Below are 230,686 nucleotides of genomic sequence, written 5' to 3'. Positions count from 1 at the left end.
GCGGCCGAGGCAGCCGCGACCGACGACGACGCCGTCGCAGCCGGTCTCGGCCATCATCCGCAGCGCGTCCTCGGCCGACCAGATGTCGCCGTTGCCGAGCACGGGCACGCTCGTGATCGCCTCTTTGAGCGTCGCGATCGCCGACCAGTCGGCGTGACCGCTGTAGAACTCGGATGCGGTGCGCGCGTGCAGGGCGATCGACGCGACTCCGGCGCCCTCCGCCGCGCGGGCGGCCTCGAGGTAGGTCAGGTGGTCGGCGTCGATGCCCTTGCGCATCTTGACGGTGAGCGGGACGTCGCCCGCCGCCTTCACCGCTCCCTCGACGATCTGGCGGAACAGGGGCAGCTTCCACGGCAGCGCCGCTCCCCCGCCCTTGCGGGTCACCTTGGCGACGGGGCAGCCGAAGTTGAGGTCGATGTGATCGGCGCGGTCCTCCGCGACGAGCATGGTGACGGCCTCGGCGACCGTCTTCGGATCGACTCCGTAGAGCTGGATCGAGCGGACGGACTCGCTCGGGTGGTGGCGGATGAGCCGCATCGACTCCGGCGTGCGCTCGACGAGCGCGCGGGAGGTGATCATCTCGCTCACGTAGAGGCCCGCGCCGAACTCGCGGCACAGGCGGCGGAACGCGGTGTTGGTGATCCCCGCCATGGGAGCGAGGACGACCGGCGCGTCGAGTTCGAGGGGGCCGATGCGCAGCGCCGGCGCGGGTCGCGCGGGCGGTGGGGCCAGAAGAGTGGAGGACATCGGTAATGATTCTCCCAGATCCTGTGTTGGGGAAGGCGGGACGAGCAGAGGAGACCCGGACGATGAGCACGATCGACGCTGTGGAGGACGGACCGGCGCGGTTCGAGGAGGATGCGCGAGCGCGCGGCCTGGACGTGGAGGTCGTCGACCGACCGGAGGCGGGCAGCCTCGCGGAGGCGGCGCGGCTCCTGGGCATCGACCCCGCCACGATAGTGAAGTCGCTCGTCGTGAAGCGCCACGACGCCGCTCTGCTGTTCGCGCTGATCCCGGGCGGCCGGCAGATCTCGTGGCCGAAGCTCCGCGCCGTCGTCGGAGTGAACAAGCTGCGCCTGCCCGACGAGACGGCGGCCTTCGAGGCCACCGGCTACCGTCGCGGCACCATCACCCCGATCGGCTCCACCACCGCGTGGCCGGTCTTCGCCGACGAGCGGATCCGCGGGCAGCGGATCGCGATGGGCGCGGGCACCGGCGGGCGCAGCGCGTTCGTCGACGCGGACGCTCTGATCGCGGCCTACGGCGCGACCGTGGCCGACATCAGCGTCGAGGAGCCTCCGCGCTGACCGGAGCGACGACGGCGGGGACGGCGGGGACGGCGCAGACGCCGTCCTCGCACACCGGCACGTCCGCCGCGCCGAGCATCTCGAATCCGCTCACGCGGCGCTCACCCGCTGCGCGAGGACGTGCTCGAGGACCTCGGTGAACGCCTGCGGCTCCTGCGCTCCCGAGACGCCGAAGCGCCCGTCGAGCACGAAGAAGGGCACGCCGTTGATCCCGTACTCGCGTGCCTGGGCGATGTCGGCCTGCACGTCGGCGAGGTGGCGCTGCTCGGCGAGAGCCTGCGCGGTGCCGGTCTCGTCCAGGCCGACCTCCGCGGCGAGCGACGCGATCACGGCGGGATCCGCGAGGTCGCGCCCCTCGACGAAGTAGGCGCGCAGCAGGCGCTCCTTCAGCTCGAGCTGCAGTCCCTCGGTCTTGGCGTGGTGCAGGGCCTGGTGCGCGGTGACGGTCTTGACGTGCCGGACCGTCTCGAAGTGGTAGTCGAGGCCGACGCTCGCCGCGATCGCGGTGACGTCGTCCAGCATCTGCTGGGCCTGCGCCTCGGGGATGCCCTTGTGCTCGGCCAGGAACGCCGCCTCCCCGCCGCGGTAGTCCTCGGGGGTGTCGGGCGACAGCTCGAAGCTGCGGTACTCGAGCGACACCTCGGGGGCCTCCGGGTGGGCGAGGCGGAACGCCTCCAGCCCGCGCTCGAACTTCCGCTTGCCGATGTAGCACCAGGGGCAGGCGATGTCCGACCAGATGTCGACGGTGATGGGGGGCTGCGCGTCAGTCACGTGGAGGACAACCGCGCCGCGGCACTGCTATTCCCTCAGCAGCCGGACCAGCTCGTCCACGTCGGACTCGTCGTTCCAGACGTGGAAGGCCACCCGCAGCCGACCGCCGCGCCCCGACACGCGGATGCCCGCCTCCAGCAGACGGGCGAGATCGGCGCCGTCCTCGTCGGGCCACGAGACGAGCGCTCGGTGCTGCGGGTCGCGGTCGAGCCGCTCGCAGAGCAGATCGCCGAGCCCGGAGGCGTGCCGCCAGACCTCGTCGGCGTCCAGCGACCCGAGGAGCGCGAGGGACGCCTCGGCTCCGACGAAGGCCTGCCACGCGGGCGAGACGTCGAAGCGGCGCGCGTTCTCGGCGAGATGCATGGCGGGTCCGTAGCAGGAGGACCAGACGTCCTCCCCGGAGTACCAGCCGGCCTGCAGCGGGACGAGCTCGGCCGCGTACTCGGGCGAGACGGTCAGGAACGCCACTCCGCGGGGCGAGCACAGCCACTTGTAGGCGTGGGTCAGGGTCGCGTCGAAGCGGGAGGCGTCGACGGGCAGCACCCCCGCCGCCTGCGTCAGGTCGCACGCCGTGCGGGCACCGCACCGGGCCGCCGCCTCGATCACGGAGTCGAGGTCGGCGATCGCGCCGCTGCTCGACTGCACGGCCGAGAACACGACGAGGTCGTCCGCCGGCTCGACGGAGTCGGCCAGCGCCTCCAGCGGCACCGAGCGGACCTCGATTCCCCGGTGCGCCTGCGCGAGGAACGGGAAGACGATGGAGGAGAAGTCGCCGTCGACGCACAGCACCCGGGCGCCGTCGGGCAGCGATCCGGCGAGCACCGACGCCATCACCGATGTCTGCGAGCCGATCGCGACACGATCCACCGGCACGCCGACGAGCCCTGCGAACGACGATCGGGCGCTCTCGGCGACCACTCCGTAGCCGGCCGCGGTGCTCTCCCCCGCCGACCAGCGGTCGAGGTCGACCCGCAGCGCCTCGACGCTCTCGCGTGGCGGCAGGCCGAGGGTGCAGGCGTTGTGATAGCCGCGCGCCCCGGCGAACCGCTCGCGCAGAGCGGTCATGGACGGGCCCGGAGTACTCACCCTTCGAGGATCCCCCTCCCCCGCCCGATCGCCAAGACCGCACCCTCGCCGGGCGCGTCGGCGCTCAGCGGGCGGCGAGGCGGTGCGCCTGCTCGATCACGGCGACGACCGACAGGGCCTCGTGCACGTCGACGGGCGGCGGCGCTCCCTCGAGCAGGGTGCGGGCGACTCCGTCGTAGAAGGAGGCGTAGCGGCCCCGTTCGCTCGGCACCGCGCGCGATCCGGCGTCGTCGCTCCGCAGCCCCCACGCTCGGCGCGGGACCTCGCCGAAGTCCGCGTCGTCGGGGCGGGCGCCTCCGTGACGCAGCGCGTTCTCCTGCGGATCCAGACCGTCCACCGAGAAGGCCGCCGTCGTGCCGAGCACGCGGAACCGCGGACCGGAGGCGCGGGCGACGCGGCTCATCGCGAGGTGCGAGCGCACGCCGCTCTCGTGCAGCAGCGAGAGGAACGCATCGTCCTCGCTCGCACCGCCCGGGTGCACGATGCGCGTCTCAGCCGCGGTGACCACGGCCGGCCCGAACAGGACCAGCGCCTGGTCGACGAGGTGGCTGCCGAGATCGAAGAGGATCCCGCCGCCCTGCTCGGGGCCGATCTCGCCCTGCCAGCGGCCGGTCTTCGGAGCGCTCCAGCGCTCGAAGGTCGACTCGAAGCGGAGGACGTCGCCGAGCGCACCCTCGCCGAGGAGCCGCTGCAGAGTCAGGAGGTCGGCGTCCCAGCGGCGGTTCTGGAAGACGAGCACCGGCGCTCCGCTCGCCTCGGACGCCGCGATGATCGCCTCGGCGTCGGCGACGCTCGGCGCGAACGGCTTGTCGACGACCACGGCGACGCCCGCCTCGAGCACGGCCACGGCCTGCTCGCGGTGCACCGACGGCGGGGAGGCGAGCACCACGAGCTCCGGACGCTCCGCGAGCACCGCCTCGAGGTCAGGCACGATGCGCGCACCCGGATGAGAGGCGGCCGCCGACGCCGCGCGCTCGGCGTTCGACGTGGCGATCGCGACGATCCCGAAGACCGGGTCGGCCGCCAGGAACGGCGCGTGGAAGACGCTGCCGGCCAGTCCGTAGCCGACGACGCCGACGCGGATCATTTCGACGCTCCCGGCACGTCGACGGCACCGCCGAATCGGCGGGAGCGTCCGGAGTAGTGCTCGATCGCCTCCCAGAGATCCGTGCGCGAGAAGTCCGGCCAGAGCCGGTCGAGGAACACCATCTCGGCGTAGGCGCTCTGCCAGAGCAGGAAGTTGCTCGTCCGCTGCTCGCCGGAGGAGCGCACGAAGAGGTCGACGTCGGGCATCTCGGGCACGTAGAGCGCCTTGGCGATGGTCTTCTCGGTGATGCCGGACGGCTTCAGCCTGCCCGCGGCCACCTCGCCCGCGAGACGCTGCACGGCGTCCGCGATCTCTGTGCGGCCGCCGTAGTTCACGCACATCGTGAGCGTGAGGACGTCGTTGCCCTCGGTCAGCTTCTCGGCGAACTGGAGCTCGTTGATCACCGAGGCCCAGAGCCGTGGCTTGCGGCCGGCCCAGCGGATGCGCACGCCCCACTCGTTCAGCTGGTCGCGGCGGCGGTGCAGGACGTCGCGGTTGAAGCCCATCAGGAAGCGCACCTCCTCGGGCGAGCGCTTCCAGTTCTCGGTCGAGAACGCGTAGACGCTGAGGTGCTTGACGCCGATCTGGATCGCTCCCGCCACGACGTCGAGCAGGGCGGCCTCGCCGCGCTTGTGCCCTTCGATGCGGGTGAGTCCGCGGCCGTTCGCCCAGCGGCCGTTCCCGTCCATCACGATCGCGACGTGACCCGGCACGGCCTTCCGGGGGATCTCGGGCGGATGGACGCCGGTCCAGTCGAGCTCGCGGTAGGGCTCGGCGTCCTTGTGCGTGAAGGGCTTCATCGGGTGACGTGCTCCAGTGATCTCAGTCCGCGTTCGAGGTGGAACTGCGTGTAGGCGGCGACGACTCCGCTCGCCCGCGACCGCGTCGACGGCTCGGTCGTCTCGGCGTGCGCCCAGTCTCCGGTGAGGAGCGCTCCGAGCAGGACGACGACTTCCGGGGCGACGCGCGGAGCACCGGGCGGGGTGCAGTCCTGGCAGACGACGCCGCCCATCTGCACGACGACGGCGCCGTGCGGGCCGGGGGCGCCGCACCGGGCGCAGTCCTCGAAGCTCGGCGCCCATCCCGCGATCGACAGTGCGCGCAGGAGGTAGGAGTCGAGGGTGAGCACCGCCTCGTGCTCGCGGCGCGAGAGCGAGCGCAGGGCGCCGACGAGGAGCAGGTACTGCTGGAGGGACGCGTCGGAGTCGGTCAGCCGGTCAGCCGTCTCGACCATCGCGTTCGCCGCGGTGTAGCAGTCGTAGTCGGCCGCGATGAGAGCGCCGTACGCGCCGATCGACTCGGCCTGCGTGACGATGTCGAGGCTGCGGCCCTCGTAGAGCTGCAGGTCGGCGACCATGAACGGCTCGAGCCGCGAGCCGAACTTGGAACCGGTCTTGCGGACGCCCTTGGCGACGGCGCGGATCTTGCCGTGCCCGCGGGAGAGCAGGGTCACGATGCGGTCGGCCTCGCCCAGCTTGTGCGTGCGGAGCACCACGGCTTCGTCACGATAGGTGGGCATGCCCTCGATTATCCTCCCCGCCACCGACAACCTCCCGGCCGCCGGGCCGACAGGCCGGTCTCCCCCGTGGAACGATGGGCCGGTGGCCGACACCCTCTTCGTGATCCCCGCCTGGGCCGACCTCCTGGCGATCGCCATCGGCTGCCTCCAGGGCGCGATGTTCGCGGGCGAGTTCCGCGACCGCCGCATCGATCTGCTCGGCGTGACGATCATCGGCACGGCCACGGGCCTGGGAGGCGGTGTGCTGCGCGATCTGCTGCTGCAGACGCCGCTCGTGGCCCTGCACACCAACGCGTACCTGATCGTCGCGGTGACGGCCTCGCTCGTCGGGATGCTGCTCCAGCACGTGCTCAACCGGGTCGACGGCACGATCACCGCCCTCGACGCCCTGACCCTGGGCCTCTTCGGCGCGATCGGCACCACGAAGGCGCTGGCGCTCGGAGTGCCGGAGGTGCCGGCCGTCTTCGTCGGCACGGTGTCGGCGGTGGGCGGCTCGGTCATCCGCGACATCCTGCTGAACCGGCCGATCGCGCTGATGCACGTCGGCTCGCTCTACGCCGTCGCCGCGACCGCGGGCACGGCCGTCCTCGTCACCGGCCTGCGCTTCGGGATGCTCATCGACTTCGCCGCGCCGCTCGCCGTGGGCGTCACCACGCTGATCCGTCTGCTCGCCGTGCGCTACGGCTGGAGCCTGCCCGAGCAGCGCGCCCTCAGCGGCGTGCCGCGCCTCCGCTGGCGCCGCCGCGCCTAGCCCCGAGCCCCGTCTCCCGCACCGAGGGAACCCCGACCCGCCCAGGGAACCCGCTGGTGCAGGCTCCCTGGACGGTGCGGGGTTCCCTCGGCGGGGCCGGAGGACGGACGCGCGTCAGACGGAGGCGGACGCCAGCTCGCGGTCGGGAGCCTCCTCGCGAAGGGCGCGGTTCACGGCCGAGACGATCGCCTTCAGCGACGCGGTCGAGATGTCGGCGTCGACGCCCACGCCCCACAGGGTGCGGCCGTTGACCGAGCACTCGACGTACGAGGCGGCCAGCGCGTCGCCGCCGGCGCTGAGAGCGTGCTCGACGTAGTCCAGCACCCGCACCTCGACGCCGTGCTGGCTCAGCACGGACTCGAAGGCGTTGACCGGGCCGTTGCCCGAGGCGTTCGCCTCGATGATCTCGTCGCCGACGCGCAGCACCGCGTTCAGGGCGATGGTGCCGCCCAGGTCGCTCGACGTGCTGGTGCGGGTCAGCTCGAACCGGCCCCACTTCTCGTCGGCGCGGTGCGCGGGAGCGGGCAGGTACTCGTCCTGGAAGATCGTCCAGATCTGCTCGCTCGTGACCTCGCCGCCCTCGGCGTCGGTCTTGGCCTGCACGACGCCCGAGAACTCGATCTGGAGGCGGCGCGGGAGGTCCAGCGCGTGGTCGGTCTTCAGCAGGTACGCGACTCCGCCCTTGCCCGACTGCGAGTTGACGCGGATGACCGCCTCGTAGGAGCGCCCCAGGTCCTTCGGGTCGACCGGCAGGTAGGGAACGGCCCAGGTCAGCTCGTCGACGCCGCGACCGGTGCGCTCGGCCTCGGCCTCCATGGCCTCGAAGCCCTTCTTGATCGCGTCCTGGTGCGAACCGCTGAACGCGGTGAAGACGAGGTCGCCCGCCCAGGGGCTGCGCTCGGGCACGGCGAGCTGGTTGCAGTACTCGGCGGTGCGCTTGATGCCGTCCATGTCGCCGAAGTCGATCTGCGGGTCGATGCCCTGCGTGAACAGGTTGACGCCCAGCGCGACGAGGTCGACGTTGCCGGTGCGCTCGCCGTTGCCGAAGAGGCAGCCCTCGATGCGGTCGGCGCCGGCCAGGTAGCCCAGCTCGGCGGCGGCGACGGCCGTGCCGCGGTCGTTGTGGGGGTGCAGCGACAGGATGATGTTCTCGCGCTGCGCCAGGTTGCGGCTCATCCACTCGATCGAGTCGGCGTAGACGTTGGGCGTGGCCATCTCGACGGTCGCGGGCAGGTTGAGGATCACCTTGCGGTCGGCGGTCGGCTCGAAGACCTCGACCACGCGATCGCAGATCTCGCGGGCGAACTCGAGCTCGGTGCCCGTGTAGCTCTCGGGCGAGTACTCGTAGTAGACGGTGGTGCCGGGGACCGACGCCTCCATCTCGCGGCACTTGCGCGCGCCGGCCAGGGCGATGTCGATGATGCCCTGGCGGTCCTTGCGGAACACGACCTCGCGCTGCAGCACGCTGGTGGAGTTGTACAGGTGCACGATCGCCTGCCGGGCGCCCCGGATCGACTCGTACGTGCGCTCGATCAGGTGGTCCCGCGCCTGCGTCAGCACCTGGATGGTGACGTCCTCGGGGATCGCTCCCTCCTCGATGAGGCTGCGGACGAAGTCGAAGTCGGTCTGGCTCGCGCTCGGGAAGCCGACCTCGATCTCCTTGTAGCCCATCGAGACCAGCAGATCGAACATGATCCGCTTGCGCTCGGGGCTCATCGGGTCGATCAGCGCCTGGTTGCCGTCGCGGAGGTCGACGGCGCACCAGCGCGGCGCGGTCGTGATGCGCTTGGTCGGCCACGTGCGGTCGGGCAGATCGACCGTGATCTGCTCGTGGTACGGCCGGTACTTGTGGATCGGCATGGTCGAGGGCTTCTGCGTGTTCTTCATGAGGGTCTCCTGGCGCGGATGCGCGCCCGTGTCGGTCTCGCGGGGATCCGGGAATCGGATGCGACCTCGCGGAGGGAACTGCGATCAGGCGTCGACGGACTCCGCGACGAGGGAGGCCTGGGGGTTAGGACTCGTCGCGGCAGCTAAGAAGGAGCAGACCGAAGCGCACGGGGCCAGGCTAGCACTGCCTCCGCGCCCAGGTCGCCCGGGCGCTCTCAGGCGACGAGGCCGTTCTCGTAGGCGTAGACGACCAGCTGCACGCGGTCGCGCAGGCCCAGCTTGCCCAGCGTGCGGCTGATGTGGGTCTTGACGGTCGCCTCGCTGAGGAACTCGGCCGTCGCGATCTCGGTGTTGCTCAGTCCTCGCGCCGCGTGGTGGAAGATCTCGCGCTCGCGGTCGGTGAGCGTCGAGAACGCGACGGGGGTCTCCCGACCGCTGCCCGGCGCGCCGAAGTGCTCGAAGAGCTCGCGCGTGGCGGAGGCCGCGACCACGGCCGTGCCCGCGTGGACCGTCCGCACCGAGGCGAGGAGGAAACCGGGCTCGGTGTCCTTGAGGAGGAAGCCGCTCGCCCCGGCGCGGATCGCCCGGGCCGCGGCCTCGTCCAGGTCGAAGGTCGTCAGCACGAGGATGCGCGGAGCGGGCGTCCCCGTCTCGGCGGCGCGGGCGAGGATCCGCCGCGTCGACTCGATGCCGTCGACACCGGGCATCCGGATGTCCATCAGCACGACGTCCGGTGCGACCCGGGCGACGACCTCCGCGCCCTCGGCGCCGTCGGACGCCTCGCCGACCACCTCGAGGTCGGGCTGCGAGCTGAGCAGCATGCGGATGCCGGCGCGGAACAGCGCCTGGTCGTCGACGAGGACGATGCGGATGGGGTCGGTCATGACGGGATGCCTCCGGAGGCGAGCGGCGGGACGAGGGTGACGGGCGAGGTGCGTGGGGGCACGGGTGGAGCGGGGAGCCGGGCGTCGACCACGAAGTGGTCGCCGTCGGGACCGGCGAGCAGTGTGCCGCCCGCGAGGACCGCGCGCTCGCGCATGCCGATCAGGCCGTGGCCCTCCCCGGAGTGTCGAGCGCGTCCTCGCACCGGGAATTGCGCACCGTCAGCACGACATCGCCGCCCTCGCGGCGCAGCGCGATGTCGAGGGGCGCGCCGGGCCGGCCGTGGCGGAGGGCGTTGGTCGTCGCCTCCTGCGTGATCCGGTAGAGCGCCAGTCCGGTGGCCCGCGGGACGGACTCGAGGTCGAGACCCAGTTCGGAGCGGACGGGAGCGCCCGTGCCGCTGACGCTCTCGAGCAGCGCGGGCAGATCGCGCGCCTCGGGCTGCGGGCCGTCCATCTGACTGTGGCGCAGCTGCGCGAGGAGCTGTCGCACGTCGCCGAGGGCGTCCCGCGCCACGCCCGAGATCGTCAGGAGGGCCGCGTCGGTCTGCTCGGGACTGGTGGAGCCGAGGTAGCGGGCACCGTCGGCCTGGGCGATCACGACCGCGAGCGAGTGCGCGACGACGTCGTGCATGTCGCGGGCGATGCGGTTGCGCTCCTCGACGGTGTCGAGCTCGCGCTGGGCTCGCGCGCGCTCGCGCTCGGCCTCGTCGCGCTCGGACTGGCCCACGCGGGCGCGGCGGGCCGCGCGGGAGAGGAGGCCGATGGTCCAGGACAGGCCGAGCGTGGCGAGGATGCCGCCGGAGGATGCGCCGACGGCGATCAGACTGCTCGGCGAGTCCTGGGCCAGGCCGAAGGCGATCGAGAGGTACGCCACCGCGACGACCGTGCCGACGACCGCCGACACCGCACCCGCCGTGCGCACCCGCTTCGAGTCGGCGGCGCCGGCCCCGAAGAGCACGACGAGGATCGCCAGGTCGGACGGAGCGGGCTCCAGCCGGACGCCCATCTGCAGGGCGGCGCCGATCCAAGCGACGCCGAGCGCGAGCCCGGGCGAGCGGCGGTGCAGCACCAGCGCGACGGCCAGCACTCCGGCGACGAAGGGGTGCAGCGAGTCCTCGCCCACGGAGTACGGCACGACCGAGATCACGAGCAGCACGAGCGCCTGGGCACCGGCCGATCCGGCCGCGAAAGCGTCCTGCGGTCCGGCGACGCGCTCGAGGAGGCGCTCGATCCGATCCTCCGGACCGACCGGGTTCCGCAGCCCGCGGACGAAGGACAGCACCGCGATCGCCGCCAGGACGGCGGCGACGAGGACCGCGACCGCGACCAGGACGAGGAAGCGGATGCTCTGGGGCGGTTCGGGCGAGTCGAGCGACGGGCGGAGCGACGCCGACAGGACGACGCCGCCGAGCCCGCAGAGCAGGAGGGCGCCGACCAGCGCGAGCGATCGGGTCCACGGCCCGAGTCGGCGCGCCGTCGACCAGAGCACGACCGCTCCGACGACGACGCCGTCCAACGGCACACCGCCGACCGGCACCGCTCCGCCGAGGAGGATCCCGGCGGCGGCCAGGGTGGGGGCGAGCGCCGGGAGCAGGCCCGCCAGCGCGAGGGCGAGCCCGAGGAGCAGGCCCGCGGACGGCGAGGCGCTCGAGACGCCACTCGCGAGCGCCAGCAGGTGCGCGACGGCGAGCAGGGCACCGGCGATCGGGAGCGTCGCCGGTCGGTCCAGGAGCACGCGCATGCCTCTCACGCTAGACGTCGAGCGCCGCGGAGTCGTCGTCCCGACGGCTGATCGACGTGCGCCGAGCGGATCAGAAGCCCAGGCGCCCCAGCAGCTTCGGGTCGCGCTGCCACTCCTTGGCGACCTTCACCCGGATCGAGAGGAACACCCGGCGTCCCAGCAGGCGCTCGATCTGCTCGCGCGAAACCGCGCCGACCTCGCGCAGGCGCTGCCCGCCCTTGCCGATGATGATGCCCTTCTGGCTGTCGCGCTCGACGAAGACGTTGGCGTAGATGTCGATGAAGGAGCCGTCCTCGCGCTCGACCATGTCGTCGAGGGTCACGGCGAGGGAGTGCGGCAGCTCGTCCGAGACGCCCTCGAGAGCGGCTTCGCGGATGAACTCCGCGATGCGCGAGCCGAGGTCCTCGTCGGTCACGGCCTCCTCGGGGTAGAGGGCGGGCGACACCGGCATCAGACGGAGCAGCTCCACGGCGAGCACGTCGAGCTGCTCGTCGGTGACGGCCGAGATCGGCACGATCGTGTCCCACTCGCGGAGCTCGGAGACGGCGAGCAGCTGCTTGGCGACCGACTTCTTCGAGGAGAGGTCGACCTTCGACACGATCGCGACCTTGCGGGCACGCGGGAACGCGTCGAGCTGCTCGTTGATGAAGCGGTCGCCGGGGCCGATCGGCTCGTCGGCGGGGAAGAGCATGCCGATGACGTCGACGTCGCCCAGCGTCGAGGTGACGAGCGAGTTCAGGCGCTCGCCGAGGAGCGTGCGCGGGCGGTGGATGCCCGGGGTGTCGACGACGATGAGCTGGCCGTCGGGCCGGTGGACGATGCCGCGGATCGCGCGGCGCGTGGTCTGCGGCTTGGAGCTCGTGATGGCGATCTTCTCGCCGACCAGGGCGTTCGTCAGGGTCGACTTGCCGACGTTGGGGCGGCCGACGAACGACACGAATCCCGCGCGGAAGGGCGTCGTGGGCGGGCTGGAGTCGGTCATCGTGCGTCCTCGTTCTGTCTGTCGTCGGCGGGGGCGCCCGCTGATCGGTCGTCGGCTGCTCGGCTCCGCGTCTCGCGGTCCTTCGCGGCCCGGGCGTTCGCCGCTCGGGTCTGCGACGCCCGCGACGGGGCCGTCCGGGTCGGAGCGGCGCGCGGGTCCCGGGCGCGTGCGTCCCGGCTCCGAGTATCCCCGGTCGGGCCCTCATCGGCGTCGGCCTCGCCGTCGTCGCCCCCGATCGGAGCGGAACCGTCGCCGGTCTCGCCGCTCGGGTCGTAGTCGGGATCGCGGCGGACCAGCACGGTCGAGATGGTGCCGCGGCGCGCGTCCGCCTGCTCGGCCTCGAGGATCACGCCGTCGATCCGGGCGCTGGCACCGCGATCCGGGAGGCGGCCGTAGGCCTTGGTGAGCAGTCCGCCGACCGAGTCGACGTCGTCGTCCTCGAGATCGATCTCGAACAGCTCGCCGAGCTCGTCGACCGGGAGCCGCGCCGAGACCCGGTAGACGCCGGGCTCGATCTCCTCGAAGAGATCGACCTCGCGGTCGTACTCGTCCGAGATGTCGCCGACGAGCTCCTCGATCAGGTCCTCGAGGGTCACGAGGCCGGCGATGCCGCCGTACTCGTCGACCACCATGGCGAGGTGGTTCGACTCCAGCTGCATCTGGCGAAGCAGCTCGTCCGCCATCTTCGACTCCGGCACGAAGAGCGCCGGTCGAGCGAGGTCGGCGACGACGTCGTCGTCGTCGGGCCGCTCGTAGGTGTGGCGGGCGACGTCGCGGAGGTAGAGCACGCCGAGGACGTCGTCCACGCCCTCGCCGATGACGGGGAGCCGCGAGATGCCGCGGCTGAGCAGGAGTCCCATGCCCGCTCCGATCGACGCCGTCGACTCGATCGTCACCATGTCGGTGCGCGGGACCATCACCTCGCGCACGAGGGTGTCGTTGAACTCGAAGATCGAGTGGATGAGCTCGCGGTCGTCCTGCTCGAGGACGTCCTGCTCCGTGGCCTCGTCCACCATGCTCAGCAGCTGCTCCTCGGAGGAGAAGCCGGCGGAGCGGCCGGTGCCGGGGGTCACCCGGTTGCCGAGAGCGACGAGGCCGTGCGCCACGGGCCCGAGGGCCACGCGCAGCACGTGGATCAGGGAGGCGCTCGTGCCCAGCACGGCGCGCGCGTGCGCCCGGCCGACGCTGCGGGGGCTCGAGCCGACGAGCACGAAGGAGACGGCGGCCATGATCAGGATCGCCAGCAGCAGCGCGAGCCAGAGCTGGTCGACGACGACCACGAGGACCGTCGTGACGAAGACCGCGGCCGTCGTCTCGGCCGCGATCCGCGAGAAGTTGACGACGTTCACATGCGCGCTCATGTCGCCGGCGATGGCGCGCAGGGCGCGGGCGCTGCGCGAGTGGTTCGCCATCTCGAGCACGTCGCTGCGCGAGAGCACGCCGAGGGCCGCGTCGGTCGCGGCGAACCATCCGCCGACCGCGACGAGGACGAGGGCGGCGATGAGGAGCTGGAGGGTGAGCACGGCGAGGCCTAGCGGCGTCGCTCGCTGATGTGGAAGCCGACGAGGATGTCGCGCTGGATGCCGAACATCTCGCGCTCCTCGTCGGGCTCCGCGTGGTCGAAGCCGAGGAGGTGCAGGAGCCCGTGGGCCGTCAGCAGCAGGAGCTCGTCGAGCACCGAGTGCCCGGCGGCCTCCGCCTGCGTCTGAGCGACCTGCGGGCAGAGCACGATGTCGCCGAGCAGACCGGCCGGGGTCTGCTCGTCCTCGGTGCCGGGGCGCAGCTCGTCCATCGGGAAGCTGAGCACGTCGGTCGGGCCCGGCTCGTCCATCCACTGCACGTGCAGCTGCTCCATGGCGCCCTCGTCGACGAGCACGATCGCCAGCTCGGCGTCCGGGTGCACGTGCATCGTGTCGAGCGCGTAGCCGGCGAGGCGCAGCAGCGCCGCCTCGTCGACGGGGACGCTCGACTCGTTGTTGATCTCGATGCTCACGGGGGCGGTGTTCCTCTTCGTCGGGATGATCGGGTCGGCGGGTCAGCCGCGCGGGCGCTTGGGCTGCGCGTCGCCGGAGGCGCGCGGGGAGCCGGCGCGCCGCTCGGCGCGGTTCGCGAAGTCGCGGGCCTGCTCGCGCTCGTAGTGCTGCGCCTGCTTCTGCTGGTCGTACTCGGTGTAGGCGTCCACGATCCGGCCCACGAGGCTGTGGCGCACCACGTCCTCGCTGGTCAGCCTCGAGAAGTGGATGTCGTCGATGCCGTCGAGCACCCGGGTGACGAGCCGGAGGCCGCTGGCCCCGGTCGGCAGGTCGACCTGCGTGATGTCACCGGTGATGACCATCTTGGAGCCGAAGCCGAGCCGGGTGAGGAACATCTTCATCTGCTCCGGCGTGGTGTTCTGCGCCTCGTCGAGCACGACGAACGAGTTGTTGAGGGTGCGCCCGCGCATGTACGCGAGCGGGGCGACCTCGATGGTGCCCGCGGCGAGCAGCTTGGGGACGATCTCCGGATCCATCATCTCGTTGAGCGCGTCGTAGAGCGGACGGAGGTAGGGGTCGATCTTGTCGGTGAGGGAGCCCGGCAGGTATCCCAGCCGCTCCCCCGCCTCGACGGCCGGACGGGTCAGGATGATCCGCTCGACCTCCTTGCGCTGCAGCGCCTGCACGGCCTTCGCCATCGCCAGGTAGGTCTTGCCGGTTCCGGCCGGGCCGATGCCGAACACGATCGTGCTGTGATCGACGGCGTCGACGTACTCGCGCTGACCGAGGGTCTTGGGGCGGATGCTCTTGCCGCGCGCCGTCAGGATCGCCTGCCCGAACGCCTCCGCCGGGCTGACGGATCCGCCGTTCTGGAGGATGCGAGCGGACTCGCGGACCCCTTCGGGGTCGAGGTCGTGGCCGCCTGCGGTCATGGTCACCAGTTCTTCCACCAGGCGCGCCGCCGCGGAGACGGGAGAGGGCTCGCCCTCGAGCGTCACCTCGTTGCCGCGCACGTGCACCTGGACGTCAGGGAATCGTGTCTCGACCGCCTTGATGAGGCGGTCCTGGGGTCCGAGGAGGCGCACCATGGCGACTCCGTCGACGGCGATGACGCGTCGCGTCGTGCCCAGGGTCGTGCCGGTCGGGGTCGACTCGGCGGGGGTCGGTGCTTCGGGGCTGTCGCCCGCGTGGTCAACCGGTGGCAAGGGAGCCTTCCGTCAGGTGTCCGCCCATCACGTGGGCGTGGACGTGGAACACGGTCTGCCCGGCCGCTTCGCCCGAGTTGAAGACGAGGCGGAACTGCCCGCCGCAGTGGGCGTCGGCCAGGGTCTGCGCGACCTGGACGATCTCGGCGAGCAGGGCCGGGTCGGCGGCGCCGAGCTCGGCGACGGTCGCGTACTCCTGCGTCTTGGGGAAGACCAGCAGGTGGACCGGCGCTTTCGGCGCGATGTCGGTGATGGCGAGAACCCGCTCGTTCTCGAACACCACGTCGGCGGGGATCTCGCCCCGGACGATGCGCGTGAAGACGGTGGGTTCGCTCATGGGTCCATCTTAAACGCCGGGGAGCCGGCGAGGGGGCCCCGTTCGCCCAGGGCGCGCGTCGCGGCTACCAGCGGCCCAGGCGGGCCGAGAGCACGGCGATGGCCGCCGGGCCGGCGGTCGAGGTGCGGAGCACGGTGTCGCCCAGCGCGACGGCCTCGGCGCCCGCCGCCGCGAGCAGCGCCAGTTCCTCCGGAGCGACACCGCCCTCCGGGCCGACCACCAGGACGATGTCGCGGCCGTCGGGCTCGAGGGAGGAGAGACGGACCTCGGCGGACGGCTCGAGCACGAGGACGCGCTCGGTCGCCGCGCGGTCGGCGAGCAGGCGCGTCGAGGCGACGGCCGAGACCTCGGGCACCCGGGCGCGGAGCGACTGCTTGCTCGCCTCGCGCACGATGCTGCGCCAGCGCTCGCGGCCCTTCTCCTCCTTGGGTCCGCTCCAGCGCGAGATCGACCGGGCGGCCTGCCACGGGACGACCTCGTCGATCCCGAGCTCAGTGGCCGCCTGCACGGCCAGCTCGTCCCGGTCGCCCTTCGCGAGCGCCTGGGCGAGCACGAGGCGCGGCGCCGGAGCGGCCGACTCCTCCACCGACTCGACGACCAGGGCGACGCGGGAGGGCTCGGCGCTCTCGACGACGGCCGTCGCCACGAGACCCCGCCCGTCGCCCACCCGGATCGTCTCGCCCGCGCGGATCCGGCTCACCGTCGCGGCGTGACGCGCCTCGGCACCGGTCAGGGCGAGGCGTCCGCCCGCGACGAAGTCGCCGGAGTCGAGGGACTCGTCGATGTAGTGGTGCGCCACCGCCGTGCGCCGATCAGCCGAGGAAGCGGTCGCGGAGCTTCGAGAAGAGGCCCTGCTGGAAGTGGGTGAGCGCGGGCTTCTGCGGCTTGTAGTGCTTCGCGAACTCCTGCACGAGCTCGCGCTCGCGGTGGCCGAGCTTGGTCGGGGTGACGACCTGGATGCCCACGCGCAGATCCCCGCGGCCGTTGCCGCGCAGCTTCGTGACTCCGCGGCCCTTGATCGTGACGATCTCGGTGCTCTGGGTGCCCGGCTTGACCTCGATCTCGATGTCGCCGTCGAGGGCGGCGAGCGTCGTGGTGGACCCGAGGATCGCATCCGTCATCTGCACCTCGAGGGTGCAGAGCAGGTCGTCGCCGTTGCGGCTGAAGACGTCGTGGTGCTTGACCTTGATCTCGAGGTAGAGATCGCCGTTCGGTCCGCCGGCGGGTCCGACCTCGCCGCTGCCCGGCATCTGGAGGCGGAGGCCGGTGTCGACGCCCGCGGGGACGTCGACGGGGATCGTGCGGCGCGCGCGGACGCGGCCCTGGCCCTGGCACGTCGAGCACGGGGTGGCGATGACGGTGCCGTAGCCGCGGCAGGTGCCGCAGGGGCTCGCCGTCATGACGTTGCCCAGGAGCGAGCGGACGGTGCGCTGGATCTGGCCGGAGCCGTGGCAGATGTCGCAGGTGACCGGCGAGGTGCCGGGCTGGCAGCAGGAGCCCTGGCAGGTCTCGCAGAGCACGGCCGTGTCGACCTCGAGATCGCGGTGCGTGCCGAAGATGACCTCGTCGAGCGAGACCTCGACGCGCAGGAGCGCGTCCTGCCCGCGCTCACGGCGGGAGCGCGGCCCGCGGGAGGAGCCCTGGGCGCCCTGGCCGAAGAACGTCTCGAAGATGTCGCCGAAGCCGCCGAAGCCCTGACCGCCGCCGGGGAAGCCCTCCTGGGGCCCGCGGTCGTACTGCTGGCGCTGCTGGGCGTCGCTCAGGACGTCGTAGGCGTGCGTGACGAGCTTGAACCGCTCGGAGGCGTCGGCGCTCGGGTTGACGTCGGGGTGCAGCTCGCGGGCGAGTCGGCGGTACGCCTTCTTGATCTCGTCGGCGGAGGCGTCGCGGGCGACGCCCAGCACTTCGTAGTGATCGGCCACAGGTGGCTTCGTCCTTCGTTCGTGGGTCGGTGCACCGGGTACGGCGGACCGGATGGGAGCCGGGGCGACCGGCGAGTCGGGGAAGTGAAGGGGTCAGTCCTCGCCGAGGAGGCGGGAGAGGTAGCGGGCGACGGCGCGCACCGCGGCGATGTTGCCGGAGTAGTCCATCCTGATCGGTCCGAGGACGCCCAGGCGCGAGACCTGGCCGCCGGCGGTGTTGTAGCCGCTCGTGAGGACCGAGGTCTCCTGCAGGCCGAACGGGGCGTTCTCGCGGCCGATCCGCACCGAGATGCCGCGGGGGTCCGGCACCATCTCGGCGAACAGCCGGAGCAGCTCCACCTGCTCCTCGATCGCCTCCAGCACCGGGTAGATGCTGCCCGAGAAGTCCTCCTCGGTGCGGACGAGGTTGGCGGCGCCGGCCATGACGAGGCGGTCCTGCCGATTCGCGCCGACCTGCTCGAGGAGCGTCTGGAGGATCGGCGCGAGCACGTCGCGGCGCTCCGGCGTGAACCGCTCGGCGGCCGCCTGGAGCGTCTCGGCGGCGGCCTGGAGCCCGAGGCCGATCACGGCCGTGTTGAGCTTGGCGCGGATCTCGCCGAGGAACTCGGCGTCGACGTCGGCCGGGGTCTCGAGGACGCGCTGATCGACCCGGCCGGTGTCGGTGATGAGCACCGAGAGCAGGCGGCGCGGCGCGAGGGCGACGAGCTCCACGTGGCGGATGCGGGCGGCTCCGAACGACGGGTACTGCACGAGCGCGACGCTGTTGGTGAGCTGCGAGAGCAGCCGCACGGTCTTGACCAGCACCTCGTCGAGGTCGGGGCTCTGGCCGAGGAAGGTCTCGATGGCCTGGCGCTGCGCGGCGGTGAGCGGGCGCAGGTCGGTGAGCTGATCGACGAAGAGGCGGTAGCCCTTGTCGGTGGGAACGCGCCCCGAGGAGGTGTGCGGAGCCGCGATCAGCTCCTCCTCCTCGAGCTGCGCCATCTCGTTGCGGATCGTCGCCGCCGAGACGCCGAACGAGTGCCGCTCGACGATCGACTTCGAGCCCACGGGCTCGCGGTGGGCCACGTAGTCCTGCACGATCACGCGCAGGACCTGGAGACCGCGCTCCGTCACCATACGACCGACCTCCCGCCGGGCTCCGGGTGCCTCTCGGCACGAACCACCGCGGCGCCGACGCGCCGCACGGAGCTTGGCACTCCGCAACTTCGAGTGCCAATCATACCCGCGAGCGGGGGAGGGACGGGGGATCGCGCGGGATCGGCGTGGTGAGGAGGGGACTCCTCCTCCGGCGCGGCTGCGCGGCCCGCGCGGTGCGCCACACGACGTGCCACGATGGACGCCGAGCGCACGGGGGTCGCCCGTCGCGATGACGCCCGGAACAGGAGACCTCATGTCGACCACGCCTCCCCCTCCCCCGCCCCCCGCGTACAGCACGCCGGCGCCCCCGCTGAACCCGGCCGACGAGAAGACCTGGGCGATCGTGACCCACGTCCTGGGCATCTTCTTCAGCATCCTGCCGTCGCTGATCGTGTACCTCGTGTTCAAGGGCCGGGGCCCGTTCCTGGAGGCGCACGCGAAGACCGCGCTGAACTTCCACCTGACGACGCTGATCGCCTACGTGGCGGGCACGATCCTGACGTTCGTCCTCGTCGGGTTCATCGTGTTCCTCGTCGTGCCGATCCTCGTGATCGTGTTCGCGATCATCGCCTCGGTGCGCGCGAGCGCGGGCGAGTACTACACGTACCCGCTGAGCATCCCGTTCTTCAAGTAAGGCGGCTGCCGCCGGTCGAGCGGCCCGTTTCCCTGCTGGTCGAGCAGCCGCCGCCGGCGGCGTATCGAGACCCACGTCCTCCGGGAGCGGCGGGTCTCGATACGCCCGCTCCGCGGGCTACTCGACCAGCAGGTGGGGCGACTGGGCCGTTCGTCAGCGGTCCGTCAGCCGCCGCACTTCCGCGTCGGCCGGCAGGAGCCTCGATCAGCCGTCGGTCAGGCGGCGCACCACCGCGTCGGCCAGCAGCCGGCCGCGCAGCGTCAGCACCACGCGGCCCTGCAGAGCCGCCCGGCCGTCGATCAGCCCGTCGGCGATGAGCCCGGCGACCTCGCGCCGGCGCTCCGGGTCGATCGCCTCGACGGGCAGGCCGTCCGAGAGGCGCGAGCGCAGCAGCACGTCCTCGACGCCCCTCGTCGCGGCATCGAGGGTCTCGCGACCGGCGGCAGGACTCGATCCGGCCCGCAGCCGGTCGGCGTACGCCGCCGGATGCTTCACGTTCCACCAGCGCACGCCTCCGACGTGGCTGTGCGCACCCGGTCCGACGCCCCACCAGTCGTGGCCGAGCCAGTAGGACAGGTTGTGGCGCGAGCGGTGGGCGTCGTCGATCGCCCAGTTGCTGACCTCGTACCAGGAGTAGCCGGCGGCCGCGAGGCGCTCGTCCGCCAGCTCGTACATGTCGGCCGTGAGGTCGTCGTCGGGCGTCGCCACCTCGCCGCGGCGGATCTGCCGGGCGAGCTTCGTGCCGTCCTCGACGATCAGCGCGTAGGCCGAGAGGTGGTCGGGGCGGTTCGCGAGAGCGGAGTCGAGCGACCGCTCCCAGTCGGCGAGCGACTCCCCCGGAGTGCCGTAGATGAGGTCGAGGCTGACCTGCAGTCCCGCCTCCCGCGCCCACTCGACCACCAGCGGGACGCGCTCGGGGTCGTGGGTGCGCTCGAGGGTCGCGAGCACGTGCGGCACTGCCGACTGCATCCCGAAGCTGACGCGGGTGAACCCGGCGTCGGCGAGGGCGCGCAAGTACGCGGCGTCGACGGAGTCGGGATTCGCCTCGGTCGTGATCTCGGCGCCGTCGGCGATGCCGAAGCGCGAGCGCAGACCGTCGAGCATGCGGACGAGGTCCTCCGCCGGGAGCAGCGTGGGCGTGCCTCCGCCGAAGAACACCGTCGCGGCGGGCCGCTCGGGCAGTCCCGCACGGCGCAGCACCTCAGCGCCGAGGGTCATCTCGGCGACCGCCTGCTCGGCGTAGTCGGACTGCTTCGCCCCGCGCAGCTCGGTCGCCGTGTAGGTGTTGAAGTCGCAGTAGCCGCAGCGCACCCGGCAGAACGGCACGTGCACGTAGAGGCCGAGGTCGCGCTGCTCGGCGCCGTCGGCGACGGAACCGGGCAGGAGCCCGTCGAGCGGGGCCGGATCGGCCAGTGGGAGGGCGCTGCCCACGTCAGCTGACGCGCGCCGGCAGCAGCGCGCGCAGGTACTTCTTGACCTGCTTCTTCTGCACCGCGCGCAGCACCGGGGAGCCGAGGCGGTAGAGGCGGGTGGAGGGGCGCGAGAAGACGCGGATGACCAGCCAGACGGAGTCGTCGGCGCGCTTCTCGACGACGAACGACTCCTCGCCGCTCTCGGGGTGGCCCTCGAGCGTGCCGTAGGCGAAGCCGACCTGGTCGGGCTCGTCGACGACGTAGACCACGCGCACTGGAGCGTCGAAGGTGCGGCCCAGCAGGTCGACCTTGAGCACCGCGGTGACGCCGGCGGTGATGTAGGGGGTGCCGTCCGGACCGAACCGCTCCTCCGTGGGGCGGCTCGTGAGATCGATCGGAGTCCCGGCGGAGTCGAAGTTGACCCCCGTGTACTGCACGCCGCTGCCGCTCGTGATGTCCTCGACGCGGATGCCGCTGCCGCGCTGCACGCCCCAGGTCATCAGCGACGCCGTCGTGATCGCGAAGCGCTCGTCTCCGGACCCGAGGCGCGCCTCGAAGCGCTCGGCGGTGAAGCCGTCCGGCGGGTACTCGAGGAGATCGGGCGCCAGGGTTCCGCCGACGGCCGCGTAGGTGACCTGCGGCTGCCCCTCGAAGCTCGAGCGCCGGACGCTCACTTCTTGTCCTTGGTCTCGACGTCTCCGGAGAGCGCGGCGATGAACGCCTCCTGCGGCACTTCGACCCGGCCCACCATCTTCATGCGCTTCTTGCCCTCCTTCTGCTTCTCGAGCAGTTTGCGCTTGCGGGTGATGTCACCGCCATAGCACTTGGCCAGGACGTCCTTGCGCATCGCGCTGATGGACTCACGCGCGATGATGCGGGCGCCGATCGCGGCCTGGATGGGGACCTCGAACTGCTGCCGAGGGATGAGCTTGCGCAGGCGCCCCGTCATCAGCACGCCGTAGGCGTAGGCCTTCTCGCGGTGCACGATCGCGCTGAACGCGTCGACCTGCTCGCCCTGGAGCAGGATGTCGACCTTCACGAGGTCGGCCTCCTGGTCGCCCGCCGGCTCGTAGTCGAGCGACGCGTAGCCGGCGGTCTTGGACTTCAGGTTGTCGAAGAAGTCGAAGACGATCTCGCCGAGGGGCATGTGGTACCGGATCTCGACCCGGTCCTCGCCGAGGTACTCCATGCCGATCAGGGTGCCGCGGCGGCTCTGGCAGAGCTCCATGATCGTGCCGACGTAGTCCTTGGGCGCGAGGATCGCGGCCTTCACGATCGGCTCGGTGACCGAGGCGATCTTGCCGCCCGGGAACTCGCTCGGGTTCGTCACGGTGACGGTCTTCTTGTCCTCCGTGATCACCTCGTAGATGACGGAGGGAGCGGTGGTGATGAGGTCGAGGCCGAACTCGCGGTCCAGGCGCTCGGTCACGATCTCGAGGTGGAGGAGGCCCAGGAAGCCGCAGCGGAAGCCGAAGCCCAGCGCGACCGAGGTCTCGGGCTCGTAGACGAGCGCGGCGTCGGACAGCTTGAGCTTGTCGAGCGCCTCGCGGAGGTCGGGGTAGTCGCTGCCGTCGATCGGGTAGAGGCCCGAGAAGACCATCGGCAGCGGCTCGGTGTAGCCCGGCAGCGCCTGCGTCGCGGGCTTGGACGCCGTGGTGACGGTGTCGCCGACCTTCGACTGGCGGACGTCCTTCACTCCAGTGATCAGGTAGCCGACCTCGCCGACGGCGAGACCCTGGGTGGCGACCGGCTCCGGGCTCGAGACGCCGATCTCGAGGATCTCGTGAGTGGCCCGCGTCGACATCATCTGGATCTTCTCGCGCGGCGAGAGCTTGCCGTCGATCATGCGGACGTAGGTGACGACTCCGCGGTAGGCGTCGTAGACCGAGTCGAAGATCATGGCGCGCGCGGGGGCGTCGGCGTCGCCGACGGGCGGCGGGATGAGCTGCGTCACGCGATCGAGCAGGGCCTCGACGCCCATGCCTGTCTTCCCCGAGACGCGGAGCACGTCGTCGGGATCGCCGCCGATGAGGCTCGCGAGCTCCTTCGCGTACTTGTCGGGGTCGGCGGCGGGGAGGTCGATCTTGTTCAGGACCGGGATGATCGTGAGGTCGTTCTCGAGCGCCAGGTAGAGGTTCGCGAGGGTCTGCGCCTCGATGCCCTGCGCGGCGTCGACCAGGAGGATCGCGCCCTCGCACGCGGCGAGCGAGCGGCTGACCTCGTACGAGAAGTCGACGTGACCGGGGGTGTCGATCATGTTGAGGGCGAAGGTCCGGCCCTCGTGCTCCCACGGCATGCGCACGGCCTGCGACTTGATCGTGATGCCGCGCTCGCGCTCGATGTCCATGCGATCGAGGTACTGCGCGCGCATCGCGCGGTCCTCGACCACACCTGTGATGCCGAGCATGCGATCGGCGAGGGTGGACTTGCCGTGATCGATGTGGGCGATGATGCAGAAGTTGCGGATGGACGCCGGATCGGTCGCGGCGGGCTCGAGCCCGAGGTGTGCACGTGGAGACATCGTGGGGCCATTGTCCCACGGTCGGGGTGCGTCGGCGGGCGGAGGGCCTGGAGGGCCGGTGACGTCGGTGCGCGGCGGGTGGGATGCGGTGCAGAACCTCGGCGGAGAAGAGGGATCGGACGCTGTCGGCCGGGACGCCCCCTCCGCGAGCGTGCGCCGCTCTGCGCTACAGGTCGAGGCCGTAGGTGCGCGTCGGCTCGACTCCGGGCGGGTTCTCGCGCTCGGGAAGGCGGACGAAGCCCATGCTCTCGTAGAGAGCGTGCGCGGCGACCATGTCGGTCCCGCTGTTCATCACGACGCGGTCGAGGCCCCGCTCGACCGCGAGCATCACGACGAACTCGGTGAGCAGGCGGCCCAGGCCCCGGCCGCGCGCCTCGGGAGCGACGGCGAGCAGCCGCCAGTCGAGCTCGCCCGGGCGGCCGAGGGAGTAGAGGTTCGTGCTCGGAGCGGCGGTGGTCACCGTCGCGAGGATCCGGCCGTCGGCGTCCTCGGCCACCCACACCTCGCCCTCGCGGTCGTGCCGGGACACGTCCGCGACGTCGGCCGCGTACTCCTCCCCCAGCTCGTAGTCGTGCGCGTACGCGGCCAGACGCAGGCGCGACACCTCGGCGTGCTCGTCCTCGCGCACGCGGCGGACGAGGATCCCGTCCGCGCTCACGGGCGCGCCGGAGCGGGCAGCGTGCGCAGGCCGTGCTCGATGTCGGCGGGGTCCGCCGCGAGGCAGATCCGGATCCAGCCCTCGCCCGTGCGCCCGAACGCGCTGCCCGGGGCGACGGCGACGAGCGTCTCGAGGAGGAACGCCTCGACCCAGGACGCGACGTCGCCACCGGTCGCGTGCGACAGGTCGATCCACAGGTAGAAGGCGCCCTCGGGCTCGCGGTAGCGGATCCCCCGTTCGTCGAGGATCGACGTCGCCAGACGCAGGTTCGACAGGTAGTGCGCGGCGGCGTCGGCCACCGCCTCCTGCGGGCCGGTCAGCGCCGCGAGGGCCGCGCGCTGGTCGGGCGAGGCGACGCAGCTGATCGCCGCTTCCTGCACCGTGACCATGGTCGTCGTCAGGCCGGGAGGGGTGACGAGGTAGCCGACGCGGACGCCGGTCATGGCGTAGGTCTTCGAGAAGGAGAACACGCTGAACACGCGGTCGTCGTCGTGCCCGAGCTCCTGCGCGATGCTCGCGAGGCTGACGTGGGGGCGCCCGTAGGTGAAGTACTCGTAGACCTCGTCGCTGATGATCCACAGGTCGTGCCGGCGGGCGAACTCGAGGAGCCGCTCCAGGACCGGGCGCGGGAAGACGATCCCGAGCGGGTTCGACGGGCTGTTCACGATGATCACCCGGGTGCGGTCGGTGACGATGCGCTCGAGCTCGTCGAGATCGGGGAGGAAGCCGTTCTCGGGACGGAGCGTGTAGGGCACCGGGACGGCCTCGATCATCCGGGCGTTCATGGTGAACGTGGTGTACCCGGGATCGGGCACCAGCACCTCGTCGCCGGTGCGCAGCGTCAGGGTCATCGCCTGGTAGAGCGCCTGAGTGCCGCCGACGGTGAGCCAGACCTGCTCGACATCGGCGCGGATGCCGTTGTCGCGGGCGAGCTTCTCGACGATCGCGCGGCGGAGCTCGGGGAGGCCGCCGTTGGGCCCGTAGTCCGTGTCGTCCGCGGCCCACGCCGCGCGCGCGGCCTCGATGATGTGCGGCGCGGTCGGCACGTCGGGTTCACCGACGCAGAGGAAGGTGACGCCCTCGAGACGGAGGGCGATCTCGAACAGGCGGCGGATGCCGGACGGCGGCACCGCGGGGAGGTGATCGGCGAGACGTGGCATCGCTGATCACCGTACCGCCCGAGGGGCCGACTCGTCGGCGGGCCGCGGTTGAAGCGGGACGACGGGTGCGCTAAAGTTCCTTGTTGGCTTGCGCTCCACCACCGGCACCCCCCGGCGTACGTGGAGTGATCAGAAGCCGGCGACCTCCAGTCGCACCGGGACGGCCCGCGCCGCCCGGAAGGGGCACTCCGACGAGTAGCCGGCTGCACACACGCACATCCGAGAAGAAGGTAATCCACGTGGCAAACATCAAGTCGCAGATCAAGCGCAACCTCACGAACAAGAAGGCGAACGACCGCAACAAGGCCGTCAAGAGCCAGCTCAAGACCGCCGTCCGCTCGGTCCACACCGCCATCGCCGCCGGCGACGCCGCCCAGGCCGCGACCGCCCTCGCGTTCGCCGCCAAGAAGCTCGACAAGGCCGCCAGCAAGGGCGTCATCCACAAGAACCAGGCCGCGAACCGCAAGTCGGCCATCGCGAAGCAGGTCGCTGCGCTGTAATACTGCGCTTCGCTGCAACGACGAAGGGTCCGGCCGATGGCCGGACCCTTCGTCGTTTCCGCTTCGCGGTCGACGGACTCCTCGTTCCTCGTCGTCCGTCGCGCGGTCGGCTCGCGGAGGGGGTCGCGGTGAGAGGAGCGTGGTGCGTTCCGCGTACGGCGATCCGCTGGGACGCGGATCGGCGGTGACGCTGCGGGGCGTGCGGCTGGTCGAGGGGGCTCCCGCTGCGCGGGTCGGGTGGTCCTGCGGGGGCGTGGGGTGATGAGGATGTTCCAGCGGTGCGGCGGTCGCGTGTCGACGAGACCTGCACCCTCGCTGGTCGAGTAGGCCCGCAGGGGCGGATCGGGCCCTCCACCCTTGCTGGTCGTGCAGGCCCTCAAGGGCGTGTCGAGACCTCACCCTTGCTGGTCGAGTAGCCCCGCAGGGGCGTATCGAGACCCGGCGACTCCGGGAGTGCGGGGATCTCGAGACGTCCGGTGCGCGGACTACTGGATCAGCAGAGAGGCGCGAGCGGGAGCGCCGCTCGCGGGGAGGGCAACGAGGGATGGGCGCACCGCTCGCGGACGGAGCAGCGCGCCCCTGAGCCTCCGCCTCCGTACCCGGTGGTCGAGTAGCCCCGCAGGGGCGTACCGAGACCCAGAGACCCAGAGACCCAGAGACCCCAGCCCCCCGAGCCCCCAGCCCCCCTCCTCAGGGGTGCAGCCCGCGGGCGGAGATGACGGAGACCATGCGCTCGAGGGCGTAGACGGGGTCGCGGCCGCCGCCCTTGACGTTCGCGTCGGCGTCGGCGACGGTCTCGATCGCGGTGCCCAGGCCGTCGCCGGTCCAGCCCTGGAGGTCGCGGCGCGCTCGGTCGACCTGCCAGGGGGCGAGGCCCAGGCGCGAGGCGATCTGGCCGGAGCCCTCGCGGGAACCGGCGACCTTCGCCATCGTGCGGAGCTTGCTGGCGAACGCGGCGACGATCGGCACCGGGTCGGCGCCGGACGCGAGCGCGTGCCGGAGGCCCAGCAGCGCCTCCCCGTGGCGGCCGGCGATCGCGGAGTCGGCGACGGTGAACGCGGTCGTCTCGACCCGGCCGCCGTAGTACTTCGCGACGGTCGCCTCGGTGATCTCTCCCGAGGCGTCCGAGATGAGCTGCTGGCAGGCGGACGCGAGCTCGTCGAGGTCGTCCGAGAACGCCGACACCAGGGCACGGACGGCACCGGTCGTCGCGGTGCGGCCGGCGGTGCGGAACTCGGCGACGGCGAAGTCGACCTTGTCGCTCTCGCGCTTGAGCTCGGCGCAGACGATCTCGATGCCGCCTCCACTGCCCGAGCGGATGGCGTCGAGGAGCTTCTTGCCGCGGTTGCCGCCGCCGTGCCGCAGCACCACGGTCGCTCCGTCGGCGGGCGCCGCGAGGTACTCGACGGCCTCGATGAGGAACGCGTCGGTGCACTTCTCGACGTTCGAGACGCGGATGAGGCGCGGCTCGTCGAACAGGGACGGGCTCGCGAGCGTCAGCAGCTCGCCGGGCGCGTAGCCGCCGGCGTCGATGTCGCTGACCTCGAGGCTGGGATCCTCGGCGCGGAGGAACTCGCGGAGGAACCGCAGGGCGCGATCGGCGAGGAACTGCTCGGGGCCGGTGATCAGCACCACGGGAGCGGGCCGCGTCTCGTTCCACGCGAGCTGCGGGATCGCCGCCTTCGAGGGCGCCGCCTTCGCGCGCGAGGGGGCTCTGCCTGCCATGCCGTCGTCCTTCCGTCCTGCGATCGCCGTCGCCCGCCCGTTCGAGCGCCATCCACCCTACGGTCTGCCCGTGCCCGCCCGCGGCCGCCGGGACCGCCGCTGCGCCGCTCGCCCACACCGCGATCCCGTCCGGCCGCGACGCCAGGACGACCGTACCCTCGACATCCGACCTCAGCGCCTCGACCCCGCGCTCGGCGAGGAGCGAGAGCAGTGACGGAGCGGGATGCCCGTAGTCGTTGTCCGCTCCGACCGAGACCAGACCGAGGCGCGCGGCGAGGGCGTCGTACAGCGCGGGCGCCTGGTCGGACGATCCGTGGTGGGCGACCTTGACCACGTCCACCTGCTCCGGCGCCAGGCGCGCGAGCCGGCCCTGCTCCTCCGCCCCCAGATCGCCCAGGAGCGCGATCGACAGCGCGCCGCCGATCGAGTCCGGTCGGATGTCGACGCGCACGGTGACGCTCGCGGCGTTGCCGCTCAGCGCACTCCCCTGCTCGGGCCACAGCACGCGCCAGCGGAGGGACCCGAGCGCTCCCTCCTCGCCCCGTGCCGTCTCGCGCACCTCCGCCCCTCCCTCCCGGAGCGCCCGCCGGTCGCGCTCGTCCTCGGGCTCGACGGCGGGGCCGACGAGCGCGGCATCCACCCGACCGACCACCGCCTCCAGCCCTCCCACGTGGTCGAGGTCGTAGTGGGTCAGCACGAGCAGCGCGACGCGCTCGACGCCGAGCAGGTCGAGGCAGGCGTCGAGCCGCTCCGGCAGCGGGCCGGCGTCCACGAGCAGCACGCCCGCGTCCCCCCGGAGCAGGATCGCGTCGCCCTGACCCACGTCGCACATGGCCACGCGCCAGTCCTCGGGCACCGACGCGGAGCGCAGGAGTGGCGTGGCGAGAGTGGAGGCCGCTCCGGCGACGAGCAGAGCGGCCAGACCGGCGGCGATCACCCGTCGTGCCGCCGCCCACCGGCGCGAGCGCGTCAGCAGGAGCAGCGCCAGCACGGTCAGCACGGTCAGCGCGAGCACCCCGACGAGCCCCGGCCACCAGGCGAGCCGCGGTGACGGCCAGCCCGACACGGCGCGGGCGATCGACGCGATCCACCAGGTGGGCACCGCGGCCAGGCGGATCGCGACGTCGGCCGCGGACGGCCACCACGGCGCGAGCAGGCAGCCGACCAGCCCGAGCCCGGTGGCGAGCGGAGCGGCGGGCTCGGCGAGCAGGTTCGCGAGGATCCCGTATACGGGGACGGACGGGTCGACGAGCAGCACGACGGGCTGGCAGGCGAGCTGCGCGGCCGTCGGCACGGCGAGGACGAGGGCGAGGGGACGGGGCAGGATCTCGGCGAGCCGGCGCATCAGGGGCTCGGCGAGCAGCAGCAGACCGGCCGTGGCGAGGACGGACAGCACGAAGCCGAGCTTCCCCGCGATGCTCGGATCGGCCACCACGAGCACGACGACGCTCAGCAGCAGCGCCGGCACGGCCGCTCCCGATCGCCGACTCAGGCGGGCCAGGAGGACCACGGTCGCCATCGCCGCGGCGCGCACCACACTCGGCTCCGGCGTGACGAGGACCACGAAGGCGGCGAGCGCGGCGAGGGCCGCGAGCGTCCGGAGCAGCCGGCTCGCTCCGAGGAGGGAGGCGAGCGTCCAGCCCGAGACGACGACCACGGCGCAGTTCGCGCCGGACACGGCCGTGAGGTGGGTGAGCGACGCGGTCCGCATGTCCTCCTCGAGATCGGCCGGCAGGGCGGTCGTGTCGCCGGTCGCGAGCCCGGGCAGCAGCCCGGCGACGTCTCCGCCGAGCACCGCGGTGCGGGCGAGGAAGCGGGACCGCAGGACCTCGGCGGCACCGGCGACTCCCGCAGGCGGTCGCCTGCCCAGGACCGCCGACGCGGTGACGAGGGTGCGCTGCGCCACAGGATCGTCCCCTCCGCCGTCCGCCCTCACCTCGAGCAGCAGCTCGGAGCCGACGGGGACCCGTCCGCCGGGATCGGCCAGGAACACGCGCACGGGTGCGGCGGTCGCAGCGCCTCGGACCGAGAGCGCGACCGCGTCGAACCAGACGCCGCCGGTGGCGAGAGGCCGGGCCGCTGTCTCGACCCCGACCTCCAACTCGATCCGCGTCCGCTCCTCGGCCGCCCGCACGAGCGGCTCCGGATGCCGTCCCGGAGCCGAGAGGACGACCGCGGTGACCGCCAGGGCGGCTCCGGCGAGCGAGACGGCGACGACCGCGAGGACCGCTCTGCGCGTCCGCGCCGCCACGAGCAGCCCGACGACCACGAGTACCCAGGCCGTCGTGACGATCCCCGCGCCGCTGCCGAGGACGACGGAGATCGGCAGCAGTCCGCACGAGGCCGAGGCCGTCCACGTCGCGAGGGCGATCGGCGCGAGCCGGAGGTCGGCCGCCCTCACGGCCCCACCTGGTCGCGGAAGGCCTCGAGGGTCTTCTCGCCGATCCCCGGAACCTCGAGCAGCTGATCGACGGAGCTGAAGGGCCCGTTGGCCTCGCGGTAGGCGACGATCTTCGCCGCGGTCGCGGGCCCCACCTCCGGCAGCTCCTCGAGCTGCGCGGCTGTGGCGGTGCTGAGACTGACCGGGCCGGAGGCGGCCGCCGCTCCCGGCGCGGCACCCGCCGCCGGAACCGCGCCGACCGCGGGCACCAGCAGCTGCTCCCCGTCGACCACGCGGCGCGCGAGGTTGACGGCGTCCGGATCGGCCGACTCCGTCGCCCCGCCCGCTGCCGCGAGAGCGTCCGCGACCCGCGCACCGTCCGTCAGCAGGTAGAGCCCGGGCGACGCGACCTCTCCCGCGACGTGCACGTAGAGCGTCGACGACGCCGCGGAGGAGGGCGCTGCGGACGGTGCTCCGCTCTGCGCCGCGGAGACCGCCGGCAGCACTCTCGTCCGACCGCTCGCCTGCGCCCCGGCGAGCAGCACGGCGATCACCGCCGCGGCGAGCACCAGCACGACGGCGACCCCCGTCCCGATCCGCCAGCGGGCCCGGGGCCGCCGCGGGCGCAGGAGGAGCGCCAGTTCCTCCGTCCCGTCGCTCTGCTGCATCCGAGAACGCTAGGAGCGCAGCGACCGGCCGAGCGGACCGGCAGCACTCATCCGTGGACGACGCAAGGGCCCCTCCGATGTGGAGGAGCCCCTGCGGCCGGACGCGGACTCGCGCCCTCGAGACGGAGAGCTAGACGGCCTTCGTCACCAGGTTCACCAGGCGCGGTGCGCGCACGATCGCCTTGACGACCTCGCGGCCGACCAGAGCGCGCGCGACGCCGGCCGTGGCCCGCGCCTTCTCCTCGAGCTCGTCCGACGAGATCTTGGGCGAGACCTCGAGGCGGTCGCGCACCTTGCCGTCGACCTGGAGGATCGCGGTGACCTTCTCCTCGACGAGCAGCGTCGCGTCGGCCTTCCGCCAGACGACGTGCGCGACGGGGCCCTGGTAGCCCAGGCGGTTCCACATGTCCTCGGCCGTGTACGGCGCGAACAGGTTGAGCGCCATCGCGATGACCTCGGTGGCCTCGCGCACCGCGGCGTCGCCGCCTCCGGCTCCCGAGTCGATCGTCTTGCGGGTCGCGTTGACGAGCTCCATCAGGCGGGCCACGACGACGTTGAACTTGAACGCCTCGATGAGCGACGGCGACTCCGCGAGGAACCGGTGCGTCTGGCGTCGCAGTGCGGCGTCGCCGTTCTTCCACTCGATGTCGGGCTTCGAGGTGACGTCCTTCGCGAGACGCCAGGCGCGGGCGAGGAACTTCGCGCTTCCGGACGGCGAGACGTCGGCCCAGTCGATGTCGTCCTCGGGCGGTCCGGCGAACGCCATGGTGAGGCGCACCGCGTCCACGCCGTACTCGTCGAGCTGCTCCGACAAGCGCACGATGTTGCCCTTGGACTTCGACATCGCGGCGCCGTCCATCTGCACCATGCCCTGGTTGAGCAGCGCCGTGAACGGCTCGGTGAAGGACACGTAGCCGAGGTCGAAGAGCACCTTGGTGATGAACCGCGCGTACAGCAGGTGCAGGATGGCGTGCGTCACGCCTCCGACGTACTGGTCGACGGGCGCCCACTTCTCGGCGAGCTTGGGGTCGAACGCCTGCGTGTCGTCCTTGGGCGAGAGGAAGCGGAGGAAGTACCAGGAGGAGTCGACGAACGTGTCCATCGTGTCCGGGTCGCGGCGCGCAGGGGTGCCGTCGACGGGGTTCGGCACGTTCACCCAGTCCTCCGCCGCACCGAGCGGCGACGAGCCCTTGGGCTGCAGGTCGAGGCCCTCGGTCGGCGGGAGCACCACCGGCAGCTGGTCCTCGGGCACGGGGATCAGCTCGCCGTTCTCGCCGTGGATGATCGGGATGGGCGTTCCCCAGTAGCGCTGGCGCGAGATCAGCCAGTCGCGCAGGCGGTAGTTCTTTGCCGAGCGGCCGCGGCCGCGCTCCTCGAGCAGCTTGATCACGCGCTCGATCGCGGTGCGCTTGGAGAGTCCGTCGAGCGGGCCCGAGTTCATCAGGCGTCCGTCGCCGGTCAGCGCCTCGCCGGTGACCGCGGGATCGGCGGAGTAGCGCGCCTCGAGAGCTGCGAGCTCCTCCGGGTCCTCGGGGATGACGGGGATCGCACCGGTGACGGGTGCGGAGGTGTCGACGACGACGCGGACCGGCAGGTCGAAGGCGCGGGCGAAGTCGAGGTCGCGCTGGTCGTGCGCGGGCACGGCCATGACCGCGCCGTGGCCGTAGTCGGACAGCACGTAGTCGGCGGCCCAGATCGGCAGCCGCTCGCCGTTCACCGGGTTGACCGCGTAGCGGCCGAGGAACACGCCGGTCTTGGGGCGGTCGGCGGTGAGGCGCTCGATCTCGCTCGATTTCTGCACCTTCTCGAGGTACGACCGGAACGCCTCCCGGAGCTCCGGCTCCGCGCCCTCGACCAGCTCGGTCGCGAGGTCGGAGTCGGGGGCGACGACCATGAAGGTCGCGCCGTAGAGCGTGTCGGGGCGCGTCGTGAAGACGGTGACGCGCTCGTCGCGGCCCTCGATCTCGAACTCGACGTCGGCGCCGATGGAGCGGCCGATCCAGTTGCGCTGCATCGCAATGACCTTCGACGGCCAGGAGCCCTCGAGCTGGTTGAGGTCGTCCAGCAGGCGGTCGGCGTAGTCGGTGATCTTGAAGTACCACTGGGTGAGCTTCTTCTTGACCACGACGGCGCCCGAGCGCTCGGACGTGCCGTCGGCGAGGACCTGCTCGTTGGCGAGGACCGTCTGGTCCACCGGGTCCCAGTTGACCCAGCTGTCCTTGCGGTAGGCCAGGCCCTTCTCGTACATCTTCAGGAACAGCCACTGGTTCCACTTGTAGTAGTCCGGGTCGGACGTGTGGATGACGCGGTCCCAGTCGAAGGAGGCGGCGTAGCGCTTCATCGAGCGCTTCTGCTGCTCGATGTTGTCGTAGGTCCAGGTGACGGGGTTCAGTCCGCGCTTGATCGCCGCGTTCTCGGCGGGCAGGCCGAAGCTGTCCCAGCCGATCGGGTGGAGCACGTTGAAGCCCTGCTGGCGCCAGTAGCGCGCGATGACGTCGCCGAGCGCGTACGCCTCGGCATGGCCCATGTGCAGGTCGCCCGAGGGGTACGGGAACATGTCGAGCACGTACTTGCGGGGGCGCTTGTCGTCGGGGAGGTCCGTCGAGAACGGGCGGGTCTCCTCCCAGATCGGCAGCCACTTCTCTTGAAGCGCGCGGAAGTCGTAGCGGTCCTCGTCGTTCGCGCCGGTGTGCTGGGAGGTCTCGTCTGCCACAGGTGTGTCCTACTTCATCAGGGTGGGGAGGACGCGCACGGCCCCCGGGGGCGGCGTCCGACGAACCACCCTACTGGCCCCTAGCGACCGGGCGACGAATCCTCCGCGACCTCCGGGGGCACTCCGAGCGCGGCGAGCAGCGCGCGCGCCTTCAGCCGCGTCTCCTCGACCTCCTCCTCGGGCACCGAGAGGACGGTGATGCCGCCGCCGGTGCCCAGCCGTGCCCGCTCCGGCTCGATCACGAGGCTCCGGATCGTCATCGCCAGATCCAGCGAGCCGTCGGCGCCGATCCTCCCGAACGCGCCGGAGTAGACGCCGCGCGGCCCCTGCTCCCACTCGCGCAGCAGCTCGACGGCACGGCGCTTGGGCGCTCCCGTCATCGAGCCGGCGGGGAAGGTCGCGGCGATCAACGCCGCGGGCCCCACTCCCTCGGCCGGCAGCGCCGACACCTCGCTGACCAGCTGGTGCACGTGCGGGTAGGTCTCGACCTCGAGCAGCCGGTCCACGCGCAGAGAGCCGGGACTCGCGATGCGGGCCAGATCGTTGCGGACGAGGTCGACGATCATGACGTTCTCGGCGCGCTCCTTGACGCTGGAGAGCAGCTCCTCACGCAGGGCCTCGTCCTCGGCGGCGTCGCGACCGCGGGGGCGGGTGCCCTTGATCGGATGCGTCGCCGCGCGTCCGCCCGCCTCGCGCGTCAGGAAGCGCTCGGGCGAGGCGCTGACGAGGGAGCGCCCGCCGAAGCGGATCAGACCGCCGTGGTGGCTCGGACTCCAGCGTCGCAGCCGCCGGTAGCACTCGACGGCGTCGAAGGAGCCCTCGATGACCACCTCGTTGGTGAGGCAGAGCTGATAGGCGTCGCCGGCGCGGATCGCGGCCTGGCAGAGGCGGATCAGCTCGAGATAGGCGTCGCGCCCGTGCCGCCAGCGGACTCCGGACACGGGCTCGGCGGGAGCGGGATCCGCGAGGGGCTCTTCGGCGAGCGCCGTCAGCGCCGCGGCGAGGCGGTCCGCCTCCTTCCGCCGGGGCGGGGAGGACACGACCCGGAGCGACTGCGCGGCGTGGTCGAACTCGAGCACGGGGTCGCCGCGCAGGAGCACGAGGGCCGGAGGCGCGTCGGCGGACGCCTCGGGGACGGGCAGCGCGACGAAGGGCGCGCCCGCCTCGTACGAGAGCCAGCCGTAACGGCCGAGCGCGCGGTCGCCGCCCGTCGACTCCGCATCGACGCGGGCGAGCGCCTCCGGCACGTCGCCGCCGGCCTCGACGACGATCGCCTCGGACGGCGCGCAGGAGCCCTGGAAGGACCGGCCCAGGCCCGCCCCTGAATCGAGCCAGAAGGCGGCCTCGCAGTCGCGGTACAGGGCGAGGAACGCCCGCTCGGGGTCCACCCACGGCAGGACCACCTCGTGCAGGTCCTCGAAGAGCGGGGCGCCGACCACTGGGCTAGCGTAGGCCGTCGTGGACGACGAGCAGATGCGGGACTGGGACGGGCGGGAGCTCGGCGCCCCGCGCGAGCCGTCGAGCACCCCGCTCCTCGCCGCCGACTCGTGGCTCGTCTCCGAGGGCCGCGTGCGCGGACTCGACCTGCACCGCGAGCGCTTCCTGGGCGCGGTCTCGGCGGCCCGCGGCCCGGCCGACGCCGGCGCCTTCTTCGACGCGGCCGTCGCCGCTCTCCCCCGCACCGGCGACCTCTTCCCCCGCGTCGAGCTCGACTCCGGCGGACTGCGCCTGCGGCTGCGCCCCGCCCCGCCCCGCACCCGCACGGTCGCCCTCTGGACCAGCCCCGTCGACCCGCGGCGCGTCCCGGAGTGGAAGGGTCCGGACATCGCCCGGCTCGCGCTCCTGCGATCGCGGGCGATCGCGAACGGCGCCGACGAGGCCGTGATCCTCGACGCCGACGGCGCGATCCTCGACGGCGCGACGAGCGCCGTGCTGTGGTGGCTCGGCGACACCCTCGTCGTCCCTCCGCCCACCAGCCCGCGCGTGCGCAGCGTCACGGCGCGCACGATCTCGGTGCTCGCCGGCGCCCTGGGCGTCGATGTCCTCGAGGCGCCTACCGAGCCGGAGTCGCTCGACGGCCGGGAGGTGTGGGTGGTCAACGCCCTGCACGGGGCGCGCCTGGCGACCTCCTGGGTCGGCGGACCGGCGCTCGCCGCCGAGCCCGGCCGGCTCGACGCGTGGCGTCGCCGCCTGGACGCGCTCCGCCGCCCCCTGCCCTGACGGCGCTCTGCCGATCCTGCAGGATGGAGGGGGTGCCTCCCTCTCCTCCGACCCGTGCCGTCGCCCCGGCGGTGCTCCTGCTCCCGGCCCTCCTCGTCGCAGGATGCGCGACCGCTCCCGCCGCGCCCGCAGTCACGAGCACCACGCAGGCGATCCTCGAGTACCAGTACTACGAGCTCGAGGAACTGGTGGCGGACGCCGACCGGATCGTCGAGGGCACCGTCGTCTCGACATCGGACGTCGTCGCGCACCCGGTCTTCGAGGGGGACGACCCGTACCTGAATCCTCTCTCCGAGGCGTCCGAGGAGGAGCGGGAGGCGGCGAGCAGGAAGGCGCCCACGCCACCACCGAGGTCGTGCTCGACGTGACCGGCGTGCACAAGGGCGAGAGCCCGGACCGCCTCGTCATCACGCAGTGGGGCGGCGTCCTCGACGGCGTGCTGACCACCAGCGCGCAGCAGCCCCTCCTCGTCCCCGGCGAGGACTACCTCCTCTTCCTCGGCGCGGGCGAGCGCCCCGCCACCCTCGGTGGCGGGGCGGGCAGCTACGAGGCGTCCGACGGCGCCTTCCTCGCGATGGCCGACCACGCTCCGGTCGCGTCGCTCGAGCGCGAGGAGCTCGCGATCCTCCTCGCCTCCGACGGCGCCCGTGCGCCTCTCGCGCAGTGGCGGTATGAGCGAGGCCGGTGACTTCCTGCGCGCCGTCCTGGCCTACGAGGGCGACGAGTGGCGCGCTCAGGACGTGCGCGAGCGGCTGGGGAACGACCTGGACTCGACCGGGGCGTCGGTCGGAGCGGTGCGCGGGAGCGTCCGGGACGCGCTGAACAAGTTCCGCGGGCTGACCCACGACGACGTGACGGCGCTCGCCTCGGAGCTCTGGCTGCCTCCCGTCTTCGAGCACCGGCTCGCCGCGGTGGTGCTGCTGCAGTCCCGTGTCGCTCTGCTGCGCGCCTCCGATCTGACCCGGCTGGAGGGCTTCGTGCGCGACGGCCGGGTGGCCGAGCTCGTCGATCCGCTCGCCCGGGACGTCGTGCGGCCCCTGCGCGACGCACTCGACGGGCGCGCTCGCGCCCGGATGGACGCGGTCCTGGACCGCTGGGCGTCCGAGGGCGGGATGCCCGCCCGGGCCGCCGCGCTCGTCACACGCTGACGGCGGTCCCTCGCGAGACGACGACCCTGCGGTCGAAGCAGAGCGACGGATCCACGCGGTGCGCGATCAGGATCACCGTGCGCCCGCCCGCAGCGTCCAGCAGATCCGCGAGCAGCGCGTCGGCGACCGGGGCGTCGACCGAGGCGGTGGGCTCGTCGAGGACGAGCACCGCGAAGTCGGCCAGCAGGGCGCGCGCCAGGGCGAGGCGCTGCGCCTGCCCGCCCGACACGAGGGAGCCGCGCTCCCCCACGCGGGCGTCCAGCCCGCCGCGGGACGCGGTCCACCCCGCGAGTCCGACCCGCGCGAGCACGGCCTCCAGCTCCTCCGCCGACGCGGACGGCCGTGCGAAGAGCAGGTTCTGCCGGATGGTGTCGTCGAAGAGGTAGGGCTGCTGCTCGACCAGGCCGACCACGCGCCGCACGTCGGCCTGCGGCAGGAGGCGCGCCTCCCACTCCCCCGACGAGGTACGAACCGGAGTGGTCGAGGAAGCGCACGAGCGCGTGGGCGAGCGTGGTCTTGCCGGACCCGCTGCCACCGGTCACGAGCACCCGCTCGCCCGCGGGCAGATCCAGGGTCACGTGCGCCAGCGCCGGAGCGGAGGCGCCCGGCCACGAGACCGACACGTCGCGGAGCGCGAGATCGGCACCCTGCGGCGCCGGGGCGAGCGGTTCGACGTCGGCGTCGGTCGCGAGGGCCGGGGATGCGGCCTCGCGGTCGAGATCCGCGAGACGCTGCGCGCTCGAGAGAGCCGTGCGCGCCGACTGCACCGCCGCCGGAGCGACCGCCACGACCTCGAAGACGGCCAGCGGCACCAGCGCGAGCACCCCCAGGGCGGGACCCCCGAGCGACTCCACCGAGGGGATGCCGAGCGCCAGCGACGCCCAGACCGCGCCGCCGGAGCAGAGCGCCAGGATCGCCACGGCGAGTCCCGTCGACATCGCGCGGCGCCGGGCCGCGCGGGTGAGGGCCGCCTCCGCCTCGGCGACGTCGGCCAGCGCTCCCTCCGCCGCGTCGAAGGCGATCAGGACGTCGAGACGGGTGATCAGCAGGTTCAGCCGCTCCGCGAGCTCTCCGCGCAACGGCGCCAGCTCGCGGTCGGCGCGGGCCGAGACGAGCCCGGAGCCCAGCGCCCCCGCGACGAAGGCCACGAGCAGGAGCGCGAGCAGCACCGCTCCCGCGGCGGGGAGCAGGAGCCAGACGCCCACGACGGCGAGCGTCGACACGGTCAGCGCCACCACCAGCGGCTGCACGATCCGCAGCGGCACGTCCTGCTGAGCGTCGACGTCGGCGACCACGCGCGAGACGAGGTCGCCGCGGCGCACCCGGCCGAGCCCGTCGGGCGCCACCGGGACGAGCCGGTCGTAGACGCCGGCCCGAAGGTCCGCGAGAGCCCGGAAGGCGGCGTCGTGACCGCTCAGCCGCTCGAGGTAGCGGAAGAAGGCCCGGGCGAGGGCGAAGGCGCGGACCCCGACGACGGCCATCGAGAGGAAGAGGATCGGCGGCTGCTCCGCCGCGCGGACGATCAGCCACGCCGAGCAGGCCAGCAGGGCGACGACGGAAGCGGAGGAGAGCAGGCCGAAGGAGAGGCCGGGCAGGAAGCGCCGCGCGGGCGGCATCGCCGCGCGCAGGACGTCGGCGCGCCTCATCGGAGAACCGCCTCGGCCGGAGACAGCGCGAGGACGGCATCGGCGGCGGCGATCGTCGCCGGCCGGTGCGTCGCGACGATCACGATCGCGCCGTCATCGGCCAGGGAGCGCAGTCCGGCGAGCAGCCGGCGCTCCGACTCGTCGTCGAGCGCCGCGGTCGGCTCGTCGAGCGCCAGCACGGCGCCGTCCCGCTCGAGCAGGCGGTGCACGGCGCGCGCGACGGCCACCCTGGCGCTCTGCCCGCCCGAGAGGCCCGTCCCCTCCGCGTCCACGCGGCGCGACGGATCGACGTCCACCGCCGCGAGCCGCAGGGCCTGCTCGACGCGGTCAGCGTCCACCGACCTCGCGCCGAGGGCGGTGTTCGAGGCGACCGTGCCGGGCAGCAGATCGGCGCGCTGCCCCGCCCAGGCCAGCCAGTCGCGGCCGGACCGCGTCGCGACCGGCTCCCCGCCGAGGAGGACGGCTCCGGAGGAGGGCACGAAGCCCGCGAGGACGCCGAGCAGGGTGGACTTGCCGGATCCGCTCGCTCCGACCAGCGCCGTGATCGTGCCCGGGGCGAACGTCGCGTCGACGGGAGCGAGCACGCGTCCCGCTCCGTCGTCGACCGCGACCCCCCGCAGCTCGAGGGCGCCGCGCGCGCGGGGAGCAGGGGACGCCGCGGGCAGGAGCGCCGCGCGCTCGATCACCGAGAAGGCCGCGTCGGCGGCCTGCACACCGTCGGCCGCCGCGTGGAACTCGGCGCCGACCTGCCGGACGGGCAGGAACACGTCCGGCGCCAGCACGAGGACGAACAGGCCCACCGCCAGCGCGAGCGACCCGTCGACCAGCCGCAGGCCGATCGAGACCGCGACGAGCGCGACCGACAGCGACCCTGCGAGCTCCAGCACGAATCCGCTCACGAACGTCACGCGCAGCACCTTCATGGTGTGCACGCGGTACTCCTCGGTCAGAGCGCGGATCCTGGCGCTCTGGCGCTCCGCCCGCCCGAAGATCTTGAGCGTCGCGAGCCCGCCGACCGTGTCGACGAAGCCGGAGGCGAGCGCCTGCAGCCGGTCCCACTGCCGCTTCTGCACGGCCTGCGTCGCCCAGCCGATCAGGATCATGAAGACCGGGATCAGCGGGAGCGTCACGACCAGGAAGAGCGCACTGAGCGGATCGGCGAGCAGGACCACGCCGACGAGGATCGGAGTCGTCACCGCCGTCGCGATCAGCTGCGGCAGGTAGCGGGCGAAGTAGCCGTCGAGCGCGTCGAGCCCGCCGCCCAGCAGCGCGACGTCGCCCCCGGAACCGATTCCGGAGCGCCCGGACGGACCGAGCGCGACGACGGCCTCGAGGACCGCGGCGCGCAGCTGCGCCTTCGCCCCCACTCCTCCCCGGACCGCGGTGACCTCGGTCGCCCAGGCCAGCGCCGAGCGCACCGCCACCACCCCGAGCAGCCCGCCCAGCAGCGGACCGAGCGCCGATGCCGATCGGCCGTCGACCGCTCCGGCGACGAGCTGCGCGACCAGCCAGGCGAACGCGATCGCTCCCAGGGTGCGGGCGAGCGCGAGAGCGCCGCCGAGCACGAGGAACGCACGCGCCGCCCGGGCGTAGCGGAGCAGACGGGGATCGAGGGGCTTCACGTCAGAGGGGGCTTCCGGTCGCGGGCGTCACGTCAGTGGGCGTCCACCGGGATCTGCGTGCGGGTGATGCGCTTGCGGAAGATCCAGTAGGTCCAGGCCTGGTACCCCACGATCAGCGGGACGAACACCAGCGCCGTCCAGCTCATGACCGTCAGCGTATAGGGCGTGCTCGAGGCGTTCTCGATCGTGAGGCTGTTCGCCGCGTCGTTCGACGCGGGCATCACCGCGGGGAACAGCGTCGTGAACAGCGCGAGGACCGCGAGGGCGATCGTGCCGGCGAGGAGGCCGAAGGCGCGGCCCTCCTGACCTCGGAGGTTCGCCACCCAGGCCAGGATCAGTGCCCCGGCAGCGGCGAGCGAGAGCAGCCACGAGGGGCCGGTGCCCGACTGCAGGTTCGTCCAGGCCAGGAACACCGCCGCGACCACGATCGTGAGCAGCCCCGCCTTCGTCGCCAGCCGGCGCGCCCTCTCACGGATCTCCCCGTCCGTCTTGAGCGACACGAAGACCACTCCGTGCGTGAAGAACAGCAGGAGGGTCGTCAGACCACCCAGGAGCGCATAGGGGTTCAGCAGGTCGAAGACGGTGCCGGTGTAGTTGTGGTCGGCGTCCAGCGGCACGCCCTGCACGATGTTCGCGAAGGCGACGCCCCAGAGGAACGCCGGCAGCGCCGAGCCCACCACGATCATGCGGTCGAACCGGGTCTTCCAGGCCGCCTCCGGGCGCTGGTGGCGGTACTCGAACGAGACGCCGCGCGCGATCAGCGCGAGCAGGATCAGCAGCAGCGGCAGGTAGAAGCCGCTGAAGAGCGTCGCGTACCACTCGGGGAACGCCGCGAACATCGCCGCCCCCGCCACGATGACCCAGGTCTCGTTGAGGTCCCACACCGGGCCGATGGTGTTGATGAGGACCCGGCGGTCGGTGTCGTCGCGACCGAGGAACGGGAGCGACATGCCGACGCCGAAGTCGAAGCCGTCGAGGACGAAGTAGCCGATGAAGAACGCGGCGACGATCCAGAACCAGAGGGTGGGCAGATCCATGGTGGTGCCTCCTAGTAGACGGTGCCGACGAGCTGCGGGCGACCGCTCTCCTCGTCGATCTCGGGGGCGTCGTCCGGTCCGGCCTGGGCCGCCCGCTTGATGAGCCGGAACTCGACGACCGCGAGGGTGCCGTAGATCGCGGTGAACGCGAGGAGCGAGATCAGCACCTCGACTCCGCTGACGCCGGGAGAGACGCCGTCGGCGGTCTTCAGCAGGCCGAAGACCAGCCACGGCTGGCGGCCCATCTCGGTGAAGATCCAGCCCACGATCATCGCGAGCAGGGGCAGCGGAGCGGCCCAGATCGCGATCCGCCACATCCACTGCTTCGGCTCGCGGCCCTTGCGGGTGAACCAGAGGCCGGCGGCGGCGACGCCGATGGCGAGGACGCCGAGCGCCATCATCCAGCGGAACGACCAGTAGGTGACCCAGATGATCGGCGTGTAGTCGCCGGGGCCGTAGACCTGCTCGTACTGCGCCTGCAGGTCGTTGATGCCCTCGACCGTGCCGGTGAACGTGTGCGTCGAGAGGAACGACAGCAGGTAGGGGATGCGGATCGAGAACAGCTCGCTCGAGCCGTCGGGCGTGCCCCACGTGAAGACCGAGAACGAGGCGTCCACGCCGGTCGAGGTGCGGTACAGCGCCTCGGCCGCCGCCATCTTCATCGGCTGGGTGTCCACCATCGCGAGGCCGAGCTGGTCGCCGGTCAGAAGGGTGAGACCGCCGCTGATGATCATCATCCAGGCGCCGAACTTGAGCGCCGGGCGCATGGTCTCGAGGTGCTGGCTGCGCGAGAGGTGGTACGCGGCGACGCTGATGATGACCGCGGCCGAGACCATGAAGCAGGCGAAGACCGTGTGCGGGAACGCCGCGAGCGCCACCTTGTTGGTGAGCAGGGCCCAGATGTCGGTGAGCTCGGCCCGGCCCTTCGCCTCGTTGATCCGGAAGCCGACCGGGTTCTGCATGAAGGCGTTCGCGGCGATGATGAAGTACGCCGAGAGCGTCGTGCCCAGCGAGGTCAGCCAGATGGTGGCGAGGTGCAGCTTCTCGGGGAGCTTGTCCCAGCCGAAGATCCAGAGGCCGATGAAGGTCGCCTCGAGGAAGAAGGCGAGGAGCCCCTCGAACGCGAGCGGCGCGCCGAAGACGTCGCCGACGAATCGGGAGTAGTCGCTCCAGTTCATGCCGAACTGGAACTCCTGGACGATGCCGGTGACGACGCCCATCGCGAAGTTGATCAGGAAGAGCTTCCCGAAGAACTTCGTGAGCTGCAGGTAGTGGATCTTCGAAGTCCGCACCCAGGCGGTCTGGAAGATCGCGACAGTCAGGGCCATGCCGATCGTCAGCGGCACGAAGAGGAAGTGGTAGATCGTCGTCAGACCGAACTGCCACCTCGACAGCAGGAGCGGATCCAGGAGTTCGTTCACGGCCCCGAGCCTAGGTCCGCGTCCGGTCGCCGATCGCCTCCGATCCCAGTACTGGGGCGGATGTGCGCCCCTTCCGACTCCTCCTGCGACACCCTTTCACGGGCCGCTCTCGACCGCCTCCGGAGGGCCGCGCGCAGAAGGTCTGTCGACGTCAAGGGGGAGTGTCTCGACGTCGAGGAACACCTCCGCCTGAGGACGGTCGAGAAGGACTCGGGATCGGCAGACGCGCTGCCGCGGACGTCTCGAGGACGAGCGATTCCCGCAGCGCGCAGAAGCTGAGGATCCGACGCCCCGGTTCCCGGCTTCCTCTCAGGATGAACGGATCGCACCGGCGTGTTGAACGTCCGTTCAGCGCGGGTGACCGCGGGTGACCGCGCATGCACCGCACGCCCGGCCGCGCCCCGTACGATCGATCCATGCCGAGCAAGGGGAGCTACGCCAAGGGTGTCGCCAAGCGCGAGGAGATCCTGCAGACCGCGCTCGAGGTGTTCTCGCGCCAGGGGTACCGCAAGGCCTCACTGCGCGAGATCTCGGAGGCGGTCGGACTGACGCAGGCGGGCCTGCTGCACTACTTCGATTCGAAGGAGGAGCTTTTCGCCGAGGTCCTCCGCAAGCGCGACGACCTCGACCGGACGGCCTACGACCTCGACCAGTCGGGCGACGCCGCGATCGAGGAGCTCGTGCGCCTCATCCGGCACAACAGCGACGTGCCCGGGCTCGTTCACCTCTACGCCACGCTGTCCGCCGACGGGACCGACCGGTCGCATCCCGCGCACCCGTTCTTCGTCGAGCGCTACGGCATGGTCATCGAGCTCCTGGCGTCCCGGGTCCGCGAGGACCAGCGCGAGGGGCTCATCGCGGCGGACGTCGATCCCGAGATCGCGGCGCGCATGATCACGGCTCTCTCCGACGGCCTGCAGATCCAGTGGCTCCTCGACGACGAGGTCGACATGGGCTCGATCGTCGAGACCTTCTGGGCGCTGCTCAAGCGCGTGCACTGAGGCGACGGTTCCGACGTGAACGACGCTCTCACCGCGATCCTGGACGTCGTCGTCTCCGTGCCGCCCGTCTGGCGCACCCTGCTCGCCGGGCTCGCGATCTTCCTCGAGACGACGATCCTCGCCGGACTGATCGTGCCGGGCGACACGGTGGTGATCGTCAGCGCGACGGGGGTCACCACTCCCCTGCAGTTCTTCGCCCTCGCCCTCACGGTGATCGTGGGAGCGCTCGGCGGCGAGTCCGTCGGATTCGCACTGGGCCGCTTCTTCGGGCCCCGGATCCGCGGCTCGCGCCTCGGGCGCCGGCTCGGCGAGAAGAACTGGCTCCGCGCCGAGCGCTATCTCGCGCGCCGCGGTGGGATCGCCGTCTTCCTCTCGCGCTTCCTCCCCGTGCTCCACTCGCTCATCCCCCTCACGGTCGGGATGAGCGGGATGGGCTACCGCACGTTCATGGCGTGGACGACGCCCGCCTGCGTCATCTGGTCCTTCGCCTACGTCGGAGTCGGCACGGCGGTCGCGGGCGGCTACCGGGAGCTCTCGGACACCCTGCACGGGGCGGGGTACCTCTTCGTCGGGGTCATCGTGCTGTTCGTGCTGCTCGTGCTCGGCGGCAAGAAGCTGCTCTCACGAGCAGAGGCGCGTCACCTCGACGAGTGACGCGCCCCTGCGCAGTGCGGTCGGCCGGAGCCGACCCGGTCAGCCGATCAGGCCGGCCGAGGTGAGCCACTCGGTCGCGATGGCCGCGGCCGACTTCTGCTCGTTGACGCTCTCGGAGTTGAGCGAGACGAGGTCCTCGGCGCTCAGCTCGGCGCTGACCGCGTTCAGCACGTCCGCGGCCTCCTCGTCGACCTTCTCGGAGACGATCGGCACCACGTTGTCCGCGACGAACAGGCCGTCGGGGTCCTCGAGGGGCAGCAGCGAGTTCGACTCGATGTTGGGGTCGGCGGTGTAGATGTTCGCCAGCTGGATCTGGTCGCTGGTCAGCGCGTCGACGGTCGTCGATCCGCCGCTGTCCTCGATCGCCTGGAACGTGGTGGCGACGCCGTACTTCTCCTGCAGCGCGTCCGGCCCGTAGGGGCGGGTCTGCAGCTCGGAGTTGCCGCCGAGCACGATCGGGTCGGTGACCTTCGAGAGCGAGGCGATGTCGGTGAGGCCCCACTGGTCCGCGAAGGCCTGGGTGACCGTGTACGAGTTCTGGTCGCTGGCGTCCGCCGCGTCCAGGGCGCGCAGGCCCTCGGGCAGCGCCTCGGTCAGCGCCGAGTACACGTCGTCGGCGGAGGTCGCGGTGGTGTCGGGCTCGAGAGCCTGGAGGAGGCTTCCGCCGTACTCGGGGAAGACGTCGATCGAGCCGCTCTCGATCTCGGGGAGGTAGATCTCGCGCTGTCCGATGCGGAAGTCGCGCTGCACGGTGAAACCGCCGTCCTCCAGCGCCTGCGCGTAGATCTCGGCGATGATCTCGTTCGAGTAGTAGTCCTGGGAGCCGACGACGATCGTGTCGCCGCCCTCGGCGGCACCCGATCCCTCGTCCAGCGGATCGCTCGAGGAACACCCTGCCAGTGCCACGACGGCACCGACCGCGAGTGCGCCCAGCGCGACACGGCCCTTCGTGAAGTGTGCTGTGAACATTGCTATTTCCTCTCTTCGGTGGGGATCCCCACCACCGCGCGTCGTCGGGGCGACGAGGCGCGGATGTTCGAACGGCCGGCGGCGCTGCCGGCGAGACCGAGGACCACTCCGCGCGGGACGGCGACCCGCTGGAGGACGGCGTAGACCACCTCGCTGATCAGAGTGAGCACGATGACGATGATGGACCCGGCGAGCATCTGCGGGTAATCCCCCGCCTTCACGCCCTGGAAGATGTAGCGGCCGAGCCCCCCGGCGCCGATGAAGTCGGCGAGCGTGGCGGTGGCGATGATCTGGAGCGTCGCCGAGCGGAGGCCGCCCATCAGCAGCGGGAGCCCGAGCGGGATCTCGACCTTGGTCAGGATCTGCCACTCCGTCATGCCGACCGAGCGCGCGGCGTCGACGGTGCGACGGTCGACGGCCTCGAGACCGGAGTAGGCGCCGGCGAGGATCGAGGGGACGGCGAGGATCACCAGCGCGATGAGCGGTGCGCCCAGGCCCAGGCCCAGGCTCATGGCGGCGAGCACCAGCACGCCGAGCGTGGGGAGCGCGCGCAGACCGCCGGCGACGGGCACCGCGACGCCCTTGCCCTTGCCGGTGTGCCCGATCGCGTAGCCGATCGGGATCGCGATCGCCGCGGCGATCACGAGGACGAGGAGGCTGATGCCCAGGTGCTGGGCGACCCGGGTGGGGATGCCGTAGATCCCGGTCCAGTGCTCCGCATCGCCGATCCAGGCGAAGGCCTCGAGGATGAGGTTCACGACGTGACCGCCTTCCGGGGCGCGGAGGCTCTGCGGTCGGAGCGGACGCGGTCCGCCGCGGTCCACGGCATCAGCAGGCGTCCGAGCAGGACCAGCAGGCCGTCCAGGGCGAGGGCCAGTGCGATCGTGAGCACGATGCCGGTGACGATCTCGCCGGTGATCCCGCGCTGGAAGCCGTCGGTGAAGAGCAGGCCGAGGCTCTGGATGCCGAGCACGGCGCCGACGGTGACCAGGCTGACGGTGCTGACCGTGACCACCCGGAGGCCCGAGAGCAGGACGGGCCCGGCGAGGGGGAACTCGACCCTCCAGAAGCGCGCCCAGGCGGAGTAGCCCATCGCCGTCGCGGACTGGATGACGTCGTCCGACACCGCCGACAGCGCGTCGGCCGTCGTGCGCACCATGAGCGCGATGCCGTACAGCGTCAGGCCGATGACGACGTTGGCGGTCGAGCGCAGCGGGATGCCGAGCACGGCCGGGAGCAGGATGAACATCGCCAGCGAGGGGATCGCGTAGAGCACCCCGAGGGCGGTGAGCAGCGTGCCGCGACTCCAGCGGTACCGGTTGGCGAACCAGCCGAACGGCACCGAGAGCACGAACGAGAGCAGGATCGGCGGCACCGAGAGGGCGAGGTGCGCGAGCAGGTTCGCGACGATCGAGTCGACGTTGTTGACGACCCAGTTCACGAATCGACGCCGTCCCGGCCGCGGAGCACTCCCGTGGGGCGCCCGTCGCCGTCGATCACCAGGCGCACCCCGTCGCGCTCCTCGATGCTGAGCGTGCGCTTGCCCCGGTCGGCGCCGATGAAGCCGGCGACGAAGTCGCTGGCGGGGGCCGCGAGGATCTCGGCCGGCGAGCCCTTCTGCGCGATCCGCCCGCCCTTCTCGAGGATCACGACCTGGTCGCCGAGCAGGAAGGCCTCGTCGATGTCGTGGGTGACGAAGACCACGGTCTTGTCGAGCTCGCGCTGCAGCCGCAGGGTCTCGCGCTGCAGATCGGCGCGCACGAGCGGGTCGACGGCGCCGAAGGGCTCGTCCATCAGCAGGATGTTGGGGTCGACGGCCAGGCCGCGCGCCACTCCGACGCGCTGCTGCTGCCCGCCCGACAGCTGGCTCGGGTACCGGGTGGCGAGGGAGCGGTCGAGGCCGACCGTGTCCATCAGCTCGAGCGCGCGCTCGTGAGCGGCCTTCTTCGCGACTCCGTTCAGCCGCGGCACCGTGGCGATGTTGTCCACGACCCTGCGATGCGGCAGCAGGCCCGAGTTCTGCATGACGTAGCCGATGCGGCGGCGCAGCGCCACGGCCGGGAGCGTCGAGATGTCCTCGCCGTCGATCTCGATCGTGCCGCCCGTGGGCTCGATCATGCGGTTGATCATCCGCAGGATCGTCGTCTTGCCGCAACCGGAGGAGCCGACGAAGACGGTGGTGCGCCGCGACGGCAGCACGAGCGAGAAGTCGTCGACGGCACGGGTGCCGTCCGGGTACCGCTTGCTCACTCCACGGAATTCGATCACGCCTGTGCCTGCTCTCGCTCCGCCGTACCGGGCCTGTCCCGGGTCGGGAACCTCGCGAACCCGGCTGTCAGCAAAACATCATTCGGAGACGCCCGCCAACCGGATGGCGGAGTGTTGCGCGCGGCGGCCAGGACGACTAGGACCTGTTGAACAAGATCTCGCGTGCTCCGCTCGTCCTGGTCGCACGATCTGCGGCGTCGGGATCCTCGGTCGATGCCCGCATCGACCTTCGGCTCCCTCCTTGCAGCTCGCACGACCAGGCCGTGCTCGCGACGGCGATCTCTTGTTCAACAGGCCCTAGGCGCTGTCCCCCACCGGGCCGTAGTGCATCGAGAGGTAGTTGCGCAGCAGCGCCCGGCTCTCGTCGATGAAGCGCTGGTCGCCGTTCGGGTCGATCAGGAACGCGCGGGTGAGCAGCGAGTCGGCGACCTCGACGACGACCTCCAGGCGGAAGGACAGCTGCGCGCCGCCCGGCAGGCCGTACTCGGACGAGAGGATCTCGGCGAACCGGCGGGCGAAGAAGCCGGCCTCGAACGCCTCGCCCGCGACCTCGGGGGCGTGGACCGTGTCGACGAAGCGGATCGAGCGGAAGCCCGCCTCGGTGCGGTGCATGTCGCAGAACGCGTCCACCGCGCAGTCGACGGCACCCCACCACGTCGCGGGCTTCGTGTCCCGGATCTCGGAGATGACCTTCTTGCGGAAGCGCTCGAGCGCCCGCTCGCGCAGCGCTTGGAGCACGGCGATGCGGTCGGGGAAGTAGCGGTACACGGTGCCGATGGCGGCACCCGCGCGCTCGGCGACCATGGCGGTGGTGAGGCGGTCGAATCCGACCTCGTCGACGACGGCGGCCGCGGCGTCCAGCAGCGAGGCGAGTCGCGCGGCACTGCGCACCTGCACGGGCTCGTTGCGGACCTGAGGGGATTCGCCGAAGGGTCGATCCACGAGATTTCCTAGAGGCACGGCGGGCTCCTTCGCTGACGGTTCCTACAATCGTACGCACGCGCACACGCCGTCCGCGTCACTTCGCCGAATGTCCCTCGTGTTCCACGCCCCCCGATGGGCGACGGCCGCAGGACGAACCGCCCTCATCAGGAGGACCCCATGTGCGGACGCTTCGTCCTCTCGCAGACCACGGCCGACCTCGTCGCCCTCTTCGACATCGACGACGTCGGCGCGGATCTGCCCGAGCCGTCCTGGAACATCGCGCCGACGCAGCGCGTGCCGATCGTCGCCGAGTCGATGAAGGGGGTCGAGGAGGGCAGCCCGCCCCGCCGCCGTCTCGCGGGTGCCCGCTGGGGCCTCGTGCCCCGCTCCGCCGCCGACCCCTCGGCCGGTGCGCCGCTGATCAACGCGCGGATCGAGACCGTCGCCGAGAAGCCCTCGTTCCGGGAGGCGTACGCCGCCCGCCGCGCGATCCTGCCCGCCTCCGGCTGGTACGAGTGGCGCACGGGCGCCGACGGCGCGAAGTCGCCCCTCTTCGTCTCGCCGGGCGGGGACTCCGTCGTGCTGTTCGCGGGCCTGTACGAGTGGTGGCGGTCCGCGGAGCCGGGCGCGCCCTGGCTGCTCTCGGCGACGATCCTCACCCGCCCGTCGGCCGGGGTGCTCGCGGACGTGCACGAGCGGATGCCGGTGCTCCTGCAGCCCGAGCTGATCGAGGACTGGCTCGACCCGCTCGCGGAGCCGGACGGCTCGCTCCTGCGCGCGGCGTCGGACGGTGCCGCGGAGCTCGCCGAGGAGCTCGAGGTCCAGCGGGTCGGCGACGCCGTGGGCTCGGTCTCCAGCAGCGGGCCGGAGCTGATCCGACCGGTCTAGAGGGCTCTGCGGCCCGGGGCGCCGTCTGCCACACTGGGCGGATGCCGCTGACGCCCGCAAGCAAGCCCATGAGCGCCGGGGCGGCGGAGGTCATGCACCGCGCCGCACGCCTCGAGGACGCGATCCACCGGTTCCGGATGAGGCGGGTGAAGCGCCGGGGCTACGTCGCCCGGGTGATCCCGTACACCGGCTACGGCTCCACCGGACAGCTCCGGGTCCTGGCGCGCGTGCTCTACACCCGCCCCACTCCGCCCGGCGCCGCGGAGGAGTCGCCCGTCGAGGGCGTGCGCGGCTGGCGCAGCTTCACGAGCGTGTTCGTGAGCGGAGCGGTGGTCTCCGTCGAGGTGGACGGGCAGCGGCACGACATCGTCGCCGACCGCGGCGGGGTCGTCGACTCCGACATCCCGATCACGCTGGAGCCGGGATGGCACACGATCACCTTCACCACGGCCGACGCCGCACCGGTCGAGGCCCCGGTCTTCATCGTGGACCCCGAGGCCCGGATCGGCATGGTCTCCGACATCGACGACACGGTCATGGTGACGGCGCTCCCCCGGCCCTTCATCGCCGCGTGGAACACGTTCGTGCTGAACGAGCACGCGCGGATGCCCACTCCCGGCATGGCGGTCTTCCTCGACCGCTTCGCCCGCCGGAACGAGGGCTCCCCCGTCATCTACCTCTCGACCGGAGCCTGGAACGTCGCGCCGGCGCTCACGCGCTTCCTCTCGCGCCACCTCTACCCCTCCGGCGCCCTGCTGCTCACCGACTGGGGCCCCACGCACGACCGCTGGTTCCGCAGCGGCAAGCAGCACAAGGAGCAGAACCTGCGCCGCCTGGTCGCCGAGTTCCCCGACATGCGCTGGCTGCTCGTCGGCGACGACGGACAGCACGACGAGGAGATCTACTCGGACTTCGCCCACGAGCACCCCGACAGGGTCGCCGCGATCGCCATCCGGCAGCTCTCGACCGGAGAGGCGGTGCTGGCGGGTGGGCGCTCGAAAGCCGCCGACCGCTCCGAGACCAGTGGGACGCCGTGGGTCTACGCGCCCGACGGTGCGGGCATCTCGGAGCAGCTCACCGAGCTCGGCCTGCTCTAGAGGCCGCCGGAACGCGAGAGGCCGCCGTCCCCGAGGGGGCGGCGGCCTCTCGCGTTCTCAGACGATCACGCCTGGTGAGCGGCCTGCAGGTCGAGCGTGATGGTGACCTTCTCGCCGATGAGGACGCCGCCGGTCTCGAGCGCGGCGTTGTAGGTGAGACCGAAGTCGGTGCGGTCGATGGTGGTCTTCGCGGTCAGTCCGGCCTTGTAGTTGCCGTACGGGTCGGTGCCGAAGCCGCCGAACTCGACCTCGAAGGTGACGGGCTTGGTGACGCCCTTGATGGTGAGGTTCCCGTCGACGAGGAAGTCGTCGCCGTTCGCGCGCACGCCGGTCGACGCGAAGTGGATCTCGGGGTACGTCTCGGCCTCGAAGAAGTCGCCGGTGCGGAGGTGGCCGTCGCGGTTGGGCTCGTTGGTGTTGATGGAGGCGACCTCGGCGGTGGCCTCGACGGTCGAGTCGAGCGGGTTCTCACCGGTGGTGAACGTCGCGGTGAAGCGCTCGAACTTGCCCTTGACCTTGCTGATCATCAGGTGGCGGACGCTGAAGGCGACCTCGCTGTGGGTGGGGTCGATGACCCAGGAGCCGGCCTTGTAACCGGGGATGGAAAGCGTGTCGGTCATGATTACTCCTCGAGAGAACGGTCGTCGCGGGGAGCACCTCCCCGTCCGATACATGCAAGCGTATCGAGGATCCGACTATTCCATGTAGCTACAACTATTTCTGGCGTGTCGCGGTCCTGGAGTCGGTCGCCGGGTTCCGGATCCCGACCAGCGAGACGAGACCGCCGAGGATCAGCAGGACGGCGGTCGCGAGCGCCGCTCGCGAGAAGCCGCCGTCGTCCAGCGTGCCGCCGACCACCAGCGTCGTGGCCGCGATGGCGACCAGGCCCGCGATGCGGGACACCGCGTTGTTCACGGCGGAGCCGACTCCGCTGTGCTCGCTCCCCACGGCGCCCAGGATCGTCGAGGTCAGCGGGGCGACCGTCAGGGCGAGCCCCAGTCCGAACAGCAGGATCCCCGGGAGCAGCTGCGTCAGGTAGTCGGCCGGCTCGCGCACGCCCACCAGGAGGAGGAAGCCGCCTCCGGCGAGGATCGGCCCGAATCCCATGAACAACCGCGGACCGAACCGGGCCGAGAGAGAGCCGGCGTACTGCGAGACGAGCAGAAGCAGGATCGTCGGAGGCAGGGTCGCGAGCCCCGCGAGCGTCGCCGAGAAGCCCAGGCTCTGCTGCAGGAAGAGCCCCAGCGCGAAGAAGCCGAACGACAGGGCGCCGTAGACGAAAGCGGTCGCGATGTTCCCGACCGTGAAGTTGCGCGACGCGAAGAGCGAGAGCGGCAGCATCGGATGCGGCGCCCGCCGCTCCCAGACGACGAAGGCCACCAGCGCCGCCACCCCCACGATCAGCGCCGTCAGTACGAGGGGATGAGCGATGCCCAGCCGCTCCTGCTCGATCAGCGCGAAGACCGGGCCGCCGAGTCCGACGACGCCGAGCACGGCTCCGACGCCGTCGATCGGCACGCGCGTGCCCGCGTCCACGTGGCCGAGGCGGCGCAGCAGCACGATCGTGACGAGGATCGGCAGCACGTTCAGCGCGAAGACGTAGCGCCAGGAGCCCGCGTCCACGAGCAGCCCGCCGAGCACCGGTCCGGCGATGGTCGCGGTGCCCGTCCACGCGGTCCACGCGCCGATCGTCCTCGCCTGCGCCGCTCCGCGCACCGTCGACACGATGAGGGCGAGCGAGCTCGGCACGAGGATCGCTCCCGCGGCGCCCTGCAGCATGCGCGCGACGATGAGCACCTCGGCCGTGGGGGCGACGGCGCAGAGCAGCGAGGTGACGCCGAAGCCGACGAGGCCGATCATCATGCTGCGCGCGCGTCCGATGCGGTCGGCGAACGACCCCGCGACGAGGATCAGCGCCCCGAGGGTGATCAGGTAGCCGTCCACCACCCACTGCTGAACCGCCAGGCCGCCGCCGAGCTCGTCGGTGATCGCGGGCAGCGCGACGTTGACGACGGTGCCGTCGAGGAAGGCGACGAAGGAGGCGAGGATCGCGACGACCAGGACCGCCCGGCGACGCCGCTCCCCCTCGTCGACGGTGGGATCGGAGGCGCTCACATTCGGTTCCGGCTCATCCGCTCACGGTACTCCCGGCTCCGCCGGTGCGCGCTTGTCGGACGCGTCGCCTACTCTCGTAGCCATGTCTGCGCAAGGAACCGCCCGCGGCGGCGTGCTCGCCCGCGTTCTGGGGATCGTCGGGGCGAGTGTCGCCGGGGGTCTGCTGATCACGGTCGGCGTCACCCCCGCTCTCGCCGTCACCGGCCTCGCCTCGAACAACCCGATCGGGCTGTTCGAGACCGTCCCCGAATACCTCGAGCTCGGGCAGCTGGCCCAGAAGACCGAGATCTACGCGAAGAACGCCGACGGCACCGACGGCCTGCTCGCCTCCTTCTACGCGCAGAACCGCGAGGAGGTGACGTTCGACCAGGTGGCCCAGTCGGTCAAGGACGCCACCCTCGCGACCGAGGACCCGCGGTTCTACGAGCACGGCGGAGTGGACCTGCAGGGCACCATCCGCGCCGTGGTGAGCAACGTGATCGGCGGCGACCTGCAGGGCGGCTCCTCGATCACGCAGCAGTACGTCAAGAACGTGCTCATCCAGCAGGCCGAGGCGCTGAGCGATCCCGCCGCCTCGCAGGCCGCGTACGACGAGGCCACCGCCACCACTCCGGCGCGCAAGCTCAAGGAGATGAAGCTCGCCGTCGACCTCGAGAAGAAGTACAGCAAGGACGACATCCTGCTGGGCTATCTCAACATCGCCGGCTTCGGCGGGCAGGTCTACGGCATCCAGGCCGCGGCCGAGTACTACTTCTCGACCACCGCCTCCGCCCTGACGCTCGCTCAGGCCGCCAGCCTGATCGCCACCGTCAACAACCCCAACGGGCTCCGCATCGACCTGCCCGAGAACGTCGCCGCGAACAAGGAGCGCCGCGACTACGTCCTGGGCCGCATGCTCGAGGAGGGGAAGATCTCGCAGGCCGACCGCGACGCCGCCGTCGCCGAGGAGGTCGTGCCGGCCATCACGCAGACCCCGACCGGCTGCCAGACCGCTCAGGACGCCGCCTTCTTCTGCGACTACGTCACGCGCGTCGTGCAGAACGACCCCGCGTTCGGCGCCGACGAGGCCACTCGCCTCGCGAACTTCCAGCGCGGCGGCTACAAGATCTACACCACGCTGGACCGCGACCTTCAGGCCGTCGCCACGGCCGCCACGAACCAGTGGGTGCCCAAGACCCCCATCGAGGAGGTCAACATCGGCAGCTCGACCGTCTCGATGGAGGTCGGCACCGGCCGGATCCTCGCGATGGTGCAGAACAAGGACTACGACGCCGCCGGCTCGGTCAACGGCGAGAACTTCTCGGCCATCAACTTCAACACCGACACCGCGTACGGCGGATCCAACGGCTTCCAGGTCGGATCGACCTACAAGGTCTTCACCCTGGCGCAGTGGATCGCCAACGGGCACACCATCTACGAGACGGTGAACGGCCGCGAGCGCACCTTCGAGGACTTCCCGGCCTCCTGCGCACCGGACGGCGAGTGGTTCGGCGACTTCCCCGTCGGCAACGACGACGACGAGACCGGCACCTTCAGCGTGCTCCAGGGCACGATGCGCTCGATCAACACCGTCTACGTCGCCATGGCCCAGCAGCTCGACCTCTGCGCGATCCGCGACCAGGCGGCCGCGTTCGGCGTGAAGACCGCGTCCGGCGCCGAGCTCCAGTACCTCCCCTCGGCGATCCTCGGCTCGGCCGACCAGATCGCGCCGCTGTCGATGGCGACCGCCTTCGCCGGCTTCGCCAACAACGGCACCGCGTGCAGCGCGATCGCGATCGACTCCATCACGGACGCCGCCGGGAACCCGGTGCAGCCGCCCGTGTCGACCTGCAACCAGGCCCTGTCCCCCGAGCTGACCGCCGTGGCGACCGACGCGCTGCAGGACGTCGTCACCGGCGGCACCGCCGCCGCCTCCGACCCGGACGACGGCATCGAGCACATCGGCAAGACCGGCACCACCGACGACGCGGTGCACACCTGGATGGACGGGGCCTCGACCGAGGTCGCGACCGTCGTCTGGGTGGGCAACATCACCGGGGACGCGTCCATGCGCAACGTCCGGGTGCGCAACGCCGAGACGGGGACGCGGGCCTACGCCTCGAACGTCCGCCACTACATCTGGAACGCGGTGATGACCCGCGCCGACGAGAAGTACGGCGGAGAGGACTTCGCCGACCCCAGCGCCGCCCTGCTGAACGGCCGCCAGGTCACGATCCCGAACGTGACCGGCCGCTCGGTCGACTCCGCGACGGACGTGCTCGAGGACCTCGGGTTCGACGTCGAGGAGGGGGGCACCGTCGACTCCGCCGCCCCCGCGGGCACCGTGGCGGGAACCGATCCCGGCGCCGGCACGGCCATCGCGCGCTACTCGAGCATCACGCTGCTGATCAGCAACGGCTCCCAGGTGCCCGCCGCGGCTCCCGAGACCCAGGCTCCTGCGCCGGCCCCGACCGAGACGGCGCCCGCTCCGGCTCCCACCGAGCCGGTCGAGCCCGCGGCGCCGACCGCGACTCCCACCGCCGCTCCCACGGCCACGCCCACCGCGGACGTGACGGAGTGAGCACCGGGTTCGACCCCGCCTTCCTGGGCGCAGCGCTGATCGCGCCGGCGCCGCAGGCCGACCGGGTCGTGCGGCGACTCCCCTACACGCACTTCGAGGTGCTGCTGGATCCCCGGCGCCGGCTCGCGCTGTCGACCGCGGTGAACATCGACGGGGCATCGCTCCTGGACCTCGGTCGCGGCGACGACTGGCACCTGGACGACCGGGCGCCCGCCTCCGAGCAGACCGGTCCCGAGGTGTACTCCCGCAACGACCTCGACCGCGGCCATCTCGTGCGCCGTCGCGACCCGGTGTGGGGCGAGCCGGCCGAGGCGCGCGCGGCCAACCACGACAGCTTCTGCTACACCAACGCGGCTCCGCAGGCGAGCGGCTTCAACCAATCGAAGGAGCTGTGGCTGGGCCTGGAGGACCTCGTCCTCCAGTACGCGCAGACCTGGCGCACGCGCCTGAGCGTCTTCACCGGCCCCGTTCTGGCCGAGGGCGATCCGGTCTACCGCGGGGTCGGCGTGCCCCGCCGCTTCTGGAAGATCGCGGCGTGGAGCCCGGACGGCGAGACCCTCGCCGCCAGCGCGTACCTCCTCGACCAGTCCGACCTCGTCGAGCCGATCCGCGAGACCGCCGCCCCCGGCCTGGGCGCCTTCCGCACCTTCCAGGTGCCGGTCGCCGAGATCGGCGAGGTCACCGGCCTCGACGTCTCCTCGCTCGCCGCGGCCGACGTGCTCGTCGCGGCCGGAGCGCGCCCCGGACCCCTGCGGCGCGAGCTCGCCGACGCCGACGACGTCCGCGCGGGACTCGCCGAGCACTGACGGCCCGCCCGGTCCAGGATGGGGTCATGTCCTCCCCCGTCCTCGTCGAGATCGACGCCTCCGCCACGCCCGTTCTGCGTGATCCCTCGGCCGGACTCGTCGCGGTCGACGAACCCGGCTACCTCCGCGGCGACGGCGTCTTCGAGACGCTCGCGGTGATCCGCGGCCGCGCGCACGGTCTCGACGAGCACCTCGCCCGGCTCGAGGCCTCCGCTGCGGCCGTCGACCTCGTCCTTCCCGCACGATCCGCCTGGGAGGCGGCGGTCGCCCTCGCCGTGGCCGAGCACGACGACGTCCACGATCTGTCCGTGCGGCTGGTCGCGAGTCACGCGGAGCCGGCGGCCCGGTGCACCGTGCGCGCGGAGCCCACGGCCGACGCGAGCGCCCTGCGGCGCGACGGCGTCGCCGTCGTCGTGCTCGACCGGGGCTACGCACGCGGGGCGCAGGAGGCGGCCCCCTGGCTCCTCGGCGGCGTCAAGTCGACCTCGGGCGCGGTCACCCGCGCGGCCCTGCGGGAGGCGCGTCGCCGCGGAGCGGACGACGTGGTCTGGCGCACGAGCGAAGGGCAGCTGCTCGAGGGCGCCACCTCCAGCCTGGTCCTGCTCTCGGAAGGCGCGCTGCTGACGCCGTCCGCCGTCGGCAACGGGATCCTCGACGGCACGACCGTCGCCCGCGTGCTGGAGCTGGCCGCGCAGCAGGGACTCGCGACCGATCGGCGGGAGCTGGCGGTCGAGGCGCTGAGCGGCGCGGACGCGGCGTGGCTCGTCTCGAGCACGCGGCGCGCCGTTCCGGTCCGCTCGGTCGACGGCGCCCCGCTCCGTGTGGATCGCGAGCTCACCGACGCCTTCGAGCAGGGGCTGCTCGCGGGCTGACCCTCAGGCCGCCTCCGCGAGCTCCCTGGCGGTGCAGGGCCCGACTCCCGCCGCCTCGGCGTCGCGCAGGTCGTCCACGGTGTCCACGTCCAGGCGCAGCGTCGAGTCGCGCGGCACGTCGAGCACGCGGCAGCCCGCGTCGCGGTGGCGGCGGAGCGAGTCGGGGCCGAACGCGGGCGCGACGCGCGCGGCCGCCGCGACGAGGAGGGCTGTGGTGCCCGTCCCCGCTCGGTCGGCGACGACGGCCGGGAGCGCCGTCGCGAGGGTCAGTGCGCCGTCGAGATCGGCCGCGGCGAGTGCGGGCAGGTCGCCGGTCAGGGCGATCACGGGAGCAGCGGGGGCGAGGCGGAGCGCCGCGTCGACGCCCGCGGTCACGGCGGAGTTCAGAGATCCCGGGTCCTCCACGAGCACGAGGGCGGGATGCCGCCCGACGGCTCGCGCGGCGGCGGCCGCGTCGGACGTCACCAGCACGAGCAGGTCGACACCGGTCGCCGCTCCCACCGCCGCGAGCGTGTCGAGCAGGAACGCCTCGGCGAGGGCGGACCGGCCCTCGTGCTCGAGGCGGGTCTTCGACGCACCCCGGCCCTTGAAGACGACGACCGCGCTCCAGCGAGTGCTCACTCCGACGCCTCGCCCCGGGCCGCGACGGCCGCCGCCCAGCCCTCCGCGTACGCCTCGTCGGCGCCGAGCCGGAACATGTCCTCGGGTCCGGTGCGCGTCAGGGTGCGCGCGCCCGGGGCGTCGAGGCCGGTCACGAACCGTCCGAGCCCGCGGACGACGGCGACAGGGCGCCCGCTCGACTTGCCCTTGACCAGGTCGCCCAGCGCCGCGATCTCGTCGGCCACGGCCGGCATGGTGACACCGAGGGTGCGCCCCAGCGCGTCGACGGCTCCGCGCAGGTCGTCGACGACGTGCAGCCCCGCCGCTCCGATGGCGGCGTCCGTCTGACCGACCCGCCACGCGCGGCCGAGGGTGTCGCTCACCACCACGCCGACCCGGGCGCCGAGGCGCTCGCGGAGACCGGCGCAGAGGGCGCGGGCGGACGCGTCGGGATCGTCGGGGAGCAGGAGCACGGTGCCCTCGGCCACGTTGCTCGCGTCGACTCCCGCGGCCGCCTGGACGATGCCGAGGCGGTTCTCGACGATGCGGGTGACGCCGTGGGCGTGGGCGCGGGTCGCGACGACCCGCACGGTCTCGGCGGTGATCGCGTCCTCGCGGTCGACCGCCGCGACGACGCGGCCCTCGGCCTTCGAGACGATCTTGCTCGTGACGACCAGCACGTCCCCGTCGACGGGGCGGTCCTCGTCGGCGGCCCCCGCGACGGCCGCGAGGATCAGCTCGAGCAGGTCGTCCCCGGGCGAGACCTCGGGGATCCCGTCGAGGGCCCAGGCCTGGACGCGTGTCGCACTCACCCGTCCATTCTCCCCCTCGGCGCGCCGCCCGGCCGACGCGGCGGTGTTCAGGCAGTGAGGTACGCGGCGACCGCCGGCGGCACGTAGGGCGCCACGTCGCCGCCGAGGCTCGAGACCTGACGCACGAGCGACGACGAGACGTGCGCGTGCGCGGGGTCGGGGAGCAGGAAGACCGTCTCGACGTGGGCGAGGTTGCGGTTCACGATGGCCATCGGGGTCTCGTACGCCACGTCGACCTGCGAGCGGATGCCCTTCACCAGGATGGTCGCGCCCACGTCGACGCAGTAGTCGACCAGCAGGCCCATGCTCCAGGACGCGACGACGATCGAGCCCTCGATGCCCGCTTCCGCGATCGACTGCTCGATCAGGGCGACCCGCTGCGAGATCGGCAGAAGCGCCGTCTTCGCGGGGTTGTGCACGACCACCACGTGCAGCTCGTCGACGAGGCGCGCGGCACGCTCGATGACGTCGAGGTGACCGAGGGTGACGGGGTCGAACGAGCCGGGGACGACGGCGATGCGGGCCATGCCGACAGCGTACCGGCCGGTCCCCCGCCCCTCCGGGCGTCGGCGTCACCCGTCAGGGGCGATCAGCTCTTCGCGAGGAACTCCCGGTCGCGGTCCTGCACTCGGCGCTCGAGGGCCGCGCGGAGCCGGTCGTGGGCGGCGAGGGAGGGATCCTCCTCGAGCAGGCGCTCGGCCAGCGCGCGCGCCTCGACGATGAGGTGGGCGTCCTGCACGACCCGCAGCAGGCGCAGGGAGGAGCGTCCGCCCGACTGGGAATCGCCGAGCACGTCGCCCTCGCGGCGCAGCTCGAGGTCGACCTCCGCAAGTGCGAAGCCGTCGAGCGTCGCGGCCACGGCCTCCACCCGCTCGCGCGCGATGGTGCCCGCCTCCGCAGCCGTGACGAAGAGGCAGACCCCGGGCACGCCGCCGCGGCCGATCCGGCCCCGCAGCTGGTGCAGCTGCGAGACGCCGAAGCGCTCGGCGTCCAGGACGATCATCATCGAGGCGTTGGGGACGTCCACGCCGACCTCGATCACCGTCGTCGACACGAGGACGTCGATCTCCCCCGCGGCGAAGGAGCGCATGACGGCGTCCTTCTCCTCCGTCGTCATGCGGCCGTGCAGTGCGGCCGAGCGGCGGTGCTTGAGAAGCGCGTGCGAGCGGACGCCCTCGAGCGTCTGCGCCACGGTCGACAGCGGCGTGGCCGCCTCCTCCGGCGCGGTCGCCGCCGCCCCCTCCGCCGCCTCGCCGGGCTCGATGGCCGGGCAGACGAGGTAGATCTGGTGGCCCTTGCGGATCTCCTCCTCCGCCCGCTCCCACGCCCTCGCGATCAGGCCGGGGGTGTCGGTGAGGGACACGACGTGGCTCGTGATGCCGGGACGACCGGCGGGCAGCTCGCGGATCGTGGACGTGTCGAGGTCGCCGAACACCGTCATCGCGACCGTGCGCGGGATCGGCGTCGCGGTGAGCACGAGCACGTGCGGCGGCACGGCGCCCTTGCGCCGGAGCGCGTCGCGCTGGTCGACCCCGAACCGGTGCTGCTCGTCGATGACGACGAGTGCCAGGTCGTAGAAGGTCACCTTGTCGCCGAGCAGCGCGTGCGTGCCGACGACGATCTTGGCCGTGCCCGAGACGATGCGCAGCAGCGCCGCGCGCCGCTCGGCCGCTCCCAGCCCGCCCGTGAGGAGCGTCGGGACGAGGGCCGTCGACAGCTCCGGACCGAGGGTCCTCACGATGGAGCGCAGATGCTGGCCCGCGAGCACCTCGGTCGGCGCGAGCAGAGCGGCCTGGCCGCCGCTCTCGGCCGCGGCCAGCATGGCGCGCAGCGCGACGAGCGTCTTGCCCGACCCCCACCTCGCCCTGCACCAGGCGAGACATCGGACTCTCCCCCGCGAGGTCGTCCGCGATCTCGGCGCCGACGGAGCGCTGATCGCCCGTCAGGGCGAACGGGAGAGCGGCGTCGAAGCGCTCGAGCCAGCCGCCGGGGGCCGGCACCCGGGGGTCGCAGGAGTCGCCCGGGCGGCGGCACGGCGCTCGAGCAGCGCGAGCTGCAGGAGGAACGCCTCGTGAAAGCGCAGCGTCTCGCGCGCCTGCGACTCCTCGCCCTCGCGCGCCGGCCGGTGGATCAGCTCGAGCGCCCGGCCCAGCGGCATCAACGAGCGGCCGGCGCGGACCGACTCCGGCATCGGATCGGGGACGTCGCGCAGGCCGTCGAGGATCACGCCGATGGCGGCCTGCAACTGCCAGCTCGAGATCGCGCTCGTCGCGGGGTAGATCGGGATCGGGCGCTCGGCCCAGTCCTTCGCGAGCGCGGAGCCCTTGTCGGCCTCGGCCGTCGCGGCCTCCTCGTCCTCGAAGAGCCGGTAATCGGGGTGCGTGAGCTGCACGGTCTCGCGGAACATCGACACGGTCCCGGCGAAGATCCCCCGTATTCCCCTCCGCAGCTTCGCCGCCCGCCACGGCTGCCCGAAGAAGGTCAGGGACAGCGTGCCGGTGCCGTCCGAGATGATGACCTCGAGCAGTGAGCCGCGGCGGTTCCGCATCGGCCGCTCCCGGACCTCGCGCACCTCCGCCACGATCGTCACGCTCTCGCCGACGGGGAGCCGGGAGAGCTCCGTCAGCTCGCCGCGCTGGGCGTACCGACGGGGGTAGTGGCCCAGCAGCTCGCCGACCGTGCGGTATCCGAAGGCCTTCTCGACGGCCGCGGCGGTGCGCGGGCCGACGACCGGCGCGAGCGAGGCGTCGAGGGGGTCCGGGATCACCTAGCGATCATAGGTCGACCCTCGGACGTCCGACGCGGGAGAACGCGCCGAGCGCCGAGCGCGGGAGCACCGCGGCGAAGGTGCGGCGCGGGGTGCCCGCCGCGGCGCGCAGCGCTCGCACCACCCGTGCGCCCGCGGTCCAGCCCGCGGCCTCGGCCGCGGGCACCGGGGCGTACCGCGCGCGCTCGACGGTGTCGCGGAGTCCGCCCAGCGCCCGACGAGCGTCGGAGTCGTCGCCGAGCGAGCCCCCGATCAGAGCCTCCTGAGCACGGGGCGAGTCGGTCTCCTCCACCGGCACGCCGAGATCCCGGGCACTCGCGAGCACCTCCGCCCAGGCCGCCTCCGCGGAGCCCGCCCCCGCAGCGCGTCGCCGCAGCGAGCGCTGCATTACGCGCAAAAGCCAGGGCACGAGCAGCAGGAGCAGGAGGAGGACCCAGGCGGTGACCGCCGGAGCCGAGGGGCCGACGACGGTTCCGGCGGCTCCCGGAGTCGCGGTGGCCGTCGACGCGGTGGGAGTCGGGGTCGCCTCCGCCTCGCTCTCCTCCTCCGGCGCCGCGCTCGACGAGGCGCCCGGGGTCGAACCGGTCGACGACGTCGCGCTCGGCAGGGTGTACGAGGCGGGGGCGCCGCGGCTGGGCGTGGGCTCGAAGGGCAGCCAGCCGACACCCTCGAAGTAGAGCTCCGGCCACGCGTGCAGGTCGGAGGACAGGAGCCGGTAGCTCGTCAGGTCGCTGTCGGCCGACGGCACCACGGATCCGGGCTGGTAGCCGATGGCGAGCCGCGAGGGGATCCCGAGCTCGCGGGCCATGACGGCCATCGCGGAGGCGAAGTGGACGCAGTAGCCCTCGCGCACCTCGAGGAACGACTCGAGGACACCGACGCCGTCGCCGTCGTAGCCCTCCTCGGCGGGAGTGTCCTCCGAGTAGGTGAAGGCGGAGGAGCGGAAGAAGGACTGCAGCTCCCTCGCCTGGTCGTAGGCGCTGCCGGCCTCCGCGGTCACCTCGGCCGCCGTCGTGCCGACCACCGCCGGGACGTCGTCGGGCAGCTCCAGGTACCGCTCGAGACCCTGGCCCGCGGCGGGCGCGGCGAGCAGCTGCTGCGGATCCGGATCGAGGCGGAGGGCCTCGACGGCGTACTCGTCGCCGGCCCGGGTCGTCGCGTCGCCGCGGATCGACCCGTCCTGCACGTCCTGCAGCCAGCCGTCGCCGATGCCCTCGAGTGCCGCCACCGGATACGGCACCGGCAGCCACTCGCTGCGTAGCGTCTCGACCGAGACCTCGACCTCCTCGGTCTCGCGGGGCACGCTCTCGGCGAGTCCCTCCGGTGCGATGGGGGCCTCGATCGGCGCGGTCTCCTCCGTGCCGCTCGGCGCCCAGTTCTCGCCCTGGAAGTCCGAGACCGTGAGCACGCGGAGGTACACCGGCAGATCGGAGTCGGTCGCGTAGCGGAGCACGGTGACCGGGTTGGGCCGCCGCAGATCGTCGCCGAGGGCCACGACCGGGTCGATCGAACCGTTGAACAGCGTGCCCGAGACCCCGGAGGAGGACGGCGCGCGGACGTACCCGGTCGCCGAGCCCGCGAGGACCCCCGCCGCGACGACGACCGTGCCGACCACGGCCACCGCCGGGAGGGCGGCGGCGAGCGAGAGCCGTCGGGCGGGCGCTCGGCGCTCGGGGCGCGACCCGGCGACGAGGACCCCCGCGTAGGCGATGGCGGTGAGCACGAGGCTCGGCCACGACACCCCGCTCGGGTCGATGATCGCGGGGACCGCGACCAGCGCGAGCAGGAACAGCCCCGAGAGCGCGGGCAGCCGCACCGAGAACGCGAAGAGGTCGGCGGCCCAGGCGAGGACGACGACCCCGCCCACGAGCAGGAACGCGATGCCGCTGTCGGCCACCGCCGGCAGCCCCTGCTGAGCGATCGACGTGAAGCCCGCCTGCGCGAGATCCTGCGCGTCGGCGATCGCCGCGGGCGTGGGAACGAGGAAGAGGAGCGCGCGGGCGGGGACGAACATCGCCGTCAGCACCACGACCGCGGTCAGCGTCCCGAGCACGGGCGGGACGACCGGGTGCGCGCGCAGAGCCCGTGCTCCGGCCGGCACGGCGAGCACCACGGCGACCGCGAGAGCGAGCTGGACGAGCCAGCCCACGCCTTCCAGGAGCCGTCCCACACCGGAGGCGGCGGCGACCAGCGAGGCCCAGAGCAGGAGCGAGAGCAGCGCGGAGCCGGCCCGCGGATCGCTCTCGGTGCGGCGGCTCATGCGATCGCCCGCAGAGCGAGCGCCTGGGACCAGGCCTCCTCGACGCTCATGCCCGCGGTGGTCGCCACGGGGTACCAGCCCAGCGACGCCAGTGCGGCCGCCTCCTGCTCCGTGCCCTCGACGAGGAACGCGACGGCGGGTCGGGCGTGCGAGGCGAGCGAGGCGAGGGCGTCGAGGTCCTCCTCCTGCAGCCGCGTCAGCACGGCGAAGACGGGGCGCGCTCCCCGGCCTCGCGCATCTCGGCCGTGATGCGCGGGACGGCGTCGCCGGAGTCGGGCGCCGGTGCCAGCTCGGCGAGTCTCAGGAGCACGTCGTGCGCGACCTCGCGCTCGTCCTCGGAGTGCTCGATGCCGGGACCGGCGCCGGTCTCGACGAGGTGGGTCTCGAAACCGCGATCGAGCAGGTGCACGGCGATCGACGCCGTCATGGAGACCGCCCACTCGAGCCGGTCGTCCCCGCCGCGCGCGCCCGCCCGTCCGGTGGCGCCGAGCACCCGGCTCGCCCGCGACTCCAGCAGGATCCACGCGTGCGGATCCGTGTTCTGCTCGTCCTGGCGCACCATCAGCTCGCCCGAGCGCGCACTGGCACGCCAGTGGACACGGCGCATCGCGTCGCCCGGCCGGTAGTCGCGCGGGATCACGTCGTCGGTGCCGGAGCCCGCCGTCGCATGGGCGACGGGACTGGATCCGCCGGCGCCGAACGCGTCGAGCACGTCACTCTCGAGCGGCACGGCGCGCGGAGTGACGACGAACGGCTGCGCCGACCCGACGACGCTCTCGCGCAGCGCCATCCCGAGCGCCTCGCTCCGCACGAGCCGGAGCGGGCCGAGCCGGTGGATGCCGCGTCGCCCGGCGGGCAGGCGGTAGCGGGCCCGCACCCGGCTCGTCCGCTGACCCGCACCGGCGATCGGAGGGACGCCGAAGCCTCCCCGCGCGGCGGCGCTGTCCGAGGAGGCGCCGTGCTCGAGGCGGGTCAGCCTGTCCTCGGCGCGGGCGGGCGAGCGCAGCGGCGCGCCCCGGTTCTCGAGCACGACGTCGACGTCGACGACGTCGCCGACCGCCACGACCCGCGGGGCGAAGCGGCGCTGGACCTGGAGCCGGGGTGTCTTCAGGGCCAGGGAGAGGACCGCTCCGAACGGCAGCCCGAGCAGCACGAGGCCGAGGAAGAGGAGCTCGCGGAACTCGACCAGCGGTGCCGCGACGATCGCCGCGGTGCCCAGCACCGCGAAGGTCCACCCGCGCAGGGTCAGCGCGACGCCGCCGAGCGCGGGGAGGGAGCCGATCCGCGAGGAGGGGCCGTCCTGGCCGCGCCGCTCAGTCGCCACGGCCGCTGAAGGGCACCGGTGTCGACGCCAGGATCCGCTGGACGATCTCGGTGACCGAGTGGGAGGCGCTCGTCCCCGAGCGACCCGGCAGGCGCGTCGCCGGGAGCAGCCGGTGCCCGAGCACGGGGACGGCGAGGGCGTCGATGTCGTCCGGGACCACGAAGTCGCGATCGCTGATGGCCGCCAGCGCCTTCGCGGCGGCGATCAGCTGAAGGGTGGCGCGCGGGCTCCCGCCCAGCCGCAGCTCGGGGTCGATGCGGGTGGCCTGCATGATCGCGACCACGTACTCCTGCACGGGCGGCGCGACGTAGACCGTCTGGACGTAGTCGATCATCCGCTCGAGCTCGTCGCGGCTGATCACCGCGCGCAGGGCATCGAGCGGGCTCGCGGCGTCGCGCGTGCGGATCATCTCGAGCTCGGCCCGCTCGTCCGGGTAGCCGAGCGACAGCCGCGCCATGAAGCGGTCGCGCTGCGCCTCCGGGAGGCTGTAGGTGCCCTCCATCTCGACCGGGTTCTGCGTCGCGACGACGGCGAACGGGCGCGGCAGCAGGTGGGTGATGCCGTCGACCGAGACCTGGCGCTCCTCCATGCACTCCAGCAGCGCGGACTGCGTCTTGGGCGAGGCGCGGTTGATCTCGTCGCCGATGAGGATGTTCGCGAAGACCGGTCCGGGCTTGAACTCGAAGTCCCGCGTCGCCTGGTTGTAGACCGAGACGCCGGTGACGTCCGAGGGGAGCAGATCGGGGGTGAACTGGATGCGCGCCACGCTGCCCCCGACGGACGCGGCGAGCGACTTGGCGAGGACCGTCTTGCCGGTGCCCGGCACGTCCTCCATCAGCAGGTGGCCGCCGGCGAGGAAGACGGTCAGCGCCATCGAGACCTCGGCGTCCTTGCCGTCGATGACGCTGGTGAGATTCCGGAGGATCGCACGGCAGTGGGCGGTGAACTCCTCGCGCGACATCGGCGTCGTCGCCGCGCTCGGACCGGCAGGGGCGCCGACAGCGGCGAGGGTGTCATCGAGGGACGTCATGATCCTCGATTCTCTCAGTCTCGAACGGGTGACGGGCGGTCGGTCCGAGCGGTCTCCCAGCCAGGAGCCGCCGCCCTATGCTCGGGACGGTGACCAGGATCATCTCCGGCTTCGCCGGATCGCTCACCCTGAAGGTCCCGCGCGCGGGCACCCGCCCCACCAGCGACCGCGTCCGCGAGGCCGTCTTCTCGGCGCTCGAGGCCCGCGATGCACTCGACGGAGCGACCGTCCTCGACCTCTACGCCGGTTCCGGCGCGCTCGGCCTCGAGTCGGCCAGCCGCGGCGCCTCCTACGTCGTGCTGGTCGAGCGGGACGCGTCGTCCGCCCGCGTCATCGACGGCAACGCTCGCGCCCTCGCTGCCGCGGCGACCGCCAATCGGCTGCCGAAGCCGCGGATCGAGGTGGTGACGTCGTCGGTCCGCTCGTTCCTCGACCGCTCGGCCGGACTCCTCGTCGACACGGTGCTCGTCGATCCGCCGTACGACCTGAGCGAGGACGATCTGGCCGCCGACCTCCGAGCAGTGCTGCCGCTGCTGCGCGAGGACGCCGTCGTGGTCGTCGAGCGCAGCACCCGCAGCCCGGAGCCCGCCTGGCCGGTCGGGCTCGAGCGCGAGCGCCGGAAGGACTACGGCGACACGGCCGTCTGGTACGCCTCCCGGCCCGACGCCGACTGAGCGGTCAGCCCGACGCGCCGTCCCAGCCCGCGTAGGGGTCCCAGCCTCCCCGGTCCTCCAGCGACACCCCGCCCAGCCGCACCTCCGGCGCGCCCTCGCGCACCCGTCCCAGCGGAGTGAAGCCGGCCGGCAGCGCCACGTCCGGCGGGAAGCACGCGAGCATCGCGTGGTCCTCTCCCCCGCCCAGGACGAGTGCCCGGGCCAGTGCCGGGTCCACGCCGTCGACCACGTCGAGCGCGGCGGCGTGAGCGTCGACCGCGGACGGGTCCAGGTCGAGGACGACTCCGCTCGCGCGCGCCATCCTCCGGGCGTCCAGCACCACGCCGTCCGAGACGTCCATCATCGCCGTGGCCGATCCTCCTGCGGCGATCCCTGCTGCGAGGGGGGACGTCGGCCGCAGCTGGGCGTCGAGCAGTCGCGGGTGCCGCTCCCGGAGGAGGCGGGCGAGTCGGACCGAGGGCGCCCCGTCCTCCTGCGCGCGCTCGAAGAGGAGCCGCAGGGCGAGACCCGCCTCCCCGAGCGCACCGGCCACGGCGAGGACGTCGCCCGGGCGCGCTCCGCTGCGCAACACCGGTGCCCGCCCGTCGAGCGACCCGAAGGCGGTGATCGCGAGCGTCAGCGTCGCGGAGGCGGAGAGATCGCCTCCGACCACCGCGCAGCCCGGCGCCATCGCCGCGCAGCCGGCGGCGAGTCCGTCGGCGATGCCCTCCAGCACGTCGACGCCGAGGTCCTGCGGGGCCGCGATCGCCACCACGAGCGCTGTCGGCCGCGCGCCCATGGCGGCGACGTCCGAGAGGTTCGACGCCGCCGCCTTCCAGCCCAGATCGAACGGCGTCGACCAGGCGAGCCGGAAGTCCGGACCGTGCACCATCATGTCGGTCGTCACCACGAAGCGGCCGTCCGGTGCGCGGAGCACCGCGCAGTCGTCGCCCGGGCCGACCAGCGTCTCGGAGCCGCCGTCCGGCGCGCCCGCCGCCAGCCGGGAGAGGACCCTCGCGAGCACCTCCCCCTCGCTCAGCTCAGCCAGGGTGGGACTCTGATCCGGTGCCATGGTTCACACGCTAGCCTGGCTCGCGATGTCCCCCCGCCGCCTCGCCAGCCCCCTCGCAGCCCTCTCCACCGTGCTCCTGCTCGCCGGCTGCTCCGCCCCGGTCGCGCTCGAGCCGGCCGATGACGCGACGAGCGCCGACTGCGCCGAGGTCTCGGTGCGGCTGCCCGACGTGGTCGCCGACCAGCCCGAGCGCGAGACGAACGCGCAGGGCACGGGCGCCTGGGGCACGCCCGCCGCGGTCATCCTGCACTGCGGAGTCGCGGTGCCCGGGCCGACGACGGACCTCTGCGTCTCGGTCAGCGGTGTGGACTGGATCATCGACGAGAGCCGCGCGGACGAGGACGTCTACACGCTGACCACCTACGGTCGCGATCCGGCCGTCGAGATCACCGTCGACCAGGACCGCGCCTCCGGCACCTCGGCCGTGGTCGATCTCGCCGACGCCGTCTCGTACCTGCCGAAGGTCGGCGAGTGCACGAACGTCTCCGAGACCGACACGCTCGACCCGAGCGGCACGCCGACCGGCTGAGCTCCTACCGGCAGAGCTCGGATCGGACCAGCGCCGATCGGCAAGCTTGGATCGCCAGCGCTGGAGGGCCGAGGCTCAGAGGCCGAGCGCGGTCCGCACCGTCCGCAGCGCCTCGTCCGGGGCGACTCCGAGCGCCCGGATGCGCGCCGCGAACGCGACCGCGGCGAGCTGCGCCTCGTGCTCAGCGCCCTCGATCCCCCCTGCGACGACCGTGCCCGCGCGACCGCGCGTCTCGACCACTCCCGCCGCCTCGAGCTCCTTGTAGGCGCGCGCGACCGTGCCGGGAGCGGTGCCGAGCGCCTCGGCGAGGGCGCGCACGGGCGGCAGGCGCGAGCCCACCAGCAGCTCCCCCGCCGCGATGCGCTCCGCGATCCCGTCGCGGATCTGCTCGAACGGCGCCCGTGCGCCCGGCTCGATCCGCAGCCCGAGGGCCGCGTCGCTCACGCGACCGCGACCGGACGGCGCTCGAGCGCGAGCTCGATCAGCTCGCTGATGAGGTCGGGGTAGTCGACACCGCTCGCGCCCCACATCCGCGGGAACATCGAGATCGGGGTGAAGCCCGGCATCGTGTTGATCTCGTTGACGACGAACCCGTCGGCGGTGAGGAAGAAGTCGACCCGCGCGAGGCCCTCGGCACCGATGGCGTCGAAGCCGCGCACCGCCAGCTCGCGCATCTCGTCGAGCTCGGCGTCGGTGAGGTCCGCCGGGCAGACGAGCTCGATGCCCGCGGCGCCCAGGTACTTCGCCTCGAAGTCGTAGAAGCCGCGGCCCGAGACCACGATCTCGCCCGCGACGGAGGAGCGCGCGGGCCCGCCGCGGCGACCCCCGAGCACGCCGATCTCGACCTCGCGGCCGACGATCGCGGACTCGACCAGCACCCGGTCGTCGTGCGAGAAGGCCTCGTCGAGTGCCGCGGCGAGCTGGGAGCGCGCCTCGATCTTGCTCACGCCCACGCTCGAGCCCGCCCGCGCGGGCTTCACGAACGCCGGGAGGCCCAGCTCGTCCAGCGCCGCTTCCGCGTCGCCGGGTGCGCTGCGCCACTGGGCCTCGGCCACGGTGTACCAGGGCGCAACGGCGATGCCGGCGGCCCGCAGCACCGTCTTGGTGAAGTGCTTGTCCATGCCGAGGGCGGAGGCGAGCACGCCCGAGCCCACGTAGGGCAGGCCCACGAGCTCGAGGAGCCCCTGGACCGTGCCGTCCTCGCCCCACGGTCCGTGCAGGATCGGGAACACGACGTCGACGTCGCCTAGCGACTCGACGGTGCCGTCGGCCCGGGTGACGGTCAGCTCGCGCGAGAGCGCCGACTCCGGCCAGTGCACGCGGCTGCCGTCGTCCTCCACCTGCGGCAGGGCAGCGGCGTCGAGCGCGAACTTCCCGGGGCGGTCCTCCTCGAGCACGAACGCGCCGTCGGAGGTGATCCCCACCGGGATCACCTCGAAGCGGTCACGGTCGATCGCCGTCAGCACCCCTGCCGCCGTGGCGCAGCTGATCGAGTGCTCGCTGGAGCGCCCCCGAACAGAACGGCTACGCGGAGCTTGCTGGTCATCGAGGTTCCTCTCACCCTGTGGCTCGTCCGAATCCGTGGTCAGGTGCGGCGCGATGTCCTTCGGGTCGAGAGTACCGGCGAGCACCTGCGACACCTGCTGGACGATGGGCATGTCGACTCCTCGGGCCCGCGCCAGCTCGAGGACGGGCGCGACGGAGGCGAGCCCCTCGGCCGTCTGCTGCATCGACTTGACGACGTCGGTGAAGCTGTAGCCCTGGCCCAGCAGCCGCCCGGCCGTGTTGTTCCGCGAGAGCGACGAGCTCGACGTGGCGATGAGATCGCCCAGGCCCGCGAGCCCGGACATCGTCTCGGGGCGGGCCCCGTAGGCGACCGCGAAGTCGGTCATCTCGGCGAGACCGCGCGTGATGATCGACGCCTTCGTGTTCTCGCCGTAGCCCACTCCGTCGACGATGCCGATCGCGACCGCGATCAGGTTCTTCAGCACTCCGCCGAACTCCGTGCCGATCACATCGGTGTTGACGTAGGAGCGGAAATAGCGGTTGGTGGCCGCGAGGGCCACCTCCTGCGCGGTGACCAGGCTCTCGGAGGCGATGACGGCCGCCGTGGGCTGCTCCTTCGCGATCTCGAGAGCGAGGTTGGGTCCGGAGGCGACCGCGATGCGGCTCGGATCGATCGGCAGCATCTGCGCGATCACCTCGCTCATCCGCTGCCCCGTGCCCTTCTCCACGCCCTTCATCAGGCTGACCAGGATCGTGCGCTCGGTCAGGTGCGGCGTGATCGCCTCGAGGTTCCCGCGGAGCGACTGGGACGGGATCGAGAGGTACACGTGGTCCGCCCCCTCCAGAGCCTCCTCGATGCGCGGAGTGGCGCGGATGTTGCGCGGCAGGTTGATGCCCGGGAGGTAGTCGCTGTTGCGCTTGGCCTCGGTGATCTCGCGCGCCAGCTCGCTCCGGCGCGCCCACATGACGACGTCCGAGCCGCCGTCGGCGAGGATCTTCGCGAAGGTCGTCCCCCAGCTGCCGGCTCCCAGGACCGCGACCCGACGGGCCACCGGGATCGGTGCGGATCTCCTACTGCTGGGAGTCAAAGCGTCCCGTCCCCTTCTGGTTGTGCTCGGACGGGTTCCAGCGGGTCGCCGGAGCGCTCTCGCCGCGCAGCTCCTCGAGCAGCGCCGTGATCGCGGCCATGACGACCGCAGAGGCCTCGTTGAGCGTCGCGGAGTCGAGGCTGCGCCCGCGGAACGCGGAGAGGTCGACCGGATCGCCGATCAGCACGTCGACGCGCTTGCGGCGGAAGAGGGTGATCTTCTTGGAGTAGCGCCCCATCAGCTGCTGGGTACCCCAGTGCGCCGCGGGGATCACGGGGAGGTCGTACTGCAGGGCCATCCGGACGGCTCCGGTCTTGCCCCGCATGGGCCAGAGCTCCGGGTCGCGGGTGAGGGTGCCCTCGGGGTAGATGATCACCGAGCGCTGCTCGTCGACGAGCGCCTTCGCGGCCTTCAAGGGCTCGCTGCCGCGCACCGATCCCGCGCGCTCGACCGGGATCTGACCCGAGGCGCGCAGGATCGCTCCGACGACCGGGACCGTGAAGAGGGACGCCTTGGCGAGGAACCGCGGAGCGCGACCGCCCTTCCAGAGGGTCCAGCCCGTGATGATCGGGTCGATCTCGCTGTAGTGGTTCGGCGCGAAGACGAACGCGCCGGTCGAGGGGATCTTGTGGGCGTCGCGGATCCGCAGATCGACCGAGGCGGTCATCACGGGGATCACCGCGGCCGCGAGGAACCAGAAGATGGACGGACGACTGCGTTCAGACACCCGCCCATCCTCTCATCGAGGCCCGCCGGAGGCGTCCGGCCACGCCCGCCCGACGAGGGACCGATCGCCCCTCAGCGAGCGTCGCGGTAGCGCCACATCGTCAGGGTGCCGAAGACCGCCACCAGTCCCGCCGCCCAGACGAGCGTCAGCACGAGGTCCGCTCCGGGATCCGCGCCGGCCATCAGCGCGCGGACGGCGGTCACCAGGTGCGAGACGGGGTTCACCTCGACGAAGGCCTGCAGCCAGCCCGGCATGGTCGAGGGGTCGACGAAGATGTTGCTGCCGAAGGTGATCGGGGTGATCACCAGCATGCTCACGCCCATCACGGAGCCGGAGGTGCGCAGCACCAGGCTGAGGAAGGTCCAGATCCAGCCGAGCGCGAAGGCGAAGACCAGCAGCAGCAGGACCCCCAGCACGACGCCGACTGCGCCTCCCCCGGGCCGGAAGCCGAGGAGCAGGCCGAGGCACACGGTGATGACGGCCGAGATCGTGAAGCGCACCGCGTCCCCCAGCAGCATGCCGACGAGCGCGGAGGGGCGCCAGATCGGCAGCGACCGGAACCGGTCGAAGACGCCGCGGTCCAGGTCGGTGCGCAGGGTCGTGCCCGTGTACATCGTGATCATGATCACGCCCTGCACGAGGATCCCCGGCAGCAGGAACTGGATGTAGTCGACGGTGCTGCCCGCGAGCGCGCCGCCGAAGAGGAAGGTGAAGAGCAGGGTGAACATGACGGGGAACACCGTCACGTCGAACAGCTGCTCCGGCACGTGCTTGATCTTCAGCAGCGCGCGCCAGCCGAAGGTGAGCGACGTCGAGAGCGGACCGGGCGGCGCGGGCCGCTCGCCCTGCACCAGCACCGAGAGCAGCGCCTCCCGATCGGGCGCCGTCGCCTCGCTCGTCCGAGTGCTCATGCCGCGGCCTCCTCGCCCGTCGCGTCCTGTGGTCGGCCGGTGAGCGCCAGGAAGACCTCGTCGAGCGAGGGCTGTCCGAGCGAGAACTGCGCCAGGTCGATGCCGGCCCCCTCGAGCGCGGTGAGGCCGCGGGTGACGTCCCGGGCGGAGCCGTCCACCCGCGCCGCCAGCGCCGCCGGGTCGGCCTCCTCCCGCACCTCGACGCCGAGCACGGCCTCCAGGAGCCGCCGCGCCTCGGAGCGGTCGGCGGGGTCGAGCACGCGGACGTGCAGCGAGCCGGAGCCGACCGACGCCTTCAGCTCCCCCGGCGTACCCTCCGCGATCACCCTGCCCGTGTCGATGACGCTGATGCGGTCGGCGAGCCGGTCGGCCTCGTCCAGGTACTGCGTGGTGAGGAGCACTGTCGTCCCGCTCGCCACCATCGCCCGCACGATGTCCCAGACCTCGTTGCGGCTGCGCGGGTCCAGCCCCGTGGTCGGCTCGTCGAGGAACAGCAGCTCGGGCGTGACGACGATGCTCGCCGCGATGTCGATGCGACGCCGCATGCCTCCGGAGAACTTCTTGACCTGGCGGTCGGCGGCGTCGCGGAGGTTGAACGCGTCGAGCAGGTCGTCGGCCCGCCGCGAGGCGCGGGCGCCCGTGTACCCGAAGAGGCGCCCGATCAGCCTCAGGTTCTCGCGGCCGGTCAGGTCCTCGTCGACGGAGGCGAACTGGCCGGTCAGGCTGACCAGACGCCTGACCTCCTTGGCCTCGCCGACGACGTCGTGGCCGAGGACCAGGGCTCGACCGGCGTCCGGGCGCAGGAGGGTCGCGAGCACGCGGATCGTCGTCGTCTTCCCCGCTCCGTTGGGCCCGAGGAAGCCGTGCACGCCGCCGCGCGGGATGGCGAGGTCGACGCCGTCGATCGCCCTCGTCGCTCCGAAGGTCTTGACCAGGCCCTCGGTCAGGATCGCGGGATCGTCCATCATCGCTCCTCGACCGCGGCGGCTCCAGCGGGTCGCCCCGCCTGAGAATGCGCACACCGTACGCCCGGACTCCTGCCCAGGACAAGACCGCCCGGGCGACTCGGCCGGGAACGACGGAGGAGCCCGACGATGCGGGCTCCTCCGGGTCGTGCTCCTCGGGTGGCCGAGGCGGTGCGGCGACTACGCGTCGAGCGAGAAGTCGGCTCCGAGCAGCTCGAGCTTCGTCAGGAAGTTCTCGTAGCCGCGGCTGATGATGCCCACGTTCGAGACGGTCGAGGTGCCCTCGGCCGAGAGCGCCGCGATCAGGTGCGAGAACCCGCCGCGCAGATCCGGCACCACGATGTCGGCACCGTGCAGCTTCGACGGGCCCGAGATGACGGCCGAGTGCATGAAGTTGCGCTGGCCGAAGCGGCACGCCTGGCCGCCGAGGCACTCGCGGTGGATCTGGATGGTCGCGCCCATCTCGACCAGCGCGTCGACGAACCCGAAGCGCTGCTCGTAGACCGTCTCGTGCACGATCGAGACGCCCTTGGCCTTGGTCAGCGCCACGACGAGCGGCTGCTGCCAGTCGGTCATGAAGCCGGGGTGCACGTCGGTCTCGATGATGACCGGCTTCAGCTCGCCGCCGGGGTGGTAGAAGCGGATGCCGTCCTCGGCGATCTCGAACGCCCCGCCGACCTTGCGGAAGACGTTGAGGAACGTCGTCATCTCCTGCTGGCGGGCGCCGCCCACGAAGATGTCGCCGTCGGTCGCGAGGGCCGCGGCCGCCCAGGAGGCGGCCTCGTTGCGGTCGAACAGAGCGCGGTGGGTGTAGCCCTCGAGGCGGTCGACGCCCTCGATGCGGATCACGCGGTCGGTGTCGACCGAGATGATGGCGCCCATCTTCTGCAGGATGTTGATGAGGTCCATGATCTCGGGCTCGATGGCCGCTCCCGAGAGCTCGGTGATGCCCGAGGCGCGGACGGCGGTGAGCAGGACCTGCTCGGTGGCGCCGACGCTGGGGTAGGGCAGCGACACCTTCGCACCGTGCAGGCCCTCGGGCGCCGACATCCGGATGCCGGACGGCAGCTTCTCGACGATCGCGCCGAAGTTGCGGAGCACCTCGAGGTGGTAGTCGATCGGGCGGTCGCCGATGCGGCAGCCGCCGAGGTCGGGGATGAAGGCCTCGCCCAGGCGGTGCAGCAGTGGTCCGCAGAAGAGGATCGGGATGCGGCTCGAGCCGGCGTGCGCGTCGATGTCGGCGAAGTGGGCCGACTCGACGTTCGAGGGGTCGAGGATGAGCTCGCCCACCTCGGGGCCCTGCTCGACCTTGACACCGTGGACCTGGAGGAGGCCCTTCACGACGCGGACGTCGCTGATGTCCGGCACGTCGCGCAGCGTCGAGGCGGTCTCGCCGAGCAGCGCGGCGACCATCGCCTTGGTGACGAGGTTCTTCGCACCCTTGAGCTCGATCCGGCCCTTCAGCGGACGGCCGCCGTTGATCGTGATGCGCTCGGTCATCATCCCCACCCGCGCTCCGGACGCCTTGGCGTCCTGGAGGGCCTTCGCATCCTGCAGAAGTGTGTTCACGCTATTTCACCGGCAATGTCTTGGGCCGCCAGCTCTCGCGACGGGTCTCGAATTCGGAAATACGCGCTTCGTCGCGCAGGGTCAGGCCGATGTCGTCCAGCCCTTCGATCAGGCGCCAACGAGTGTAGTCGTCGACCTCGAAGGGGAAGGACTCGCCACCGGCGGTGACCGTACGCGCAACCAGATCGACGGTCGGTTCTATTCCCGGCTGCTCGTCGATGAGCTCCCAGAGGCGCTCGATCGCCTCCTCGGAGACGGCCGCGGCCAGCAGGCCCTGCTTGCCCGAGTTGCCCCGGAAGATGTCGCCGAAGCGGGAGGAGAGGATGACGCGGAAGCCGAAGTCGCGCAGCGCCCAGACCGCGTGCTCGCGGCTGGAGCCGGTGCCGAAGTCGGGGCCCGCGACGAGGATCTGCGCGCCCTGGAACTGCGGCTGGTTGAGGACGAAGTCCTCCTCCTGGCGCCAGCCGTGGAACAGCGCGTCCTCGAAGCCGGTCTTGGTGACCCGCTTGAGGAACACCGCAGGGATGATCTGGTCGGTGTCGACGTTGCTGCGCTTCAGCGGCGCGGCGATGCCCGTGACCGTCTCGAACTTCTCCATGATCAGGCCTCCACCAGTTCGCGAGCGGGCTCCAGGTCGGACGGGCTCGACAGCGTGCCCCGGACGGCGGTCGCCGCGGCGACGAGCGGGGACACGAGGTGGGTGCGCCCGCCCTTGCCCTGGCGGCCCTCGAAGTTGCGGTTCGAGGTCGAGGCGCAGCGCTCACCGGGGGCGAGCTGGTCGGGGTTCATGCCGAGGCACATCGAGCAGCCGGCGAAGCGCCACTCGGCGCCGAAGTCGGTGAAGACGCGGTCCAGGCCCTCCGCCTCGGCCTCGATGCGCACGCGGGCGGAGCCGGGGACGACCATGACGCGGACGCCCTCGGCCTTCGTGCGGCCCTTGATGACGGACGCGAAGGCCCGCAGGTCCTCGATCCGGGAGTTGGTGCAGGAGCCCATGAAGACCGCGTCCACCGGGATCTCCTTCATCGGCGTGCCCGCCTCGAGATCCATGTACTCGAGGGCGCGGCGCGCGTTCGAGCGCTCGTTCGGGTCCTCGATCGCGTCCGGGTCGGGCACGGACTGCGAGAGCGAGACGCCCTGCCCGGGGTTGGTGCCCCAGGTCACGAACGGCTCGAGGGAGTCGGCGTCGAGCACGACCTCTGCGTCGTAGGAAGCGCCCTCGTCGCTGGGCAGGGTGCGCCAGTAGGCCACCGCGTCGTCCCAGTCCTGACCGGCGGGCGCGTGCGGGCGTCCCTTCAGGTACGCGAAGGTCGTCTCGTCGGGGGCGACCATGCCCGCGCGGGCTCCGGCCTCGATCGACATGTTGCAGATCGTCATCCGGCCCTCCATCGAGAGCGAGCGGATGGCGGAGCCGCGGTACTCGAGCACGTAGCCCTGGCCGCCTCCCGTGCCGATCTTCGCGATGACGGCGAGGATGATGTCCTTCGCGGTCACCCCCTCGCGCAGCTCGCCCTCGACCGTGATCGCCATGGTCTTGAACGGCTTGAGCGGCAGGGTCTGCGTCGCCATGACGTGCTCGACCTCGCTCGTGCCGATGCCGAACGCCATCGCGCCGAAGGCCCCGTGGGTGGAGGTGTGCGAATCGCCGCAGACGACGGTGATGCCCGGCATGGTGAGACCGAGCTGCGGTCCGACGACGTGCACGATGCCCTGCTCGATGTCGCCGAGCGAGTGCAGGCGGACGCCGAACTCCTCGGCGTTCCTGCGCAGCGTCTCGATCTGGGTGCGGCTGGTCAGATCGGCGATGGGCTTGTCGATGCCCAGCGTCGGGGTGTTGTGGTCCTCGGTCGCGATGGTGAGATCGGGACGCCGCACCGGTCGCCCGGCCATCCGCAGACCGTCGAAGGCCTGCGGGCTCGTGACCTCGTGCACCAGGTGCAGGTCGATGTAGATGAGGTCGGGCGTGCCGTCCTCGCCCTTGGCGACGAGGTGGTCGTCCCAGACCTTCTCGGCCAGCGTGCGCGGCCGGACCGCGCCTGCGATCGGGTTCGCGGACTCGATGGAACTGTCGTTCATGACGGGTTTCTCTTCCTCGGGAAAGGTGGTCAGCCCACGGGGACACCGCGACGAGGGAGGCCTGTCAGATCGAGGTCTCGTCGCGGCGGAGAAGGAGGAGCCGGCCGAACAGCATCCCCCGACACTACCACCGCGCCGGCGCCGTTCCCGGGTGCGCGACGCGCTAGGAGGTGACGAGCATGGCGATGAGGACGGCCGGGACGACGAGCAGCGCAGCGGTGCCCACAACCACTCCTCCGACGACGAAGACGGCCGCCACGGCGGCGCCCAGCATGCCGACGATGCCGCCGCGCTTCCGGGCGGGGAGGGCGTCGTGCTCGAACCACTCCGCGGACTCCTCGTTCGCCGAGTCCGCCTCGTGGCGGGAGGCCTCCAGGAGCTTCGCGGGCAGCTCGGCGAGCATTCGCGCGGCGTGCGACGACTCGCCCGCGAGCTCCCACGGCTCCACGAGAGCGCGCTCAGCCAGCTCGAACGGATCGTCGTCGGTGCGGACGAGAGCGCGCTCGAAGGCCTGCAGCTCCTCGGGCGACGCCCCCTGCTCGATGAGGTAGCCCCAGCGCCCGGCCTCGATCAGGTCCCCGGAGCGGCGGTAGAGCTCCGAGAGGAGGACCCGGGGATCGAGCCACGAGGGATCGGCTTCGACGCAGCGCTCGAGGAGCGACACGGCTCCCCTGACGTCACCCTCGGCGAAGCGCGTCTTCGCGCGATCGAGGGCTTCGGCGGTATCCATCCCTCCAGTATGCCAACGCGGCGGCGGGGGCGGCGCCTCGAGCCCCTCCCGAGAACCACACCTGTTGGAGGGTCACGGCGGGGGCGTCGCGCTCAGCGACGCGGGTCGAGGACCGCGTCGACGACGACGACCGTCACGTTGTCGCGCCCGCCGGCCTGGACGGCTGCGCGCACGAGCCGGGGGGCGAGATCCGCCGAGCCGATCGCGCCGGAGTCGCGCTCGGCGAACAGCGCCGCGATGGACTCGTCGGAGAGCTCCTTGGTCAGTCCGTCGGAGCACAGCAGATAGCTCGAGCGCGGCAGGACCGGCAGCGTCCAGACATCGGTCTCGACCTCGTCGTCGGCCCCGAGAGCCCGGGTGACGATGTTGCGGTCCGGGTGCGTCTCGGCGAGCTCTCGCGTCAGAAGGCCCGCTGCGACCAGCTCCTGCACGGCCGAGTGGTCGACCGTGAGCTGCTCGAGACCGGCGCCGTCCCAGCGGTAGGCCCGGGAGTCGCCGACGTTGAAGAGCGCCCAGCGCGCCGGTCCCGTCGCGCCGGGCAGCACGAGGGTGAGCCCGGTGAGGGTCGTGCCGCAGACCTCTCCTCCGACGTCGAGGCCGCGGACCGCCGCGTTCGCCGCCTCGACGAGATCGAAGACCGCGTCCACCGGTCCGAGGGCGGAGGGGGCGTTCGCCCGGAGCGCGTCGACCGCGGTCGCACTGGCGAGGTCGCCGCGGGCGTGACCGCCCATGCCGTCGGCGACCGCGAGGACGAGGTCGTCGGCGAGCAGGGCGTCCTCGTTGACGCGGCGCACGTTCCCGACGTCGGTGCTGCTGGTCACGCTCAGGTGGAGCACGCCCTGGGGCAGCTGGACCTCGAGGGGCGTCATCCGCGGGTCACTTCTCGTCGGAGGGACGCGTCGCCTCCGGGTCGTGCACGACCTCGGGGTGCCCGTCGTGCAGCTCGATGTGCGAGTGCTCGCGGCGCATCTTCACCAGGCTCGCGAGGGTCGCGACCGCCATGCTCACGATGATCACCGCGAGGGAGGTCCAGGTGTCGATGTCCCAGACCGGCACGGGCTCGCCGCCGTTGATGAAGGGGAGCTCGTTCTCGTGCAGGGCGTGCAGCACGAGCTTCACGCCGATGAAGGCGAGGATGAACGCGATGCCGTACTTGAGGTACTCGAGCTTGTCGATCAGGCCGCCCAGCAGGAAGTAGAGCTGGCGGAGCCCCATCAGGGCGAAGATGTTCGCGGTGAACACGATGAACGGGCTCTGCGTGATGCCGAAGATCGCGGGGATCGAGTCGAGCGCGAACAGCAGGTCCGTCGATCCGATCGCCAGGAAGACGATCAGCATCGGCGTGAAGAACTTCTTGCCGTCGATGACGGTGATGATCTTCGAGCCGTCGAAGCTGTCCGAGATGTTGACGCGGCGGCGGAGCAGGCGGATGAGCAGGTTGTCGGTGCCCTCGTTCTCGTCCTCCTTGCCGAACGCCTGGTTGTAGGCGGTGTAGACGAGGAACGCGCCGAAGAGGTAGAAGATCCAGCTGAAGCTCTCGATCAGCTGCGCGCCGAGCAGGATGAAGATGCCGCGCAGGATCAGCGCGATGATGATGCCCACCATCAGCACCTCCTGCTGGTACTTCGGCGGCACCGCGAAGCGCCCCATGATGATGACGAACACGAAGAGGTTGTCGATCGAGAGGCTGTACTCGGTCAGCCAGCCGGCGAGGAACTGCCCCGCGTGCTCGCCGTCGCCGAGGATCAGCATCAGCAGCGCGAAGATCAGCGCGAGGCTGACGTAGAAGGCGACCCAGAGGCTCGACTCCTTCAGGCTCGGCACGTGCGGGCGCTTGTAGACGATCAGCAGGTCGGCGGCGAGGATCAGCGTCAGGCCGATGAAGGAGCCGACGACGAACCAGACGGGCAGATCGAGCATGGGGGCCTTTCGCAGGGAGTGGGTGCGGCGGAGCAGGTCCGACGGGCGGTCCTCGCGGGGACGGCCCGGAGCCCGCCCCTCCCGGAGCGCGCGGTGCGACGTGATCGGAGGGAGCGGGAAGGCCGGAGTGCTCCCCTTCGCGGATGCGATCCTACCGTCGGCGCGGCGGGTGGGGGCGAGGACGTCGAGGCGGAGGCGGAGCACGGCCGAGCGGGGCCGCGCGAGCAAGCGCCTCCCGAGGGCCGACCGCTTCCACCGGGCCTGGACGAGGCCGTTAACGCAGAAGAACCCCCGGCCTGAGCCGGGGGTTCTCCTGGTGTTGCCGTGGTGACCCCAGCGGGATTTGAACCCGCGTTACCGCCGTGAGAGGGCGACGTCCTAGGCCGCTAAACGATGGGGCCGCGTTTTTGCAACTCGAAGAGTGTTGCACACGGATCCGCATCGATGCAAATCGAGACGGTCGAGCGGGGAGCGTCCCCCTCCTGAGGCGCGGAACCGCGGTGCAATCCTCCGCTGTGACAGCCCCCCTCCGGGGCCGACCGCGAGGGGCGCCCGGCTCCTACGCTCGAGGTCCCCCCCCACCCGCTTCCCGGCGGGCGGACGACCCCCGAGTCCCCACCCGCTCGGCGGGCGCACCACCCTGAGGAGCCGACAGATGCCGATCCGCCAGCACCCCCGATCCCGACTCCTCGCCGCCGTCCTGGCCCTCGGAGTCGTCGCCGCCGCCCTCGTCGCCGCCCCCACGGCGGCCGCTGCGGTCGCCCCCGCGTCGGTCGCCCTCTCCCCGGCGTCCGGCCCGGTCGGGACGAACGTCGTCGTCACCGGGGCAGCCTTCCCGAAGCGCTCCGCGGGCTCGCTCTCGGTGCTCGGGCGCTCCGCCGCCTTCACGACCAACGGCTCGGGCGCGTTCTCCGCGTCGATCACGATCCCCGCCGCGGCGGCCGGCCCCGCGACCGTCTCGGCGCGAGCCGGCTCGGCGACGGCGACGGCGGTCTTCACCGTCACCGCCCCTCCGGCCGCGCCCGTGATCAGCAGCGCGCGACTCCGCTTCGGGGTCACGACCCCCGGCGGAGCGTCCGCGAACGCCGAGCTCGACGCCGTCGCGACGCTGGCCGGCGAGAGCCCGTCGATCATCGTCTCGTACCAGGACTTCGGACAGCCGGCTCCGCTCGCGGACCTGCGCAGCGTCGCCGCCCGCGGGGCGACGAGCCTGATCACCTGGGAGCCCTGGCGCTGGGGCGGCGGCGTCGACCAGCCCGCGTACTCCTCCGCGCGCATCCTCGCCGGGGACCACGACGCCTACCTCACGAGCTGGGCGAGGGACCTCGCCGCCTGGGGCTCGCCCGTCCTGCTCCGCTACGCGCACGAGATGAACGGCGACTGGTACCCCTGGTCGGACGGCGTGAACGGGAACGCTCCCGGCTCCTACGCGGCGGCGTGGAACCACGTGCACGCGATCTTCCAGGCGCAGGGCGCGACGAACGTGCAGTGGGTGTGGAGCCCGAACGTGCCCTACGACGGATCGGTCCCGCTCGACACGCTCTTCCCGGGTTCGGCCTCCGTCGACGTCCTCGCGCTGGACGGCTACAACTGGGGCACGGCGACGACCTGGAGCTCCTGGACCTCCGCCGGCGCGCTCTTCGCCGCGGGGCTGGACCAGGTGCGGTCGCTGGCCCCCGGCACACCGATCATCATCGGCGAGACGGCGTCCGCCGAGGCCGGCGGCTCGAAGGCGGCCTGGATCAGCGACCTGGTCGGGTACCTGAACGTCCAGCAGGACGTGGTCGGCCTGGTGTGGTTCCACCACGACAAGGAGGTGGACTGGCGGATCGACAGCTCGCCGTCCTCCGCCGCCGCGTTCGCCGGCGCCCTCGCCGCCCGCCGGGCCTGACGGCTCCGCCTTGCGACCGGGCGACGAGGGCGGTTAGCTCGGAGGCATGCGACTCACCAAGCTCGAGCACGCCGCCGTCCTCGTCGAGGAGGCCGGATCCCGCCTCGTGATCGATCCCGGAGGATTCACGCGTCCCGTCGAGGGCACCCCCGGGACCGTGGCCGTGGTCCTCACCCACGAGCACCCGGACCACTGGACGCCCGAGCAGCTCGAGCGCCTGCGCTCGGCGAACCCGTCGATCCGCTTCTTCGGACCGGCGGGCGTCGCGGCGGCCGCGGAGGGCTTCGCGGTCAAGACCGTCGCCGACGGCGACACCGTCGAGGTCGGTCCCTTCGAGCTGCGGTTCTTCGGCTCGCGGCACGCGGTCATCCACAGCTCGATCCCCGTGATCGACAACGTCGCGGTGCTGGTGAACGGGCGCTTCTACTACGCGGGCGACTCCTTCACCCGGCCCGACGGAGTCGACGTGGAGATCCTGGCCGCGCCCTCCGGTGCTCCCTGGATGAAGATCGCCGAGTCGATGGACCACGTGCTCGCCCTCGCACCGCGGCACGCCTTCGCGACGCACGAGGGGGTGCTGTCCGCGGCGGGCCGGAACATGGGCCACGACCGACTCGGCTGGGCGACCCGCGAGGGCGGCGGCGAGTACCACGCGCTGGAGCCCGGGGACGTGCTCGAGGTCTGAGCTCAGCGAGCGCCCGGCCAGCCGGGAGCGTCCGAGTCGGCGACGCTCGCGAGGTCCGCTGCGAAGTCGAAGCGCCAGCGCGCGCTCTCCCCGTTCCGCAGGACGCCGGGGAGCCAGAACCTCGCGTCGTCCCACATCCGCTCGAACGGGACGTCGTCCACCGCGACGAAGGATGCGGCGAGCTCGCTCGACTCCGTCACCTCACCCGAGAACCGGCGGCAGAGGAAGACGTGCGACCGCTGGCTCCACTCGGGCCGGTGCGGGAAGCGGTAGTCCAGGATCCCGTGCGCGACGAGATCACGCGGCTCGGCGTGCAGCCCGACCTCCTCGGCGAGCTCCCGCACGGCGGCCTCGACCGGCGACTCCCCCGGCTCGAGCTTCCCGCCCGGAGCGACGACGCGGCCCCGCCCCAGACCCCGGCGCTTCTCGCCGAGCAGCACCTCGACGCCTCCCGCGCGCTCGCGAAGGACGTAGACCACGCACACCTCGGGCAGTGGAGTCACCGCGCACCTCCGCTCTCGCGCGGGCCGGAGGCCGGTGACCGCCGTCGTAGGCTAGCCCGGTGACGACCACCTCCGCGCTCGAGCGCTTCCAGGCCCTGCTGCGGGTCGACACGGTGTCGCACTCCGACGAATCCGCGACCGACTGGTCGCGCTTCGAGGTCTTCGTCGAGCTGCTCGAGCAGTTCTACCCGGCCCTGCACGGCGCGCTGGAGCGCGAGATCGTCGCCGGGCACTCCCTGCTCTGGCGCTGGCGCGGCACGGTCGACGGCGATCCCGCGGTGCTGATGGCCCACTACGACGTCGTCAGCGTCACCCCGGAGGACTGGTCGAGCTCGCCGTTCGCCGCCGACACCGTCCTGCGGCCCGACGGGCGCACCTCGGTGATCGGCCGCGGCGCCCTCGACGACAAGGGCTCGCTCGTGGCCCTGCTCGAAGCGGTCGAGGCCGCGGTGCTGCGCGGCGAGCGTCCCGAGCGCGACGTCTACCTCCTCTCGACGCACAACGAGGAGACGGCCGGCGACGGCGCGCCCTCGGTCGTCGCCCTGCTCGCCGCGCGCGGCGTGCGGCCCCGCTTCGTGCTGGACGAGGGCGGCAACGTCCGCCGCGGCATCCTGCCCGGCGTCACCACTCCGATCGCCGTCGTCGGAGTGACCGAGCGCGGCATCATGAACCTCGAGCTGACCTGCCGCGACGCCGGCGGCCACGCCTCCGCTCCCCCGCCCTTCCCGGGGCTCCTCGCCACGCAGCGGCTCGCGCGGGCCATCCACCGGCTGACCGAGAACCCGTTCCCGTCCACGCTGCCCGAGCCGATCGCCGAGCTCGTGCAGGCGGCCTCTCCGCACGCCGATGCGGCGCACGCCGTCTGGTACGCCCGCCCGCACGAGCACCCGGACGCGGTGATCGGCGCCCTCGCCGCGCACTCCAACCGCTCGGCCGCGATGCTGCGCACCACCGTCGCCGTCACCCAGCTCCGCGGCAGCACCGGCGCGAACGTCCTCGCGTCGACCGCCAGCGCGGTCGCGAACGTGCGGATCAACCCGGGCGGCACCGTCGCGGGAGTGGTCGCCCGGATCCGCGACGTCATCGACGACCCGCAGGTCGAGGTCGAGGTGCGGGTGGCGCACGAGCCCTCCCCGGTCTCCTCGACCGGCGAGCGGGGCGACGGCGGACCCTACGACGTGCTGCGATCCGTGATCCACGAGGTCTTCCCCGAGGCGATCGTCGCGCCGTACGTGCAGACCGGCGGCAGCGACGCCCGCCACTTCCACGCGATCAGCGACGGCGTCTACCGCTTCATCCCCTTCGAGATCAGCCCGCAGCAGCAGCTCGGCATCCACGGAGCCGACGAGTCGGTCGAGGTCGACCAGTTCGAGCGCGCGATCGAGTTCTACGAGCGGCTGCTGCACCGGCTCTGAGCCGATCCGCCCTCGTTCCTCCGGTTCGCGCCGCTTGCTGGGAAAAGCGTTCGATGACGCGCCGCGCCGTGTTGGCCCCTCGTTCACCCCGCGATGATGGACTGGCGTCAGCGGGTGCAGTCCTGGATCCCGCGTCGTACCTTCGCCAGTGCCGATGCTGGAACAACCGATTCAGCTCCCGCCGATCGTGAAACCCGAGGATCATGACTGTCCGTCAGGCCGAGTACCCGCGGCCCAACCACTTCATCCTTCATCTCAGCGACACCCACTTCATCGCGGGCGACGGGGGCCTCTACGGCTCCGACGTCGACAGCGAGGCGCAGCTCCGCCGGCTCTTCGACGAGCTCGAGGAGTCCGGCGGACGGCCGGAGGCGATCGTCATCACCGGCGACCTCGCCGACAAGGGCGAGCCGGAGGCGTACGCCAAGCTCCGCGCGGTCGTCGAGCCGGCGGCCGCCCGCCTCGGCGCCGAGGTGATCTGGGTCATGGGCAACCACGACGACCGCGGTGCGCTCCGCTCGGAGCTGCTCGACCAGCTCCCGACCACGCAGCCCGTCGACCGCGTGCACGACGTGAACGGTCTGCGCATCATCGCGCTCGACTCGACCGTGCCCGGCGCCCACTACGGCGAGATCTCGGACGCGCAGCTCGACTGGCTCGCCGAGGAGCTGGCGAGCCCGGCACCCCACGGCACGATCCTGGCGCTGCACCACCCGCCGGTGCCGTCCGTGCTCGACCTCTCGGTGCTCGTGGAGCTACGCGACCAGCCGGCGCTGGCCGAGGTCCTCGAGGGGTCCGACGTCCGCAGCATCATCGCGGGCCACCTGCACTACTCCTCCACCGCCACCTTCGCGGGGATCCCCGTGTCGGTCGCCTCGGCCACCTGCTACACCCAGGACCTCAACGTCCCGGTCGGCGGCACCCGCGCGCGGAACGGCGCCCAGGCGTTCAACCTCATCCACGTCTACGACGGCACGGTGCTGCACTCGGTCGTGCCGATCGGCACCTCGACCGAGGTCTCGTACGTCTCGGCGAACGAGACCGAGCGGATCCTCGCGGCCGCCGGCGTCGAGATCGCCCCGGCCACCGCGGCACCGGTCTCGCGCGACGAGGCGCTCTACCCGCCGCTCGAGGAGCGCGTGGGCGTCAGCGCCTAGCGCACGGCTCGTCGGGCGCCCGCCGCGGGGGCGTCTTCGACGATCGTCGCTCGCTCTTCCTCCATCGCCCAGCCCGGATCGCCTCTGTCCGCCGTCCTCCGCTGATCGAACGGCAGGCACCGCGTCCGCCACTCACCTCCTCGGATCGAGCAGCACCGCACCGCACCGCGTCCGTCCGCCCTCCTCTGCTGATCGAGTAGCGCGCGCAGCGGGCGTCTCCCTCGCTGGTCGAGTAGCCCGCGCAGCGGGCGTATCGAGATCCACGTCCAGCAGCAGGTCTGCCTCCGAATCGCTCCTGGCACGTTCCGCCTCTGGACGGCGCGATCGCACTCGTGATGTCGGTGGTCGGTGGTGTCATCCTCGTATGGTTCTTCTGGATGTCGAGGCGAGGCCCGCGGGCGGCGGTCCGAGCGTGCGCGAGTGCTTCGACGACGCCCTCGTCGCCGCCGTCGGAGCCGCGTGCGCGGTCGACGCGTTCCGCGCACGAGCCGAAGCCGAGCGGGCGCAACTGATCGAGCTCGCCCGCCGCACGGCGATGACGCTCCCGGATGCGCTCGTCGATCCCCGCGTGCAGGCGCACGTCGAACGCGAGGAAGCCGCGATGCGAGCCCTGATCGCGGAGATCGCGACCGGCATGCGGGTCTCCGAATCCCTCGCTGCTGTCATCGTGGAGGAGAGCCGGATGCTCGTCAACGAGCTGCCGCAGACTCTGACGGCTCTGCGAGAAGCCGCGATCGCACCCGAGCACGCGCGCGTGATCATCCGGGTCGCACTCGATCTCCCGATCGAGGTGCGCGGCCGCTTCGACGACGCCGCAACGCCTCTCGCTCGCGAGTGCACACCTCCCCCAGCTCCGGCGCCGCCTGCGGTCACTGCGCGAGCGCCTGCACCCGGAGTCGCTCACCGACCGCCACGCTCGGTGCGCCGCCCGCCGCGGCGTGTGGCTCGACGGCGACCTCGACGGCATGACCACCCTCCACCTGCACCTCCCCGCCCCCGACGCGCACGGAGCCTTCGACCGCATCGACCGCGTCGCCCGCAGCCTGAAAGACCTTCCCGACGAGGAGCGCACCCTCGGACAGCTGCGCGCCGACGTCGCCACCGCGCTCTTCCTCGACGGCGAGACCGCGCCGGGCCCGGATGGTTCCCAGCCCGCGACAGCGGTCCCACGGGGCATGCGGCCGCGGGTCTCCGTCACCGTGCCCGTCCTGACCCTGCTCGGACGCTCCGACGAACCCGGCTTCCTCGACGGCTACGGACCCATCGACCCCGCCACGGCCCGACGCCTGGCCGCCGACGCTCCCTCCTTCACCCGAATTCTGACCCACCCCGAGACCGGCGCGATCCTCTCCGTCGGACGCACCACCTACCGTGTCCCGGCAGACCTCCGCCGGGCCCTCGCCCACCGAGACGCCACCTGCCGGTTCCCCGGCTGCACCCGCTCCGCCCGCGACAGCGACGTCGACCACGGCATCGAGTGGCAGCACGACGGACCGACCGACGCCGACAACCTCGCCCACCTCTGCCGCCACCACCACCGACTCCGCCACACCACCACCTGGCAGGTCCACCACCGACCGGGCGGAATCCTCCACTGGACTAGCCCCACCGGACGACACCACACCACCGCGCCGGAGCCACCGCCGCAGCCGTTCCAGAGCACGGATTCCGGGAGACTGCCGGTCGACGGCGATCCACCTCCGTTCTGAGGAGGGACGTGAGAGCCCTTCTCCACAAGAGCGGACCGGCCACCGCGTGGTCGTTCGAAACGATCCGCCGCTCCGCCGACTCGAGGTCCGTCGCGCCGAGCCCTCTCCTGCCGGAGAGCACTCCGTCGTCAGCGCGGAGTCCGTGACGAGCGAAGGTGGGAGGCCCAGGACGAGCAGCGCCCGTCCTCAGCGCTCCGAGCGCCCCCGCGCCCGGTCGCGGGCGAACAGGTGACCGGCGAAGGCCAGCGCGGCACCGAGCGCGAGCCCGACGCCCACGCCCGCTCCGACCCCGATGCCGGGGAACACGAGCGAGCTCGCGATCCCCAGCAGCAGTCCGACGACCGCGCCGCCGACGCTCCAGAGCACGATCAGTCCTCGCGCTCCCACGGGGCGGCGATCGGGTAGTACTCCTCGAGGAACCCGATGACGGCCTTGGTGCGCGCCTCGGCCGAGATCTCGGGAAAGCTGCCGTCGTTGAGGCAGAAGAAGTCGACGCCGCGGTTCTTCAGCAGCTTCTTCATGTCCTTCAGGCCCTGGTGCATCGTCGTGTCGACGTACTTCACCTTGGCGTTCTCCTGCACGACGGCGCGCCCGGTCATCAGCGCGTAGTAGTGGTAGAGCGAGTTGGTGACCGAGACGTCGCTCGAGGAGCGGAAGCGGCTCGCGGCGGTCGCGGTGAACTCGGGCTCGAACTCGGTCTCGAGCTCGGCCATCACGCTCTTGCGCAGCGGAGTCGCCGCGTGCTCGAGGTGACGGGTGGTCATCGCACCGAAGCGCTCGCGCAGCAGGCGCCGGTTGACGCGCGCGGCGTTCTCGAAGCCGCTCCGGGAGGCGTTGGAGTCGCCCATGCCGATGCGGGTCGTCGCCTCGATGAACTTGGTGATGCCTCCGGGCGAGAAGAAGATCGACGGATCGACCGGGCGCCCGAAGAACATGTCGTCGTTGGAGTAGAGGAAGTGCTCGGCGAGCCCGGGGATGCGGTGCAGCTGGCTCTCGACGGCGTGCGAGTTGTGGGTCGGCAGCACCGAGAGATCGCGGAAGTGGTCCTCGCTGCGCACGAGGGTGACGTCCGGGTGCTCGTCGAGCCACCGGGGACGGGGCGAGTCGGTGACGATGTAGATGTGCCGGATCCAGGGCGCGTACATGTAGACGCTGCGCAGCGCGTACTTGAGCTCGTCGATCTGGCGGAAGCGGGCAGGGGCGTCGTCGCCCTCGCCGACCACGTAGCTGGCCATGCGGGCGGCGCGGGCGCGCTGGAACTCGAGATCGGTGCCGTCGACCCACGAGAAGACGATGTCGACCTCGAAGCGGATGTCGCTGACGAGCGGCTCGAACATGCCCTCGAAGGTCGGCCAGGTGCGTCCGTAGGCCTCGACGTGCGCGTCGATGGCCTCGGCGACGGGGAGGCTGTTGCGCATGAGCGCGTTCTCGGCGGGAGTGATGATCTCCTCCTCGCCCACCTTCCACAGCTCGAGACGCACTCCGCTGCGGGCGCCGTAGCGGAGTGATCCGGTGGAGGAGACGCGGGGGCGGAAGAGCGAGAAGACGTAGGCGCGCGGGTAGGGCGCGATCATGCCCTCGGCGATCAGGTGCGGCGGCGTGCCGCGCTTGTCGAGGGTCTTCACGTAGAAGGGCTCGGTCGCGAAGGCGCGGGCCAGCAGGGTCGCGAGCTCGGTGCCGAGCGAGCGGTCGACCGCGAGGAACGGAGCGCCGTCGGTGCCGCGGATCAGCCGGTAGGGGAATTCCGCCTCGTCGAGCACCTCGCCGATCGCGATCAGGTCTTCCGTCCAGGCTGCTTTCGGCGTCGTACTCGAGTTCACCAGCGAGAACAGACCGGCGTGGACGACGACGTCGTCCCGGTCGAAATGGCGGGGACGCAGGAGCGGGGACGGGAGAGCACGGACGGAAGGCATGATTCACATTATCCGCCGCCTGTTTCCCGTGCGTTACCGCCGGATCAGCTTGACAGCGAGTCGAATCGCGCGAAGGCCTCGTCGGCGGCGCTCTGCGCATCCCGGGCCCGGTGCCCCTCCTCGGCGAACGCGACGCCGAGGGCCGCGGCCGGCTCGCCGAGCCGGGCGGCGCGAGCGGAGTGCTCGCCCAGTGCGCGGCGTGCGGCGAGCGCGTCGCGCTGCTCCCCCAGTGCGTCCGCGATGTCCTCCGCGACGCTCCCCCTCCGGTGCACGCGGGGGCCGACCGCGGAGGGGACGACCGAGCGCCACGCCTCGACGACGTAGCGCAGCCGCTTCGCCGCCTTGCGGACCTCGTGCCGATCCGGTCCGCTGCGCGCCGTCTCCAGACGCGACAGCTCCTTCTTCAGCGACCGCTTCACCAGCTTCCGAGCGCTCGAGCCCGCCTTCGCGGTCCTCGGCGGGTCGCCGATCAGCTCGTCGAGCGACGCCAGCAGGTCGAGGTACCGGCCGCCGCGCAGAGTGCGGGCGACGCGGCGGAGCGCGACACCGTGCCGGCCCTCGATGTCGACCAGGATGCTCGACTCCGACACGGCGGCCGCGGGCAGCTGCTCGGCGGCGGCGGCGAGACCGGCGCGCAGCCGGGCTCCCAGCACCTCCTCGTCCCTCGCGGCGCCGAGGACTCCGCCCAGCCAGCGCAGCTCGTCGCGGATCGGATCGGTGGCGCTGCGGTCCAGGACCGAGCGGGAGGCGGCGAGCACGCTGCGCAGCCGCCGGCAGAGCGTCCGCATCCGGTGCAGTGCGTTCTCGGCCTCGAGGCGCACGAAGGGGTCGACGGCGCGGAGCTCGGCCAGCAGCTCGACGACCGCGGCGAGCGCCGCCTCTCCCCCGTCGCGCGGGGCGGAACGGCTCACGTCGATCGGCCCCCCGGTCGCGCGGGCGAGCTTCGACGCGCTCTCGGCCGGTCGGGCGCCGCTCTCGAGCAGCCGCCGCTCCACCGCCTCGAGCACCGCCTCCCCCTCGCCCCCGGGGGCATCGACGAGCTCGACCTCCCACTCCCGCCAGCGCCGCTCGACTCCGGTGCGCTCGTCGCGGGCGACGACGAGGTCGTCGGCCACCTCGGCGAGCTGGCGGCCGTCGGCGGCGAGCACTCGGGTGATCCCCCGCGATGTCTCGAGCAGGGCGAGGGGCTCGAGCCGCGAGCGGCCGACGTGGCCGAGCACCGCCGAGCGGATGACCGCCGGCACCGTGCTGGACTCGGTGAGCGGCGCGTGGATCTCGGTGCGCCCCGCGGAGCCGGGAAGCTTGACGTGCCAGCCCTCGTCCGCTCCGCCCGCCCGGCGCCGCAGGGTGATGCGGCCGCGCGAGAGGGCGCGCCCCGAGGTGTCGAAGTACTCGGCCCGCAGAGCGACCGGGGCCTGGCGCTCCGTGGACGCCACTGGTCCGGCTCCCGCGAGATCGGGCAGCTCGGTCTCGGCGCCGACGTCGTACTTGCGCTCGATCTCGGTCTGCGTGTGCGAGGTGCGACCCCCGGTCGCGGCGGGCTTCTTCGACTTCTTCGCACTCGGCATGGTCCATTCTGCGCACGGCGGACGCGTGCGGCGCACCCCGGGGCGCCCGGGTGCCGCTCCGGCTTAGGCTGAGGGGATGACTGCGCCCGTCCCGCCCGTCGCCCGCCGCGTCCCCCTGGAGCGCCGTCATCACGGCGACACGGTGGTCGATCAGTACGAGTGGCTCCGCGAGAAGGAGGACCCCGGGGTCCTCGCCCATCTCGAGGCCGAGAACGCCTACACCGACGCGGTCCTCGAGCCGCTGGCGCCGCTGCGGGAGCGGCTCTTCGAGGAGATCCGCTCGCGGACGAAGGAGACCGACCTGTCGGTGCCCGTCCGCGAGGGCGCCTGGTGGTACTTCTCGCGCTCCTTCGAGGGCCGCCAGTACGCGGTGCACTGCCGGGCTCCGATCAGCGGGCCCGACGACTGGACCCCGCCCGCCCTCGGAGAGGGCGCCGAGCTCCCCGGCGAGCAGATCGTCCTCGACGGCAACGCCGAGGCGGAGGGGCACGAGTTCTTCTCCCTCGGCAGCTTCGACATCAGCGCCGACGGCCGCTACCTGCTCTTCGGCACGGACGTCGAGGGCGACGAGCGCTACACGCTCCGCATCCGCGACCTCGCGACCGGCGAGGACCTGCCCGACGTCGTCGAGCAGACGGGCGGCGGAGCGACCTTCGGCGCCGACGCCCGCCACGTCTTCTACCCGACCGTCGACGAGTCGTGGCGGCCGGACACGATCATGCGCCACGAGGTCGGCACCGACGCCGCCGCCGACGTGGTCGTCTTCACCGAGCCTGACGAGCGCTACTGGATCGGCGTCGGCCTCACCCGCAGCCGCCGCTTCCTGGTCATCGAGATCGGCAGCAAGATCACCAGCGAGTGCCTCCTGCTCGACGCGCAGGACCCCACCGGCGAGTTCCGCTCCGTGTGGCCGCGGCGCGAGGGAGTGGAGTACGAGGTCGAGCACGCCGTCCTCGACGGGCGAGACCGCCTCCTCATCGTGCACAACGACGCGGCGCTCGACTTCGAGATCGTGGAGGAGCCGGCCGATCTCTCCCTGAGTGCCGAGGAGCGCGCGCAGCAGCGGCGCGTCGTGGTGCCCCACCTCGCCGGTCGCCGCATCGAGGGCGTCGACGCCTTCGCCCGGCACGTGGTCGTCTCCTACCGGTCGGAGGGCGCGACGCGCCTGGGCCTGCTCCGGGAGGGCGACGGCGAGGCCGCGCTCGACGAGATCGTCTTCGACGAGCCGCTCTACGATGCGGGGCTCGCCGGCAATCCGGAGTGGGAGCAGACGTCCCTCCGCCTCGCGTACACCTCGTTCGTCACCCCCTCGACGGTGCTCTCGCTCGACGTCGCGACCGGCGGGCGCACCGTGCTGAAGCAGCAGCCCGTGCTCGGCGACTACGACCCCGAGCGCTACGTGCAGCGCCGGGAGTGGGCGACGGCGCAGGACGGCACGCGGATCCCGCTCTCCCTGGTCTGGCGCCGCGACGCCGCCGATCCCGACACGGCCCCGGCTCCGCTGATCCTCTACGGCTACGGCTCCTACGAGGCGAGCATCGATCCCGGCTTCTCGATCCCCCGGCTCTCACTGCTCGATCGCGGAGTCGTCTTCGCGATCGCGCATGTGCGCGGTGGCGGCGAGATGGGCCGCTCGTGGTACGAGAACGGCAGGACGCTCACCAAGAAGGCGACGTTCACCGACTTCGTCGACTCCGCCCGGCACCTCGTCGAGGCCGGGTTCACGACTCCGGAGCGGCTCGTCGCCCAGGGCGGCTCGGCCGGCGGTCTGCTGGTGGGCGCGGTCGCGAACCTCGCCCCGGAGCTGTTCGCGGGCGTCCTGGCCCAGGTGCCGTTCGTCGACGCGCTGACCTCGATCCTGGATCCGTCGCTGCCGCTGACGGTCATCGAGTGGGACGAGTGGGGCGATCCGCTGCACGACGCCGAGGTCTACGCCTACATGAAGTCCTACTCGCCCTACGAGAACGTGCGGGACGGAGTGCGGTACCCGCGGATCCTCGCGACGACCAGCCTCAACGACACCCGGGTTCTCTACGTGGAGCCGGCGAAGTGGGTCGCGCGGCTCCGCGAGGCCGGGGCGCCGGCTCTGCTCAAGATCGAGATGACGGCCGGGCACGGCGGGGTGAGCGGCCGCTACGAGCGCTGGCGCGAGGTGGCCTTCGAGTACGCGTGGATGCTGGACGTGCTCGGAGCCTCCTGAGCGTCCCGCTCCGGATCCGGCGGCCCCGCCGCAAGCCCCACCCGTGTGTCACCCCCGACGCGTAGGGTTCGGGGTGCCGACGAAGGGAAGAGCATGAGCGCAGGCCTGTCGATCGACCGGATCGCCGCATGGGTGGCGGATCAGCGGTGGTACGCGAGCAAGGGGCGGCGCCCCGAGCTCGAGGTCCGCGGAGCGTGGTCGCTGCACCCCGAGGGCGGTGAGGTGGTGGACCACCTCTTCATCGACCGGGCGGGGACATCGCCCGTGCTCTACCAGGTGCCCGTGTCCGTGCACCCGGCACCCGTCGCCGGCCTCGAGGACGCGCTCGTCTACTCCGACGGCGAGCGCTGGGTCTACGACGCCCCGCGCGACCCCTTCTTCGCGCGCGCTCTGCTCGGCATGATCGCCGACGGCGGCCGCTCCGACGAGGACGGCGCCGAGGGCGGCGCCCGCGCCGAGGGGCACCGGCAGCCGGGTGCTGTGATCGGCGCGTTCGCGTCGTCGAAGGTGCTCAGCGGTGAGCAGTCGAACACCTCCGTCATCGTGTCGACCACGGCGGAGGACGGCTCCGCCGGCACCCCCGTGATCGTCAAGGTCTTCCGAGCGCTGCACCACGGCGACAACCCCGACGTGACGGTGCAGTCGGCGCTCAACGCGGCCGGCAGCGCTCTGGTCCCGCCCGTCATCGGCAACGTCACGGGCGAGTGGGACGATGAGGGCGAGCCGAGCGGGCGGGCCTTCGGGCACCTCGCCTTCGCCCAGGAGTTCCTCCCCGGTGTCCAGGACGCGTGGCGGGTCGCCCTCGAGGCGGTCGGCGCCGACTCCGACTTCACCGGCCCCGCCCGCGAGCTGGGCTCGGCGACCGCCGCGGTGCACGCCACGCTCGCCGACGTCCTCGAGACGGAGGAGGCGACTCCCGAGGTCGTCGAGCGGATCGTCGCCACCATGCGCCGTCGCCTGCGGATCGCCTCGTCGGAGGTGCCGGTCATCGCAGAGGACTCCGAGGCGATCGACGCCGTCTTCCGCGCGGCCGCGGCCGCGCCCTGGCCCCGGCTGCAGCGCATCCACGGCGACTACCACCTGGGGCAGGTGCTCCTCGTCCCCGGACGTGGCTGGGTCCTGCTCGACTTCGAGGGCGAGCCCCTGCGTCCGATGAACGAGCGGCGGATGCCCGACGTGGCCCTGCGCGACGTCGCGGGCATGCTGCGCTCCTTCGACTACGCCGCCGGAGCGCACGAGCAGAGCTCCCCCGGCTCGAGTCGCGCCGAGTGGGCCGCGGCGAGCCGCGCCGCGTTCCTCGAGGGGTACTCCGAGCGCGCGGGCGACGCCGTCGAGGCGCACCGCGCCGTGCTCGACGCGTTCGAGCTCGACAAGGCCGTCTACGAGGCGATCTACGAGGCTCGCAATCGCCCCCAGTGGCTGTCGATCCCGGTCACCGCGGTGCAGCGGCTCGTCGGACGCTCGTAGGGTGCAGGTATGAGCGAACGCGACGAGAAGTCCGACGAGAAGCCCCTGGACCCGCTGAGCGACTTCAGCATCCCGGGTGACACCGATCTGCACACCGACGGCGACGCCTCGGGGGCCGACGGAACCGAGGTCGCGGAACCGGGCTCCGCGGACGACCGGAAGTAGGACCTCGGGAGGGGCAGCCGGATCACCGGCGGCTCCTCCCGCCCTCGTTCCGGGAGAGCGCGGGCGCCGCTCCGACCGGACCCGCTGCCGCTCACCGTGTCAGAGCCAACCCCAGCGCTTGAACAGGCGGTGCAGGATCACGCTCGACGCGACCATCAGCCCCAGCGCGGCCGGGTAGCCCCACGCCACGTGCAGCTCCGGCATCACGTCGAAGTTCATGCCGTAGACGCTCGAGATCATGGTCGGCGCGAAGAAGATGGCCGCCCAGGCCGAGATGCGCTTGACCTCGTCGTTCTGCTGGTTGCCCGCCTCCGCCAGCCGCTTCATGTCCTCGTTCTGCCGCTGCGCGACGAGGGTCGCGTTCACCGCGAGGATCTCGCGGAGGGTCGTCCGGAAGCCCTCGACGCGCTCGTCGACGACGGCGACGTGATCGGCGACGTCGCGGAGGTAGCGGCGCAGCTCGACGTCCTCGCGGAACACCTCGAAGTCGGTGACGAGGCGTCCGAGCATGCCCGTGAGCGGCCGGGTGGCGCGCTGGAAGTCGAGCACCTCCTGGCTCAGCTCGTAGATGCGCCGTGACACCGCGGGGTCCCCCTCGAAGACCTGGGCCTCGATCTCGTCGATGTCGTTCTCGAGGCCGGCGACCACCGGCGAGTACTGGTCGACCACGGCGTCCAGGATCGCGTAGAGGACCGCCACCGGGCCCTTGCGCAGGAGCTCGGGGTCGGCCTCCATCCGGCGCCGCACGAGGGAGAGGTCCGGCTTCTCGGAGTGCCGGACGGTCACCACGAAGTTCGGGCCGACGAAGAGGTGCAGCTCGCCGAAGTCGACCTCCTCGCGCTGATCGGCGTAGCTCGCGGCCCGCAGGACCACGAACATGTCGCTGCCGTAGCGCTCGAGCTTCGGCCGCTGGTGGGCGCTGATCGCGTCCTCGATCGCGAGGGGGTGCATCGAGAACTCGTCCTCGAGAGCCGCGAGCTCGCCCTCGGTCGGGCGGTAGAGCCCGATCCAGGCCATGGCGTCGGGGAGCCGCTGCAGCGCGGAGAGCGCCTCCGGGATGCTCCCGGGCGAGACGATCCGGCGGCCGTCCTGGTAGATCGCGTTGTCGACGGTGCTGGTGCGCGGCGGAGCCTCGACGGGGCGCAGCCGCTCGATCGGGGCGGTGTCCTCGGCGGCCGCGCGCGTACGCGAGCCGAGACCGAGGGAGGGGACGCGGGGAAGCTTCACGGTCGACTCCTCTCGCCTTCGCCGACGACCCATTGTGCACCTCCCGGTGAACAGCGGGTGTCCGACGTCGATCCGCCCCGACGCGGCCGGGCGGTCGGGCGGTGTCGGAGGCCCTCAGTAGCCTGGAGCGAGTCAGGGGGGCCACCCCGCACGCCAGGAGGGACGACGTCGGTGAAGCTGCTCCACACCTCCGACTGGCACATCGGCCGCACCTTCCACGGTCATTCGAGCGTGCCCGCGCTGCGCCGGGTGCTCGAGGCGCTCGTCGCGACCGTGCGCGAGGAGGCCGTCGACGTGGTGCTCGTGGCGGGCGACGTCTTCGACTCGGCGGTGCCGGCCGGCGAGCACTACGCCCTGCTCACCCGCACGCTCGAGGAGCTCCGCGGCGCCGGCGCCGAGGTCGTCCTGACCAGCGGCAACCACGACTCCCCCGCGCGGCTGGGCTTCCAGGCCGGGCTCCTGCGCACCTCCGGCGTCCACGTGCTCACCGATCCCGAGGCGTACGCCGAGCCGGTCGTGCTCCGCGACGAGCACGGGGAGGTCGGCGTCTACGGCATCCCCTACCTCGAGCCGGCGCTCTACCGCCACCGGCACCCCGAGGAGTCGCTCCGCCGGCACGAGGACGTCCTCGCCTTCGCGATGCGGCGGATCCGCGCCTCGGCCGGGGCCGCCGGGCGACGCTGGGTCGTCCTCTCGCACTGCTTCGCCGTCGGCGCGCCCGCCGGCACCGTCGAGCGCGACATCACCGCCGGGGGCATCGACTACGTCTCGGTCGACCACTTCGCCGACGCCGACTACGCCGCTCTCGGGCACATCCACGGCCGGGCCGAGCTGCTGCCGAACGTCCGCTACTCCGGTGCGCCCCTGCACTACTCCTTCGGCGAGGCGGCGAAGCCCCGCGGCGGCTGGATCGTGGAGGTCGGCGCCGACGGGCTGCAGGACGTCCGCTGGTCGCCGCTTCCCGTGCCCCGCAGGCTCAGCGTGATCGAGGGGCGGCTCGACGAGCTGCTGGCCGATCCGACGCTCGCGCAGGAGGAGCAGGACTGGGTCTCGGCCGTGCTGACCGACGAGGTGCGCCCCCTCGACGCGATGGCGCGTCTGCAGTCCCGATTCCCCGGCTGCGTGACCCTGGAGCACCGGCCGCCGAGCGCGCCCGCCGGCGAGCCGACCGCCTACGCCGAGCGGATCCGCGGGCGCAGCGACGTCGAGATCGTCGACGACTTCCTCGCCCACGTGCGCGGCCGCGGCGCCTCCGACGCCGAGCGCGGGATCGTCCTCGACGCTCTCGCGGCGGTCGACGCCGAGGCCCTGCGGTGAGGATCCGGCGCCTCGCCTTCGCCGGACTCGGACCGTTCCGCGACCCTCAGGAGATCGACTTCGACCGACTCGAGGACGTCGGCATCTACCTCATCGCGGGCCGCACCGGCGCGGGCAAGTCGACGATCCTCGACGCGATCAGCTTCGCCCTCTACGGCTCCGTGCCCCGCTTCGACGGCACGTCGGCACGACTCCGGAGCGATCACAGCGCGCCCGAGGACGAGACGTTCGCCGAACTCGACTTCGAGGCCGCGGGGCGGCTCTACCGGATCCGGCGCTCGCCCGAGTACGAGCGCCCGGCCAAGCGCGGGGGCGGCACGACGCGACAGGCGGCGAAGGTCTCGCTCCTGGAGTGCGTGGGCGGCTCCTGGAGCGGCGTCTCCTCCAGCGCGAAGGAGACGGGGATCGAGATCGGCCGCATCGTCGGGCTGACGAAGGACCAGTTCCTGCAGGTGATCCTGCTGGCGCAGAACCGCTTCCACGAGTTCCTCCTCGCCAAGAACGACGAGCGGCAGAAGCTGCTGCGCACGCTCTTCGCCACCGAGCGCTACGAGCTGCTCCGGCGGCGCCTGCTCGATCAGCGGCAGGAGAGCGCCGCCGCCCTCGAGGAGGAGAGGTCGGCCGTCGCGGCCCTCGCCGACGAGGCGCGCCGCCTGGGCAGGACGGAGGAGGGCGAGGTGATCGATGCGGCGTGGTTCGCGGGTCTCGTCGCCTCCCTCGCGCCGGCGCTCCTCGAGGCGCGGTCGGACGTCGATCGGGCCGACGACGCGCAGATCGAGGCGCGGGCGGCCCTCGACGCCGCGTCGCTCCTCCGTCGCGCCCAGGATCGCCGCTCCCGAGCCCTGCGCGAGAGCGAGGAGCTCGCGGTCGCCGAGGCCGTCGTCGTCGCCCAGCGCGAGCGCGTCGAGCTCGCACGTCGGGCCGACGGAGTACTCCCGGTGCTCCGGTCGGCGGCGTCCGCCCGCACCGCGGCCGAGAGGGCGGCCGCCGAGCGAGACGGCGCGGCCGAGCTGTTCGGCGCCGTGCTCGCGGAGCCCGCCGAGCGAGCCGGGGCCGCCGACCGGTCGGAGGCTCTCGGGCGCCGCTTGGGAGCACTGGCGGAGGCCCTCGCCGAGGAGCGCCGGATCCCCGATGCCGAGAAGGCGGTGGAGCGGGCCGAGCGCGCTCGTGCGAAGGCTCTCGCCTCGCTCGAGCGGCTCGATGACGAGCTGAAGGGGCTGCCGGTCCGGCTCGACGCCCTCGCCGCGGAGGAGGAGTCGCTCACTCCCCAGGCGGCGACCGTCCCCTCCCGCACCGAGGAGCTCGCCGCGCTGGAGCGACGGATCGCGGCCGCCGTCGAGCGCGAGGCCGCCGCGTCGTCGCTCGCGTCGCTCCGCACGGCCTACGCCGAGACCGGACGCCGGCACCGCGACCTCGCGGCCGAGCACTCGGCCCTCGTCTCCCGCCGGTTCGCCGGCTTCGCCGGGGAGCTCGCCACGGCCCTGGTCCCCGGGGAGCCCTGCCCCGTCTGCGGTGCTCACGAGCACCCGCGTCCGGCCGAGCACGGCGACCTCGCCCCGGTCTCGACCGAGGACCTCGACCGGGCCCGGGCAGCGGTCGACGCGGCCGCTCGGACCATGGACCGCGCCCGTGATCGCGAGAGCACCGCGGCGCTCGCGCTCGCCGCGCTCGAGGAGCGGGCGGGAGTGGACACTCCGGCCTCTCTCGACCTCGCGCTGATCGAGGGGCGCGAGCGGCTGGCCACCGCCCGCGCCGCCGCGTCGCGCTGCGAAGCCCTGCGGAGCGAGCGCGGCACGCTGCGCCGCCGGCTCGACGAGCTGACCGCGCTCCGCGAGAGCGCCCGCACCGACGACGACCGCCTGACCCGGGAGGCGACGATCGCGGCCGAGGCGCTGCGGACCCTCCTCGAGAGGGTCGAGGCGCAGCGCGACGGCGCCGACAGCATCGCCTCCCGCGTGGCCGAGCTGACCGAGCGGCGCCGCGTCGCCGATGCCCTCGTGGCGGCGGAGGACCTCCTGGTCGTGCGCACCCGTGCCGCCGATGAGGCGCAGGAGCACCTCGCGTCGGTGCTCGCCGAGCGCGGCTTCGAGAGCGCGGCCTCCGCCGAGGCGGCGGCGCTCACCGCGGGCGAGCGTGCGCGGGCCGAGGCCGTCGTCGCCGAGCACGAACGGCGCCGGGCCGCCGTCGACGCGGTACTCGCGGAGCCCGAGCTGCAGGGGCTGCCCACGACCCCCGTCGACCTCGCCGGCGCCGAGGAAGCGGCCCGGCTCGCCTCCGCCCGCCGCGACGAGGCGCGCTCGCGGCTCTCGGTGCTCGAGCACCGCGCCGCACGACTGGCCGAGCTGGCCGCCCTCGCCGAGAGCAGGCTGCTCTCGCTCGAGGGCCGGCTCCGTCGGCACGAGGAGCTGCGCGCGCTCGCCGAGACGATCGACGGGCGCGGGCAGAACACGCGTCGCATGGATCTCGAGGCGTTCGCGCTCGCGGGCCGCCTCGAGGAGATCGTGGGCGCGGCGAACCTCCGCCTCGGCGCGATGACGAGCGGCCGCTACTCGCTGCTCCACGACGACTCCCTCGCCTACCGCAACGCCTCCTCCGGCCTCGGGATCGAGGTGCTCGACGCGTTCACAGGCGTGCGCCGCCAGCCCGCCTCGCTCTCGGGAGGCGAGACGTTCCTCGCGTCACTCGCGCTCGCCCTCGGTCTCGCCGACGTCGTCACGGCCCAGTCGGGCGGCATCACGCTCGAGACGATGTTCATCGACGAGGGCTTCGGCTCGCTCGACGCCGAGACCCTCGAGACCGCGCTGGGCACGCTCGACGCGCTGCGGTCCGGCGGTCGCACGATCGGGCTCATCAGCCACGTCGACGCGATGCGCGAGCGGCTGCCGATCGGGCTCCGCGTCGTGGTGGGCGCCCGCGGCGACAGCACGCTGCGCACCGACTGAGCGCCGCTCCCTGCAGTTCTGCCCCGGCCGCGCTCCCCGCACTGCGACCCTGCACTAGGGCCTCGAGGACCGGTGCCTCGCGACCGCGTCCGTGTTGCCGCAGCGCGCGGAGCAGTAGCGCTGCCGGCCGGCGCGGGACTCGTCGACGAACACCCGGTCGCAGCCTCCTCGGGCGCAGACGCCCATCCGGAGCCCCGCCGCCGCGGACACGAAGAAGGCGAGACCTCCTGCGGTCACCGAGCGCACCCGGGTGACGACGTCACTGCCGTCGGGAACGAGGTGCAGATGCGGCGGCATCCCGTCGTGGGTGGCGACGAACAGCGATCCGGCGACCTCCGCGAGCAGGCCGTTCACCTCGCCGCAGCGCGCCTGGACCGAGCCGGCCGCGAAGACGCGCCGCAGCCGCGCCGCCCAGTCCCGCAGCGCCAGCGTGTCGGACGGAGCGAGGCCCGGCTCGCGGACGCCCTGCGCCTGCAGCAGCGGCTCGATCGGGTCGTCGGGCGCGGCGTTCACCAGCGCGGCCGCGAGTCGCGGACCGACCTGGTGCCGGTGGTCGAAGGTCATCCGCCGACTGTAATGGTTGAACGCCTCCGATCCCTTACGAGAGCATCGGTGCATGCACGAGCACCGCTGGACCCGACTCTCCCGCCACTCGACCAGCGAGGGGGTCGTCGGTTATCTACTCTGCCCCTGCGGCGCACGGGAGATCGAGCTCGTCCCGCTCGCTCCTGCCGTCGTGCTCGCCGCCCGAAACTCTCCGACCAGCTGCTGGTGACCGGACGACTCGGGATCGCCGTCGCGGGCACGGCGAGATCGTGGTCGCCAGGCACTAGGGTCGTGCGCAGTGACACGGGGTGCCCGCCTGGGCTGAGAGAAGACCCGTTGAACCTGATCTAGTTCGTACTAGCGAAGGGATGTCGCGAATGAGCATTCGCACGCCTGCCCACCCGACCCTCCACGACCTCGACGGGGCCGCCGTCGGCCGCGATCTCGAGGAGCTGCGCCGCAGGGCGCCACTCGTCCAGTGCATCACCAACGCGGTGGTGACCGGATTCACCGCCAACAGCCTCCTCGCCCTGGGGGCGAGCCCCGCCATGGCCGATCTCCCGGGCGAGGCGGGCGTCTTCGCCGGGCTCGCGTCGGCGACGCTCGTGAATCTCGGGACGCCCGGGTCAGAGCAGCGCTCCGGGGCGCGGGAGGCGATCGCGACCGGGCCGCTCTGGGTGCTCGATCCGGTCGCCGTCGGGCCACTGCCGGTCCGCACCGCCTTCGCCGCCGAGATCCTCGACCAGGGGCCCTCGATCATCCGCGGCAACGCCTCCGAGATCCTCGCCCTCGCCGGTCTCGGTGCCGGCGGTCGGGGTGTCGACGCCGTCGACGGGGCCGAGGATGCGCTCGACGCCGCGAAGGAACTCGCCCGGCGCACGGGAGCCGCCGTCGCTGTCTCCGGCCCCGTCGACGTCGTCACCGACGGAGTCGCGGTCGTCCGTGTCACCGGCGGGCACCCGCTGCTGACCCGCGTCACGGGCGGAGGCTGCGCCCTCGGCGCCGTGATGGCCGCCTTCCTCGGCGCCGCCGACCCCGCCCCCGGAGCCGCCCTCCGCGCCGCCGTCGCGGGCTCGGTCGTCTGGGGGATGGCCGCCGAGCGCGCGGCGCGCACCGCGGCCGGTCCCGGCTCGTTCGCCGTGGCCCTCCTCGACGAGGTCTCCTCCCTCGACGCGTCCGTCGTCGCGCAGGGGGCGAGGATCGCGTGAGCGCCCTCGACCTCTCCCTTTACCTCGTCACCGACACGCGGCAGTGCGGAGCGCGCGGCGTGCCGGCCGTCGTGTCCGCCGCGGTCCTGGGTGGCGTCCGCACTGTCCAGATCCGCGACCACGACGCCTCGGCCGCCGAGCTGCTCGCCCTCGTCCTCGCCGTCGCCGACGTGCTCGACGAGCGCACGACCCTCGTGGTGGACGATCGCGTCGACGTCGCCCTCGCCGCCCGCCTGGCCGGAGCGCGGGTGCACGGGGTCCACCTCGGGCAGTCAGACCTGCCCGTCCTCGCCGCCCGGCAGCTCCTGGGCCCGGACGCCGTCCTCGGACTGACGGCGAACACGCCCGCGCACCTCGAGGCCGTGCACGCCCTGCCCGCGGGTACCGTCGACTACCTGGGCGTCGGAGTGATCCGGCCGACCGCGACGAAGCCCGACCACCCGGTACCGCTCGGGATCGACGGGTTCGCGGATCTCGCGGCCGCGACTCCGCTCCCCTGCGTCGCCATCGGCGGCGTGGGCCTGCACGATGCGGCGGCCCTGCGCGCCGCGGGGGCCGCCGGCCTCGCTGTCGTCTCGGCGATCTGCACGGCGGAGGATCCCGCAGCCGCCGCTGCGACCCTGCTCGCGGAGTGGGACCGGTGACCGCGCGCATCCCGCGCGTGCTCAGCATCGCGGGCACCGATCCGACGGGCGGTGCGGGCATCCAGGCCGACCTCAAGTCGATCGGCGTGCTCGGCGGCTACGGCATGGCGGTGGTCACGGCTCTCGTCGCGCAGAACACGCACGGGGTCCGCTCCGTGCACCTGCCTCCGGTGACGTTCCTCCGCGAGCAGCTCGACGCGGTGAGCGACGACGTCGCGATCGACGCCGTGAAGATCGGCATGATCGCGACCGCCGCGATCGGCACGGGGATAGCGGACTGGCTCGACGCGGTCCGTCCGCCGCTCGTGGTCGTCGATCCGGTCATGATCGCCACGAGCGGTCATCGTCTGCTCGACCCCGAGGCCGAGGAGAGCGTCCGCGAGCTCGTCCGCCGGGCGCATCTCGTCACCCCCAACCTCCCGGAGCTCGCCGTGCTGGCCGGCGCCGAGGAGGCCGGGGACTGGGCCGAGGCGCTCCGGCAGGGCGCGGACGTCGCCCGCACGCTCGGCACCGCCGTGCTGGTGAAGGGCGGGCATCTCGACGGCCCGTCGACTCCGGACGCGATCGTCACGCCCTCCGGCGAGACCCGCGAGACCCCGGGCGAGCGCGTCCCCACCTCGAACACGCACGGCACCGGCTGCTCGCTCTCCTCCGCCATGGCCGTGCTCCTCGTCGGCCGGACGGGTGCCGTCGACGACCTCGCGGCAGCGCTCACCGAGGCGAAGGAGTGGCTGACCGGCGCACTCCGCGGCGCCGACGCCCTCGAGGTCGGCACCGGCAACGGGCCGATCGACCACTTCCACCGGCTCCGCACGCCCGCCTTCTGCGAGGCGGTGTGGACCGAGACCGAGCCGCTGCGCCGCGAGATCGACGCCCTGCCCTTCGTCACCGCCCTCGGCGACGGCACGCTCGAGCGCGACGACTTCGAGTGGTACCTCGCGCAGGACGCGCTCTACCTCTCGGAGTACGCCCGCGTGCTCGCCGTGGCCGCCCAGCGGGCGCCGAGCGCCGAGGAGCAGGTCTTCTGGGCCGAGAGCTCTGCGCAGGCGATCGCGACGGAGGCTCAGCTGCACCGCGATCGGCTCGGCAGCCGATGGGACGAGCCCTCCGACACCACCCGGGGCTACGTCGACCATCTGGCGGCCGTCGGAGCAAGGGGCGGCTACGGCGAGCTCGTCGCCGCGCTGCTGCCGTGCTTCCAGCTCTACGCCGATATCGGCGAGCGACTGGCGGCGGCGAACCGGCCGGGGCACCCCTACGAGGACTGGCTCTCGACCTACGCCGACCCCGGATTCGCCGCCGCGACCGCGAGGGCGATCGCCGTCACCGAGGCCGCAGCCGCACGGGCCGGAGCGACGGAGCGCGCCGCCATGCGCGACGCGTTCCTGCGCTCCAGCCGCTTCGAGCGCGACTTCTTCGCGGCTCCGCTCAGCCGATCGCCTCGCGGAGGACGTGCATGAGCGCGTCCAGCTGAACCGTGTCGGCCGAGGCGGTCTCGGCGTCCGCGCCGTCGAGCGCGCGGGCGGCGAGGCCCGCCTTGGCGTCGATCAGCTCGGCGATCTTCGCGTCGATCGTGTGCGCCGCGATGATGCGCCAGGCCGTGACCGGCTCCTCCTGGCCGATGCGGTGCACCCTGTCGATCGCCTGCGTCTGCTCGGCGGAGGTCCACGAGAGCTCCGCGAGGACCACGTTCGAGGAGGCCTGCAGATTGACGCCGACTCCCGCCGCCGTCAGCGAGCAGACCGCGACCGAGACGTCGGGGTCGGTGTTGAAGGCGTCGATCTGCGACTGCCGGAACGTCGCCGTCTGGTCGCCGCGGATCGAGACGGACGCGAGCTCGCGCTTCTCGAAGGTCTCCTCGGCCTGGTCCATCACGTCGACGTGCTTGGCGAAGAACACGACCTTGCCGACCGAGCGGGCCAGCTGCGAGGCGTAGTCCGCGGCCAGCGCGGCCTTGGCCTGGCCGATGCGGCGCACCATGGTGAAGACGTTCTCGCCGGTCTTCGCCGACTTCGACTCCTCGAGCTCGCTCTGCGCGACGATGCGGATGAACCGCTCGCTCTCGTCCGAGTCGAGCTCGTGCGTGATCGAGGCGGTGACGGCCTTGTACCGCTGCAGCATCCGGGCGCCGAGCTCGCGCTCGGCCTTCTGGATGGAGCGGCCGAGGTCGTCGTCGAGCTCGACGGGCAGGTCGACGATCCGCTTCGAGGGCAGGTCGGCGGCGACGTCGATCTTCTTCCGCCGCACGATGCCGAGGTCGATGACCGCCTCGCGCGCCTCGGGGTAGAAGCCGGTGTCGGCCGGGGTCAGACCGGTCTCCTCGAGGCTGCGCATCAGGTCGGGCCCGGGCTTGGTCTCGTCGATCCAGCCCAGGAAGCGCCAGATCGCGCGGAAGTCGTCCACGTCGTTGATGAGCGGCGTTCCCGTGAGGGCGATCATCAGCGGGTCGTGGCCGGGAGTCGTCTCGCGGATCTTCGACGCGAGCGCGAGCACGCTCTGCGACCGCTGCGAGCGCAGGTTCTTGATGAAGTGCGCCTCGTCGACGACCATGCCGCGGAAGCCGAGGCTCCCGAGCCAGCCCAGGTGGCGGTCGAGGATGTCGTAGTTGACGATGACGACGTCGGCGAACGCGTCGAGGGTGGTGCCGTCGCCGTGGATGACGGTGGCGCGGCGGTGCGGGGTCCAGTGCTCGACCTCGCGGGCCCAGTTCATCTTGACGACGTTGGGCACGACGGCGAGCAGCGGGTAGGACCCGGTGACCGAGGCGGCGAGCAGGCTCTGCGCGGTCTTGCCCAGACCCGGCTCGTCGGCGAGCAGGAAGCTGCGGTGGCCCTCGCGCGCACTCTCGATGAAGCGCGCCTGGTGGGCCATGAGCTCGCGGCCGCGGGGCGAGACCCGGTCGATCGCGGGCGGCTCCGGCAGCTCCATGCTCGCGGCGCGGCCGCCCGCTCCGTACTCGAACGCCTTGAAGAGCGGACCGAGCAGCTCCCAGTCGTCGAGTCGACGTCGGGTGGGAGCCGGGGCGGCGGCGATCGAGAAGTCCGGCGGCAGGAACGGGTTGGCCAACTGGCGCGCGCGCACCGACGGCGGGACGACCTGGTTGACCGGCGCCTCCGGCTTGGGCTCCGGCTCGGTCACGATCAGCAGCTCGTCGGGGCTCAGCTCGGCACCGGCCTCGAGCAGCCAGTCGCGGCGGAGCTTCTGCGCGGCGGGGGTGTAGCCGGCCTCGGACTCCAGGAGGCTGATGAGGCTCGTGTCGCGGGCGGCGGTCTTCGCGAGGATGGTCGCGATGCCGTCCAGGCGCTTCATCTCCTCGGCGCGCTGCGAGTCGCTCAGCTCGGTGTCGACCTTGACGCGCTTGCGCTCCTCGCGCATGAGCAGGGCGATGACGAGGAACTTCGTGCGGTTGGTCGGGCCGACCTTGCCGGTCTGCGCCTTCGCTTCCACCTCGCGGACGCGTCGCGCGAGGATCGGGATGATCCCGGCGTTGTCGCCTCCGCGGGGCCGCGACCGCGGCCTGCTCCCGGCCGCGTTCGTACGACGCGTCTGACCACCGGACTGACGCTGGCCGCTGCGAGCCATGCTCCTCCTCGACGTTCGACGGGGGCGCAGGAGGGGTTCCCGGGCTCTACCGTCGGCATTGCACTGAAAGTGTCTTGCGCTGGCCACCCGGCCTCCGAGGAGGCGGACGGCGTCAGTGCATCCGATGGCCGTCGGGAGCTCCGAGCAACGGATCTGAGACCCGGTCGCAGCATCCCCGGCGCGCGGGTGCGACCCCATCCTACCCCGAGCAGGCGCCGGGCCTACTCCGCGACGGGGACCTTGATGATCAGACCGGCGGCGACCACGACGCCCACCGCGGCGAGGTGGAGGGAGGCCCAGACCTGGTCGGGGAAGTCGAAGGGCAGGACCGGGTTCCACAGCACGAGGATCGGCACGAGTCCGACGAGCCAGAGGAGGGAGCGCGCCTGGATCGCGAACCAGCCGATCACCGCCGCGAGGATCGCGACCGGGTACCGCACGAAGTCGTAGGCGTCGCCGCCGACGAGGGCGAGCCCGGCGAGCAGCACGATCGCGGCGAGCACTCCCGGGGCCAGCGCCATCCTCGCGGTGCCGCGGGACGGATAGCGGCCGGCGGGGCCGCGGGACGTGGGAGCTGCGTTCACTCCTCGATCGTACGCGGCGCTCCGGGCCGATACCCCCGCCGGGTATGCGGTCGTCGGCGTAGGCTGGCCGGGTGATCGACGATCTGAAGAAACGGTCCCTCCACCGCGCGCGCATCCTCGAGGGGCAGATGCGCGGCCTCGCGAAGATGATCGAGAACGAGGACTACTGCGTCGACATCGTCACGCAGTCCCTCGCGATCCAGAAGTCGCTGGGTTCGCTCAACAAGCTCATCGTCGAGAACCACCTGCGCACGCACGTGACGACGATGTTCGACGAGGGCGGTGAGGCGCGCGAGGCGGCGATCGCCGAGCTCGTGAAGATCTTCGAGCTCTCCAACAACCGCTCATGACCCGCCTCGTCGCCCTCCGCGGCGACATCACCCGCGAGGACGTCGACGTGGTCGTCAACGCCGCGAACTCCTCCCTCCTGGGCGGAGGAGGGGGTGGACGGAGCGATCCACCGCGCGGGCGGGCCGGAGATCCTCGAGGAGTGCCGCCGTCTGCGCGCGAGCACGCTGCGCGACGGCCTGCCGGCCGGGTCCGCGGTCGCCACGACCGCCGGGCGCCTGCCCGCGCGCTGGGTGGTGCACACCGTCGGCCCCGTCCACTCGCGGAGCGAGGACCGCACCGCCGTGCTCGCCTCCGCGTACGCCGAGTCGATCGCAGTGGCCCGGGGCCTCGGCGCGCGGACCGTCGCGTTCCCCGCGATCTCGGCCGGCGTCTACGGCTGGCCGATGGACGACGCGGCGAGGGTCGCGGTCGAGTCCGTCCGCGCGGCGACGACCGACGACGATCCGATCGTCGAGGTGCGCTTCGTGCTCTTCTCGGACGAGGCGCTCGCGGAGTTCATGCGCGCGCTCGCCTGATCACCGGTCGCATCGAAACCCCGAGCTGCGTCCTCTCGTCCCGCACACGGAGGAGGGAGCGGGACGAGAGTGAGCGCCGCCGAGCCCCTCGGGGATCCGGCAGGCGCGTGAGGGCTAGGCCGTCTTGGGCCGCGCGAACTCGTCGAACGGCAGCGTGATCGGGCGGGTGCGCGGCGGCATCCGCAGCAGCGCGTCGAGCGCCGGCCCCAGCGCCCCGCGCCAGGCGGCGTAGCCGTCCTCGTTCAGGTGCAGGCGGTCCGGGCTGTACCGGTCGTCCATCGCCCCGTCCTCCGTCGCGAAGACGGGCCAGAGGTCGAGGTACGCGGCGTGCGCCGTGGGGGCGAACTGCCAGAGGTGGCGGTTCACGTCCCGGATCTGCGGCGCGAACTCGTGCCCGCGCGGCAGGACCGAGTTGACCAGGAGCCGCACGTCCGGGAGGTCCCGGCGCAGAGTGGCGACGATCGTCTCGATGTTCCGGACGATGTGCTCGGTGGTGCGGTGCCAGGCGAGATCGTTGGTGCCGATGAGCAGCACCACCGTGTCGGGGGCCTGCTCGACCAGTTCGGGCAGACGCGCCACTATGTCCGCGGTGGTCGCCCCTCCGTGGCCCTCGTCGACGACCGTCGACGAGGTGAGCCACTCGTCCCAGGCCCCGGCCTGGATGATGCTGTCCCCGACGAAGAGGACCTTCCCCAGCTGGAGATCGCGCCCCGCGTCCGTGTCCGACGGCTCGCTCATCGTGCTCCTCTCGTTCGGTCCGGAGGCGGTGTCGCTGCTCTCCGGAGTCTCCATTGTCACCGCTGCGCCCCGCGCCCGCCAGGGGACCGCTCGTCACCGGAGTCCGGCAGATCGAGCGCTGTGGCGGTGATCCGGTTCGCCATGCCGTTGAAGACGATGCCGTGGAACGGCAGGACGGCGAGCCAGTAGAGGCGTCCCGCGAGGCCCTGAGGGAAGAAGACGGCGCGCTGCGTGTAGAGCGATCCGCCGCCCTCGGAGGGCTCCGCGCGCATCTCGAGCCACGCTCCACCCGGCACCTTCATCTCGGCGCGGAGGCGGAGCAGCGTGGGCCGCTCGATCGCCTCGACGCGCCAGAAGTCGAGCGCGTCTCCCGCGTGCAGGCGCTCGGAGTCGCGGCGCCCGCGCTGCAGGCCCACTCCCCCGACGAGCTTGTCCATCCACCCGCGGATCGCCCAGGCGAGCGGGAAGGAGTACCAGCCGTTGGTGCCGCCGATGCCCTCGATGACGCGCCAGAGCTTCGCCGGGTCGGCGTCGGTGCGACGCTCCTTGCGGTCGACGTAGACCGTGTGGCCCGCCCACTCGGGGTCGCTCGGCAGCGGATCGCTCGGTGCGCCGGAGACCTCGGCGTTCTGCCAGCTCGTCTCGATCTCGCCGGCCTGCATCTTGCCCAGCGCCAGCCGGACCGAGCGCCGGTAGGGCGTGAGCCCGCCCTCGGGATCGGGGATGAGCGAGCGGATGTCCTGCTCCCGCACGATGCAGTCGTACTGCAGGGAGGCGATGATCGGCACCGCCAGCGAGGCGCGGGATCGGCGTCACGAGGTTGACCCACTGCGACGCGAGCCACGGGGTGAAGACGGGGAGGGAGGCGATCGGCCGCTGCGGCAGCCCGGCCTCGACCGCGTAGCCGTTCATCATCTGCCCGTAGCGGAGCACGTCCGGACCGCCGATGTCGAAGGTGCGGTTGAGCGTACGGTCCTCGAGCGACGCCGCACCGATGAGGTAGTGCAGCACGTCGCGCACGGCGATCGGCTGGATGAAGTTGCGCACCCACTGCGGGGCGGGCATGTAGGGCAGGATGTCCGTCAGATGGCGCACCATCTCGAAGGACGTCGAGCCGGAGCCGATGATCACGCCGGCCTGGAGCGCGATGGTCGGCACGCCCGACTCCATCAGGATCCGGCCGACCTCGGCCCGCGAGCGCAGGTGCTTCGACAGCTCCTGGCCCTCGGGGTGCAGACCGCCGAGGTAGACGATGCGGTCGACGCCGGCGGCGAGAGCGGCCTCGGCGACGTTCGTCGCCGCCCTGCTCTCGATCTCCTCGAACTTGGCGTGGTCGGCTCCCGAGCCCATCGAGTGGACGAGGTAGTAGAGGACCGAGACGCCCTCGAACGCGGCGGTCAGCGACTCCGCATCGCCCAGATCGCCCTGGGCGACCTCGACCTGCTCGGACCACGGCACCTCGGCGAGCTTGCGCGGATCCCGGACGAGGACCCGCACGCGGAAGCCCGCTTCCAGCAGGCGCGGGGTGAGCCGGCCGCCGATGTAGCCGGTCGCACCGGTGACGAGCGCCAGCGGGCGCGACGGATCGGAGGAGGATTCGCTCATGTCGGCCACCGTACGCCGATGCCCTGGGCGCCTCCCCCGCTGGTGCGGGCGGTCCTGCGCTGCTAGGACTTGCCGAGGACCGTGCGGACGCGGCTCACGTCGTCGTTCATCTGCCGGATGAGCGGCTCGACGCCCTCGTAGGCGACCATGCCGCGGATCCTCGAGACGAAGGCGACGTCGACGATCCGGTCGTAGAGGTCGAGCGTCTGATCGAGCACGAACGCCTCGACCTGCTTGGGCGGGACCCCGATGAAGGTGGGATTGCTCCCCACGGAGATCGCAGCGGGGTAGGTGCGCCCCTCGACGCTCAGGCGCCCGGCGTAGACGCCGTCGGCGGGGATCAGGCCCTGCGACTCCGGCGACAGGTTCGCCGTCGGGAAGCCCAGCTCCCGCCCGCGCTTGGCCCCGTGCACGACGACGCCGCGGACGACCGGCTCGTGACCGAGCAGGCGGGTGGCGTGCTCCACGTCGCCCTCGGCGAGCAGGTCGCGGATCCAGGTGGAGGAGACGCGGCGGCCGTGCTCGGGCCGCACGTCGTCGATGAGCTCGACCTCGAAGCCGTGCTCGGCGCCGAGCGCCCGGAGCAGGTCGATGCCGCCGGCACCCCGGGCGCCGAACCGGAAGTCGGAGCCGACGAGCACGACGCGCGCCTCGAGCGCGTCCACCAGGATCTGCTGCACGAACTCCTCGGGCGAGAGCGAGCGGAACTCTTCGTCGAAGGTGAGCAGCAGCGTCGCGTCCACGCCCGTGCCGGCGAGCAGCTCCAGCTTCTGCTCGTTGCCGACGAGCGCGGGCGGGCACTTCTCGGGGGCGATCACGCTCAGCGGGTTGCGATCGAAGGTCACGACGACGGCGGCGAGTCCGCGCTCGCGCGCCCGCTCGTGCAGCGTGCCGATCACGGCGCGGTGCCCGGAGTGGACACCGTCGAACTTGCCGATCGTCACCGCGGAGGGGCCGACCCCGGCGAGGTCCTGCGCTCGCGTCTCGACGCGCATCAGAGCGCGCTCCTGCGGCCCTGCACGCGCAGCCACCAGAGACCCAGGACCGGCAGGACGAGCGGGATGAGCAGGTAGCCCGCGCCGAAGGCCGACCAGACGGTCGACTGGCGGCCGAAGGGGTCGACGCTCGTCAGGCCGAGCAGCTCGGGTGCGAGGACGCTGATCGCTCCGACGACGACGACGCCGACGAGCTCGAAGGTGATGGTGACCCACGCCACCCGCTGCCAGAACGCCCCGCGCGCGACGAGCGCCACGGTCGCGACGATGTAGACGACGGCCGAGAGGGCCGAGAGCGAGAACGCGAGCGGGGCCTCGTCGAAGCGGTCGATGATCTGGAAGACCGAGCGGCCGGTCGCTGCCAGGGCGAGGATCCCGTAGACCGTGACGAGCAGGCTGCCGACCCCCTCGAGCGGGTGGAGCGGACGGGACGGGACGGCCGGTTCGGGGTGGAGGCGCCCCGATCCTCGGCCTCGCTGGAGTGTGTGGACATCGCAGAGTCAATGCTAGGCGCTCGAAGCCGGGCGCCGGCCCGGACGCCTCACGCGACCTGGACGAACCAGATCTGGTGCATGCGGTACACCATGACCGCGATCGAGAGGCAGGCGGCTCCGAGGATCACCGTGCTCCACCGCGTGCGCTCAATCAGGGCCCAGAATCCGGCCGCGAGCGGCAGCAGGAGCGCCGAGATCAGGTAGATGTAGTACTCCGGCAGACTGCCGGAGGGGTTGTTGCCGATCAGAGGCGAGACGATCGCGACGGCCAGCTGCACGATCAGCAGGAGCTCGACGATCGCGGTCGCGCCGACCGACACGTCGGACGGGCGGCGGTTCAGGAGCCCGAGGATCAGGCAGAGCAGTCCCGCCGCGACGGCGACCGCCACCTGCACGATCGTGAACCACTCGATCACGGCGCGACCGCCCGCACGTCCTCCGTCGGGAAGTTGACGACGCTCTTGAGAACCGAGCCGCGGCGCTCGGCGAGACCGATGAGCCTCTCCCCCGGGGCGACGGCGGCCAGCAGCCCCGTGGAGTCGCGCAGCTCCTCCGGGACCGCGATCCGCTTGCCGTTCGCCAGGTCCGCGGAGGACTGCGCGTCCAGCCGCAGCAGCGGGAAGAGCTCGGCCGCCACGGAGGTCGGAGTGAGCAGAGCGGTCGGGACGTCCAGCTCGTCGATCTCGCCGGCCGCGGCGACCGCGAACGGGCCGACGGCCGTGCGGCGCAGCGCGGTCAGGTGCCCCCCGACTCCGAGCACGGCGCCGAGGTCGCGGGCGAGGGCGCGGATGTAGGTGCCGGACGAGCAGGTGACCCGGACGTCGAGGTCGAGGAAGCCGTCGACCTCGCGGCGGGCGAGGACGTCGAAGGCGCTCACCGTGACGGGACGCGCGGGGATCACGACCTCCTCGCCGTCGCGGGCGCGGGCGTAGGCGCGGCGTCCGTCGATCTTGATCGCGCTGACCGAGCTCGGGATCTGCTCGATCGCGCCCGTGAGCCCCGCGATCCCGGCGTCCACGGACCTCTCGCCGATCGCGGCGACCGCGGCCGGCGGCGCGCTCTCGAGCACGTAGCCCTCGCGGTCGTCCGTCGTGGTGGAGGCGCCGAGGCGGATCGTCGCCTCGTACTCCTTGTCGAGGCCCACGAGGTACGTGAGCAGTCGGGTCGACGGACCCAGGCCCAGGATCATCAGGCCGGTCGCCATCGGGTCGAGCGTGCCGGCGTGACCCACCTTGCGCGTGCCGGCGCGGCGCCGGGTCCGCGAGACGAGGTCGTGGCTGGTGATGCCACCGGGCTTGTCCAGCAGGAGGATCCCGTTCGGGGCCGTCACCGGAGGAGTGGGGGTCGCGAACACGGGTGCGAGGATACACGCGCCGGTCGGGAGCGAGCCGCGGGAGCAGGCGGCGACCGCGCCGTCCTAGGCTGGTCGGATGAGGATCGCAGTACTCGGGACGGGCGCCGTCGGCGGAACGATCGCCGCCCTCCTCGACCGGGCCGGGCACGACGTCGAGGCGACCGCCCGAGGAGCGCACCTCACCGCGATCCGGCGCTCCGGCATCCGCCTCGACGGGGCGTGGGGCGAGCACACCGCGTGGGTCAGGACGGGCGAGACGCTCGACCTGGTCCCGGACGTCGCCTTCCTCTGCACGAAGGCCCAGGACGCCGAGGACGCGCTGCGCGCGAATCGGCGCACGGTCGACGGCGCGCTGATCGTTGTCGTGCAGAACGGCCTCGACGGGCTCCAGGCAGCCGCCCGGCAGGTGCGCGACGCCTCCCTCGTGGGCGCTCTCGCCCTCTTCGCCGCCAGCCACCTCGAGCCGGGGCGCGTCACCGTGACGGCTCCCGCGACCACGACTCTCGGAGTCCCCGGCAGGCCGGCCGACGACGAGGTGCGGCGCGCAGCCGCCGTGCTCGGCGAGGCGGTGCCCGTCGCGGTCACCGACGACTTCCTCGGCGCGCAGTGGACGAAGCTCCTGATCAACGAGGTGAACGCGCTGCCCGCGATCACGGGGCTCTCGGTGCAGGAGACGATCGCCGAGCCGCGACTGCGCCGACTGCTCGCCCGCGCGATGAAGGAGGCGGCCCGCACCGGCCTCGCCTCCGGGGTCCGCTTCGGCGCTCTGCAAGGACTCTCGGAGACCGCGGTCCGCGCTCTCGCGGCCGCTCCCCTCCCGGTGGTCGAGCTCCTGCCCCGGAGGATGGCGAAGGGCATGGGCGACGTGCCGAACCCCGGATCCACGCTCCAGAGCATCCGCCGCGGCGTGCCCAGCGAGATCGACCACCTCGCGGGGGCCGTCGTGCGCACCGCGCACCGGCTCGGCCGGGAGGCCCCGGTCAACCAGCTCCTCGTCGAGCTCGTGCACGAGGTGGAGCGCTCGGGCGCGTTCCTCGCTCCCGACGAGGTGGCCCGGCGGGCCTCGGCCGTCTGACGTCGGGCCGGCTCAGCAGGAGTCGGCGAAGACGCGGCGCGGGTGCTCCGGATCGCGGACGTCGATCAGCACCGGCGCGAGCCGGCGCGGATCCGTGCTCGCCCGGTAGGCGGGGTCGACCGGCGGCTCCTGGGTGTCGAGCCGGATGCCGAGGTTCCACGCTCCGCGCAGCTCCGGGCGCAGCGCGAACTCGCCGTCGACGAGGAGCACCGCGTCGCGGCCCGCCGTGCGCCAGCGCGGCTGCCTCGGCTCGTCCCGCACGGAGTCGAAGGCCGCGAGCACGAAGCCGGTGCTGCCGCCGAGCTTGAACGGGTCGAGCAGCACGCGGCGCAGGAGCTCGTAGTCGTAGCGCAGGCGGTAGGCGCGCTCCTCCTCCGGCACGGAGGCGTCCTCCCGCTCCGTCCGCGCCCGCTGGAAGTCGCTCAGATGCGCGACGAACGCACCGTGGCCCGCCCGGGCGAGAGCCGCAGCGAGATCGTCCGCGAAGGACGCCGAGACCACGGGATCGTCGCTGTCGATCGCGACGGCGACGCGACCCCTGGCGTAGTTGTGCAGCACCTCCACCGCGAGCGCGTCGAGCACATCGACCTTCTGCGGAGCCCACTTCGTCATCCGTCCACGATACGCGGCAGCGCCTACGCTGGTCGGATGCCCGCCGCATTCGCCCCCGCGATCGTCGAGTGGTTCCGCCGCGACGCCCGCGACCTGCCGTGGCGCCGGGAGGGCTTCCCCGCCTGGGGGACCCTCGTCAGCGAGTTCATGCTCCAGCAGACGCCGGTCGTCCGCGTGATCCCCCGCCTGGACGAATGGCTCCGCCGGTGGCCGACGCCCGCCGACCTCGCGGCCGTGCCCTCGGGCGAGGCCGTCCGCGCCTGGCAGTCGCTCGGCTACCCGCGCCGCGCCCTCCGTCTGCACGGGTGCGCCGTCGCGATCGCCGACGAGCACGGCAACGTCGTGCCCGAGGACGTCGACGCGCTCCTCGCCCTCCCCGGGGTCGGCGACTACACCGCGCGCGCCGTCGCCGTCTTCGCCTACGGCCGTCGCCATCCCGTCGTGGACACGAACGTGAGGCGGGTGATCGCCCGGGCCGTCGCCGGATCCGGCGAGCCCGGTCCGCCGCGCACGACTCCGGATCTCGCGGCCATGGAGGCGCTGCTGCCCGACGACGTCACCGAGTCGGCCGTCTTCAACGCCGGGATGATGGAGCTGGGCGCGATCGTCTGCACCGCACGCTCCCCGCGCTGCGACGTCTGCCCGATCCGCGACTCCTGCCGCTGGCGCGCGGAGGGCTACCCGGCCTACGACGGGCCCGTGAAGGCGCGCCAGAAGAGGTTCGAGGGGTCGGACCGGCAGGTCCGCGGCCTGGTGCTCGCGGAGCTCAGGGCGTCGCACGGTCCCGTCACCGAGGCGGAGGTGCGCTCGCTCTGGCCGGACGCCGAGCAGCTCGACCGGGCTCTCGCCGGGCTCCTCGCCGACGGTCTGGCGACGGGCACTCCCGAGGACGGCTACCTCCTCCCGCACGCGTGAGCCGAGGGCGGGCGTCGGAGGACACGGGTAGCGTGGCGCCGTGACCCGCCGCCGTCTCCGCCTCCCCCGCCCCGACTCCGACGTCGATCGCGCGCTGGCCGCCGTCCGAGCCGAGAACGACCTGCCGGGCGATTTCCCCGCGGACGCCCTGGCGGAAGCCGCGGCGGCCGACCGCACGGCCGACGACGACGGCCGGATCGATCTCACGGCGATCCCGTTCGTCACGATCGACCCGCCCGGCTCCCTCGACCTCGATCAGGCGCTCCACCTCGAGGAGTCCCCCGGCGGCGCCGTCCTCCGCTACGCGATCGCCGACGTCCCCGCCGTCGTTCGGCCCGGAGGCGCCCTCGACGCCGAGACGCGCCGCCGCACGCAGACCTACTACCTGCCCGACGGCAGGGTCCCCCTGCATCCCGCCGTGCTCTCGGAGGGAGCCGCGTCCCTGCTCCCCGAGCAGCGGCGCCGCGCCCTGGTCTGGACCGTCGAGCTCGGGCCGGACGCCGAGCCTCGCTCCGTCCGCGTCGAGCGGGCCCTGGTCGCCAGCGTCGCGCGCCTGGACTACGCGGGAGTGCAGCGCGACGCCGGGAACGGCGTCCTGTATCCCTCGATCGCCCTGCTGCCCTGGTTCGGCCGCGAGCGCCGGGCACGCGAGTCGGAGCGGGGCGGCGCGAGCCTGACGCTGCCCGAGGAGGAGATCGTCGCCGACGACGGCCGCTACCGCGTCGAGCGCCGCGCACCCCTCGAGTCCGAGGACTGGAACGCGCAGGTGTCGCTCCTGACGGGCATGGCCGCCGCGACGATGATGCTCGACGCCGGAGTCGGGATCCTCCGCACGATGCCGCCCGCGGACGCCGAGACGGTCGCCGCCTTCCGCGCCCGCACCGAGCTCCTCGGAGCCCCGTGGCCCGCCGACGAGCCCTACGGCGACTACCTGCGCCGCCTCGACACGGGCGATCCCGCACAGCTGGCCGTCATGCACGCCGCCGCGGCGCTGTTCCGCGGCGCCGGCTACACCGCCTTCGACGGCAGCCGACCGGAGCAGCCGGAGCAGGCCGCTCTCGCCGCCCCGTACGCCCACGTCACCGCGCCGTTGCGCCGCCTCGTCGACCGGTTCGGCCTGGCCGTCTGCCTCGCGGTCAGCCGCGGAGAGGAGCTGCCGGAGTGGCTGCGCGCGGCTCTGCCCGTCGTCCCGGCGCTCATGGCCGCCGGCGACCGCCGATCGGGAGCCGCGAACCGCGCCGCGACCGCCGTCGTCGAGGCCGCGGTCCTCCGCGGCCTCGAAGGCTCCGTCTTCGTCGGCGTCGTCGTGTCGACCGCCCGGACGCGCTCCTCCGTGCAGCTCCTGGATCCCGAGATCACGGTCGACGTGCAGACCCCGCTCACGCCGGGAGCCCGTGTCGACGTCGTCCTGGAATCGGTCGATGTCGCCACGGGCTCCGCGGTCTTCCGTGCGGTGGATCAGTCCTCGTCGTCGTCCTCGCGCGGCTTGACGTAGGGATCCTCGTCGCCGGCGTAGCTCGCGCCCGCCGCCAGCGTCTGCACCTGCGAGTCCTGGTTGCGCGCCGCGGCGAGCAGGTCCTCGATGTGCTTCGCGTTCTCGGGGACCGCGTCGAGGATGAACTCGAGCGACGGGGTCAGGCGCGACGTGATGTTCTTGCCCACCTCCGTCCGCAGCATGCCGGTCGCCGCTTTCAGAGCGGCGGCCGAGTCGGTGCGCTCCTCATCGGTGCCGTAGACGGTGTAGAACACCGACGCGTGCTGGAGGTCGCCCGTCACCTGGACGTCCGTGATGGTGACGAAGCCGAGCCGCGGGTCGCGGATGCCGCGCTCGAGCCGCTTGGCGACGATCACCTTGATCCTGTCGGCGAGCTTCCTCGCCCGTGCCGGATCTGCCATAGCTGGTCCTCACCTCTCTCTCGACGGGCCGTCGGGCCCGTCCTCTGATTATTCTCCCGCGCCGCGAGACGGCTCCCCGCCTTGACGTCCGCCGTTCAGGCGGCTGGGGGTGACGTCGCAGACGGAACGCCTCACGACGCCTCCTTCCCGCGCACCTGCGGTGCGCCCGCCAGACCCGAGCCAGGAGGCGTCGCGAGGCGTTCCGCCCGCTCCTCCGTCCGGAAGGAATACCCGTCCCGAGCTCATCCCGCCCGAGACTCTCCTCCTGGACCAGTGGAGCGTCACCCACCGGAGTGGAGGGGGCGGCGGCGTCCTCTTCGCGTGCCCGGCTCGGGTCTGGCGGGCGCCCGCAGGGCGCGGGAAGGGCACGCGAAGAGGATGCCGTCGTTCCGACCGGCCCAGGAAGACGACCGGGACCGCACCCCCTCCAACGACGGAGGAGGCCCGGGGCGAACCCCGGGCCTCCTCTGCGTGTCGGATCAGCCTCGCGGCTTCTCCTTCATCTCGATCGTCTCGATCTCGTCGCCGATCTGGATGTCGTTGTACTTGCCGAGACCGATACCGGCCTCGAAGTCCGTACGGACCTCCGTGACGTCGTCCTTGAAGCGACGCAGCGACTCGATGGCGAGGTTGTCGCCCACCACGACGCCGTCGCGGATGACGCGCGCCTTGGAGTTGCGGGTGATCGTGCCGGAGCGGACGATGACACCCGCGATGTTGCCGAACTTCGAGGAGCGGAACACCTCGCGGATCTCGGCGACACCCGACTGGACCTCTTCGAACTCGGGCTTGAGCATGCCCTTGAGCGAGTTCTCGACCTCTTCGATCGCGTTGTAGATGACCGAGTAGAAGCGGATGTCCACTCCTTCTCGAGCAGCGCGCTCGCGGGCCTTCGGGTCGGGGCGGACGTTGAAGCCCACGATGATCGCGTTGTCGATCGTCGCGAGGTTGACGTCCGACTCCGTGATCGCACCGACACCGCGGTGGATGATGCGCAGCTGCACCGAGTCGTCGACCTCGATCTTGACGAGCGACTCCTCCAGCGCCTCGACGGCACCGGACACGTCGCCCTTGATGATGAGGTTGAGCGACTCGACCTTGCCCTCTTCGAGAGCACGGGTGAAGTCCTCGAGCGAGATGCGCTTGCGGGCCTTGGCCAGCAGGGCGTTGCGCTGAGCGGCTTCGCGCTTCTCGGCGATCTGGCGCGCGGTGCGGTCCTCCTCAGTGACGAGGAAGGTGTCACCGGCCCGGGGCACGGACGAGAGTCCCTGCACCTGGACCGGACGCGACGGCACGGCCTCGAGGACGGCGTTGCCGTTCTCGTCCGCCATCGCACGGACTCGGCCGTAGGCCGTTCCGGCGACGATCGCGTCTCCGACGCGCAGCGTTCCCGACTGGATGAGCACGGTCGCGACCGCGCCGCGTCCCTTGTCGAGCTTCGCCTCGATGGCGACGCCGCGTGCCTCCTTGTTGGGGTTGGCGCGCAGGTCGAGACCGGCGTCCGCGGTGAGCAGCACGGCGTCCAGGAGGTCCTGGATGCCGGTGCCGGCACGGGCCGACACGTCGACGAACATGACGTCTCCGCCGTACTCCTCCGCGACCAGTCCGAACTCGGTGAGCTGCTGGCGCACCTTGGCCGGGTTGGCGTCGGGCTTGTCCACCTTGTTGACCGCGACCACGATCGGCACGTTGGCCGCCTGGGCGTGGTTCAGCGCCTCGATGGTCTGCGGCATGATGCCGTCGTCCGCCGCGACCACGAGGATCGCGATGTCCGTGACCTGGGCACCGCGGGCTCGCATGGCGGTGAACGCCTCGTGACCCGGGGTGTCGATGAAGGTGATCGGGCGCTCGATGCCCTCGTGCTCCGCGACGACCTGGTACGCACCGATGTGCTGCGTGATGCCGCCCGCCTCGCCGGCGACGACGTTGGCGTTGCGGATCGCGTCGAGCAGGCGCGTCTTTCCGTGGTCGACGTGACCCATGACGGTGACGACGGGGGGACGGATCTCGAGGTCCTCGTCCGTCTCGTCGTCGAGCTCCTGCTCGAGGTCGAGACCGAAGCCCTCGAGGAGCTCCTTGTCCTCGTCCTCGGGCGAGACGACCTGGATCTTGAAGCCGAGCTCCCCGCCGAGCACCTCGAAGGTGGCCTCGTCGAGCGACTCGGTCGCCGTCGCCATCTCGCCGAGGGCGAAGAGGACGGTGACCAGGTTGCCGGGGGGCACCGGCACGCCGGTCATGGCCTCGATCTTGTCGGCGAAGTCCGAGATCGACGCGCCGCGGCGCAGACGGATGACCGTCTTGCCGTCGCCGCGGGGGACGCTGACGCCGCCGAGCGACGGGGCCTCCCTGAGCTCGAACTCCTGACGCTTCGTACGCTTGGACTTCCGGGCCTTGCTCTTGCCGCCACCGCGGCCGAAGGCACCTGCGGTGCCGCCGCCGGGTCCGCGGCCACGACCGCCGCCGCCACCGGGACGCGGGGCGAAGCCGCCGCCGGCACCGGGGGCGCCGCCGCCGGGACGCTGGAAGCCGCCGCCTGCGGGGCGACCGGCTCCACCGGGACGACCGGCTCCTCCGCCGGGACCGCCCGGACGCTGGCCGAAGCCCGCGGGGCGCTGGCCCATGCCGGGTCCACCCGGGCGGGGTGCGCCGGGGCGGGGTGCGGCAGGACGGGGGATGCTGCTCGGGGTCGGGCGCGAGCCCATTCCCTGCGAGCTGGCGAAGGGGTTGTTGCCGGGGCGCGGAGGGGTGGGACGCTGTCCCATCCCCTGGTTGCTGGCGAACGGGTTGTTGCCGGGGCGGGGCGCACCGGGACGACCGGAGCCGCCCGCTGTACCACCGGCGCCACCGGGACGGGGGGGGTTGGCGGCGGGAGCCGGACGAGGCGTGACGGGCTTGGGTCCACCGGCGGCGGGGGCGGCAGCGGGCTTCTCAGCGGGGGCGCTGGGAGCCTTCGCGGCGGGAGCCTCTGCGACGGGGGCCTCTGCAGGCGCGTCGGCGGCGGCCTGCGCACGGGCTGCGGCTGCAGCCTCCTGCGCGGCCTGGGCCTGGGCCTGGCGCTCGGCGACCGACATCGGAGGAGCCGGCGCCGGAGCGGGCGGCTTCGCCGGACCGGGGACCGGAGCGGACGGACGCGCGCCGGAGGGGGCGCGGCGCGCCGGGGCGGGCGCTGGTGGCGGTCGGGGCCGGCGCGGCGGTTCCCGCGCTGCCCTGGAGTGCCTGGCGGAGCTTGCGGGCCACGGGGGGCTCGATGCTCGAGGACGGTCCCTTGACGAACTCGCCCAGTTCTTTCAGCTTTGCAAGTGCGACCTTGCTATCGACGCCGAGTTCGGCTGCGATCTCGTGTACGCGTGGTTTTGCCACTTCTCTCCTGTCTTGGGCCTGCGCCCAAGACGGGGCAGGCCATCACAAACGGACGGATCTCATTTCGAGCCGCTCATCAGTCGTTGCTCATGATCAGTTCACGGGCCGTTCTGCCTGTTCTCTCTGCGATGCGACCGTGCCCTGCGTCGATTCCCCGTGAGGAGGAACCGGGCCGGTCGGACCGCGGGTGATGTACCGCTCCAGCTCGCTCGAATCCACGCTCTCGCGCGTCTTGAACGCTCTGGGGAACGCGTGGCGCTTCACCGCGCGTTCATAGCACTCGTACGTGTCGTGCAGCCACGCTCCCCGACCCGCACGAACAGCGCGCGGATCTACCGCGAGGGAGTTCGAGTGGAGGACGAGCCTCAGAAGAGAGGCCCGGGGGGCGCGCAGACGGCAGCCGACGCACGTTCTGACGGGTTCCACTCTACTCCCTCGACTCCGGGAGCGCTTGCCCGCACGGCCGATGCTCGGGGATCACTCCCCGTCCATCACCGAATCGGGCTGGATGTCGATCTTCGCGCCGGTCAGCTTCGCGGCGAGTCGGGCGTTCTGACCCTCCTTGCCGATGGCGAGCGAGAGCTGGTAGTCGGGGACGAGCGCCCGCACGGCCTTCAGGCTCTGGTCGATGACGAAGGCGCTGGTCACCTTGGCCGGCGACAGCGCGCTGGCGACGAAGGTGGGCAGATCGGAGGAGTAGTCGACGATGTCGATCTTCTCGTTGTTGAGCTCGGCGGTGACGGCGCGCACGCGCTGCCCGAGCTCGCCGATGCACGCGCCCTTGGCGTTCACTCCGGGCTCGGTCGCGCGGACCGCGATCTTGGTCCGGTGGCCGGCCTCGCGGGCGAGCGAGACGATCTCCACGACTCCGGAGGCGATCTCGGGGACCTCGAGCGCGAACAGCTTGCGCACGAGCGACGGGTGGGTGCGCGAGACCTGGACCGAGGGGCCCTTCGGCCCGCGGCTGACGCTGGTCACGTACACGCGGATGCGGCGGCCGTGGCTGTAGTCCTCGCCCGGCACCTGCTCCTCGGGAGCGAGGATCGCCTCGATCGAGCCGAGGTCGACGTGGATCATCCGGGGGTTGGGGCCCTGCTGGATGACGCCGGCGACGATGTCGCCCTCGCGCCCCTTGAACTCGCCCAGGACCTTCTCGTCGCCGATGTCGCGCAACCGCTGGTTGATGACCTGCTTGGCCGCGAACGCGGCGATGCGGCCGAAGTCGCGCGGCGAGTCCTCGGACTCGCCGATCACCGCTCCCTCCTCGTCGACCTCGGGCACGAAGACCGAGACGTGGCCGGTCTTGCGGTCCAGGTGCACGCGGGCGTCCACGGCGGTGGCCTTGTCGGCGTCGTCCGCCTGCCCGATGTGCTTGAGGTAGGCGGTGAGGATCGCCTGCTCGATGATCTGCACGAGTTCCTCGAAGGGGATCTCGCGCTCGCGCTCCAGGAGGCGCAGAACGCTCAGGTCGATGTCCACGGCGGGCCTTTCTCTCTATTCACTTGGCGTCGCACAGTGCGACCACGTCGAAGTCTCGCCCGACGCCGGGCGATCACCGGCCCCCGGAGGAGCCCGGCTCGCGCGTCGGGACCATTGATCCTACCGGACCGCAGCGCACAGCGCCCCGGGGTCAGGCTCCGAGACGGCCGAGCGCCTCGGCGACGGGGAGCTGCTCCCGCTCCCCGGAGCGGCGGTCCCACAGCTCGACGATCCCCTCGGCGGCGCTGCGGCCGGCGATGACGATCACCGGCACGCCGATGAGCTCGGCGTCGCCGAACTTGACGCCCGGGGAGACCTTGGGCCGGTCGTCGATCAGCACGTCGCGGCCGGCGCTCTCGAGCGAGGCCCCGACCGACTCCGCGAGCGCGAGCGCCGCCGGGTCCTTGCCCGTGGCGATCACGTGCACATCGAAGGGCGCGACGTTCCCGGGCCAGATCAGACCGCGGTCGTCGTGGTTGCTCTCGGCGATGATCGCGAGGATCCGGGTGACTCCGATGCCGTACGAGCCCATGGTGACGGCGACGAGCTTGCCGTTCTCGTCCAGGACCTTCAGCCCCAGCACCTCGGCGTACTTGCGGCCGAGCTGGAAGACGTGGCCGATCTCCATGCCGCGAGCGGTCTCGATCGGGCCGGAGCCGTCGGGTGCGGGATCTCCCGCGCGGACGTCCGCGACCTCGACCACGCCGTCCGCGGTGAAATCGCGTCCGGCGACCAGGTCGAGGACGTGCTTCCCGGCCGTGTTGGCCCCGGTGATCCATGCGGTGCCGTCGATCACGCGCGGGTCGAGCAGGTAGCGGACGCCGGTGGTCGATTCCTCGCCGAGCACGGCGCCCGCGGGCGACCAGGGACCGATGTAGCCCTTGACCAGGCCCGGGTGCTTCGCGAAGTCGGCCTCGGTGGCGGCCTCGACCTCGGCGGGGGCGAAAGCGACCTCGGCGCGCTTGAGGTCGATGTCGCGGTCGCCGGGCAGGCCGACGATGACGAGCTCGCGGGAGCCGTCGAGAGCGATCAGCGCGAGGACGACGTTCTTGAGGGTGTCGGCCGCGGTCCACGCCCGGCCGTCCGCGCGGGGCTCGCGGTCGTTCGCGAGGTCGACCAGGGTCTGGATGGTGGGGGTGTCGGGCGAGTCGAAGACCCGGGCCTCCGGCTGCCCGTCGATCGGCAGCGCCTCGGGGACGGGCGTGCGGTACGCCTCGACGTTGGCCGCGTAGCCCCCGGCCGAGCGCACGAAGGTGTCCTCGCCGACCGGGGTCGGGTGCAGGAACTCCTCGCTCCGCGAGCCGCCCATCGCGCCGGCGTCGGCCTGCACGATGACGTACTCGAGTCCGAGACGGTGGAAGATCCGCTCGTACGCGTCGCGCTGCAGCTGGTAGCTCGCCTCGAGACCGGCGTCCGTGTGATCGAACGAGTAGGCGTCCTTCATGGTGAACTCGCGACCGCGCAGGAGCCCGGCACGCGGACGCGCCTCGTCGCGGTACTTGTCCTGGATCTGGTAGATCGACAGGGGCAGGTCCTTGTAGGAGGAGTAGAGGTCCTTGACCAGGAGGGTGAAGAACTCCTCGTGGGTGGGGGCCAGCATGTAGTCCGCGTCCTTGCGGTCCTTCAGCCGGAACACGCCGTCGCCGTACTCGGTCCAGCGTCCGCTCGCCTCGTAGGGCTCGCGCGGCAGGAGCGCGGGGAAGTGCACCTCCTGGGCGCCGGCCGCCTCCATCTCCTCGTGGATGATGCGCTCGATGCGGCGCTTCACGCGCAGTCCGAGCGGGAGCCAGGCGAAGACGCCCGGGGCCTGGCGGCGGATGTAGCCCGCGCGCACGAGGAGGCGGTGGCTCGCGACCTCGGCGTCCGAGGGATCCTCTCGGAGGGTGCGGACGAACAGGTGCGAGAGACGGGTAACCACGAGGGACGATCCTATCCGCAGGCCGCGCGCGGGGTGCGCGCGGTCAGTCGGGGATCCGCGAGAAGACGAGGCTGCCGCCGGTCCCCTCCAGCACGATGTCCTCGGGGGTACCGCCGATCGCGACGGGCGCCGACAGCAGTGCGAGCAGCCGGATCTCGGCGGGTCCGGGACGGTCCTCGCACTCGTCCCGCCAGGCGGGCTCCTCCTCGGGGACGAGCAGGGCGTCGTCGATGGTGAACGGCGCGGTCACGCTCGAGCACTCCGTGCCGACGACGAGCGTCTCGTAGCCGTCGACCCTCTCGGTGCGCAGGCGCACCCGCGCGTCCTCGACCCAGGCGGAGTAGGGCCCCTCCCCCGACGCCGCCGTCAGCACCCAGCGGTCGCAGCCGAACGGGTCGGCCGAAGTGGGGCGATCGGTGCAGCCGTCGATCCCGGCGGCCGAGGCGGGCCGGAGCGACGCGACTCCGGCCGCCGAGAGGCTGGCCGCGACGATGATCAGGGCGAAGCGGAGTGCGGGGCGGACCATCGCGATCCGCTCCCGCTCCGGCTCAGTTCGCGCCGACGGTGACGACCGGGGCGCCGGTCGAGGTGTCGTCGGCGGGCATCTCGGCGGCGAGGCGGTTGGCCTCCTCGATGAGGGTCTTGACGATCTCGGCCTCGGGCACGGTCTTGATGACCTCGCCCTTGACGAAGATCTGGCCCTTGCCGTTGCCGGAGGCGACGCCGAGGTCGGCCTCGCGGGCCTCGCCCGGTCCGTTGACGACGCAGCCCATGACCGCGACGCGCAGGGGGACGCTCATGCCCTCGAGGCCGGCGGTCACGTCGTTGGCGAGCGTGTAGACGTCGACCTGGGCGCGGCCGCAGCTCGGGCAGGACACGATCTCGAGCTTGCGCTCGCGGAGGTTCAGGGACTGCAGGATCTGCAAGCCGACCTTGACCTCCTGGGCGGGCGGGGCCGAGAGCGACACGCGGATGGTGTCGCCGATGCCCTCGCCGAGCAGGATCCCGAAGGCCGTCGCCGACTTGATGGTGCCCTGGAACTCGGGGCCCGCCTCGGTGACGCCGAGGTGGAGCGGCCAGTCGCCGCGTGCAGCGAGCTGGCGGTAGGCCTTCACCATGACGACGGGGTCGTTGTGCTTGACCGAGATCTTGAAATCGTGGAAGTCGTGCTCCTCGAAGAGGCTGGCCTCCCACACGGCGCTCTCCACGAGGGCCTCGGCGGTCGCCTTGCCGTACTTCTGCATGAGGCTCGGCTCGAGCGAGCCGGCGTTGACGCCGATGCGGATCGAGACGCCCGCGGCCTTCGCGGCAGCGGCGATCTTGCCGACCTGGTCGTCGAACTTGCGGATGTTGCCCGGGTTCACGCGGACCGCCGCGCAGCCCGCGTCGATCGCCGCGTACACGTAGTTGGGCTGGAAGTGGATGTCGGCGATCACCGGGATCTGGCTCTTCTTGGCGATGATCGGCAGCGCCTCCGCATCGTCGCGGCTCGGCACCGCGACGCGGACGATGTCGCAGCCGGAGGCGGTGAGCTCGGCGATCTGCTGGAGCGTCGCGTTGATGTTCGTGGTCGGGGTCGTGCACATCGACTGCACGCTGACTTGGGCGTCGCCGCCGACCAGGACCTTCCCCACCTTGATCTGACGGGACTTGCGGCGGGGGGCGAGGGTCTCGGGGACCTTGGGCAAACCCAGATTCACTGCTGGCACCCGCCCATCGTACGCGCGCCGCCCGCCCCTCCGTCCGCTCGCCGCGTCTTCCCAGCCGCCGCCTCCTCCCCCGGCCCTCACCGAAGGAACCCCACCCCGTCGAGGGAGCCCGCTCCCCCTGGTTCCCCCGACCTTCCGAGGTTCCCTCGCGCCCCGGCGCGGTCGCGCCGGCCGGGACGCCGGGCAGCGACCGGCGTCACCGTCAAGGCGAACGGGTGAATCGCGTCCCAGCGATTCGCCGCAGCCGCCCGAACCGCGCTCTGTGCATGGCAATGGCCCCGGAGAGCCGCCCGCGGAACGCCGGGCGAGGACCGGCCCCACCTTCAAGGCGAACGGGCGAATCGCGTCCCAGCGATTCGCCCCAGCCGCTCGCACCCCGCTCTACGGAACGCAACAACCCCGAGGAGACGACCGCGGAACGCCGGGCGAGGACCGGCCCCACCTTCAAGGCGAACGGGCGAATCGCGTCCCAGCGATTCGCCCTAGCCGCCCGCACCCCGCTCTCTGCAACGCGACAACCCCGAGAAGCCGACCGCGGAACGCCGGGCAGGGACCGGCGTTCACAACAAGCTCAGAACAGCTGGATCGGCTTCACGATGTCGGCGTAGATGAGGAGGGCGCTCATGCCGCCCAGCAGCAGCACGACCGCGTAGGTGAGAGGGAGGAGCTTCGCGATGTCCACGGGTCCGGGGTCGCGTCGTCCGAAGAGCTTGGCGATGCGGCGGCGCAGTCCCTCCCAGAGGGCGCCGGCGATGTGGCCGCCGTCCATGGGGAGCAGCGGGACGAGGTTGAAGACGAACAGCGCGACGTTGAGCGAGGCGAGCACGCCCACCATGGTCTGCACTTTCGACACCACCGGCAGCTGATCGGAGGCGGCGATCTCGCCCGCGATCCGGCCCACGCCGACCACGCTGATCGGCCCGTTCGCGTCGCGCTCCTCCTGCCCGAACGCGGCCTGCGCGACGTCGAGGAGTCGCTGCGGGAGGTTCAGGATCACGCCGGCGACGCTCGTGACGTTCTGCCAGACCGTCTCCGGCACCGCCGTGATCGGCTGCTGCACCAGCGCTTGCGAGGGCGAGATGCCGATGAAGCCGACGGTCTGCGTCCGGACGGCGCCGGAGTCGTCCAGGACCGCGTTCCCCGCGTCGTCCGTGACCGCGACCTCGTTCTCGGCGGGCGTGATGGTCAGGGTGAGGGGCGTGCCGTCCCGGTCGACCTCGACGGCGAGCGGCACGCCGGCCGACTCGCGGATGATCGGGGTCAGGTCGTTCCAGCTCGAGACAGCGGTGCCGTCGATCGACACGATGGTGTCGCCGGGCAGCAGCCCCGCCGCCGCGCCGGGCGCGAGCGGGTCGTCGGGCGAGCAGCTCTCGGCACTCGTGTCGGAGGCGGGCACGACGCACTGCGAGACCGAGGAGATCGTGGACGTGTTCTGCGCCACTCCGATCCCGCAGAGGAGCACGGCGAACAGCACGGTCGCGATGACGAGGTTCATGAACGGACCGCCGAACATCACGATCACGCGCTTCCAGACCGGCAGCCGGTAGAAGGCGCGGTGCTCCTCCCCCTCGCCGATCGTCTCGGCGCTGGCGGCCCGGGCCTCGTCGATCATGGTGGAGTAGGCGCCGCGGCGCGGCTCGGGAGCGGACTCGTTGCCGTTCAGGCCGTTGAAGAAGCCGGTGCTCGACTCGGCGACCCGGTCGCCGGGGTTCTTGGGCGGGTACATGCCGATCATCGCGATGTAGCCGCCGAGCGGCAGCGCCTTGATCCCGTACTCGGTCTCGCCGCGGCGCCGCGAGTAGATCGTCCGGCCGAAGCCGATCATGTACTGCGTGACCTTCACCCCGAAGAGCTTGGCGGGAACCAGGTGCCCCACCTCGTGCAGGGCGATCGAGAGGGCCACGCCCACGGCGATGATGACGACGCCGAGGACGAAGAGCAGCACGGATTCCACCGACACACTGTAAGCCGGTGCCGGTCGCCCCCGCTGGGCGGGCGCTGGAGGATCCCGATGAGTCAGGGGGCCGCCTAGGCCGACGCGATCCGCTCGTCCGCGGTGCGCCGCGCCCACGTCTCGGCGGCGGCGAGCGACTCCCGGGTCAGCGCCCCGTCGACGGAGTGGGCGTCGACGACGGCCTCCACCGTCGCGAGGATGTCGAGGTAGCCGATCCGGCCGGCGTGGAACGCCTGGACCGCCTGCTCGTTCGCGGCGTTGAACACGGCGGGGTAGGACGCTCCCGCCGCTCCCACCTTCTTCGCCAGGCGCACCGAGGGGAACGCCTCCTCGTCGAGGGGCTCGAAGGTCCAGGAGTGCGCGCGGGTCCAGTCCAGCGGCACGCCGACTCCGGCGACGCGGTGCGGCCAGTCGAGCCCGAGGGAGATCGGCAGGCGCATGTCCGGCGGCGACGCCTGGGCGATCGTGGAGCCGTCGACGTACTCGACCATCGAGTGCACGACCGACTGCGGGTGCACGGTCACGTCGATCCGCTCGTACGGGATGTCGAAGAGCAGGTGCGCCTCGATGACCTCGAGGCCCTTGTTGACGAGGGTCGACGAGTTCGTGGTGACGACCAGCCCCATGTCCCACGTGGGGTGGGCGAGCGCCTCGGCCGGACTCACGTCGCGGAGGGAGTCGCGGTCGCGCCCGCGGAAGGGCCCGCCGGACGCGGTCAGGACGAGGCGGCGCACCTCGCGGTGCTCGCCCGCGAGCAGCGCCTGGGCGATCGCGGAGTGCTCGGAGTCGACCGGCACGATCTGCCCGGGTGCCGCGAGCGAGGTGACCAGCTCGCCGCCGACGATCAGCGACTCCTTGTTGGCGAGCGCGAGGCTCCGCCCCTCCTCGAGGGCGGCGAGGGTCGGGCCGAGTCCGACCGAGCCGGTGATGCCGTTGAGGACGACGTCGGCCTCGACGCCGCGCACGAGCTGCTCCGCCTCGACCGCGCCGAACGCGGTGTGCTCCACGCCGAAGGCGCGGGCCTGCTCGGCGACCATCGCGCGGTTCGACCCGGCGGCCAGCCCCACGACCTCGAAGCGGTCGCGGTTGGCTCCGATGACGTCGAGTGCCTGCGTTCCGATGGACCCGGTCGAGCCGAGGATGATGACCCTGCGCATCCGCCCATCCTGGCACGCTGCGCAGGGCCGCTCCCGGGTCAGCTCACCGCGAGGATGTCGATCACGAAGACGAGCGTGTCGGTGCCCGAGATGCCGGCGTTCGCGTTGCCCGCCTCGCCGTAGCCCTGGGCCGGCGGGATCACGACGACGACCTGCGAGCCGACGGTCTGACCGACCAGCGCCTCCTTGAAGCCCTCGATCACGTCACCGGTGCCGAACGACGCCGGAGTGCCCGTGCCCCAGCTCTGATCGAAGACCTCGCCGGTGCCCCACACGGTGCCCTGGTACTGCACGATCAGGCTGTCGCCGTCGGCCACGACGGCCCCGTCGCCCTTCTTCAGCACGCCCAGCTGCAGCTCGGCGGGCGGATCCGTCTCGGGGATCGTGACGGTCGGCGCACCGTCCTCGGCGAGCGCCACCGTCGGCAGCCCGTCGACGGGCGGCTGCGGCTCACCGGTGGCCGCGGTCGGCACGATCGACTCGACGTCGATGACCATGACGATGGAGTCCTCCGCCGCGATGCCGAAGTCGGCGCTGCCCGCGTCGCCGAACGCATCGGCCGGCGGCACGACGGCGACCACGCGGGAGCCGACGGTCGCGCAGTTCACGGCCTTGACCAGACCCGAGAGGTACTGCTCGGTGTCGACGGCGAACGCCGCGCGGCCGCCGGACGCGTAGGTGCTGGCCGAGAACTCGGCTCCGCTGGTCGCGTTGTAGAGCGTGTAGTCGACCAGGACGGTGTCGCCCTCCGCCACCTCCTCGCCCGTGCCCTCGATCACGACCGTGCGCTCGGTCTCGTCGACCTGGAGGGGGGACGGGAAGACGGTGATCGGCTTCGTCGCGAAATCGCCGCTCGTCTCGACGGTCGCCGAGGCGTCGCCCTCCGAGACGCAGCTGAGCGGAGTGGGCGACGCGCTCGGCTCCGCCTCCTCTGCTCCGCCGGTGCAGGCCGTGAGGCCCAGGGTCGCGCCGACGACGGCGAGGATCGCGAATGCTCTGCGCACGGGGGTGCCTTTCCTGCCCGGTGGAGCCGGACGACGTTCGAGGGACACCCCCATGCTCCGTCACGCGCCTAGGGACGACCTGGAAGCGCGGCGCCGGACCCCTCGTGCAGGAGCGCCGCCTAGCATGGGGGCATGCGTGAATTCTCGGTCCCCCAGTCCCGCGCGCTCGTCACCGAGCTCCCCGGCCCGCGCTCGATCGCCCTCCAGGAGCGCCGCGTCAAGAGCGTCTCGCGCGGCGCGGGCACCCTCGCGAACATCTACATGGACCACGCCTCCGGCGCCGTCCTGGTCGACGTCGACGGCAACCGCCTCATCGATCTGGGCTGCGGCATCGGGGTGACGACCATCGGCCACGCGCACCCCGCCGTCGCCGCCGCGGCCGCCGCCCAGGCCGAGAAGCTGACGCACACCCTCTTCACGGTGACGCCGTACGAGAACTACGTCCGGGTCGCGGAGAAGCTCGCCGAGATCACCCCGGGCGACTTCGAGAAGCACTCGATCCTCGTCAACTCCGGCGCCGAGGCGGTCGAGAACGCGGTCAAGATCGCCCGCAAGTACACGGGCCGCCGCGCCATCGCCTCGCTCGACCACGCCTTCCACGGCCGCACGAACCTGACCATGGCGATGACCTACCGCCCCTACCCCGAGCGCGCGGGCATGGGTCCCTTCCCGGGCGAGATCTACAGCCTCCCGATCAGCTACCCCTTCCGCGACCCCGAGGGCATGACGGGCGAGGAGGCCGCGGAGCGCTCGATCGACTACATCCGCACCCACATCGGAGCACAGGAGCTCGCGGCCCTCTTCGTCGAGCCGATCCAGGGCGACGGCGGCATCATCATCCCGGCGCCCGGCTACTTCCAGCGCCTCTCCGAGTTCTGCACGGAGAACGGCATCGTCTTCGTCGCCGACGAGATCCAGGCCGGCATCGCCCGCACCGGCACGTGGTACTCGATCGAGCACCACGGAGTCGTCCCGGACCTGATCACCACCGCGAAGGGCATCGCGGGCGGCTTCCCGCTCGCCGCCGTCACCGGCCGCGCCGAGATCATGGACGCCGTGCAGCCCGGCGGCATCGGCGGCACCTTCGGCGGCAACCCCGTCTCCACGGCCGCGGCGCTCGCCACCTTCGAGGCGATCGAGTCCGAGGGGCTCCTCGAGGAGGCGCAGCGCGTCGAGCGCGCCCTGTGGGCCCGCATCGGCGACTGGGCCGAGCGCTTCCCCGTCGTCGGCGAGGTGCGCGGCAAGGGCGCCATGTTCGGCGTCGAGCTCGTGCACCCCGGCACGAAGAAGCAGAACCCGGAGGCGCTCGCCGCGATCCTGAAGCACGCCACCGCCAACGGCGTCATCCCGCTCGATGCGGGCAGCTGGGACAGCGTCCTGCGCATCATGCCGAGCGTGGTCATCAGCGAGGAGCTGATCGACGATGCGATGTCCGTCCTCGAGGAGGCGCTCGCCCAGCTGGGCTGAGCGCTGCTGTTCCGCCGATCGTGTCCCCGGACATGACCGGCGGGGCATGCGTCCGCCGGTAACGTCGTGCGAATGCGGACCGACGACGACCACGACGCGCCGACCCTCCCGGCATCGGTCTCTCGGCGCGATTCGCCCGCCTCGCGATGGGCGGCATCGGCCGGATGGTCTACCGGCCCATCATCGAGGGCCGCGACAACGTCCCCCTCACCGGCCGGGTGATCCTCGCGAGCAACCACCTCTCGTTCATCGACTCCCCCGTCCTCACGCTCCTCGCGCCGCGGCCGGTGCAGTTCCTCGCGAAGGCCGACTACTTCACCGGTACCGGTGCCCGCGGGGCGCTCTCGCGCTCCTTCTTCACCGCCGTCGGCGCCGTGGCGGTCGAGCGCGGCGCGGGTCAGGCCGCGCAGGAGGCGCTCGACCTCGGCCGCGCGATCCTCGAGCGCGACGAGGCCTTCGCCGTCTATCCCGAGGGCACGCGCTCGCGCGACGGCCGGCTGTACCGCGGGCGCACCGGAGTCGCATGGCTCGCGCTCACGACCGGCGCACCGGTCGTCCCCGTCGGCCTCATCGGCACGCAGGAGCTCCAGCCGGTGGGGGTCGAGGATCCCGCGCCTGCACCGCATCACCGTGCGCTTCGGCGATCCGCTCGATCTCTCGCACCACGGATCGGCCGACTCGGGCCGTGCGCGCCGCCACGCCACCGACGAGGTGATGACGGCGATCCACGCGCTCTCGGAGCAGGAGGCGGCGGGCGTCTACAACGAGTCGCCGCCGACGACGACCGCCGAGCGCATCCGCCGCGCCCTGCCGCACGAGCGGCGCTGAGCCCGGGCGGACGCGCCTCCGTTCAGCCCGCGGCCACCGTCTCGGGCTCGTGCTCGACGGGGAAGGCGACGGAGTTGGCGATGAAGCACAGTCGCGCCGCCTCCGGGTGCAGCGACCGGGCGAGCTCGATCATCGACGGATCCGCCACCGTCACCCGGGGGCGCAGCGTCACCGAGGCGAACCGGCCGCCGTCGCCCTCCTGCACCATGCGGCCGACCGCGTCGTCGACGTAGTCGGTGACGACCACTCCGTTCTTCACGGCCACGTGCAGGTACGAGAGCAGATGGCACTGCGCGAGCGCGGCGAGGAGCAGCTGCTCCGGATTCCAGCGGTCCGGGTCCCCGCGGAAGGGCTTGTCGGCCGAGCCGAGGATCACCTCGCGCCCGTCCGCGCGCACCGTGTTCTGCCGGCCGTAGTCGCGGTACCCGCTCGTGCCGGTGCCGCGGTTCCCCTCCCAGACGACGGAAACCGCGTAGTGGTGATCGATCTGCATCGGATTCCTTCTTCCGCTCCCTGGATCGAGCCGGTCTCGTCCGTCTGGACCCCTCGCCGCGGAGGACCCGCGGGTAGGATCGCAGGACCATGACAGACACGCTCGCCCCCCAGGTTCCCACGTCGGCAGTCCCGCAGGAGAGGCTCGTCGCGACCGAGATCCCCGGGCCCCGCTCGAAGGCCCTGCACGAGCGACGTCTCGCCGTCGTGCCCACCGGCGTGGGCACCGCGCTCCCTGTGTACATCGACCGCGCGCACGGCGCGATCCTCGTCGACGTCGACGGCAACCGCTTCATCGACCTCGGCGCCGGCATCGGAGTGACCACGATCGGCCACACCGACGACGAGGTCGTCGCCGCCGCGACCGAGCAGCTCGGCCGGCTCACGCACACCCTCTTCACGGTCACGCCCTACGAGCCCTACATCCGCGTCGCGGAGCTGCTCGGCGAGCACACCCCCGGCGACTTCGCCAAGAAGACCGTCCTCGTGAACTCGGGTGCCGAGGCGGTCGAGAACGCGGTCAAGATCGCCCGCAAGCACACGGGCCGGCCCGGTGTCGCGGTCCTCGACCACGCCTACCACGGCCGCACCAACCTGACCATGGCGATGAACTTCAAGGCGCTGCCCTACGGCCTCGGCTTCGGGCCGTTCGCGAGCGACATCCACCGAGCACCGAGCTCCTACCCGTACCACGACGGGCTCTCGGGGGCCGAGGCCGCCGAGCGCACGATCTCGTACCTCGAGAAGACGGTCGGGGCGTCCGCCCTCGCCTGCCTCGTCGTCGAGCCCGTGCAGGGCGAGGGCGGCTTCATGGTGCCCGCCGACGGGTACCTGCCCGCACTGCAGGAGTGGTGCACCGCGAACGGCATCGTCTTCGTCGCCGACGAGATCCAGTCGGGCATGGCCCGCACCGGCGCCTGGTTCGCCAGTGAGCACTTCGGTCTCGTACCCGACCTCGTCCTGTCGGCCAAGGGCATCGCGGGCGGCCTGCCGCTCGCCGGGGTCACGGGTCGCGCCGAGATCATGGACTCGGCCCAGGCCGGCGGTCTGGGCGGCACCTTCGGCGGCAACCCCGTCGCAGCCGCCGCCTCCGTGGCCGTCTTCGAGCGCATCGAGCGCGAGGGCCTGCTGGCCGAGGCCGACCGCATCGGCGCCCGACTCGGGGCCGCGCTGCGCGAGCTGCAGGAGCAGTACGACATCATCGGCGACGTCCGCGGCATCGGCGCCATGATGGCGATCGAGCTCGTCCTGCCCGGAACGGCGACGACCACGAAGATCCCGAACGCCGCCGCGGTCACCGCGATCACCGAGTACGCGGCGTCGCACGGCGTGCTCGTCCTGAGCGCCGGTACCTACGGCAACGTGGTGCGCTTCCTGCCGAGCCTCGCCCTCACCGACGACCTGCTCGACGACGCCGTGTCCGTGCTGCGGGAGGCCTTCGCCACCCTCTGACCCTCCTTCCCACCACCCGACGGCCCGGGCCCCCGCACAGGAGGCGCCGGGCCGTCGGGCAAGATGGGGGGATGTCTGCAGGAACCTTCACCGTCGCGGAGTCCGTCGAGCTCGCCGTCGTCGAGCGCTCGGGCTTCGTCGAGTCCCGCCATGCCGGCTCGGCCGTGCTGCTCGACACGGACGGCCGGGTCTCCCGCACGCTCGGCAACCCGTCCGCTCCGATCCTCCCCCGGTCGTGCCTCAAGCCCTTCCAGGCCCTCGCTGTCATGACGGCGGGCGTCGAGCTGAGCGGCGCGGAGGCGGTCATCGCGACGGCGAGCCACGCGGGGATCCCGCAGCACGTCGCCCTGGTGCAGAACCTGCTCTTCCGTGCCGGGCTCGATCACACCGCGCTGCAGTGCCCCGCCGACTGGCCGAGCGACTCGGCCACCCGCGCGCAGCTCCTGCGCGCCGGCGCGACGCAGGATCCGCTCTACATGAACTGCTCCGGCAAGCACGCGGCCATGCTGCTGGCCTGCGTCCAGAACGGCTGGAGCACGGACGACTACCTCGAGCGCTCCCACCCCCTGCAGCAGCACATCGTCGACACGATCGAGCGGCTGACGGGCGAGCGCGTCGCCGGTACCGCGATCGACGGCTGCGGTGCTCCCGTGCACGCCCTGCCGCTGACCGCGCTGGCGAAGGGGATCTCCCGCATCGTGTCGTCCTCCGCGGCGTCGCCCTTCGGCCTCTACCGCCAGGCGGGCGTCCTCACGAACGCGATCCTCGAGAACGCCTGGGCCCTCGACGGCCCCGGCCGCGACAACACCGTTGTCATCGAGCGGCTCGGCCTGGTGGCGAAGCTCGGGGCGGAGGGCGTGCTGGTCATGGCCTCGCCCGACGGCACCACGGTCGCACTGAAGATCCTCGACGGGAGCCTGCGCGCGGCGACGGTCGTCGCGCTCAAGCTCCTCGTCGAGGCCGGTGCGGTGGAGCGGGGGGCGGCGAACGAAGTCCTCGTGCGGCTGAACCCGGTCGTCACGGGCGGCGGGCGCCCGGTCGGCGCGATCCGCGCCTCCTACGTCTGACGCCCGCTCACTGCAGCCGGGCGATCCGCTTGGCCCTCGCGGCCGAGGACACCTGCGTGACGACCACGATCACGATCGCCAGGAGGAACACCGCCGACGCGATCACGTTCGCCTCGGCCGGGATCCCGCGGGCCGCCGCGATGTAGATGTACTTCGGGAACGTCGTGACGGATCCGGAGTTGAAGTTCGTGATGATGAAGTCGTCGAAGCTCAGCGCGAACGAGAGCAGGGCCGCGGCGAGGATGCCGGGCAGCAGGAGCGGGAAGGTGATCCGCCAGAACACCTGGCCCGGCGACGCGTAGAGGTCGCGTCCCGCCTCCTCGAGCTTGGGGTCGAGGCTCGCCACGCGGGCCTTGACCGTCACCACGACGAAGCTGATGCAGAACATCGTGTGCGCCAGGATGATCGTCACGAGCCCCTTCTCGGCCCCGACCGTGAGGAACTGCGCGGCGAGTCCGGCACCGAGCACGACCTCGGGGGTGGCCATGGGCAGGAACAGCAGCAGGCTGATCGCCGAGCGGAAGCGGAAGCGGAAGCGCACGAGGGCCAGGGCGATCATGGTGCCCAGGGCGGTGGCGAGCACCGTGGCGACGGCGCCGACGAGGAGGCTGTTGCCGAACGCGGTCATGACCTCCTCGCTCGTCCACGCCGAGATCCACTTGTCGAAGGTGAATCCGCGCCAGGCGATGTTGCTCTTGCCCGAGTCGTTGAACGAGAAGACGAACGTGTAGGCGATGGGGATGAGCAGGAAGATCAGCGCGAGGGCCGTGTAGACCCCGAGCCCGAGTCCCGTGAAGCGGCGCGGACCGCGGACGGGAGCCGGTGCGGGCGCACCGAGCGCCTCCTGAGCGCTGGCGACGGGCCGGTCGGCGGTGGCGGTCACAGCAGGTCCTCCGTTCCACTTCGCTTCACGTAGAAGCCCACGATGATCAGGATCACGGCCATCAGCACGATCGAGAGGGCTGCGGCGGCCGGGTAGTTCTCGAGTGTCAGGAAGTTGGCCTCGATCGCGTTGCCGACCATCGACGTCTGCGAGGAGCCGAGGAAGTCGCGGCTGGCGTTGATGTAGTCGCCCGCCGCGGGGATGAAGGTCAGCAGCGTTCCCGACACGATCCCGGGCATCGACAGCGGCACGGTCACCTTCCAGAAGACGGACGCCGGATGCGCGTACAGGTCCGACCCCGCCTCCAGGAACCTGGTGTCGAGCCGCTCGAGCGTCGTGTAGAGCGGCAGCGTCATGAACGGGATGAAGTTGTAGGTGATCCCGAAGATGACGGCGATGGGCGTCCCGGTCAGGTGCCCGTCCGCCGGCAGGATCGCGACGGCCTTGAGCCCCTGGACCAGCGGGCTCTCGTCGGCGAGGATCTGCTTCCAGGCGAGGGTCCGCAGCAGGAAGCTGATGAAGAACGGCGCGATGACCAGCGTCAGGAGCAGGTTCTGCACCAGCGGCCACGGCCGCGCCTTGACTCCGATGAAGTAGGCGAGCGGATAGCTGATCACGAGCGCGAGGACGGTGGCGATCAGGGCGTAGCCGAACGAGCGGACGGCGTGCGGCCAGTAGTCGGCCATCACGACGAGGTAGTTCTGCCAGGCGAAGCCGGGGGCGTACTCGCCGATGTCGCCGTCCGGGATCTCGGCCTGGAACGAGGTGAGCACGAGCGAGATCAGCGGCGCCAGGAAGAAGAGCAGCATATACGCGATGCCCGGCAGCAGAAGCACCAGCGCGAGCGTCGAGCGCCTGCGGATGGGCGCGTCGAGCGGGTTCGCCGGACCGGAGGCGAACGCGGCGAAGGCCATGCCTACGCTCCCCCGGCTCGCCCGGCCAGCAGGCCGCGCTTCTGCAGCGCGATCGCCCGGGTCGAGTCGTCGGCGTCGAACCGCGGCACCGACCCCGGCTCGTCGGCGAGGCCGAAGCCGTGCTCGGTGCTCCAGCTGACCCACACCTGGGCGCCCTCGCCCACGACCGGTCCGAAGACCATGTTCTGGGCGAAGACGACCACGGGTCCGAGCCCCGGCATCTGGAGGGTGTACTGCGTGCTGACCCCGCTGAAGGAGACGTCGACGACGATACCCGGGCCCAGGACGTTCCGATCAGGCAGATCGCCGGGCGCCTCGGTCAGCAGCAGGAGCTTCTCGGGGCGGATGCCGATGGTCACCTCACCGCTCGTGCGCGCCGAGCGGGCGGAGGGGACCGTGATCCGGTGCCCGCCGGCCTCGACGGTGAGGGCCCGGTCCGTCGAGCCGACGACCTCGCCGGTGAAGAGGTTCGACTGACCGAGGAAGTTCGCGACGAAGGCCGTGCGCGGGAGCTCGTAGAGCTCCTCCGGAGCGCCCATCTGCTCGATCCGGCCCTTGTTCATCACGGCCACGGTGTCGGCCATGGTCATGGCCTCCTCCTGGTCGTGCGTGACGTGGAGGAAGGTGAGACCCACCTCCTCCTGGATCGACTTAAGCTCGAGCTGCATCTGCCGGCGGAGCTTGAGGTCGAGCGCTCCCAGCGGCTCGTCGAGCAGCAGGAGCGCCGGGCGGTTCACGATCGCCCGGGCGAGGGCGACGCGCTGCTGCTGCCCACCCGAGAGGGAGGAGGGACGTCGCTGCGCGAGGTGGTCGAGCTCCACGAGGCGGAGCGCCTCGTGCGCCTTGCCGACCGGGTCGTCGATCCGCCGGCGCTTGAGGCCGAAGGCGACGTTCTCGAGGATCGACATGTGCGGGAACAGCGCGTACGACTGGAAGACGGTGTTCACGGGCCGCTGGAAGGTCTTGGTGGCGGTGACGTCCTCTCCGCCGATCAGGATGCGGCCGGCCGACGGCTCCTCGAGCCCGGCCACCAGGCGCAGAGTCGTCGTCTTGCCGCAGCCCGACGGGCCGAGCAGCGCGAAGAACGATCCGGCCGGGATGGTCAGATCGAGCGAGTCGATGGCGGTGAAGCCGGGGTACTGCTTGCTGATCCCGACCAGCTGGAGGTCGGCGCCGCTCTCGGCGAAGGTTCCCGTCGCCATCAGATGCCCAGCAGCACTTTCTGGAACTCGGCCTGGTAGTCCTTCTCCTCCGAGGCGGTGAGCGTGCGGAACACGTGCGCCTGCGACAGCGTCTGCTCGTCGGGGAAGATCAGCTGGTTCTCGGCCAGCTCCGGGTCGATGCTCTCCATGGCGTCCTTCGCTCCGTCGACAGGGGTGATGTAGTTGACCCAGGCGGCCACCTCGGCGGCGACCTCCGGCTCGTAGTAGTAGTTCATGAGGGCTTCCGCGTTGGCCTTCCGCTTCGAGCCCATCGGCACGACGAACGTGTCGTTCCACAGCGTGCCGCCGGAGTCGGGGAGCGCGAACTCCCACTTGTCGCCCGCCTCCGCGTTGATCAGGGTGATGTCCCCGGACCAGCAGATGGCGGCGAGGGTGTCCTCGTTCTGCAGATCGTTGAGGTAGGCGTTGCCCTTGATGTTGCGGATCTGACCGTCGTCGACCTGCTTCCGGAAGACGTCGATCGCGTTCATGAACTCGTCGTCGCCCCAGGATCCGGCGATGTCCGTCCCCTGCGCCTGCATGATCAGGCCGATCGTGTCGCGCATCTCGCTGAGCACGCCGACGCGTCCGCGCAGCTCCGGATCCCACAGGTCCTCGACGCTCGCCAGCCCGTTCGGCAGCTTCTCCTTGTTCCAGCAGATGCCGGCGAAGCCCGCCTGCCACGGGAGCGAGAGGTGGCGGCCCGGATCGAAGTCCGGGTTCGCGAGGGACGGGCTGAGGTTGGCGAGGTTGGGGATGTTGGCGTGGTCCAGCTCCTGCACGAAGCCGCGGCGGACGAGCCGCGAGACCATCCACTCGGTCAGGCAGACGGTGTCGGCGCCGATGTACTGCCCGAGCGCCAGCTGGTCCTTGACCTTGCCGTAGTACGAGTTGTTGTCGTCGACCGCGACGTTGTAGGTGACCGAGATGCCGCTCTGCTCCTCGAAGGCGAGGAGGGTCGGGTACGCGCCCTCGTCGTCCTCGTCGAGGTAGGCGGGCCAGTTGTCCCAGACGAGCCTGGGGTCGTCGGCGGATCCGTCGGCGGCGGCCGTGGGGGCCGGACGGCTGACCGGCGCGCACGCGGCGAGCGCGAGGGCGCCCGCCCCGAGACCGAGACCGCCGAGGACCGCGCGACGCGAGAGCATCGCGCGCCGCTCGCGCTCCCGGGAGCGGGCGACGGCGATCGCCTCGCGGAGAACGGGATCCCTCGGGAGGGGACGGGTCATGGCTGCGGCTCCTGACTTCGTCGGTGCGGCGGGAGGGCTCACCGGCGTGAACGTGGGGAAATACTGGCACAGCGCCGGTGGCCTGTCGACGCGCAACAGACGAAACCGGACATTCGGAAACATGATCGTCACGAATTCCGCGCTTCCGGGCCCTCCTGACCACGGATTCCTCCGGTTCGGCCGACCTCGGGCACAGTGTCGGGCCACCGCGCCCTGCGGACCTCCCCGTGCTGCTCGACGAGGAAGGATCCCTGAGCGCAGAGCGGAGGATCGGGCAGCGGTCCGAGGAGGATCCGCGCCTCCGTCGGCGGGACATCGAGCACGACCAGCCCGCTCCGACGCGCCAGGGCGAGGAGTGCGCGAGCGGACGCCCATTCCGCGGCGGTCCCGACGACGACCCCGTCCGGGAGCGCGCCGTCCGAGGCGAGCGCCTCGGGCACGCTGCTGGTCGCGCACCACTCCTGCATCCGCGACCGCAGCGCGACCGGAGCGTTCGTGACCACGACCACCGGCGCCGCGTCGAGCGGGACGGGCTCCGGCCTCCGCCGCACCCGGGCGGCGTGCGGGGTCGACGGGGCGAAGACCTGGACCCGTTCGCCGCGCCACCACCCCCTCCCGGCGGCAGCTCGGGACGGTACGGCTCCCCGTCCCCGGCGAGCAGCTGGTGCTCCTGCCTGCTCGCGGTGCGCAGCAGGAGGACGTCGTCGACTCCGTCTCGGAGCGCCGCGATCCCGTCCGTCGTCCGCCGCGCCGACAGCACGATCCTCCGTCGACCCGAGCGCACCGCAGTCTGCAGGGCCTCGAGCAGTCGTCGCCTCCCGTCGTCGGCGCAGCGGCGCAGCAGCAGGTCGAGATCGTCGATGACGACGGGCCCCTCGCCTCCCGTGACCGAGTCCCACACCTCCTCGAGGTCGTCGGGACCGAGGACCGCCTGCCCGGGGATCTGCACGGCGAGCTGCCGGAGAGCGGTGGAGCGCCCGGAGCCCGCTGCCCCGAGGACGAGGAGCGAGGACCGGGTGAGCTCGACGACGTCCTGCCTCTGCTCGCTCGGCCTGTCCACGACTCCGAGGAGCAGCCGTCCGGCCTCCGGCGCAGGAGCCGGCAGGAGGGAGGGCAGCGGATCCAGCCACGGACGATGCACCGGCACCTCCCGATCCGCGGGCAGCGCGGCCCGGACCGCATCGTCCGTGCGGGGCAGAGCCGCCTGCACGAGAGTGCTCCGTCCACCGTGCGAGACGATGCAGCGGCCCGGAGTGCGGTGCGGGATCCGGGCGGCGGCGTCGCTGCCCACCAGCGATCGCGAATCGGCGGCGTCGTGCACACGCAGAGCGATGCGGAGGCCGCAGTTGGCGGCGACCGCATCGCGCACGACGCCGACCGGCCGCTGGGTGCACAGCACGAGGTGCACTCCGAGCGACCGGCCTCGGGCGGCGATGTCGGCGAAGGCCCGGTGCAGATCGGGCGAGCGCTCGAGGACGACCGCGCACTCGTCCACGACCACGACGAGCCGCGCGAGCGCTCCCACGGGCAGTCTCGCGATGTCGGGAACCCCTCGCTCCGCCAGCAGCCGCTCACGGCGGCGCAGCTCGGCGGCGACGCTGGCGAAGGCGCGGTCGGCGCCGTGCTGATCGAGATCGGTGATGACGCCGGTCACGTGCGGCAGCGCCGCCAGCGGAGCGAAACCCGCGCCGCCCTTGAAATCGGCCAGCAGGAAGGTCACCGCCGCCGGACCGTGCCGCGCCGCGAGGGCGAGGACCCATGCGACGAGGAGCTCGCTCTTGCCGCTCCCCGTCGTCCCGCCCACGATGGCGTGGGGCCCGTCCGCGACCAGATCGATCTCGACCGCTCCCACGGGTCCCGTCCCGAGGACGACCGGCAGCCCCTTCTCGCCGCCCACCCGCTCGAGCGCACCGAGGTCCGACAGGCTCACGGACTCCGGCAGCGCTCGCTCGCCGGCCCGACCGGCCGAGCGGGCGAGGGCCTCCGCGAACCGCAGCGCCTCGCCGGCCGAGACGTAGGCCACCGTCAGCTCCTCGGCGCGGCCCGCGCTCTCGCGGCCGATGACGCGGTCCGGACCGCGTCCTCCGAGCTCCAGGACGCAGCGGCACGACGGAGGGAGTTCGGACGCGGACCTCGCGAGGACCAGCAGGCCCGCCCCTCCCGCGGGCGTCGCGTCGGCCCCCGTCTCGCACACCTGCCACTGGACGGCGGACGTCTCCCCTCGCACGTGAGGGGCGGACCGGAGGCAGTCCCACTCGCGCCCCGGGGGGAGGACGATGCCGAGCTCGTCAGGGGCCACCAGCTCCAGCGCCTGGAGCAGGAGCCCCCGCGCGACGGCCCGCGCGACGACGGGCGGCCCGACGATCCCGGTCCCGGCCGAGAACGGGACACGGAGCGGCGCGTCCGCGATCGACCGGACGTCTCCACCCTCCGCCGCGATCACCGTGCCCCGACCCAGGACCGGCTCGAACTCCCCTCGCCCTCCGCCGCCAGCGGGCGTCGGCCGGAAGTCCGCCGCGCAGGACGGCCCTGGCGTCGGGAGCGGCGACCCTCATCGCCTCGAGCTCCTCCCGGGCCCGCGCCGCCTGCGCCGCGTCGTAGGCCCGCAGCTCCTGGTCGTACCGCTCCGCCTCCCGCCGCACCGTCCGGCGCCGGACCCTCGCCGCGTCCAGGGAGGAGGCGATCACCACGACCGGGCCGAGCGCGGCGAAGGCGAGCATCATCGGCGAGCGGGTGACCGCGTACAGCACGACCGCCGAGAGGACGGGGGCGAGCGCCGCGACCCAGGGGAAGGACGGGCGCGCCGGAGCGGAGGGCCGTATCGGAGGGCGGGGTGCTGCCAAGCGGATCGGGGAGGGTCATCCCCCCATCAGAACGGAGGACGCCCGCGCGTGGGAGGTCAGCGGGTGATCGGGGGACGGCTGGTGCCTGTGGAGGAGCCGTCGACCCGCTCGACGGCCATCTCGACGGAGGAGAGCAGCACCCGGCTGCCGATCTTCGCCCGGTAGCGGCGCCCCGCCTCCAGCGGGAGCGGTGCCTGCGTCGGAGCAACCAGCACCGTGCCGTTCGCCGACCACCGGTCCCTCACCCACAGCCCGCCCTCGTCGAAGCCGAACTCGAGGTGCGTCTTCGACAGCGACCGGGTCTCGTCGGGGATCGCGAGGATGTGGCGCACGTTCTCGCCGGGATCCGGCAGCGGCTGCCGTCCGACGAGTCCCGTGCCCGTCACGATCGCGTGATGACCGGTCCCGAAGGACAGGCGGACGAGGCCCTGGACCGGAGGGGCGAGAGGCGCGCCGGGTGCCGGTCGGCGGTGGCGCCCCGGTGCGAGCCCGGGCAGCCAGGCGCGGCGCGAGGGATCGAGCACCGTCGTGTCGCCGGACGACGTCGGGCTGGAGAGCCCGGGGGTCGCGTGCGTCGCCACCGGGCTGCCGCACTCGCCGCAGAGGATCGCGCCCGAGGCGAGGGTGGAGCCACACGTGCTGCAGATCACCGAGAACGCCCTTTCCGTCCTCCATGCTATCCGGCGTCCGCCGCCCACCGCCCGGACGGCGGGGATCAGCCCGGTTCGCCCGTGACGTCGAGCACGTCCACCACGATGACGGTGACGTTGTCCCGGCCGCCGTTCTCGAGCGCGGCGTCCATCAGAGCGTCGACCGCGTCCTGCGCACTCGTGGTCGAGGAGAGGAGGTGCTCGAGCCCCGCGTCCGTCAGCTCCTTCGTCAGTCCGTCGGAGCAGAGCAGGAGTCGCGAGGGCGCGATCACCGGCACGAGCCGGTAGTCGGGGACGGGAGCCTCGTGGAAGCCGACGGCCCTCGTGATCACGTTGCTGTGCGGATGCACGTCGGCCTCGTCGCGCGAGATCAGCCCGGCGTCGACCAGTTCCTGCACGACCGAGTGGTCGACGGTCAGCTGCACCAGCGACCCCTGGACCCACAGGTACACCCGGGAGTCGCCGATGTTGAAGACCGACCAGTAGGGCTCGCCTCCGACGGCGGTCAGCGCCGCTCCGGTGACGGTCGTGCCGGTGCCGCGGTCGGCCGACTGCGACTGGCGCGCGATGTCGCTCACGGCGTCCCGCAGAGCCCGGTCGATCTCCTCGGCGCCGACCGTCGCTCCGGTCGCCGCCGTCGAGAGCCGGGAGACGACGGCGTCGCTCGCCACCTCGCCCGCCGCGTGGCCGCCCATGCCGTCGGCGACCGCGAAGAGCGGGGACTTCGCCAGGTAGCTGTCCTCGTTGCCGCTGCGGACGTGGCCGGTGTGCGTCCTCGCGGCCCAGCCCAGCGTCACCTCCGCCGACGGCGCATCGGAGCTCCACGCCGAGACGGGGACGGTGACGGAGGCGCGGCCGCGGCCGATCTGCGTCATCGCGTCTCCTCGTCTGCGCTGCACCGCCCGCGAGCGGCGGAGGACCCTCCGATGCTACTTGCTGACGACGGGGCGGCAGAGCGCTCTCCCGGCCGAGCGCGCGGCCGGAGGCGACCGCCTCGGGAGCGGGTCGCACTGCTTCTCCGGACGACGGTGGAATCCGTGCACGGACGGGGGCCGAGCGTGCGGATTCACTTGCCGCGGTACCTCTTGACTGCCAGGATCGTCGCATGAGCCCCAACCGCCCTCCTTCACAGCGCCCCGTCCAGCTCGACGACGTGTCGAAGGCGATCATCGAGCAGCTGCAGGCCGACGGGCGCCGCTCGTACGCCGAGATCGGCAAGGCCGTCGGTCTGAGCGAGGCAGCGGTCCGCCAGCGGGTGCAGAAGCTCACCGAATCCGGCGTGATGCAGATCGTCGCCGTCACGGATCCGATGCAGCTCGGCTTCTACCGTCAGGCGATGATCGGCGTCCGTGTCACCGGTGACACGCGCGACGTCGCCGACCGCCTCGCCGCGATTCCCGCCGTCGACTACGTGGTCCTCACCGCGGGCACCTTCGACATCCTCGCCGAGGTCGTCTGCGAGAACGACGACGACCTCATCGCCCTCCTCAACCAGGAGATCCGCTCGCTGCCGGGAGTCCTCTCGACCGAGACCTTCGTCTATCTCAAGCTCCACAAGCAGTTCTACAACTGGGGAACGCGGTAAGCCATGACCGATACAGCCTTTTCCACCGACGCCCTCGAGTCGGGCGACGCCGTCAGCGGCACCGACGCACCGAGCGGGGTCGACGACGCCGCGCTCCAGAAGAAGGCGAAGGACCACCTCTGGATGCACTTCACCCGGCAGTCCGTGATGGACTCGGGCGCCGGCGTCCCCATCATCACGCGGGGCGAGGGCCACCACATCTGGGACAGCACCGGCCGCAAGTACTTCGACGGCCTGTCCGGCCTGTTCGTCGTCAACGCGGGCCACGGGCGGCGCCGCCTCGCCGAGGCCGCCGCCAAGCAGGCGTCCGAGCTGTCCTTCTTCCCCCTGTGGTCCTACGCGACCCCCTCCGCCATCGAGCTGGCGGACCGTCTGGCCGACCACGCGCCGGGCGATCTCAACCGGGTCTTCTTCTCGACCGGAGGAGGCGAGGCCGTCGAGACGGCCTTCAAGCTCGCGAAGCACTTCTGGAAGCTCCAGGGCAAGCCCGGCAAGCACAAGGTGATCTCGCGCTCCGTCGCCTACCACGGCACTCCGCAGGGAGCTCTCGCCATCACCGGCATCCCCGCGATGAAGTCGATGTTCGAGCCGCTGGTCCCCGGAGGATTCCGCGTGCCCAACACGAACTTCTACCGGGCCCCGCAGCACGGGGACGACCTCGAGGCGTTCGGCGTGTGGGCAGCGGACAGGATCGAGGAGATGATCGAGTTCGAGGGTCCGGACACCGTCGCCGCGGTGTTCCTGGAGCCGGTGCAGAACTCGGGAGGCTGCTTCCCGCCCCCTCCCGGCTACTTCCAGAGGGTGCGCGAGATCTGCGACCGCCACGACGTCCTGCTCGTCTCGGACGAGGTGATCTGCGCCTTCGGCCGGATCGGGCACATGTTCGCGTGCGACGAGTACGGCTACGTCCCCGACATGATCACCTGCGCGAAGGGGATGACGAGCGGCTACTCCCCCATCGGAGCGACCATCGTCAGCGACCGCGTCTACGAGCCCTTCCGGCACGGCCAGGTGTCGTTCCCGCACGGCTACACCTTCGGCGGGCACCCGGTGTCGGCGGCGGTCGCGCTCGAGAACCTCGACATCTTCGAGGAGGAGAAGCTCAACGAGCGCGTCCGCGAGAACTCGCCCGTGTTCCGCTCGACGCTCGAGAAGCTGCTCGATCTGCCGATCGTCGGAGATGTGCGCGGAGCCGGGTACTTCTTCGGCATCGAGCTCGTGAAGGACAAGGTGACGAAGGAGACCTTCGACGAGGACGAGTCCGAGCGGCTGCTCCGCGGGTTCCTGTCGAAGGCGCTCTTCGACGCGGGCCTGTACTGCCGCGCGGACGACCGGGGCGACCCGGTGGTGCAGCTCGCGCCGCCGCTCACCGTCGGCCCGAAGGAGTTCGACGAGATCGAGCAGATCCTGCGCGGCGTCCTCACGGAGGCGTGGTCGCGGCTCTGAGCGACGAGCGCGCCGCGGAGTCACGCGGCGCGCTCCTGCCCGACCAGCCACGGTGAGCGCTCGCCTCGCCCGAGTGCCGCGAGCAGTCGCCGTGCGCTCTCCTCGTGCGGATCCGTCCGTCCCGCCTCCCCTGCCACGCGCGCGGCCTCCTCGGGATCGCCGGTGGACCAGTGCAGGACGGCGAGCAGGACGAGCACCGCTGCCCGCTCGGTCCTCGGAGTGAGCTCGGCCACCGCCGCGACGAGGGTGAAGGCCGAGAGGAGCGCGGCCCGCGGCGTCACCGCACGCGGCTGGGAGACCAGCGAGAGGGCGTGGCCGACCCAACCGGGACGCTGCGCACTGACGATCAGCGCGGCCGTCAGAGCAGGTCTCGGGAGACGGCTGCCACCGTCCGCGGTCCGCCGCAGCAGCCCGTCGACACTGCCCCGGAGACGCGCGGGCAGCTCCGCTCGAGGATGACGGTCGAGCAGTGCGTCGACGTGCTCCGCGACCGACCGCGCCTGCTCCGGCGCCTCGCCGATCGCACCGGTGGAGGATCCGTCGATCGAATCGTCGTCCGCGTCGAGGACCTGGACCACGTCGACCGACAGCGCCCGGGCCCGTCCCCGGAGCGCTGCCGCGACTGCCCCGCCTCTGCGCGCGCTCGAGGTGTAGACGACGGCGACGACGGAGTCGGCCCGACCGAATCGTCCGAGCGCCCCGAGGAACGCCCCGACCGAGGGCGCAGGGTCTCCGCGGGGCAGGTCGAAGCGCAGGGCTCCGGTCGTCGACCCGTCCCGCACCGGCAGCAGGACGACGCTCTCGCGAGGACGGAAGCCGACGAGTCGCGGCACCTGCGCGAGGGCTCGTCGGTGGAGAAGGGAGGCGGTCGTGTCGTGGAGAGTCATGGCTGCACAGTGGCGGCCCGCACGCGGCGCCGCTCGCCCACTCGTCCGCCTCCGAAGACGACCGGGCCGAAGGCGCTCCTGTGGAGGAATCCCGGCCGCCCCCTGCGCCCTCTTCTCCGAAGACCGCGTGCGCCGCCACCCCGCACTCCCCTGGCTCCTCCCCACGCGCCCTCCGCCCGACCTGTGCACCGATGTCCGATTCCCGCCGGTCGCGGCGGGGACGCGTCGGTACTCTCGTGGCATGAGAACGACTCCCCCTCCTCGTCCGCCGCACGACGAGCCCGCTCGGCAGGATCGAGGTGGGCGGTGACGGCGAGTCCGTCGTGTCGCTCGCGATCGCGAAAGCCGACGAGCTCCCCCACGACCACCTCCGCGAGTCGGACGATCCCGTCCTCGACGCGGCCGTGACCCAGCTCGACGAGTACTTCACCGGGACTCGCAGGACCTTCGATCTGCCTCTGAGGCTGCGCGGCACGGTCTTCCAGCTCGAGATCTGGCGGGCGCTGCAGGGTCTGGGCTGGGGGGAGATCACCTCGTACGGGGCCCTGGGCGCCGCCACCGGGCGGCTTCGAGCGGGGCGCCCGATCGGAGGAGCCGTCGGTCGCAATCCGATCCCGATCATCATCGGCTGCCACCGCGTGCTCGCGGGCGACGGGCGCATCACGGGCTACAGCGGCGGCGAGGGCGTGCCGACGAAGGCCTGGCTGCTCGATCACGAGGGGATCCCCCACCGATGACGACGGCCGACGGCGTCCTCGTCGGCGAGGACGGCCTCGCCCGCTGCGCCTGGTCGGGCGAGGACCCGGAGTACCGCCGCTACCACGACGAGGAGTGGGGGTTCCCGCTCCACGGCGACCGCCCGCTCTTCGAGAAGATCTGCCTCGAAGGATTCCAGGCCGGTCTGTCGTGGATCACGATCCTCCGCAAGAGACCGAAGTTCCGACAGGTCTTCCACGACTTCGAACCGGACGCCGTGGCTCGGATGGACGGCGACGACGTCGAGAGGCTGATGGACGACACCGGCATCATCCGCAACCGCGCCAAGATCATCGCGACGATCGAGAACGCTCAGGCCGTCGTGGCGCTGCGCGAGCGCGACGGCGAGGGCGCACTCGATCGTCTGGTCTGGTCGTTCCCGGACGAGCGCAGGTCATCGGCACCGGTCTCCGTCGACCAGATCCCCACGACTACGGCGTCCTCGCTCGCTCTCGCCCGAGCGCTCCGGAAGGCCGGGTTCCGCTTCGTCGGCCCCACCACCATGTACGCGCTGCAGCAGTCGGCCGGCATCGTCGACGACCACGTGAGGGGCTGCTTCCGCGCGGTCGGCTGAGTCAGGCCTCGGGAACCACCAGATCCAGTTCGCCCGTCGACTCGTTCAGGGAGAGCTCGAATCCTCTGCCCGCCGACCACGCCGCGAGCTCCGAGAGCGAGTCGGTCTCGACGGCGTCCTCCGCGAGCGCCCGCACGAAGTGCCCTTTGCTCAACTTGTTGAAGTGGTTCAGGTTGCGGAGCACCCCGTCGGCGCCGCGCGAGCGCACCCGGACGAAGAACCGGCCCTCACCGCTCGCCAGCGGGCCGAGGGCCGCGTAGGCCTCACTCCGGAGATCGAGCACCAGACCTTCGAGCGAGGACAGCGCCGCGCCCGCCGACCCGGCCCACCACCGCTTGAGCGGCTTCCCCGGGATCCGGGAGTCGTGCGACAACCGGTAGGCGGGAATGGGGTCCAGCGCGGCGACCGGGCCCCAGAGAGCCGACTGGATGAGCACAGTGCGCGCGAGGAACGATCGCGCCGCCCCGTCCAGGGTCTCCGCACCGAGCGAGTCGTAGAGGACTCCGTCGAACCGGTCGATCGCCGGCATCGCCGGGGCGAGGGGAAGCTCCGCGTTGCGCTCGATCTCCCCGCTCTGCCGCGGGCTGAGCTTCAGAGCCCGGGCCGACGCCTCGCGATCGGCCGAGAGCTCCACCAGCGCGTCGCGCAGCTCGCGTCGGAGCGACGAGAGCTCCGGGAACGCGAGCGCCTCGAGGGCGAACGCAAGAGCGCCCCCGGGGCGCTTGGTCTCGGACGGCGGCAGCAGGACGTGCACGGTGCTCCTTCGGTTGCTCGCGCCCCGCTGGGCGCACGACGGAGGGGCCGGGCGATCGTGATGATCGCCCGGCCCCTCCGGTGCCGCGGTGAGCGGCGGTGTCTCAGACGAGCGCCGCCTCGCGGGCGACGACGGTGACGACGTCGTTCTCGACGGACAGGAATCCGTCATCGGCCTGCGCGGTGATGCGCGAACCGTCGACCGCGGTGACGCGGACCTCACCACTGGCGAGGATCGCCAGCAGCGGCTCGTGCCCGGCGAGGATTCCGATCTCGCCCTCGACGGTGCGGGCCGTGAGCTGCTTCGCCTCTCCCGACCACACCTCCGCGTTGGCGGAGACGACGCTGACCTTCAGGGTCCCGGCCATGATCAGCCGTTCTCCTTCTGGATCTGGACCCACTTCTCCTCGACGTCCGAGATCGAGCCGACGTTGAAGAACGCCTGCTCGGCCACGTGGTCGAACTCGCCCTTGGTGATCGCGTCGAACGACTCGATGGTGTCCTTCAGCGGCACGGTCGATCCCTCGACGCCGGTGAACTTCTTCGCCATGTACGTGTTCTGCGAGAGGAACTGCTGGATGCGGCGCGCACGCGACACCGTGATCTTGTCCTCCTCGGAGAGCTCGTCGACACCGAGGATCGCGATGATCTCCTGCAGCTCCTTGTTCTTCTGCAGGATCTGCTTCACGTTCGTCGCCACGCGGTAGTGGTCGGCGCCCAGGTAGCGGGGGTCGAGGATCCGCGAGGTCGAGGTCAGCGGGTCGACGGCCGGGTACAGGCCCTTCGACGCGATCTCGCGCGAGAGCTCGGTGGTGGCGTCGAGGTGCGCGAACGTGGTTGCCGGCGCCGGGTCGGTGTAGTCGTCCGCGGGGACGTAGATCGCCTGCAGCGAGGTGATCGAGTGTCCGCGGGTCGACGTGATGCGCTCCTGGAGCACACCCATCTCGTCGGCGAGGTTCGGCTGGTAGCCCACCGCGGAGGGCATGCGGCCCAGCAGGGTCGACACCTCCGAGCCGGCCTGCGTGAAGCGGAAGATGTTGTCGATGAAGAGCAGCACGTCCTGCTTCTGCACGTCGCGGAAGTACTCCGCCATCGTGAGCGCCGACAGGGCGACACGGAGGCGGGTTCCCGGCGGCTCGTCCATCTGGCCGAAGACGAGGGCGGTCTTGTCGAAGACGCCCGCCTCCTCCATCTCGGCGATGAGGTCGTTGCCCTCACGGGTGCGCTCGCCGACACCGGCGAACACCGACACTCCACCGTGATCCTGCGCGACGCGCTGGATCATCTCCTGGATGAGGACCGTCTTGCCGACGCCCGCTCCGCCGAACAGGCCGATCTTGCCGCCCTGCACGTACGGGGTGAGGAGGTCGATGACCTTGATGCCGGTCTCGAACAGCTCCGTCTTCGACTCGAGCTGGTCGAACGCAGGCGGCTTGCGGTGGATGGGCCAGCGCTCGGTGATCTCGAACGACTCGCCGTTGATCTTGCCATCGGCGTCGGCGTTGAGCACCTCTCCGATGACGTTGAAGACCTTGCCCTTGGTCACGTCGCCGACGGGGACCGAGATCGGCAGGCCGGTGTCGTGGACCTCCTGACCGCGGACGAGTCCGTCGGTCGGGTTGAGCGAGATGGCGCGGACGAGGTCGTCGCCCAGGTGCTGCGCGACCTCGAAGGTCAGCTTGCTCGAGACGCCCTCGACCTCGACGTGCGTGTAGAGCGCGTTGTAGACCTCGGGGATCGCGTCGTGGGGGAACTCGATGTCAACGACGGGGCCGGTGACGCGGGCGATGCGGCCGATGGCCCCGCCCGACGTCCCGGTCGCCGCCTCAGGTGCGGTCAGTGTCATTGCTTCTTCCTTCTTGGTCTCACCGCACCCGGGGCGCGGAGTTTCGTGTCTGGGGAGGAGAGCCGTCTACTTGGCGGACGACAGGGCGTCCGCGCCGCCGACGATCTCCGCGATCTGCTGCGTGATCTCGGTCTGGCGGGCGTTGTTGGCGAGACGCGTGTAGGTCTTGATCAGCGTGTCGGCGTTGTCGCTCGCCGACTTCATCGCCTTCTGACGCGCTGCGTGCTCCGACGCCGCCGACTGCAGCATCGCGTTGAAGATCCGGCTCTCGACGTAGACCGGGAGGAGGCGGTCGAGGACCGTCTCGGGGTCCGGCTCGAACTCGTACAGCGGGTAGAGGTCGCTGTTCTGGTCCTCCGCGCCCTCGACGACCTCGAGCGGCAGCAGACGGACGACCGTCGGCTGCTGGGTGACCATGCTGACGAAGCGGTTGTACACGAGGTGGATCTCGTCCACGCCGCCCTCTTCGTCATCGAGGTTGTACGACTCGACGACCGCGTCGGCGATCTCCTTCGCCGTCTCGAACACGGGCTGGTCGGTGCCTCCGGTCCAGACGCGCACGCTGGGGCGCTTCCGGAACGAGAAGTACGCGTTCGCCTTGCGGCCGACCAGATAGAAGACGACCTCCTTGCCCTCGCTGCGCAGCAGCGAGGCCAGCTCCTCCGCCTCCTTGAGCACGCTCGAGGAGAAGGCTCCTGCGAGTCCGCGGTCGGAGGTGAAGATCACGATCGCGGCCGTGTCCAGCTTCTCGCGCTCGGTCGTGAGCGGGTGCTCGACGTTCGAGTAGGTCGCGACGGCCGACACGGCCCGCGTGATCGCGTTCGAGTACGGAGCCGCGGCGGCGACGCGGTTCTGCGCCTTCTGGATGCGCGAGGCCGAGATCAGCTCCATGGCCCGAGTGATCTTCTTGGTCGTCTGGGCCGAACGGATCTTCGACCGGTAGACCCGAAGTTGCGCTCCCATGTGTCTCCTGTAGTCCTTGTGTGACGAATCGCCGGGGTGCCGCTGTTAGCGACGGACCTTGACGATCTTCTCCTGGCCGACCTCGTCGGCCGAGATCGCCTGGTGCTCTTCGCGCCCGACCGAGGCGAGGGGCTTGCCCTCACCGGTCTGGAACTCGAGCTTGAAGCCGTCGACGGCACGTGACAGCTCGGCGACGACGTCGTCCGAGAGCACGTTGGTGTCGCGCAGCGTGGAGAGGACCTGCGTGTTGCGGCCCAGGTAGTCGAGCAGCTCGCGCTCGAAGCGCAGCACGTCGGGGACGGGCACCTCGTCGAGCTTGCCGTTCGTGCCGGCCCAGATCGAGACGACCTGCTCCTCCACGGGGTACGGCGAGTACTGCGGCTGCTTGAGCAGCTCGGTCAGGCGTGCACCGCGGGCGAGCTGACGACGGGACGCCGCGTCGAGGTCGGACGCGAACATCGCGAAGGCCTCGAGCGAGCGGTACTGGGCGAGCTCGAGCTTGAGCGTTCCCGAGACCTTCTTGATCGACTTGACCTGAGCGTCACCGCCGACTCGCGAGACCGAGATGCCCACGTCGACCGCGGGACGCTGGTTCGCGTTGAAGAGGTCGGACTGCAGGAAGATCTGGCCGTCGGTGATCGAGATCACGTTGGTCGGGATGTACGCCGAGACGTCGTTCGCCTTGGTCTCGATGATCGGGAGGCCCGTCATCGATCCGGCGCCGAGCTCGTCGGACAGCTTCGCGCAGCGCTCCAGCAGACGGGAGTGCAGGTAGAAGACGTCACCCGGGTACGCCTCGCGCCCCGGCGGGCGGCGCAGGAGGAGCGACACGGCGCGGTACGCCTCGGCCTGCTTCGACAGGTCGTCGAAGATGATCAGGACGTGCTTGCCGCCGTACATCCAGTGCTGGCCGATGGCCGAGCCGGTGTAGGGGGCGAGGTACTTGAAGCCGGCGGGGTCGGAGGCCGGGGACGCGACGATCGTCGTGTACTCCATGGCTCCGGCGTCCTCGAGCGCGCCCTTCACCGAGGCGATGGTCGAGCCCTTCTGGCCGATGGCGACGTAGATGCAGCGGACCTGCTTGTCGGTGTCGCCCGACTCCCAGTTGGCCTTCTGGTTGATGATCGTGTCGATCGCGATGGCCGTCTTGCCGGTCTGGCGGTCGCCGATGATCAGCTGACGCTGACCGCGGCCGACGGGGATCATCGCGTCGATGGCCTTGATGCCGGTCTGCAGCGGCTCGTGGACCGACTTGCGCGACATGACGCCGGGAGCCTGGAGCTCGAGAGCGCGGCGGCCCTCGGAGGCGATCTCGCCGAGTCCGTCGATCGGGTTGCCGAGCGGGTCGACCACGCGGCCGAGGTAGCCGTCGCCGACGGGGACGGAGAGGACCTCGCCGGTGCGGGTGACCTCCATGCCCTCCTCGATGCCGGAGAACTCGCCGAGGACGACGACGCCGATCTCGTTCTCGTCGAGGTTCTGGGCGAGGCCCAGGACGCCGTTCGAGAAGCGGATGAGCTCGTTGGCCATGACGCCGGGGAGTCCCTCGACGTGGGCGATGCCGTCGGCGGCGTCGATGACGTAGCCGACCTCGGTCGTGGAGGCCTTGCCCGGCTCGTACGACGAGACGAAGTCCTTCAGCGCGTCGCGGATCTCATCCGGGCTGATGGTGATATCTGCCATGGGAATTCCTATTCGTTGGGTCCGTGCGAGCCGAAGAGGTCGTCGGGGCCTGACCTGGATGGTGCGGGGAGCGGGAGTGGCGCGAGCCGCCCCCTGAGGATACGTGCGCCCGTCAGGACGCGAGCTGGAGCTTCAGGTCGGAGAGCCGTGCGGACACGGTCCCGTCGATGACCTCGTCGCCGACCTGCAGCCTCATCCCGCCCAGGAGGGAGGGGTCGACGAGCATGTTGACGGAGACCGGACGGTCGTACTGCCGCGAGAGGGCGGTCCGCAGCCGGTCGAGCTGGTGCGGGGCGAGCGGCGAGGCGACCGAGACCGTGGCGATGGTGAAACCGCCCTGGTCGGCGACCACGCCGGCGGCGAAGCGGACGAGCTCCGGCACGCGGCGACCGCGCGGGTGCGCGATCAGCTGCCGGAGGATCGCCAGCGTCTCGGCCGACGCCTTGCCCTCGAGGAGCCGCTGGATGAGCGACACCTTCGAGTCGGCGGCGGCGAGCTTGCTGCCGAGTGCCAGCTCGAGTCCGGCGTCGGACGAGACGACCGCGCCGAACATCTGCAGCTCGCGCTCGATCGAGACGCCCTCGGGTGCGGAGGAGGCGATCGCACGGACCCCCACCTCCTCGATCCCGGCGACGAGGTCGCTCGGGCTCGACCAGCGGTGTCCGGCGATGACGGTGAGCAGGCGCTTGGCAGCGACGTCGAAGGGGGCGAACACGCGGGCCACGAGGGCACGCTTGCTCGCCGCCTCGACGCTCGGGTCCGAGAGGGCCGAGCGAAGCTGCGCCTGCGAGTCGATGACCCGGGCCGCTTCGAAGAGCTGCTGAGCCGCCTCGAGCGACACATGGCCGTTGAAGGCGGAGAGCTCCGCCTTCGCGGCGGCCAGAGCCTGTCGTGACGCGCTCCCCATCAGCTGTTCGCCTTCTCCGAGGCCTCGAGGTCGGCGAGGAAGCGGTCCACGATGGCGGACGCCTTCGCGTCGTCGTTGAGGCTCTCGCCGATCACGCCGGAGGCGAGATCGATGGCGAGGGTTCCGACTTCGGAGCGCAGGGCGACGACGGCCGACTGGCGGTCGGCCTCGATCTGGGCGTGCGCGTTGTGCAGGATGCGCTCGGCCTCGGCCTGAGCCTGCTCCTTCTTCGCCGCCACGATCGCGTTGCCGTCGGCATTGGCCTTCTCGCGGATGACTCCGGCCTCGGCACGCGCTTCCGCGAGCTGAGCGGTGTACTTCTCGAGAGCGGCTTCCGCCTGTCGCTGAGCCTCGTCGGCCTTGGCGATGTTCCCCTCGATGGCGGCGGACCGCGCGTCGAGCATCTTCTGGATGCGCGGCAGAACCAGCTTCCAGAAGAAGAACAGGAGGATGAGGAAGATCACCCCCGACCAGAAGAAGTCGTAGAACTCCGGGATCAGAATGACCTCGGGGACGTCACCTTCTTCCGCAGCGATGTTCACAGCGGTGCTGAACACGACTACGCCGCGAAGATGAAGTAGGTGGCGAGGCCGATGAGGGCGAGCACCTCGGTGAACGCGATGCCGAGGAACATCGTGGTCTGGAGGCGGCCGGCCATCTCGGGCTGGCGCGCCATGGCCTCGACGGTCTTGCCCGCGACGATGCCGACACCGATGCCGGGGCCGATCGCTGCGAGGCCGTAACCGACCGTCGCGATGTTGCCGGTGAGTTCGGCGAGAACGGTGACTGAGTCCACGAGTGGGTCCTTTCAGTGGGGTGATCGTGTGAACGGGTGGGAGCCCGTGAGTTGTGGTGTCAGTGCTCCTCGGCGACGGCCAACTGGATGTAGACCGCTGCGAGGAGAGTGAAGATGTACGCCTGGAGGACGGCGACGAGCAGCTCGAAGAGCGTGAAGGCGCCTCCGAAGGCGAAGGTCACGACACCGAAGAGCTTGAAGCCCGGGTCGACCTGCGAGCTGAAGAGGAAGAACTGCGTGGCCGAGAAGCACAGCACCAGCAGGAGGTGGCCGACGATCATGTTCATCACGAGTCGGAGGGCGAGCGAGAGCGGACGGATGATGAACGTCTGCAGGAGCTCGATCGGCGTGAGGATGAAGTAGATCAGGAACGGCGCTCCGGGCGGGAACAGGGCGTTCTTGAAGAAGCCCATCCCGCGGTCCTTGATGCCGGCGTAGATGAACGTGACGTACGCCACGAGACCGAGGAAGAGCGGCATCCCGACGACCGACGTTCCCGCGATGTTGAGGAACGGCACGATTCCCGTGAGGTTCATCGCGATGATCGCGAAGAAGATCGTCACGAGGATCGGGAGGAAGCGACGGGCGTCCTTCTCACCGAGGATGTCCTTGGCGATCGTGACGCGCACGAAGTCGAAGGCCATCTCGACGACGCTCTGGAAGCGTCCCGGCACGATGCGCATCTTGCGCGTCCCGAGCCAGAAGAACAGCATCAGCGCGATGACCGCGATGAAGCGGACCAGCATGACGCGGTTGATCTCGAAAGGGGTTCCCTCGAAGAGGAAACCGGGCGGGAAGAACTCCGAGATCGACGGGGTGTGGAAGTCACTCTCACCGGTCGAGGCAGAGACCAACAGGGTCACAGCGTTAGCAAACAGCGCTAGCTCCTGGAATTCGGGGCGTGGCACGCGGCAGCCGGATGATCTTCATCATTCGGACACAACGCTCTCGCGACGACGAAAGGTGGGGGTCTTTCCGCTCGGACGGCGTTCGTACTCGACGACCGACATCAACGATGAGACGACCTGAGGACGGGCACACGTTCGCCTGCGGATTCGTCCCTACTGTAGCAACAGAACGGCCTGAGAGCCGAATCGTGTCGCTCTCAGAAAGCGCACGGGTGGCGCTCACCTGGCGATGTCGCTCACGTTCGGCATCCGCGAGCGCGACACCACGAGGACGTCGATCGCGAGCGAGCCGAGCACTGCGACGATGATCGTCACGAACATGGCCGTGCTGTTCAGCCACGGCTGGTCGCGGAGGACCAGTGCGGCGATGACGAACAGCACGAACTTCGCCAGCCACATGCCGAGCACGACGGCGAAGAAGCCGCCGATGTCGAGCCGGTTGGCGACCAGGATGCTGACCGCCGTGAGCGCGACCATCACTCCGCCGATGACGGCTCCGACGAGCGCGCCGATCGCGCCCTCTCCCCCGGCGACGAGGGCGCCGACGATCGCACCGACGACGGCGAGAGCGGCGATGAACGCGCCGCCGAGCACGAGGGTGCGGCGCAGGATCGGCACCGAGGCGGGCTGGGGGCGGGTGGTGGCCGGGATGTCTCCGGTCATGATGCTTCCTTCCGCGCCGTCGAGGGCGCTGCGGTGTCCCGGCCGAGCGGCAGGCCGACCGGAGGGTCGACCGGGTCCGCTGCGGACGCGCGGTCGAGGGGATCGAGGACGGGCGACGCCTCCGCCGACTGGGCGGCGGCTTCGAGCCGCTTGCGCCGGCTCAGCGGAGCGAGGGTGACGACGGTGCAGGCGACGAGGCCGACGCCGAGGAACGCCAGCGGGATCCAGATCACGTCGACGACGAAGATCAGGAGGCAGCCGAAGGCGATGACGGCGGTCCAGGAGTAGAAGATGAGGACCGCGTGCAGGTGCGAGTGGCCCATGTCGAGGAGCCGGTGGTGCAGGTGCTTCCGGTCGGCGCTGAAGGGCGACTTGCCGGCGCGGAGCCTGCGGAACACGGCGAGGCCGAAGTCCATCAGCGGCACGATCAGGATCGCGAACGGCAGGATGATCGGGATGAACGCCGGGAGCAACTCCTTGGCCTTCAGCTGCGCCGGGTCGATCTGACCGGTGACCGCGACCGCCGCCGTGGCCATGAGCATGCCGACGAGCAGCGCTCCCCCGTCGCCCATGAACATGCGCGCGGGGCGCCAGTTGATCGGCAGGAAGCCGGCGCACGCGCCGACCAGCACCACCGCGATGAGCGACGCGAGGTTGAAGTAGTCCGTCGGCGAGGTGCGCTGGACCAGGAGGTAGCTGTAGAGGAAGAAGACGCCGTTCGCGATCAGGGCGACTCCGGCCACGAGTCCGTCGAGCCCGTCGATGAAGTTGAGGGCGTTGGTGACGAGGACGATCGCCAGCACGGTGATGATCAGCGACATCCAGGGCGAGCCGACCGTGAGGCCGCCGATCGGCAGCGAGACGATCTGCACGCCCTTCCAGGCGATCAGCCCGGCCGCGATCAGCTGCCCGGCGAGCTTCGTCGTCCAGTCGAGGTCCCAGATGTCGTCCGCCACGCCGATCAGCACGATGAGGAGGCTGGCCCCGAGGATCGCGAGGATCGGCTCGGGATTCGCGAAGACGAGACGGAAGTACGGCACCTGCGAGGCGATGCCGAACGAGACGACCATCCCGAGGAACATCGCGATTCCGCCGAGGCGCGGCGTGGGCCGCGTGTGGACGTCGCGAACCCTGATCTTCGGGTAGAGCTTGAACCTGAGCGCGAGCTTCCAGATGATGAACGAGAGCGCGAAGGTCACGCCCGCGCACGCGAGCGAGACCAGGACGAAGGCGATCACGGGCTACTCACCCGGGGCGGAGTCGGGGCGCGCGGTGCCGCTCGCCGCCGGCTCGTCCTGCAGGCGCGCGCCCGAGGCCCAGTCGGGCCGGGCGGAGGGAGCGGGCTGCTCGACCTCGGGCTCCATCGGCAGCGAGGCGTCGAACGACTCCCCCGTGGGCTCCGCCTCGGCGACCGCCGGAGCGGGGGTGACCTGCGCCGACTCGTCGGGCAGCAGGTCCCCGACGACGTCGCGGATGCTCTCGGCCGACACGACGCCCTGACGCAGGATGCGCAGCGTCCCGCCCTCGAAGCTCAGAGCGGTGGCGTCGACGATCGTCGACGACTCGCTGGCTCCGGCCGGGCGCTCGGTGTAGCCGGTGCCCGCGGCACCCGCGTCGAGGTAGACGTCGACCGCGTCGCCCAGCTGCTCGAAGGCCTCCTGCGCGGTGGTGGCGGAGGGACGGCCCGTCTTGTTCGCGGAGGAGACGGCGAGCGGGCCGGTCTCGGCGAGCAGCTCGAGCGTGACGGGGTTGTTGGGCATGCGCAGCGCGACGGTGCCCTTGGTCTCCCCCAGGTCCCAGACGAGCGACGGCTGGGCGTGCAGGACGATCGTGAGCCCGCCGGGCCAGAAGGCCTTCGCGAGCTCGCGCACGGGCTCCGGCACGTTCTCGGCGAGGGCGTCGAGTGCGGCGACATCGCCGATCAGGACGGGCGGAGGCGACTGCCTCGTCCGCCCCTTCGCGTCGAGCAGGCGCTGCACGGCCGCGGCGTCGAAGGCGTTGGCCGCGACTCCGTAGACCGTGTCGGTCGGCAGCACGACGAGCTCACCGCGTCCGATCGCCGTTCGCGCGAGCCGGGTGCCGGTGAGGAGGTCCGTGTCGACGGAGCAGTCGTAGATGCGTGCCATAACGCGGCAATGATACTCGGCAGCCCCCGTCCCGCCGCCCCGTCCTCGGCCGAGTCGGCGCTCGTCACGCTCTCCTCGTGGCGACGGCGAGGTCATCGAGGCGCGATCCAGGAGGTGCTCGAGCCGTGCCGACCGCGGGGGGAGGCAGTGCCGACCCGCTCCGGCAGCCGTCGAGCCGCCGACTCGCGCCGACGTCGCACCACGATCGGTGCCGGGCTCCTGAGCTGCTGGACAGCAGACGTCCGCTGCGGGAGCGCTGCGACCAGGAAGAACAGGACGCCGGGGAACGGCGCGAGAAGGAGGTCGAACGAGAACGTCAGCACCAGGAAGAGGATGAGGAGCGATCGCCGCGTCGAATCCCCCGTCGCGAGCAGCACCGCGCACAGTGCCGCGAAGAAGCCGAGCCCGACGACCCCCTGAGTGGCGAGCAGGTAGACGATCCAGTTGTCCACGACCTGGAAGTTGTAGGGCGAGTACAGGATCCCGGATGTGTAGAGACTGATCTCCGATCCCACGCCGGAGCCGAACAGCACTTCGACGTCGGAGCGCCCGAGCACCGTCGGCAGTGATCCCCAGGACGAGGCGCGCTGCTCGTACGAACCGGAGTCGATCGTCGCTGCGACGATCGACCCGAGATAGGAGGAGAACGTGAGGGCGGCTCCGACTGCCGTCAGGAGTACGGCGGCGTTCCTGACGAGACCGCTGCGCTTCGACTCGGCGATCAGCCAGAACCCGCACGAGATCAGGACGGCCGCGATCACACTCCGCGTTCCGGACATCGCCAGCCCCGTCACGAGAACGACTCCTGACGCGATCCGCGCCGCGGGTACGAGCCGCACGGCATCGGTCACCACGACGAGCAGCCCGACCGCGCAGGCGACCGCGAAGAAGATGGGGTGGCCGAGAGTGCCCTGCCCGCGCGGGAAGGCCCCGTCGAAGAGGGGGTTCGGTCGCGGATCGTCGTTGCGGTACCCCCACACCGGCTCGATCGAGTTCACCGCCCAGTAGGAGCCCAGCGCTACTTCGACGAGGACGAGCACGAGGACGATCCGGAGCAGCAGAGCGACCTCGTCGGACGAGAACGAACCGACGACGACAGCCACGAGAACGCAGGCGAGGCCGTAGCTCGCGATCCTCACCAGCGGATAGGTCTCGGCGATGAGCACCGAGCCGACGAGGACCACCGACCACCACGACGCCGCCAGGAGGTAGGCGCGTGATCGCCTGCCCGGCAGGGCGGGGACCCGGACGAGGCAGATCATCGAGGACGCGCTGAGGAAGGCGAGAGCGTAGGACAGCATCGCGCCGGACTGGTTGTCGTTCGAGAACACGAAGAAGACGGCGAGCGCCGCACCCAGGACGATCGGTCGGGCGACGGCGCGCGGGATCAGGAGCGCGAGGATCAGCCAGACGACGGCCGCGACCAGGACAGCGAGGAGGGTGTCGGCGCTCATCGTCGGGCTCGTCGCTCGAGTTCACCGAGGAAGCACTCGAACTCGCTCGTCACGTACTGCTCGAGCGACGCGCTCGCACCCGTGTAGTCCGACGGCTCCTCCGCGAGCAGTCGGCGGAGCTGGGAGGCGAGACGGAGCGGATCCTCGGGCGGCACGGTCCTCAGTTGATCCCCGACGAGGTCGCGGATCTCATCGAGAGCCGGACTCTCCCGAGTCACCACGACGCGCCCGGCGGCGAGGCCCTGCCAGACCTTGTTCGCGATCACGGAACCGGCCTTCTCCGATCCCCCGAAGACGCCGAGCACCACGTCGTGCTCGGCGAGCAGCCGGTCGAGCTCCATCACAGGGACGGCGTCGAGGAAACGGCACAGGTGCGCCGCTCCGCCCTCGTCCGCGAGCCGCCGCATGTCCTGGACGCCCCCGTCGTGCTGGGCCGTCCCGACGAAGGTGAACCGCACGTCCTCGTCTCGAAGCTCGATCAGAGCTCGGACGATCGTGGGGACCCCGTGGAGGGGCAGGTACGAGCCGTAGAAGAGCACTCGGAGCGGTGACCCCTCGGAGTGAGGGCTCGCGGAGACCCAGCCGGGAGCTCCGACGGGCAGCGACAGCGCCACCTGCCGACGTCGGCCACCGCTCCGGATCCTGGCTGCACGGACCCGCGTGTCGACCAGGACGACGTCCGCCAGGACGACCGACCACCAGTCGATGAGCCGGTAGATCCACGCGCGCAGGGACCTCGGCGAGCGCGCACCCCAGTCCAGCACCGTCGTCTCGTATCTGAAGACGAAGCAGTCGACGACCAGGACCGCGCGACGCGCCTTCGCGACCGCCCAGGCGAACGGGACGAAGGGCAGGGAGAACTCGGAGACGACGATGACGTCGGCGCCCCTCGAATCGATGATCAGTGATCGCAGGTCGACGAGTGCTCGGCGGACGAGCGAGGTCGCCCGCGAGCGATCGTGCACTGCGACGCGGTGGCCCGCGGAGCGCAGGGACGACCTGATCCGCGAGTTGCGCGGGTAGGAACGGTCGTCGACGCGGTACTGCAGTATCGAGAGCGGCTTCACTGTTTCTCCTCAGGGGTCGGGTGTTCGTCTCCGGGGACACGGCTCTGCTCCGCGCGCATCCGCACGAGTCGCCGTCGCAGGACGACCACCTGTACGAGGAGGACGGCGGCTTCGGCCGACGCCTCCCCGATGACAGCGCCGAGAGCCCCGTGCGAGGCCGCGAGGAGCGGCACGAGCGGCAGTCCGAGCGCGGCGCCCGCCAGCGCGCTCCAGGTGATCCCCGAGACCCGCCGCACCGCGACGAGTGCGAGGCCCCCGGTTGCTCGCGACACGCTGACGAGGAGGATCAGCGCTCCGCCGACGGTCGTCTCGCGGTGGGTCAACTCGACGACCCCGGAGAACAGCATCTCGGCGAGAGCCGGGCCCGCGAGCGCGAAGAGCAGACCCGCGACCGCACCGATACCGGCATTGATCGCGATCGCCCGAAGAGACCGCGACACCCGGATGTCGCGGGTGGCACCACCGCCGACCCAGCCCTGCATCGCGTTGGGGAAGGCCTGCAGACCGGTCAGGAGCATGCGCTGCGACCTTTCCAGCGCTCCGAAGACCGCGACGGTGCCGGCGGGTGCGACGGCGCTGACGAGGGCGACCGGCAAGGCGATGTAGACCGCGCTCAGCGCTCGCGCACTGAGCGCGCTGAACTGAGCTCGTGTCGCGCGGAGCACGTGCCTCCAGCCGAAGGAGCGCAGGTCCCTCCACCGTGTGCCGACGACCCTCATGCCGAGCAGTGGGCAGCAGACGGCGGGAAGCACGGAGGCGGCGACGTACAGCCAGAACGGCCCGCCGAGCGCCATGCCGACCGCCGAAGCGAGCAGGAGCGAGAGGCGTGGGAGGGACTCCACGAGGAGGACCAGCGACGGACGACCCATCCCGATGAAGACCCAGACGGTGTTGAGGCTCCCGAACGCACCGGAGACCGCGATCAGGGCGGCTTCGACCCTGTGCCCCGGCTCGACCAGCGCGACGGCCGCGACGACGAGGAGGAGGGATGTCGGCAGGAGGACGAGCGCTTTGGTCAGCGTCGAGAGCGCGACCGTGCGGGCCCGGTTCCGCGGCTTCTGACGGGAGACGCGCTGGGCTCCGTTGACGCCCCAGCCGAGCTCGACCAGCACCGCCCCGGCCGAGCCCAGCGATTGAGCAACCACGAGCGCCGCGAACGTCTCCTGTCCGAAGCGGCCCGTCACGATCGGCAGCACGAGGAGCGGGGCGACAGCGTTGAGCAGCGGCAGCAGGACGAAGCCCAGCACCCGACGCGCTGTCGCACGGCCGACCGGCCGACGGCGACGGGCCGACGCGGTGCTCACGTCCTGTCGCCCGGGGAGGAGGGACTGCGGTGGTGCCGACGGACGATCCGGAAGCGCGCCAGAGCGATCAGGCTCGGAGCGAGGAGGATCGCGTCCGTCGCATAGCGCCGGCCGAGCCGCCGAGGCTCGGATACCAGCCGGTGCAGCCATTCCAGACCGAGCTTCTGCAGGATCATCGGCGCACGGACCGCCGTGCCCGCGAGGAAATCGACAGCGGCTCCGACCCCGAGGGAGACGGCCCCGCTCCCGCCTGCGCGCAGAAGTGCCGCCTGGACCTCCTCCTGCTTCGGTGAGCCGAGGCAGAGTGCGAGGATCTGGACGCCCTCTGCGCGGAGGCGGGCTGCGAGGGCTGCCAGATAGGCCGGATCGTCGAGGTCGCTGCTGCTCGGGCCCTCCGCCAACCTGATGACGATCCCGGGGAACCGCTGACGCAGAGCATCCGCGGCTCGCGCCGCTACTCCCTCCCTCCCGCCGATGATCGCGAGGGCCAGGCCCTCGACGGCAGCTCGTCGGCAGACCTCCGTGAACAGGTCGATACCGGTGACGCGGGTGGCATCGGAGTGGCCGTAGCCTCGCGCGAGCCACACGAGAGGAGCGCCGTCGAGGACCACCAGCGCCGCGCGTCCGTAGTGCCGCCGGAAAGCCTCCGAGTGCTTCCACCGCACGAAGTGATCGGTGTTGGGCGTGACGACGAGCTCGTCCCGGCCGCCCCTCGCCAGCTCGAGGACGGCGTCGGCGGCCTGATCGAGTGACGTGATGCTGGCGGGCATCCACTCGAGACGGCCGGTGATGTAGGAGGTCATCGGTGCGTTCCTCTGCGATCGCGAGTACTCACGGGAGCGGCGGGCGCGACGGCCGGGCGGATCATCCGTCACCGCCGCTCCGGCTCGACACGCGGCGAGCGGTGTCGTGGATGCGGAAGAGCGCTCGACTGAGCGCGGCGAAGAGCACGGGTGCGTGCTTGAGCACGAGCGCGAGGAGCAGGAGTCTGGGCCGACGGGCGGAGCGGAGGAGATGGACGTCCTGCAACGCCGCTGAGCCGAGGGCGACGCCACGGCGGACGAGCTCCGCATCGGAGTTCTGGCGGATGGGAGTCAGCGCGACGGGGATCGCGTAGAACCAGGTCGTGAACCAGTCGCTCAGCCGAGCCGGCACCTCGTCGAAGACCCTCTCGAGCGCGGCATCCATCTCGTGAGCGCACGTGAGCAGATTCCCGAGGTCCGGGTTCCGGCGGCGGGTGATGGACGAGGCGGTGTAGAGGTAGGAGTAGAGGACCTCGGGGATGAAGAGGACCCGCTGCGCCTCCTGCACGGCCCGCAGGACACCCACGAAGTCGGACTGCGACGACAGCAGCGGGAACTGCTGCTCGTGGAGGATGCTCCGGCGGAACAGCTTGTTCCAGAGGAAGCCGTGCATCCTCCCGAGCGCCATCCGCTCGAGTGCGGTCTCGGACGAGACGAGCTCTCGGCGCGCGAGACCGTCGATCACCCGTCCCGACCGGTCCGCTCCGATCCTGTAGAGCGCACGGCAGACGACGATGTCCGCCGACGCCCGCAAGGCCTCCTCGCGCAGGGTCCGCAGGATGCGCGGTTCCCACTCGTCGTCGACGTCGACGAACCAGACGAAATCGGTCGTGCTCTCGAGGAGAGCCCGGTTCCGAGCAGCCGCGACGCCTCCGTTGGACTCGAGGCGGATGAGCGTCGCTCCGCTCCGACCGTCGACCCACTCCCCCAGCAGACGGTGGGTGCCGTCCGTCGATCCGTCGTCCACGAGCACGACCCGGTCGCCGATCCCGAGCGTCTCGCCGAGTCGGACGAGGAAGGAGGGCAGGCTCTGCTGGGCGTTGTGGCACGGAGCGATGACGGTGACGCCTCCGAGCGCTGTCATCGTCGCCGTCCGATCAGCCGGTACGCGGTGAGGATCGGAGCGAAGACGACGTCCTGGGATGCACTGTCCTCGACCCAGCGCTCGGCTCGGGCGGCGGAATCCAGGAGGGCTTCCGGATCGGCGAGGACCTCGTCGAGCAGATCGCCGATCTCGGAACCCGATGCGTCCGGCGAGAACGTCACTCCACGCCCGTCCCCGAGGAGGGCGGGCACTCCGCCGACCGCTGTCGCGACGACCGGACGTCCACGAGCCATGGCCTCGAGGAGCACGAGTGGGGTCCCCTCCCACTTCGACGTCGACAGGAGGAGGTGCGCGCGGTCGAGCTCGCCGACGATGTCCGCGCTCGCTCCCGCGAGTTCGACGATGCCGGCCGCCCGCACGCGTTCCCTGAGGCGCTCCTCGAGCGGACCGTCGCCCACCCACCGCCCGACGACGCGTCGACGGGCGGCCAGGTGCTCGACAGCACTGATGAACCGTTCGGGGTCCTTCTGCTCCGTCAGCCGCCCGATCCCGAGGATGTGCAGCGGCTCGGCAGCGAAGTCGGCAGCCGCCGAGCTCTCGGTCGACAGGTGGGCAGGAGCATTCCCCGTGGCGACGACTCGTGATGCCGGACGGTGGAAGTCGGTCACCACCATGGTGCGGATCGAATCGGAGACAGCGAAGACGCGGCGGGAGCGATACGAGAGGAATCGGTGGTCCCGCGTCGGAAGGTCGGTGTGCGCGTGCTCGACGACCGGAACGCGCCTGACCGTGCCGACGAGGTGGGCGAGGAGCGCCTGCCGCCGCTGGTGCGCGTGCAGAAGATCCGGCGAGAAGGCTCGGACTGCTGCATCGAGGGAGAGGAGTTCCCTGACGAACGAGGAGCGGTGCTGCGGCACGACGAAGGTCGGGGCTGTCAGACCGGCGGCGAGCGGGCCGTCCGCTCCCCAGAATCCGGGTCGGCAGTCGTGCTTGCTGCTCCACAGTCCCAGAGAGAGCGCGACGCGCTGCGCTCCGCCGTTCTCGAACGTGTCGAGGACGTGGAGGATGCGCAACGGTCGGCCGCCGCGGGGCGTCACCGTCCTCCTCCTGTCGACCGAGGCGCGGCCGTCGGGAAGTACCGGGCCAGGTCGGCCACGAAGTTCTCGACGTCCTCCTCGATGAGGTGCGGGTCGATTCCGAAGACGCCCGAGAGGTCGCGGACGATGGCAGCACTCGACTCCCCGTGCACGAGGGCCCGGCGCCAGATCTCGTAGCCGCTGCTGGAGAGCACGACCGGAGCCTCGTCGGGACGTCCGAGATCGAGCACGTAGACGTCGTCACCATCGGATTCCACGACGAAACCCGCCGACGGCGCCTGACCGGCGTTCGACCGAGGCGACCGCGGGTCGTCGACGGCTGCCGCCGGGGCTGCGACGGCTGTCTCGCCGAGGTGCTCCGCGGGCGGGATCACGGTTCGGTCTCCGCTCCGCTCGTCGGCCCGTCCGAGCCGGGCGACCTCGCGCAGATCGGCGACCGCGGAGGGCAGGCGCCGGAGGCCTCGGAGGGAGCGCTCGGCTCTGATGCGCAGACGGACGATCGATCGGGGGCGCTCGACGAGGGCAGGGTGGCTGGCTTCCAGGTCAGCGCGAGTAGGGAAGACCGCGCGTGCGATCAGCAGGCCCTTCAACCGCCACGGAGCGATCGCGATCGCATGCAGCCAGTTGAAGGTGTGGCGGTCCGACCGACGGCGCACCTCCCAGAGGGACTGACCTGTCCGATGTGCGGGGTCGGCGTCCGCCGGCACTCCCCATTCCTCGAGCAGCACCGCCAGGGGGCCCTGGGCGCCGAGCTCGACGGAGGCGTCCCGCACCGCCTCTCGATCCGCCGCGGACCAGCCGCCCACGAGGACCGCGAGCCGCTCGACGGCGGCGCGCGAGTCCGCCGAGCGGCCGCTGCGCAGGTGGTGGAGCGCATGGACGACGACGTGATGGGCCCGGTCGGGAACCGGAACCGCCGACTCCTCGTACGGCATGAGGACTCTGGACGCCCAGATGGACTCGAAGACGGCGCTCTCCGCGGACAGCGCACCGGGGAAGGATCGGTGCACGTCGATGTCGCAGGGCCACCAGGGGTGAACGAGAGTCACCGAGTGGTCGATGAAGAGCGTCCAGCTCAGAGCTTCGGGACGACGAGCCCACCCTGCTGCGCGGAGAGCGGCGAGCGCGGACTCGAATCGCCTCGGGTCGACCCAGAGATCGACGTCGGCCGAGCTGCGCGGCGCGCGGATGCCCTGCCACGCGAGCGCCTCGCCTTTCACGATGAGCCCCCTGACTCCGGCCGATGCCGTCAGATGCAGTGCGAGGACTGCGGCGAGCCGGAGCGCTACGCGCTGCGGCAGAACATGGTTGCCGGGTCGGTCGTCACGCATGGACGATCTCCAGGGCTGCGGTGAGGACCTCGTCGGCGTGGTCAGCCCACGTGCGCTCCGCAGCGATCTCCTGCGCACGCCGGGACAGCAGACTCCACTCGGCCGCCACCCTCGCGAGCGCGGCCGAGTAGTCGTCCGCTGTCGCGTCCGCCTCCACGACGACACCGGCGCCGTCTTCGCAGAAGGCCGCCAGTCCGGTCTCGCGCGTCACGATGATCGGCAGGCCGGCGGCCATCGCCTCCATCCCGGCGCGCTGCTGCCCCTCCTCCCTGCTGAGGAGGACCATCGCGTGCGAGCGGCGGAAGATGTCGGCCACGCCGCTGGGACTCTGCCGTCCCACCGACCGCAGCTTCGCGTCGAGGGAGTCGAGCGATCGTCTCCTCTCCGCGACGAGAGTGATGTAGTCGACGTCCTCCAGCCTCGCCAGACGGTCGACCCGATCGATCCCCGTCCGCCACTCCGGCTCGCCCAGCGTCACGAGCCGGAGGGGTCCGTCCGGACGTTCGGGGAGGTCGACGGACACAGGAGGGAACCCGTAGCCGCTCACGACGACCGGGACCGAGCCCCAGGCGGGGTCGGCCGCGATCGCCCGGGTCGGAACCGTCACCGGGAAACGGGCGTACTCCTGCTGCCCCCGCCGAACGGCGGACGCAGAGGGGCGCCAGGAGCCGCGAGGCGAGTCGGCCAGCAGCCGGGCCTGCGTGCGCACATGGGGGCCGCTCCTGACGAGGACGGTCGCCCTCGGGAGCCGGGTGCGTGGTCCGAGCTCGTGAGCCGCTCCGGCCCAGACGACGAGGACGTCGGCGTCCGCACCGGCGATGACGCGGGCCGCGAGGCGACTGAAGAGAGCGAGCCGCGCCGTCTGGAATGCACCGTGGGAAGAGGTCCACCCTGCTGTCCCCACGTGGACCGGCCGGACGTCCGCTCCCGGGAAGGCCTCCGGCTCCGACGTCACGACGACCACCCGGTGGCCCTGCTCGCTCCACGCACGCTCGAGTTCCGGCGCGTGCCACGAGCCGGGCACGACCAGGAGGATCGTCAGGGCCGGCCTCGCCGTCGTCGCGGTCACGCCGCGACCGCCGAGCGGATCCGGGCGAGCCTGGAGCCGAGGTACCGCCGCTCGAGCGGCCGCAGGACGCGGACCGCGGCCTCGACAGCGTCGAGCTGCTCGGTGACGTGCTCGGGGGCCCCTCCCCTCGGGAAGCCGGCGCGACGCCAGGCGAACCAGGACGGGACGAACCCGAGCGTCTCCGCGCCGAGCCGGCCGAACGCCTCCTCGACGAGCGAAGTGTCGCTCTTCGAGCGGTTCCAGGTCGGGTCGACCGTGATCTGCCCCGAATGGCGGAGGTAGAGCACCGTGGGGACCGCGTCGCGGATCAGACGGTGCCCGGCGGTGCACGCCCGGAGGTAGAGGTCGAAGTCCTCCGCCGCGACCGCCCGGTACCCTCCGAGGCCCCTGACCACGTCCGTCCGCGCGGTCATCGTCGGATGCATGAAGGGGTTCTCGAGGAGAAGAGCGAGGGGCACCGCGGCCGTCGAGAGCGCGGGGAAGAGCTGCGGCCGCAGGATCGGGAGGGGCGGCTTGCGCACCACGACAGGAGAGAAGACCGCATCCACGCCGGTCGCGAGGAGGCCCAGCTGACGTCGGAACCTCCAGGGGAATGCGCGATCGTCCGCATCGAGAACGGCGAAGACCGGGGTCCGCACCTCGTCGAGCAGGGCGTTGCGGGAGCCCGGGATGCCCAGCGGGGAGCTGTCGTCGAGGAGCCGCACGCGAGGATCGCCCGCTCGTCGGACGATGTCACCCGTCCGGTCCGAGCTCCCGTCGTCGCGGACGAGGATCCTCCCGCTCGATCCGAGCGCACGGAGCAGGCTCCGGATCGATCCCCCGATGGTCGCTTCCGCGTTCCGGGCGGTCATGCAGACGGTCACAGCATCCACGCGGCCAACGCCTCCTCCTGACTGCGCTCAGGCGGAGAGCGCAGACGAGGGGACGCTAGGGCCGAGCGTCCCGCAGTCGAATTCCTGGCGTGAATCGCGACGCGGAAAGAAGCAGCAGGAGTTGCCGACGGAACGACCGGGCGCGGAGGTCCGTCCCGCCCCGCGACGCCGAGGACGACAGAAGGTGCCGAATCGGCTCACGAGCATCGGGAAACGCGTCGTGCGTGCGATTCTTCGCGACGGACAGGGTGCAGATCCCCTCGGAAGGCGTGGCATGCGAATCCTCCACCTCAACGACACGCTGACGAACTCGGCGAACGGCATCAACAACGTCGTCGTCGATCTCGCGATCCGACAGGCGCAGCAGGGGCACACGGTCCACATCGCCTCTGCGGGCGGTGACTTCACCCCGCTCGTCGAGGCGTACGGGGTGGAGACCTCCGTACTGGACTTCCGGCGCCGGTCTCCTCGTGCCGTCCCCCTCCTGATGCTGCGGTTGCGCACGCTCCTGCGGGCGTTCCGAGCGGACGTCGTCCACTCGCACACCCTCACTCCCGCCCTCCTCGCTGCGCTCGCAGCCCCGCTGACGCCCCGCGTCGCCACCGTGCACAACGAGTTCCAGCGCGGGGTGGGCGTGATGGGGCTCTCCCACGTCGTCGTATGCGTGAGCCGAGCGAACGAGCGGGACTTCGGACGTCGGCTGCTCTGCTGGGGTCGCACCACGACCATTCAGAACGCGCCGCTCGGATCCCCCCGCCGGGAGGGAGCGGTCGCCCCTGCACCGCTCGAGGGGACCGCCGTCATCGCGGTCGGATCGATCACGCGCCGCAAGGGATCGGATCTCCTGGTCGAGGCGTTCGGGCGAGTGGCCTGCACCCGACCAGACGCGCACCTCTACTTCGTCGGCAACCTCGACGAACCCGACGTACTCGCTCCTACGCGCGGCCAGGAGTGGGAAGACCGCATCCACCTGACGGGCTCGGTTCCCGATCCTCGCGCCTACATGCTCGGCGCATCGATCGCCGTCGCCGCCTCTCGGCGCGAGCCGTTCGGGCTCGTCGTCATCGAGGAGCGCGAAGCGGGACTCGCCTGCGTCGTGAGCTCCGCCGACGGCCTGCCCGAGGTCGCAGGCTTCGGCGCCGCCGCTCGGATCTTCCCCTCGGGCGACGTCGACCGGTTGGCCGCCGAGCTCGCGCTGCTCCTCGACGACGAGGAGGTCCGAGAGGAGTACGCCGCTCGCGCAGTTCTCGACCTCGATCATTACGACGTCTCACGGATGACCCGTGAGTACCTCGATGTCTACGAGGCGCTCGTCGAGCGCCGCTTCCCGCGGCGACGTCCGCGGGAGAGCACATCGAAGCGCGCCTAGGGGAGAAGGTCCTCGGAGTCGCACAGAGCAAGTCGATCCTTCCTCACCCGGCCGGGCCCTCACAGGGGGCCACGCTGCGCCGAAGTCGGGCTCGAAGCACCCTCCTGGGCAACTTTCCGGAAACCTGCCCGGGGTACCTTGGATGGGTGATTCAGCTCCTTCCCCTCGACCCGGCGTGCTCCTCGCTCCGCCGACGCGGCAGCTCGCCTCGCGTCCTCCCGTCGTCGTTCCGCCGCTCGCCGAGGGCGGCTCGATGAAGGGGATCGTTCTGGCGGGTGGGTCGGGGTCGCGGTTGTGGCCGATCACGAAGGGCATCTCGAAGCAGTTGATGCCGATCTACGACAAGCCGATGATCTACTACCCGTTGTCGACGTTGATGATGGCCGGGATCGATGAGGTCCTGGTGATCACGACGCCGGAGTACAACGATCAGTTCCGGGCGCTGCTGGGTGACGGGTCGAGTCTGGGGATGTCGATCTCGTATGCGGTGCAGGAGTCGCCGGACGGGTTGGCGCAGGCGTTCCTGACCGGTGAGGACTTCATCGGCGACGACTCGGTCGCGCTGGTGCTGGGGGACAACATCTTCCACGGGACGGCGCTGGGGACGGCGTTGGCGGCGAACACGGTCATCGAGGGTGCGGTGATCTTCGCGTACCAGGTCGCGGATCCTCGTGCGTACGGGGTGGTGGAGTTCGATGACGAGTTCCGTGCTCTGTCGATCGAGGAGAAGCCGCAGTCGCCCAAGAGCAACTACGCGGTCCCGGGTCTGTACTTCTACGACAACGACGTCGTCGCGATCGCGAAGACGATCGAGCCGTCGGCTCGGGGGGAGTTGGAGATCTCGACGATCAACGAGCGCTACCTCGAGTCGGGCCGGTTGAACGTGCAGGTCCTGGATCGTGGGACGGCGTGGTTGGACACGGGGACGTTCGATTCGATGATCGAGGCGACCGAGTTCGTGCGGGTCATCGAGCAGCGTCAAGGGTTCAAGATCGGCTGCATCGAGGAGATCGCCTGGCGTAACTCCTGGATCGACGACGCCCAGCTCGCCGACCTCGCCGCCCCCCTGGTCAAGAGCGGCTACGGCGCCTACCTCAAACGGCTGCTCCAACTCGAATCCGCGTCCCCGGGCCAGTGACACCGAGCAGCGGACCGCGCCTGCGCTAGCGTCGATCCCGAGCGAATCCGCCTCTCCCTCCCCCTCCTTTCTTTCTCCACTACGTGCAGGAGTACTCGTGCGAATCCTCGTCACCGGCGGCGCCGGCTTCATCGGCAGCAACTTCGTCCACCTCACCCTGAGCGAGCGTCCGGACGTCCAGATCACGGTGCTCGACAAGCTCACCTACGCCGGCAACCGCGACTCCCTCGCTCCGGTCGCCGACCGCATCACCCTCGTCGAGGGCGACATCATCGACGCCGAGCTCGTCGACCGCCTCGTCGCCGACTCGGACCTGGTCGTGCACTTCGCCGCCGAGTCGCACAACGACAACTCGCTGAACGATCCAAGCCCGTTCCTCGAGACGAACATCATCGGCACATACACGCTGCTGCAGGCAGTGCGGAAGCACGACGTCCGCTACCACCACATCTCGACTGACGAGGTCTACGGCGACCTGGAGCTCGACGACCCGGCGAAGTTCACCGAGCAGACGCCCTACAACCCCTCGAGCCCCTACTCCTCGACCAAGGCCGGCAGCGACCTGCTCGTGCGCGCCTGGGTCCGCTCCTTCGGCGTCAAGGCCACGATCTCGAACTGCTCCAACAACTACGGGCCCTACCAGCACGTCGAGAAGTTCATCCCCCGCCAGATCACCAACGTGATCGACGGCATCCGCCCGAAGCTCTACGGCGCCGGCGAGAACGTGCGCGACTGGATCCACGTCGACGACCACAACAGCGGCGTCTGGGCGATCATCGAGCGCGGCGAGATCGGCGAGACCTACCTCATCGGCGCCGACGGCGAGAAGAACAACCTCGAGGTCGTCAAGCTCATCCTCGACGAGTTCGGCCTCGCCGAGAACGCCTTCGACCACGTCACCGACCGTCCCGGCCACGACCTGCGCTACGCGATCGACTCCACGCGCCTGCGCACCGAGCTCGGCTGGCAGCCGCGTTACACCGACTTCGAATCCGGACTCGCGGCGACCGTGAAGTGGTACCGGGAGCACGAAGCGTGGTGGCGTCCGCAGAAGGCGGCGACCGAGGCGAAGTACGCGGCTCAGACCGACTCCTGATCGGAATGCTTCAGTGAGGCTCGTGGATTTGATGAACCAGCTGCATTTCAAGCAACCGCATCACAAAATCAGATGCGGCCTCCAGCGCAGTCGCACGGTCGACATCGAAGCCCAAAATCAACGAGGCTGCGACCTCCTCCTCCGAGCAAATCGATCCGAGTCGGTCCCAGGCGACGAGCGACGGGCCCTCAAGAACGACAGGAACGAAACGTCGCGGACCGCTCAGAGGCAGGACGTACGCCGCATCACCTATTCGAGATTGAGCAACAGCATCAGCCTGTACGAACACGACTCCCTCATCTCTTCACCGGCAGCACAAAGGTAGCGAAAGGAAGCGAAGTTGAGCAAGCTTTTACCACTGAGCGTTGCTACTCAGCTCGCGCACGCTCTCTGCGCGTCTCTCGCGGATGAGAATGGCGTACGAGCACTCTCGATCAAAGGCCCAGTAGCTATTGAGTACGGCCTCCGCACGCCCTATCACCCAAGCGACGCCGACATCCTCGTCGATCCGAGGCAAGTCGACGTCCTCGTGGACAAACTCATCGAGCACGGTTGGCGGAAGCGACCGGCCGAGGAGCTACCACGGGTGCTCGAGAACCACTCGGTGACGCTCATACACAGCGATTGGCCCTGCGATCTAGACATCCATAAAGGCTTCCCGGGCTTTTTGTCCAATGCATCGGTCGCTTTCGAACTCCTCTGGAAAGACCGCACAACGATCAACATCGCAAACCGCGATTGCCTCGCCCCCTCAAGAGCGGGGAGTTGGACGATCTCCGCACTGAACCACATTCGGGACGGGTGGAAACGTGATGCGCCCGATATTAGCACTTTCTACGTTGAATACGCGCGCCGTAATTTCACGGCCGAGGAATTAGCGAGCATCGCAAGCGAAGCGCAGATCACCGGAACCATGGAGACGATGCGCTCAATCTTTTACGAGTTAGACATATATCAGCCTTCCGCATACTCAAGGTCTCCGGGGCTCGTAAGCTGGGAAATCCGCCGAGAGCTGGGGTTAAGTCCTGCTGTGCCGATTTTGACCGCCGCTCTCAGTCGTGACTATAAACAATTTCTTAAGATGATCTGGGGCTTGATCCAGGGGCACCTTGGGAATCCAGGCAAGCTCCGCTTGATTCCGGAGCGCATCATTCGCACCATCCCGCAGCTTGGCGGATGGGCATGCACAATTCGAGCAATACTGCAGTCCGAAAAACCTTCCAACGCTACCGGCTTTGCTCAAATTCGTACCGCAGCCGCGCAGTTTGACGCCCGCAGCCAGGGGGATAACAAGGGTCAAGACGCGCATGCTTCGTCTCCCAATCGCTCAGCGGCAGGAAGCTCGACCTGATGAGATTGTCGGACGCGAGAGTTCAAGCACATAACGAAAGAGGCGCAGACTAATGCTTATAGCCGTTGCAGCTGTTGCTTTTCTCGTACTACTTGTAACCTTTCCCCGCCGCGGCGTCGGACTGCGTGGTTATGTTTTGGGCGTCGCGCTCCTGGTTCTATCCGTTGGGTCAAGCACCTCAGCGCCGGATTCCGTCCGATACGCTTCAATCGCGACAGCTGCGGTCATGTTGCTCATTGGGTGGTCCTTCGGAGACCGGACTCAGACGCGCAAGATCTCCCGGTGGGTCCTCCTGCTCTGGTTCGCCTGGTCGATCGGCGTGTCCCTATTCGCCGAGCGATCGCCGTTGAGTTTGGCCGTCCTTGTCGGCGTCCCACTCCTCCTGGTTCCTGTCGTTTCGCGCTTGACCGCTCCTGACATCAGGCCTCTTTTACGATGGACGGGCCTGACCCTGCTTTTGCAATTCGTGATCGGGGTCGCAGAATTAACGATTCTTCCGGAACCGATCTTTGGCTACCGAAATCTCTCAACAGATGGCCTACCAGTAATCCGCTACAACCCCTTCCTCCCCGGTCTCGTACGAATACAAGGGACTACCGGGCACCCAATTATCTTCTCACTCGTGATGATGACCGGTCTCCTCCTTTTTCTGGCCCTGGGGTCAAGAGTTTCGCGATGGTTCCGCATCGGCTGCGTCGGGATCGCAGGCGCCGGATTGCTACTCTCCGGAACACGCAGCGCTTTCGTCGCCGCCGCCGTCGGAATACTAGTATTTTTGTTCTTTGCCCCGAATACGAGGACACGCCTAAGAAACGTGCTGTGGATCACTTTCGCCGGAGCTGGGGTGTGGATTGGCGACTTCGGGCTCTCAGCGATCGCTTCGGAGGCAGTGGAATCAGATTCGTTCGCTCACCGACTAGAGGGCTGGATCAGCTTTGACCAGCTCATACACCGCTCGTCCCCTACTGGAACGATCGGGAGCGGCTTCTTCTCCGAAGAAGCAATTTTCGCGCAGGGCCTGCTTCAGCAAGACGGCTTTCAGGTTATTGACAACCACTTGATCTGGACGCTCGCAGTCAGCGGAGTGGTCGGTCTCGTGGGAATGGTCGGAGTATTTGCGATGTCCTGGTTTGAGTCCGACCGTCTCGGCAAGGCGCAAATCGCGTTAATGCTGACGATGTCGTTCTCCTTCGATCTGCTGACGTGGCTCGTGTCGGCATCGCTGTTCGTGCTGGCAGTCGCGCTCCCTCGCGACCTGGTCCAAAGCGCGGACATCGTCCCCCTTCGACGAGTCCTCACTGAGCAGCAAGCGAATTCATCAATCATTCGTGAATCATCGCGAACCCGACACCCATGGCGGCACCGTCAAGTGAATGCCCCGCCACTGAATCGCGCGACCGCTACACGTGGGAAAACTAATGCCGCACCCGCCGAAAGGCCGTCTGATGCCCTTTAGGAAAGATGCCGAAGTTTTTGTAATTGGCGACTCCATCAAAACGAATTCGCTCGGCCGCGCACTCAGCATGGCGATTACCGCGACACTGGTCGGTACTGTCAACGTGCTAGCTTTCGACGACGGCCCACAGTGGGCAGGCGCGCAGCAGTTCGGCTTTGAGGTCCGCCCTTTCAAGAGGCGCCATTTCGCTGCGATAGAGTCCGAGGTCCGTTCTGCCGCGGCAAGTCGGAGAGTCGTCATTTGGATCTCGAAAGGCACTGATCCAATGCCGCAACTAGCACGTAGGCTCGCCGGTATTACGAACGTTACCCTCATCGCGGACTTCGACGACGACGATGTGTCGATCATGCAATCCTTCGTCTCGGAGTCACGCGTCAACGCTCTGAAAATGAACGTCATGCGTCGGAAGTCTCCGCAGCGCCTGCGTCGGAGTCAAGCAAAAATTGCCGCCATCGCTGACATCACCACCTTTTCAAGCAGCGGATTGCGTGGGGTCTACAAGCGCAGGTTCGGGTGGCTCGGACCATCGGCGATTGTTCCGCACACGCGCATAGAGTCCTCCGGGACCGAACTTACTCCTGCCGCCGATGAGCCGATCCGACTGGGCTTCATCGGCACCGTTCGTCGTTATAAAGGAGCCGACGCCCTCGTCGCAATACTTCGTGCTGATCCGTCCTCACTGTTGATCACGTTCTCGCAGAACTGAGTCCGCCGGAGGACGTCTCAGACAGATGGATCACCTACCCGTCGAACACTCCCCTTGGCGAGCTCTACGGCAAGATCGATATCCTCCTTCTTCCCATGGACTCCAGCGATGCGGCAGCCCGATATCAGCTTCCCGCCAAGCTGGTCGATGCGGCAGTATACGGAAAGGCAGTGGCCGCCACGCCTACAGAGCCGATTGAGGAGTTCGCCGCTGCCGCATATCTGCCCGTGACCGACTGGACCAAACCTCGGGTGGTGCTCGAAGCAATCCGTACTGCAGACCGGCAAGCGCTTGGCCGCGCGTTGCGGAGCCGTTACGACCTCACCTTCTCCCCAGAAGCCACGGCAAGTCAGCTCAAAGAGATCCTGCGCGCAGGGCACACCCCGCTAGACGAAGGAGAGCCGAATGATTGATGTACCTGCGGGAATCAACGTGCCCGTTTTAGGGGTGATTGTGACGCCTATGACAGCCGAGAACGTGGCGGAGCTCGTTTCCGGCCAGCCATCGCAGGCGACCCTCGTTCTCAACCATAATCTTCACAGTACGTATTTCCACTATAAGCACGAGTGGTTCCGGGAGTTTTATGCTAGGAGCCGCATCGTCGTCATTGATGGATGGCCAGTTCTCGCCCTTGCATCACTGCGCGCGAAGCTCGCTCCTGTCGTGCGTATCGGCTCCACCGACTGGATTCAAGCGTTATGGGAGCGGAAGGAATCCCAGCCGCTTCGGGTCTTCATTTTGGGCGGCTCCGTCGAGGTGAACGCGCGAGCTGTCAACGCTTGGCAGCAGGTTCGGCCATCGGATCGGGTCGCCGGCAGATCCGGATACTTCTCTGCCTCGGACGAAGCGGATATCCTGCAATCGGTGTCTGATCACAATCCGACGCTCGTGCTGATTGGACTCGGTATGCCAAAGCAGGAGGCCTTCCTTGACAGGCATTGGGAGCGTCTCCCCACCGCTTACATTGCGACAGTTGGAGGTGCGATTGACTATCTGGCTGGCGCTGTGTCGCTAAGCCCTCGATGGCTCGGATCAGTCGGACTCGAGTGGGCTTGGCGGTTCATTCATGATCCCCGACGCCTCTTCACGCGCTATTTCATCGAGCCGTTCGGCCTTGCCATGATGATCGCGAAACGACGGACCGAACGAATGGGTCGCAAATGACGCCGCAACACTCAGTGACGGTTGTGATCCCTACGCTCGGGCGGGATGGCCTTCGCAGGGCACTGGCCTCAGTTCGCCGTCAAACGCACCCAGCGCGATCGACGATAGTGGTGCTCGACGACGCCTCACGAGTAGAAGCCGTTCGAGGGCTCCTCGATCAGGAGCTGCTAGTCGTCACGAGCGGTGGTACTGGCGCTGCGAACGCACGCAACCTGGGAGTGGCCAAAGCTCGGAGCGACTTCGTCGCTTTCCTCGACGATGACGACTGGTGGGAGCCGGAGAAGCTGGCGCTGCAGATCTCTGACCTGCTTGCGTCTGGAGGCGATGTTTCCTACACCGAGACCGTTTTCCATGAGACCGACGGAGATGTACGCGTACTGCCCGTCCGCCAGCGCCGTCGATTGGAATCCATCGCCAGTTATCTAGTCACTCGCCCCCGGCTGAAGCACGGGACCGGCTACATCCAGACGAGCGCGCTACTGGCGAGGACCGAACTTCTCCGGACACAGGGTTGGGATCCGGCGCTCAGAAAACATCAGGACTGGGATTTGATTGCCAGGCTAGCTGCTCAAGGTCACTCCTTCGCGTTCTTGCCTCAGCCTTTGGTGCATGTCCAGCAGGGCTCGGTGGGTTCGATCTCTAAATCAGCTGATTGGCGAGCGAGCAAGGTCTGGCTCGAGCGTCACGGGTTCGCCCTCGATAGGAGGTCCCGAGGCGATTTCGCTGCCACGCAGTTGCTTCGTAGCGCGGCTTCGACCCGGGACGGTGCGGGAGTTGTCGTGGCGCTCAATGAGATGATCCGTCACCCTCCTCACCTAGCTGCAGTCCTCGTCGGCCTTCACGGTTTCCTAGAGCGTTGATGCGAAGCAATCGCGGCCGTTCGACGCCTTCCGGTGCCGTGGCGCGGTTAGTCGGCTTCGCACTCATTCCGCTGGTAAGTGCCCTGAGCCCGTTGGTCGTCATCCCGGCGCTAACGGCCACCTTCGGCGCAGAAACGTGGGGTACGGTGGCGCTTGCTCAGTCCATCGGCTCCGCCGCAGCCGTCGTGATCGAACTCGGCTGGGGTCTGAACGGACCGCAACGGGTCGCGCGGGCCTCGGAGCGGGCCAGGCCACAGCTATACGCTCTCGCGTTGTCGACCAAATTGCTGATCTTCGTTCCGGTCGTCGTGCCAGCGGTTGTTCTCACGGTTCTTCTCGCGCAGACGGATCCGGTGGTTGCTGCGTTGATAACAGCGGCGACGGCCTTGAGCACCTTGTCGCCAAACTGGTTCTTCATCGGCACAGGCCAGCCACGCCGGATTCTACTCCTCGACGCCCTACCGAAACTGCTCACGAACGTCGTCGCCTTCCTTGCGATCAGTTTCGCGGGAGCTCCCCTGCTCGTGTATCCCGCTCTGCTATTCATTGGGACTGCGCTCCCTCCAGTTCTCGGGTGGGCGGCGGTCGGTTCTAGTGCGTCGATGGTTCGCTCCTTCGGGTTGAAGCGGGTAGTGCGTTGTATACGAGCGCAGAGCGTCGCACTGCAGGGACGACTGGCGAGCGCTGCCTACATCGCGCTTCCTATCGCGATCGTCGGGGCGGCCTCGCCGTCCGCTCTCGTCTTGTTTTCCGCCGCCGAGAGGCTGCAGCGTCTCGTCCTCGCTCTGCTGTCCGCGTTTCCAAATGCCATGCAGGGCTGGGTGGGAAGTTCTGACTCTCCGTCGAGCCGACGTCGTCGGCTCACGGTCGCCCTCCGTCTCAACATCGCTCTTGGACTTGTCGCTGGACTCGCCTTCTGGGCCTTTGGAGGACTGGCGTCCAGAATCCTTTTCAGCGGTGAAATCAATCTTCCGTATCATATAACTGCACTTTGCGGTGGAGTAATCGCAATTACCTGCGTTTCGCGGGCCACAGGCGGACTGGGCTTGGTGGCAGTCCGCCGAATAGACGCACTCCGCAACAGTGCGCTCGTCGGTGCGATGGTCGGGCCACTCGCGATCTGGGTTCTTGCAGCTTCTTTCGGGTCGACCGGCGGACTACTCGCAGAACTACTCACGGAGTCAATCGTGCTATCGGTGCAAGCGGTCATTCTGTATCGAGCGTTGCGACGGACGAGTAACGAGATGGATGGATGACGTCGTCAGTCAAACGTTGGCTCGGCCTATGACTCGGGTAGATAGAAATTGGAAAATAAAGTCTCGGCTTCTCGCAACAAAAAACGAACCGCCGCCTGGAGCGTAGCTCTGCGGGGTCTGACGTCGATGACACTATGCGGGCAAAAGACACTAATGCCGCCCAAGAAGCTGCTGACGGCCAATCCCTCTTGCGTACCTCCCGCCGGGAACGCCTAAGCGTCGGCAGTCGACCCGACCGCCCGCGGACTCGTTGCTTCTAGCACGGACATCGAATGACCGCCTCTGACCGAACATGGGTGCCGCCGGCGCTGGCCCAAAGCAGGACGACGCGTCGCCCAAAGTCATCCGCCACCCGCGCTGCCGCCCATAGCAGTGCTGAGCGGGCGTGCTGGAGCTGCCGAGGACCAGTATGGGTCTAGCGCGGACCCCGTCGGTGACCTACAGCCCTGATTACGCCGCCTCCACGGCTCGTTAGCGTTGAACCACCATGAGCTTGCAGGTGCAAGTGATCGTCGTTGCAGGACCATCAGCAGCCTGACATCTGAAGCGGTCCGCCAACCGGCGCCGGTCGACTCGTAGACGACGCTCACCCTCGGCGCGACTTCAGGGTCTGCTTCACTGACACCCGTCCAGGGGAGGCAGCGTGCGAAGCATCTTCAGGCGCCTCGATGGAACCGATTGATTATGTACCGTTCGACGTAAACAATCGTCTTCTATAGCCCACGAGAGCCGTCCATGAAGAGCATGCCCTCATTTGATCGAGAAGCGAAGAAGAAACCAATTGCCCGCTTGGTGAACTCGCTCAGCAAGCTACTTTTTTTGCGCCGGGGTGCAGTTCTCGTAGCAGCTGTTCTCGTGCTGGGAATCGTCTCGCCGATGTCAGCAAACGCAGCGGAGGTTGCGGTGCCCAGGGCAGCTGATGTCCGGACCGACCACCCTGCACTGGGGCTGGATCAGCAGCGAGTCGCGGCGTTGAAGGCAGACATCGTCCGAGACCCAACTGCGAAGGCCATCTACGAACGTGTTCGAGTGGAAGCCGACAAGCTCCTCGTCAAGCCAGTTCTCACCAAGTCCTCTCCTGACGGAATCCGCATCCTCGATACAGCGCAGACGCTGACTCACAGGTCGAACATCCTCGGGCTGGCATACCTACTCTCAGGCAATGGGAAGTATGCTGATCGTCTTTGGCAGGATCTAAATGCGGCTACTCGTTTCGATAACTGGAATCCGGATCACTTCCTCGATACCGCCGAGATGACGCAGGGCGTAGCAATCGGCTACGACTGGCTGTACGACAGATGGACTCCCGAGCAAAGAGGACAACTGACGGGCGCAATTCAGCGCTTCGGCCTCGAGCCGTCTCTTCCCGTCTACTCTGCCCCGGCAGACTCTTCTGGCCCGTACAAGTACGGCGGCAACTGGGCGAGAGTCGGCAACAACTGGAATGTCGTGGTTAACGGCGGCATGATTTCTGGGGCTCTGGCGATCGCGCGCGACAATCCTACGCTCTCGGACAAGATTCTGGCCTTCGCCGTCCCCAGCATGAGGATCGGACTCGCGAAATTCGCTCCCGACGGCGGATACGCCGAGGGCCCCCTTTATTGGGAGTACGCCACTCGATACCTCGCATCATCCCTTAGTAGCCTCGATGTGGCAACTGGGAAGGATTGGGGACTGTCCTCGTTGCCCGGAATTAGCCAGACTGGATATTTTCCTTTCTACATGAAGGGCGCATCCGGATTGATGTACAACTTCGGGGACAGCGACCGCGAACTCATGAATCCCCCTTCCCAGGTATACTTGGCTAGGAAGTTCAACAATGCGGACTTCGTGCGGACCGACGCGATTCCGACAGGCAATGATGCGCAGCGTCTGATCTGGTTAAGCTCCGATCTCTCCCCTACCACGTCTTTTAGTGCGGCTCGCGATCGTACCTACACAGCGGCCGGTGTCAGCACCATGCGATCCTCGTGGGATTCCGACGCCTCGTCCGTTGCCTTTCGCTCATCGAATACGCCGATGGAAGGACACCAGCATCTTGATGCGGGTTCGTTCATATTTGATGCACTTGGACAGAGGTGGTCGTCGGACCTCGGAAGAGACAACTACAACCTCGACGGCTATTTCGATCAGAGCACCCGATGGGACATCTACCGCAATCGCTCAGAGGCCCACAGTACCCTCGTTCTTGACCCGATAGGTGCAGCGAAGGTGAGTGCTACTGCCAAAGCATCGCCCGTCCGCGACGAATCCAACGCATCATCTGCTCTGGCGGTTAGCGACTTTTCAAGTCTCTCGACGCCGGGGACGTCTTGGAAGCGGGGCGTGAAACTGTTCGACGGACGACAGCAACTCCTCGTACAGGACGAGGTCCGCCGCCCCGGTCCTTTCGTTGGGATGTGGTCAATGAACACAGAAGCTCACATCAACGTCTCAGCGGACGGACGAAGCGCGGTCCTCTCCTCCGGCGGCAAGCAACTTCTCGCGAGAATCACCTCTGCGGATTCACACCACTTCACAATTGCTCCTGCGTCGCCTTTGGCGTCCTCTCCCAGTCCGCAAGGGCAGGCATCCAATGAGGGAAGCCAGAAGCTGACAATTTCGGCCTCCGCTATCGACTCCCTCACGATCGGGGTGCAACTCACCCCGCTGCACCAGGAGCTAGAGCCTCAGGGTCTCGAACCGCACATCGAACTCCAAAACTGGCGCCTCGACCCCGTCGGAACATCGCGCGCTGCCAGCATCAAAATCGGCGGTTCCACGCTCAAAGATTTTGATCCATCGCGCGTCACATACCTTGCAAGCGTCGATCCATCAGCACCAATTCCCTCAGTCGTCGCGCTCGGATCGACGAATGCGGTCGTGCAATCGACAACGCCCGCTCAGCTTCCGGGTTGGGCGACGACGACGATAGCCGAGCCCGGTCAGACCCCGACCACGTATCGGGTGCTCATGACGAAGGGGTTTCTCACCATCTCCGGTGCGACAGCGTCTCGGACGACCGCTGGGGCCCCTGCTCTCACCTTCGACGGAGTGAACGGACCGTACTGGTCGACATGGGGAATGAACTCCATCACCTGGCAGCTGGCTCGTGCAAGCCCTGTCCAACGCGTGGCGATCTCATGGGTAGCCAATTCGAAGAACCTCACCAAATACGATCTACTCAGTTCAGCTGACGGCTCGACGTGGGTTCCGCGGCATTCGGGGTCTTACACGGGTACTGGCGGATGGAGTACCGCGCTCGTCTCGATGCCGAGCGATACCTCCTTCGTACGACTGGTCGGGAATGGCGATGGCGCGACTGACGTATGGACTGCGCTGCGAGAAGTTGAGCTGTACAGCCACCTCGTCGAGAGACCACAGACCCCCACCCAGCAAGGCCTTGCGACTGTGACTCCTACCGTTTCTAGTAAGACGCTCAACGCGGGCGAAACGCTCAAGCTCGACGTTACGGGCAAAAGCTCCACAGGAATCACCGTTGCTGGTTCTCAAATGGGGCTCAATTGGGGTTCGTCGAATCCTGCGATCGCGAGTGTCGACGACAACGGTGTAGTGACAGCGCACGCTTCGGGAGAAGCGACAATTGGAGTCTTGGCGTCCTATGGGACCCAGACCAGATCGGCTGCGACCGCAGTGACGGTCGTGGACATGACGAAGGTGCGGCTTTTCCCGATGGCGGACACCTACGTTCAGGGTGGCTCGTTTGCCAACACCAACTACGGCTCGATCACGGGCGCGCTCGTGAAAACCAGTGCTTCCAACTCCACCGATGAAACGTATACGCGAATCGGATACATGCAGTTCGACCTCGGTCAGCTGAAGGGCAGAAATGTCACAGGAGCGACATTGACAACGACAGCCGCCATCACCGACGGAGGAACCAGCGTCCTTCTCGACTTCCACGACACAGCGACAAGCTGGACAGAAAAGACCCTGACCTTCGCGAACAAACCCGCGCTCGGCAACATCCTCGGCAGCACCCTCGTCGACACGAACAAAACCACCCGCACCACCGACCTGACCACCGCGATCGCCGCGAAAGCGACAGCATCCACACCCACGCTGTCTCTGGGAATCAACCAGTCCCACCTCCCCGCCGGCAAACCTGGCAACATGGTCCGCATCGAAACCCGCGAATCCACCACCACCCCATACCTCGACATCACGTTCGACAACCCGATCTCGACGGGAGCGGACCGTTATCCCGGAAGTGTCGCCGTTTCACCGGCTCCTAGCAACTTGAATGTCGGTGAGAAAGTTCAGCTGACTCCAGAAGTCAAAGACACCACTGGCTCCCTGCTTGCCGCAGGTGACACTGCAATCTCCTACACGTCGTCGAATCCGCTCGTTCTCGCCACCACGGCAACAGGAGAGCTCAGCGGTATCGCAACCGGCACGAGCACACTCACTGTCAAAGCAACTCTCAATGGAGTGACTGCAACCCAGGCATACTCAGTGACAGTGGTCGACGCGTCTCGGATGCGGCTTTTCCCGATGGCGGACACCTACGTTCAGGGTGGCTCGTTTGCCAACACCAACTACGGCTCGATCACGGGCGCGCTCGTGAAAACCAGTGCTTCCAACTCCACCGATGAAACGTATACGCGAATCGGATACATGCAGTTCGACCTCGGTCAGCTGAAGGGCAGAAATGTCACAGGAGCGACATTGACAACGACAGCCGCCATCACCGACGGAGGAACCAGCGTCCTTCTCGACTTCCACGACACAGCGACAAGCTGGACAGAAAAGACCCTGACCTTCGCGAACAAACCCGCGCTCGGCAACATCCTCGGCAGCACCCTCGTCGACACGAACAAAACCACCCGCACCACCGACCTGACCACCGCGATCGCCGCGAAAGCGACAGCATCCACACCCACGCTGTCTCTGGGAATCAACCAGTCCCACCTCCCCGCCGGCAAACCTGGCAACATGGTCCGCATCGAAACCCGCGAATCCACCACCACCCCATACCTCGACATCACGTTCTCGGACTGAGTATCGGAGCCGTCGGCGCCCGTGCAGAACGCGACAGGCTTCTCGAAGAGGGCCTCGAGAGGGCGCTCGCGGCTTACTAAGCGAAATTGAGCTACTGCGCTTGACAGGCAGATCGCAAATAGGTGTGCCAGACGGGGCGCTCGTCAGCGCCGGTCGATACGCCGTTCAGTGCACCGCCACCGTCGACCGATCCCGTCCCGTCAGGTCCCGCTGCGTCGTCGCCCCCCGCCACCCGTCCGCCGTCAGCAGCTCCCGGATCTCCGCCCCCTGCAGCTCTCCGTGCTCGATCACGAGCACTCCCCCTGGCCGCAACAGCCGTCGAGCAGTCATGGACAGCGAGCGCACTACATCGAGCCCGTCCTCTCCTCCGTACAGCGCCGCCGGCGGGTCGTAGAGCCGCACCTCGGGGTCCCGCGGGATCGCCGCGGCCGGAATGTACGGCGGATTCGACACGACGACCGACACCGTCCCGTCGAGTTCGGGCAGCGCTTCCGCCAGATCCACGAACACGATCCGCGCGTTCTCGAGCCCGAGTCGATCGCGGTTCCCGCGCGCCCAGATGAACGCCTCCACCGAGTTCTCGACCGCGATGACGCGGGCGTGAGGGACCTCGTGCGCCAATGCGAGCGCGAGCGCGCCGCTGCCTGTGCCCAGGTCGACCGCGAGGGGTGACGGGTCGGCGACCGACCGCAGTGCGTCGATCGCGAGCTGTGCGACTCCCTCCGTCTCCGGGCGCGGCACGAAGACGCCGGGGCCGACCGCGAGCTCGATGCTGCGGAACGGGGCGACTCCGGTGATGTGCTGGAGCGGCTCGCGGGCCGAGCGGCGCTCGATGAAGCGGTCGAACGCGTCGACCGTCGTCTCGTCGAGGGAGAGGCCGGTGATCAGGCGCGCCTGCAGCTCGCCCCGGCCGAGGCCGAGGAGGTGGCCCAGCAGGAGCTCGGCGTCGATGTCGGGGTTGGGGACGTGCGCGCGGGTCAGACGCGAGACCGCGTCGGCGAGCAGGGCGCGGGCGTCCACGGAGGTGGTCACCGCGGTCACGACTCCTCGGAGCCGATCTCGGCCAGGCGGGCCTCCTCGTCGGCCTGGATGGCGCTCTCGACCACGGGGTCGAGCGCTCCGTTCATGACGCCGTCGAGGTTGTACGCCTTGTAGCCGGTGCGGTGGTCGGCGATGCGGTTCTCGGGGAAGTTGTAGGTGCGGATGCGCTCGGAGCGGTCCATGGTGCGGATCTGCGTCTTGCGGGCGTCGGAGGCGGCCGCGGCGATCTCCTCCTGCTGGCGGGCGAGGATGCGGGCGCGCAGCACGCGCATGCCGGCCTCGCGGTTCTGCAGCTGGCTCTTCTCGTTCTGCATCGAGACGACGATGCCGGTCGGGAGGTGGGTGATGCGCACCGCGGAGTCGGTCGTGTTGACCGACTGGCCGCCGGGGCCGGACGAGCGGTAGACGTCGATCTTGAGGTCGTTCTGGTTGATCGCGACCTCCTCGGGGGCGTCGACCTCGGGGAACACGAGCACACCGGTCGTCGAGGTGTGGATGCGGCCCTGCGACTCCGTCACGGGCACGCGCTGCACGCGGTGCACCCCGCCCTCGTACTTCAGGTGCGCCCACACGCCCTGCGAGGGGTCGGTGGCGTTGCTCTTGATCGCGACCTGCACGTTCTTGTAGCCGCCGAGGTCGGACTCGTCGCGGTCGAGGATCTCGGTCTTCCAGCCCTTCGCCTCGGCGTAGTGCAGGTACATGCGGAGCAGGTCGGCGGCGAACAGCGCGCTCTCGGCTCCGCCCTCGCCGCCCTTGATCTCCATGATCACGTCGCGGCCGTCGTCGGGGTCGCGCGGGATCAAGAGGCGGCGGAGCTTCTCCTGGGCGACGCGGAAGGCCTCCTCGAGCTCGGGGACCTCCTCGGCGAACGCCTCGTCCTCGCGGGCGAGCTCGCGGGCGGCCTCGAGGTCCTCTCCCGCCTGGATCCACGCGGCGTGGGCCGCCTTGATCTGGCTCAGCTCGGCGTAGCGGCGGTTGACCTTCTTCGCGCGAGCCGCGTCGGCGTGCAGTGCCGGGTCGGAGAGCTGCGTCTGCAGATCCTCGTGCTCGGCGAGGAGGACGCTGACGGATTCGAACATGAGGGGCCTGGCTTCCGGAGTGTGGTGGGAGAGGTGGGTCTCGATACGCCGCCTTCGGCGGCTACTCGACCAGCACGGTCGAGGGATGCGGTCGGCTGTTCAGGACGGGGGGTCTCGATACGCCGCCTTCGGCGGCTACTCGACCAGCAGGGTCGGGGTTGCGGTCGGCTGTTGAGGACGGTGGGTCTCGATACGTCCGCTTCGCGGACTACTCGACCAGCAGGGACGGGGCGAGAGGCCCGCGGAGCGGACTACTCGACCAGCAGGGATGGGGCGAGAGGCCCGCGGAACGGGCTTCTCGACCAGCAGGGGCCCGGGGACGCGAAAACGTCCGCGGCCGCCCCGGGTGGGGGCGACCGCGGACGTCGGGGCGCTAGTGGTGGCCGTTGCCGTGACCGGCGGTGGTCGGGCCGACGGCGGACTTCGAGACCTGCATCAGGAACTCGACGTTCGAGGACGTCTCCTTCAGGCGGGACAGGATGATCTCGAGAGCCTGCTGCTGGTCGAGGCCGGCGAGGGCGCGACGCAGCTTCCAGGTGATCTTGACCTCGTCCTGGCTGAGCAGCATCTCCTCGCGGCGGGTGCCCGACGCGTTGACGTCGACCGCCGGGAAGATCCGCTTGTCGGCGAGGTGGCGCGAGAGGCGGAGCTCCATGTTGCCGGTGCCCTTGAACTCCTCGAAGATCACCTCGTCCATCTTCGACCCGGTCTCGATGAGCGCCGTGGCGAGGATGGTGAGCGAGCCGCCGTTCTCGATGTTGCGCGCCGCGCCGAAGAACTTCTTGGGCGGGTACAGCGCCGAGGCGTCGACACCACCCGAGAGCACGCGGCCCGAGGGCGGCGCGGTGACGTTGTAGGCACGGCCGAGGCGGGTGATCGAGTCGAGCAGCACGACGACGTCGTGGCCCAGCTCGACGAGGCGCTTCGCACGCTCGATGGCGAGCTCGGCGACGGTCGTGTGGTCCTCGGCCGGGCGGTCGAAGGTGGAGGCGACGACCTCGCCGCGCACGGTGCGCTGCATGTCGGTGACCTCCTCCGGACGCTCGTCGACCAGGACGACCATGAGGTGCACCTCGGGGTTGTTCTGCACGATCGCGTTGGCGATCTGCTGCAGGACGATGGTCTTGCCGGCCTTGGGCGGCGCGACGATCAGGCCGCGCTGTCCCTTGCCGATCGGAGCGACGAGGTCGATGATCCGCTGGGTCAGCTTGCCCGGCTCGGTCTCGAGGCGCAGGCGCTCGGTCGGGTACAGCGGCGTGAGCTTCTGGAACTCGACGCGCGCGGCGGCCTCCTCGACGGTCTGGCCGTTGATCGAGTCGACGCGGACGATCGCGTTGTACTTCTGGCGGCCGCCGCCCTCGCCCTCGCGGGGCTGGCGGATGGCGCCGACGACCGCGTCGCCCTTGCGCAGGTTGTACTTCTTGACCTGGCCGAGCGAGACGTAGACGTCGCTGACACCGGGCAGGTAGCCGGTCGTGCGCACGAAGGCGTAGTTGTCGAGCACGTCGAGGATGCCGGCGACGGGGATGAGGACGTCGTCCTCGCCGATCTCGGGCTCGAAGTCGTCTCCGACGGTGGTACCGCGGCGCTTGCGGTCGCGGTAGCGGCTGCGGCGGCCGTCCTCGCCCTCCGCCTGCTGGCCGTTCTGCGAGTTCTGGGCCGGGCCGTTCGACTGCGCGGGAGCGGCCTGGTTGCCCTGGCCGCCGTTCTGCGGCTGGTTGCCGCCCTGGCCGTTCTGGCCCTGCTGGTCGGCGCCCTGGCGGTCCTCGCCGCGGTTGCGGTTGCGGTTGCGGCGGTTGCGGCCGCGGCCGGTGCCCTGCTGGTCGCCGTTCTGCTGGTCGCCCTGGTTCTGATCGGAGTCGCCCTGCACGTTGGTCGATTCGTCGGAGGACGACTCGGCGGCGTCGGACTGCTCCGGCTGCTCGTTCTGCTCGGCGCTGCCACCGCGGCTGCGGCGACGGCCGCGACGCTCGCGCTGACCGCCCTCGCGGTTCGAGTCGTCGGACTCGGGCCCGTTGGGGAGCTCGATCTCGATGACCGGCTTCGCGGCCTGCTCGGCCTCGGTGGCCGGCTCGATCACGGGGAGGTCCGGGATGAGCGACTCGACGCCGGTGCCGCCGGGGATGTTCACGTGCTCGCCCGCGGCGACCGTGCCGCTGGACGCGCGACGCGAGCTGCGGCGGCGAGGGGTGCGCTCGGCGGGCTCGGCGACCGGCTCGGCGGCCGCGGGCAGCTCGATCTCGACCGGAGCCGACTCGACGACGGGCGCCGGCGCCTCGTCGGCGGTGGGAGCGGCCTGCTCGAGCACGTCGGCCGTGTCGGCCTCGGTGCTCTCGACGGGCGGCTCGAGCTCGGCCGGGGCCTCGACGACCGGAGCGGCCTGCTCGGCCAGGTCGGCGGGCTCGGCCTCGACGCTGGTGGCGTCGACGACGGGCTCATCGGCCGCCGCGGCGGCGCGGAGGTCGGTGATCGCCTGGACGAGCTCGCCCTTGCGGAGCTTGGAGGCTCCGCCGAGACCGAGGCTCGTGGCGAGCGCCTGGAGCTCCGCGACGCGGAGTGCCGACAGGTCGGCATTGAGTTCCACGGTGGAGCCGTGGGTGTTGACATCTGTCACTGGAGAGGGTTCCTTCCCCCCGGGAACGACTGCTCACCGGGAGAGCTCATCGACCGTGCGGTTCCATCGCGTGTTCTGATCCACGCGATGCTCTCGGTCGAACGCGCGAACCCCCCTCGGTACTCGCAGAGGGGGCACGATCGACCGGACGCTCAACTGCAAGAGAAGCAGGAGGACGCCCTTCACACGATGTGATGGCCGTGATTATCGGGACGATCCCTCGGACAGATTCCGCTCGTTACGCGGTTCCTCGGGATGCAATGCCCACTGTAGCACCCTTGAAGTCGACGGCCAGCATGTGGGCGCGCCACGGCGAGTGCGCCTCCTTCTCGACCAGTTCGGCCGCCTCGAGGCGCTGCGCGGGGTCGCTGCAGAGCACGAGGACGCTCGGGCCTGCACCCGAGACGACGGCGGCGTAGCCGTGCGAGCGGAGGAGCGCGATGAGCTCGGACGTCTGCGGCATCGCGGCGGCGCGGTAGTTCTGGTGCAGCTTGTCCTCGGTGGCCGCGAACAGCAGCTCGGGGCTCTGGATCAGCGCGGCGATCAGGAGCGACGAGCGCGACACGTTGAAGACCGCGTCCTCGTGCGGCACGCTCTGCGGCTGCAGGCTGCGGGCGAGCCGGGTCGACATCTGGTGCTCGGGCACGAAGACGACGGGCGACACTCCGCGGTGCACCATGAGTCGCTTCGAGCGCGGCCGCAGCGGGGCGTCGTCCGCGCCCGAGGGCTCGACCCACGCGATCGTCAGACCGCCGAAGAGGGCGGGCGCGACGTTGTCGGGGTGCCCCTCCATCTCGGTCGCGATGCGGAGGAGGTCGTCGGCGTCGAGCTCGACGACACCGTCGAGCAGGCCCTTGGCGGCCATGATGCCCGAGACGATCGCGGCGCCCGAGGAGCCCATCCCGCGACCGTGCGGGATGATGTTCCGCGCCGTCACGTCGATGCCGGGCATCTCCTGCTGCTGGTCCTTGAACGTGTAGGCGATCGCCTGCACCACGAGGTTCGTCTCGTCGGTCGGGACCTCCCCCTCGCCGACACCGTGGACAGTCACCCGTGCGCCGGTGGCGGAGACCGCCGTCACGTCGAGCTCGTCGTACGACGAGAGCGCCAGCCCGAGCGTGTCGAAGCCCGGCCCCAGGTTCGCGGAGGTCGCCGGGACCTTGACGTGGACGGTGCGGCCGACGGGAACCGCCGAGGTCATGCGCCGGCCAGCCCCAGCACGTCCGCGATCGCGGCGGTGTCCACCGGCACGACGGTCGGAGTGATGTCGGAGCCGTCGGCGGTGCGGAGGGCCCACTGCGGGTCCTTGAGTCCGTGGCCCGTGACGGTGAGGACGACGGTCGCGTCCTTCGGGATCGCTCCGGCCTCGGCGCGCTCGAGGAGGCCCGCGACGCTGATGGCGGAGGCCGGCTCGACGAAGATCCCGACCTCGCCCGCGAGCAGGCGGTAGGCCTCGAGGATCTTCTCGTCGCTGATGGCGCCGAAGTAGCCGTCGCTGACGCTGCGCGCGTTCAGCGCGAGCTCCCACGAGGCCGGGTTGCCGATGCGGATCGCGCTGGCGATGGTCTCGGGGTGGCGCACGGGCGCGCCGTGCACGATCGGCGCGGAGCCCTCGGCCTGGAAGCCGAACATGCGGGGCAGCTTCGTCGCCTCGCCGCGCTCGAGCTCCTCGGAGTAGCCGCGGAAGTACGCGGTGTAGTTGCCGGCGTTGCCGACGGGGACGATGTGGAAGTCGGGCGCGTCGCCCAGGACCTCGACGACCTCGTACGCGGCGGTCTTCTGACCGGCGATGCGGTCGGGGTTCACCGAGTTGACCAGGTGCACGGGGTAGTTCTTCGCGAGGTCGCGCGCGATGTCGAGGCAGTCGTCGAAGTTGCCCTGCACCTGGAGCAGCTGCGCGTTGTGCGCGATCGCCTGGCTGAGCTTGCCGAGCGCGATCTTGCCCTCGGGCACGAGCACCGCGGCGGTGATGCCGGCATGGGTCGCGTACGCGGCCGCGGACGCGGACGTGTTGCCGGTCGAGGCGCAGATGACAGCCTTCGCACCGTGCTCGACGGCCTTCGAGATCGCCATGGTCATGCCGCGGTCCTTGAAGGAGCCGGTGGGGTTCATGCCCTCGTACTTGACCCAGACCTTCGCGCCCGTGCGAGCCGAGAGAGCCGCTGCCGGGATGAGGGGCGTGCCGCCCTCGCCGAGCGTGATGACGGGGGTCGCCTCGGTCACATCGAGGCGGTCCGCGTACTCGTGCAGGACTCCGCGCCACTGCTTCGCCATCTCAGGCTCCTTCAACTCGTAGAACTGACGTCACGGCGCCGACGAACCCGTGGGACTGCAGCGCGGTGACGGTGGCCGCGAGATCGGACTCTGCCGCCGCGTGCGTGCCGATGACCAGGGTAGCGGTCGGCTCGATGCGCTCCGCACCGGCCGGCGCCTCCTCGAGCGGATCGCTCGTGGGCGGGGTCTGCACGAGGGTCTCGACCGACACTCCGTGGTCGGCGAACACGCCGGCGATCTGGGCGAGCACTCCGGGGCGATCGAGCACCTCGAGCGTCACCTGGTAGCGCGTCGTGACGTGCCCGATGGGGAGGACGGGCAGCCCGGAGCTCGCACTCGTGACCAACCCCGGGCCGCCGACGACGTGGCGGCGCGCGGCCGAGACGACGTCGCCGAGGACGGCCGAGGCGGTCTCGATGCCGCCGGCTCCGGCTCCGTAGAACATCAGGCTGCCCGCGGCCTCGGCCTCGACGAAGACGGCGTTGTTCGCGCCGTGGACGGCGGCGAGGGGGTGCGAGCGGTGCACGAGCGCCGGGTAGACCCGGGCCGAGACGCCCTCCTCCCCCGTCTTCGCATCGATGAGGCGCTCGCAGATGGCGAGCAGCTTGACGACGTAGCCGGAGTCGCGGGCCTGATCGACCTGCTGCTTCGTGATGCCGGTGATGCCCTCGCGGTGCACCATCGTGACCGGCACGTCGGTGTGGAAGGCGAGGCGCGCGAGGATCGCCGCCTTCTGCGCGGCGTCGTAGCCCTCGATGTCGGCCGTGGGGTCGGCCTCCGCGTAGCCGAGCTCGGTGGCGCGCGCCAGCGACTCCTCGAGCGTGGCGTGCTCGGTGTCCATCCGGTCGAGGATGTAGTTCGTCGTGCCGTTGACGATGCCGAGGATGCGGTGGACGCGGTCTCCGGCCAGGCTGTCGCGCAGCGGGCGGATGATCGGGATCGCTCCGCCGACGGCCGCCTCGTAGTTGAGCTGCGCCCCCACCTGGTCGGCCGCCTCGAAGAGCTCGTTGCCGTGCGCGGCGAGCAGCGCCTTGTTGGCGGTGATGACGTCGGCTCCGGACGAGATCGCCTTGAGGATGTAGCTGCGCGCGGGCTCGAGGCCGCCCATCAGCTCGACGACGATGTCGGCGCCGAGGATCAGCGCTTCGGCGTCGGTCGTCAGGTACTCGCGCGGGATGTCGGCGGTGCGGGGTGCGTCGAGGTCGCGCACGGCCACTCCGGCGAGCTCCAGCGGAGCGCCCACGCGCTGGGCGAGCTCGTCGCCGTGGTCGAGGAGGAGGCGCGCGACCTGGGCACCGACGGACCCGGCACCCAGGAGGGCGACCCGCAGGCTGCGGTACTCGATCATCGGGTGGTGGCCTTTCGTTCGATGCCGGCATCGCGGCGGAGGAGGTCCTCCTCGGTCTCGCCGCGCACGATGACGCGGGCCTCCCCGTCGCGCACGGCGACGACGGGAGGGCGGCCGAGGTAGTTGTAGTTGCTCGAGAGCGACCAGCAGTAGGCACCGGTCGCGGCGACGGCGAGCAGGTCGCCGGGGTGCACGTCGGCCGGCAGGTACTCGTCGTGCACGACGATGTCGCCCGACTCGCAGTGCTTGCCTGCCACGCGCACGAGCGCGGGCTCCGCGTCGGAGGCGCGGTTCGCGACGCGGGCGGAGTAGTCGGCGCCGTAGAGCGCGGGGCGGGCGTTGTCGCTCATCCCGCCGTCGATGCTGACGTAGCGGCGGACGCTCGTGGAGTGCTCGCCGCCGACGACGACGTCCTTGATGGTGCCGACCTCGTAGAGGGTGAGGCCGGCGGGGCCGATCAGCGAGCGGCCGGGCTCGATCGCGATGTGCGGCACGGGGATCCCGCGGGTGGCGCACTGCTCGGCCACCGCATCGGCGATGGCGGCGGCGATCTCCTCGATGGGGGTGGGGTCGTCGGCGCTCGTGTAGGCGATGCCGAAACCGCCGCCCAGATTCAGCTCCGGCACGGGACCGTCGGCGAGCAGCGCCGCGTGCACCTCGAGGAGCCGCGAGGCCGACTCCGCGAACCCGGCGGAGCCGAAGATCTGCGAGCCGATGTGGCAGTGCAGGCCCAGGAAGCGCAGGCTCGCGTGGGCGCGGATCCGGGCGACGACGGCGGGGCAGTCGGCGAGCGAGATGCCGAACTTCTGGTCCTCATGCGCGGTGGCGAGGAACTCGTGGGTGTGCGCGTGCACGCCGCTGTTCACCCGGAGGCGCACGTTCTGCACGCGGCCGTGCCGCTCCGCCGCCGCAGCGATGCGCTCGATCTCGATGAGGCTGTCGATGACGATCGTGCCGATGCCCGCCGCGACCACGCGGTCGATGTCGGCGACGGACTTGTTGTTCCCGTGCAGACCCATGCGGGCGGGGTCGACACCCGCGGCCTGGGCGACGGCGAACTCGCCGACGCTGCAGGCGTCGATGTTCAGGCCCTCCTCGCGCATCCAGCGCGCGACCTCGGTCGAGAGGAAGGCCTTGCCCGCGTAGTAGACCGTGACATCGGTGCCGATGCGGCCGAGCTCGCGCTCGAAGGCCTCGCGCGTCCGCACCGCTCGACGGCGGGCGTCGGCCTCGTCGACGACGTAGAGGGGCGTGCCGAACTCCTCGGCGAGCCGATCGGCCGTGACTCCCGCGACCTCGAGGACACCGTCGGAGCGGCGCCGCGCGTTGTCGGACCAGACCGCCGGCGCGAGCGCATTCGCATCGTCCGGCTGCTCGAGCCACTCGGGCGCGAGCGGATGACGCGGGGCACGGACGTGCGCGTCGTCGTTTTCCACGGGTGAGACCTCACAGGAGAGAGTGGGAGCGTCACTGCGTGGCGAGCGAGTCCGGATTGACCCCTGAAGCCAGCAAGTTCGTTGAGTGCTGTCGGTGTTCGCCCGCAGGAGACGCGGGCACAGGGCTCCGATCCTACCGGGCGGGTGCGCCCGCCCGAGTGCGACCGAGCCGTCCGCTCAGGGGCAGACGCCGTTCTCCTGCTGCTCCGGGTCGCTGAGGAAGGTCGGAGCGAGCGCGAAGTCGGCGTTCAGCGACTCCGCAGCGACCTGCACGCCCGTGAGGGTGAGCCCCTGCGGCACGGAGTCGGCGATGCAGACGGAGCGAGGACCGAGGAGGCCGTCGGCCACTCCCCCGAAACGCTGCTCGACATCGGCGGCGGTCAGCGTGGTGCCCGCGACGGTCACCTCGGACGGAGTGAGCTCGATCGCCCCGTCCGCCACGCCGAGCTCGATGCCCACTCCGGCCGCCAGCGAGAGTCCGAGCACCTCGACCGAGGTGTTCACCCGCACGAGCGGTGCATCGAGGGTCACGGAATCGATCGGCACCTCGCTGCGCGCGGAGACGAGGGAGGTGACGGAGGCGGCATCGAGCGCGACGGTCGCGGTGCCGGAATCGAGCGCACCGGTGCCGCTCGCGGGCACACCCTCGAGGGTCACGTCGATGTCCCCGTTCAGCTCGCCGAAGGCGACGCCGTCGCTGCGGACGTCGAGGCGGTCGAGCGTTCCCGAGACGAGCTGCGGCAGCACCGCCCATCCGGCGACGTCGACCTCGACCGGGTGGTCGGCCGGCAGCGACAGCGCATCGCGGATGCTCGCCGCCGCGGTGTCGGCGACCGCGCGGCGGGCGAGCGCGTCGCCCACGACCGCCGCGACGACGAGCAGCACGAGCACGACGGCCACGACGACGACGGTGATGAGTCCCCGACGTCGTCGGCGGGGGCTCTCCGAGGCGCTCACATGCGGTCCGGAGCGGTGACGCCCAGGAGCGAGAGCCCGTTGCGCAGGACCTGGCCCGTGGCCTCGTTCAGGCGCAGCCGCGTGGAGTGCACGGCCTCGATCGGGTCCTCGCCCTGGGGCACCACGCGGCAGTTGTCGTACCAGCGGTGGTAGAGCCCGGCGATCTCCTCGAGGTAGCGGGCGATGCGGTGGGGTTCGCGCAGCTCTGCGGCGTGCGCGACGATGCGCGGGAACTCCTGCAGGCCGCCGAGCAGGGCCGACTCGGTCGCGTGCACCAGCGTCTCGGGAGAGAAGGGCTCGCGCGGCACTCCGGACGCCTCCGCCTTGGCGGCTACCTGGCGGGTGCGCGCGTGGGCGTACTGCACGTAGTAGACGGGGTTGTCATTGCTCCGCTTGGTCAGCAGATCGAGGTCGATGTCGAGCGTCGAGTCGGCGGAGGAGCGCACGAGCGAGTAGCGCGCGGCGTCGACGCCGACGGCCTCGACCAGGTCCTCCATCGTGACGACGGTGCCCGCGCGCTTGGACATCCGCATCGCCTGCCCCTCGCGCAGCAGGTTGACGAGCTGGCCGATCAGGATCTCGAGGTTGACGCCCGGAGTGTCACCGAAGGCCGCGCACATCGCCATCATGCGGCCGATGTAGCCGTGGTGGTCGGCGCCGAGCATGATGATGGCCCGGTCGTAGCCGCGCTCGCGCTTGTCGAGGTAGTAGGCAAGGTCGCCAGCGATGTAGGCCGCCTCGCCGTCGCTCTTGATGATGACCCGGTCGCGGTCGTCGCCGAAGTCCGTGGTGCGCAGCCACGTCGCTCCGTCGGCCTCGTAGATGTGGCCGAGGCCGCGCAGCCGCTCGATCGCGCGCTCGACGGCGCGCGACTCGTGCAGGGAGTTCTCGTGGAAGTAGACGTCGAAGTCGACGCCGAACTCGTGCAGGCTCTGCTTGATCTCGCCGAACATCAGCTCGACGCCGATGGAGCGGAACGTCTCGTGCAGCTCCTCCTCGGGCAGGACCGAGAGGTCGCCCGGGTAGGCGGCGACCACGCGGTCGGCGATGTCCGCGATGTACGCGCCGCCGTAGCCGTCCTCGGGGGTGGGCTCTCCGCGGTGCGCGGCGAGGAGGCTGCGGGTGAAGCGGTCGATCTGCGCGCCGTGGTCGTTGAAGTAGTACTCGCGGGTCACCTCGGCGCCCTGCGCGAGCAGGACGCGGGCCAGGCTGTCGCCGACCGCGGCCCAGCGGGTGCCGCCGATGTGGATCGGGCCGGTGGGGTTCGCCGAGACGAACTCGAGGTTCATCTTCACGCCGGAGTAGAGGGAGCCGGTGCCGTAGGACTCCGCGGCGTCGACGATGACGCCGGCGAGGGCGCCGGCCGCAGCGGCGTCGAGCCGCACGTTGAGGAAGCCCGGTCCGGCGACCTCGACGGTGGCGACGCCGTCGACGGCTCCGAGCCCCTCGGCGAGCTCGGCGGCGAGCTCGCGCGGGTTCGCTCCGAGCTTCTTCGCGAGCTTCATCGCGATGTTCGACGCCCAGTCGCCGTGGTCGCGGTTCTTCGGGCGCTCGAGGACGACGTCCGAGAGGGCGACCTCGGCGTCGCTCCCTCGTCGCTGCACGGCGTCGAGGACGAGGGCGTGCAGGGAGGCGGCGAGCTGTTCGGGAGTCACGGGGGTCGATTCTACCGGCCGGGTCCCGGGCCGACGGGGCGCCCCCGGCCCCGCCCGGCGAGCGCTTGCTAGGGTGCGACCCATGCGCCGCCCCGCCGCCCTCCTCCTCGCCGCCGCCGTCGGCGTCCTGGCGGGCTGCTCGGGAGCGCCCGAGCCCGCGCCGAGCGCCTCGACCGCGATCAGCGGCACTCCGGTCCCCCTGACCTGCGAGGAGCTCGTTCCCTCCTCGGCCCGCACCGGTCTCTGGTCAGGATTCGCGCCCGACGACTCCGTCGAGCGGACGGACGTCTCGACCGAGATCGCGGGCTACGACGGTCTGGTCTGCGGATGGTCCGACGATGCGGGGGCCGCCTTCCAGCTGGCCGTGGCGCACCTCGACGCCTCGCTCGTCGAAGCGCTCAAGAACGAGTTCTTCCGCACGAGCAACGCCGTCCCGACCTACGGCAAGCCGCCCGCTGTCGAGGGCTACTACGAAGTCGCGTCCGGCCGCGGAGTGGCGGACGTGCTGCTCGACGAGCACTGGATCGAGGCCTCGAGCGCCTCGTTCATCGAGCCGGGCGATCCGGAGCCGCTCGTCCGCGCGGCGGTCGCCGCGCTCGCCGGCTGAGCTCAGCCCAGCCGGACGGGCGAGACGTGGTCGTCCTCGACGATCACGTCGCACTCGGCGTCGACGCTCATCGCCGTGAGGGAGAGGTCGGTGAGGTAGCTGCTGAGGAACGCGGTGTCGGCCGTGTCGCGGCCCGACGAGATCCGGAGCATCGAGCCGCGCGGAGCGAGCCGCGTCGCGTCGATCACGTGCCAGGCGCCGCCGACCCAGGCCTCGGTGACGGCGTGGAAGTCGCGCGGCTCGAGGCCGGGAGCGTAGACGGCGGTGACGCGCGCCGGGATGTCGAGAGCACGAAGCAGCCCCGCGCAGGTGTGCGCGAAGTCGCGGCACACGCCCTGACCGCTCTCGATCACCTGGGCCGCTCCCCCGGTGGCCACCGTCGAGCCGTAGACGTAGGAGAGGTGCCCGTTGACCCACGCCTCGACCGCGGTGAGCGCGTCGAAGCCTTTGGCCCGCCCGAACTCGCGCCGCGCGACGCCGCCGAGCGCATCGGCCTCGGCGTAGCGGCTGGGCCGCAGGTACTCGACCAGCTCGAGCTCGCTCGGCTCGTCGGGGGCGCCCCGGCCGGTCACGCTCGCGCGGTACGCGACCCGCATCTCGCCCTTGTTCGCCTCGACCCGGTGCACGCGGGCGCCGTGCCGCCCAGGGAACTCGCGGACGGGAAGCTCCTCGCCGTCGAGGCGGACCGAGAAGGAGTCGTCGAACGACTCGCCCGTCGCCGTCGCGGCGACGAGGAAGATCAGGTCGGTCGGCCCGTTCAGACGCAGGTCCATCGAGGCGGAGACGGTGCGCAGCATGGCTCCATCGTGGCACGTCGTGCGGCACGTTCCGGCGTCGGATCGGCCCACGCCCGGGTGCTAATGTGGTCAGGCACTCCTGGCCCCCATAGCTCAGGGGATAGAGCACTGCCCTCCGGAGGCAGGGGCGTAGGTTCGAATCCTACTGGGGGCACCACTACGCCACGAACAGATGGCAGCGCTGGGCCCGAGTGACATCTCCGTGCTTGCGGTGCAGTGTGAGGTCGCTTCGCATGACCTCCAGCAATGAGCTGCTTGATGCAGGAGAGCTCATTGCTTGTCTAATTCATCATTGGTGCGGTCGAGAGCGTGCGAGAACCGTGCATAGACGCGGTGTGGGGCGGGCAGACCGTTCTCGGACTTCGCCTAGCTGAGACCCGGATAGCGAAGCGCCATGACACGCAGAGGTCTACGAGCTCAGGCGCTTTCTCGCCATCCCATGTTTCACCTGCCCACGAAACGACCCGCAGAGATCGGCGGCCGCGGCTGCGTTCGCCTGAAGCACGCCAAGGAGCGGATCGCAGCGAAGCAGAGCACTAGAGGTGCTAGGAGTAGCCAGACGACGCCGGACAAGGCGACACGAGCCCAAATAGAAAGATTGATGCGCATTATTGTCCCGCCTTCGGGTGACGGCATGAGTACTGTGGTGAATGTATCAGGGGCGCCTCGCAAGGGACAGAGCTGTCGCGACCTGCTGTCCGTCAGGCGCGACCCGAAACAAAAGCGACTTCTGGGAAAACATCAGATGCGTCCTCAGGAACCGCCGTTCCTGAGAGCCGAGCCGTAGGGTGATCGGCGTGAAGATCCTTGTCGTGGAAGATGATCCGGCCATGGGCGAAGCTCTCGTGGGAGGCCTTGGCGACGCCGGCTACGAAGCCGTGCTCACCACGAACGGGGTGGACGCGCTCGTCGCGTTCACGAACGCCGAGTTCTCGGCGGCCATCGTCGATGTGATGCTGCCCGCGATGTCGGGCTTCGAGATCTGCCGCCGAATCCGTGAGCTCGGCCGGTCGACTCCGATCATGCTGCTCACCGCCCGGGACGCGATCGAGGACCGGGTGTTCGGCCTCGACGCAGGCGCCGACGACTACCTCACCAAGCCGTTCGCCTTCACGGAGCTCAACGCCCGGCTGCGCGCGCTGCTGCGTCGCAGCCCCTCGCTGATGTCGACGTCGATCGAGGTCGGCCGCATCACGGTCGACGGCTCGAGCATCAGGCGCACCGCCGACGGCAGCCGCATCCACGTCAGCCCGAAGGAGCTCGAGCTCCTGAAGCTCCTCATCACCCCGGTCGGGTCGGTCGTCACGCGCCAGCGCATCCTGTCCGAGATCTGGGGCGGCGGGGAGATCGTCGACAACAACATCGTCGACCAGTACGTCAGCTATCTGCGCAAGAAGCTGCCGACGGAGGAGACCGGAGTCGGCATCGTGACAGTGCGCGGCAAGGGCTACTTCCTCCGCCCGGTCGAGTAGCCGTGACCGCACCGGCGCAGCCCGCGGGCCCTCGCCAGACCGCCCTCTCGATCCGTGCGCGCATCACGATCGGCAGCGTGGCGGTCGCCACGGTGCTCTTCGCTCTCGCGGCGCTCCTCTTCTACCAGGTCGTGTCGGGGATCGTGGAGCGCAGCGAGCGGACGATCCTGACCTCGATCGAGGACGAGATCCGCCGCGACATCTCAGCGGGGAACGTGCCCCGGGTGGAGGGCTCCTCCACCGGGCAGCTCTACCTCGCGCTCGATCCCGACGGGACGGTGAACGCGTCGACGATGCCCACCACCCTCGGCGACGCCGTCGTCGACGATCTGCGCGAGACGGGCGCTGACGCGACCGCCCGCTACACGAGCATCACGACGGGCAGCACGAGCTACCTCGTCCGCGTGGCCGCGGTCGACGACGACGGAGCGACGTGGTCGGTCGTCACCGCGCGCGACCAGGCCGCCTCGCAGCTGGTCCTCGACGACTTCGCGCACGTGCTCGTCTACGCCGCGATCTTCCTCGTCGTGACCTTCGGCCTCGCCTCGTGGATCCTGACCGGCACTGCACTGGCTCCGGTGCGGCGGATGCGCGCCCGGGCCGACGAGATCGCGGCCGACCCGGGTCAGGGTGATCAGCTGCCCGTCGTCGGCACGCGCGACGAGATCGACGAGCTGGCCGAGACGCTCAACGCGTTCCTGCAGAAGCAGACCGCCTCCCTCGCCCGCGAGAAGCAGATGGTGTCGGACGCGAGCCACGAGCTGCGGACGCCCCTGGCCGCGCTCTCGGCGCAGCTCGAGATCGCGCACCACCGCGTCGAGGACCCGGCGGCGGTCGATCGGGTGATCCTGGATGCGCGCAAGAGCGTCGACCGCCTCGTGCGCCTCGCCTCGGCGCTGCTCGACATCTCGCGGATCGAGAGCAGGTCGGTGCGGCCGACGTCCGCCTTCGCCGATCTCGTCGACGAGCTGGTCGGCGCGGTCGACCGCACCCGGCTGCTCGCCTCCGAGTCGGACGTCGAGATCGACTACGAGATCGACGAGCGGGAGCCCGCCCGCCTCTACGGAGTCGCGGCGCAGGACTTCGGGCGCGTGATCGACAACCTGGTCCGGAACGCGATCCAGGCGCTGCCCCGCGGCGGGATGGTCGTCGCAGCGCTCTCGCAGCAGGACGGACGGCTGCTCCTGTCGGTGGCGGACGACGGGCCGGGCATGCCGGACGAGTTCATCCCGGTGGCGTTCGACCGGTTCTCGCGGCCCGACGACTCCCGCACCCTCGCCTCGGGTGGCAGCGGCCTCGGGCTCGCCCTCGTCCACACGACGGTGCTGTCGGCGGGCGGCACGGCGGGTCTGCGGAACCGTCAGCCGCACGGGCTGGTCGTGGAGATCGTGCTGCCGCCGGTGGGGTCGGCGGCGAAGTAGAGGCGCCCCCTGCTGATCGAGTAGGCCCGCGGAGCGGGAGTACGCAAGGCGCGGGGTCTCGATACGCCCCTACGGGGCTACTCGACCAGCAAGGGGAAGACGGGCAGCACGCCTCCGCCCGCTGATCGAGTAGCCCGCACCGCGGGCGTATCGAGATCCGCAGCATCCGCAGACCCGGGGTCTCGACACGCCCCTGTGGGGCTACTCGACCAGCAGGGGGAAGAGGAGCTGCACGCCGCCCTCAGCTGATCGAGTAGCCCGCACCGCGGGCGTATCGAGATCCGCAGCACCCCGCAGACGCGGGGTCTCGATACGCCCCTGCGGGGCTACTCGACCAGCAAGGGGGAGGCGGGGGACGACGAACGCCCCCGGCCGGAGCCGGGGGCGTTCGAGGTGGATCAGCGTTGGTCGTCCTCGGGGCGGACGGGCACCGGGTCGCCGGCGTTGGCGGGTGGCGGCGCCCAGCTCGCCTGAGGCGCCTCGGCGGCGGCGCCCTGCCCGTCGAGCAGGTTGCGGCCGCGGTTCACGACCTCGGGGTCGGCGAGCACGGAGTAGCTGGTCGCGATGACCTGCATCGTCGACGTGAAATCGCGGCGCCGGCGGTTGACCGCGTACGACGCGAGACCGAACAGCATGCCGAAACCGGCGCCGAGCAGCACGGCCGCGATCAGGAACGAGAACTGCGTGGTCGGGGAGAAGATGATCAGGAGCAGGCCCAGGAAGATTCCGAACCAGGCTCCCGAGGCGGCTCCCGCCAGCGCCACGCGCCCCCAGGTGAGCTTGCCGGTGACGCGCTCGACGCTCTTGAGCTCGTTGCCGATGATCGCGAGCTGCTTCACCGGGAAGTCGGCACGGGCCAGCACGTCGACGGCGGCCTGCGCCTCCTGGTACGTGTCGAAGATCGCGAGGATCTCGCCGCGCGGGATGGTCGGGAAGACCGCCTTGCGGCCGTTGAACGGCGTCTGCTGAGTCACCCGCTCAGACTGGCACAGGGGTCTTGGAGGACTCTGGGCGGCGATGGTGAGCACGCCGAACGTCGGTCGGGAACGCTCGGCGGACATCCCGGTGGGCGGCACTAGGTTTGTAGCCGTGAGTTCCGCCAGAGTCTTCGTCGCGCGCTTGGTCGGATGCACCGTCTTCGACCCCGCCGGCGACCGCGTCGGCAAGGTCCGCGACGTGCTCCTGGTCTACCGCCAGAACGATCCGCCCCGCGTCGTCGGGCTCGTCGTCGAGATCCCCGGACGCCGCCGCGTGTTCGTGTCGATCGGACGCGTCACGAGCATCGGCAGCGGCCAGATCATCACCACCGGTCTGATCAACGTGCGCCGCTTCGAGCAGCGCGGCGGCGAGGTCCGCGTCATCGCCGAGCTGCTCGGCCGCCGCATGACGTTCGTCGACGGATCCGGCGACGCCGTCGTCGAGGATGTCGCGATCGAGGAGGTCGGACCCGGGGAGTGGCAGCTCGCGCAGCTGTTCGTCCGCCGTCCCAAGACGAGCCCCTCCCCCTTCGCCAAGGGCGCGACCGCGTTCGCCGGCTGGCGCGAGGTCCGCGAGACCGTCTCGGGCGAGGCGCAGTCGGCCGAGCAGTACGTCGCGAGCCTCGCCGAGCTCAAGCCCGCCGACCTCGCGAGCACCCTGCTCGACCTGCCGACCCAGCGCATGCTCGAGGTCGCGGGCGAGCTCTCGGACGACCGGCTCGCGGACGTTCTCGAGGAGATGCCCGAGAGCGAGCAGGTCGAGATCCTCGGTCAGCTCGACGACGACCGCGCCGCCGACGTGCTCGACCAGATGCAGCCCGACGACGCGGCCGACCTGATCGCCCAGCTCTCGGACGAGCGCGGCGAGGCCCTCCTGGGCCTGATGGAGCCGGAGGAGGCGGACGACGTCCGCATGCTCCTCAGCTACGCACCCGAGTCTGCCGGCGGCCTGATGACGACCGAGCCGATCATCGTGTCGTCCGAGGCGACCGTGGCCGAGGGCCTCGCCCTCATCCGCCGTCACGAGCTCGCTCCCGCCCTCGGAGCCGCGGTCTGCGTCACCCTGCCGCCGTACGAGCCGCCGACCGGCCGCTTCCTCGGCATGGTGCACTTCCAGCGGATGCTCCGCTACCCGCCGCACGAGCGCCTGGGCACCCTGCTCGATCAGAGCTTCGACCCGATCACGCCGGACACGTCCGCCGCCGAAGTCGCCCGCATCCTCGCGAGCTACAACCTCGTGTCGGTGCCCGTGGTCGACGAGACGCACCGGCTGGTCGGCGTCGTCACCATCGACGACGTGCTCGACTACCTGCTCCCCGAGGACTGGCGCAGCCACGACGGCGACGACGAGCCCCGCTCACCGGTGAGCACGACCACGCGGGGCATCCCGCTGGTGCCGCCGCCCGCGAAGGCGGCGAACGGCGGACGACGACGAGGATGGAGGGGCGCGCGTGGCTAAGGACGCGAAGCAGGATCGGCGGCTCGACGCCCCGAAGGGACTCCGCACGCGCGTGCTGCCCCTGCGCAACCGCCAGAGCAGCGACCGCTTCGGGCGACTGACCGAGTCGTTCGCCCGCGGAATGGGAACCCCGTGGTTCCTGTTCGGCATGACGATCTTCTGCGTGTTCTGGCTCGTCTTCAACACCTACGGACCCGAGGACGCGCGCTTCGACTCGCAGGCCCTGGGCTTCACCGTGCTGACGCTGATCCTCTCGCTGCAGGCCTCCTACGCCGCTCCCCTGCTCCTGCTCGCGCAGAACCGGCAGGACGACCGCGACCGCGTGCAGATCGAGCAGGACCGCCAGCGCGCCGAGCGCAACCTGGCCGACACCGAGTACCTCGCCCGAGAGGTCGTGGCCCTGCGGCTCGCGATCCGCGACATGGCGAGCAAGGACTTCATCCGCTCGGAGCTGCGCAGCCTCGTCGAGGAGCTCGAGAAGGACCGGACGGAGACGAGCAGGTCCGAGCGCGGCGATGTCTGACCCGACTCCCCTCGAGAGCGCGGTCCTCGCGTCGCTCGCGCGGGTCGTCGATCCCGAGATCCGCAAGCCCATCACCGAGCTCGACATGGTCGAGTCCGTGACCTCGGCCGCGGACGGCTCGGTGGACGTCGCGATCCGGCTGACCATCGTGGGCTGCCCGGCGGCGTCCGCGATCGAGCGGGACGTGACGGAGGCGGTCGCCGGCACCCCCGGGGTGACCGGTGTCCGCGTCTCGGTCGGCGTGATGACCCCGGCCCAGCGCACCGCGCTCACGGAGCGGCTCCGCGGCGCCAAGCGCAGCATGCCCTTCGGGCCGGACTCGCTCACCCGCGTCTACGCCGTCACCAGCGGCAAGGGCGGAGTGGGCAAGTCGACGGTCACCGCGAACCTCGCCGTCGCCCTGGCGCAGCAGGGGCTCTCGGTCGGGCTGATCGACGCCGACGTGCACGGGTTCTCGATCCCCGGGCTCCTCGGCCTGATGCACGACGGGCACGTCGACGGCCCCACCCGGGTGGGCGAGCTGATGCTCCCGCCCGTGGCGCACGGGGTCAAGGTCATCTCGATCGGGATGTTCCTCGAGGGCGACACGCGCGGAGCGGCCGTCTCCTGGCGCGGTCCGATGCTGCACCGGACGATCTCGCAGTTCCTCACCGACGTCTACTTCGGCGATCTGGACGTGCTGCTGCTCGACCTGCCCCCGGGCACGGGCGATGTCGCGATCTCGATCGGCCAGCTCCTCCCGCACGCGGAGGTGCTGATCGTCACGACGCCGCAGCCCGCGGCCGCCGATGTGGCCGAGCGCAGCGGCGCTCTGGCGCGCCAGTCGGGTCAGACGATCATCGGCGTCGTCGAGAACATGGCGGGTCTGCCGCAGCCCGACGGGTCCGTGCTCGACCTGTTCGGCACCGGTGGCGGGGCCGAGGTGGCGCGCCGTCTGAGCGCCTCGGGGAGCGAGGTGCCCGTGATCGCGTCCCTGCCGATCAGCCGTCGCGCTGCGCTCCGGCGGAGACATCGGCGTCCCGGTCGTCGTCGGGGCACCGGAGGATCCGGCCGCGGTGGCGATCACCGCGCTGGCGAGGACGCTAGCGGCTCGGCCGCGGGGCCTGACGGGGCGACGACTGCCGATGAGCGTCGGCTGACCCTCTGGCGGGACCGGCCGCTCACCCGTCGCCGACGGGAGCCGTTCGGGTCAGGTCGCCTCGGAGTCGATGGGCGGCGGAGCGACGGTCGAGAGCTGCCCCTCGCCGTGCGAGCGCTTCATCGTCGTGTAATAGCTGTCCTGCGTCGAGGCCCGGCTGCCGGGCCCCGTCGTGATGGGCGCGCCGACCTTCGTCGGAGGCTTCACGGTGGGCACGGGGTCGTCCTCGAGGAGGGCGTCGCGGATGATCCGACGAGGGTCGTACTGGCGCGGATCGAGCTTCCGCCAATCGACCTCGTTGAACTCCTCGCCCATCTCGTCCTTGACCCGCTCGCGCGCCTGCGTGGCGAATCCGCGCACCTTGCGCACGAGCTGACCCAGCTGCGCGGCGTAGTGCGGGAGGCGATCAGGGCCCAGCACGAAGACAGCGATCACTCCGATGATGAGGAGCTTGTCGAACGTCAAACCGAACACGGGACAAGAGTAACCCGCCGCGCCTGCGGCACCGACCCCGCGCGCCACCGTAGCCTTGCCCTGCGCGGACGCGATCCGTCCACCGCACCGACAAGAGGAGCTCGACCGTGTCCGACAAGGATGCCAACTGGAAGTACGCCGAGGACGCGGTCGTCGAGCCCGAGGCCATCGCCTCCGCCCGCCGCCTCTCGGTCGAGCTGGGCATCGACGCCGTCTCGCCGTCCATCGGGGCGCAGTCCTCGCTCATCGCGGCCGCGGCGCGCGCCTCGCAGATCATCGAGATCGGCACCGGCACCGGAGTGAGCGGCCTGTGGCTGCTCGACGGCGCCCCCGAGGCGATGCTGACCTCGATCGACTCGGAGGCGGTGCACCAGCAGCACGCGCGAGCGCAGTTCCACGAGGCCGGCGTGTCCCCCAACCGCCTCCGCCTCATCCCGGGACGAGCGCTCGAGGTGCTGCCCCGGATGAACGAGAACTCGTACGACATCGTCTTCGTCGACGGCGATCCGCTCCAGGTCATCGAGAACGTCGAGCACGCGCTGCGGCTCGTGCGCCCGGGCGGCACCGTGCTGATCCCTCACGCCCTCTGGCGGGGACGGGTCTCGAACCCGGCTCAGCGCGACGAGATCGCGTCGGCGTTCCGCACCCTGGTCGCCGAGATCAGCGCGTCCCCCGCCGTGGTGAGCATCCTCTCCCCCATCGGAGACGGACTGCTCCAGGCCAACAAGCGCCGAGCCTGACGCGCCGATCCGTCCTGGAACGAGGGAACGCCCGCCGCACGGTGTGCGACGGGCGTTCTCGACGGTGCTGGTGGTGCCGCCGTCAGGCGGGGGTCACCACCGATGCGAGAGCATCGTGCAGCTCTTTCGCCTCTGCATCGTTGACCGAGACGACGAGTCGTCCGCCTCCTTCGAGCGGAACGCGCACGACGATGAGTCGACCCTCCTTTAACAGCCTCCATCGGTCCGTCTCCGGTCCTGGGCTTCATGGCCGCCATAGAGTTCCCCTTTCGTGACGTATCCCCCTATTATCGTGCATCCGCGGTGTTCGAGAAATCGCGCTCTCCGGCGAGCCCGCGGGACGTCGATCACGGGGGCGTCCAGTCGTAGCCGTCGACGGCCCAGCAGGCCGAGATCCAGAGGATCTGACCGCCGATCCCGGCCAGGACCAGTGCGACCCGGAAGAGCGGCGATCGGGGCACGGCGAGTGCTCCGACCAGCGGGAACATCGGCCCGAGCAGCCGGAACGTGCTCGACTGCGGGAAGAAGAACGCGAACAGGTACACCGCGTAGCCCGCGATCCACGCGCGGCTGACGAGGTCGAGCCGGCGCACCCACGGCGAGGCCATGACGCCGATGAAGGCGGCCACGAGCAGCACCACCAGGACGATGCCGATGGCCGGCGACTGGAACCACCACTGGCCCCACCACGCCCCGCCCTGGAACCACGAGGTGAAGGGGAAGAGCTCCTGGTAGCCGATGTAGGAGGAGCGCCAGGCGAGCTCGGTGTCGGTGTAGGCGGTGATCGACCCGGTGACCGCCCAGGCCGCGATCGGCCAGAGGAAGCCGACCACGAGGCCCCAGACCGTCAGCGCCACGGTGGGCAGCCAGTCGCTGCGCTCGAAGGGCTCGCGCGAGCGTCGGAGGAAGCGGACGAGGACGTAGAGCCCCATCGCCGCGGCGAAGGCCAGCCCGCTCGGCCGGGTGAGGCCCAGCAGCAGGACGACCGGGAAGACGAGCGCGTACCGCCCGCGCACGAGCAGCAGCAGGGTGATCGCGGTCAGCATCATCGCCGCAGACTCGGCGTAGGCCAGCTGCAGCAGCGGCGAGGTGGGAGCGACGCAGAAGAGCAGCACCGCGACCAGCGACTGCGTCTCGCTGAGCGAGTGCCGGAGGAGGCGGTAGAGGACCAGGGAGGTGACCGCTCCGCAGACGACCGAGACGGTGACGGCGGCGGGCGCCCATCCGAGGCCCGTGACCAGCATGAGTAGGCGGACCACCGCTGGGTAGAGCGGCATGAACGCCCAGGCGTTCTCGCCGATCTCGCCCGCCTCGGTGACCGGGAGGGTGGAGGGGTAGCCGGAGAGGGCGATGATCTCGTACCAGCGCCCGTCCCACATCGAGGCGAAGGCGGAGTAGGAGGGGGACGGGCCGGTCCAGGAGTTGGCGGCCTGGTTCGCGGCGAACTGCAGCAGGATCACGGTGGTGACCAGGCGCGTGAGCACGAAGACGGCGAGCACCCGCGCCCACCACGGGACGAGTCGGAGCCGGGCCCGTCGACGCGCCGTCGACGCCGGAGCGACGGCGGTCACGCGGGGGTGCTCAACCAGCCGCGGAGACCGTCGGCGCAGGCCGTGATCTCGTGCACCGCGACGCGCTCGTCGTCGGCGTGGGCCTTGAGGGGGTCGCCGGGGCCGTAGTTCACGGCCGGCACTCCCATCGCCGAGAAGCGCGCGACGTCCGTCCATCCGTACTTCGGCTTCGCCTCGGCGCCGACGGAGGAGAGGAAGGCCTGAGCGAGCGGCGCGTCGAGGCCGGGGCGGGCGCCCTCGGCGAGGTCGACGACCTCGACCTCGAAGCCGTGGAAGAGCTCGCGGAGGTGCTCGACGGCCTCGGCACCGGTGCGGTTCGGAGCGAAGCGGTAGTTGACGTGGACCGTGCAGAGGTCGGGGATGACGTTGCCGGCCACTCCTCCCGAGATCCGCACGGCGTTGACGCCCTCGCGGTAGACGAGGCCCTCGACCTCGACCTCGCGCGGCTCGTAGGCGGCGAGCCGATCGAGGATCGGTGCGGCCGCGTGGATGGCGTTCTCGCCGACCCAGCTGCGGGCGGAGTGGGCGCGGAGTCCGCGGGTCACGACGTCGACGCGCAGGGTGCCGTTGCAGCCGCCCTCGACCTCGCTGCTCGTCGGCTCGCCCAGAACGGCGAAATCGGCGGCGAAGAGGTCGGGGCGGTGGCGGGCCAGCCGTCCGAGGCCGTTGAGGTCGGAGGCGACCTCCTCGTTGTCGTACCAGATCCAGGTGACGTCGACCGCGGGCTCGACGAGCTCGGCGGCGAGGACGAGCTGCACGGCGACCCCCGCCTTCATGTCGACGGTGCCGCGCCCGACCAGGTACTCGACTCCGTCGATGCTCTCGTCGACGACGGGCAGGTTGCCGTTGATCGGGACGGTGTCGAGGTGACCGGCGATGACGACGCGCTGCGCTCGGCCGAGCGAGGTGCGCGCGACGACCGTGTCCCCGTCGCGGATCACCTCGAGGTGATCGCAGGCGGACAGCGCCGCCTCGACCGCGTCGGCCAGTGCCGACTCCTCCCCCGAGACGGACGGGATGTCGCACAGCACCCGCGTCAGCGCGATCGGATCGGACGCGAGATCCAGCCTCACGAGGGGCGGAGCGGCGGGGGTCGGAGCGGCCATGGCACCCAGGGTAGCGGCCGCGGGCCGCGCGCTACCCTGGGTGCCATGACCCCCGAGCACTCCGCCGACTCCTCCGCGCCCGCCTCCGCCTGGGGCTACGGGCTCGCCACGATCGCCTCCGACGGCACCGTCCTCGACACCTGGTTCCCGGAGCCGCGCCTGGGCACGATCCCCGCCGGCCGCGACCCGTGGATCGTCCCGGCCGAGTTCGAATCGCTCGCGGGAGAGGACCCCCGGCGCGAGGTGCGCATCGACGTGGTGACCCTGCAGATCGACCTCTCCTCGCCGCCGGCCTCGACGTCGGACGCCTACCTGCGCCTGCACCTGCTCTCGCACCTGCTCGTCCAGCCGAACACGGTGAACCTCGACGGCGTCTTCGCGCACCTGCCGAACGTGGTCTGGACCAACGCCGGACCGGTGTCCCCCGACTCGTTCACGCGACTCCGCCCGTCGCTGCGCCGGCACGGCATCCAGGCCGCCGGGATCGACAAGTTCCCCCGGCTGACCGACTACGTCACTCCGGCCAAGGTGCGGATCGCGGACACCTCGCGCGTGCGCCTGGGCGCGCACCTCGCTCCGGGCACGACCGTGATGCACGAGGGCTTCGTGAACTTCAACGCCGGGACGCTCGGCAGCTCGATGGTCGAGGGTCGGATCTCGCAGGGCGTCGTCGTCGGCGACGGCTCCGACATCGGCGGCGGTGCGTCGATCATGGGCACGCTGTCGGGCGGAGGCACGCAGCGGATCTCGATCGGCGCCCGCGCCCTGCTCGGGGCGAACTCGGGCATCGGGATCTCGATCGGGGACGACTCCGTCGTCGAGGCGGGGCTGTACGTCACGGCGGGCACGAAGGTCGTGGTGGTCGGAGGAGCGCCCCGGTCCGACGGGCGCCCGCAGACGGTGAAGGCCGTCGAGCTGTCGGGCGTGCCGAACCTGCTGTTCCGCCGCAACTCGCTGACGGGCGCGGTGGAGGTGCTCCCCCGCACCGGTGCGGGCATCGAGCTGAACACGGCGCTGCACGCCTGAGGCCGGGTTGCGGGGGGGTCTCGATACGCCCGCGAGCGGGCTACTCGACCAGCAGAGAGTTCTCCCGCTGCTGACCCCCGCTGGTCGAGCAGCCGTCGCAGACGGCGTATCGAGACCACCCCTCCCGGAGACCGGGGTCTCGATACGCCCGCGAGCGGGCTACTCGACCAGCAGAGGGGGGTGAACGGACGATGCCGCCTCCGCAGGGCGGAGACGGCATCGGGGCGGCGGGTCAGCTGCCGGTGGGCCAGTGGCGCTCGGAGGCGCCCATGTAGAGCTGCTGGGGGCGGCCGATCTTGGTCTGCTTGTCGATGTTCATCTCGCGCCAGTGGGCGATCCAGCCGGGCAGGCGGCCGATCGCGAACAGCACGGTGAACATGCGGGTCGGGAAGCCCATCGCCTTGTAGATGACCCCGGTGTAGAAGTCGACGTTCGGGTAGAGGCGGCGCTCCTTGAAGTAGTCGTCCTCGAGCGCGAGGGCCTCGAGCTCCATGGCGATGTCGAGCAGCGGGTCCTTCACTCCGAGCGCCTGCAGCACCTCCGAGGCGCTCTCCTTGACGAGCTTCGCGCGCGGGTCGTAGTTCTTGTACACCCGGTGGCCGAAGCCCATCAGGCGCACGCCCTCCTCCTTGTTCTTCACCCGCTCGACGAAGGTCTGGACGCTCTCGCCCGACTCGCGGATGCGGCCGAGCATCGTCAGGACGGCCTCGTTCGCTCCGCCGTGCAGCGGGCCGAAGAGCGCGTTGATGCCGGCGGAGACGGACGCGTAGAGGTTGGCCTCGGTCGAGCCGACCAGGCGCACGGTCGAGGTCGACGCGTTCTGCTCGTGGTCCTCGTGGAGGATCAGCAGACGGTCGAGCGCCTTGGAGAGGACCGGGTCGACGTCGTACCGCTCGGCCATGGTGCCGAAGTTCAGTCGGAGGAAGTTGTCGACGAAGCTCAGCGAGTTGTCGGGGTACAGGAACGCCTGGCCGATGCTCTTCTTGTGCGCGTACGCGGCCATGACCGGCAGCTTCGCGAGCAGGCGGATCGTCGTCAGCTCGACGGCCTCGGGATCCTTGGGGTTCGAGCTGTCCTCGTAGTAGGTGGACAGGGCCGAGACTCCCGCGGAGAGCACCGACATCGGGTGCGCGCTGTGCGGGAGCGCGTCGAAGAAGCGCTTGAGGTCCTCGTGCAGGAGCGTGTGGCGGCGGATGCGCTCGTCGAAGCCCGCGAGCTCGTCGGCGGTGGGCAGCTCACCGTAGATGAGGAGCCAGGCCACCTCGAGGTACGTCGCGTTCGTCGCGACCTCCTCGATCGGGTACCCGCGGTACCGCAGGACGCCCTTGTCGCCGTCGATGTACGTGATCTGCGACTTGGTCGCCGCCGTGTTGACGAAGCCGTAGTCGAGCGACATGAAGCCGGTCTGCTTCGTCAGGGTCGAGAAGTCGATGCTCGAGGCGCCGTCGACGCTGCGGAGGATCGGGAAGTCGGCGGTGCGGTCGCCGAAGGTGAGCGTCACCTTCTCGGGCTGGGCCTCGGCCGCAGCCGGCGCGCTCTCCGTGGCGGGCTCCGGTGCCTCCACCGTCGCGGTTCCGTCGCTCTGCGTGCCGGATTCGGTCACAACGCCTCCCAGGTCGTCACGGTCGCTCCCCGGGCAGCGCGCTCGCACGGAGCAGGCGGCGCCGGGTGTGGGCGGTGCAGTCGGCGCCGTTGTGTGGCGACATCGACCGAACCTCCTACAGCCTAAGGGCACAGCAGGGGACCTGCTGCACCGGCCAGTGCTCCGGGGCGCGCGTTGTGGGATACCGCCATGACCCGCCCTGGGAGGGAGGCGGGACGCCCGCGGCGGCGGTCTAGGAGAGGCCGGCGGAGAGGCGCGACGCGGCCGCGTCGATCCGCTCGTCGCCGGCGGTCAGCGACAGCCGCACATGCTCGGTGAAGTGGTCGCCGTAGAAGACGCCCGGTCCGGCGAGCACGCCGATCCGCGCGAGGCGCTCGATCGACTCCCAGGCGGGCCGCCCCTCGGTGGCCCAGAGGTACAGGCCGGCCTCGCTGCGGTCGATGCGGAAGCCGGCGGCCTCGAGCGCGGGGCGCAGGCGGTCGCGACGGGCGCGGTACCGCTCCTTCTGCTCGGCCACGTGCGCGTCGTCGCCCAGGGCGGTGATCATCGCCTCCTGCAGCGGACCGGGCACGATCATGCCGGCGTGCTTGCGCACGGTGACGAGGCGGGCGATGAGAGCGGAGTCGCCCGCGACGAACGCGGCGCGGTAGCCGGCGAGGTTCGACTGCTTGCTGAGCGAGTAGACGCCCAGCACGCCCTCGCGGCTGCCGCCGACGACCCGCGGATCGAGGATGCTCGGGATCGGCTCGTCGGCCCAGCGGCCGTCCCAGCCGAGTTCGGCGTAGCACTCGTCGCCGGCGATGACGGCGCCGAGCTCGCGGGCACGGGCGACGGCCCTCTGCAGAGCGGGGACGTCGAGCACCGCGCCGTCCGGGTTGCCGGGAGAGTTCAGCCAGACCAGGCGGGTCCGCTCGGGCCACTCGTCGGGGTCGTCGGAGGCCAGGACGGAGGCACCCGCGATCGAGGCCCCCATCGCGTAGGTGGGGTAGGCCGCGCGGGGATGGACGACGACATCGCCGTCGCCCAGGCCCAGCAGGAACGGCAGCCAGGCGACGAGCTCCTTGGAGCCGATGGTCGGCAGGACCTCGTCCACTCCGAGCCCCGGGACCGCCCGGCGACGCGCGAACCACGCCGCGATCGCCTCGCGCAGAGCCGGGGTGCCGACCGTCGTCGGGTACGAGTGCGCGTCCGTCGCCCGCGCGAGGGCGTCGCGGATGAGCGGGGGCGTCGGGTCGACGGGCGAGCCGATCGAGAGGTCGACGAGGCCGTCGGGGTGCGACGACGCGAGCGCCGTCGCGGGACCCATCAGGTCCCAGGGGTAGTCGGGCAGGGCTCCGAGCGCCACCGGAGGGCCGCTCAGTGGCCCTGGGGCGGGAGGACCGCGATGACCGGGTGATCCTTCGCGATCACGCCGACCTTCGCCGCTCCGCCCGGGGAGCCGATCTCGTCGAAGAACTCGACGTTGGCCTTGTAGTAGTCGGACCACTCCTCGGGGAGGTCGTCCTCGTAGTAGATCGCCTCGACGGGGCACACCGGCTCGCAGGCACCGCAGTCGACGCACTCGTCGGGGTGGATGTAGAGCGAGCGCTCGCCTTCGTAGATGCAGTCGACCGGGCATTCGTCGATGCAGGCGCGGTCTTTGACATCGACGCACGGAAGTGCGATCACGTAGGTCACGGTCGTGGCGTCCCTTCGAACAGAGGCTTCTATCGTACGCGGAGCGACGGGGCGTCGAGTCCCGCGGCGGGCTTCCGCGGCTCCGAGAGCGCTGGGGACGCCGGACCCAGCCGCGGCCAGGCGATCACCACGAGGGCGATGAGCGCGGGGACGAAGGTCCACGCGATGCCGAGGCCGTTCGCGGGCACCAGGACGGATCCTCCGGCGCTGCGCAGCGCCAGCAGCCCGATGACCCCCAGCAGCCCCATGGCCGTGCAGAAGGCGACGAAGCGGTCCACCATCACGATCCGCAGGCCCAGGAGCAGCAGCAGCACCGCGACGAGGGACGCGGCGAGGCCCACGGGCAGCACGGCGTCGCCGACGACGACGGTGCTCTGGTGGGCGACGGTGGTGATCGCTCCGACGACCGCGCCGACGAGCACCGAGAGGGCGCCGGACACGACCCGCGAGCGCAGATCGGGGCGCTCCTCGGCCACCGGCTCCTCGACCGCGGCCGCGGGAGCCGGGCGGAAGCGCTCGATACGGGCGATGGGGAACGCGGGACCGCTCGAGAGCCTCGCCGTCCCGTCCTCGACGACGATCTGGGTGCCGTGGGCCTCGAGTGCGGCGCGCTTGCGGGCCCAGTCGTCGGCGCTGAGCTCGAGGACGACGTCCCCGGGTGCGGGCGGAGCGTCCTCGGGCAGGACGGCAAGGAAGCGCAGGCCGAGCAGCTCGGCCGCCTGCCGGGCGATGGCCGCGGTGCGAACGTGGTCCGGGTGCCCGTAGCCGCCCCCCGCGTCGTACGAGAGGACGACCTCGGCCCGGGTCTGCTGCAGCACGGCGATCAGGTCGGCGATCTGCTCCTCCTCCGAGCCGGCGGTGAGGGCCGCCGGGTGCACGGGCTCGAGCGGCTCGGGGACGCGGCCGGGCCCCCACTGCATGCCGGAGTCGCGGTAGACGCGCGGCGAGAGGCCGCGCGCCCGAGCGCCCTCGGCGCCGAGGAAGCGGTGGTCGGCGACTCCGAGCGCCGTGAGTGCGACGACCAGCTCGGACGTGCGGTGGGAGGCGAGATCCTCGGAGCCCTCGAGTGACGCGAGGTCCTCCGGGATGACCTCGCCGCACTCCCCGCGCGTGGCGGTGACCACCGTCACCGAGGCGCCCTGCGCCACGAGGTGCGCGAGAGTCCCGCCCATGGTGATGCTCTCGTCGTCCGGATGCGCGTGGACGGCCACGATCCGCTCGTCCGCTCCGACTGGGCTCGCGTCCACACTCCTACCTTCCGTTCGGCGCGCCGGTGCGTCCCGCGCCGCTTCTGGACAGGCGATCGGGCAGAGCACTACAGTCGACTCCGGTAAGGCAAGGCTTACCGAAGGTTCGGGCCCGGGGCGGGGGTCGTCCCCGTCCCTCCCCGCGATCGACCGAGAGAACACGCGTGCTCGCAAATTACCTCATCGGCCTCCGCGAAGGCCTCGAAGCGGGCCTCGTGGTCGGCATCCTCGTCGCCTACCTGACCAAGCTCGGGCGCCGCGACGTGCTGCCGCGCCTGTGGACCGGCATCGCCGCGGCCGTCGCGATCTCGCTCGTGACCGGGGCGATCCTCACCTGGGGACCGTACGGACTGTCGTTCCAGGCGCAGGAGCTGCTCGGCGGCGGGCTCTCGATCCTCGCGGTCGGGCTCGTCACCTGGATGATCTTCTGGATGGGCGCGAACGCCCGGAGCCTCAAGGGCGAGCTGGAGTCGCGGCTCGATGCGGCCGTCGGCGGATCCGCCCTCGGCATCGTGGTCCTCGGCTTCGTCAGCGTGGGGCGTGAGGGCATCGAGACGGCCCTGTTCGTCTGGGCGAGCGTGTCCTCGAGCAGCGCCTCCTCGGGGGCGGACGCCTGGATCGGCACGATCGGCGCACTCCTGGGCATCCTCTCGGCGGTCGTCATCGCCTACTTGATCTTCCGCGGCTTCGTCCGGATCGATCTCGGCCGGTTCTTCACCTGGACCGGCGGCTTCCTCATCCTGGTCGCCGCAGGCGTGCTCTCGTACGGCGTCGGCGACCTGCAGGAGGCGGCCCTGCTGCCCGGCTGGGGCGCTCCGCTCTTCAGCCTCGGCCCCGTGGTTCCCGCACCGATCGCCGCGATCCTCGGCGGGCTCTTCAACTACACCCCCGAGCCGACCGCGCTGCAGTTCGCCGCATGGCTGCTCTACCTCGCCGTCGTCGGCCTGCTCTTCGTCCGCCAGGTCCGGCTCCGCCGACCGCGTCGGGGCAGCGCGGCCCCGGTCGCGACCCCCGCTCCCACCTCCGTCTGACTCCGGCTCCGCCGGTGCGTCCTGCCCTCTACTCCAGGAGAACCATGCCCTCGCGCGCACTCCCCCGTCGCTCCCCGCTCCCCCGCGCCCTGTCCGGCCTCGCCGGCGCCGGTGTCCTCGCGCTCGCGCTCTCGGGCTGCGTCCCGAACACCGCCGCCTCCTCGTCCGCGGCTCTCGACGTCGCGATCAGCGACGAGTCGTGCGATGTCTCGGCCGCGACCGCCGAGGCCGGCGCCGTCACCTTCTCGCTCGCGAACGACGGCTCCGACGTCAACGAGTTCGAGATCCTCGCTGACGACAAGCTGCGCATCGTCGGCGAGAAGGAGAACGTCACTCCCGGCCAGACGGTGTCGTACGTCGCCCAGCTCGAGCCGGGCACCTACTACACCGCGTGCAAGTTCCAGCAGGTCGGTGCTCCCGTGGGACTGGCGGAGTTCACGGTCACCGGCGAGGCGACCGAGCAGTCGGCCGACGAGAAGGCGGCGACCGAGTCGGCCGTGACCAACTACGTCGCCTACGTGAAGTCGCAGGCGGGCGAGCTCCTCCCCGCTGTGCAGGCCTTCGCCGATGCCTACACCGCCGGCGACGACGAGACGGCCCGCGGCCTCTTCGCCTCCACCCGCGTCTTCTACGAGCGCATCGAGCCGACCGCGGAGGCCTTCGGTGACCTCGACCCGAAGATCGACTACCGCGAGGTCGACGCAGTCGCGGAGGGACTGGACTGGACGGGCTTCCACCGCATCGAGAAGGATCTGTGGGTCCCGGCGCAGGACGCGCTCAACTCCGACGGCACCAGCGCGTACCTCGACTGGGCTCCGTCGACTCCTGAGCAGCGCGCCGAGTTCGGCCGGGGTCTCGTGGACGACGTGCAGAGCCTCTACGACCTCGTGAACGCCGACGACTTCACCGTCTCGGTGGGCGACATCTCGAACGGCGCCATCGCGCTGCTCGACGAGGTCGCCGCCGGCAAGATCACCGGCGAGGAGGACTGGTGGTCGGGCACCGACCTGATGGACTTCGCCGCGAACGTGCAGGGCGCCGAGGTGGCCTTCGGCAACGTCGAGCCGATCGCGTCCGCGTCGGGCGACGACGGCGCCGACCTGACCGCCGACATCACGACCCAGTTCACCGCTCTCGACTCGCTGCTCGCGCAGTACGGCTCGATCGACGCGGGCTTCGTCTCCTACTCCTCGGTGACCGACGAGCAGAAGAAGGAGCTCTCGGACCAGGTGAACGCCCTGTCCGAGCCGCTCTCGCAGCTGACCCACACGGTGCTCGGCGTCGAGGAGCCCGCGGAGTAGATGGACGACCAGCAGAACGCCGCGGCCGACATCGACTCCGACGCCGCCGACCCCGTCGAGCAGCCCCGCCGCCTGTCGCGGCGCGGGCTGCTCGGCCTCGTCTCCGCGGGGACGGCCGGCATCGCGGCGGGAGTGGGCGGTTCCGTCGCCGTCGCCTCCGCGACGAGCGCCACCGCCTCCGGGGCGTCGAGCACCGTGCCGTTCTTCGGTGCGAATCAGGCCGGCATCACGACCGCCGCGCAGGACCGGCTCCACTTCGCGGCCTTCGACGTCGCCTCGGGCACCTCCCGCGAGGACCTGATCGAGCTGCTGCAGGACTGGACGCTCGCGGCGTCGCGCCTGACACGCGGGCTCGACGTCAGCGAGGAGGGCGCCGTGGGCGGCCCCGACACCGCCCCTCCGGACGACACGGGCGAGGCGCTGGGGCTCGACGCGACAGCTCTGACCATCACCTTCGGCTTCGGTCCCGGCCTCTTCGCCGACGCGGACGGCGTCGATCGCTTCGGGATCGCGGACCGGCGGCCGCCCGCCCTCGAGACGCTCCCCCGGTTCCGGGGCGACGCGCTCGTCCCGGCTGCGAGCGGCGGCGATCTCTGCATCCAGGCCTGCGCGAACGACCCGCAGGTCGCGGTGCACGCGATCCGCAACCTCAGCCGCATCGCCTTCGGACGGGCGTCGCTGCGCTGGTCGCAGCTCGGCTTCGGCCGCACGTCCTCCACGTCGACCGCGCAGGCCACTCCGCGGAACCTCTTCGGGTTCAAGGACGGCACGGCCAACGTGAAGTCGGAGGAGACCGACGCGGTCCAGGAGCACGTCTGGGTGCAGGAGTCGGACGGGCCGGACTGGCTCGTCGGCGGCAGCTACCTCGTGGCGCGCAAGATCCGCATGATCATCGAGACGTGGGACCGCAGCCAGCTCGGCGAGCAGGAGCGCGTGATCGGCCGCAGCAAGGGCTCGGGGGCGCCCCTCTCGGGCGGCGACGAGTTCGCGGAGCCGGACTTCGCCGCGACCGGCGCCACGGGGGCGCCGCTCGTCGACGAGGCCTCCCATGTGCGGCTCGCGCATCCGTCGGTCAACAACGGCGCGCGGCTGCTGCGTCGCGGCTACAACTTCGTCGACGGCAACGACGAGCTCGGACGCCTGAACGCGGGACTGTTCTTCCTGTCGTTCCAGCGGTCACCGGAGCAGTTCGTCACGGTGCAGCGCTCGCTCTCGGGGGATGCGCTGAACGAGTACATCAAGCACGTCGGCTCGGCGGTCTTCGCGGTGCCGCCCGGCGCGCGGGGCGAGGGCGACTTCGTGGGGTCGGCGCTCTTCGCCTGACGCAGAGGGGGCGCCCCTCCCCGCTGATCGAGTAGGCCGCGCAGCGGCCGTATCGAGATCCGCGACCCCCGGAGCACGTGGGTCTCTAGACGCCGCTGCGCAGCTGCTCGACGGGCTGGGGGGACGAGACGCAGAAGACCGGCCGGAGGTGGACCTCCGACCGGTCTCGAGCCGAGCGGGCGCGCAGGGCGCCCGACGGGATCAGCCCTGCTTCTTCAGACGGCTGGTCTGACGGGCGCGCGCGTTGGCGTCGAGCTCGACCTTGCGGATGCGCACGATCTCGGGGGTGACCTCGACGCACTCGTCCTCGCGGGCGAACTCGAGGCACTCCTCGAGCGTCAGCTGACGCGACGGCGTCATCGACTCGAACGTGTCGGAGGTGGACTGACGCATGTTGGTCAGCTTCTTCTCCTTGGTGATGTTCACGTCCATGTCGTCGTTGCGCGAGTTCTCGCCGATGACCATGCCCTCGTAGACCTCTTCCGTGGGGTTCACGAAGAAGGTCATGCGCTCCTGGAGCGCGATGATGGCGAACGGAGTGACGACACCGGTGCGGTCGGCCACGATCGAGCCGTTGTTGCGGGTGACGATGGCGCCGGCCCACGGCTCGTAGCCGTGCAGGATCGCGTTCGCGATGCCGGTGCCGCGCGTGGTGGTGAGGAACTCGGTGCGGAAGCCGATCAGACCGCGCGAGGGGACGATGAACTCCATGCGGACCCAGCCGGTGCCGTGGTTCGCCATGTTCTCCATGCGGCCCTTGCGGGCGGCGAGGAGCTGCGTGATGGCGCCGAGGTACTCCTCGGGGGCGTCGATCGTCAGGTGCTCGAACGGCTCGTGCGTCTTGCCGTCGACCTGGCGGGTGACCACCTGGGGCTTGCCGACGGTGAGCTCGAAGCCCTCGCGGCGCATCTGCTCGACGAGGATCGCCAGCGCGAGCTCGCCGCGGCCCTGGACCTCCCACGAGTCGGGGCGGCCGATGTCGAGGACCTTGAGCGACACGTTTCCGATGAGCTCGCGGTCGAGGCGGTCCTTGACCATGCGCGCGGTGAGCTTGTGGCCCTTGACCTTGCCGACGAGCGGCGAGGTGTTGGTGCCGATGGTCATCGAGATCGCCGGGTCGTCGACCGTGATGGCCGGCAGCGGGCGGATGTCCTCCGGGTCGGCGATGGTCTCGCCGATGGTGATCTCGGGGAAGCCCGCGATCGCGACGATGTCGCCGGGGCCGGCGGACTCGGCCGGGTAGCGGTCGAGCGCCTTCGTGATCAGCAGCTCGGTGATGCGGGCGTTCGTGTGCGTGCCGTCGTGGTGGACCCAGGCGACCGTCTGGCCCTTCTTGATGTTGCCGTTGAAGACGCGCAGCAGCGCGAGGCGGCCGAGGAAGGGCGAGGCGTCGAGGTTCGTGACGTGGGCCTGGAGGGGCGCCTCGTCGTCGTAGGTCGGCGCCGGGATGTGCTTCAGGATCGCCTCGAACAGCGGCTCGAGGTCCTCCGCGTCGGGCAGGGTGCCGTTCTCGGGCTTGTTCGAGGACGCGCGGCCCGCCTTGCCGGAGGCGTAGACGACGGGGACGTCGAGGATCGCGTCGAGGTCGAGGTCGGGGACGTCGTCCGCCATGTCGGAGGCGAGGCCGAGGAGCAGATCCTGGCTCTCGGCGACGACCTCGTCGATGCGCGCATCGGGGCGGTCGGTCTTGTTGACCAGCAGGATCACGGGCAGCTTGGCCTCGAGCGCCTTGCGGAGCACGAAGCGGGTCTGCGGGAGGGGGCCCTCGGACGCGTCGACGAGGAGGCAGACGCCGTCCACCATCGACAGGCCGCGCTCGACCTCGCCGCCGAAGTCGGCGTGGCCCGGGGTGTCGATCACGTTGATCGTGATGGGGCCCTCGGTCGCGTGCTTGCCGCGGTACGAGACCGCGGTGTTCTTCGCGAGGATCGTGATGCCCTTCTCGCGCTCGAGCTCGTTCGAGTCCATCGCGCGCTCGTCCACGTGGGCGTGCGCGTCGAAGGAGTTCGTCTGCTTGAGCATGGCGTCGACCAGGGTGGTCTTGCCATGGTCGACGTGGGCGACGATCGCGACGTTGCGCAGGTCGGAGCGGGTGGCACTTGCCATGTGAACGGACTCGTCTCGTGTTCTCGTGCATGAAGGGGGACCCTCCATCGTACCGCAGGCGCGCCGCGGAACGACGGAGGGCCCCGATCCGGTCCGATCACCCCGCGGAACACGGGACTCTCGGGCGCGGAACGGGGCCCTCGCGGCGGCGGATCAGACCGCGAACTCGATCCCGGCGCCGGGGATCGCCGCGAGCAGCTCGCGGGTGTACTCCTGCTCCGGGGAGTCGAACACCGTGTCGGTCGGCGCGTGCTCGACGATGCGACCCTTCTGCATCACGCAGACGTCGTCCGCGATCACGCGGACCACGGCCAGGTCGTGCGTGATGAACAGGTAGGTCAGTCCGAGCTCGGCCTGCAGATCCGCGAGCAGGCGGAGGATCTGCGCCTGCACGAGCACGTCGAGCGCCGAGACGGCCTCGTCGAGCACGACGATCTCGGGCTTGAGCGCGAGTGCCCGGGCGATGGCGACGCGCTGGCGCTGACCACCGGAGAGCTCGTTCGGGTAGCGCCCGGCGATGACGCGCGGGAGCGAGACCTGGTCGAGCAGCTCGAAGACGCGCTCGCGCTGCGAGGCGCGGTCGCCGACCTTGTGCACCCGCAGCGGCTCCGAGATCGTGTTGCCGATGTTGTGCAGCGGGTCGAGCGAGCCGTACGGGTCCTGGAACACGGGCTGCATCGACCGGCGCAGCGCCAGCATCTCCTTGCCGCGGAGCTTCTCGGTGCGACGTCCGTCGATCGAGATGGCCCCCTTGGTGGCGGTCTCAAGACCGAGCACGAGGCGCGCGATCGTCGACTTGCCCGAGCCCGACTCGCCCACGAGGGCGGTGGTGGTGCCCTTGGGGATCGAGAACGAGACGTCGTCCACGGCCGTGAAGTCCTCGGCCTTCAGCCCGCCGCGGCGGATCTTGAAGACCTTGGTCAGGTTCTCGACCTCGATCATCGGCTTCGTCGTCGTGGGGGCGCCCGTGTGGGTGCCCGCCGCGCGGACGAGGTCGACCTCGGCGACGGCGGCGGACTCGCCGGGCACCGACTCCTTCGCGGCTCCGGCGGTCGACTGGATGCGGCGCGAGGCGAGGCTCGGGGCCGCGGCGATCAGGCGCTGCGTGTAGGGGTGCTGCGGGTTCTGCAGCACCTCGACCGAGGCGCCGGACTCGACGATGCGACCCTTGTACATGACGATGAGCTTCTCGGCGCGCTCGGCGGCGAGGCCCAGGTCGTGCGTGATGAAGAGCAGCGCGGTGCCGTCGGTCTTCGTCAGCGTCTCGAGGTGGTCGAGGATCCGCCGCTGCACCGTGACGTCGAGAGCCGAGGTCGGCTCGTCGGCGATGAGGAGCTGGGGCGCCGCGGCCAGGCCGATGCCGATCAGGACGCGCTGGCGCATGCCTCCGGAGAACTGGTGCGGGAACTGCTTCAGCCGCTTCTCCGCGTCAGCGAGACCGGCGTTCTGCAGCACCTCGATCGCCTTGGCGCGCACCTCCTTGCGGCCGGTCGCGAGACCGTTCGCCCGGATGGTCTCCTCGACCTGGAAGCCGACCGACCACACGGGGTTGAGGTTCGACATCGGGTCCTGCGGCACGTAGCCGATGCGGCGGCCGCGGATGTCCTCGAGCTCGGAGCGCGTCGCCTTCGCGAGGTCCTTCCCGTCGAAGAGCACGGAGCCGCCGGTGACCTTGCCGGAACCGGGGAGCAGGCCGATGATCGCCGCGGCGGTCGTCGACTTGCCCGAGCCCGACTCCCCCACGATGGCGACGGTCTGGCCGTGCTCGATCGTGAGGCTGACACCGCGCAGGGCGGGCACCAGGCCGCTGCCGGTCTGGAAGCCGACCTCGAGGTCGGTGACCTGGAGCAGGGGCCCCTTCGGAGTGGTCGAGTCGGTCATCGGAGGGCCCTCGCCTTCGGGTCGAGCGCGTCGCGCAGGGCCTCGCCCATGAGGATGAAGCTCAGCACGGTGATGGTCAGCGCGGCGGACGGGTAGATCAGCGTCTGCGGGTTGGTCCGCAGGTCGCGCTGGGCCTGGCTGATGTCGTTGCCCCACGACATCACGGAGCCGGGGAGGCCGACGCCGAGGAACGACAGGGTCGCCTCCGCGGTGATGGCCGCGCCGAGCGAGATCGTCGTGACGACGATCACGGGGGCGATGGAGTTGGGCATGACGTGGCGGAACAGGATCGCCATGCGGGACAGACCCGTGGCGGTCGCCGCTCCGACGAAGTCCGACTGCTTGACCCGCAGGACCTCGGACCGCAGGACGCGGGCCGTGGTCGGCCACGCGAACGCGCCGATCGCCAGGGCGATGACGAACACGTTCCGGTGGGCCGAGAAGACCGACATGATGACGACGGCGGCGAGGATGTAGGGGATCGAGAAGAAGATGTCGCCCGCGCGCATGATCACGGTGTCGACCCAGCCGCCGAAGAAGCCGGCGAGTGCGCCTCCGATGACACCCGTGATCGTGGTGATCAGGATGACGATCAGACCCACCGTGAGCGACGTCGACGTGCCGTGGACGATGCGCGCGTAGACGTCGCAGCCCTGCTTCGTGTAGCCGAGGAGGCTGCCGTCGCCGGGGCCCTGGTTGCTGAAGCCGAGGTCGCAGGCGCGGGGGTCGATCGAGGTGAAGAGGTTCGGGAGCAGCGCGACGGCGACGATCAGCACGATCAGGGCGCCGGAGATCCAGAACATCGGCCGGCGGCGCAGGTCCTGCCAGGCGTCGGTCCAGAGGTTGCTGGGCTTCTCGTCGAGCGAGACGGCGTCGACCGAGGCGATCGGGGTCTCCTCGAGCGGTGCCACGAAGTGATCGATGCGACGGGGGGCGTCGCGGTTCATCTCATTTGGCATAGCGGATCCTCGGGTCGAGTACGGCGTAGAGCAGGTCGACGAGGATGTTCACCACGAGGTAGAACAGCACCATGACCGTGACGAAGGAGACGACGGTCGGCCGCTCCCCTCGGATGATCGCCTGGTAGAGCGTGTTCCCGACTCCGGGAACGTTGAAGATGCCCTCGGTGACCGTGGCGCCCACGATCAGCAGGCCGAAGTCGGCGCCGAACTGGGTCGTGACCGGGATCAGCGAGTTGCGCAGGATGTGCACGGGCACGACGCGCTTGCGCGAGAGGCCCTTGCTGTACGCGGTGCGCACGAAGTCGGAGCCCGCGGTCTCGATGACCGAGCCGCGGGTGAGCCGGATGGCCGAGGCGACGACGAACAGGGCGAGCACGATGGCCGGGAGCAGGAGCCGCTCGAACGTCGGCGAGCCGCCCACCGTCGGTGAGAACCAGCCCAGCTGCACCGCGAAGAAGGACTGCGCGATGAAGCACAGCACGAAGATCGGCACCGAGACCAGGAGGAGGCTCACCACGAGCGCGCTGGCGTCGAAGAACGAGCCCTTCCGCAGACCGCTGATGAGGCCGATCGTGAGAGCGACGACGATCTCGATGACGATCGCCATCATGGCGAGGGTGAGCGTGACCGGGAACGTGCGGGCGAGGATGTCGTTCACCGACTGGCCCGAGAAGGAGATGCCGAAGTCGCCGCGGACGACGCCGCCGAGGTAGTAGAGGTACTGCACGATGAACGGCTCGTTCAGGTGGTACTGCTCCTCGAGGCGCGCGAGCAGCGCGGCGTTCGGGGTCTTGTCGCCGAAGAGGGCGAGGAGGGGGTTCCCCGGCATGGCGAAGACCATGAAGTAGATCAGGAACGTCGTCCCGATCAGGACGGGGACGGCTTGCAGGATGCGTCGGACGATGTAGGCGAGCACGTCAGCCCTGCCTGTTCCGGTGTCGCATGGTGGACCTCATTCGATCGTGACCGAACAAGGCGCTCCGCCCGCGGGAACGGTCGTGCCGTCCCCGCGGGCGAAGCGCCCGTCGTGTCTGATGTCAGCTCTTGGTGATCTGGTAGAACAGCGGAACCGAGTTCCATCCGAACTCTACGTCGGACACGGTCTCGCTGTAGCCGCCGGTCACGTTGGCGTACCAGAGCGGGATCGACGGGAGGTCCTGGAGCAGGACCTCCTGAGCCTTCTGGTAGTCCTCGTTCGCGGTCGCGAGGTCGGTCTCGGCCGAGCCGTCGGCCAGGAGCTGGTCGAACTCGGCGCTGGAGTAGTCACCGTCGTTCGACGAGGCGTTGGTCGCGTACAGCGGGCCCAGGAAGTTGTACAGACCCGGGTAGTCGGCCTGCCATCCGGTGCGGAACGCGGTCTCGATCGAGCGGTCGACGATCTTGGTGCGCGCCTCGGCGAAGGTCGGGTAGGCCTCGCCCACGGCCTCGATGCCGAGCGTGTTCTTGACCGCGTTCGACACGGCGTCGACCCAGCCCTGGTGTCCGCCGTCGGCGTTGTAGGCGATCGAGAAGGTGCCCGTCCACGGGGAGATCGCGTCGGCCTCGGCCCACAGCTTCTTCGCCTCGTCGGGGTTGTACTCGAGCACCTCGGCGCCCTCGAGGGAGTCGCTCCAGCCGTCGATCACCGGGGAGGTGAAGTCGGACGCGGGGGTGCGGGTGCCCTCGAAGATGACGTCGGTGATCTGCTCGCGGTCGAAGGCCATCGAGATGGCCTGGCGGCGCAGCTTGCCCTCTTCACCGCTGAAGTGCTCGAGGCGCTCCGGGATGGTGAAGGACTGGAACACGGCGGAGGCCTGGTTGACCGCACGGTCGCCGAGGTCGCTCTCGAAGGTGCCGAACGCGGAGTCCGGGATCTGGTCGATGACGTCGACGTTGCCCGCGAGCAGGTCGGCGTACGACGCGTCCTGGGTCGCGTAGAACGTGATCGTGATGCCGCCGTTGACCGGGACGCGGGGTCCGTCGTAGTCGGGGTTCACGACCAGGTCGATCTGGACGTCGTGCTGCCACGCGCCCTCGCCGTCGAGCATGTACGGGCCGTTGCCGATCGGGTTCTCACCGAAGGCGTCCATGTCGTCGTAGGCGACGCTGGGCAGCGGGTAGTAGGCCGAGTAGCCCAGGCGCTGCGGGAAGTCCGACTTGGGAGCCGAGAGCGCGACGGTGAAGGTGGTGTCGTCGACGACCTTCAGACCGGTGAGCTCGGTGTCCTCGTCGTAGCTGAAGCCCTCGATGTCCTCGAAGAAGTAGCTCTGGAGCTGCTCGTTCGAGTACTTCGCGCCGTAGTTCCAGGCGTCGACGAAGGACTGGGCCGTGATCTCCTCACCGTTGGTGAAGGTGCGACCGGGCTCGATCGTGATGGTGTAGTTCTGCGCGTCGTCCGACTCGACCGACTCGGCCAGGTCGGGCTGCGCCGCGCCCTCGGCGTCGTAGTAGTAGAGACCGGCGAAGATCTCGTCGAGGATCTTGCCGCCGCCGACCTCGTTGGTGTTGGTCGGGACCAGCGGGTTCTGCGGCTCGGAGCCGTTGGTGAGGATGATCGCGGCGGAGTCTCCGGCCGCATCTCCCCCACCGTCGTCGTTCGAGCTGCTGCAGCCGGCGAGGACCAGGGTGCTCGCGGCGACGAGCGCCAGAGCTCCGAGGCCGAAACGTCTGATTTTCACTATTCCTCCAGTGGTGTGAGGGCGCACGGGAAGTGATTTCCCGGATGCTGTGGTCGCCGCGCGCGTGGCGACGGCCTCGGCGCACGGGAGACTGTTGGCCCCCGCGCAAGTGCCATCGACGAGACTATGTATCGGCTCGCTATCTGCACAAAAGCATGTGGAAACCGTTACACAGCGGTAACCGGGAGGTGGAATCCTTGCGCGATTCCGCACGAAACCTGCGTGATGGGCCGTCTTCGCGCAACGCATCGATTCAGAGGAGCTCCACGCAGTGTCCACCACGCTGACAGGATCCATGCAGCCACGAGGGCGGATCCGGACAGAGATCCTGCTCGTCCTGGGCCTCTCGCTCGGCGCCTCCGCGATCTACTCCGTCGTGTCGATCACCAACCGGCTGACGCGTGACATCGCTCTCTCGGAGCAGACGGCGACGCTGAACGGAGCGCTCAGCGACCGGCCCGCGTTCGACCTGATCTACCAGCTGCTGGCGCTGTTCTTCGATCTGGTCCCGGTGGCGCTCTGCGCGTTCCTGCTCTGGCAGAGCTCCGGACGGCCTCTGGGGCGGCTGGGGCTCGACCTCCGGCATCCGCTGCGCGACCTCGGTACCGGGACCGTGCTCGCGGTCGCGATCGGTGCGCCGGGGATCGCGCTCTACGCCCTCGGCCGCGCGCTCGGAGTGACCGTGGCGGTGGTCGCCTCACCGCTCGACACGTACTGGTGGACCGTGCCCGTGCTCGTGCTCTCGGCGATCCGCGCCGGGATCCAGGAGGAGGTGATCGTCGTCGGCTACCTCTTCGCGCGGCTCCAGGATCTGGGCTGGGGGCAGTGGCGGATCCTCTTCGCCAGCGCGCTGCTCCGGGGCAGCTACCACCTGTACCAGGGCATCGGGCCGTTCATCGGCAACGTGATCATGGGCGTCGTGTTCGGGCTGTTCTACCAGCGCTTCGGCCGCACGCTGCCGCTCGTGATCGCGCACTCGATCATCGACATCGTGTCGTTCGTGGGGTATCCGCTGGCGGTGGCGCTCTGGCCGGAGCTGTTCGCGGCGCCGGAGCCGCAGAAGTAAGGCTGATCCGACCGATCCGCGCAGTCTCATTCGTAATCCGTCGGCCACCCTTCTTTCTGCAGTCGGGCGCGCTGAGATGGACTCCACACGTGCTGTCGGCGTCCGACGAGACGGGCGAGCGCGGTCTCGGTCTCGGTCCACTGGTGCAGCACCTGACGGGACGACAGCCGCACGACGACGAAGCCCCTCGCCTGCAGAGCGAGGGTGCGTCGGTAGTCCTCCTCGAGCTGCGCCGAGCCGCTGTGGAACGCGCGGCCGTCCGTCTCGACGGCGAGGCAGTCGCCGAAGACGTTGTCGACCAGGCCGACACCGGCGACGGACACCTGCGCACGGACTCGGACCCTGAGTCGGACTCCTGCCAGACGCGCCCTCGTCTCCGAGACCCGACTGGCATCCCGGCACGACGAGATCGAACACGCGCCGCCGACCGACAGGTGCACGTGGGCGGAGGTCCATGAGCTCTCCGTAGGGCAGGAGCCTCCTCTCGACGACGGAGTCGAGAGCCATCACGGCCTCCTCCTCCGGCAAGCAGGAGACCACGTGCAGGACGCTCGAACGGACGCCGTCCCGCGATGACGTCTCCGGACCGCATCCGGGCCACTCCCGCCAGTGGAGGCGCACGCCGCGCGAAGGCGAACGCACCGCATTCGGACGAACGGCGACGTGCAGCGCGTCCTCAGCCAGAACCCACACCCGTCGAGTCGCGAGCGCTGAGACGCAGGTGAGGAGACCGCCTGCGGCGACAGCGGCGATCTCGCCTGGTTCGATGCCCCGGAGAGCGAACCACCCGCGCCGGACGCGGAGCACAGAGCCCTCGCGTACCGCCGTCTCGAGATGGTGCCGCGTGCAGCCGGCAGCGGCGAGCTGCGCGGCGGAGCCGACACCGCCGAGGCCGGTGAGAACGAGGTGCACAAGGTCCATGCAGCGAGGATGCGCCGCGGGCGATCTCGACGGGCGAGGCCGCGGTCGAACTGTGGAGGACGTGAGGGATCAGGAGGGAGGTGAGGGAGAGAGGATCCGCACAGAGTAAGGCTGAGAGGCCGCGATTCCCGAGATATCGGGATGTCGCGCCTCTCAGCCTCAGTTGCGCCGGGCCGATCAGGCGAAGGCCTCGATCGGCGGGCAGGCGCAGACCAGGTTGCGGTCGCCGAAGGCCTGGTCGACCCGGCGGACCGGCGGCCAGTACTTGCCGCGCACGAGCGAGCGGACGGGGTAGACCGCCTCCTCGCGCGAGTACGGGTGCGTCCACTCCCCCGTGACCAGGCACTCCGCCGTGTGCGGGGCGTTGCGCAGCGGGTTGTCGTCCACCGGCCACTCCCCCGCACCGACGCGGTCAGCCTCGGCCTTGATGCCGATCATCGCGTCGATGAAGCGGTCGATCTCGGCGAGGTCCTCGCTCTCGGTCGGCTCGACCATCAGCGTTCCCGCGACGGGGAAGCTCATGGTCGGGGCGTGGAAGCCGTAGTCGACGAGGCGCTTCGCGACGTCATCCACGGTCACTCCGGTCGCCGCGGTGAGCGGGCGGATGTCGAGGATGCACTCGTGCGCGACCAGGCCGTTCTCACCCGTGTAGAGCACCGGGAAGTGCTCGCGCAGACGAGCGGCGACGTAGTTGGCCGAGAGCACCGCGGCACCGGTGGCGGCTCGCAGGCCGTCCTCGCCCATCATGCGGGCGTACGCCCACGAGATGGGAAGGATGCCGGGGCTGCCGTAGGGGGCCGCCGAGACCGGGACGCCGCCGTGCACGACCGTCTCCCCGTTCTGGCCCAGGGCGTGCTCGAGGCGCTGGGCGAGCGGGTGCCCGGGCAGGAACGGCGCGAGGTGCGCCTTGGCCGCGACGGGTCCGACTCCGGGGCCGCCACCTCCGTGCGGGATGCAGAACGTCTTGTGCAGGTTGAGGTGCGAGACGTCGCCGCCGAAGTCGCCGAAGCGCGCGAAGCCCAGCAGCGCGTTGAGGTTGGCACCGTCGACGTAGACCTGCCCGCCGGCCTCGTGGACGAGGCGGCAGATCTCGGAGACCTCGTGCTCGTAGACGCCGTGCGTCGACGGGTACGTGATCATGAGCGCCGCGAGGGCCGGGGCGTGCTCCCCGATCTTGGCGCGCAGGTCGTCGAGATCGACGTTGCCGAGCTCGTCGCAGGCGACGACGACGACCCGCATGCCCGCGAGCACCGCGCTGGCGGCGTTGGTGCCGTGCGCGCTCGACGGGATGAGGCAGACGGTGCGCTCCAGGTCGCCGTTCGCGCGGTGGTAGCCGCGGATCGCGAGCAGTCCCGCGAGCTCCCCCTGCGAGCCCGCGTTGGGCTGCAGCGAGACGGAGTCGTAGCCGGTGAGGTGCGCGAGCCAGCGCTCGAGCTGGTCGATGAGGGCGAGCGAGCCCTGCACGTCGGCCTCGGGGGCGAACGGGTGCAGATTCGCGAACTCGGGCCAGCTGACCGCCTCCATCTCGGCGGCGGCGTTGAGCTTCATCGTGCAGGAGCCGAGCGGGATCATGCCGCGGTCCAGCGCGTAGTCGGCGTCGGCGAGGCGCTTGAGGTAGCGCATCATCGATGTCTCACTGCGGTGGGTGTTGAACACCGGGTGCACGAGGAACGGGGTGGCGCGCTCGAGCGCGACGGGGATCGAGCGCGAGGAGGCGGCGAGGAAGCCGTGCGCCGAGTCGAGGTCGCCGATCGCGACGGCGAGTGCGACGACCTCGGCGGTCGTCACGGTCTCGTCCAGCGAGACCGCCACCGTGTCGGCGTCGACGAGGCGCACGTCGAAGCCGGCATCGCGGGCGCGGGCGACCGCCGCCTCCGCGCCGTGCGGCACGACGACCGCGACGGTGTCGAAGAAGTCGGCGTGGCGGAGGGAGTGGCCCCGGTCGAGCAGGAGGCGCGCGAGCAGCGCGGCCCGCGAGTGCACCTGCTCCGCGATCCGCGCCAGGCCGTCAGGACCGTAGTAGACCGCGTACATGGCCGCCATGACGGCGAGGAGGACCTGCGCCGTGCAGATGTTCGACGTGGCCTTCTCTCGGCGGATGTGCTGCTCGCGGGCCTGGAGGGACAGGCGGTAGGCGGGATGGCCGTCCGCGTCCTGGCTGACGCCGACGAGGCGGCCGGGCAGCTGGCGCTCGAGTCCCTTGCGGACGGCCAGGTAGCCGGCGTGCGGTCCGCCGAAGCCCATCGGGACGCCGAAGCGCTGCGAGGTGCCGACCGCGACGTCCGCCCCGAGCTCGCCCGGCGAGCGGACGAGGGTGAGGGCGAGCAGGTCGGCGGCGACGACTCCGAGGCCGCCGTGGGCCGTGACCGCGGCCAGCACGGCGGAGGGGTCCCAGAGGTGCCCGGAAGCGCCGGGGTACTGCACGAGCGCGCCGAAGCACTCGGGCACGTCCTCGGCGTCGGTGCGCGAGAGCGGCAGCTCGACGATGCGGATGCCCACCGCCTCGGCACGGCCGCGCAGGAGCGCGAGCGTCTGCGGCAGCGCGTCGGAGTCGACGAGGAAGACATCGGTGCGCGCCTTGGAGGCCCGGCGGGCCAGGAGCATCGCCTCGACGACGGCCGTGCCCTCGTCGAGCATCGACGCGCCGGCGGTGTCGAGACCGGTGAGGTCCGACACCATCGTCTGGAAGTTGATCAGCGCCTCGAGGCGTCCCTGCGAGATCTCGGGCTGGTAGGGCGTGTAGGCCGTGTACCAGCTCGGGTTCTCGAGGACGTTGCGCTTGATCACCGCGGGCGTCAGCGTGCCGTGGTAGCCGAGGCCGATCAGGGGGCGGCGCACCGTGTTGCGGGAGGCGAGGGCGCGCAGCTCGGCCAGCGCCTGGGTCTCTGTCGCAGGGGCGGGCAGCACAGGCGCGAGGTCGCGCACGCGGATCGACTCGGGGACGGCGGCGGTGACCAGCGCGTCGACGGAGTCGTAGCCGAGGGCGGCCAGCATCCTGCGCTGGGCGTCGGCGTCGGTCCCGATGTGGCGGGACTCGAACTCGGAGGGGGTCCGGACGGTCGACATCTACTCTCCGACCAGCTCGCCGTAGGCCGCGGCGTCGAGCAGGCCGTCGGGCAGCGCCTCGAAGCGCACCTTGATCAGCCAGCCCTCGCCGAACGGGTCGGAGTTGACGAGCTCGGGGCTGTCGACGACTCCGGAGTTGGTCTCGAGGACCTCGCCGTCGACCGGAGCGAAGAGCTCGCCCACAGACTTCGTCGACTCGATCTCGCCGACGACGCTGCCGCCCTCGACTCGGGAGCCCGCGTCGGGCAGCTCGACGAACACGACGTCGCCGAGCTTGTCCGCGGCGTAGGCGGTGATGCCCACCGTCGCGACGTCACCGTCGACGGAGATCCACTCGTGATCGGAGGTGTACTGCAGGTCGGAGGGGACGGCCATGTCAGATCTTCTTTCTGGAGTAGAAGGGGAGGGCGGTGACGGTCATGGGGAGGCGGCTGCCGCGGATGTCGACGGAGACGGTGGTGCCCGGCTGCGCCTGGGCGGGGGCGACGTACGCCATGGCGATGGGGACGCCGAGCGTGGGCGAGAGGACGCCGCTGGTGACGACTCCGATCTCGTCGCCGCTGTCGGAGAAGACGGTGTAGTCGGCGCGGGCGGCGCGGCGCCCCTCGCCGACGAGGCCGACGAGCACGGGGGCGTCCCCGGCCGGGCCCTCCTCGCTGGCGGCACGGCCGACGAAGTCGATCGGCTTGCCGAAGGCGACGACGCGGCCGAGGCCGGCCTGCGCCGGGAAGATCTCGCGGGAGAGCTCGTGGCCGTAGAGCGGCATGCCGGCCTCGAGGCGGAGGGTGTCGCGAGCGGCGAGGCCGGCCGGGACGAGTCCCGCTCCGGCTCCGGTCTCGGCGAGCGCCTCCCACAGGGCGGGGGCGGTGTCGGGGGCGACGTAGATCTCGAAGCCGTCCTCGCCGGTGTAGCCGGTGCGGGCGATGAGGATCGGATGCGCCTCGAAGGTCGCCGGCACCGCGCGGTAGTAGCGCAGCTCCTCGAGCAGGCGCGCGGCGTCGTCGGTGTCGAGCACCGCCTCCGCTCCCCGCTCCGTCTCGACGGCGAGGCCCTGCACGTTCTGCAGGATCTCGAGCGACTTCGGGCCCTGGATCGCGATCAGCGCGACGTCGTCGCTCTCGTCGAACAGCTCGCAGTCGAACATCGCCGTGCGGTCGCGCAGCTGCTCGGCGA

Annotated in this window: 203 protein-coding genes, 2 tRNA genes, 10 pseudogenes and 1 riboswitch (2 of these 216 only partly in view); of the genes and pseudogenes, 68 read left to right on the top strand and 147 right to left on the bottom strand. The window is 70.9% G+C overall.

The annotated features are described in order from the left end of the window. Positions 1–747: the 5' portion of a tRNA dihydrouridine synthase DusB gene (gene dusB, locus AC0CID_RS02390; protein ID WP_207402440.1), read on the bottom strand. The gene continues 426 nt to the left of window position 1, outside the view; the window shows 747 of its 1,173 coding nt (coding positions 1–747); the start codon lies at positions 745–747; its stop codon lies beyond the left edge, outside the window. Between the two features lie 62 nt (positions 748–809). Here dusB and AC0CID_RS02385 point away from each other — a divergent pair, with 62 nt between their 5' ends. Further along, entirely contained in the window at positions 810–1,307 is a 498-nt protein-coding gene (locus AC0CID_RS02385; RefSeq protein ID WP_465225662.1) for an aminoacyl-tRNA deacylase, read from the top strand. 90 nt (positions 1,308–1,397) lie between these two features. On the opposite strand, the gene AC0CID_RS02380 is transcribed toward AC0CID_RS02385, so the two are convergent. The 5 genes from AC0CID_RS02380 to recO all read right to left on the bottom strand — a co-directional run bounded on the left by AC0CID_RS02380 (position 1,398) and on the right by recO (position 5,770). Continuing rightward, positions 1,398–2,078, bottom strand: a complete 681-nt coding sequence (locus AC0CID_RS02380) for a DsbA family oxidoreductase (protein WP_465225661.1) — start codon at positions 2,076–2,078, stop codon at positions 1,398–1,400. A 27-nt stretch (positions 2,079–2,105) separates the two neighbouring features. After that, entirely contained in the window at positions 2,106–3,143 is a 1,038-nt protein-coding gene (locus AC0CID_RS02375; protein ID WP_465228033.1) for an aminotransferase class V-fold PLP-dependent enzyme, read from the bottom strand. A gap of 85 nt (positions 3,144–3,228) precedes the next feature. Continuing rightward, positions 3,229–4,251 carry a Gfo/Idh/MocA family protein gene (locus AC0CID_RS02370; RefSeq protein WP_465225660.1) on the bottom strand — a complete coding sequence of 341 codons (1,023 nt, stop codon included), beginning with the start codon at positions 4,249–4,251 and terminating at the stop codon, positions 3,229–3,231. Further along, positions 4,248–5,051: an isoprenyl transferase gene (locus AC0CID_RS02365; protein WP_465225659.1), complete on the bottom strand. Its 804-nt coding sequence runs from the start codon at positions 5,049–5,051 to the stop codon at positions 4,248–4,250. Before AC0CID_RS02365 ends, AC0CID_RS02370 begins: the two co-directional genes overlap by 4 nt. Further along, the gene (gene recO / locus AC0CID_RS02360) at positions 5,048–5,770 is read right to left on the bottom strand and encodes a DNA repair protein RecO (RefSeq protein ID WP_207402446.1); all 723 of its coding nucleotides are present in this window, start codon (positions 5,768–5,770) and stop codon (positions 5,048–5,050) included. Before recO ends, AC0CID_RS02365 begins: the two co-directional genes overlap by 4 nt. An 82-nt stretch (positions 5,771–5,852) precedes the next feature. On the opposite strand from recO, the gene AC0CID_RS02355 reads away from it, so the two are divergent. After that, positions 5,853–6,521 carry a trimeric intracellular cation channel family protein gene (locus AC0CID_RS02355; protein WP_465225658.1) on the top strand — a complete coding sequence of 223 codons (669 nt, stop codon included), beginning with the start codon at positions 5,853–5,855 and terminating at the stop codon, positions 6,519–6,521. 114 nt (positions 6,522–6,635) lie between these two features. Here AC0CID_RS02355 and leuA read toward each other — a convergent pair whose 3' ends face one another. The 12 genes from leuA to hrcA form a co-directional block, all read right to left on the bottom strand. Continuing rightward, a complete protein-coding gene (leuA, locus tag AC0CID_RS02350; protein ID WP_465225657.1) occupies positions 6,636–8,408 on the bottom strand; it encodes a 2-isopropylmalate synthase in 1,773 nt (590 codons plus the stop codon). A 215-nt stretch (positions 8,409–8,623) separates the two neighbouring features. Next, positions 8,624–9,292 (bottom strand): response regulator, encoded by a 669-nt coding sequence (locus AC0CID_RS02345; RefSeq protein ID WP_207402449.1) that lies wholly within the window; start codon positions 9,290–9,292, stop codon positions 8,624–8,626. After that, positions 9,289–9,447 (bottom strand): hypothetical protein, encoded by a 159-nt coding sequence (locus AC0CID_RS02340; RefSeq protein ID WP_465225656.1) that lies wholly within the window; start codon positions 9,445–9,447, stop codon positions 9,289–9,291. The genes AC0CID_RS02345 and AC0CID_RS02340 overlap by 4 nt, the downstream gene beginning before the upstream one ends. A gap of 5 nt (positions 9,448–9,452) precedes the next feature. Then, positions 9,453–11,033, bottom strand: a complete 1,581-nt coding sequence (locus tag AC0CID_RS02335; protein ID WP_465225655.1) for a sensor histidine kinase — start codon at positions 11,031–11,033, stop codon at positions 9,453–9,455. A gap of 70 nt (positions 11,034–11,103) precedes the next feature. After that, positions 11,104–12,015: a GTPase Era gene (era, locus tag AC0CID_RS02330; protein WP_251947115.1), complete on the bottom strand. Its 912-nt coding sequence runs from the start codon at positions 12,013–12,015 to the stop codon at positions 11,104–11,106. Further along, entirely contained in the window at positions 12,012–13,538 is a 1,527-nt protein-coding gene (locus AC0CID_RS02325) for a hemolysin family protein (protein ID WP_465225654.1), read from the bottom strand. The genes era and AC0CID_RS02325 overlap by 4 nt, the downstream gene beginning before the upstream one ends. Positions 13,539–13,546: 8 nt before the next feature. Then, complete coding sequence (ybeY, locus tag AC0CID_RS02320) at positions 13,547–14,008, bottom strand: rRNA maturation RNase YbeY (protein ID WP_207402452.1); 462 nt, start codon at positions 14,006–14,008, stop codon at positions 13,547–13,549. Positions 14,009–14,050: 42 nt separating this feature from the next. After that, positions 14,051–15,076 carry a PhoH family protein gene (locus tag AC0CID_RS02315; RefSeq protein ID WP_465228032.1) on the bottom strand — a complete coding sequence of 342 codons (1,026 nt, stop codon included), beginning with the start codon at positions 15,074–15,076 and terminating at the stop codon, positions 14,051–14,053. A 103-nt stretch (positions 15,077–15,179) separates the two neighbouring features. Then, positions 15,180–15,530 carry an HIT domain-containing protein gene (locus tag AC0CID_RS02310; protein ID WP_207402453.1) on the bottom strand — a complete coding sequence of 117 codons (351 nt, stop codon included), beginning with the start codon at positions 15,528–15,530 and terminating at the stop codon, positions 15,180–15,182. 64 nt (positions 15,531–15,594) lie between these two features. Further along, on the bottom strand, positions 15,595–16,329 hold the full coding sequence (locus AC0CID_RS02305; RefSeq protein ID WP_465225653.1) for a 16S rRNA (uracil(1498)-N(3))-methyltransferase: 735 nt from the start codon (positions 16,327–16,329) through the stop codon (positions 15,595–15,597). Positions 16,330–16,342: 13 nt separating this feature from the next. Beyond that, entirely contained in the window at positions 16,343–17,452 is a 1,110-nt protein-coding gene (gene dnaJ, locus AC0CID_RS02300; RefSeq protein WP_207402455.1) for a molecular chaperone DnaJ, read from the bottom strand. A gap of 93 nt (positions 17,453–17,545) precedes the next feature. After that, on the bottom strand, positions 17,546–18,568 hold the full coding sequence (hrcA, locus tag AC0CID_RS02295) for a heat-inducible transcriptional repressor HrcA (RefSeq protein WP_465225652.1): 1,023 nt from the start codon (positions 18,566–18,568) through the stop codon (positions 17,546–17,548). 274 nt (positions 18,569–18,842) lie between these two features. On the opposite strand from hrcA, the gene AC0CID_RS02290 reads away from it, so the two are divergent. Continuing rightward, positions 18,843–19,223, top strand: a complete 381-nt coding sequence (locus tag AC0CID_RS02290) for a DUF4870 domain-containing protein (protein WP_465225651.1) — start codon at positions 18,843–18,845, stop codon at positions 19,221–19,223. A gap of 204 nt (positions 19,224–19,427) precedes the next feature. Here the strand turns inward: AC0CID_RS02290 and hemW are convergent, their stop codons facing one another. The 5 genes from hemW to AC0CID_RS02265 form a co-directional block, all read right to left on the bottom strand. Beyond that, on the bottom strand, positions 19,428–20,654 hold the full coding sequence (hemW, locus tag AC0CID_RS02285) for a radical SAM family heme chaperone HemW (protein WP_465225650.1): 1,227 nt from the start codon (positions 20,652–20,654) through the stop codon (positions 19,428–19,430). Position 20,655: 1 nt separating this feature from the next. Next, positions 20,656–21,309, bottom strand: a complete 654-nt coding sequence (locus AC0CID_RS02280) for a DUF1990 family protein (protein ID WP_465225649.1) — start codon at positions 21,307–21,309, stop codon at positions 20,656–20,658. Then, positions 21,306–23,156, bottom strand: coding sequence for a translation elongation factor 4 (lepA, locus tag AC0CID_RS02275; RefSeq protein ID WP_465225648.1), 1,851 nt, complete (start codon positions 23,154–23,156; stop codon positions 21,306–21,308). Before lepA ends, AC0CID_RS02280 begins: the two co-directional genes overlap by 4 nt. A 166-nt stretch (positions 23,157–23,322) precedes the next feature. Next, positions 23,323–23,814, bottom strand: a complete 492-nt coding sequence (locus AC0CID_RS02270; RefSeq protein WP_207402460.1) for a GNAT family N-acetyltransferase — start codon at positions 23,812–23,814, stop codon at positions 23,323–23,325. Continuing rightward, complete coding sequence (locus AC0CID_RS02265) at positions 23,811–24,974, bottom strand: pyridoxal phosphate-dependent aminotransferase (protein ID WP_207402461.1); 1,164 nt, start codon at positions 24,972–24,974, stop codon at positions 23,811–23,813. Before AC0CID_RS02265 ends, AC0CID_RS02270 begins: the two co-directional genes overlap by 4 nt. Before the next feature lie 239 nt (positions 24,975–25,213). Between AC0CID_RS02265 and rpsT the strand changes: the two genes are divergently transcribed. Continuing rightward, positions 25,214–25,474 (top strand): 30S ribosomal protein S20, encoded by a 261-nt coding sequence (gene rpsT / locus AC0CID_RS02260; RefSeq protein ID WP_207402462.1) that lies wholly within the window; start codon positions 25,214–25,216, stop codon positions 25,472–25,474. Positions 25,475–26,164: 690 nt separating this feature from the next. Here rpsT and holA read toward each other — a convergent pair. From holA to AC0CID_RS02235, 5 genes and pseudogenes are all read right to left on the bottom strand, one after another. Then, on the bottom strand, positions 26,165–27,199 hold the full coding sequence (holA, locus tag AC0CID_RS02255; protein ID WP_465225647.1) for a DNA polymerase III subunit delta: 1,035 nt from the start codon (positions 27,197–27,199) through the stop codon (positions 26,165–26,167). 634 nt (positions 27,200–27,833) lie between these two features. Next, positions 27,834–28,910, bottom strand: a pseudogene (locus tag AC0CID_RS02250) (ComEC/Rec2 family competence protein); the annotation flags it as partial. A 686-nt stretch (positions 28,911–29,596) separates the two neighbouring features. Next, complete coding sequence (locus AC0CID_RS02245) at positions 29,597–30,247, bottom strand: ComEA family DNA-binding protein (RefSeq protein ID WP_465225646.1); 651 nt, start codon at positions 30,245–30,247, stop codon at positions 29,597–29,599. Between the two features lie 130 nt (positions 30,248–30,377). After that, positions 30,378–32,960 (bottom strand): leucine--tRNA ligase, encoded by a 2,583-nt coding sequence (leuS, locus tag AC0CID_RS02240; RefSeq protein ID WP_465225645.1) that lies wholly within the window; start codon positions 32,958–32,960, stop codon positions 30,378–30,380. Between the two features lie 80 nt (positions 32,961–33,040). Beyond that, positions 33,041–34,399, bottom strand: a complete 1,359-nt coding sequence (locus tag AC0CID_RS02235; RefSeq protein ID WP_465225644.1) for an anthranilate synthase component I family protein — start codon at positions 34,397–34,399, stop codon at positions 33,041–33,043. 19 nt (positions 34,400–34,418) lie between these two features. On the opposite strand from AC0CID_RS02235, the gene AC0CID_RS02230 reads away from it, so the two are divergent. The 4 genes from AC0CID_RS02230 to AC0CID_RS02215 are packed head-to-tail and all read left to right on the top strand — an operon-like array spanning position 34,419 to position 36,328. Further along, on the top strand, positions 34,419–35,180 hold the full coding sequence (locus AC0CID_RS02230; protein WP_465225643.1) for an aminotransferase class IV: 762 nt from the start codon (positions 34,419–34,421) through the stop codon (positions 35,178–35,180). Between the two features lie 32 nt (positions 35,181–35,212). Then, a complete protein-coding gene (locus AC0CID_RS02225; protein WP_465225642.1) occupies positions 35,213–35,548 on the top strand; it encodes a hypothetical protein in 336 nt (111 codons plus the stop codon). Next, positions 35,536–35,868, top strand: a complete 333-nt coding sequence (locus AC0CID_RS02220) for a hypothetical protein (RefSeq protein WP_465225641.1) — start codon at positions 35,536–35,538, stop codon at positions 35,866–35,868. Before AC0CID_RS02225 ends, AC0CID_RS02220 begins: the two co-directional genes overlap by 13 nt. Next, positions 35,852–36,328: a DNA alkylation repair protein gene (locus AC0CID_RS02215; RefSeq protein WP_465225640.1), complete on the top strand. Its 477-nt coding sequence runs from the start codon at positions 35,852–35,854 to the stop codon at positions 36,326–36,328. Before AC0CID_RS02220 ends, AC0CID_RS02215 begins: the two co-directional genes overlap by 17 nt. On the opposite strand, the gene AC0CID_RS02210 is transcribed toward AC0CID_RS02215, so the two are convergent. The 5 genes and pseudogenes from AC0CID_RS02210 to AC0CID_RS02190 all read right to left on the bottom strand — a co-directional run bounded on the left by AC0CID_RS02210 (position 36,318) and on the right by AC0CID_RS02190 (position 42,054). Next, positions 36,318–36,740: an ATP-binding cassette domain-containing protein gene (locus AC0CID_RS02210; RefSeq protein ID WP_465225639.1), complete on the bottom strand. Its 423-nt coding sequence runs from the start codon at positions 36,738–36,740 to the stop codon at positions 36,318–36,320. The genes AC0CID_RS02215 and AC0CID_RS02210 overlap by 11 nt on opposite strands. Before the next feature lie 97 nt (positions 36,741–36,837). After that, a pseudogene (locus AC0CID_RS02205) lies at positions 36,838–37,944 on the bottom strand (ABC transporter domain-containing protein); the annotation flags it as partial. A gap of 26 nt (positions 37,945–37,970) precedes the next feature. Next, on the bottom strand, positions 37,971–39,596 hold the full coding sequence (cydD, locus tag AC0CID_RS02200; protein WP_465225638.1) for a thiol reductant ABC exporter subunit CydD: 1,626 nt from the start codon (positions 39,594–39,596) through the stop codon (positions 37,971–37,973). Between the two features lie 32 nt (positions 39,597–39,628). Next, on the bottom strand, positions 39,629–40,633 hold the full coding sequence (gene cydB, locus AC0CID_RS02195) for a cytochrome d ubiquinol oxidase subunit II (protein WP_465225637.1): 1,005 nt from the start codon (positions 40,631–40,633) through the stop codon (positions 39,629–39,631). 11 nt (positions 40,634–40,644) lie between these two features. Continuing rightward, on the bottom strand, positions 40,645–42,054 hold the full coding sequence (locus AC0CID_RS02190) for a cytochrome ubiquinol oxidase subunit I (RefSeq protein ID WP_465225636.1): 1,410 nt from the start codon (positions 42,052–42,054) through the stop codon (positions 40,645–40,647). A gap of 416 nt (positions 42,055–42,470) precedes the next feature. Here AC0CID_RS02190 and AC0CID_RS02185 point away from each other — a divergent pair, with 416 nt between their 5' ends. Both AC0CID_RS02185 and AC0CID_RS02180 read left to right on the top strand, forming a co-directional pair. Continuing rightward, entirely contained in the window at positions 42,471–43,055 is a 585-nt protein-coding gene (locus AC0CID_RS02185) for a TetR/AcrR family transcriptional regulator (protein WP_207402473.1), read from the top strand. A 15-nt stretch (positions 43,056–43,070) separates the two neighbouring features. Continuing rightward, positions 43,071–43,709 carry a DedA family protein gene (locus AC0CID_RS02180; RefSeq protein WP_465225635.1) on the top strand — a complete coding sequence of 213 codons (639 nt, stop codon included), beginning with the start codon at positions 43,071–43,073 and terminating at the stop codon, positions 43,707–43,709. Positions 43,710–43,748: 39 nt separating this feature from the next. Here AC0CID_RS02180 and AC0CID_RS02175 read toward each other — a convergent pair whose 3' ends face one another. The 5 genes from AC0CID_RS02175 to AC0CID_RS02155 form a co-directional block, all read right to left on the bottom strand. Continuing rightward, positions 43,749–44,678, bottom strand: a complete 930-nt coding sequence (locus AC0CID_RS02175) for an ABC transporter substrate-binding protein (protein WP_207402475.1) — start codon at positions 44,676–44,678, stop codon at positions 43,749–43,751. A gap of 2 nt (positions 44,679–44,680) precedes the next feature. Next, a complete protein-coding gene (locus AC0CID_RS02170; protein ID WP_465225634.1) occupies positions 44,681–45,436 on the bottom strand; it encodes an ABC transporter permease in 756 nt (251 codons plus the stop codon). Further along, positions 45,433–46,119, bottom strand: a complete 687-nt coding sequence (locus AC0CID_RS02165) for an ABC transporter permease (RefSeq protein ID WP_465225633.1) — start codon at positions 46,117–46,119, stop codon at positions 45,433–45,435. The genes AC0CID_RS02170 and AC0CID_RS02165 overlap by 4 nt, the downstream gene beginning before the upstream one ends. Next, positions 46,116–46,946, bottom strand: a complete 831-nt coding sequence (locus AC0CID_RS02160; RefSeq protein ID WP_465225632.1) for an ABC transporter ATP-binding protein — start codon at positions 46,944–46,946, stop codon at positions 46,116–46,118. Before AC0CID_RS02160 ends, AC0CID_RS02165 begins: the two co-directional genes overlap by 4 nt. Before the next feature lie 297 nt (positions 46,947–47,243). Beyond that, the gene (locus AC0CID_RS02155) at positions 47,244–47,888 is read right to left on the bottom strand and encodes a TetR family transcriptional regulator (protein ID WP_307786006.1); all 645 of its coding nucleotides are present in this window, start codon (positions 47,886–47,888) and stop codon (positions 47,244–47,246) included. Between the two features lie 159 nt (positions 47,889–48,047). On the opposite strand from AC0CID_RS02155, the gene AC0CID_RS02150 reads away from it, so the two are divergent. Beyond that, positions 48,048–48,758: an SOS response-associated peptidase gene (locus AC0CID_RS02150; RefSeq protein ID WP_207402480.1), complete on the top strand. Its 711-nt coding sequence runs from the start codon at positions 48,048–48,050 to the stop codon at positions 48,756–48,758. A gap of 41 nt (positions 48,759–48,799) precedes the next feature. Beyond that, complete coding sequence (locus AC0CID_RS02145; protein WP_465225631.1) at positions 48,800–49,855, top strand: App1 family protein; 1,056 nt, start codon at positions 48,800–48,802, stop codon at positions 49,853–49,855. Between the two features lie 65 nt (positions 49,856–49,920). Here the strand turns inward: AC0CID_RS02145 and AC0CID_RS02140 are convergent, their stop codons facing one another. Together AC0CID_RS02140 and AC0CID_RS02135 are read right to left on the bottom strand one after the other, a co-directional pair. Then, entirely contained in the window at positions 49,921–50,475 is a 555-nt protein-coding gene (locus AC0CID_RS02140) for a YceI family protein (protein ID WP_055792972.1), read from the bottom strand. 94 nt (positions 50,476–50,569) lie between these two features. Beyond that, positions 50,570–51,970: an MFS transporter gene (locus tag AC0CID_RS02135; protein WP_465225630.1), complete on the bottom strand. Its 1,401-nt coding sequence runs from the start codon at positions 51,968–51,970 to the stop codon at positions 50,570–50,572. A gap of 82 nt (positions 51,971–52,052) precedes the next feature. On the opposite strand from AC0CID_RS02135, the gene AC0CID_RS02130 reads away from it, so the two are divergent. Genes AC0CID_RS02130 through AC0CID_RS02120 form a run of 3 tightly spaced genes read left to right on the top strand, consistent with a single transcriptional unit; the run spans position 52,053 to position 56,208 of the window. Continuing rightward, positions 52,053–54,530 (top strand): transglycosylase domain-containing protein, encoded by a 2,478-nt coding sequence (locus AC0CID_RS02130; RefSeq protein WP_465225629.1) that lies wholly within the window; start codon positions 52,053–52,055, stop codon positions 54,528–54,530. Beyond that, the gene (locus AC0CID_RS02125) at positions 54,527–55,336 is read left to right on the top strand and encodes a DNA/RNA non-specific endonuclease (RefSeq protein WP_465225628.1); all 810 of its coding nucleotides are present in this window, start codon (positions 54,527–54,529) and stop codon (positions 55,334–55,336) included. Before AC0CID_RS02130 ends, AC0CID_RS02125 begins: the two co-directional genes overlap by 4 nt. A 26-nt stretch (positions 55,337–55,362) precedes the next feature. Beyond that, entirely contained in the window at positions 55,363–56,208 is an 846-nt protein-coding gene (locus tag AC0CID_RS02120; protein ID WP_465225627.1) for an aminotransferase class IV, read from the top strand. Positions 56,209–56,211: 3 nt separating this feature from the next. On the opposite strand, the gene cofC is transcribed toward AC0CID_RS02120, so the two are convergent. From cofC to AC0CID_RS02075, 9 genes are all read right to left on the bottom strand, one after another. Then, a complete protein-coding gene (gene cofC / locus AC0CID_RS02115; RefSeq protein WP_465225626.1) occupies positions 56,212–56,829 on the bottom strand; it encodes a 2-phospho-L-lactate guanylyltransferase in 618 nt (205 codons plus the stop codon). After that, positions 56,826–57,620: a coenzyme F420-0:L-glutamate ligase gene (locus AC0CID_RS02110; RefSeq protein ID WP_465225625.1), complete on the bottom strand. Its 795-nt coding sequence runs from the start codon at positions 57,618–57,620 to the stop codon at positions 56,826–56,828. The genes cofC and AC0CID_RS02110 overlap by 4 nt, the downstream gene beginning before the upstream one ends. A gap of 47 nt (positions 57,621–57,667) precedes the next feature. Next, positions 57,668–58,147, bottom strand: a complete 480-nt coding sequence (coaD, locus tag AC0CID_RS02105; RefSeq protein ID WP_207402486.1) for a pantetheine-phosphate adenylyltransferase — start codon at positions 58,145–58,147, stop codon at positions 57,668–57,670. Positions 58,148–58,209: 62 nt separating this feature from the next. After that, positions 58,210–59,556: an ATP-dependent DNA helicase RecG gene (locus AC0CID_RS02100; RefSeq protein WP_465228031.1), complete on the bottom strand. Its 1,347-nt coding sequence runs from the start codon at positions 59,554–59,556 to the stop codon at positions 58,210–58,212. Positions 59,557–59,562: 6 nt separating this feature from the next. Beyond that, positions 59,563–60,387: an OB-fold nucleic acid binding domain-containing protein gene (locus tag AC0CID_RS02095; protein ID WP_465225624.1), complete on the bottom strand. Its 825-nt coding sequence runs from the start codon at positions 60,385–60,387 to the stop codon at positions 59,563–59,565. Between the two features lie 7 nt (positions 60,388–60,394). Beyond that, positions 60,395–62,647 carry a transglutaminase TgpA family protein gene (locus tag AC0CID_RS02090; protein WP_465225623.1) on the bottom strand — a complete coding sequence of 751 codons (2,253 nt, stop codon included), beginning with the start codon at positions 62,645–62,647 and terminating at the stop codon, positions 60,395–60,397. Then, complete coding sequence (locus tag AC0CID_RS02085; protein ID WP_465225622.1) at positions 62,644–62,850, bottom strand: hypothetical protein; 207 nt, start codon at positions 62,848–62,850, stop codon at positions 62,644–62,646. Before AC0CID_RS02085 ends, AC0CID_RS02090 begins: the two co-directional genes overlap by 4 nt. After that, complete coding sequence (locus AC0CID_RS02080) at positions 62,844–63,971, bottom strand: DUF58 domain-containing protein (RefSeq protein ID WP_465225621.1); 1,128 nt, start codon at positions 63,969–63,971, stop codon at positions 62,844–62,846. The genes AC0CID_RS02085 and AC0CID_RS02080 overlap by 7 nt, the downstream gene beginning before the upstream one ends. Further along, a complete protein-coding gene (locus AC0CID_RS02075; RefSeq protein ID WP_207402546.1) occupies positions 63,961–64,932 on the bottom strand; it encodes an AAA family ATPase in 972 nt (323 codons plus the stop codon). The genes AC0CID_RS02080 and AC0CID_RS02075 overlap by 11 nt, the downstream gene beginning before the upstream one ends. Before the next feature lie 158 nt (positions 64,933–65,090). Here AC0CID_RS02075 and rsmD point away from each other — a divergent pair, with 158 nt between their 5' ends. Continuing rightward, positions 65,091–65,675: a 16S rRNA (guanine(966)-N(2))-methyltransferase RsmD gene (gene rsmD / locus AC0CID_RS02070; protein ID WP_465225620.1), complete on the top strand. Its 585-nt coding sequence runs from the start codon at positions 65,091–65,093 to the stop codon at positions 65,673–65,675. 4 nt (positions 65,676–65,679) lie between these two features. On the opposite strand, the gene thiL is transcribed toward rsmD, so the two are convergent. After that, a complete protein-coding gene (gene thiL / locus AC0CID_RS02065; RefSeq protein WP_465225619.1) occupies positions 65,680–66,726 on the bottom strand; it encodes a thiamine-phosphate kinase in 1,047 nt (348 codons plus the stop codon). Between the two features lie 25 nt (positions 66,727–66,751). Here thiL and AC0CID_RS02060 point away from each other — a divergent pair, with 25 nt between their 5' ends. Continuing rightward, complete coding sequence (locus tag AC0CID_RS02060; protein WP_465225618.1) at positions 66,752–67,255, top strand: DUF3515 domain-containing protein; 504 nt, start codon at positions 66,752–66,754, stop codon at positions 67,253–67,255. Positions 67,256–67,330: 75 nt separating this feature from the next. On the opposite strand, the gene AC0CID_RS02055 is transcribed toward AC0CID_RS02060, so the two are convergent. The 12 genes from AC0CID_RS02055 to AC0CID_RS02000 form a co-directional block, all read right to left on the bottom strand. Next, the gene (locus AC0CID_RS02055) at positions 67,331–67,699 is read right to left on the bottom strand and encodes a GntR family transcriptional regulator (protein WP_207402492.1); all 369 of its coding nucleotides are present in this window, start codon (positions 67,697–67,699) and stop codon (positions 67,331–67,333) included. Continuing rightward, the gene (locus AC0CID_RS02050) at positions 67,696–69,813 is read right to left on the bottom strand and encodes an NAD(P)H-dependent glycerol-3-phosphate dehydrogenase (RefSeq protein ID WP_465225617.1); all 2,118 of its coding nucleotides are present in this window, start codon (positions 69,811–69,813) and stop codon (positions 67,696–67,698) included. Before AC0CID_RS02050 ends, AC0CID_RS02055 begins: the two co-directional genes overlap by 4 nt. Before the next feature lie 19 nt (positions 69,814–69,832). Then, positions 69,833–70,516 carry a lysophospholipid acyltransferase family protein gene (locus AC0CID_RS02045; RefSeq protein WP_465228030.1) on the bottom strand — a complete coding sequence of 228 codons (684 nt, stop codon included), beginning with the start codon at positions 70,514–70,516 and terminating at the stop codon, positions 69,833–69,835. 131 nt (positions 70,517–70,647) lie between these two features. Further along, positions 70,648–71,487, bottom strand: coding sequence for an ABC transporter permease (locus AC0CID_RS02040; protein WP_465225616.1), 840 nt, complete (start codon positions 71,485–71,487; stop codon positions 70,648–70,650). Then, a complete protein-coding gene (locus tag AC0CID_RS02035; protein WP_465225615.1) occupies positions 71,484–72,455 on the bottom strand; it encodes an ATP-binding cassette domain-containing protein in 972 nt (323 codons plus the stop codon). Before AC0CID_RS02035 ends, AC0CID_RS02040 begins: the two co-directional genes overlap by 4 nt. A 177-nt stretch (positions 72,456–72,632) precedes the next feature. Further along, positions 72,633–73,952, bottom strand: a complete 1,320-nt coding sequence (gene murA, locus AC0CID_RS02030) for a UDP-N-acetylglucosamine 1-carboxyvinyltransferase (RefSeq protein WP_207402548.1) — start codon at positions 73,950–73,952, stop codon at positions 72,633–72,635. A 70-nt stretch (positions 73,953–74,022) separates the two neighbouring features. After that, on the bottom strand, positions 74,023–74,619 hold the full coding sequence (gene leuD / locus AC0CID_RS02025) for a 3-isopropylmalate dehydratase small subunit (protein ID WP_465225614.1): 597 nt from the start codon (positions 74,617–74,619) through the stop codon (positions 74,023–74,025). A 2-nt stretch (positions 74,620–74,621) separates the two neighbouring features. Continuing rightward, positions 74,622–76,097 (bottom strand): 3-isopropylmalate dehydratase large subunit, encoded by a 1,476-nt coding sequence (gene leuC / locus AC0CID_RS02020; RefSeq protein ID WP_465225613.1) that lies wholly within the window; start codon positions 76,095–76,097, stop codon positions 74,622–74,624. 163 nt (positions 76,098–76,260) lie between these two features. Further along, entirely contained in the window at positions 76,261–76,827 is a 567-nt protein-coding gene (locus AC0CID_RS02015) for a DUF6584 family protein (protein ID WP_465225612.1), read from the bottom strand. A 92-nt stretch (positions 76,828–76,919) separates the two neighbouring features. Beyond that, the gene (locus AC0CID_RS02010) at positions 76,920–77,696 is read right to left on the bottom strand and encodes a PP2C family protein-serine/threonine phosphatase (protein WP_465225611.1); all 777 of its coding nucleotides are present in this window, start codon (positions 77,694–77,696) and stop codon (positions 76,920–76,922) included. A 7-nt stretch (positions 77,697–77,703) separates the two neighbouring features. Beyond that, positions 77,704–78,747: a TerC family protein gene (locus AC0CID_RS02005; protein ID WP_465225610.1), complete on the bottom strand. Its 1,044-nt coding sequence runs from the start codon at positions 78,745–78,747 to the stop codon at positions 77,704–77,706. 325 nt (positions 78,748–79,072) lie between these two features. Then, positions 79,073–79,148: transfer RNA gene (locus AC0CID_RS02000), tRNA-Glu, on the bottom strand. A 254-nt stretch (positions 79,149–79,402) separates the two neighbouring features. Between AC0CID_RS02000 and AC0CID_RS01995 the strand changes: the two genes are divergently transcribed. Continuing rightward, entirely contained in the window at positions 79,403–80,638 is a 1,236-nt protein-coding gene (locus tag AC0CID_RS01995) for a glycoside hydrolase family 26 protein (protein ID WP_465225609.1), read from the top strand. Between the two features lie 46 nt (positions 80,639–80,684). After that, positions 80,685–81,323, top strand: coding sequence for an MBL fold metallo-hydrolase (locus tag AC0CID_RS01990; RefSeq protein ID WP_465225608.1), 639 nt, complete (start codon positions 80,685–80,687; stop codon positions 81,321–81,323). 2 nt (positions 81,324–81,325) lie between these two features. Here AC0CID_RS01990 and AC0CID_RS01985 read toward each other — a convergent pair whose 3' ends face one another. Next, complete coding sequence (locus AC0CID_RS01985; RefSeq protein WP_465225607.1) at positions 81,326–81,826, bottom strand: 8-oxo-dGTP diphosphatase; 501 nt, start codon at positions 81,824–81,826, stop codon at positions 81,326–81,328. Positions 81,827–81,885: 59 nt separating this feature from the next. On the opposite strand from AC0CID_RS01985, the gene AC0CID_RS01980 reads away from it, so the two are divergent. The 3 genes from AC0CID_RS01980 to AC0CID_RS01970 all read left to right on the top strand — a co-directional run bounded on the left by AC0CID_RS01980 (position 81,886) and on the right by AC0CID_RS01970 (position 86,107). Then, positions 81,886–83,241, top strand: coding sequence for a M20/M25/M40 family metallo-hydrolase (locus AC0CID_RS01980; RefSeq protein ID WP_207402505.1), 1,356 nt, complete (start codon positions 81,886–81,888; stop codon positions 83,239–83,241). 203 nt (positions 83,242–83,444) lie between these two features. Beyond that, positions 83,445–84,398 (top strand): phosphodiesterase, encoded by a 954-nt coding sequence (locus AC0CID_RS01975; protein ID WP_465225606.1) that lies wholly within the window; start codon positions 83,445–83,447, stop codon positions 84,396–84,398. Positions 84,399–85,174: 776 nt separating this feature from the next. After that, the gene (locus AC0CID_RS01970; RefSeq protein ID WP_465228029.1) at positions 85,175–86,107 is read left to right on the top strand and encodes an HNH endonuclease signature motif containing protein; all 933 of its coding nucleotides are present in this window, start codon (positions 85,175–85,177) and stop codon (positions 86,105–86,107) included. Between the two features lie 186 nt (positions 86,108–86,293). On the opposite strand, the gene AC0CID_RS01965 is transcribed toward AC0CID_RS01970, so the two are convergent. Genes AC0CID_RS01965 through AC0CID_RS01955 form a run of 3 tightly spaced genes read right to left on the bottom strand, consistent with a single transcriptional unit; the run spans position 86,294 to position 89,588 of the window. Further along, on the bottom strand, positions 86,294–86,473 hold the full coding sequence (locus AC0CID_RS01965; protein ID WP_465225605.1) for a hypothetical protein: 180 nt from the start codon (positions 86,471–86,473) through the stop codon (positions 86,294–86,296). A 2-nt stretch (positions 86,474–86,475) separates the two neighbouring features. Then, positions 86,476–88,020, bottom strand: a complete 1,545-nt coding sequence (locus AC0CID_RS01960) for a stealth family protein (protein WP_465225604.1) — start codon at positions 88,018–88,020, stop codon at positions 86,476–86,478. Positions 88,021–88,064: 44 nt separating this feature from the next. Next, positions 88,065–89,588, bottom strand: coding sequence for a CYTH and CHAD domain-containing protein (locus tag AC0CID_RS01955; RefSeq protein WP_465225603.1), 1,524 nt, complete (start codon positions 89,586–89,588; stop codon positions 88,065–88,067). 76 nt (positions 89,589–89,664) lie between these two features. Between AC0CID_RS01955 and AC0CID_RS01950 the strand changes: the two genes are divergently transcribed. The 3 genes from AC0CID_RS01950 (at position 89,665) to AC0CID_RS01940 (ending at position 93,420) form a co-directional block, all read left to right on the top strand. After that, entirely contained in the window at positions 89,665–91,788 is a 2,124-nt protein-coding gene (locus tag AC0CID_RS01950) for a S9 family peptidase (protein WP_465225602.1), read from the top strand. A 93-nt stretch (positions 91,789–91,881) separates the two neighbouring features. Continuing rightward, on the top strand, positions 91,882–93,255 hold the full coding sequence (locus tag AC0CID_RS01945) for a maltokinase N-terminal cap-like domain-containing protein (protein ID WP_465225601.1): 1,374 nt from the start codon (positions 91,882–91,884) through the stop codon (positions 93,253–93,255). 9 nt (positions 93,256–93,264) lie between these two features. Beyond that, positions 93,265–93,420 carry a hypothetical protein gene (locus AC0CID_RS01940; protein WP_465225600.1) on the top strand — a complete coding sequence of 52 codons (156 nt, stop codon included), beginning with the start codon at positions 93,265–93,267 and terminating at the stop codon, positions 93,418–93,420. A 99-nt stretch (positions 93,421–93,519) separates the two neighbouring features. Here AC0CID_RS01940 and AC0CID_RS01935 read toward each other — a convergent pair whose 3' ends face one another. Next, complete coding sequence (locus AC0CID_RS01935) at positions 93,520–94,647, bottom strand: magnesium and cobalt transport protein CorA (RefSeq protein ID WP_374070073.1); 1,128 nt, start codon at positions 94,645–94,647, stop codon at positions 93,520–93,522. 171 nt (positions 94,648–94,818) lie between these two features. Between AC0CID_RS01935 and AC0CID_RS01930 the strand changes: the two genes are divergently transcribed. Beyond that, the gene (locus tag AC0CID_RS01930; protein WP_465225599.1) at positions 94,819–95,964 is read left to right on the top strand and encodes an exonuclease SbcCD subunit D; all 1,146 of its coding nucleotides are present in this window, start codon (positions 94,819–94,821) and stop codon (positions 95,962–95,964) included. After that, on the top strand, positions 95,961–98,906 hold the full coding sequence (locus AC0CID_RS01925; RefSeq protein ID WP_465225598.1) for an AAA family ATPase: 2,946 nt from the start codon (positions 95,961–95,963) through the stop codon (positions 98,904–98,906). Before AC0CID_RS01930 ends, AC0CID_RS01925 begins: the two co-directional genes overlap by 4 nt. Positions 98,907–98,960: 54 nt before the next feature. Here AC0CID_RS01925 and AC0CID_RS01920 read toward each other — a convergent pair whose 3' ends face one another. After that, the gene (locus tag AC0CID_RS01920; RefSeq protein WP_465225597.1) at positions 98,961–99,470 is read right to left on the bottom strand and encodes a CGNR zinc finger domain-containing protein; all 510 of its coding nucleotides are present in this window, start codon (positions 99,468–99,470) and stop codon (positions 98,961–98,963) included. 276 nt (positions 99,471–99,746) lie between these two features. Further along, a riboswitch (TPP riboswitch) is annotated at positions 99,747–99,838 on the top strand. Here AC0CID_RS01920 and thiM point away from each other — a divergent pair. From thiM to thiD, 3 genes are all read left to right on the top strand, one after another. Next, positions 99,830–100,660 carry a hydroxyethylthiazole kinase gene (gene thiM / locus AC0CID_RS01915; protein WP_207402517.1) on the top strand — a complete coding sequence of 277 codons (831 nt, stop codon included), beginning with the start codon at positions 99,830–99,832 and terminating at the stop codon, positions 100,658–100,660. Its footprint overlaps the riboswitch before it by 9 nt. Then, the gene (gene thiE / locus AC0CID_RS01910) at positions 100,657–101,304 is read left to right on the top strand and encodes a thiamine phosphate synthase (protein ID WP_465225596.1); all 648 of its coding nucleotides are present in this window, start codon (positions 100,657–100,659) and stop codon (positions 101,302–101,304) included. Before thiM ends, thiE begins: the two co-directional genes overlap by 4 nt. Beyond that, the gene (gene thiD, locus AC0CID_RS01905; RefSeq protein ID WP_465225595.1) at positions 101,301–102,764 is read left to right on the top strand and encodes a bifunctional hydroxymethylpyrimidine kinase/phosphomethylpyrimidine kinase; all 1,464 of its coding nucleotides are present in this window, start codon (positions 101,301–101,303) and stop codon (positions 102,762–102,764) included. The genes thiE and thiD overlap by 4 nt, the downstream gene beginning before the upstream one ends. Here thiD and AC0CID_RS01900 read toward each other — a convergent pair. Together AC0CID_RS01900 and AC0CID_RS01895 are read right to left on the bottom strand one after the other, a co-directional pair. Then, positions 102,733–104,886, bottom strand: coding sequence for a DEAD/DEAH box helicase (locus tag AC0CID_RS01900; RefSeq protein WP_465225594.1), 2,154 nt, complete (start codon positions 104,884–104,886; stop codon positions 102,733–102,735). The two genes, thiD and AC0CID_RS01900, sit on opposite strands and share 32 nt — an antisense overlap. A 221-nt stretch (positions 104,887–105,107) precedes the next feature. Then, on the bottom strand, positions 105,108–105,470 hold the full coding sequence (locus AC0CID_RS01895) for a DUF6804 family protein (protein WP_307786013.1): 363 nt from the start codon (positions 105,468–105,470) through the stop codon (positions 105,108–105,110). Positions 105,471–105,541: 71 nt separating this feature from the next. On the opposite strand from AC0CID_RS01895, the gene AC0CID_RS01890 reads away from it, so the two are divergent. Both AC0CID_RS01890 and AC0CID_RS01885 read left to right on the top strand, forming a co-directional pair. After that, the gene (locus AC0CID_RS01890) at positions 105,542–105,820 is read left to right on the top strand and encodes a metal-sensitive transcriptional regulator (protein ID WP_055794622.1); all 279 of its coding nucleotides are present in this window, start codon (positions 105,542–105,544) and stop codon (positions 105,818–105,820) included. Beyond that, positions 105,817–106,336 (top strand): annotated as a pseudogene (locus AC0CID_RS01885) (O-acetyl-ADP-ribose deacetylase). The gene AC0CID_RS01890 and the pseudogene AC0CID_RS01885 overlap by 4 nt, the downstream one beginning before the upstream one ends. Positions 106,337–106,450: 114 nt before the next feature. Here the strand turns inward: AC0CID_RS01885 and AC0CID_RS01880 are convergent. The 6 genes and pseudogenes from AC0CID_RS01880 to truB form a co-directional block, all read right to left on the bottom strand. After that, positions 106,451–107,074: a GDSL-type esterase/lipase family protein gene (locus AC0CID_RS01880; protein WP_465225593.1), complete on the bottom strand. Its 624-nt coding sequence runs from the start codon at positions 107,072–107,074 to the stop codon at positions 106,451–106,453. Between the two features lie 56 nt (positions 107,075–107,130). Next, positions 107,131–108,679, bottom strand: a pseudogene (locus AC0CID_RS01875) (SDR family oxidoreductase). Positions 108,680–108,741: 62 nt separating this feature from the next. Further along, positions 108,742–109,674, bottom strand: a complete 933-nt coding sequence (locus AC0CID_RS01870; RefSeq protein ID WP_465225592.1) for a bifunctional riboflavin kinase/FAD synthetase — start codon at positions 109,672–109,674, stop codon at positions 108,742–108,744. Then, entirely contained in the window at positions 109,674–110,069 is a 396-nt protein-coding gene (locus AC0CID_RS01865) for a hypothetical protein (RefSeq protein ID WP_465228028.1), read from the bottom strand. The genes AC0CID_RS01870 and AC0CID_RS01865 overlap by 1 nt, the downstream gene beginning before the upstream one ends. 146 nt (positions 110,070–110,215) lie before the next feature. Beyond that, on the bottom strand, positions 110,216–110,584 hold the full coding sequence (locus AC0CID_RS01860; RefSeq protein WP_207402524.1) for a hypothetical protein: 369 nt from the start codon (positions 110,582–110,584) through the stop codon (positions 110,216–110,218). Beyond that, entirely contained in the window at positions 110,581–111,522 is a 942-nt protein-coding gene (gene truB, locus AC0CID_RS01855) for a tRNA pseudouridine(55) synthase TruB (RefSeq protein ID WP_465225591.1), read from the bottom strand. Before truB ends, AC0CID_RS01860 begins: the two co-directional genes overlap by 4 nt. A gap of 76 nt (positions 111,523–111,598) precedes the next feature. Here truB and AC0CID_RS01850 point away from each other — a divergent pair, with 76 nt between their 5' ends. Further along, the gene (locus tag AC0CID_RS01850) at positions 111,599–112,597 is read left to right on the top strand and encodes a ketopantoate reductase family protein (RefSeq protein ID WP_465225590.1); all 999 of its coding nucleotides are present in this window, start codon (positions 111,599–111,601) and stop codon (positions 112,595–112,597) included. A 12-nt stretch (positions 112,598–112,609) separates the two neighbouring features. Here AC0CID_RS01850 and AC0CID_RS01845 read toward each other — a convergent pair whose 3' ends face one another. After that, positions 112,610–113,209, bottom strand: a complete 600-nt coding sequence (locus tag AC0CID_RS01845; RefSeq protein WP_465225589.1) for a nucleoside/nucleotide kinase family protein — start codon at positions 113,207–113,209, stop codon at positions 112,610–112,612. A 36-nt stretch (positions 113,210–113,245) separates the two neighbouring features. Here AC0CID_RS01845 and AC0CID_RS01840 point away from each other — a divergent pair, with 36 nt between their 5' ends. Beyond that, positions 113,246–114,124: an HhH-GPD family protein gene (locus tag AC0CID_RS01840; RefSeq protein WP_465225588.1), complete on the top strand. Its 879-nt coding sequence runs from the start codon at positions 113,246–113,248 to the stop codon at positions 114,122–114,124. Positions 114,125–114,164: 40 nt separating this feature from the next. Further along, positions 114,165–115,619 carry an RNB domain-containing ribonuclease gene (locus AC0CID_RS01835; RefSeq protein WP_465225587.1) on the top strand — a complete coding sequence of 485 codons (1,455 nt, stop codon included), beginning with the start codon at positions 114,165–114,167 and terminating at the stop codon, positions 115,617–115,619. Here AC0CID_RS01835 and rbfA read toward each other — a convergent pair. From rbfA to AC0CID_RS01785, 10 genes and pseudogenes are all read right to left on the bottom strand, one after another. Then, positions 115,583–116,020, bottom strand: coding sequence for a 30S ribosome-binding factor RbfA (rbfA, locus tag AC0CID_RS01830; RefSeq protein WP_055794638.1), 438 nt, complete (start codon positions 116,018–116,020; stop codon positions 115,583–115,585). The two genes, AC0CID_RS01835 and rbfA, sit on opposite strands and share 37 nt — an antisense overlap. 479 nt (positions 116,021–116,499) lie before the next feature. Then, positions 116,500–119,380 (bottom strand): annotated as a pseudogene (gene infB, locus AC0CID_RS01825) (translation initiation factor IF-2). Positions 119,381–119,473: 93 nt separating this feature from the next. Then, positions 119,474–119,806: a YlxR family protein gene (locus AC0CID_RS01820; protein WP_465225586.1), complete on the bottom strand. Its 333-nt coding sequence runs from the start codon at positions 119,804–119,806 to the stop codon at positions 119,474–119,476. 51 nt (positions 119,807–119,857) lie between these two features. Next, positions 119,858–120,859: a transcription termination factor NusA gene (nusA, locus tag AC0CID_RS01815; protein ID WP_207402931.1), complete on the bottom strand. Its 1,002-nt coding sequence runs from the start codon at positions 120,857–120,859 to the stop codon at positions 119,858–119,860. Between the two features lie 151 nt (positions 120,860–121,010). Next, positions 121,011–122,777, bottom strand: coding sequence for a proline--tRNA ligase (locus tag AC0CID_RS01810; protein ID WP_465225585.1), 1,767 nt, complete (start codon positions 122,775–122,777; stop codon positions 121,011–121,013). A gap of 43 nt (positions 122,778–122,820) precedes the next feature. After that, positions 122,821–123,303: a hypothetical protein gene (locus AC0CID_RS01805; protein ID WP_465225584.1), complete on the bottom strand. Its 483-nt coding sequence runs from the start codon at positions 123,301–123,303 to the stop codon at positions 122,821–122,823. A 22-nt stretch (positions 123,304–123,325) separates the two neighbouring features. Further along, positions 123,326–124,486, bottom strand: a complete 1,161-nt coding sequence (gene ispG / locus AC0CID_RS01800; protein ID WP_207402934.1) for a flavodoxin-dependent (E)-4-hydroxy-3-methylbut-2-enyl-diphosphate synthase — start codon at positions 124,484–124,486, stop codon at positions 123,326–123,328. A gap of 571 nt (positions 124,487–125,057) precedes the next feature. Further along, positions 125,058–126,440: a M50 family metallopeptidase gene (locus tag AC0CID_RS01795; protein ID WP_465225583.1), complete on the bottom strand. Its 1,383-nt coding sequence runs from the start codon at positions 126,438–126,440 to the stop codon at positions 125,058–125,060. Positions 126,441–126,514: 74 nt separating this feature from the next. Next, positions 126,515–127,597, bottom strand: a complete 1,083-nt coding sequence (locus AC0CID_RS01790) for a 1-deoxy-D-xylulose-5-phosphate reductoisomerase (RefSeq protein WP_465225582.1) — start codon at positions 127,595–127,597, stop codon at positions 126,515–126,517. A 38-nt stretch (positions 127,598–127,635) separates the two neighbouring features. Beyond that, positions 127,636–128,601 carry an FKBP-type peptidyl-prolyl cis-trans isomerase gene (locus AC0CID_RS01785; protein WP_465225581.1) on the bottom strand — a complete coding sequence of 322 codons (966 nt, stop codon included), beginning with the start codon at positions 128,599–128,601 and terminating at the stop codon, positions 127,636–127,638. Between the two features lie 132 nt (positions 128,602–128,733). Between AC0CID_RS01785 and gabT (AC0CID_RS01780) the strand changes: the two genes are divergently transcribed. Beyond that, a complete protein-coding gene (gene gabT / locus AC0CID_RS01780) occupies positions 128,734–130,068 on the top strand; it encodes a 4-aminobutyrate--2-oxoglutarate transaminase (RefSeq protein ID WP_465225580.1) in 1,335 nt (444 codons plus the stop codon). 146 nt (positions 130,069–130,214) lie between these two features. Beyond that, positions 130,215–130,896: pseudogene (locus tag AC0CID_RS01775) on the top strand (lysophospholipid acyltransferase family protein). A 22-nt stretch (positions 130,897–130,918) separates the two neighbouring features. On the opposite strand, the gene AC0CID_RS01770 reads toward AC0CID_RS01775, so the two are convergent. Further along, positions 130,919–131,389, bottom strand: a complete 471-nt coding sequence (locus AC0CID_RS01770; protein WP_465225579.1) for an OsmC family protein — start codon at positions 131,387–131,389, stop codon at positions 130,919–130,921. An 89-nt stretch (positions 131,390–131,478) separates the two neighbouring features. Here AC0CID_RS01770 and gabT (AC0CID_RS01765) point away from each other — a divergent pair, with 89 nt between their 5' ends. Beyond that, on the top strand, positions 131,479–132,840 hold the full coding sequence (gene gabT, locus AC0CID_RS01765) for a 4-aminobutyrate--2-oxoglutarate transaminase (RefSeq protein WP_207402941.1): 1,362 nt from the start codon (positions 131,479–131,481) through the stop codon (positions 132,838–132,840). A gap of 71 nt (positions 132,841–132,911) precedes the next feature. Then, a complete protein-coding gene (locus AC0CID_RS01760; RefSeq protein ID WP_465225578.1) occupies positions 132,912–133,907 on the top strand; it encodes an asparaginase in 996 nt (331 codons plus the stop codon). 7 nt (positions 133,908–133,914) lie between these two features. On the opposite strand, the gene AC0CID_RS01755 is transcribed toward AC0CID_RS01760, so the two are convergent. The 8 genes and pseudogenes from AC0CID_RS01755 to AC0CID_RS01720 form a co-directional block, all read right to left on the bottom strand. After that, positions 133,915–134,664, bottom strand: coding sequence for an ABC transporter permease (locus tag AC0CID_RS01755; protein ID WP_242682855.1), 750 nt, complete (start codon positions 134,662–134,664; stop codon positions 133,915–133,917). 122 nt (positions 134,665–134,786) lie between these two features. Further along, complete coding sequence (locus AC0CID_RS01750; RefSeq protein WP_465225577.1) at positions 134,787–135,704, bottom strand: ABC transporter permease; 918 nt, start codon at positions 135,702–135,704, stop codon at positions 134,787–134,789. A 2-nt stretch (positions 135,705–135,706) separates the two neighbouring features. Further along, positions 135,707–136,906, bottom strand: coding sequence for an ABC transporter ATP-binding protein (locus tag AC0CID_RS01745; protein ID WP_465228027.1), 1,200 nt, complete (start codon positions 136,904–136,906; stop codon positions 135,707–135,709). Next, positions 136,906–138,132 (bottom strand): ABC transporter substrate-binding protein, encoded by a 1,227-nt coding sequence (locus AC0CID_RS01740; protein ID WP_465225576.1) that lies wholly within the window; start codon positions 138,130–138,132, stop codon positions 136,906–136,908. The genes AC0CID_RS01745 and AC0CID_RS01740 overlap by 1 nt, the downstream gene beginning before the upstream one ends. 128 nt (positions 138,133–138,260) lie before the next feature. Then, positions 138,261–138,683, bottom strand: a complete 423-nt coding sequence (locus AC0CID_RS01735) for a hypothetical protein (protein WP_465225575.1) — start codon at positions 138,681–138,683, stop codon at positions 138,261–138,263. 719 nt (positions 138,684–139,402) lie between these two features. Beyond that, a pseudogene (locus tag AC0CID_RS01730) lies at positions 139,403–139,984 on the bottom strand (FtsK/SpoIIIE domain-containing protein); the annotation flags it as partial. A gap of 1,047 nt (positions 139,985–141,031) precedes the next feature. Next, a complete protein-coding gene (locus AC0CID_RS01725; protein ID WP_207402948.1) occupies positions 141,032–141,625 on the bottom strand; it encodes a hypothetical protein in 594 nt (197 codons plus the stop codon). A 65-nt stretch (positions 141,626–141,690) separates the two neighbouring features. Beyond that, positions 141,691–142,500 (bottom strand): PP2C family protein-serine/threonine phosphatase, encoded by an 810-nt coding sequence (locus AC0CID_RS01720; RefSeq protein WP_207402949.1) that lies wholly within the window; start codon positions 142,498–142,500, stop codon positions 141,691–141,693. 230 nt (positions 142,501–142,730) lie between these two features. Between AC0CID_RS01720 and AC0CID_RS01715 the strand changes: the two genes are divergently transcribed. Beyond that, positions 142,731–143,210, top strand: a complete 480-nt coding sequence (locus tag AC0CID_RS01715) for an Lrp/AsnC family transcriptional regulator (RefSeq protein ID WP_207402950.1) — start codon at positions 142,731–142,733, stop codon at positions 143,208–143,210. A 3-nt stretch (positions 143,211–143,213) separates the two neighbouring features. Continuing rightward, positions 143,214–144,656, top strand: a complete 1,443-nt coding sequence (locus tag AC0CID_RS01710) for an aspartate aminotransferase family protein (RefSeq protein WP_465225574.1) — start codon at positions 143,214–143,216, stop codon at positions 144,654–144,656. A gap of 20 nt (positions 144,657–144,676) precedes the next feature. Here AC0CID_RS01710 and AC0CID_RS01705 read toward each other — a convergent pair whose 3' ends face one another. Next, positions 144,677–145,543, bottom strand: coding sequence for a DUF4192 family protein (locus AC0CID_RS01705; protein WP_465225573.1), 867 nt, complete (start codon positions 145,541–145,543; stop codon positions 144,677–144,679). A 287-nt stretch (positions 145,544–145,830) separates the two neighbouring features. Between AC0CID_RS01705 and AC0CID_RS01700 the strand changes: the two are divergent. From AC0CID_RS01700 to AC0CID_RS01690, 3 genes and pseudogenes are all read left to right on the top strand, one after another. Beyond that, a pseudogene (locus tag AC0CID_RS01700) lies at positions 145,831–145,998 on the top strand (methylated-DNA--[protein]-cysteine S-methyltransferase); the annotation flags it as partial. Further along, on the top strand, positions 145,996–146,280 hold the full coding sequence (locus AC0CID_RS01695) for a methylated-DNA--[protein]-cysteine S-methyltransferase (protein ID WP_465228026.1): 285 nt from the start codon (positions 145,996–145,998) through the stop codon (positions 146,278–146,280). The pseudogene AC0CID_RS01700 and the gene AC0CID_RS01695, both read left to right, overlap by 3 nt. Beyond that, positions 146,277–146,873, top strand: a complete 597-nt coding sequence (locus AC0CID_RS01690) for a DNA-3-methyladenine glycosylase I (RefSeq protein ID WP_465225572.1) — start codon at positions 146,277–146,279, stop codon at positions 146,871–146,873. Before AC0CID_RS01695 ends, AC0CID_RS01690 begins: the two co-directional genes overlap by 4 nt. 1 nt (position 146,874) lies before the next feature. On the opposite strand, the gene AC0CID_RS01685 is transcribed toward AC0CID_RS01690, so the two are convergent. The 21 genes from AC0CID_RS01685 to AC0CID_RS01585 form a co-directional block, all read right to left on the bottom strand. After that, complete coding sequence (locus AC0CID_RS01685; RefSeq protein WP_465225571.1) at positions 146,875–147,627, bottom strand: YaaA family protein; 753 nt, start codon at positions 147,625–147,627, stop codon at positions 146,875–146,877. 103 nt (positions 147,628–147,730) lie between these two features. Continuing rightward, a complete protein-coding gene (locus AC0CID_RS01680) occupies positions 147,731–147,994 on the bottom strand; it encodes a F0F1 ATP synthase subunit epsilon (RefSeq protein ID WP_207402956.1) in 264 nt (87 codons plus the stop codon). Positions 147,995–147,996: 2 nt separating this feature from the next. Then, positions 147,997–149,472, bottom strand: coding sequence for a F0F1 ATP synthase subunit beta (gene atpD, locus AC0CID_RS01675; protein ID WP_055794692.1), 1,476 nt, complete (start codon positions 149,470–149,472; stop codon positions 147,997–147,999). A gap of 66 nt (positions 149,473–149,538) precedes the next feature. Then, positions 149,539–150,435, bottom strand: coding sequence for a F0F1 ATP synthase subunit gamma (locus AC0CID_RS01670; protein WP_077223375.1), 897 nt, complete (start codon positions 150,433–150,435; stop codon positions 149,539–149,541). 45 nt (positions 150,436–150,480) lie between these two features. Continuing rightward, on the bottom strand, positions 150,481–152,118 hold the full coding sequence (atpA, locus tag AC0CID_RS01665) for a F0F1 ATP synthase subunit alpha (RefSeq protein WP_465225570.1): 1,638 nt from the start codon (positions 152,116–152,118) through the stop codon (positions 150,481–150,483). 112 nt (positions 152,119–152,230) lie between these two features. Beyond that, positions 152,231–153,025 (bottom strand): F0F1 ATP synthase subunit delta, encoded by a 795-nt coding sequence (locus tag AC0CID_RS01660; protein WP_465225569.1) that lies wholly within the window; start codon positions 153,023–153,025, stop codon positions 152,231–152,233. Further along, on the bottom strand, positions 153,025–153,582 hold the full coding sequence (locus AC0CID_RS01655) for a F0F1 ATP synthase subunit B (protein ID WP_251942998.1): 558 nt from the start codon (positions 153,580–153,582) through the stop codon (positions 153,025–153,027). Before AC0CID_RS01655 ends, AC0CID_RS01660 begins: the two co-directional genes overlap by 1 nt. A gap of 2 nt (positions 153,583–153,584) precedes the next feature. Beyond that, positions 153,585–153,821 (bottom strand): ATP synthase F0 subunit C, encoded by a 237-nt coding sequence (locus tag AC0CID_RS01650; protein ID WP_055794702.1) that lies wholly within the window; start codon positions 153,819–153,821, stop codon positions 153,585–153,587. 59 nt (positions 153,822–153,880) lie between these two features. Next, positions 153,881–154,684, bottom strand: a complete 804-nt coding sequence (atpB, locus tag AC0CID_RS01645) for a F0F1 ATP synthase subunit A (protein ID WP_207402959.1) — start codon at positions 154,682–154,684, stop codon at positions 153,881–153,883. 264 nt (positions 154,685–154,948) lie between these two features. Next, complete coding sequence (locus AC0CID_RS01640) at positions 154,949–155,392, bottom strand: hypothetical protein (RefSeq protein WP_465225568.1); 444 nt, start codon at positions 155,390–155,392, stop codon at positions 154,949–154,951. Then, on the bottom strand, positions 155,389–156,630 hold the full coding sequence (locus AC0CID_RS01635; protein WP_207402961.1) for an MraY family glycosyltransferase: 1,242 nt from the start codon (positions 156,628–156,630) through the stop codon (positions 155,389–155,391). Before AC0CID_RS01635 ends, AC0CID_RS01640 begins: the two co-directional genes overlap by 4 nt. A 3-nt stretch (positions 156,631–156,633) precedes the next feature. After that, the gene (locus AC0CID_RS01630) at positions 156,634–157,518 is read right to left on the bottom strand and encodes an L-threonylcarbamoyladenylate synthase (RefSeq protein WP_465225567.1); all 885 of its coding nucleotides are present in this window, start codon (positions 157,516–157,518) and stop codon (positions 156,634–156,636) included. Positions 157,519–157,610: 92 nt separating this feature from the next. Next, the gene (locus tag AC0CID_RS01625) at positions 157,611–158,972 is read right to left on the bottom strand and encodes a hypothetical protein (protein WP_465225566.1); all 1,362 of its coding nucleotides are present in this window, start codon (positions 158,970–158,972) and stop codon (positions 157,611–157,613) included. Next, positions 158,969–160,039, bottom strand: a complete 1,071-nt coding sequence (locus AC0CID_RS01620) for a glycosyltransferase (RefSeq protein WP_465225565.1) — start codon at positions 160,037–160,039, stop codon at positions 158,969–158,971. Before AC0CID_RS01620 ends, AC0CID_RS01625 begins: the two co-directional genes overlap by 4 nt. Then, a complete protein-coding gene (locus AC0CID_RS01615; RefSeq protein WP_465225564.1) occupies positions 160,036–161,343 on the bottom strand; it encodes an oligosaccharide flippase family protein in 1,308 nt (435 codons plus the stop codon). The genes AC0CID_RS01620 and AC0CID_RS01615 overlap by 4 nt, the downstream gene beginning before the upstream one ends. Then, on the bottom strand, positions 161,340–162,146 hold the full coding sequence (locus AC0CID_RS01610; RefSeq protein WP_465225563.1) for a WecB/TagA/CpsF family glycosyltransferase: 807 nt from the start codon (positions 162,144–162,146) through the stop codon (positions 161,340–161,342). The genes AC0CID_RS01615 and AC0CID_RS01610 overlap by 4 nt, the downstream gene beginning before the upstream one ends. Positions 162,147–162,207: 61 nt before the next feature. Then, positions 162,208–163,230 (bottom strand): glycosyltransferase family 2 protein, encoded by a 1,023-nt coding sequence (locus tag AC0CID_RS01605; protein WP_465225562.1) that lies wholly within the window; start codon positions 163,228–163,230, stop codon positions 162,208–162,210. Beyond that, positions 163,227–164,288 carry a glycosyltransferase gene (locus tag AC0CID_RS01600; RefSeq protein WP_465225561.1) on the bottom strand — a complete coding sequence of 354 codons (1,062 nt, stop codon included), beginning with the start codon at positions 164,286–164,288 and terminating at the stop codon, positions 163,227–163,229. Before AC0CID_RS01600 ends, AC0CID_RS01605 begins: the two co-directional genes overlap by 4 nt. Further along, positions 164,285–165,619, bottom strand: a complete 1,335-nt coding sequence (locus AC0CID_RS01595; protein WP_465225560.1) for a PqqD family protein — start codon at positions 165,617–165,619, stop codon at positions 164,285–164,287. The genes AC0CID_RS01600 and AC0CID_RS01595 overlap by 4 nt, the downstream gene beginning before the upstream one ends. Continuing rightward, positions 165,612–166,688 carry a glycosyltransferase family 4 protein gene (locus tag AC0CID_RS01590; RefSeq protein WP_465225559.1) on the bottom strand — a complete coding sequence of 359 codons (1,077 nt, stop codon included), beginning with the start codon at positions 166,686–166,688 and terminating at the stop codon, positions 165,612–165,614. The genes AC0CID_RS01595 and AC0CID_RS01590 overlap by 8 nt, the downstream gene beginning before the upstream one ends. Beyond that, the gene (locus AC0CID_RS01585; protein WP_465225558.1) at positions 166,685–167,560 is read right to left on the bottom strand and encodes a glycosyltransferase family 2 protein; all 876 of its coding nucleotides are present in this window, start codon (positions 167,558–167,560) and stop codon (positions 166,685–166,687) included. The genes AC0CID_RS01590 and AC0CID_RS01585 overlap by 4 nt, the downstream gene beginning before the upstream one ends. Positions 167,561–167,834: 274 nt before the next feature. On the opposite strand from AC0CID_RS01585, the gene AC0CID_RS01580 reads away from it, so the two are divergent. The 3 genes from AC0CID_RS01580 to rfbB all read left to right on the top strand — a co-directional run bounded on the left by AC0CID_RS01580 (position 167,835) and on the right by rfbB (position 171,163). Continuing rightward, positions 167,835–168,929: a glycosyltransferase family 4 protein gene (locus AC0CID_RS01580; protein ID WP_465225557.1), complete on the top strand. Its 1,095-nt coding sequence runs from the start codon at positions 167,835–167,837 to the stop codon at positions 168,927–168,929. Positions 168,930–169,182: 253 nt separating this feature from the next. Next, positions 169,183–170,067, top strand: coding sequence for a glucose-1-phosphate thymidylyltransferase RfbA (gene rfbA / locus AC0CID_RS01575; RefSeq protein ID WP_465225556.1), 885 nt, complete (start codon positions 169,183–169,185; stop codon positions 170,065–170,067). A gap of 97 nt (positions 170,068–170,164) precedes the next feature. After that, a complete protein-coding gene (rfbB, locus tag AC0CID_RS01570) occupies positions 170,165–171,163 on the top strand; it encodes a dTDP-glucose 4,6-dehydratase (protein WP_465225555.1) in 999 nt (332 codons plus the stop codon). A gap of 10 nt (positions 171,164–171,173) precedes the next feature. Here the strand turns inward: rfbB and AC0CID_RS01565 are convergent, their stop codons facing one another. After that, positions 171,174–171,452: a hypothetical protein gene (locus AC0CID_RS01565; protein WP_465225554.1), complete on the bottom strand. Its 279-nt coding sequence runs from the start codon at positions 171,450–171,452 to the stop codon at positions 171,174–171,176. Between the two features lie 51 nt (positions 171,453–171,503). On the opposite strand from AC0CID_RS01565, the gene AC0CID_RS01560 reads away from it, so the two are divergent. From AC0CID_RS01560 to AC0CID_RS01525, 8 genes are all read left to right on the top strand, one after another. Beyond that, positions 171,504–172,514 carry a nucleotidyltransferase family protein gene (locus AC0CID_RS01560; RefSeq protein WP_465225553.1) on the top strand — a complete coding sequence of 337 codons (1,011 nt, stop codon included), beginning with the start codon at positions 171,504–171,506 and terminating at the stop codon, positions 172,512–172,514. A gap of 403 nt (positions 172,515–172,917) precedes the next feature. Beyond that, on the top strand, positions 172,918–173,970 hold the full coding sequence (locus AC0CID_RS01555) for an O-antigen ligase family protein (RefSeq protein WP_465225552.1): 1,053 nt from the start codon (positions 172,918–172,920) through the stop codon (positions 173,968–173,970). After that, a complete protein-coding gene (locus tag AC0CID_RS01550; RefSeq protein ID WP_465225551.1) occupies positions 173,960–174,676 on the top strand; it encodes a hypothetical protein in 717 nt (238 codons plus the stop codon). The genes AC0CID_RS01555 and AC0CID_RS01550 overlap by 11 nt, the downstream gene beginning before the upstream one ends. A gap of 95 nt (positions 174,677–174,771) precedes the next feature. Further along, positions 174,772–175,089: a hypothetical protein gene (locus AC0CID_RS01545; RefSeq protein ID WP_465225550.1), complete on the top strand. Its 318-nt coding sequence runs from the start codon at positions 174,772–174,774 to the stop codon at positions 175,087–175,089. After that, positions 175,082–175,840 carry a WecB/TagA/CpsF family glycosyltransferase gene (locus AC0CID_RS01540; protein ID WP_465225549.1) on the top strand — a complete coding sequence of 253 codons (759 nt, stop codon included), beginning with the start codon at positions 175,082–175,084 and terminating at the stop codon, positions 175,838–175,840. The genes AC0CID_RS01545 and AC0CID_RS01540 overlap by 8 nt, the downstream gene beginning before the upstream one ends. Beyond that, positions 175,837–176,700, top strand: a complete 864-nt coding sequence (locus AC0CID_RS01535) for a glycosyltransferase family 2 protein (protein ID WP_465225548.1) — start codon at positions 175,837–175,839, stop codon at positions 176,698–176,700. Before AC0CID_RS01540 ends, AC0CID_RS01535 begins: the two co-directional genes overlap by 4 nt. A 92-nt stretch (positions 176,701–176,792) precedes the next feature. Then, positions 176,793–177,956, top strand: coding sequence for a hypothetical protein (locus AC0CID_RS01530; protein ID WP_465225547.1), 1,164 nt, complete (start codon positions 176,793–176,795; stop codon positions 177,954–177,956). A gap of 735 nt (positions 177,957–178,691) precedes the next feature. Then, positions 178,692–182,957, top strand: a complete 4,266-nt coding sequence (locus AC0CID_RS01525; protein WP_465225546.1) for a CBM96 family carbohydrate-binding protein — start codon at positions 178,692–178,694, stop codon at positions 182,955–182,957. Between the two features lie 165 nt (positions 182,958–183,122). Here AC0CID_RS01525 and prmC read toward each other — a convergent pair whose 3' ends face one another. The 9 genes from prmC to argS all read right to left on the bottom strand — a co-directional run bounded on the left by prmC (position 183,123) and on the right by argS (position 195,361). After that, entirely contained in the window at positions 183,123–183,998 is an 876-nt protein-coding gene (gene prmC / locus AC0CID_RS01520) for a peptide chain release factor N(5)-glutamine methyltransferase (RefSeq protein ID WP_465225545.1), read from the bottom strand. Next, positions 183,995–185,077: a peptide chain release factor 1 gene (gene prfA / locus AC0CID_RS01515; RefSeq protein WP_465225544.1), complete on the bottom strand. Its 1,083-nt coding sequence runs from the start codon at positions 185,075–185,077 to the stop codon at positions 183,995–183,997. The genes prmC and prfA overlap by 4 nt, the downstream gene beginning before the upstream one ends. A gap of 373 nt (positions 185,078–185,450) precedes the next feature. Beyond that, positions 185,451–187,691: a transcription termination factor Rho gene (gene rho / locus AC0CID_RS01510; RefSeq protein ID WP_465225543.1), complete on the bottom strand. Its 2,241-nt coding sequence runs from the start codon at positions 187,689–187,691 to the stop codon at positions 185,451–185,453. Positions 187,692–187,929: 238 nt separating this feature from the next. Further along, positions 187,930–188,892, bottom strand: coding sequence for a homoserine kinase (gene thrB / locus AC0CID_RS01505; RefSeq protein ID WP_207402991.1), 963 nt, complete (start codon positions 188,890–188,892; stop codon positions 187,930–187,932). Next, positions 188,889–189,965, bottom strand: coding sequence for a threonine synthase (thrC, locus tag AC0CID_RS01500; protein WP_207402992.1), 1,077 nt, complete (start codon positions 189,963–189,965; stop codon positions 188,889–188,891). Before thrC ends, thrB begins: the two co-directional genes overlap by 4 nt. Before the next feature lies 1 nt (position 189,966). After that, a complete protein-coding gene (locus AC0CID_RS01495) occupies positions 189,967–191,313 on the bottom strand; it encodes a homoserine dehydrogenase (protein ID WP_207402993.1) in 1,347 nt (448 codons plus the stop codon). Beyond that, positions 191,310–192,749, bottom strand: coding sequence for a diaminopimelate decarboxylase (gene lysA / locus AC0CID_RS01490; protein ID WP_465225542.1), 1,440 nt, complete (start codon positions 192,747–192,749; stop codon positions 191,310–191,312). Before lysA ends, AC0CID_RS01495 begins: the two co-directional genes overlap by 4 nt. 177 nt (positions 192,750–192,926) lie before the next feature. Then, complete coding sequence (locus AC0CID_RS01485; protein ID WP_465225541.1) at positions 192,927–193,706, bottom strand: LmeA family phospholipid-binding protein; 780 nt, start codon at positions 193,704–193,706, stop codon at positions 192,927–192,929. Next, complete coding sequence (gene argS, locus AC0CID_RS01480; RefSeq protein ID WP_465225540.1) at positions 193,703–195,361, bottom strand: arginine--tRNA ligase; 1,659 nt, start codon at positions 195,359–195,361, stop codon at positions 193,703–193,705. Before argS ends, AC0CID_RS01485 begins: the two co-directional genes overlap by 4 nt. Before the next feature lie 82 nt (positions 195,362–195,443). Between argS and AC0CID_RS01475 the strand changes: the two genes are divergently transcribed. Further along, the gene (locus tag AC0CID_RS01475) at positions 195,444–195,968 is read left to right on the top strand and encodes a hypothetical protein (protein WP_465225539.1); all 525 of its coding nucleotides are present in this window, start codon (positions 195,444–195,446) and stop codon (positions 195,966–195,968) included. 2 nt (positions 195,969–195,970) lie between these two features. Here AC0CID_RS01475 and AC0CID_RS01470 read toward each other — a convergent pair whose 3' ends face one another. Beyond that, positions 195,971–196,765, bottom strand: coding sequence for a transglutaminase-like domain-containing protein (locus AC0CID_RS01470; protein ID WP_465225538.1), 795 nt, complete (start codon positions 196,763–196,765; stop codon positions 195,971–195,973). Positions 196,766–196,847: 82 nt separating this feature from the next. Between AC0CID_RS01470 and AC0CID_RS01465 the strand changes: the two genes are divergently transcribed. From AC0CID_RS01465 to AC0CID_RS01455, 3 genes are all read left to right on the top strand, one after another. Further along, positions 196,848–196,922 (top strand) — tRNA-Arg (locus AC0CID_RS01465). Positions 196,923–197,553: 631 nt separating this feature from the next. Beyond that, positions 197,554–198,237 (top strand): response regulator transcription factor, encoded by a 684-nt coding sequence (locus tag AC0CID_RS01460; RefSeq protein ID WP_465225537.1) that lies wholly within the window; start codon positions 197,554–197,556, stop codon positions 198,235–198,237. Between the two features lie 2 nt (positions 198,238–198,239). Beyond that, complete coding sequence (locus AC0CID_RS01455) at positions 198,240–199,658, top strand: sensor histidine kinase (protein WP_465225536.1); 1,419 nt, start codon at positions 198,240–198,242, stop codon at positions 199,656–199,658. A gap of 398 nt (positions 199,659–200,056) precedes the next feature. Here AC0CID_RS01455 and AC0CID_RS01450 read toward each other — a convergent pair whose 3' ends face one another. Beyond that, on the bottom strand, positions 200,057–200,632 hold the full coding sequence (locus AC0CID_RS01450; RefSeq protein WP_465225535.1) for a YflT domain-containing protein: 576 nt from the start codon (positions 200,630–200,632) through the stop codon (positions 200,057–200,059). Positions 200,633–200,747: 115 nt separating this feature from the next. On the opposite strand from AC0CID_RS01450, the gene AC0CID_RS01445 reads away from it, so the two are divergent. The 3 genes and pseudogenes from AC0CID_RS01445 to AC0CID_RS01435 all read left to right on the top strand — a co-directional run bounded on the left by AC0CID_RS01445 (position 200,748) and on the right by AC0CID_RS01435 (position 203,756). Further along, a complete protein-coding gene (locus tag AC0CID_RS01445) occupies positions 200,748–202,094 on the top strand; it encodes a magnesium transporter MgtE N-terminal domain-containing protein (RefSeq protein WP_207403003.1) in 1,347 nt (448 codons plus the stop codon). Next, positions 202,087–202,617, top strand: a complete 531-nt coding sequence (locus AC0CID_RS01440) for a DUF1003 domain-containing protein (RefSeq protein WP_251942912.1) — start codon at positions 202,087–202,089, stop codon at positions 202,615–202,617. Before AC0CID_RS01445 ends, AC0CID_RS01440 begins: the two co-directional genes overlap by 8 nt. Further along, a pseudogene (locus AC0CID_RS01435) lies at positions 202,610–203,756 on the top strand (P-loop NTPase). The gene AC0CID_RS01440 and the pseudogene AC0CID_RS01435 overlap by 8 nt, the downstream one beginning before the upstream one ends. A gap of 50 nt (positions 203,757–203,806) precedes the next feature. Here the strand turns inward: AC0CID_RS01435 and AC0CID_RS01430 are convergent. Next, the gene (locus tag AC0CID_RS01430; RefSeq protein ID WP_251942908.1) at positions 203,807–204,229 is read right to left on the bottom strand and encodes a twin-arginine translocase TatA/TatE family subunit; all 423 of its coding nucleotides are present in this window, start codon (positions 204,227–204,229) and stop codon (positions 203,807–203,809) included. A 107-nt stretch (positions 204,230–204,336) separates the two neighbouring features. On the opposite strand from AC0CID_RS01430, the gene AC0CID_RS01425 reads away from it, so the two are divergent. Next, complete coding sequence (locus AC0CID_RS01425; protein ID WP_207403007.1) at positions 204,337–204,969, top strand: O-methyltransferase; 633 nt, start codon at positions 204,337–204,339, stop codon at positions 204,967–204,969. An 82-nt stretch (positions 204,970–205,051) separates the two neighbouring features. On the opposite strand, the pseudogene AC0CID_RS01420 reads toward AC0CID_RS01425, so the two are convergent. The 3 genes and pseudogenes from AC0CID_RS01420 to dapE form a co-directional block, all read right to left on the bottom strand. Next, positions 205,052–205,226: pseudogene (locus tag AC0CID_RS01420) on the bottom strand (DUF3117 domain-containing protein). A 90-nt stretch (positions 205,227–205,316) separates the two neighbouring features. Then, positions 205,317–206,540, bottom strand: a complete 1,224-nt coding sequence (locus tag AC0CID_RS01415) for a hypothetical protein (protein WP_465225534.1) — start codon at positions 206,538–206,540, stop codon at positions 205,317–205,319. After that, entirely contained in the window at positions 206,537–207,646 is a 1,110-nt protein-coding gene (gene dapE, locus AC0CID_RS01410) for a succinyl-diaminopimelate desuccinylase (protein ID WP_465225533.1), read from the bottom strand. The genes AC0CID_RS01415 and dapE overlap by 4 nt, the downstream gene beginning before the upstream one ends. A gap of 45 nt (positions 207,647–207,691) precedes the next feature. Here dapE and dapD point away from each other — a divergent pair, with 45 nt between their 5' ends. Continuing rightward, positions 207,692–208,672, top strand: coding sequence for a 2,3,4,5-tetrahydropyridine-2,6-dicarboxylate N-succinyltransferase (gene dapD / locus AC0CID_RS01405; RefSeq protein WP_465225532.1), 981 nt, complete (start codon positions 207,692–207,694; stop codon positions 208,670–208,672). Positions 208,673–208,904: 232 nt separating this feature from the next. Here the strand turns inward: dapD and AC0CID_RS01400 are convergent, their stop codons facing one another. From AC0CID_RS01400 to AC0CID_RS01385, 4 genes are all read right to left on the bottom strand, one after another. Further along, a complete protein-coding gene (locus tag AC0CID_RS01400) occupies positions 208,905–210,173 on the bottom strand; it encodes a citrate synthase (RefSeq protein WP_465228025.1) in 1,269 nt (422 codons plus the stop codon). Between the two features lie 334 nt (positions 210,174–210,507). Further along, complete coding sequence (gene dapC / locus AC0CID_RS01395; protein WP_465225531.1) at positions 210,508–211,620, bottom strand: succinyldiaminopimelate transaminase; 1,113 nt, start codon at positions 211,618–211,620, stop codon at positions 210,508–210,510. 11 nt (positions 211,621–211,631) lie between these two features. After that, on the bottom strand, positions 211,632–211,952 hold the full coding sequence (gene fdxA, locus AC0CID_RS01390) for a ferredoxin (RefSeq protein ID WP_056866806.1): 321 nt from the start codon (positions 211,950–211,952) through the stop codon (positions 211,632–211,634). A 29-nt stretch (positions 211,953–211,981) separates the two neighbouring features. Further along, positions 211,982–213,199, bottom strand: coding sequence for a PIG-L family deacetylase (locus tag AC0CID_RS01385; RefSeq protein WP_465225530.1), 1,218 nt, complete (start codon positions 213,197–213,199; stop codon positions 211,982–211,984). A gap of 164 nt (positions 213,200–213,363) precedes the next feature. On the opposite strand from AC0CID_RS01385, the gene efeU reads away from it, so the two are divergent. The 3 genes from efeU to efeB are packed head-to-tail and all read left to right on the top strand — an operon-like array spanning position 213,364 to position 216,854. Then, complete coding sequence (efeU, locus tag AC0CID_RS01380) at positions 213,364–214,230, top strand: iron uptake transporter permease EfeU (protein ID WP_207403013.1); 867 nt, start codon at positions 213,364–213,366, stop codon at positions 214,228–214,230. A 44-nt stretch (positions 214,231–214,274) separates the two neighbouring features. Further along, positions 214,275–215,531, top strand: coding sequence for an iron uptake system protein EfeO (gene efeO / locus AC0CID_RS01375; RefSeq protein ID WP_465225529.1), 1,257 nt, complete (start codon positions 214,275–214,277; stop codon positions 215,529–215,531). Next, positions 215,532–216,854: an iron uptake transporter deferrochelatase/peroxidase subunit gene (gene efeB, locus AC0CID_RS01370; RefSeq protein WP_465225528.1), complete on the top strand. Its 1,323-nt coding sequence runs from the start codon at positions 215,532–215,534 to the stop codon at positions 216,852–216,854. A 201-nt stretch (positions 216,855–217,055) separates the two neighbouring features. On the opposite strand, the gene typA is transcribed toward efeB, so the two are convergent. The 5 genes from typA to AC0CID_RS01345 all read right to left on the bottom strand — a co-directional run bounded on the left by typA (position 217,056) and on the right by AC0CID_RS01345 (position 224,460). Beyond that, positions 217,056–218,960: a translational GTPase TypA gene (typA, locus tag AC0CID_RS01365; RefSeq protein WP_465225527.1), complete on the bottom strand. Its 1,905-nt coding sequence runs from the start codon at positions 218,958–218,960 to the stop codon at positions 217,056–217,058. A 153-nt stretch (positions 218,961–219,113) separates the two neighbouring features. After that, entirely contained in the window at positions 219,114–220,841 is a 1,728-nt protein-coding gene (locus AC0CID_RS01360; RefSeq protein WP_465225526.1) for a dipeptide ABC transporter ATP-binding protein, read from the bottom strand. Then, positions 220,838–221,800 (bottom strand): ABC transporter permease, encoded by a 963-nt coding sequence (locus AC0CID_RS01355; RefSeq protein WP_242682847.1) that lies wholly within the window; start codon positions 221,798–221,800, stop codon positions 220,838–220,840. Before AC0CID_RS01355 ends, AC0CID_RS01360 begins: the two co-directional genes overlap by 4 nt. After that, a complete protein-coding gene (locus tag AC0CID_RS01350; RefSeq protein WP_107574894.1) occupies positions 221,790–222,719 on the bottom strand; it encodes an ABC transporter permease in 930 nt (309 codons plus the stop codon). Before AC0CID_RS01350 ends, AC0CID_RS01355 begins: the two co-directional genes overlap by 11 nt. A gap of 121 nt (positions 222,720–222,840) precedes the next feature. Next, the gene (locus AC0CID_RS01345) at positions 222,841–224,460 is read right to left on the bottom strand and encodes a peptide ABC transporter substrate-binding protein (RefSeq protein ID WP_465225525.1); all 1,620 of its coding nucleotides are present in this window, start codon (positions 224,458–224,460) and stop codon (positions 222,841–222,843) included. 295 nt (positions 224,461–224,755) lie between these two features. On the opposite strand from AC0CID_RS01345, the gene AC0CID_RS01340 reads away from it, so the two are divergent. Next, positions 224,756–225,526, top strand: a complete 771-nt coding sequence (locus AC0CID_RS01340) for a CPBP family intramembrane glutamic endopeptidase (RefSeq protein WP_465228024.1) — start codon at positions 224,756–224,758, stop codon at positions 225,524–225,526. 26 nt (positions 225,527–225,552) lie between these two features. Here the strand turns inward: AC0CID_RS01340 and AC0CID_RS01335 are convergent, their stop codons facing one another. From AC0CID_RS01335 to gcvT, 4 genes are all read right to left on the bottom strand, one after another. Then, positions 225,553–225,849 (bottom strand): DUF559 domain-containing protein, encoded by a 297-nt coding sequence (locus AC0CID_RS01335; RefSeq protein ID WP_465225524.1) that lies wholly within the window; start codon positions 225,847–225,849, stop codon positions 225,553–225,555. Positions 225,850–226,624: 775 nt separating this feature from the next. After that, complete coding sequence (gcvP, locus tag AC0CID_RS01330) at positions 226,625–229,513, bottom strand: aminomethyl-transferring glycine dehydrogenase (RefSeq protein WP_465225523.1); 2,889 nt, start codon at positions 229,511–229,513, stop codon at positions 226,625–226,627. Further along, positions 229,514–229,888 (bottom strand): glycine cleavage system protein GcvH, encoded by a 375-nt coding sequence (gcvH, locus tag AC0CID_RS01325; protein WP_207403022.1) that lies wholly within the window; start codon positions 229,886–229,888, stop codon positions 229,514–229,516. It lies immediately after the preceding gene. A gap of 1 nt (position 229,889) precedes the next feature. Beyond that, positions 229,890–230,686, bottom strand: partial view of a glycine cleavage system aminomethyltransferase GcvT gene (gcvT, locus tag AC0CID_RS01320; protein WP_465225522.1) — the 3' portion only. The gene runs 397 nt beyond the window's last position; the window shows 797 of its 1,194 coding nt (coding positions 398–1,194); its start codon lies off the right edge, out of view; it ends in the stop codon at positions 229,890–229,892.

This window comes from Rathayibacter sp. AC451 (assembly GCF_979253095.1).
The sequence above is the reverse complement of the archived record's forward strand: the minus strand, read 5'-3'. Positions and strand labels throughout refer to the sequence as shown.

Excerpts from the sequence above, each read along its gene's own strand:
- AC0CID_RS02385 (WP_465225662.1), top strand. The coding sequence starts at position 810 with ATGAGCACGATCGACGCTGTGGAGGACGGACCGGCGCGGTTCGAGGAG.
- AC0CID_RS02375 (WP_465228033.1), bottom strand. The coding sequence starts at position 3,143 with ATGACCGCTCTGCGCGAGCGGTTCGCCGGGGCGCGCGGCTATCACAAC.
- AC0CID_RS02370 (WP_465225660.1), bottom strand. The coding sequence starts at position 4,251 with ATGATCCGCGTCGGCGTCGTCGGCTACGGACTGGCCGGCAGCGTCTTC.
- AC0CID_RS02365 (WP_465225659.1), bottom strand. The coding sequence starts at position 5,051 with ATGAAGCCCTTCACGCACAAGGACGCCGAGCCCTACCGCGAGCTCGAC.
- recO (WP_207402446.1), bottom strand. The coding sequence starts at position 5,770 with ATGCCCACCTATCGTGACGAAGCCGTGGTGCTCCGCACGCACAAGCTG.
- leuA (WP_465225657.1), bottom strand. The coding sequence starts at position 8,408 with ATGAAGAACACGCAGAAGCCCTCGACCATGCCGATCCACAAGTACCGG.
- AC0CID_RS02345 (WP_207402449.1), bottom strand. The coding sequence starts at position 9,292 with ATGACCGACCCCATCCGCATCGTCCTCGTCGACGACCAGGCGCTGTTC.
- AC0CID_RS02340 (WP_465225656.1), bottom strand. The coding sequence starts at position 9,447 with ATGCGCGAGCGCGCGGTCCTCGCGGGCGGCACACTGCTCGCCGGTCCC.
- AC0CID_RS02335 (WP_465225655.1), bottom strand. The coding sequence starts at position 11,033 with ATGCGCGTGCTCCTGGACCGACCGGCGACGCTCCCGATCGCCGGTGCC.
- era (WP_251947115.1), bottom strand. The coding sequence starts at position 12,015 with ATGACCGACTCCAGCCCGCCCACGACGCCCTTCCGCGCGGGATTCGTG.
- AC0CID_RS02315 (WP_465228032.1), bottom strand. The coding sequence starts at position 15,076 with ATGGTGCGCCTCCTCGGACCCCAGGACCGCCTCATCAAGGCGGTCGAG.
- AC0CID_RS02310 (WP_207402453.1), bottom strand. The coding sequence starts at position 15,530 with ATGAGCGAACCCACCGTCTTCACGCGCATCGTCCGGGGCGAGATCCCC.
- hrcA (WP_465225652.1), bottom strand. The coding sequence starts at position 18,568 with ATGGTGACGGAGCGCGGTCTCCAGGTCCTGCGCGTGATCGTGCAGGAC.
- AC0CID_RS02290 (WP_465225651.1), top strand. The coding sequence starts at position 18,843 with ATGTCGACCACGCCTCCCCCTCCCCCGCCCCCCGCGTACAGCACGCCG.
- lepA (WP_465225648.1), bottom strand. The coding sequence starts at position 23,156 with ATGTCTCCACGTGCACACCTCGGGCTCGAGCCCGCCGCGACCGATCCG.
- AC0CID_RS02265 (WP_207402461.1), bottom strand. The coding sequence starts at position 24,974 with ATGCCACGTCTCGCCGATCACCTCCCCGCGGTGCCGCCGTCCGGCATC.
- holA (WP_465225647.1), bottom strand. The coding sequence starts at position 27,199 with ATGGCAGGCAGAGCCCCCTCGCGCGCGAAGGCGGCGCCCTCGAAGGCG.
- AC0CID_RS02245 (WP_465225646.1), bottom strand. The coding sequence starts at position 30,247 with ATGCAGCAGAGCGACGGGACGGAGGAACTGGCGCTCCTCCTGCGCCCG.
- AC0CID_RS02215 (WP_465225640.1), top strand. The coding sequence starts at position 35,852 with ATGAGCGAGGCCGGTGACTTCCTGCGCGCCGTCCTGGCCTACGAGGGC.
- cydB (WP_465225637.1), bottom strand. The coding sequence starts at position 40,633 with ATGGATCTGCCCACCCTCTGGTTCTGGATCGTCGCCGCGTTCTTCATC.
- AC0CID_RS02185 (WP_207402473.1), top strand. The coding sequence starts at position 42,471 with ATGCCGAGCAAGGGGAGCTACGCCAAGGGTGTCGCCAAGCGCGAGGAG.
- AC0CID_RS02175 (WP_207402475.1), bottom strand. The coding sequence starts at position 44,678 with ATGTTCACAGCACACTTCACGAAGGGCCGTGTCGCGCTGGGCGCACTC.
- AC0CID_RS02150 (WP_207402480.1), top strand. The coding sequence starts at position 48,048 with ATGTGCGGACGCTTCGTCCTCTCGCAGACCACGGCCGACCTCGTCGCC.
- AC0CID_RS02145 (WP_465225631.1), top strand. The coding sequence starts at position 48,800 with ATGCCGCTGACGCCCGCAAGCAAGCCCATGAGCGCCGGGGCGGCGGAG.
- AC0CID_RS02140 (WP_055792972.1), bottom strand. The coding sequence starts at position 50,475 with ATGACCGACACGCTTTCCATCCCCGGTTACAAGGCCGGCTCCTGGGTC.
- AC0CID_RS02130 (WP_465225629.1), top strand. The coding sequence starts at position 52,053 with ATGTCTGCGCAAGGAACCGCCCGCGGCGGCGTGCTCGCCCGCGTTCTG.
- AC0CID_RS02120 (WP_465225627.1), top strand. The coding sequence starts at position 55,363 with ATGTCCTCCCCCGTCCTCGTCGAGATCGACGCCTCCGCCACGCCCGTT.
- coaD (WP_207402486.1), bottom strand. The coding sequence starts at position 58,147 with ATGGCCCGCATCGCCGTCGTCCCCGGCTCGTTCGACCCCGTCACCCTC.
- AC0CID_RS02090 (WP_465225623.1), bottom strand. The coding sequence starts at position 62,647 with ATGAGCCGCCGCACCGAGAGCGATCCGCGGGCCGGCTCCGCGCTGCTC.
- AC0CID_RS02075 (WP_207402546.1), bottom strand. The coding sequence starts at position 64,932 with ATGTCGCGCGAGGAGTTCACCGCCCACTGCCGTGCGATCCTCCGGAAT.
- thiL (WP_465225619.1), bottom strand. The coding sequence starts at position 66,726 with ATGGCACCGGATCAGAGTCCCACCCTGGCTGAGCTGAGCGAGGGGGAG.
- AC0CID_RS02060 (WP_465225618.1), top strand. The coding sequence starts at position 66,752 with ATGTCCCCCCGCCGCCTCGCCAGCCCCCTCGCAGCCCTCTCCACCGTG.
- AC0CID_RS02045 (WP_465228030.1), bottom strand. The coding sequence starts at position 70,516 with ATGACCGCCTCGGTCGATCTGCGGATCCGCGACGCCCACAAGATCCCC.
- AC0CID_RS02040 (WP_465225616.1), bottom strand. The coding sequence starts at position 71,487 with ATGAGCACTCGGACGAGCGAGGCGACGGCGCCCGATCGGGAGGCGCTG.
- AC0CID_RS02035 (WP_465225615.1), bottom strand. The coding sequence starts at position 72,455 with ATGATGGACGATCCCGCGATCCTGACCGAGGGCCTGGTCAAGACCTTC.
- murA (WP_207402548.1), bottom strand. The coding sequence starts at position 73,952 with ATGACCGAGCGCATCACGATCAACGGCGGCCGTCCGCTGAAGGGCCGG.
- leuD (WP_465225614.1), bottom strand. The coding sequence starts at position 74,619 with ATGGAGAAGTTCGAGACGGTCACGGGCATCGCCGCGCCGCTGAAGCGC.
- leuC (WP_465225613.1), bottom strand. The coding sequence starts at position 76,097 with ATGAACGACAGTTCCATCGAGTCCGCGAACCCGATCGCAGGCGCGGTC.
- AC0CID_RS02015 (WP_465225612.1), bottom strand. The coding sequence starts at position 76,827 with ATGGATACCGCCGAAGCCCTCGATCGCGCGAAGACGCGCTTCGCCGAG.
- AC0CID_RS02010 (WP_465225611.1), bottom strand. The coding sequence starts at position 77,696 with ATGACGCCCCTCGAGGTCCAGCTGCCCCAGGGCGTGCTCCACCTGAGC.
- AC0CID_RS02005 (WP_465225610.1), bottom strand. The coding sequence starts at position 78,747 with ATGCTCGATCTGCCCGTCTGGTTCGTCGTCGGCTCCTTCATCGGCCTG.
- AC0CID_RS01995 (WP_465225609.1), top strand. The coding sequence starts at position 79,403 with ATGCCGATCCGCCAGCACCCCCGATCCCGACTCCTCGCCGCCGTCCTG.
- AC0CID_RS01990 (WP_465225608.1), top strand. The coding sequence starts at position 80,685 with ATGCGACTCACCAAGCTCGAGCACGCCGCCGTCCTCGTCGAGGAGGCC.
- AC0CID_RS01975 (WP_465225606.1), top strand. The coding sequence starts at position 83,445 with ATGACTGTCCGTCAGGCCGAGTACCCGCGGCCCAACCACTTCATCCTT.
- AC0CID_RS01960 (WP_465225604.1), bottom strand. The coding sequence starts at position 88,020 with ATGCCTTCCGTCCGTGCTCTCCCGTCCCCGCTCCTGCGTCCCCGCCAT.
- AC0CID_RS01955 (WP_465225603.1), bottom strand. The coding sequence starts at position 89,588 with ATGCCGAGTGCGAAGAAGTCGAAGAAGCCCGCCGCGACCGGGGGTCGC.
- AC0CID_RS01950 (WP_465225602.1), top strand. The coding sequence starts at position 89,665 with ATGACTGCGCCCGTCCCGCCCGTCGCCCGCCGCGTCCCCCTGGAGCGC.
- AC0CID_RS01945 (WP_465225601.1), top strand. The coding sequence starts at position 91,882 with ATGAGCGCAGGCCTGTCGATCGACCGGATCGCCGCATGGGTGGCGGAT.
- AC0CID_RS01940 (WP_465225600.1), top strand. The coding sequence starts at position 93,265 with ATGAGCGAACGCGACGAGAAGTCCGACGAGAAGCCCCTGGACCCGCTG.
- AC0CID_RS01920 (WP_465225597.1), bottom strand. The coding sequence starts at position 99,470 with ATGACCTTCGACCACCGGCACCAGGTCGGTCCGCGACTCGCGGCCGCG.
- thiM (WP_207402517.1), top strand. The coding sequence starts at position 99,830 with ATGAGCATTCGCACGCCTGCCCACCCGACCCTCCACGACCTCGACGGG.
- AC0CID_RS01900 (WP_465225594.1), bottom strand. The coding sequence starts at position 104,886 with ATGGCTCGCAGCGGCCAGCGTCAGTCCGGTGGTCAGACGCGTCGTACG.
- AC0CID_RS01880 (WP_465225593.1), bottom strand. The coding sequence starts at position 107,074 with ATGAGCGAGCCGTCGGACACGGACGCGGGGCGCGATCTCCAGCTGGGG.
- AC0CID_RS01870 (WP_465225592.1), bottom strand. The coding sequence starts at position 109,674 with ATGCGCGTCGAGACGCGAGCGCAGGACCTCGCCGGGGTCGGCCCCTCC.
- AC0CID_RS01850 (WP_465225590.1), top strand. The coding sequence starts at position 111,599 with ATGAGGATCGCAGTACTCGGGACGGGCGCCGTCGGCGGAACGATCGCC.
- AC0CID_RS01845 (WP_465225589.1), bottom strand. The coding sequence starts at position 113,209 with ATGACGAAGTGGGCTCCGCAGAAGGTCGATGTGCTCGACGCGCTCGCG.
- AC0CID_RS01840 (WP_465225588.1), top strand. The coding sequence starts at position 113,246 with ATGCCCGCCGCATTCGCCCCCGCGATCGTCGAGTGGTTCCGCCGCGAC.
- rbfA (WP_055794638.1), bottom strand. The coding sequence starts at position 116,020 with ATGGCAGATCCGGCACGGGCGAGGAAGCTCGCCGACAGGATCAAGGTG.
- AC0CID_RS01805 (WP_465225584.1), bottom strand. The coding sequence starts at position 123,303 with ATGGTCCGCCCCGCACTCCGCTTCGCCCTGATCATCGTCGCGGCCAGC.
- AC0CID_RS01790 (WP_465225582.1), bottom strand. The coding sequence starts at position 127,597 with ATGCGCAGGGTCATCATCCTCGGCTCGACCGGGTCCATCGGAACGCAG.
- gabT (WP_465225580.1), top strand. The coding sequence starts at position 128,734 with ATGCGTGAATTCTCGGTCCCCCAGTCCCGCGCGCTCGTCACCGAGCTC.
- AC0CID_RS01770 (WP_465225579.1), bottom strand. The coding sequence starts at position 131,389 with ATGCAGATCGATCACCACTACGCGGTTTCCGTCGTCTGGGAGGGGAAC.
- gabT (WP_207402941.1), top strand. The coding sequence starts at position 131,479 with ATGACAGACACGCTCGCCCCCCAGGTTCCCACGTCGGCAGTCCCGCAG.
- AC0CID_RS01760 (WP_465225578.1), top strand. The coding sequence starts at position 132,912 with ATGTCTGCAGGAACCTTCACCGTCGCGGAGTCCGTCGAGCTCGCCGTC.
- AC0CID_RS01750 (WP_465225577.1), bottom strand. The coding sequence starts at position 135,704 with ATGGCCTTCGCCGCGTTCGCCTCCGGTCCGGCGAACCCGCTCGACGCG.
- AC0CID_RS01745 (WP_465228027.1), bottom strand. The coding sequence starts at position 136,906 with ATGGCGACGGGAACCTTCGCCGAGAGCGGCGCCGACCTCCAGCTGGTC.
- AC0CID_RS01740 (WP_465225576.1), bottom strand. The coding sequence starts at position 138,132 with ATGACCCGTCCCCTCCCGAGGGATCCCGTTCTCCGCGAGGCGATCGCC.
- AC0CID_RS01720 (WP_207402949.1), bottom strand. The coding sequence starts at position 142,500 with ATGACGCAGATCGGCCGCGGCCGCGCCTCCGTCACCGTCCCCGTCTCG.
- AC0CID_RS01715 (WP_207402950.1), top strand. The coding sequence starts at position 142,731 with ATGAGCCCCAACCGCCCTCCTTCACAGCGCCCCGTCCAGCTCGACGAC.
- AC0CID_RS01710 (WP_465225574.1), top strand. The coding sequence starts at position 143,214 with ATGACCGATACAGCCTTTTCCACCGACGCCCTCGAGTCGGGCGACGCC.
- AC0CID_RS01705 (WP_465225573.1), bottom strand. The coding sequence starts at position 145,543 with ATGACTCTCCACGACACGACCGCCTCCCTTCTCCACCGACGAGCCCTC.
- AC0CID_RS01690 (WP_465225572.1), top strand. The coding sequence starts at position 146,277 with ATGACGACGGCCGACGGCGTCCTCGTCGGCGAGGACGGCCTCGCCCGC.
- AC0CID_RS01680 (WP_207402956.1), bottom strand. The coding sequence starts at position 147,994 with ATGGCCGGGACCCTGAAGGTCAGCGTCGTCTCCGCCAACGCGGAGGTG.
- atpD (WP_055794692.1), bottom strand. The coding sequence starts at position 149,472 with ATGACACTGACCGCACCTGAGGCGGCGACCGGGACGTCGGGCGGGGCC.
- AC0CID_RS01670 (WP_077223375.1), bottom strand. The coding sequence starts at position 150,435 with ATGGGAGCGCAACTTCGGGTCTACCGGTCGAAGATCCGTTCGGCCCAG.
- atpA (WP_465225570.1), bottom strand. The coding sequence starts at position 152,118 with ATGGCAGATATCACCATCAGCCCGGATGAGATCCGCGACGCGCTGAAG.
- AC0CID_RS01660 (WP_465225569.1), bottom strand. The coding sequence starts at position 153,025 with ATGGGGAGCGCGTCACGACAGGCTCTGGCCGCCGCGAAGGCGGAGCTC.
- AC0CID_RS01640 (WP_465225568.1), bottom strand. The coding sequence starts at position 155,392 with ATGACCGGAGACATCCCGGCCACCACCCGCCCCCAGCCCGCCTCGGTG.
- AC0CID_RS01630 (WP_465225567.1), bottom strand. The coding sequence starts at position 157,518 with ATGGCACGCATCTACGACTGCTCCGTCGACACGGACCTCCTCACCGGC.
- AC0CID_RS01625 (WP_465225566.1), bottom strand. The coding sequence starts at position 158,972 with ATGAGCGCCGACACCCTCCTCGCTGTCCTGGTCGCGGCCGTCGTCTGG.
- AC0CID_RS01610 (WP_465225563.1), bottom strand. The coding sequence starts at position 162,146 with ATGACCTCCTACATCACCGGCCGTCTCGAGTGGATGCCCGCCAGCATC.
- AC0CID_RS01605 (WP_465225562.1), bottom strand. The coding sequence starts at position 163,230 with ATGACAGCGCTCGGAGGCGTCACCGTCATCGCTCCGTGCCACAACGCC.
- AC0CID_RS01595 (WP_465225560.1), bottom strand. The coding sequence starts at position 165,619 with ATGCGTGACGACCGACCCGGCAACCATGTTCTGCCGCAGCGCGTAGCG.
- AC0CID_RS01580 (WP_465225557.1), top strand. The coding sequence starts at position 167,835 with ATGCGAATCCTCCACCTCAACGACACGCTGACGAACTCGGCGAACGGC.
- rfbA (WP_465225556.1), top strand. The coding sequence starts at position 169,183 with ATGAAGGGGATCGTTCTGGCGGGTGGGTCGGGGTCGCGGTTGTGGCCG.
- AC0CID_RS01550 (WP_465225551.1), top strand. The coding sequence starts at position 173,960 with ATGCCCTTTAGGAAAGATGCCGAAGTTTTTGTAATTGGCGACTCCATC.
- AC0CID_RS01545 (WP_465225550.1), top strand. The coding sequence starts at position 174,772 with ATGGACTCCAGCGATGCGGCAGCCCGATATCAGCTTCCCGCCAAGCTG.
- AC0CID_RS01540 (WP_465225549.1), top strand. The coding sequence starts at position 175,082 with ATGATTGATGTACCTGCGGGAATCAACGTGCCCGTTTTAGGGGTGATT.
- AC0CID_RS01535 (WP_465225548.1), top strand. The coding sequence starts at position 175,837 with ATGACGCCGCAACACTCAGTGACGGTTGTGATCCCTACGCTCGGGCGG.
- AC0CID_RS01525 (WP_465225546.1), top strand. The coding sequence starts at position 178,692 with ATGAAGAGCATGCCCTCATTTGATCGAGAAGCGAAGAAGAAACCAATT.
- prfA (WP_465225544.1), bottom strand. The coding sequence starts at position 185,077 with ATGTTCGAATCCGTCAGCGTCCTCCTCGCCGAGCACGAGGATCTGCAG.
- thrB (WP_207402991.1), bottom strand. The coding sequence starts at position 188,892 with ATGACCTCGGCGGTTCCCGTCGGCCGCACCGTCCACGTCAAGGTCCCG.
- thrC (WP_207402992.1), bottom strand. The coding sequence starts at position 189,965 with ATGGCGAAGCAGTGGCGCGGAGTCCTGCACGAGTACGCGGACCGCCTC.
- AC0CID_RS01495 (WP_207402993.1), bottom strand. The coding sequence starts at position 191,313 with ATGATCGAGTACCGCAGCCTGCGGGTCGCCCTCCTGGGTGCCGGGTCC.
- AC0CID_RS01475 (WP_465225539.1), top strand. The coding sequence starts at position 195,444 with ATGCGCCGCCCCGCCGCCCTCCTCCTCGCCGCCGCCGTCGGCGTCCTG.
- AC0CID_RS01470 (WP_465225538.1), bottom strand. The coding sequence starts at position 196,765 with ATGCTGCGCACCGTCTCCGCCTCGATGGACCTGCGTCTGAACGGGCCG.
- dapE (WP_465225533.1), bottom strand. The coding sequence starts at position 207,646 with ATGGCCGCTCCGACCCCCGCCGCTCCGCCCCTCGTGAGGCTGGATCTC.
- dapD (WP_465225532.1), top strand. The coding sequence starts at position 207,692 with ATGACCCCCGAGCACTCCGCCGACTCCTCCGCGCCCGCCTCCGCCTGG.
- efeO (WP_465225529.1), top strand. The coding sequence starts at position 214,275 with ATGCCCTCGCGCGCACTCCCCCGTCGCTCCCCGCTCCCCCGCGCCCTG.
- efeB (WP_465225528.1), top strand. The coding sequence starts at position 215,532 with ATGGACGACCAGCAGAACGCCGCGGCCGACATCGACTCCGACGCCGCC.
- typA (WP_465225527.1), bottom strand. The coding sequence starts at position 218,960 with ATGGCAAGTGCCACCCGCTCCGACCTGCGCAACGTCGCGATCGTCGCC.
- AC0CID_RS01360 (WP_465225526.1), bottom strand. The coding sequence starts at position 220,841 with ATGACCGACTCGACCACTCCGAAGGGGCCCCTGCTCCAGGTCACCGAC.
- AC0CID_RS01355 (WP_242682847.1), bottom strand. The coding sequence starts at position 221,800 with ATGCCAAATGAGATGAACCGCGACGCCCCCCGTCGCATCGATCACTTC.
- AC0CID_RS01340 (WP_465228024.1), top strand. The coding sequence starts at position 224,756 with ATGCAGCCACGAGGGCGGATCCGGACAGAGATCCTGCTCGTCCTGGGC.
- gcvP (WP_465225523.1), bottom strand. The coding sequence starts at position 229,513 with ATGTCGACCGTCCGGACCCCCTCCGAGTTCGAGTCCCGCCACATCGGG.
- gcvH (WP_207403022.1), bottom strand. The coding sequence starts at position 229,888 with ATGGCCGTCCCCTCCGACCTGCAGTACACCTCCGATCACGAGTGGATC.